We start from the raw sequence: 230686 nt of genomic DNA, 5'->3' as shown, positions 1-230686 counted from the left end.
GCCCAAGCGGGTCTTCCGCGAACTGATCATGCTGGTCATGGGCGGGATCGGAGTGTTCTGCCTCCAGCTCACCATCGACCTGGCGCTGACGGGGACCACCACCTCGGTCACGTTCATGCTGCCGCTGCTGATCTTCACCGTCTCGATGTGCGCGTGGGGCGCGGTGAAGTTCCTCGCCCCCTACGCCGACCCGCTGTTCGTGCCGATCGCGGCGTTCCTCACCGGCATCGGCATCGTCTACCTCCGGCGCATCGACCGCACCGCCCTCACCGACGAGCCGCTCCCGCCCGACGCGGGGATCTTCGCCGGGCAGGGCGGACGCCAGCTCATGTACTACATGGCGGCCGTGGTCCTGCTGACCGTGCTGCTGGCCCTCGTGCGCAACCACCGGATGCTGCGCGGCTACGCGTACATCCTGCTGTTCGCGGGCATCTTCCTGGCGGCGATCCCGGGCTTCCTGCCCGCCTCGATCTCCTCCTCGGGCGGCTCCAAGAACTGGATCCGCTTCGGCTCCTTCTCGGTGCAGCCCAGCGAGTTCGCCAAGCTCATGCTGCTGGTCTTCTTCGCCGTCTACCTGGTGCGCAAGCGCGACATGCTCTCGGTGGCGGGCAAGAAGATCCTCGGGCTCCAGCTCCCGCGCATGAAGGACCTCGGCCCGATCGTCATCGTCTGGGCCGCCAGCCTCGTCATCCTCATCATGGAGCGCGACCTCGGCACCTCGCTGCTGCTGTTCAGCATCTTCCTGTCCATGCTGTACATGGCGACGCGACGCGCCTCCTGGATCGTCATCGGCCTCACGATGTTCATCGGCGGCTGCATCGCGCTCTACCCGTTCTTCTCGCACCTGCGGGTCCGCGTCGAGATCTGGCTCGACCCGTGGAACCCCGACTACGTGTACGGCACCGGGACCTCCTCCTGGCAGCTCGTGCAGGGCCTGGTCGCGCTCAACACCGGCGGCCTGCTCGGCAACGGGCCCGGCGCCGGCAACCCGAACCTCATCCCCGCGTCCGAATCGGACTTCATCCTCGCCGCCCTCGGCGAGGAGATCGGCCTCATCGGCCTCGTCGCGATCCTGCTGCTGTACGCGATCCTGGTGCAGCGCGGCTTCAAGACCGGCCTCATGTCGCGCGACCTGTTCGGCACGCTCATGGCCGGCGGCCTGGCGTTCCTGGTCGCCTTCCAGCTGTTCGTGGTGTTCGGCGGCGTCACCGGGCTCATCCCCATGACCGGCCAGACCACGACGTTCCTCGCCGCGGGCGGCTCCTCGCTGGTCGCCTCCTGGCTGCTCATCGGCCTGTTCGTGCGCATCTCCGACGACGCCCGCAAGCCCTGGCAGGCCTCGTTCGGCCTCCAGAAGACCGAGGCCCCGCCGGAGTTCCTCGCCGAGCAGGCCGCCAAGCGCGCCGCCGAGGAGGCCGCGAAGGCCGACGCCGCGGGCGTCATGGACTCGGGGCCGATCCCGGGCGGCGACCAGCCGACCGAGCTCATCATCCCCGGCCACCTCCAGCCCGGCTCCGGGACGGTCGAGGAGACCGTGGTCAGCCCCTCGCCGGTGTCCGGGCCCCCCGGCTCGCCGCCCACCGGAGGCCCCTACAGCCCTCCTCCCGGCTCCCCGCCCACCGGAGGCCCCCACCGCCCGCCGCCCGGTTCACCGCCTCCCGGCGGTCCTTACAGCCCGCCGCCCGGCGGCGGCCCCACCGGGCCCTCGCCCCACCGCCCCCAGAGCGGCCCCCCGTACCCGCCGCAGACCCCGCCGCCCCCGCCGGGCTCGGCCTACGGCGCCCCCGGCGGCGGCCCGACCGGCAGCGCGACGCGCCCGGCCCCCCAGTCCCCGCCCCCGCCCCCCTCGTCGGCCTTCGACCACCGCCCCCCGCCCCCGGACCGCCACGACCAGAACAAGGAGGGCGGCGAATGAACCCGGCCCTGCGCCGCATGGGCGTCATCGCGCTGATCCTGCTGGGCGCCCTCATCGCCCAGGCCACCTGGGTGAGCTTCTTCCACCACGACGACTACCAGGGCCTCGTCACCGCCCGCACCCTCATGTCCGAGTACGAGGTCCCGCGCGGGGAGATCCTCGCCGGCGACGTGGTGATCGCCCAGTCCGTCCCCACCGACGGCGGCTCCTACGACTACATGCGCGAATACCCCGAGGGCGACTACTTCGGCAACATCACGGGCTTCAAGTCGATCAACTACGGCTCCAGCAACATGGAGTTCGCCGAGAACGACCTGCTCAACGGCACCAGCTCCCTGCTGGCCTTCGACGACTTCTGGGCCACGGTCGCCAAGGAGCGCAAGCCCGGCGGCAACGTCGTCACCACCCTCGACGCCGACCTCCAGCGGGCCGCCTACGACGCGCTCGAGGCCACCGGAGTGCAGGGCGGCGCGGTCGTCCTCGACCCGCGCACCGGCCGCATCCTCGCCGAGGCCTCCTACCCGGGCTGGAACCCGACCGACATCTCCTCCAACAACGGCGACACCGCCACCGCCGCCAAGGAGGCCCTCGACAACGACGAGGACAACCCGGGCCTGGACCGCACCCGCTCGGACTTCTTCCCGCCCGGCTCGACCTTCAAGACCGTCGTGGCCGCCGCGTTCATCGAGAACGGCGGCAGCGCCGACTCGATGGTCCCGGCAGGGAACGGCTACACCGCCCCCGACACCGACCACGAGATCACCAACTCGAACAACCAGTGCCCCGAGGAGGAGCTGACGCTTGAAGAGGCCTTCGCGCGCTCGTGCAACACCACGTTCGCGAAGCTGTGCGTCGAGGAGCTGAGCGCCGAGCAGATCACCGAGACGGCGAACGCCTTCGGCTTCGGCGAGGAGTTCGAGACCCCGCTGCCGACCGTGGCCTCCAAGACCGGCGACATCTCCGCCGAGGCCTTCCGCGCCCAGGCCTGCATCGGCCAGCAGGAGGTGCGCGAGACCGTGCTCCAGAACGCCCTCATCGCCGCGACCGTCGCCAACGAGGGCGAGCGGATGAACCCGCAGCTCATCGACCACCTGACCGACTCCGAGGGCGACACCGTCGACAAGGGCGGCGAGGACTCCGAGGGCCGCGTCATCGACATCGACACCGCCCAGGAGCTCCAGATCATCATGGAGGCCGTCGTCGACGGCGGCACCGGCTCGGCGGCCGCGGTCGACGGCTACACCGTCGGCGGCAAGACCGGCACCGCCGAGCACTCCGACTCCAACAACAACACCGAACCCGACCACGGCTGGTTCCACGGCTGGGCCATGGACGACGACGGCGAGCCCGCCGTCGCGGTCTGCGTGTTCCTCGACTCCTACGGCGACGGCGCCTCCTCCAAGGCCGCCGAGATCTCCGGCGACCTCATGGAGCAGGTGCTCGAAGGCGGGTCCGAGTGAGGGGCGGGGCCGCGGGCCGGGAGGCCTGAGGCCGCGCCGGCGCGCTCTCGCGCATGACGGCCCTCACAACCGTGTGCGCCGCCTTACGTTCCGTGCGAGAGAACGCTTCCAGGTGGACGGAACAACACGGAAACGACACGGTTTCCTCAAGATCCGCTGACAGGGCAACCCGATCGGCCGTCCGAACGTGGATCCTTTGAGACGGTGCGACGGCTCCGGCCCCTGTGTTCGCAGGACGGTCACCGGGCGCCCTGCCAGTAGACTGAAGCGTCGATCCCCCCGGAGCCGATCACTCCCGAAGAAATGAGGAGACGCCGTGTTGAGCCCCGAAATGCTCCTCGGGCAACGCTATCGCCTGCGCGAACGCATTGCCGTGGGCGGCATGGGCGAGGTCTGGCGGGCCGAGGACACCGTGCTCGAGCGGACCGTGGCCCTCAAGGCCATGCTGCCCTCCCTGCTGAGCGAGCCCGATTTCGGGAAGCGCTTCGCCGCCGAGGCGAAGACCGTGGCGGCCCTCACCCACCCGCACATCGTCAACGTCCACGACTTCGGCAACGCCGAGCTGCCCAGCGGCGAGACCACCGCCTACCTCGTGATGGAGTTCATCGAGGGGAAGTCCCTCGCCGACCTCATCGCCGAGCGCGGCCGCATCGACGCCCGCGAGCTCATGCCCGTCATCGCGGCCACCGCCGAGGCCCTCCAGCACGCCCACGACCGCGGGATCATCCACCGCGACATCAAACCCGGCAACATCCTCGTCCGCGACCGGGACGGCCAGGCCGTCCTCACCGACTTCGGCATCGCCCGCTCCGGCGCCTCGGGGGACCTCACCCAGACCGGCGCGGTCATGGGCACCGCCTCCTACATCGCCCCCGAGCAGGCCGAGGGCACCGGCGTCCTGCCCTCCTCCGACATGTACTCGCTCGGCGTCGTGGCCTTCCACGGCCTCACCGGGCACCGGCCCTTCCAGGCCGAGAACCCCATCGAGCTGGCGCTCCACCACGTGCGCACCCCCGCCCCGCCGCTGCCGCAGGACATCCCGCCGGGCGTGCGGGCCTTCGTCGAGCGGGCCATGACCAAGAACCCGCACCAGCGGTTCGCCACCGGCGGCGAGATGGCCGCGTTCGCGCGCACCGCCGTCGATTCGAGCGGTGCCGGCGCGCCCCCCTCGACCTCGGTCATGCCCCCCGTGGGCCAGCTCCCGCAGCGGGCCGGCGTGGTCAGCATGGGCGGGCCCCCCGCGGGCGTCGCCGAGCCGCCGCAGGCCTCCCCGCAGTTCCCGCCGCCGGGCTCCCCGCCGCCCCCGGGCATCGACCTGGGAACCGCGGGGCCGCCCCCGGCGTCCCAACCGGGACGGAACAAGACCCTGATGGGCGTCCTCGTGGGCGTGGCGGCCCTGGTCGTCGCGGGCGCTATCGTGTTGGTGCTGCTCCAGCTGAACGACGGCGGCAAGCCCCTGGAGGGCGAGACCGGGGACGCCGACCAGACCGCCACCGAGGAGGGCGTCGACGAGGACGCCTCCCCGACCGCCGAGGAGACCCCCTCGGACGACCCCGGACAGAACACCGGCGACGGGCCCGGCCTCGGCACCTGCCTGAGGGACGACTGTGACTGATAGCGGGCTTTCGGGCCACCCGCAGCGATTAGAATCAATCCGCGATGAACGGAACACGAGGACGTAAAACGCGATGACGACAGAGCCCCGCCTGCTGGGCGGCAGATACGAGATCGGCGAGGTCATCGGCTACGGGGGGATGGCTGAAGTCCACCGTGGCCGCGACCTGCGACTCGGCCGCGACGTGGCGGTGAAGCTGCTGCGGGCTGACCTGTCTCGCGACGAGTCGTTCCTCATCCGCTTCCGGCGCGAGGCCCAGAACTCCGCCTCCCTGAACCACCCCAACATCGTCGCGGTCTTCGACACCGGCGAAGAGGGCGGCATCCCCTACATGGTGATGGAGTTCGTCAACGGCCGGACCCTCAAGGAGGTCCTGATCGCCGAGGGCCGCTTCGACCCGGCCGTCGCCTGCGAGGTCGTCGCCGACATGTGCGCGGCCCTGGACTTCAGCCACAAGCACCACATCATCCACCGGGACGTCAAGCCCGGCAACGTGATGCTCTCGGACACCAACCAGGTCAAGGTCATGGACTTCGGCATCGCCCGGGCCCTGGCCAGCGGCCAGGCCACCATGACCCAGACCAGCGCGGTCATCGGCACCGCGCAGTACCTCTCGCCCGAGCAGGCGAGGGGCGAGACCGTCGACGCCCGCTCCGACGTCTACGCCGTCGGCTGCGTCCTCTACGAGCTCCTGGTGGGGCACCCGCCGTTCACCGGCGACAACCCCGTCTCCGTGGCCTACCAGCACGTCCGCGAGGAGGCCCGTCCGCCCTCGGAGCTCAACCCGGCCATCCCGGCGTCCGTCGACGCCGTGATCATGAAGGCCCTCGCGAAGAACCCCGAGAACCGGTACCACTCGGCGGGCGAGATGCGCGAGGACCTCATCCGCGCCGCCCGCGGCCAGGCCGTCATGGCCCCCGCGGTCATGAGCGCCGAGGCCCGCACCCAGATCATCGACGCCGACTCGACCGCCCCGATCCGGCCCATCGCCACCTCCTCGAGCAAGCGGCGCCCGTGGCTCATCGCCCTCGGCGTGGTCCTCGCGCTGGTCGCGGTGACTGCGGCGGCCTGGGGGATATCGCGGATGATGAACGAGGCTGCGATGGTGACCGTGCCGGGGGTGATAGGCGAGGAGGAGGCGACGGCCGTCGAGCTGGTCAAGGCCAAGGACCTCCGAGTCGAGGTGGAGTACGAGCAGACCGACGACCCGAACGACACCGCCATCGGCAAGGTGAGCGCCCAGGACCCGGGCCCCGACGAGGAGGTCGACCAGGACACCCTCGTGACCCTCACCGTCGTGCAGGCGCCCGACAAGGTGACCGTCCCCGAGGTCGTGGACGAGACCTATGAGGATGCCGAGGCGACCCTGGAGGAGGCCAACCTCAAGGTCGAGAAGAACGAGGTCGCCAGCACCGAGGAACCGGGCACGGTCCTCAATCAGGATCCGGAGGCCGGCGAGGAGGTCGACGTCCAGACCGTGGTGACGCTGACCGTCTCGGCCGGCGGCCAGAGCCAGGTGCCGGACGTGACCGAGAGGACCGTCGACTCCGCGATCGAGACGCTCAACGGCGCCGGGTTCGAGGCCGAGGTCGTCTGGGGCAACGACGGCGGCACTCCCGGCGTGGTCTACGCGCAGGACCCCGGTGCGGGTTCGACCGAGGAGGAGGGGCGCACGGTGACCATCACCGCCCAGGGCGTCCTGGTCCAGTGGGACGCGTCGAGCACCCCGGCCGAGCTCCAGGCCGCGCTCAGCGGGCTCGGCCTGAACGCCCAGATCGACGGCGACCCCGAGGCGACGACCATCGAGAGCGTCTCGGGCCCGGACGGCCAGCTCACCAGCGGTACCGCGGTCGAGCCCGGATCGACGATCACCATCGTGCCCGCCGCGGACGACGGCGGCGGAGGCGGTGACGACGAGACCACCTCGGACGATGAGTGCAACCCGGTCCTCGACCCGGATTGCGAGAGCGGAAACTAGCCGGAACGAACCGAGGGGCCCGGCCGCTGCGCGGCCGGGCCCCTCGGTTCGTCTCCCGCGCCCGCCGCGGCGGGCTCGGACGCACGGGGCCGGGTCCACCCGCAGGCGGGGCCCGCGGGCGCCGGAGCCGCCCTCCCGCACGCACACAGCAGGGCCCCGGCCGGGTTCACCGGCCGGGGCCCTGCTTCTCTCGTTCGCCGCGCGTCGACCCGCCTCGGTCATGCGCGGCTACGGGACGGGGCTGGGGACCACCCCCGCCGCCGAGTTCGGCGCCCCCCGAGGTCGAGCAGCGGTCTCGGGGAGCGGGCCGGGCATCCTTACGCGGGCTCGATGCCGCCCTCGAGGATGCGGATCATGACGGGGTTGTCGAAGTAGATGTCGTTGAGCTCGTACTCGCCCGGGTCGACCGACTTCACGCGCTCGCCCTCGATGGCGTAGCTGACGCGCTGGTTCAGGAACAGCGGCAGGCGCGGCAGGGTCTCGTTGAAGACGATGCCGAGGGTCTTGTTGGCCTCGGCCTGCTCCTCCTCCGTGCCCTTCTGGGACGCCAGGTACAGGTCGTCGACGTTGACCGTGCCCAGCGAGGCCGTCTCGACCTCGGCGGTCGGCACCCCCATGCCGGGGGCGTCCGCGGTCTGCGAGTTGTCGGTGAACCAGGTCATCTGCCACGAGCCGTACACGTAGGGCACGAACGGGTTGGCCCACTGGCGCACCGCGATGTCGAAGTCGCCGGCGCCCCAGATGCCCCACGGGTTGTCGGCGGGGACGTTCTCGTAGGACACGTTCAGGCCGAACTCGGTCAGCTGCCCCGCCGCCTGCTCGCCCGAGAGCGAGAAGTCGGTCCAGCCCTCGACGCCGATGATGGTGTACTCGGCCAGCTCGCCGTCCGGCTTGTGCCAGCCGTCGGACTCCTTCGTCCAGCCCGCGCCCTCGAGCAGGCTCTGCGCCTTGGCGTGGTCGACCGTGTAATACTCCAGCTCGACGTCGTCGAACAGGCCCTCGGCGTGCGGGTCCGGCAGGCCCGTGTAGGTCGCCGGGATGTAGTAGCCGCCCGCGCCCTTGGCGATCTCGCCGATGACCTCGGTGTCGAAGACGTACATGAGCGCCTTGCGCACGTCCGCGTCGGCGAACTCGGGGAACCGGCCCTCGTTGAGCATCAGGCCGATGCCGTCGTAGCCGGGGGTCGACAGCTCCTTCAGGCCGTCGACGCCCGCGATCGTCGAGCGGTCGGTCGCGCCGAGCACCTGCGTCGAGTAGTCCACCTCGGACGACAGCAGGAACTGCACGGACGCCGCGTTGTCGCCCTTCTGGACCTCGACCGTGGAGAACTTCACCTGGTCGGCGAACAGCCCGTCCTCGTGGACCGACATCGTGATGACGGTCTCGCCGATCTGGTCGAACTTGTAGGCGCCGCAGGAGATGAAGTCCTCGTCGAGGAAGTCCTCGGCCGCGATCTTCTCGGCCAGGGCCACCTGGCCCGTCCCGCCCTGGACCTCGCCGGCCTCGACCAGGCCCTGGGCCTCGTCCATCCACGCGCCGTAGCGGGCGTAGGGGAGCACCTGGGCCTTGAGCGCGCCGTGCTCGACGCCGGTGAACACCTCCGAGTAGGTCACGGTGACGGTGGTGTCGTCGTCGGCGGTGGCCGACACGAGCTGGTCCCAGCCGATGGTGCCCTGCGCGGCGTTCAGCTTCTGCAGGTAGATCGTCCCGGCGACGTCCTTGGCGGTGACGTCGGCGCCGTCGGTCCACTTGACGCCCGAGCGCAGCTTGATCGTCAGGGTGGTGCCGTCGAGCGCGACGGACTCGGCCAGCTGCGGGACCCACTCCAGGGTCTCCCAGTTCAGGATCGCGCAGCGGGGGATGAACAGCTCCGCCACGGGGGCGGCGGTCAGCAGCACGCCGGTGTTCAGCGCCGCGTTGTAGTGCTCCACGGAGGTGTCGAACGGGTACACGTACACGAACTTGCCGCTCGCGCCGTCGCCGTCGCCGCCGCTGTCGGCCTGGCAGGCGCCGAGGACGGAGGTGGTCGCAACGGCGCCGGCGCCGAGGCCGACCGCCTGCATGAGGTTGCGTCGGCTGAGCTCGAATCGCTGAGAGGTCATCGCCGTTTCCTTTCGATGTAGAGGGCGAGAGAAGTGATGAGGATGAGGAACACTCCGATGCCGACGGTCAGCGCGCTGACGGCGGACTCCGGGGTGCCGTGTTCCAGGAGGAGCAGGAGGAGCCCGGCGGCCAGGGTCAGCAGGACCCCGAACGCGAGCCCCGCGCGGGCGATCAGGCCGACCATGCCGCTCCCGTGGTCTGGTTTGGATCGTCGGCCGCCCCGGTGGGGGCGGGGCGCCGCGAGCCGGGGACGGCGTCGAGGGTGAGCGTCCGGTCGTCGGTCCGCCGGCCGCGCGCCACGACGTGGCAGGCGACGCGGCGGCCGCCGGCGCCCGTGCGCTCGAGGGCCGGTTCGGCCGCGTCGCACAGGCCCGGCTCGTACGCGGGGCACCGGGGGTGGAAGGCGCACCCCGCGGGGAGGTCGGTGAGGGAGGGGATCTCGGCCGAGCGGAGCTGCTCGGCGGCCTGGTTGGCCCGCGCGAGGTCGGGGTCCGGTTCGCACACGGCGCCGATGAGGGCCTTCGTGTACGGGTGCTGCGGGTTGCCGATGACCTCGGGCGTGGGACCGTGCTCGACGACCTTCCCGAGGTACATCACCGCGATCTCGCCGTCCCACGCGAAGTACTTCGCGACGGCGAGGTCGTGCGTGATGAACAGGAACCCCACGTCGAGGTCGTCGCGCAGGCGCCCGAGGGTGTTGAGCAGGCTGACGCGGATGGAGACGTCGAGCATGGAGGTCGACTCGTCGCAGATGAGCAGCTCGGGGTCCATGGCGAGCGAGCGCGCGACGTTGACGCGCTGGCGCTGGCCGCCCGAGAGCTGGTGCGGGTAGGAGTCGAGGTAGGACTCGGGCGGGGTGAGGTCGACGAGTCGGAGGAGCTCGGCGGCCTTCGCGCGGGCCTCGGCGCGGTTCTTCACCAGGCCGTGGCGCTTGAGGCCCGCGGTGAGCGTCGAGGCGACGGTGCGCGTGGGGTTGAGGGCCGCGTACGGGTCCTGGTGGATGTACTGGACGGCGCGCCGGTAGGCGGTCCGCTCGCCCGCGGTCATGTCGGCGAGGGGCTTCCCGCGGAACTCGACGGCCCCGGCGGTCGGCCGGGTGATGCCCGCGGCCGCGCGGGCCGTGGTGGTCTTGCCGCAGCCGGACTCGCCGACCAGGCACAGCACCTTCCCGGCCCTGACCTCCAGGTCGACGCCGCCGACGGCGGCGACGGGGCCCTTCTTGGTGTCGAAGACCTGCTCCAGGCCGCGGAGCTTCAGCAGGGGCGCGGCCGCCGCGGTGCGATCAGACATTGGCGTTCTCCTTCTGCTTGCGCTGGAAGCGGACCTGGTCGTGGTGCCGGCAGGCGACGGCGTGGTCCATGGCGAGCGGGCGCTCGGTGAGGAGCTCGAGCTCCACGCGGCTCCGGCGGCACTCGTCGGAGGCGAACGCGCAGCGGGGGTTGAACGCGCAGCCCTCGGGCATGGCCTTGAGGCTGGGCGGGTAGCCGGGGATGGACTCCAGGGCCGGGCGCTCGCCCTTGACGGGCATGACCGCGTTGATGAGCCCGGCGGTGTAGGGGTGCTTGGGCCCGTGGAAGATGTCGCGCGCCGAGCCGGTCTCGATGACGCGGCCCGCGTACATGGTGGCGACGCGGTCGGCGAGCTCGGCGGCGAGCCCGAGGTCGTGGGTGATGAACACCATCGTGAACCCGAACTTCTTGCGCAGCTCGTGGAGCTGCTGCACGATCGAGCGCTGCGTGAGCAGGTCGAGCGCGGTGGTCGGCTCGTCGAGGACGAGGACCTGCGGGTCCAGGGCGATGGCGAGCGCGATGAGGGCGCGCTGCTTCATGCCGCCGGAGAGCTCGTGCGGGTAGGACTGGAGGACCCGGTCGGGGTCGAGGCGCACGGTCTCCAGGAGCTCCCCGGCGCGGGCCTCGACGGCGGCCTTCGTCCAGCGCCTGCCGTCCGAGTGGTCGCGGAGGGTGTCGGCGAAGTGGTCGCCGATGCGGATGACCGGGTTGAAGGCGTTCATCGCGCCCTGGAAGACCATGGCGGCCTCGTTCCAGCGGAAGCGGCGCAGCTGCTCCTTCTTCATCTTGAGGAGGTCGGCGCGGCCGCCGTCCTTGAGCCGGTAGGTCAGGGAGCCGGAGGTGATCTCGCCGAGGCCGGGCAGGAGCCGCAGCAGCCCGAGCCCGAGGGTGGTCTTCCCGCAGCCGGACTCGCCGACGAGGGCGAGGGACTGGCCCTCGTAGAGGTCGAGGTCGACGCCGCTGACGGCGGTCACGGACTCCTTGCGGCCGGTGCGGTACGCGATCGCGAGGTCGCGGACGCTGAGAATCGGGTCGCTCATGGTCTCACCTTTCCCGGAGGCGCGGGTTGAGGGCCTGGTCGAGGCCGCGGCCCATCGTCACGAGCCCGATCGTGAAGAGCACGATCATGATCAGGGGCGCGACGACGAAGGGCAGGGCGACCGGGTTGAGGTAGAAGTTCTGGCCCCAGGACTGGTGGATCATCAGGCCCCAGTTCGGCGTGCCGGAGGGCATGAGGCCGAGCACGTAGAGGCCGACGATCGCGTAGATCGCCTGGTTCACCGAGATCACGAAGTTCACGAAGATGAACCCGGCCATGTTCGGCAGGATCTCGCGGAAGACGATGCGGGCGGGGCCGAGGTTCTGGAGCCGCGCGGCCTCGACGAACTCGCGCTCCTTGAGGGACATGACCTGCGCCCGGATGGAGCGGAACAGGAAGGCCCACATGGTGGCGCCGACGACGATCGAGATGCCCCACGGGGGGATGTCCTCGAAGAACGCGACGACCGCGAGCATGAGCAGGAACTGCGGGATGGTGACGGTGACGTCGGTGAGCTGGAGGAGCACCGCGTCGATGCGGCCGCGGAAGTACCCGGCGATGGAGCCGAGGGTGACGGCGACGAACACGGCCATGAGGGCGGCGAGCGTGCCGACCCAGATGGGCTGGGCGCCGGAGTTCACCAGGATCGTGAAGGTGTCCTTGCCCTCGTACTGGGTGCCGAGCCAGTGCTCGGCGGAGGGCGAGGTCCAGATCTGCGTGGTGTCGGTCGGGTTGTCCTGGTCGATGACGAGGGGGCCGACGAAGGAGAACAGCACGATCGCGAGGACGAGGACCGTCCCGGCGAAGCCGGCGGGGGAGCGGGTCAGCCCGGTCCACAGGCGGCCCAGGAAGGTCTCGCCGAACTGCTTGCGGGGCTTCGCGATCGCGGCGTCGAGAGCGGTCGTCACGCTTCCTGCCCTTCGGTCTTGATGCGGGGGTCGACCCGGACGAGGAAGAGGTCCACGATGAGGCTGGCGATGACCACGGAGGTCGCCAGGATGATCACGGCGGCCTGCACGACCGGGTAGTCGCGGTTGGAGATGGCCTGCATGAGCATCTGGCCGGCCCCGGGGTACTGGAGGATCTGCTCGATGACGATGGAGCCGCCGACGAGCGTGCCGAGCTGGAGGGCGATCTGCGGGATGATCGGCAGCATCGCGTTGCGGCCCACGTAGCTGCGGCTGATGCGACCGGGCTTGAGGCCCCGGGCCTGGGCCACCGTCACGTAGTCCTCGGTGAGGACCTCGGTGGTGGCGGCCTTCATGTTGAGCATGAAGGAGCCGGTGGCGGTGAACGCGAACGCGATGATCGGCAGGAGCGCGTGGAACAGGGCGTCGCCGAAGAACACGAAGTTGAAGCCCGGTTCGACGCCCGCGGTGATGCGCCCGCGCATGTCGAGGAAGGGGAGGACGTCGAGCATCGTGTAGCCGACGACGATGACCGCGGCGATGAGGATGTAGTTCGGGACGCCGGTGAGGAAGGACCCGACGGAGGTCATCGCGTGGTCGAAGGCCGAGCCGCGCCGGTAGGCCATGGCCATGCCCACCGTCAGCCCGATGACGATCGCGAGGGCGACGCCGGCGCCGACGGCGAACAGCGTCCACGGCAGGTACTCCATGACGTGCTCGAACACGGTCTTGGAGGGGTTGGTGAGGGAGTTGCCGAGGTCGAAGGTGACCAGGCCCTTGAGGAAGTCGAGGTACTGGACCCACACGCTCGCGTTCGGGTCGTACGCGATGATGTTCGTCGCCGTGGCCACGGCCTGCTCGTGGCTCATGCCGGAGCTGTTGAGGCGCCCGGCCATGATCTCGATCGGATCGCCGGGCATGAAGTGCATGAGCAGGAAGGTGATCGTCGCGACCAGCCAGACGACGAAGACCGACTGGCGGATGCGGCGGAAGGCGTAGGAGGCCCAGACGCGCCGGACGAGGCCGGGGCCGGTCCGCTCGGCGGGCGGGGCGTCCGCCGCGTGCGGCGGGGGTGCGGGAGGTGCGCTCACCTTGTGCACTCCTTCGTGCGCTGGTCGAAGCCGCGGCGGGCGGTGCCGCCGCGGCCGGAACGTGTGGGGACTCGAAACAACGCTCCGGCGTCTTCGGGCCGTCCTGGCCCGAAACAAATTGGAAAGATTGTTTCTAGTTATTGAACCTACCCGCCGTGACCCCGGGCACGCCAGCCTTGAGACGGAATCGTTACGTTGAACTTCAGGGGGCGTTTCCCCTGCTCTCATTCCCTGTCCCCTCGCGGGGGCGCTGATCGACGGTAGCCCCTCGGCGGCGCGTCGGGCCCGCTCCCGCCGCGGCGGGTGTGACGACCGACTCGCGGGGCCGGTCGTCGGACCCCGGAACGAAGCCAGTACGCTCGTACTGTTAGGGGCATTCCGCTCCGCGCCCGCACGCATCGCACGGCGGGCGGAGTCAACAGGGCGCGGCGAGCGCGCGAGGAGAGGTCGGAACCATGGCCAAGATCAAGGTCGCGAACCCCGTCGTCGAGATCGACGGCGACGAGATGACCCGCATCATCTGGAGCAAGATCAAGGACGAGCTGATCCACCCCTACCTGGACGTGGACCTCAAGTACTTCGACCTCGGCATCGAGCACCGCGACGCCACCGACGACCAGGTCACGGTCGACGCCGCGAACGCCATCGCCGAGCACCACGTCGGCGTCAAGTGCGCGACCATCACCCCCGACGAGGCCCGCGTCGAGGAGTTCGGCCTCAAGAAGATGTGGCGCTCCCCGAACGGCACCATCCGCAACATCCTCGGCGGCGTCGTCTTCCGCGAGCCCATCATCATGAGCAACGTCCCCCGCCTGGTCCCCGGCTGGACCAAGCCGATCATCATCGGCCGCCACGCCCACGGCGACCAGTACAAGGCCACCGACTTCAAGGTCGACCGCCCCGGCACCCTCACGGTCACCTTCGCCCCCGACGACGGCTCCGAGCCGATGGAGTTCGAGGTCGCCCGCTACCCGGAGGGCGGCGGCGTGGCCATGAGCATGTACAACTACAAGAAGTCCATCGAGGACTTCGCCCGCGCCTCGTTCCGCTACGGCCTCGCGCGCGACTACCCGGTGTACATGTCCACCAAGAACACCATCCTCAAGGCCTACGACGGCATGTTCAAGGACGCCTTCCAGGAGGTGTTCGACAACGAGTTCAAGGCCGAGTTCGAGGCCAAGGGCCTCACCTACGAGCACCGCCTCATCGACGACATGGTCGCCGCCGCCATGAAGTGGGAGGGCGGCTACGTGTGGGCCTGCAAGAACTACGACGGCGACGTCCAGTCCGACACCGTCGCGCAGGGCTTCGGCTCGCTCGGCCTCATGACCTCCGTGCTCATGACCCCCGACGGGCAGACCGTCGAGGCCGAGGCCGCCCACGGCACCGTCACCCGCCACTACCGCGCCCACCAGCGCGGCGAGAAGACCTCGACCAACCCGATCGCCTCGATCTTCGCCTGGACCCGGGGCCTGGCCCACCGCGGCAAGCTCGACGGCACCCCCGAGGTCACCGCCTTCGCGAACGACCTCGAGAAGGTCGTCATCGACACCGTCGAGGGCGGCAAGATGACCAAGGACCTGGCGCTGCTGGTCGGCGGCGAGCAGGAGTGGCAGTCCACCGACGAGTTCCTCGACACCCTGTCGGAGAACCTCGCCAAGGTCGCCGCGAAGTAGTCCGCGAGGGCGGGCGTAACCGCTTCGCCCGAGACTCGTTGTAAAGGCAGCGGTGACTGCTCGCAGTGACCGTCCCTTCCCAGTTGGAGGCCCCAGCCGACGTGTGCAGGCGCACACTCGGCCGGGGCCTCCCCCCTTTCGCGGCTTGTAAACTGGGCGGGTTGCACGCGCCCCCCGCGTGCGGCTTCCGACCAGGGTCGAGCGAAAGGCAGACATTCGTGAGAGGCGTCATCCTCGCCGCCGGACAGGGGCAGCGCCTGCGCCCCGACACCGACGAGCTGCCCAAGACGCTCCTGCCGGTCACCGGGAGCGAGACGATCCTCGACACCATCGTCGCGGGCCTCGCCGCGGTCTGCGTCACCGACATCGCCGTCACCGTCGGCCACGCCGCCGACAGGATCCGCGAGCACGCCCCCTCGCTCGAGTCCCGCTACGGCGTCGCGATCACCATCGTCGACAACGACAAGCCCCACTGGAACAACGCCTACTCGCTGTGGACCGCCCGCGGGCACTACGCCGAGGGCGCGATCCTCGTCAACGGCGACACGCTCCACCCCTACAGCATCGAGGAGCGCCTCCTGGACGCCGCCGAGACCGACCCGCGGCTCCTGCTCGCCCTCGACGACCACAAGACCCTCACCGACGAGGCCATGAAGGTCCGCATCGGCCCCGGCGGCGTCGAGCTCATCCACAAGGCGCAGCCGACCGCGACCGCCGCGGGCGAGTACATCGGCGTCAGCCTCATCCCCGCCGCCCTCGCCGACGACCTCACCAAGGCCCTCGAGGCGACCTTCACCCGCGACCACACCCTCTACTACGAGGACGCCTACCAGCTCCTCGCCGAAGGCGGCCAGGTCGGGACCGTCTCCACCGGGCCGGTCGCGTGGACCGAGGTCGACGACCACGCCGACTGGGCCCTGGCCAAGGCCATCGCGAAGGGCCGCTAGTGCCCACGTTCGCGCGCACCGTCCTCGCCCCCATCGCGGTCGAGGTCTCGGCGGGGGCCCTCGCGCGCCTGCCCGAGCTCCTCGTCGACGCGAGGATCTCCTCCGGCGGCCGCGTCGCCGTCGCCCTCGGGCCGGGCCTCGGCGAGACCATCGCCGCCGAGCTCGACCACCTCCCGGACGCCACGGTCCACACCGTCAAGCCCGGCACCCTCGCCAGCGCCCGCGACCTCGCCGCGCGCCTGCGCGACGACCACCGGGTCGACGCCCTCGTCGGCATCGGCGGCGGCAAGCTCCTCGACACCGCCAAGTTCGCCGCGACCGAGCTGGGCCTGCCGATGGTCTCGGTCGCCACGAGCCTCGCCCACGACGGCCTCGCCTCCCCGACCGCCTCCCTCGAACGCGACGGCGTCTCGGTCTCCTACGGGGTCCACCCGCCGCTCGCCGTCCTCGCCGACCTCGACTTCATCCGCCGCGCCCCCGTCGCCCAGCTGCGCTCGGGGGTGGGCGACGCCCTCACGAACCTGTCCGCCGTCGCCGACTGGCAGCTCTCGCACGACGTCAACGGCGAGGCCCTCGACGGGCTCGCCGTGGCGATCGCCCGCACCGGCGCCGAGTCCGTGCTGCGCCACCCCGGCACCGTCGCCGACGACGGGTTCCTCACCTCCCTCGCGAACGCCCTCGTCCAGGGCGGGCTCGCGATGGGCATGGCCGGCTCCTCGCGGCCGTGCTCGGGCGGGTGCCATGAGATCTCGCACGCGCTCGACGTGCTCCACCCCGGCCTGGCCTCCCACGGGGAGCAGGGCGCGGTCGGGGCGCTCGTGTGCACGTGGCTGCGGGGCGACGAGGCCCTGTTCAGCGAGCTTTCGGCGGCCATGCGGCGGCACGGGTTGCCGCGCACCGCAGCCGAACTGGGGCTGACCACAGCGGAGCTGGCCACAGCGGTGGCCTACGCTCCGAGGACCCGGCCAGGCCGTTATACGATTCTCGAACATCGTGAACTGGACTCGGTGGCGCTGGAGCGACACCTGACGGAGATGATGCATGAGCTCGATTAGCCCGCACCCCGACGGCGTCTCCGGCCCACCCGGGAACAACGACGGGGGCTCGGACAATCCCGACGCGGCCGCTCCCCAGGGCGGCTACGGCAACGGGCCCTCGGCCGCCCCCGCGGGATACCCCCCGGGGGCGATGAGCTCCGGTTCGGCGGCCTTCGCGAGCCCCCCGCCGGGCGCCACCCCGCCGCCCGGCCACCAGTCCCGTCCGAACCAGGGCGGCCCCACCCCGCCCCCCGCGGGCCCGCAGGGCTACGGACCGCCCGCCTACAACGCGCCCTCGGCGCCGCCGCCGGCCGCGTACGGCACGCCCCCGCGCCCGAACCAGCAGCCCTACGGCAACCCGCCGCAGGGCCGGCCGCCGGGCGCCCCCCAGCCGCCCTACGGCTCGCCGCCGCCCCCGCACGGCCCCGGCGGCCAGGCCCCGCAGGGGCCCCCGCCGCACCCGGCCGGACCGCCGAACGCCTACGGGCAGCCCGGCCAGTACGGCCAGCCGACGCCCCCGCCGCCCGGCCCGCCCCAGCACCCGCAGGGCCCGCCCGTCCCGGTCGGCGCGCCGAACCCGCAGGGCCAGGTCCCGCAGGCGCCGTACGCGACCCGGATCGAACCGGGCCGCGACATGCCGATGGCCGGGGCCTCCCCGATCCGCCGGAACCTCGACGACACCGCCGAGCTCCCGGCCTTCCTCGACTCGGCCCGCAGCGACGAGGGCCCCGGCACCGAGACCCGCAAGGCCGAGGTCAAGCCGCAGGTCCGCAAGTTCCCGCTGACCACCGGCTTCACCGCGCTGCTGCGCCACCGGTACGCCATGTCGGTCCTGGTCCGCCGCGACCTCGCCGTCAAGTACCAGTCCACCGTCATGGGCTACGTGTGGTCGCTCATCGAGCCGCTCGGCCTGACGCTGATCTACTGGTTCGTGTTCGACCTGGTCTTCGGCGGCGGCCGGGCCGTCCCCGGCGGCGCCGGCTACCTGCTGTTCATCGTCTCCGGCATCTTCGCCTACCAGTGGTTCAGCTCCGCGGTCAGCGAGGGCGCGAAGTCCCTCGGCGGCCAGGCGAGCCTCATCACGGTCATGAAGGTCCCCAGAGAGGTCTTCCCGGTCTCGAAGGTCTTCGCGCGCTTCGCCGAGTACGTGGTCGGCTTCCCGATCCTGATCATCGTGGCGATCTTCTTCGGCGGCCACTTCGGGCTCAACATGCTCTGGCTGATCCCGGCCATCCTGGTCGAGGCGATGCTGCTGGCCGGCATGGTGTTCATCCTCGCCGCCGCGAACGTCCTCTACAAGGACGTGCAGCGGTTCCTGCCGCTGGTCATGCGCGTGCTGTTCTACGCCTCGGCGATCATCTACCCGGTCACGAAGGTCTCTGAGGCGAAGACCATGCAGGACAACCCCTGGATGTACGACGTGTTCTCCATCAACCCGCTCATCGGCATCTTCTCGATGCACCGGGCGGCGTTCATCCCGGGCCTGGCGCCGAACACCTTCCAGCTGTGCGTCGCCGTCGGCTTCTCGGTCTTCCTCATGTTCTTCGGGCGGTGGATCTTCTACCGGCTCGAACCGCGCGTCCTCAAGGCGCTCTGAGCACCCGCGGCCCCGACCACCCGGTCGGGGCCGCTCTGTTCCCCGCCCCGCCTCGCGGCGTTCACCGGTGATTTGCCCGACAATGGGAGAATGTCCCGATGCCCGGCACCGACGTCACGATGGAGACCGCCGCCCGATGAGCGCACGCGACACGCTCCTGCTCCCGCGCGTCGCCGCCGAGTCGGCCCCCGCCCCGAGGGAGCGCTGGGACGGCATGGGCTTCCGCCCCGACGTCCAGGGCCTGCGGGCCGTCGCGGTCGGCCTGGTGCTGCTCTCCCACGCCGGGTTCCCCCGCGCGGCCGGCGGCTACGTCGGCGTCGACGTGTTCTTCGTGCTCTCCGGGTTCCTCATCACCTCCCTGCTCGTCAAGGAGGTCTTCGACACCCGCGGCATCTCCATCGCCGGGTTCTACGCCCGCCGCGCCCGCCGCATCCTGCCCGCCGCCATGGCCGTCACCGTCGCGACCGCGCTGGGGGCGTGGCTGTTCTTCCCGGTGACGCGGCTCGAGGCGGTGCTCCAGGACGCGCTCGCGGTCATCGTCTACATCGTCAACTACCGCTTCGTGGCCGAGCAGACCGAGTACCTCAACGCCGACCAGATGCCCTCGCCGTTCCAGCAGTTCTGGTCCCTGGCGGTCGAGGAGCAGTTCTACGTGGTGTGGCCGCTGCTGCTGCTCGTCCTGCTGCTGGCGGTCCGCCGCGACCCGCGCCGCCTGGTGCGCGCGGGCCTGGTCTGCTCGGTCCTCGTCTTCGCCGCGACCCTGGCCCTGTCGGTCCTGGTCACCGTGCAGTCCCAGCCGACCGCGTACTACGCGGCCCACACCCGCGCGTGGGAGCTCGCGGCCGGGGCGTTCCTCGCGCTGACGCTCCCGCACCTCAAGCGGACCCCGAGGGCCCTCGCGTGGGTCCTCGGCATCGGCGGCCTCGCGGCGATCGGCGCCTCCGGCGTCCTCTACACGGAGGCGACCCCGTTCCCCGGCTACACGGCCCTCGCCCCGGTCCTGGGCACCATGGCCGTCATCGTCGCCGGCTCGGCCGCGGCGAAGAACCCCGTCTCGTCCCTGCTGTCGACCGGCCCGTTCCAGTTCGTCGGGAAGATCTCCTACAGCCTCTACCTGTGGCACTGGCCGATCCTCATCCTGGCCCCGCTCGCGCTCGACACCGAGCCGTCGCTGCTGCTCAACCTGATCCTCGTGGCGGCCACCGTCGGCATCGCGCAGCTCAGCCACGCGTACATCGAGGAGCCCATGCGGCACTGGAGGCCGCTCAAGCGGAGCAACGGCGCCGGGCTCCTCATGGGCCTCGCGTGCTCGGTCCTGGGCGTGGCGACCGTCGTGGCGCTCACGCAGGTGTTCCCCAAGACCGCCGACGCCGACCGGGCGGTCGACCTCGAGGCGGTCGAGCAGGTCGAGGACCGGGCCTCGCTGGAGGCGCGCCTCCGGGACGGGCTCGCCGCCGAGAGCGTCCCGGACGACCTCGCCCCGCCCCTGGCGGGCATGGACGCCGACCGGCCCGAGACCTACGCCGACGGCTGCCACCTCGACTTCGAGGACGTCGCGCTGCCCGACGGCTGCGCCTACGGCGACACCGGCTCCGACACCACGGTGGTGCTGTTCGGCGACTCGCACGCCGCCCAGTGGTTCCCGGCGCTCGAGACCGTCGCCGAGGCGGAGGGCTGGAGGCTCCTCAACCGCACCAAGAGTTCCTGCACCCCCGTGCAGGTCCCCGTCGACAGCACGATGCACGATGGCGAGTACACCGAGTGCCGGGACTGGAGGCAGGCGGTGTTCGACGAGATCGAGGAGACCCGGCCCGAACTCGTGGTCCTCGGCACCGAGAACACGAGCAACATCGCTGCCGAGGACCCCGCTGCCGCCTGGGCCGAGGGCTGGACCGAGACCCTCGACCGCGTCGGCGCGGCCGCGGACACGGCGGTGCTCACCGACACGCCCCGGGCCACCGGCGAGGCGGCCCCCGAATGCCTCTCGCTGCACATGGACGCGCCCGGCGACTGCCTCGACGCCGGCCCGTACGCCCTCGCCCAACCGGAACTGCGCGCAGCGGCCCGGGAGGCACAGACCGCCGTGGACGCGGTCGTCGTCGACACCGAGCCGTGGTTCTGCCTCCCCGAAGGCTGCCCGCTCATCGTTGACGGCCTCGCCGTATACCGCGATAAACACCACATCAGCACACCGTATGCGGTGTCGCTGTCCGCGGTTCTCGCCCAGGCCCTGCCCGACCTGGGCTGACGGCCGGAATGGAAGGGGCCGAAGCGCTCCCGTCCGAGGCGGACGCGACTCGCTCCCGCTCGGTACGATGACAGTGGCCGGTCGCGAACGACGTCGGCCGACTGTGCCCGGCAGGACGGGCCGTCCATCACCGGACCCCTCGGTGGAACGGGGACGCCTAGTATGAGGCGACCCGACCCCGGCATCCCTAGACGGAGACTGTTGCACCATGACCTCGCCCCAGCCCCCACGGCCGACGAACCAAGCCGCAGCGGGGGCGGTCAACGAGGAGACGCTCCACCTGCCGACGACCACGCCGGGATCCGCGGCTCCCGCGGTCGCTCCGGCCGGGACGCCGGTGGCGGCACCCGCCGCCCCGACCGCGCCCCACGCCCCCGGGATGCGCCGCACCGCCCCCAGCCCCTACCCGGTTCGGCCGCCGTTCCGTGCGCCCGCACCGCCGCCGACGGCCCCCCAGGCGGCCCCCGCGGCCGCCCCCCGCCCGCGCCCCGTCGGGCCCGCGCGCTGGGAAGGACTGGGCTTCCGCCCCGACGTCCAGGGCCTGCGGGCCGTCGCGGTCACGCTCGTGCTGCTGTCCCACGCCGGGTTCGCCTTCGCCTCGGGCGGCTACGTCGGCGTCGACGTGTTCTTCGTGCTCTCCGGCTTCCTCATCACCTCCCTGCTCGTCAAGGAGGTCTTCGACACCGGCAAGGTCTCCATCGCCGGGTTCTACGCCCGCCGGGCCCGCCGCATCCTGCCCGCCGCGAGCGTCGTCACCGTCGCGACGGTGGTCGGCGCGTGGCTGTGGTTCCCCGTGACCCGGCTCGAAGCGGTCATGCAGGACGCCTTCACCGTCATCGTCTACGTGGTGAACTACCGATTCATCGCGCAGGAGACCGAGTACCTCAACGCCGACCAGATGCCCTCGCCGTTCCAGCAGTACTGGTCCCTCGCCGTCGAGGAGCAGTTCTACCTGGTCTGGCCGCTGCTCCTGCTGGGCCTGCTCTTGATGGTCAAGCGCGACCCGCGCCGACTCGTGAGCGCCGGGATCGCCGTCGCGGTCGGGCTCTTCGCGATCAGCCTGGTCCTGTCGGTCCTGGTCACCGAGCAGTCCCAGCCGACCGCGTACTACGCGGCCCACACGCGGGCGTGGGAGCTCGCGGCCGGGGCGCTGCTGGCGCTGACGCTTCCGGGTCTGAAGAAGACCCCGAAGTTCCTGGCGTGGGTCCTCGGCATCGGCGGCCTCGCGGCGATCGTCGCCGCCGGAGTCCTCTACGGCGACGCCACTCCCTTCCCCGGCTACACGGCGCTGCTGCCGGTCGCCGGGACGATGCTCGTGATCATCGCGGGCTCGTCTGCGGCCAAGAACCCCGTCTCGTCGCTGCTGGGCACGGGCCCGTTCCAGTTCGTCGGGAAGATCTCCTACAGCCTCTACCTGTGGCACTGGCCGATCCTCATCCTCATCCCGCTCGCCGTGGACGCCGAGCCGTCGATCCTGCTCAGCACCATCCTGCTCCTCGGCACGATCGCGGTCGCGCAGTTCTCCCACCGGTACATCGAGGAGCCGGTCCGTCGCGGGAAGCCCTTCAAGTCGGCCAACCTGTGGGGCCTGGCCATCGGAGTGGTCTCGTCGGTGGCCGGCATCGCCATGATCGTCACCCTGACCACGGTCTACTCCAAGGTCCCCGAGAGCGACGGCACCGACCTCGACGCCGTCGAGGAGGTCTCGGGCCAAGAACAGATCGACCGGCTGCTGGAGGAGGCGGCGGACATCACCGCGGCTCCGGCCGACCTGACGCCCGCGCTGGCCGACTCCAGCAGCGACCGCCCGGTCATCTACAGCAACGGATGCCACCTCGACACCGACGAGACCGAGCCCGAGGAGGGCTGCGTCTACGGCGACACCGATTCCTCCGAGGTGGTCTACCTGTTCGGCGACTCCCACGCGGCACAGTGGTTCCCCGCGCTCGAGGAGATCGCTGCGGAGCAGGGCTGGAAACTGGTCACCCGCACCAAGAGCGCCTGCACGCCGGTCGACGTCACGGTCGTCAACAGCGACATCCAGACCAGTGACAGCATCTACGAGACATGCGACACCTGGCGCCACAACGTCCTCGACGAACTCGACGAAACGCAGCCCGAGATGGTCGTCCTCGGCACCTCGGACGCCGCCACTCTCGCGAACGTCGACGGCGACCAGGTGGTCGATGAGTGGTCGGCGGGTTGGACCCGGACCCTGGAACGGGTGGGCGCCGCCGTCGAGCGGACCGTCGTCATCGGCGACACTCCGCGCGCCTCCGGTGACGCGGCTCCTGAATGCGTGTCTCTGCACATGGACGACGTCCAGGAGTGCAATGCCGAAGACCCGTACGTGGTCGGGTATCCCGACCGGCGCGGTGCCGCCCTGGACGCCCAAGAGGCGGCCGGCGCCGAGACCATCGATCCGCTGCCGTGGTTCTGCCGGGACGACTTCTGCCCGGTGATCGTGGGGAACCTCCTGGTCTACCGGGACACCCACCACATGACCACGCCGTACGCTCGCTCGCTCACCGACGTTCTCGCGGAAGCGCTGCCGGAGATCTGACGGCCGGGCCCCCCGGACCCAGTGCCGGGCTCCCCTCGGCGGCCCGCGTCAGGCGCTCTCGTCGTAGAGAGGCCAGCCCTCGGGGTAAGGGAAGTTCTCGGTCAGGTCGTAGCAGCCCGCGACCAGCGCGTCCTGATCCCGCTGCCACTGGCACGTGATCTGGATGAGGTGGTTCCCGGCGAACATGAAGAAATGGCGCCTGAAGAGCTTGGACTCGCCTTCGGCCTGGCTCGTGAAGTAGCGGTGCACACCCGAGTAGCGGTGCACCATCGTCGGGTAGATGTTCGAGGCGTCGACCTCGTTGCCGGTCTTCGCGTCGTACTCCATGACATAGGCGGATTGGGCGGCGAAGTCGGTGAGCGCGGTCCCCTCGGGGAGCATGTAGGTGCTGACGATCAACCGCGTGTTCGCGTCGCCGCCGTCGAGTCCGTAGACCCAGGTCGACTGATTGTCGACGACGGGCACGTCGCGCTCCTCGCCCTCGATGAGCGTGTAGCCCTCGGGCGGAGTGATCGCGAGGTCGTAGGGCACGGTGCGCTCTTCGTAGGCCGTGGGGGGCGCCGAGGCGCCGCCGCCCTCGTCGTCGGCGGTCCCGGAGGATCCGGTGCAGGCGGCGACCGCGCCGAGCATCAATACCGAGGTGAGCGCTGCAAATCTTCTCATTGACCGTGATCCTCATCGGGGTTCGGAAGGCAGGCTCATCATAGCAACGGCGGGCCGCCGCCATGGTCTGCGGCGTGTGACCGCATCGGTCCGGGGCGTCACTGTGCGAGGTCGGCGGCCGGCCGGCGGCTCGGTCGCGGTCGGCTGTGAACCCGCGCACGGGTCCCTCGCCGCGGACGCCTGCGCTCCTGTTGAGCGGCGATATACTCGGCAGGCCCGCCCCCAGCGAACCCTGAAAGAGCTGACCCGGCCGTATGAGCACCGACCGCCACCCCTTCCGCCTCCTCGACGACTACACGGCGCTGCTACGGCAGAAGAACTCCGAATCGCTCGTCACCACGGTCATCAGCACCCGGTCCCGGGAGGCCCGCCGGCTTTTGGCACACCGGGTCGCCGAACCGCCCGCGACCCTCGAAGCGATCCTGGCAGCCGCCCGCGACGAGGCCGTCGAACGCGAGTTGGCCGCCACCCGCCGCCTCGATGGCGACGCGCTCGCCAAACTCGGCCGCGCCCTGGTATGCAATCCGCTCGACCTCGACGACCTCGAGACCGGCTGGAGCCTCTACGAGATCGCGCTGCGCCACGGCGGCCCCGAATCCCTGTCCCCGCGCGACCAGGCCACCCACGTGGAGCTCGCGATGCTCTCGGGCAAGGCCGACGTGGCCGAGCGCCTCCTGTCCGAGTACGCGGACATCGACCAGAACGTGCGGCGAGCGGTCGGAATGGACCTCGCCCGTCCGTGGGGCGGTGTGGGCGACGAGCGGCGCTGGAAGGCGCTGCTCAGCGAGATCGTCCCCGAGCCGGTGCCCGGCCACACGCTCCGCGGCGAGGGCACCATGTTCGACGGCCTCGACGCGGGCGACCTACCGTCGGTCGACTCGCCCGATCTCGTGACGGTCATTATCACCACCTTCCGCCGGGGCCTGCCGCTGCTGACCTCGCTGCGGTCGGTGCTGCGCCAGACCTGGACCAACATCGAAGTGCTCGTCGTCGACGACGCTTCAGGACCCGAGTACGAGCCGGTCCTCGCCGCGTGCGAGGCCGAGGACGACCGCGTCCGCGTGATCCGCCTCGACGACAACGGCGGGTCCTACCGGGCCCGCAACATCGGGCTCGCCGAGGCACGCGGCATCTTCGTCGCAGTGCAGGACTCCGACGACTGGTGGCACCCGCGCCATCTGGAACTGCACCTCGCCCCGCTCCGCGCCGAGCCCGAGCTGGTCGGCACCATATCCAAGAGCGCCGTGCTCACCGAGGACCTCCGGGCGACACGCCTGCGCCGGGCGCCGGTGCTCCCGTGCGCCAGCTCGCTGCTGTTCCGCCGTGAGGAGGTCGTCGCCCGCATCGGCTTCTGGGACGACATCCGCAAGGCCGCCGACAACGAGTACCTCGGCCGGATGGACGCCGCGTTCGGAAAGGGCGCGGTCCGCCGCCTCGCCGAGGTCCTGACCCTGGTGCGCACCGGAGTCGAGTCCCTCTCCTCCAGCGATTACGGCTCGGGCTGGAAGCATCCGGCCCGCCTGGCCTACCATTCGTCGTACCACCACTGGCACGAGCGGATCCTGGCCGGGAAGGCCGATCCCTACGTCGCCCAGGGCGCCCGGGCACCCCTGTTCCAGCCCCATCGGTTTCGCCCCGGATCGGATCCGCAGCGCTACGACGTGGTCTACGCCGGGGACTGGGTGAACTACGGCGGGCCCCAGAAGTCGATGCTCAATGAGATCCGAGCCGCGCTCGGTGCCGGATTGCGCGTCGGCGTCATGAACTTCACACCACTGCGGTTCGCCCGGCCCAAGGACCGCGACCTCAACCCCGGCGTTCAGGAGCTCATCAACTCCGGAGCGGTCGAGCAGGTCGTCGCCACCGACGAGGCGCACGTCCGGCTCTTGGTGCTGCGCTACCCGCCGATCCTGCAGTTCCCCCCTCCGGGGCGGTGCACCTTCACCGTGGACCGGCTCGTCATCCTCGCCAACCAGCCGCCCACCGAAGCCGATGGCTCCGACCTGCGCTACCTCCCCGAGACCTGCGAGCACCATGCCCGTGAACTGTTCGGCGCCGAACCCGAGTGGGTGCCGCAGGGGCCGCATGTGCGCCACGCCCTCGTACCGTTCCTGCCGGAAGATTCGGTCCTGCACGAGTTCGACATGCCCGGCGTCCTCGACGACACCCGGTGGTGCCTGCCCCGGGACGGCTTTCGGGGCCCGGTCCCGGTGCTGGGGCGCCACACCCGCGACCACCCGATGAAGTGGCCCGGCGACCGCGAGACCCTCGCCCGCGTCTACCCGACCCGCGGCCCGGTCGACGTCCGCATCATGGGCGGCGCCCAGAGCGCCATGCACGTGCTCAAGCGCCGTCGCCTCCCGCTCAACTGGGTGGTCTTCGAGTACAACGAGATGGGAGTGCGGGAGTTCCTGCATCAGCTCGACTTCTACGCGTACTTCCCGCACGAGCACCGCATCGAGGCGTTCGGCCGCAGCATCCTCGAGGCCATCGCCAGCGGCGCGGTCACGATCCTGCCGCCGCACTTCGAGGAGGTCTTCGGCGAGGGCGCGCTCTACTGCGAGCCCGAGCAGGTCGCCGACCTCGTCGACCGGCTCTGGGCCGACCCAGAGGCGTTCCTGCGCCAGTCGCGCCGAGCCCAGGACCACGTCCGCCGCGCCTTCGGCTACCGGTCCTACGTGGAACGCCTCGGACGCCTCGGCATCGCCCCCGAGCCCGTCGTATGAACTCCGCACCCGACCCCTCGCGAGACGCGCCGGTCCCGCGGCTCCTTCCGAAAGGATCCCCATGACCCCCTCCTCCCCGCGGACCCGCGGGCTGCGGGACGCGTTGAGCGCGTTCGGCCGCCCCTCCGTCGACGCGGCGCCCGCCGCGGCCGAGTCCGCGATCCCCGCCGCCGATGACTGCTCGCACCTGCTGTACGCGCGAGGCTTCCTCCTCGCTCCCGAGCCGCGCTCCCTCCCCGCGCCCCACTGGCGCCAGACCCGCCTGGGCCGGTACTGGTTCGCCCATGACTCCCGGACCGGCTTCGCGCTCGCGCGCGCCGGCGGCACCTGGGTCGCCGTGCTCGGCCGTGCGATCTGCCTCGAGACGTGGACCGACGACATCGCCGTGATCGCGCGGGACCTCATTCGTGCCAAGCAGACCGGCCGCACGGCGATGCTCGATCGGATCGATCGGCTCTCGGGACGCTTCGCGATCTTCTATGAGGAGGACGGCGCCACGCTCGCGCAGTCCGACGCGGCCGGGATGCGCGCGGTCTTCTACGGCCGCCGCGACGGGTGCACTTATGTCGCTTCCCACGCCCACCTGGTCGCCGACTGCGTCGGCGAGGCGCCCTCGTCCTTCCCCGACCCGCAGACCATACGCAAAGAGCACAACGCGTACTCCTTCCCGGGACGCCACACCAACTTCGCGCGCGTCCTCGCGTTGACGCCGAACACCGAACTGGTCGTCGAGAAGGCCGAGCCGCGTCGGTTCTTCCCCCGCGAGCCCCTCGCCGAGCACACCGTCGCCGACGCCGTCGACGAGGTGCTGCCGCTCCTCCAGCGCCAGCTCGCCATGCTTGCCGACCGCGACCCGCTGATCGTCTCCCTCACCGGGGGCCTCGACAGCCGCACGACCCTGGCGCTCACCCGCCCGCTGAAGGACCGGATCGACTACTTCACCTACGACTCGCGCATCGGTGAGGGGGCACTCCGCGAGGACAGCGAAGCGGCCGAGGAGCTCTCGCGCGCACTCGGCTTCCGCCACCACCGCATCCCCCTGCTGTACCGGATGCCGCCCGAGCCTCTGGCCGGAGTCATGGACCGCAACTCCCGCCGCGTCAGCGCCCCCGGCATGCCCGCCACCCACCTTCAGTACGACGGCTGTAGGGGCCTGCACATCCGCTCCAACCTCTACGAGATCGGCCGGGCCTTCTATCGCGCCAAGCGCGCCCAGCCCGAGCCGCTGACTCCCGAGCACATGGCGTTCCTGCTGACCAATCACAAGAAGACCCCCGAGTCGTTCGCGGCGGGCTTCGCCGAGTTCGACGACGCCACCGGTTTCTCGGCCGCCGCCGAACTGTACGACCCCTACGACCTGTACTACTGGGAGCACCGCTGCGGAACCTGGCTGAACGCCCACCACACCGAAGGCGACGTCGTCTACGACACGTTCACCATCCTCAACTCCCGGCAGGTCTACAAGGCGCTCCTCGCCGTGCCTCTCGAGGCGCGCGTCGCCGGCGAGGCATTCGTCGAGATGATCCGGCGCACCTGGCCAGAGGCCCTCGATCATCCGGTCAACGGCGAGATGATCAAGGCCTGACCATGCCCGGGCCGCACCGAGAGGGGGCCTCGTCGACGCCCTGCCCCGCCCGCCGCCGTTCCAACGAGAAGGACGCCACCACTGATGCTCGATCTCATCCGCCGCTCCTCGCCGTTCCAGAAGGCGCTCCTGGCGTTCGCGGTGTTCGCAGCCGCCACAGGAGCGGCCCTGGCGCTTTCGGGCGCCGAGCGGGCCGCCGTCGCGGTCCTGTGCTGCCTGCTGGGCGGCACCGCCGTGCTCCAGGCGCTGGCGGGCGCCACGCAGCACCGGCAGTCGATGCGTTACGCGGTCAAGGCCGACCACCGTCTGCGCGAGTTGTCATCCCGGCTGGATCACATGACCCGCACTGTCGACAAGCAGTTCTCGCAGCTGTCGGAAGAGCTCGCGGCCGCCAACCGCCGTGTGCTGGCGAGCGTCGAGTCCGAGCGCTACGCGGCCGCTGCCCGACACCACCAGGCCGCCGGGGTTCGCGCCGAAGACCGGGACTAGCGCCTGACGGCGAGTCCGGCGGGCCGGACGGCGAGGGCGTTAGGTTCGCGGCCCAGCCCAGCGCTGCAAGGCGCGCCTGACGCGGCCCGCTGCTCGCCGCAGGAGCGAGCGCGGGGCCGGTTTCGCCGCCCGGCCGCCCGGGGCCGGGCCGCCGCCGAAGTAGGGACCCGGGTCGATCTCGGCCGTGCCCCACAGCGCCTCGAGGAGTTCGTCCGCGGACTCGCCGGGCCCGCGCAGCCGCTCGGCGCGCGCCAGGGCCGCGGTGCGGTCCAGGCGGACCGCGAGCGGGCCGACCCCGCTGGGCACGGCCGTCTCGACCCGGCCGAGGCGGTGCTCGTTCGCGTACGCCGCGAGCTTCGCGAACCCGTCGGGTCGCAGCGTCGCGCCGGGTGCGAGGTAGAGGCGGAACGGCACCCGCCCTGCCCCCTCGGGCGCGCGCTCGGCGAAGCGCACGCGCGCGTCGCCGCGGAACGTCTCGCGGATGAGCCGCAGGTCCAGCAGCGGGTCCTCCAGGGGCGCCACCCGGTCCTCGGTCAGGTCCCCCCACGGGCCGGTCAGGACCACCTCGACGTCGGCGACCGTGCCGCCCAGGACCGCGGCGACCGAGGCGCGGACCGGCTCCAGCCGCGCGCCCGCCGCGTCGATCACGACCTCGGCGTACGGGACCTCCCACTGGGCCCCCGGGCGGGTCCGCAGGTGCCGCAGCGCGGGCACCCGGTTGGCGAGGAAGGCGTGCCGGTAGCGCTTGCCCTCCTCGCGGCGGGACTTCATCTGCGACTGGCCCAGGTGCCACACCTCGGCCTCGGCGTCGGCGATGAACAGGGCGCCGTGCTGCGCGAGCCGGTAGCCCAGCTCGGTGTCGCTGCCCAGGCGCATCGTGGCGTCCATGCCGCCGCACGCCTCGTATGCGGCCCGCGTGAACGAGACCGTGGCCCCGTTCGCGATCGTGAACGCCCGCGCGGGGTCCTCCACGGTCCCGCCGGACTCGCGCACCAGCGCGATCTCCCAGTCGGTGCTGACCTCGCGGCCCGCGAACAGCGACGGGGCCTCGCCGGCGGCGACGGCCGACCGCACGCTCTCGGGGTCGAGCGCGGAGGCCTCGACGTCGGCGAACGCGAGCTTTCCGATCACCGTGAAGTAGTCCGCCAGGTGGTGCCAGCGGGCGTGCGCCTCGACATGGGCCGCGGCGGGGACCACGTCCGCGTCCAGCCGTACGACGACCTCGCCGGCGGACGCGGCGATCCCGGCGTCGACGGCGGCGGCGACGCCCCAGGCCCCGGCGGTGCTCGGGACGACGCGGGCGTGCTCGGGGCGCAGGTCCGGCAGTCGCAGCGGCGGCTCGCTGCCGTCGTCGACGACGACGACCTCGAGCAGCTCGGACGGGTAGGTCTGCGCGGCCAGGGCCGCCAGGGTCAGGTCGAGGGCGTCCTGGCCGCCGAAGGCGGGCACGACCACCGAGACGCGGGCGCGCGGCGTCCAGCCGCCCAGCGGCGGGGGCTCGACCGAGCCGGAGTCGTTGCGCGGCACGCGCAGGCCCGAGGCCGGGTCGGGGATCGAGGGTTCCATCGGGTCCCGAGCCTACTTCGCGGCGGCGCGCCCAGACGGTCCCGTGCGACCGTGACCGGTATCACCGCATCCGGCCGGGCGCGCCCGGCCGGGGCCCGGAGCACCGCGTCCGGGCGCCGCCCCGCGGCCGCCGCTGTGGCCCGTGCGGCGGTCGCCCGCCCGAGGTAGGACCCGGTGTGCAATGGTCTGGGACAATGGTGCAGCACCCGGCACGCCGGCACGCCGGGGCGCCCGGCCCCACGACCACCCGGTTCCAACAGGATCTTCCCGACTTAGGACCCATGACCGCCCTGACCCGATCCCACCAGATCCAGGCCTTCCTCGACCGGCACCGCGCCGACCTGGAGCGGGCCCCGGCGTCCGCGATCGCCGCGGCCGCCGTCCGCGGCGACTCGCCGATCGGCCGCGGTGCCCTGGCCGCGCGCGTCCGGGCCGGGGCGACCGACCCCGCCGAGCTTCTCGGGGCGGCCGGCCCCCTCGACACCGGCGCGCTGTGCGAGCTCGCCCGCGCCCTCGCCGTCCGGCCCGCCGCCGCCGGCGACCGCGAACTGGCGCTGGCCCTCTACGACCGCGCGGGCGAGGACGCCGACCTCCCCGCGTCACACCGGGCGCTCCACCTGAGCCTGGCCGTCTGGGACGGCGAGCCCGGCCGCGTCGCGCGGCTGCGCGCGGACGCCGACCGCCTCCCCGACCGCCTCGCGGCCGCCGTCGACGCCGAACTCGCCCACCCCGCGCACGGCGGCGGCGAGAGCGCCTTCCTCGACGCGTTCGCCCGCTACGCCGACTGGACCGGCGTCGCGCTCGACCACCGCGACCCCGCCCTGCCGATGCTCGACCGGCTCCGCTCCGCCGTCCCCGCCGGCGGGGTGGACGGCCCGCTCGTCTCGATCATCATGACCTGCCACCGGCCCGGCCCCGAACTGCTCACCGCCGTCCGCTCGGTGACCGAGCAGACGTGGCGCGACTGGGAGCTGCTGCTGGTCGACGACGCCTCCGGGCCCGACTTCGAGAAGGTCCTCACCGCCGCCGCCGACCTCGACCCGCGCGTGGAGGTGATCGCCCTGCCCGCCAACGGCGGCACCTACCGGGCCCGCAACCTCGCCCTGGCTAAGGCCGCGGGGGTCTTCACGACCGGCCTCGACTCCGATGACTGGGCCCACCCGCGCTGGCTGGAGGCCCAGGCCGCGCCGCTGCTCGCCGCCGACGAGACCGTCATGACCATGAGCCGCGGCATCCGCGCCGACGCCGACCTGCGCCTGTTCGGCGCCCCCGGCCGGAGCCTCACCGAGGCCCGCTCGACCTCGATCATGTTCCGCACCGACCCGGTCCGCTCCCGCCTCGGCGGCTACGACACCGCCCGCAAGGGCGGCGACTCGGAGTTCCGCCTGCGGCTCCAGAAGGTCTTCGGCTCCCGGCGCTGGGTCCGCATGGAGGCCTGCCACACGATCGTGCGCCGCCGCGCCGGCTCGCTCTCCCTCGGCGAGGTCGGCGACGGCTGGATGCATCCGTCCCGCGCCGCCTACGAAGCGGGCTTCCACCACTGGCACAAGGCGATCCAGCAGAAGCGGGCCAAGCCGCTCCTGGACCCCGGCGCCCGCGTCCGGCCGTTCCCGGCCCCCGCCTCGATCCTCGGCGAGGCGGCCCGGCCCCGGCGGGTCGACCGGGTCCACGTCGCGGACTGGCGCTACGACACGCCCGTGCAGCGCGCGGCGCTGGCCGAGCTCGCCCGCGACGCCGCCTCCGACGCCGCCGTGGCGGTCGCCCACTACCAGAGCTGGGAATCCATAGAGGACAAGTACCTGCCGGTGGCGCGGGCGCCGCTCGCGAAGGCCGCCGAGCTCGGGATCGAATGGGTCGACCTCGCCGAGGTCGAGGCCGGGGGCGCCGTGGCCGCCGACGAGGCGGTCGCCGCCGCGGTCGCCGTCGACTTCGCGGACGCCGCGATCGGCCCGATCCGCGTCCTGCCGCCCCCCGCCGCCGAACCGGAGGCGCCCCGACCGCGCCGGGGCGCGGCCGAGCGGCTCCGGCCCCTCGCCGGGAAGGCGGTGCGGCTCCCCAAGCGCGCCGCCCGGAAGGTCCTGCGCGGCAAGCGCGCGGCTCTGCGGCGCCTCGCCGGGCGGGCGCGCCGCTTCGCGAAGCGGGTCCTCGGCCGCCCCGAGGCGCACGCGCTCACCGAGGCGCAGGACCGGTCGCTGCGGCTGTGGCGCACCCGCCTCCACGAAGGATGGTCGACCGAGGCGATCGCGCACCTCGGCGGCCTCGCCGCCGACGAGGCGACCGCGCCCGAGCACCGCCTCGCCGCCGCCGCGGTCCTCGCCGACTGGTACGAGCTCGACGACAAGGTCGAACGCCGCGAGCTCGAGCTCGACGTCGTGGTCGTCTCCAACTTCATGCTGCCCGGCGGCAGCTCCTCCTCGAGCGCCGAGGAGGTCCGGGCCTTCCGCCGGGCCGGGCTGCGCGTCGGCCTGGTGCACCACCCGGTCTACGACTGGCCCCTCGACCGGCCCCTCAACGACAAGATCCGCGAGCTCCTCGACGACGAGGGTGTCGTGCTCATCACCGCCCACGACCGGGTCGAGTGCGACCTGGCGATCGTGCGCTTCCCGCGGATCATGATGCGCCCCATGGACGACCTGCCCGCGCTGCGCGCCCGCCGCACCATCCTCGTGGTCAACCAGCCCCCGTACGAGTACTACGGCCCGGGGGCGGGGCGCCGGCTCACCTGGGACGTCCGCACCGTCCACCGGAACCTCGCCGACTGGCTCGGCGACCACACCTGGTACCCGCAGGGGCCGGTGGTGCGCCGGGTCCTGGAGACCGAGCACGCCGCCGAGACCGAGGGCATCGACGTCAGCGACGACCACTGGTACGGGATCCTCGACGTCGACGAATGGCGGCGCGAGGGCCGCCGCCCCGGCTCGGGCCCGATCCGGATCGGCCGCCACGCGCGCGACCACGTCCGCAAATGGCCCGAGACCCCCGAGGACACCCTCGCCTGCTACCCGCCCTCCGAGGACTTCGAGATCCACGTGCTCGGCGGCGCGAAGGCCGTCAAGGGCATGCTGCGCCGCCTGCCCGAGAACTGGACGGTCCTGCCGTTCGGCGCCATGCGGCCCAGGGAGTTCCTGCACGCCGTGGACGTGGTGGTGTTCTTCATCGCCGAGTCCGGCGACGAGGCCTTCGGCCGCACCCCGCTGGAGGCCATGGCCGTCGGCCTGCCGTGCCTGCTGCCGCGCAGCTTCGAGCCGCTGTTCGGCGACGGCGCGGTCTACTGCGAGCCCGCCGAGGTCGAGGCCCGCGTCCGCGAGTTCATGGACGACCCCGACCACTACGCCGCGCAGGCGGCCCGCGCCCTCGAGAAGGCCGAGCGCGACTTCTCCCACCGGGCGCTGCTGCGGCGGGCCGCCGGCCTCGGCGTCGCGGTCCCGACGGCGGTGGAGCGGTGAGCGCGGGGAAGGGCGGGTTCGCCCTCGGCCAGGTCACGACCAGCCGCCGCAGGCTCCTGCGCAAGCTGACGGCGCGGCTCGAGCACGGGTTCTCCACCGAGGCCGTCCCGGAGCTGCGCCGCCTCCTCGGCGACGGCGCCGAGACCCCCGCGACCCGCCTCGCGGCGAGCGCCGCGCTGCTGGAGTGGCAGGAGCGGCGCCGCCGCGCCAAGGCCGACCCCGTCCGCCTCGACTGCGACATCGTCATCGTCTCCCACTTCGCGCTGCCCGGCGGCAACACGACCGCCGGCGCCGAGGAGATCCGCGCCTACCGGGAGGCGGGGCTCCGCGTGGGCCTGGTGCACCACCCGGTGTTCCACTGGGACGTCTCGCGCGAGGTCAACCCCAAGATCGCCTCGCTCGTCGACGGCGAGCGGGTCCGCTGGATCGGCCCGTGGGACCGGGTCGCGTGCGACCTGATGATCGTGCGGCTGCCGACGGTGGTGCTGCGCCGCCGCGACGACATGCCCGAGATCGAGGCCGCCCGGACGGTCCTGGTCGTCAACCAGACCCCGTTCAAGTTCTACGGAGCGGACGGCGGCGTCGAGGAGGCCTGGGATGTGCACCGGGTGCGGGCGAGCATGGCCGAGTGGGTCGGCGACCACACCTGGCACCCGGTGGGGCCCATGGTCCGCGAGGCGCTGCTGGAGCACCACGCGGCCGAGCTCGACGGCGTCGAGCTGTCCGGCGAGGACTGGTACGAGTGCCTCGACCCGGCACTGTGGCGGCGCGAGGACCGCCCGGCCGCGGACGGTCCGATCCGGATCGGTCGCCACGCCCGCGACCATCCGCTCAAATGGCCCGAGTCGCCCGAGCGCCTGCTCGAGTGCTACCCCTCCCACGGGGACTTCGCGGTGCGGGTGCTCGGCGGGGCGGACACGGTCGCGGAACGCCTCGGAGGCCTCCCGGCGAACTGGTCGGTGCTCCCCTTCGACGCCGTGGACGCGCGGGAGTTCCTGCACGGCCTCGACGTCTACGTGTACTTCATCGCCGAGGAGGGCCGCGAGGCCTTCGGTATCGCGCCGCTGGAGGCCATGGCCGCCGGGGTGCCCGTGGTGATGGACCGCCGGTTCGAGCCGCTGTTCGGCCCGGCCGCGGTCTACTGCGGTCCCGGGGAGGTCGCCGACGCGGTACGCGCCCTCGCGCACGACCCGGAGACCTATGCGGCCCAGCGGGACCGGGCCTTCGCAGTAGTCGAGGAGCGGTTCTCGCACGCGGCGCTCCTGCGGCGGGTCGCCGCGCTGGGCGCCGCGCCCCGGTGACCCTGGCGGTGGTGCCGGTCGGACGTCGCCGACCGCCGCCTTGACATGAACGGACGAAGGATTCGGTGGGCTCGTGTGCGGTGCGCGTCGGTCGGATCCGCTCGCCGATGCGTCGAACGGCGGCGGGGCGGCGAGCCGAGCGGCCCGCCGCCCCGCCGGGGTCGCCGCTCCGACCGGAGCGGCGGACGTGCTCTAGACGAGGCCCTTCTTCTCCAGGGCCGAGCAGACGGTGCCGACGATGAGGCCGGTCACGACGTAGGGGTCCATGTTCGCGTTCGGGCGGCGGTCCTCGAGGTAGCCCTTCTTGTCCTTCTCGACCTGCCACGGGATGCGGATCGAGGCGCCGCGGTCGGAGACGCCGTAGGAGAACTGGGTGTAGTGGGCGGTCTCGTGGGCGCCGGTGAGGCGGTCGGCGATGCCGTCGCCGTAGTTCCTGACGTGCTCGTCGGCCTTCTCGCCGAGGGCCTCGCACGCGGCGATGATCGGCTCGTAGTCCTCGCGCATGGCCTTGGTGGAGAAGTTGGTGTGGCAGCCGGCGCCGTTCCAGTCGCCCTTGGCGGGCTTGGGTTCGATCGTCGCGGAGACGTCGAACTCCTCGGCGGTGCGGTACAGCAGCCAGCGGGCCAGCCACAGCGAGTCGGCGACGTCGAGCGCGGAGGCCGGGCCGACCTGGAACTCCCACTGGCCGGGCATGACCTCGGCGTTGATGCCCGAGATCGGCAGGCCCGCGGCGAGGCAGTTGTCGAGGTGCTTCTCGACGATCTCGCGGCCGAAGATCTCGTCGGCGCCGACGCCGCAGTAGTAGCCGCCCTGCGGGGCCGGGAAGCCGTTCTCGGGGAAGCCCAGCGGGCGGGCGCCCACCATGAAGGTGTACTCCTGCTCGATGCCGAACCAGGCCTCCTGGTCCGCGTACCGTTCGGCCAGCTCGGCGGTCTTGGCGCGCGTGTTGGAGGGGTGGGGGGTGAAGTCGGTGTCGAGGACCTCGCACAGGACCAGGACGGCGCCGCCGCCGCGGATGGGGTCGGGCACGACCTTGACGGGGCGCAGCACGCAGTCGGAGGAGTGGCCTTCGGCCTGGTTGGTGCTCGAGCCGTCGAAGCCCCAGATCGGCGGCTCTTGGCCGGCCTCGAGGATCTTGGTCTTGGAACGCAGTTTGGCCGTCGGCTCGGTGCCGTCGATCCAGATGTACTCGGCTTTGATGGCCATCAGGTAGGAGCCCTTCTTGCGGTGACGCGGTCCAGCCGGGGCTCGACCTCGAGCCGTGGAGCTGTGCTGCCACGCTCCCAAGGGGCAATTTCTCGCTCGTTGATGCCGTGTAAACAGTCTGTTAAGCGGCGCGTCGCGTGAACGATCCGCTCTCGTGAGTCCTCCTCGCCCCGTTTCCGGCCGGAAGATCCGTGAGTTCTGTTCGCCCTATTTGCAGGGAGAAAATATGGTTCACCCCGTATCCCCTCTCGGGGCGGTCTCGTTCTTCTAGATGCGAGCGGCTGCGCCGCTTGCGATCAGGTTCAGGACGACGGGGGAGACGATGGGACGCATCGCCGGGGGCAGCGGGGACACTCGCCGCGCCAGCGTGCTCCGGTTCCTCCTCGGCGCCGCGCTCACGGCGTTCGGCTCCCTCCTTTTGGGGGCCTTCGCCATGGCGGCGTCCGCTTGGGCTTCAGAGGAGTCCACCGAATCGCAGGGCCTTGCTGCGGTGACCGACCCCCTGTCCGCCGAGGTATCCGACATGTCGCGCCTGGCCGCGCGACTGGTCCCGCAAGACCAGCGGGAACATCGGCTGCCGGCGGTGCAGGGGGAGGTCACCGGGCTGGTGTCAGGCCTGACCGACCCGGTGGAGTCGCTGATCCACGAAGCGGACGGCACCGTGCGCACCGCACTGCGCGACGGCGTCGATCCTGGCTTGCTCGACTTGGACGACGAGTCTGTCGGAGACGGCAGCGCCGAAGTAGTGACACCCCTGGTGGGAACCCTGGTGAAGGGGACGACGTCCATAACGGACGGATCCGCCCCGGTGGTGTCCGGTGTCTACGAGACTGTCGCGCCCTCGACCGATGCGGTCGACGCACTGGCGCGACTGGTGACCGATGGCCTGCACCTCGGCGACGTGACGACGCCCGGGAGCGTCAGCGCCGCAGCCACAGGACAGCCGAGCTTCACCGCGCTTTCGGCGATGCCCGCCTCCAACGAGGCGGCGGCGGCACTCCCAGGAGTGCAGCACGGCCGGCCGGCCGCCGCCGCCGAGTGCTCCGCCGCCGCACACGGCGAGCGGGGGACCGACCGGTCCGAAGTCGAGGAGGTGCACGGCACGCCGGGCACCGACGCCAGGCCGTGGGCCTTCGACGCCCCCGGCCTCCAGGACCTGAAGATCATCCCCGGTGGAGCCACTGGCTCGACCGCCGGTATCAGCGTCGACAGCGGTCATAACGCTGTCTGCGTCTCCCCGTCCGCCACAGGGGAAGAGGTGTCACTCTCCCGCACGGTGATCGGGGAATTGGGGCGGCCGTTGGACCGCGCCGCCGAGCTGTCCGTCGCCCCAGACTAGCGTCTCCGCGCATCGGTGCGCGGGGAGCTCGAAGGCGGCCTTCGAAACTCCTGTCCTCGCAGTGCTTGGGATCGCCGATCCCGGCCTGCGGCGCGCCGATGCGCGGAAGTCAGACGCACGCCGCCCCGATCGGGGCGGAAGACCAGATCGCCGTCGCCCGGACCACCGGGCGCGCAACCAAGAAGGAAACGAACCCACATGCGCAAGGTCCTCACTGTCGCCGCAGTCGCCGCCGGTACCGCCGCTCTCGCCGCCTCGCCGGCGATGGCGCAGAACTCGGGTGTCTCCGCCGGTGACACGAGCCTCGTCAACCTGGACGCCTCGAGCCTGGCCCACTGGCAGATCTGCGGCCAGAACGTCATCGCCAACTCCTTCGGCCAGGTCTGCGACAACCGCGACCACATCGGCGAGGGCCCGCAGTCCGGCGTCTGGGCCGGCGACACCTCGCTGATCAACGGCGACGTCTCGTCCGCGCTGCACTGGCAGATCTGCGGCCAGAACATCGCCGTGTCGCCCTCGCTCGACCAGCAGTGCCTCAACTACGACCACATGTCGGACGACGCCCAGTAGGCGTCCGGCAAGCCCCGTCGGGGCGGGCGCGATCCCGCCCCGACGGTTCCGATCATCCACTCGAAACGGGGGAACCCATGCGCAAGACCACCTATGTCCTCGCCGCCGCGGCCGGCATCGCCGCCGTCAGCGCCGCCGCCTCCCCGGCGATGGCGCAGAACTCCGGCGTCTGGGCCGGTGACACGAGCCTCGTCAACCTCGACGCCTCGTCGGCGCTGCACTGGCAGATCTGCGGCCAGAACGTGCTCGCCAACTCGTTCGGCCAGGTCTGCGACAACCGCGACCACATCGGCCACGGGCCGCAGTCGGGCGTCACCGCGGGCGACACCTCGCTCATCAACGCCGACGCCTCGGACCTGGCGCACTGGCAGATCTGCGGCCAGAACATCGGCGTCTCGCCGTCGCTGGACCAGGACTGCATGAACTACGACCACATGCCCAACTCGGCGCAGTAGGCCGAACCGGGGCGGGCGATCGGCGCCCGCCCCACCGAACGCGAAAGGAAACCCGCTTCATGCGCAAGATCACGACCGCCGCGGCCGTGGCCGCCGCCGGCATCGCCGCCCTCGGCGCCGCCTCGCCCGCGATGGCCCAGAACTCGGGCGTCACCGCCGGGGACACGAGCCTCGTCAACCTGGACGCCTCGAGCCTGGCCCACTGGCAGATCTGCGGCCAGAACGTGCTGGCCCAGTCCTTCGGCCAGGACTGCGACAACCGCGACCACATCGGCGAGGGCCCGCAGTCCGGCGTCTGGGCCGGCGACACGAGCCTCATCAACGCCGACGCCTCGAGCGCGGCGCACTGGCAGATCTGCGGCCAGAACATCCTCGTCTCGCCGTCGCTGGACCAGGACTGCATCAACACCGACCACATCGAGGACGACGGTTACGACCACGACCACGGTCACGACCACGACAAGGGCGACGACCAGGGCGACCACTAGGCCGCCCGATGGTGCTCGGTTCGATGGAGGGAAGGTAGAGGAGCATGCGAAACACCACCATGGTCGCGGTGTCGGCCGCAGCCGCCGCCGCCGCGGCGGCACTCTCGGGCGACGCCGCCACGGCGTCGACGCCGGACTGGCTGACACTCGTCTCCGTGGAGTCGGACCACGATTCGCTCCTGCCCGTGCTCTGCGACAACGGGCAGGCGGGTGCGTTCGCGCAGATCGCGTGCGACAGCATGTTCGCCACCGACACCGAGGCCATGGCCGAGTCCTACGGCTGGGAGATGCCGGAGGTCCCCGAGGGCCCCAGCGTCCCCGCCGTCGCGACCGTCGATCTGCGCAACTTCGCCAAGTGGCAGATCTGCGGCAACAACGTGGCGGCCTCCAGCGAGGCCGCCACCTGCGACAACTCGTCCCAGGTGCCGCACGGCCCGGTGGAGTCCTCCAGTGGGGTCTCCCTGGTCAACGCGGACACGACCGGAGCGTTCCGGTGAGCGGTCGGGCCGCCGACTGACCGACCTGCGGCGATCCCGTCGCCTTCATACCGAAACGGCCGGAGTCCACTCGGACTCCGGCCGTTCCCCTGTGCCCGGGGCGGCTCAGCCGCCCGTCGACCACGGGACGCCGGCGGTCAGGTCGACCGCCTCGCCCAGGACGCGCACCTTCGTGTCCACACTCGACACCAGTACCGCCGACTCCACCGCGCCCCCGCTCCAGGCCAGCCGCTCCACGGTGACCCCGCCGCGCGCCCGCAGTCCCCGGACCTCGCCGTCGGGCCAGGCGCCGGGCAGCGCCGGCAGCAGCTCGACCACCGGGACGCCGTCCTCGGTGCGGTGCGACTGCACGAGCATCTCGGCGATCGCGGCGGTGGTCCCGAAGTTCCCGTCGATCTGGAACGGCGGGTGCGCGCACAGGAGCGAGGCGTAGACGCCGCCGTCGGCGTACTCGGCGCCGTCGGAGCGGAACCCGACCGGGGTGAGGAACTCCCCGAGCAGCGCGTGGGCCCGGTCGCCGTCGCCCAGCCGCGCCCACAGCGCGGTCTTCCAGGCCAGTGACCAGCCGGTGCCCGCGTCGCCGCGGGCCTCGAGGCTCTTTCTGGCGGCGTCGAGCAGCTCGGGGGCGTCGGCGAACGAGCCGCCGGGGTAGACCCCGTACAGGTGCGAGACGTGCCGGTGGTGCGGCTCGGCCTCCTCGCGCTCGGCGGCCCACTCCAGGAGCCGCCCGTCGGCGCCGATCTTCGGCCCCGCCAGGCGCGGCACGGCCTCCTTGACGCGCTCGACGAGCTGGAGGTCATCGCCGTGGAGGGTCTCGGCGACCACGTCGGCGGCCTCGAGGACGAACGCGAACAGCTCGCGCACCAGCGTGGCGTCCATGCCGGTGGACTCGTCGACCGCCGCGTCGCCCTCGGGCGTGGTGAACTCGTTCTCGGGGCTGGTGGCCGGGTTGGTCACGAGCGTCCCGTCACGGCCCTCGGAGAGCCGGTCGAGCGCGAACCGGGCCGCCCCCAACGCGATCGGGAGCCGCTCGGCGAGGAACTCCTCGTCGCGGCCGAACCGCCAGTGCTCGGCGAGGTGCATCGAGAGCCACAGGCCGCCCATCGGCCAGGCCTGCCAGCAGGCCCTGCCGTCGACCGGGGTGGTCAGCCGCCAGTAGTCGGTGTTGTGGTGGCAGCACCAGCCGCCCGCGCCGTAGAGCCGCCGGGCGGTCTCGACGCCGGTGCGCGAGAGGTCCTCGACGAGGTCGAACAGGGGCTCGTGGAACTCGGGGAGGCCGCAGGTCTCGGCGGGCCAGTAGTTCATCTCGACGTTGATGTTGGTGGTGTAGTCGCAGTTCCACGGCGGGGTGACCCGGTCGTTCCAGATCCCCTGGAGGTTCGCGGCCTGCGTGCCGGGGCGCGAGGACGCGGCCAGGAGGTAGCGGCCGTACTGGAACGCGAGCACCGCGAGGGCCTCGTCCGGCTCGCCCGAGGCCCTGCGGCGCAGGCGCTCGTCGGTGGTCCGCCCGTCCGCGGCGGCCCGCAGGTCGAGCCCGACGCGGTCCATGACCGCGCGGTGGGCCCGGACGTGGTCCTCGCGCAGCGCCGCCCAGCCGTTCGCGGCGGCGCGGCGGGCCTCGCCGCGGGCGGCCTCCAGCGCGGCGGACCCGTCGAGGTCCGAGCGCAGGGCCAGGTAGACCTCGACGCTCCGGCAGCCGGTGAAGCGGTGGCCCCTGCTGTGCGGGACGGCGTCGCCGTCGCAGCGCAGCTGCGCGCTGAGGCCGAGGCGCCGCACGCCCTCGGTGGAGCCGTAGTCGGGGACGCCGCCGGCGACGCTCACCGGCGCGTGCCCGGTGAAGGCGAGCTCGTCGTAGTCGGCCGCAGCCGAACCGCCCTCGTGCGGCCACTCGAACCGCAGGTCGAGGTCGAAGGGCTCGTCGGCGCTCCAGCGCAGGGCGATCACCTCGTACGCGGCGGAGGCGAAGGCCTCCTGGCGGACGCGGCCGCGCACGGCGGCGGCGACGCCGTCGCGCAGGTCCAGTTCGCGCCGCTCGGCCTCGCCGTCGTCCGCGTGGGAGGCGACGAGGGCCCCGGCGGGCTGGTAGGCCTGGGGGCTCGGGCCCTGGAGCCGCGCGAGGAGCCGGTCGGCGGCGACGTACTCGCCGCGGCGCACCAGCTCGGCGGCCTCGGCGGCGACGCCCTCGACGCCTTCGGGGACCTGCCAGGTGCCGTCGCCCGACCAGAAGCCGTCCTCGTTGAGTTCGATCCGGGTGCCCACCAGCATGGCGCCGACGCGGCCGTTGCCCAGGGGCAGGCCTTCGTGCCAGGCGTCGGGGGCGGTGTCGTAGGTGAGTTTCAGCGCTCGCGACATGCGATCAGCATTCCATCCGGCCGGGGGCCGCTCGCGACGGGCGGTCCCCCGTCCGCAACACGAATGTTCCGCAACCTCATGTTCCGCTCGCGCGTGATGAAGGTGCCCAACCCGAATCCGGCACATTCGCTCCCATGGCAGAACTACTACGGAGAGCAACCACAGTGGAACTCAAGCGAAAGCTCGCGGCCCGCGGCGCCCTCGGTCTGGCGGCCGCCGCCGCGGGGCTGATCGGCTCCCTGGTCCTGGCATCGCCCGCCCAGGCCGAGGACACCACGATCCACCTCAAGGAGCAGCACCGCGGCCAGACCGCGGACTCGAACCAGTTCCCGCAGATCTGCGGCGAGGACGAGCACATCCCGGCCGACAAGCCGGCCGACTACGACGGCTGGGTCTTCAACTACCCGGGCTCGTCCCAGTACGACACCGAGATCCTCGTCCTCACGGCGGAGTTCCTCGACCAGGACGGGGGGACGCACGTCCTCACCACCGACACCGACGGTTTCACCATCAACGACACCGGCACCCTCAAGGCCTACATCGGGGCCCCGGCCGGCTGGACGCTGGTCGACGCGCAGGCGCAGCTGGCGGGTGCCGACCACACCTGGAAGCCGACCTTCGTCGTCACGCACACCTGCCCCGGCTCCCCCGGCGAGGAGAACCCGACCAGCCCGGGCGAGGAGTCCACGAGCCCCGGCGAGGAGAGCCCGACCGGCCCCGGCGAGGAGGCCACGACGCCCGGTGAGGGCGGCACGGTCCCCGGCGAGGCGTCGACCTCCCCGGCCGCCGGCCTGCCGACCACCGGCACCCCGCTGACCATCGCGATCGTCTCGGCCGCGGCCCTCGCCGCCGCCGGCGCCGCGCTGTTCATGGTCCAGCGCCGCCGCCGCGAGGCCCGGGACTGGTAGGCCCCCGTCGCCGCGACGCCCCCGGGGCCCGGTCCCGGGGGCGTCGCGGTCGCCTCGCCGGTCCGCCGCCGACGCGGCGCCGACCGGGCCCCGGTATCCGTTATCCAACTGTTATGCAACCGCCGGTGTCGCCCCCGCGTTTAGCAGTTGTCGCAAGGCAGGCAACCCGGTGCGAAAGCACCGAGAGTGTGACACGGACTACCGCCCGCTGCTTGACGGTGCGGTCCTTGTCGGGCCCCCGGAATCCTGCCACCGGGGGCCCGACCCTAGTCGACGCCCCGGAGCCGTCCCCCCCTTGGCTCCGGGGCGTCGCTCCTTCCCCTCGGGGCCGCTGTTCCCTCGGTCATAGGACGCGCCCGGACCTCACATCCACCGGGGCCGAGCGCTTTGCGTTCCGCAGCGAACCCGGTACATTACCCGCAGGTTCAGCGCCTACCCATCTACCCTGGTCCCCGAGGTGCCCGCTGCCCGGCATCGCACCGCACGCACAGGAGTGCCCGCCACATGGCCACTGACGCCACCGACGACACCGCGAACCCGGACGACGCCGCGCGACCCGGCGCCGCCCAGCAGCAGGACGCGCCCCCGCCCGGTCGCCTCGACCGGTACTTCGGGATGACCGAGAACCGGACCAACTGGAAGCGCGAGGTCCTCGCCGGGACCACGACGTTCCTGGCGATGGCCTACATCCTCGCGGTCAACCCCGGCATCCTCAGCTTCGGCCTCGCCGAGGCCGGCGTCGACGCCCCGAACCCGGGCGCGGTCTTCACCGCGACCGCGCTCGCCTCGGCGCTCGGCTGCCTCGTCATGGGCCTGTGGGCCCGCTACCCGATCGCCACCGCGCCCGGCATGGGGCTCAACGCGTTCTTCGCGTTCACCGTGGTCCTCACCCTCGGCATCCCGTGGCAGACCGCCCTCACGGGCACCCTCGTCTCCGGCGTGCTGTTCTTCGTCCTCGCCGTCACCGGCGCGCGCGAGTCGATCATCAACGCCATCCCGGCCCAGCTGAAGCTCGCGGTCGGCGCGGGCATCGGCCTGTTCATCGCGTTCATCGGCCTGAAGGGCGGCGGCATCGTCGTCGGCTCCGAGTCCACGCTGGTGACCATCGGCGACTTCACCGACGGCACGGTCCTGCTCACCGTCTTCGGCCTCATCGCCACCGCGGTGTTCATGGTCCTGGGCTGGAAGGGCGGCGTCTTCTACGGGATGCTCGCCACGCTCGTCCTCGGCGTCCTCACCGGCGTCATCGACTTCGAGCTGGCCGAGGGCTTCACCCCGAACCTCGACTCGTTCGGCGCGGCCTTCACCGGCTTCGAGGACGCCTTCACCGTCCACATGATCGCGGTCATCCTGACCATGCTGTTCGTGGACTTCTTCGACACGGCCGGGACGCTGTTCGCCGTCGCCGGCCAGGCCGGGCTCGTCAAGGACGGCAAGCTCCCGCGCGCCGGGCGCGCCCTCGCCACCGACTCGATCGCGACCTCGGCGGGCGCGGTGCTGGGCACCTCGACCACCACGGCCTACATCGAGTCGACCGCGGGCGTCTCGGTCGGCGGCCGCACCGGCTTGACCGCGGTCACCACGGGCTTCTGGTTCATCGTGTCGCTGGTGGCGTTCCCGGTGTTCGGCCTGGTCGCCAACAACCCGGCGGTCACCGCGCCCGCGCTCATCGTCGTGGGCGTGCTCATGGCGAAGGCCCTCGGCGGGATCGCGTGGGAGAGGCTCGAGTACGCCATCCCCGCGTTCCTCATCGTGGCCGCCATGCCGCTGACCTACTCGATCTCGAACGGCATCGCCCTGGGCCTGGTGTTCTACCCGATCGTGATGACCGCGAGCCGCCGCTGGCGCGAGGTGCACCCGATCGCCTGGGTCCTCATGGCCGCCTCGATCGGCTACTTCCTGTTCTTGACGGAGTAGCACAGCCTGATCGAGTAGCGCAGGCGCGCAAGCGAAAGGGCCCGGGAGCGATCCCGGGCCCTCGCGCGTGTCCGCTTACGCCGCGCGGCGCAGCGCGTCGGCCAGCTTCAGGCGCGAACCGGTGTAGAGGACGCTGCGCTTGTACAGCTGCGCGCCCAGCGCGAGCGCCCCGGCCGCGGCGACCACGAGCAGCCCGATCGAGAGGGCGATCTCCCAGGCCGGGACCGTGGTGATCGCCATCCTGGTGGGCATCGTGATGGCCGAGAACGGCGGCACGATCGACAGGACCTGCGCGACGGTGCTGGTGGGCGCGTTCAGCATGAAGATCGCGCCGAGGTAGCTCAAGGTCAGCGACATGATGAGCGGGGTCAGGACCGAACCGGACTCCTCCTGGCGCGACACGAGCGAGCCGACGCCGCCGGCGAGGGTCCCGAACAGCACCAGGGCGATGAGGTACCAGCCGATCGTGGAGAGCGCCGCGGAGGCGGTGCCCTCCGGCAGGTCGCCGAGCACGCCGGTGGCGGCCGAGACGCCGAGGCCGACCGCGACCATGGCGACGAGGTTGACCAGGGAGATGACGCCGAGGCCGATGACCTTGCCGCCGAGGAGCTGCCACGGCTTGAGGCTGGTCAAGAGGATCTCGACGATGCGGCTGGACTTCTCCTCGACCACGCCCATGGCGATGTACTGGACCGGGGTCATGAGCATCATGAACATGATGATGGAGATGACCAGGCCGGTGAAGTAGCTGGTGACGGAGTCGTTCGCGCTGTCCTCCAGGGTCACGACCTCCAGCGGCTCCGCGGCGAGCGCCTCGCCGATCTGGGCGTCGGTGAGCCCGGCGTCGGAGAGGTTCGTCTGGATGGTGGCGGCCTGCCAGGCGGCCTCGAGCTGGGTCTGGATCGTGGTGCCGACGCCGTCGCGGCTGATCAGGGCCCCGTCGGCGACGGCGGAGTCGACCTCCTCGTCCTCGACGGCCTGCTCGGCCTCGTCAGCCGAGTCGTACAGGGTGACCTCGAAGCCGCCCATGGCGTCGAGCTGGGCCTGCATCGCGGCCGCGTCGGCCCCGGCGAGGCCGACCTTGTCGTCCGGGTCGTCGCCGCCCAGGATCATGGGCAGCGCCGCGAGCACGCCGACGATGACGACGGTGATGAGGAGGCTGATGATGTTGGACTTGGACAGGCCCCTGACCCGGATCTCGCGTCCGGCCACGAGCATGAGGCCCCGCATGCGGGAGGTCTCGGAGGACTGGTTGCTCATCGGGTCACTGCCTCTCGGAAGATCTCGGCGATGGTGGGCTGGTCGTAGGCGAAGTGGCTGACGCGGCCGGCGGCGGCGGCGATGCGCAGCACCTCCTGGTCGTCGGCGCCCTCCACGAGGTAGTCGCCGCCGTCGCGGACGACGCTGCCGGGCAGGCGGCCGGTGAGGTCCTCGCCGGAGTCGACGCGGACGCGCAGCTGCTTGACCTCCTTGGCCTTCAGCTCCTCGACGGTCCCGGCGGCGATGATCGAGCCCTTGCCGATGATGGCGACCGAGTCGCACAGCCGCTCGATGAGGTCGAGCTGGTGGCTGGAGAAGATGACCGGCGCGCCCGCGGCGGCGCGGTCCCTGAGGGCGGTGCCCATGACGTCGACCGCGATCGGGTCGAGGCCCGAGAAGGGCTCGTCGAGGATGAGCACCTCGGGGTCGTGCACGAGCGAGACCGCGAGCTGGACGCGCTGCTGGTTGCCCAGCGAGAGGTCCTGCACGAAGTCCCCGGCCCGGTGGGTCAGGTCGAGCTGCTCGAGCAGCTCGGCGGCGGACCGGCGCGCCTCGGCCTTGCTCATGCCGTGCAGCTCGCCGAAGTAGGCGACCTGCTCACCGGTCTTCATCTTGGGGTAGAGGCCGCGTTCGGACGGCATGTAGCCGAAGCGGCGGCGCTGTTCGACGCCCAGCGGGGCTCCGTTGTAGACGATCTGTCCGGAGTCGGCGGCGAGGACGCCCATCGCGATGCGCATGGTGGTGGTCTTCCCGGCGCCGTTGGCGCCGACGAAGCCGACCACCTCGCCGGGGGCGGCCGAGAGCGACACGCCGTCGAGGGCCACGGTGTCGCCGAACCGCTTCTGCAGGTCCTTGATTTCGAGCATGTGTTCACCCTAGGTGCGGCGCCGGGCCCGATCCTCCGTCTTGCGGGTGATTCCGGTCCGCCGCGGCCTCGTCCGCGAGTACCAATCACGTGGTCTCCAGGGAGGAGCGGCGGAACGCCTTCAGCGTGAAGAGGCCGACCAGGAGCGCCGTGAGCGCCAGGAGCAGCAGGCCGACCGTGTAGTGGCCGGTGGCCTGGTAGACGGCGCCCATGACCAGCGGCGGGAAGTAGCCGCCGAGGCCGCCCGCGGCGCCGACGATCCCGGTGACCCCGCCGACCCGGGCGGGCTCGACCAGCTCGGCCACCAGGGCGAACACGCCGCCGGTGCCCAGGCCCAGGAACAGGGCCATGAGGACGAACGCGGTGCCCGCCGGGATCTCCAGCGGCGGTTCGAACCCGATGAGGACCGCCATGACCGCCGCGCCGAAGAACGAGGTCAGGCAGATCTTCAGCGGCCCCACCCGGTCGGAGAGGATGCCGCCGGCCGGGCGGGCGACGACCGCGGCGAGGCTGAACCCGGCCGTGCGCAGGCCCGCGTCGGTCTGGGCCAGGCCGTACGCGGTGACGAGCATCGTCGGCAGGTAGGTCGAGAACGCCACGAAGCCGCCGAAGGCCACGGCGTACAGCAGCGACATCTGCCAGGTGACCTTCAGACCCGCGACCGACTTCAGCCGCGGCAGGGCCGGCGCGGTGTTCGCCGTCCAGCCGGGCGCGTCCCGGACGAAGGCCCAGCAGACCAGGCCCATGGCCGCCAGGGCCGCGCACATCACCAGGTGGGCTGGGAGCAGCCCGACGCCGTCGACCAGGCGCGGGGTCAGGAACGCCGAGAGCGCGGTGCCGCCCATGCCCGCGCCGAAGACGCCGGTGGCGAAGCCGCGCCTGGCGGGCGGGTACCAGGCGTTGACGAACGGGATGCCGACCGCGAAGGAGGTCCCGGCCAGGCCGAGCAGGAATCCCGAGACCAGCAGGGCCGCGTAGGAGCCGCCCGAGAGCCCCACCAGGAGCACCGGCACGATCGCGACGAAGCACGAGGCCGTGAGCATGGCCCGGCCGCCGAACCGGTCGGTGAGGATGCCCGCCGGGATGCGCCCGACCGCGCCCACCAGCACCGGGAACGCGACGAGGATCGACGTCTGGGTCGGGTTCAGGTCCAGCCGCTCGGAGTAGGTCTGCGACAGCGGGCCGATGAGGTTCCACGCCCAGAAGGTGATCGCGAACGCGGCCGTGGCGAGGGCCAGGTTGGCCCCGGCCCCGAGCCGGGGGGAGGACTGGTCGGCGGTGCTCATGCGCGGGCCCCTTCGCGGCGGACGTCCGCGGCCCCGGGCGGGCCGCGCCGGCCCGGGTGCGGGCCCCTGGACAGTATGCCGATTAGTCCTCTTTGCCGGGTCCGAAGCTCTAATCTGGGCAGCGGACGAGGGTTCCCGCGCCGCTCAGGGCGGCGGCGGGCCTCCCGCCGAGCCCGGGGCCTCCGGGCGGGGACCGGCCACGCGAAGGGAACGGGCGCCATGACGGACACGGACCGGGCCGCCCCGGGTGCGGCCGACCTGCTGCTGCGCACCGGCGTGTTCCTCACCCGCACCGAGGCGACCGGCGACATGCGGGCCGTCTTCAAGGAGGGCGGGCGCGAGGGGGACGTGTTCTACCGCGACCGCTGGAGCCACGACAAGGTCGTGCGCTCCACGCACGGCGTCAACTGCACCGGGTCGTGCTCGTGGAACGTCTACGTCAAGGACGGCATCATCACCTGGGAGACCCAGGCGACCGACTACCCGTCCGTGGGCCCCGACCGGCCCGAGTACGAGCCGCGCGGCTGCCCCCGCGGCGCGGCCTTCTCCTGGTACACCTACTCGCCCACGCGCGTGCGCTACCCGTACGGGCGCGGCGTGCTCGTCGGGATGTACCGCGAGGCGAAGGAGCGCCTGGGCGACCCGGTCGCCGCCTGGGCCGAGATCACCACCGACCCCGAGAAGCGCCGCCGCTACCAGTCGGCGCGCGGCAAGGGCGGGCTCGTGCGCATCACCTGGGACGAGGCGGTCGAGATCGCCGCCGCCGCGCACGTCCACGCCATCGGCGCCTACGGGCCCGACCGGATCGCCGGGTTCAGCCCGATCCCGGCCATGTCCCAGGTCTCGCACGGTGTGGGCGCCCGGTTCGTGAACCTGCTCGGCGGCTCGATGCTGTCGTTCTACGACTGGTACGCGGACCTGCCGGTCGCCAGCCCGCAGGTCTTCGGCGACCAGACCGACGTCCCCGAGTCAGGCGACTGGTGGGACGCCGCCTACCTGGTGCTGTGGGGCTCGAACGTCCCCGTGACGCGCACGCCCGACGCGCACTGGATGGCCGAGGCCCGCTACCGGGGCCAGAAGGTCGTGACCGTCGCCCCCGACTACAACGACGCCGCCAAGTTCGCCGACGAGTGGCTCGCCCCGCACCCCGGCACCGACGGGGCCCTCGCCATGGCGATGGGCCACGTGATCCTCGGCGAGCACTTCGTGGAGCACCGCACCGAGGCCTTCGACGCGTACGTGCGCAAGCACACCGACCTGCCGTTCCTGGTCGAGCTGGAGGCGCGCGACGGGCGGTTCACGCCCGGCAAGTTCCTGCGCCGCGACGCCCTCCCCGGCGACGAGCCGTACGCCGAGTGGAAGCCGGTGCTCCTCGACGAGCGCACCGGCGAGGCCGTCGCCCCGCACGGGACCCTCGGGCACCGCTGGGACGAGGACAACCCGGGCCGCTGGAACCTCGACCTGCAAGGGGTGGTCCCGCGGCTGAGCCTCTACGAGGAGGGCTGCGACGCGGTCGCGATCGACCTGCCGCGCTTCGACAGTGCCGGTCTCAACGACAGTGCCGATCTCCACGGCAGTGCCGGTCCCGACGGCGGCGCCGGCTCCGGCGACGGTGCCGGCGGCTCGGTCCTGCGCGGCGTGCCCGTCCGCACCGTCGCGGGCCGGACCGTCACCACCGTCTTCGACCTGCTGCTGGCCCAGTACGGGGTCGCCCGCCCGGGCCTGCCCGGCGAATGGCCCGCGGGCTACGACGACGCCGCCCAGCCGTGCACGCCCGCCTGGGCCGAGGCCATCACCTCCGTCAAGGCCGAGCGGATCGCGCGCATCGCCCGCGAGTTCGCCGCCACCGCGCGCGACTCCGGCGGCCGGGCCATGATCGTGCTCGGCGCGGGCACCAACCAGTGGTTCCACGGCGACACCATGTACCGCGCGTTCCTGACGCTGCTGCTGCTCACCGGCTGCCAGGGCGTCAACGGCGGCGGCTGGGCCCACTACGTCGGCCAGGAGAAGTGCCGCACCCTGACCGGCTGGTCCGCGTTCGCCTCGGCGATCGACTGGACCCGGCCCGCCCGCTTCATGGCCGCCACCCCCTACTGGTACCTGCACACCGACCAGTGGCGCTACGACACCTACAAGTCCGACGCGCTCACCTCGGCCACCGGGCCCGGGCGCCTCGCCGGGGCGCACACCGCCGACCTCGTCGCGGCCTCGGCCCGCATGGGCTGGATGCCGTCCTACCCCACGTTCGACCGCAACCCGCTCCTCTTGGCGCAGGAGGCGAAGGAGGCCGGGAAGGAACCCGGGCGGTACATCGCGGACGAACTCGCCTCGGGCGGGCTGCGCTTCGCCGCCGAGGACCCCGACGCGCCCGAGAACTGGCCCCGCGTGCTCACCGTCTGGCGCGCCAACCTCTTCGGCTCCTCCGCCAAGGGCGACGAGTACTTCCTCAAGCACCTCCTGGGCACCCAGCACTCGGTGCAGGGCGAGGAGGCCGGGCCGGCCGACCGGCCCGACGACGTCGTGTGGCACGGCCGGGCCCCCCAGGGCAAGCTCGACCTGCTCCTCTCGCTCGACTTCCGGATGACCAGCACGACGCTCCTGTCCGACATCGTGCTCCCGGCCGCCACCTGGTACGAGAAGCACGACCTGTCCACGACGGACATGCACCCGTTCGTGCACGCCTTCTCGCCCGCGATCGACCCGCCCTGGCAGGCCCGCACCGACTTCGAGGCCTTCCACCTCCTCGCGCGGCGGTTCTCCGAGCTCGCCGAGGACCACCTCGGCGTCGCCACCGACCTCGTCGCCGCCCCGCACCAGCACGACACCCCCGGCGAGCTGGCCCAGCCCGGCGGCACCGCCCCCGACTGGAAGGCCGAAGGGACGCGCCCGGTCCCGGGCAGGACCATGCCCGCGATCCTCAGTGTGGAACGCGACTACCCCGCCGTGGCCGCGAAGATGGCGGCCCTCGGCCCGCTCGCCGAGACCAAGGGCCTGCCCGTCAAGGGCGTCTCGTTCACGCCCGACGTCGAGATCGGCTGGCTCGCGCAGCGCAACGGCACCGCGGCCGCCGGGCCCGCCGCCGGCCGGCCCCTCATCGACACCGACGTCAAGGCCTGCGAGGCGATCCTCGCGCTCTCGGGCACCAGCAACGGACGCCTCGCCTCCCAGGGCTTCGCGCGCCTGGCCGAGCGCGTCGGCACCGACTTCTCCGAGCTGATCCACGGCACCGCCGAGCGGCGCGTCGTCTTCTCCGACACCCAGCACGCGCCCACGCCCGTGGGGGCCAGTCCCGAGTGGTCCGGCAAGGAGGCGCACGACCGGCGCTACTCGCCCTTCACGATCAACACCGAGCACGACAAGCCCTGGCACACCCTGACCGGGCGGATGCACTTCTACGTGGACCACGACTGGATGCACGAGTTCGGGGAGGCCCTGCCCGTCTACCGGCCGCCGCTGAACATGCACGCCCTCTTCGGGGAGCCCGAGATCGGGCCCACCGGCGAGCGGGCCGTCGCCGTCAGGTACCTGACGCCGCACTCGAAGTGGTCCATCCACTCCGAGTACCAGGACAACCTGCTCATGCTCACGCTCTCGCGCGGCGGCCCCAACATCTGGATGAGCCCGCAGGACGCCGCGGCCATCGGCGCCGAGGACAACGACTGGGTCGAGGCCGTCAACCGCAACGGCGTGGTCGCCGCCAGACTCGTGGTCTCCCACCGGATGCCGCAGGGCACGGTGTTCATGTACCACGCGCAGGAGCGGGTGGTCGACGTCCCCAAGACCGAGACCACCGGCAAGCGCGGCGGCATCCACAACTCGCTCACCCGCCTGCTCGTCAAGCCCACCCACCTCATCGGCGGGTACGCGCAGTTCTCCTACGCCTTCAACTACATCGGGCCCACGGGCAACCAGCGCGACGAGGTCACCGTCGTGCGCAAGCGGACCACGGAGGCGGTGTACTGATGGCGAAGCGCATCGGCAGGGTCATGGCCCAGGTGGCGATGGTCATGAACCTCGACAAGTGCATCGGCTGCCACACCTGCTCGGTCACCTGCAAGCAGGCGTGGACGAACCGCTCGGGCATGGAGTACGTGTGGTTCAACAACGTCGAGACCCGCCCCGGCCAGGGCTACCCGAGGCGGTACGAGGACCAGGAGCGCTGGGAGGGCGGCTGGCGGCGCACCGCCGCCGGGCGGCTCAAGCCGCGCGCGGGCGGGCGCCTCAAGAAGCTCGCCACGATCTTCGCCAACCCCAAGATGCCGTCCATACAGGACTACTACGAGCCGTGGACGTACGACTACGAGCACCTCGTCTCGGCGCCGCTCGGCGACGACATCCCCGGGGCGCGGCCGCGCTCGCTCCTCACCGGCGAGCCCGTGAAGATCGAGTGGAGCGCCAACTGGGACGACGACCTCGCCGGGGGCGAGCAGCTCGGGTCCCAGGACCCGATCGTCCAGCGGATCGGCGACAAGGTCAGGTTCGAGTACGAGCAGGCGTTCATGTTCTACCTGCCGCGCATCTGCGAGCACTGCCTCAACCCCTCGTGCGTCGCCTCCTGCCCCAGCGGCGCGATGTACAAGCGCGCCGAGGACGGCATCGTCCTGGTCGACCAGGACAAGTGCCGCGGCTGGCGCATGTGCGTCACCGGCTGCCCCTACAAGAAGGTCTACTTCAACCACAAGACCGGCAAGGCCGAGAAGTGCACGCTCTGCTACCCGCGCGTCGAGGTCGGGATGCCCACCGTGTGCTCCGAGACCTGCGTGGGCAGGCTCCGCTACCTCGGCGTGGTCCTCTACGACGTCGAACGCGTCGGGAAGGCCGCGGCCGTCAAGGACGAGCAGGACCTCTACGAGGCGCAGCTCGACGTGTTCCTCGACCCCGACGACCGGGAGGTCCAGGCCGCGGCGGCCCGCGACGGCATCCCCGACCGCTGGATCGAATCGGCGAAGCGCAGCCCGGTCCACCTGCTGGCCAAGAAGTTCCGCGTGGCGCTGCCGCTGCATCCGGAGTACCGGACCATGCCGATGGTCTGGTACATCCCGCCGCTCTCGCCGGTGGTCGACGCGCTGAGCGAGACCGGCCACGACGGCGAGGACGCCGGGAACCTGTTCGCCGCCATCGACACGCTGCGCATCCCCGTCGAGTACCTCGCCGAGCTGTTCACCGCGGGCGACCCGGAGCCGGTGACGGCGGTCCTGGCGAAGCTCGCCGCGATGCGCGCCCACATGCGGCGCGTCAACCTCGGCGAGGAGCGGGACGAGTCGATCGCCGCGTCGGTCGGCATGACCGGGGAGGACGTCGAGCGGATGTACCGGCTGCTGGCGCTCGCGAAGTACGACGAGCGGTACGTCATCCCGACCGCGTACGGGGTGGACGAGGCCGACCGGGGCGTCATCGACGAGATCGGGTGCTCGCTCGACTTCGAGGGCGGGCCGGGCATGGGCGGCATGGGCGGCCAGGTGCCGTTCGGCGAGGCCTCGGGGCGGCCGCGGCCCGCCAGCGTCGAGACGTTCCACGCCCTGCGCGACCGCCAGACCAGCGACGCGAACTCGGGCCCGCCGCGCCGGCTCAACCTCCTCAACTGGGACGGCAAGGGCAGGCCGCCGGGGCTGTTCCCTGAAAGGGACCAGGAGGACAGCCCTGCAAGGGACCAGAAGAGCAGCCCTGCAAGGGACCAGAAGACCAGTCCTGAAAGGGACCAGGAGGATAGCCCCGAAAGGGACCGGCGGCACGGTCCCGAAGCGGACGGCAAGGGCGGTCCGGGACGGGACGGGGAGAACGGCCCCGGCCGCCACCGCCGGACCGGGGACGAGGAGGGGACATGACCGGCACCGAGACGGCGGTGGTCCGCCAGGCCGCCGCGATGCTGCTGTGCTACCCGGACCGGCAGGCCCGCGATCGCGTCCCGCTGGTGCGCGACGCGATCGCCGAACTCCCGGCGGGCCCGGCCCGCGCGGCGCTCACCGCGTTCTGCGACTACGCGGAGGCCGCGACCGAACTCGACCAGGGCGACCACTACGTCCGCACCTTCGACCTCAAGCGCCGCAGGGCACTGCACCTGACCTACTACACCGACGGCGACACCAGGAGGCGCGGCCACGCGCTCGCCCGCGTAAAGGAGATCTATGGGTCCTGCGGATGGCGGCTCGACGCCGCCGAACTGCCCGACCACCTCGCCGTGGTCCTCGAATTCGCCGCACGAGGCGACCGGGAGCGGGGAGAGCGGCTTCTGGAGTCCTTCCAGCCGGGGATCGAACTGCTCCGCGCCGCGCTCCACGACTGCTCCAGCCCTTACGCCCATGTGCTCGACGCCGTGGCCGCAACCCTCCCGGCCCCCGACGAAGCCCGCCGCGAGGCCTCCCGCCTGGCCGCCGCCGGACCTCCCGCCGAGGACGTAGGACTCGACCCGTACGGCACCGGCCGGGTCGAGCTCGGGATGCCGGTCACGACGGGGGGCCGGCGATGAGTCCCACGGCCCTCGACTACCTGCTGTGGGGCGCGCTGCCGTACGTGGTGATCGCCGTCCTCGTGGGAGGCACGATCTGGCGCTACCGCTACGACCGGTTCGGCTGGACGACCCGGTCGTCGCAGCTCTACGAGTCGCGGCTGCTGCGCATCGCGAGCCCGGTGTTCCACTTCGGACTGCTGGTGGTGATCATCGGCCACGTGGTGGGCCTGCTGATCCCGGAGGGCTGGACCGACGCGGTGGGCATCACGAACGACATGTACCACGTGACCGCACTGTCGTTGGGCGCCATAGCGGGCGTGACCACGCTGGGCGGCATCACCCTCCTGATCTGGCGCCGCAGGACGACGGGTCCGGTCTTCAGCGCGACCACGGTGAACGACAAGGTCATGTACGCGGTTCTGGTGGCCGCGATCCTCGCGGGCCTGGCGACCACGCTGCTCTCGGCGGTCGCGGGCCTCACGGGCGGCCACGAGGCCGACTACAGGGAGACCGTGTCGCCGTGGTTCAGGAGCGTCTTCGTCCTCCAGCCCGACGTGGCCGCGATGAGCGCGGCCTCGGGCGCGTTCAAACTGCACACCCTGGTGGGTCTGGCGCTGTTCGCGCTGTTCCCGTTCACGAGGCTGGTCCACGCCTTCAGCGCCCCGGTCTGGTACCTGTTCCGGCCATATGTGGTCTACCGGAGCCGCGACCGCGAACCGACCCCGGTGAGCCGCCCGATCCGCCGCGGCTGGAGCTGAGACCGGGCGCCGTCCGATCAGGATTCGCGCCGTGGCGGCGGCACCCTCGATTGGCTTCGCGGCGAAGCCCGATGCGGCGCGACGCGCGGGTTTCAAGGCGCTTCGTATTGGTGTGGGGCTTGTGGAAGGGCTCGTTTTCCCGACGAAACTGTCCGGCCCGGGGTTCGGGAGGGCAGCGATGGCGAGGTGGGCGGTGGAGCAGGGCGTGCCGCCGCGGCCGGGCCTGGATCGGCTCAGGGTTCGAGCGATCAGCGATGGACCGGTGAGGAGCGGATGCGGGAGTGCGGCTGAGGCCGGGCCGGTTGGATCGGTCGATAGATCCGGTGGGCCGGTGGATTCGGGTGGTGGCGGCGGTGGGCCGTGGTGCCGGGCGGCGTGCAGTGGCCGGTTGCTTTCGCCTGGCCGGTGCTCCCGGGTGCCGGTCGATGCGCAGTGGCCGGTCGGTGAGGGGCGGCGTCGGTCGTGGTCGTGTTCATAGACACGGTCGTGGTCGTCATGGCCGGTTCGCCTCCTTACTCCTGTCAGTTACTCCTGCCGGTCTGTCGCTTCCCGGTCCTCGACTCCTCGGCTTCGGGCCGATGCCGAGGCGGCGACCCGGGCCGCAGGACCCGACCTGACCTGACCCGGCCTCATGGCCTGGTGGTCCTGCCGATCTGGCTTTCCCCTCCTGATGTTCGCTCCCGGTCCTGAACCCCTCGGTTTCGGGCCGGTGCCGGGGCGGTGCGCCCGGTTCGGTGCCGGTCCTGTCGGCCGAGAGTTCCCGGCCGGTGGCAGCCTCCCGCGCGCGCTGGGCGGCACGCCCCCTCAGGCGGTGTGCTACCGGTGATGCACGCTGGGCGATGACCCCCGGCGGTGTCGCCAGGCATCGCATGCCGCTCATGGCGTTCATTCCGCTCGCGCACTCCCCGACTCGCATGGTCGCCTACCGGTCATGCCGACAGGTCGCCCCCATACGCAACTCGGGTGGCAGCGGGCGTACTCGGATGATGCGTGTGCCTCGTTCGGGACACTGCCTCCCGGCCGGGGTGATCCCAACCGGGCGATCTCCCACCCAATCACACCCCGGCGAAGGGGCGGACAGCTGCGGAACCCGATAGCACGAGGGGATGAGATCATTCGTCAACCCCGAACGTGCCGGGGCGGGGGCCTCGGAACCAGTCAGGAGGCCGAGTCGGCCAGAGGCTTGGCGTAGTCTGCGTTGCACCTACTCGACACCTGTGCTGATTCCCTGTCCCTGTGCGTACCTCAATGATCCCCCAACCCCGACCCGACCGCATCGGACAAAGGCATCGCATCCCCTAACTTAAGTATCGAAACCCCTGTGCCGTAACGGCATCCGCCACCCCACCCCGCGCCCGGGCGTGTCACGCCACGCCCGGAAACCACCCTTCCGGCGCCCCGCCCCGCCCCGATCGGACCCGACCGCCCGACACGGACCCCACCCCACCACCCATCCCCTCGTCGCCGCCCGCCCGAACTCCGACCCCACACAGCCCTACTCCGCCAACGCACTTCGACCCACCACCCACCCCTCCGTCGCCGCCCGCCCGAACCCTGACCAGACCAGGCCCCGGTTCGACAACACCCCCTGCCCCACCGCGCTTCCCGGATCAGATGACGGCCACCCGAGCACCGGACCAAGGCGCCCTGGGATCGTGATGCCGGATTCGGCCGCGAAGGGCGCCGCGGTGCCGAAGCCGCCCAGCGGATACCGCGAGCGCATCCGCCGCATCGCCCGATTCCTCGCCCGACGCAGCCGGGCGGACCGCCCGTCAAGCGCCCGTCTCCTCGACACGGGGACGGGCCTGTGCCGCGGTCCGAAGAGCGATGAAAGGCGAAGCGCGCCTTCTGATCGCTCAGTGCCAGTCCTGGACGTGGTATACGAACCACGCCACGGCGACCCCCTCTTTCCTCGACGCCGCCGCCGCGGCCTCCAGCGCCGCGTCGCGGTCGTACCCCTCGTCGACCCGCCGCCGCCCGCCCGAGGGCACCGCCACCTGGTACCCGCAGGCGTTCCGCTCCCATGCGCTCGGCTCCGGCCGCGTCTTGCGCCGCTTCCCGGCGCGCGGCGGATCCTGCTCGACCAGGGGCCACTCCCGCACGATCGCCCCGCCGCGGCACACCGCCGCCTTCTGCGCGTACTCGAGGACCTTGTAGCCCATGGGGATCCACTCGTGCATGAAGAACCCGAGGTGGTCCACCGGCTCGGTGAACGCGTACGTCGACCGGCTCCCGCCGAACACGATGTACTGGACCGAAGGGCGCTTCGTGTCGAACGGGTCGATCCGGTCGGTCGCCGCCGGGGGATACGGGTAGTGCTCCATGGCCGCAATGCTCCCAGCCGGGGCCGACACCGCCGGCGGCCCGCAGGGTCCGGCATGTGACGTTCACGCGGCGGCCCGCCGAACGGCCCCGAGCCGGCGCACCGGGGGGAGAATGGTCGCGGACCCGCTGTCTACGGAAGCCGGAGGCGCTCATGAGCACTGCACCGTTCGTCATCGTCGGAGGCGGGCTCGCCGCCTCCACCGCCGCCAAGACCCTCCGCGACGAGGGCTACGAGGGCGACCTCGTCATCGTCGCCGGGGAGGCCCACCGCCCCTACGAGCGCCCGCCGCTGTCCAAGGACTACCTGCGCGGCGAGGCCGACCGGTCGGCGCTGTTCACCGTCGACGAGGACTGGTACGCCGACAACGCCGAGGTCCGCTCCGGGCAGCCCGCCACCGGGCTCGACACCGGCGCCCGGCGGCTCGCGCTCGCCGACGGCACCGTCCTCGACTACGCGAAGCTCCTGCTCGCCACCGGCTCGAGCCCGCTCGTCCTCCCGTTCCCCGGCGCCGACCTGCGCGGCGTCCACCTGCTGCGGACCGTCGAGCAGTCCGACCAGCTCGGCGTCGCGCTGCGGGCGGCCGAACGGGTCGCGATCATCGGCGACGGCTGGATCGGCATGGAGGTCGCCGCCTCCGCGCGGCAGCTCGACTGCGAAGCGGCCGTCTTCGGCCTCGGCGCCCAGCCGCTCGAACGCGTCCTCGGCCCCGAGATGGGCCTGGTCTTCGCCCAGCTTCACCTCGACCACGGCGTGGACCTGCGCCGCCGCACCCGGGTCGCGAAGATCCTCGGCGAGGACGGCCGCGCCGTCGGCGTCGAGACGGAGGACGGCGAGCGCGTGGACGCCGACCTCGTGCTCATCGCGGTCGGCGCGACCCCGAACACGGGCCTGGCGGTCGCGGGCGGGCTCGACCTGCGCGGGAAGGACCTCGGCGGCGGGGTCGCCGTCGACGGCACCCTGCGCACGGGCGGCGCCGACGTCTGGGCCGCGGGCGACATCGCCTCGGTGCCCTCGCCGCACTTCGGGCGGCCGATCCGCGTCGAGCACTGGCAGACCGCGATCGACTCCGGGCGGCACGCCGCCAGGGCGATGCTCGGCGACGACACGGTCTACGACAAGCTCCCGTACTTCTTCACCGACCAGTACGACCTCGGCATGGAGTACCTGGGCTTCACGGCCGGGCCGGACGCCTACGACGAGGTGGTCGTCTCCGGCTCGGTCGAGTCGCTCGAGTTCGTCGCCTTCTGGACGCGGAACGGCCGCGTCCTGGCGGGCATGGGCGTGAACACCTGGGACCGGATGGGCGAGGTCGAGGCGCTCATCAGGGCCGAGGAGCCGCCGGGCACCGCGGCGCTCCAGTCGTTCCGCTGACGCGCGGCGGCCCGGAAGCCGGGCCGCCGCCGCACGTCAGCCGCCGTGCGGTTCGTCGCGGACGAGGAACGGCCGCAGCAGGTCCGGGACCGCGCCGTCGGCGAAGTCGAGGATCTCGTGCTCGTCGGCGTCGATCACCGCGTAGTGGCCCCTGCCCGCCGCGGTGGTCGCGTCCAGGGTCATGAGCCCCATGCGCTTCTGGAACAGCGACTGCCTGACGCGCCAGCCGATGATCCCCGAGCGGTCGAGGTGGACCGTCGCGCGCCGGACGCTGCCGCAGCGCGAGACGAGGTAGCCGCGGCTCGTCGCGTGGCCGAGGGACCGGTACGAGTCGAACGCCGTCCACAGCGCGAACGCCGAGCCCAGCACCGCCGCGAGGATCACGGCCGCGCTCAGCAGCGCCGGGAGCGACCACAGCAGGTGCGCCGCCGCGGCCGCGGCGGCGAGCAGGACCACCGCGGCCACGCCCCAGCGGACGCGGCGGTGCAGGGCGGCCTTGGGGTGCGGGGCCAGGTCGACGGCGATCGGGCCGATCACGGCCTCGGCGGCGGCCTCGGCGACCGCGAGCGGCGCGGCGGGCACGAGCGTGCTCAGGTCGCTGCCCTCCTGATCGGTCTTGAGGCCGATGGCGACGACGTCGAGGCGCCCGGCGCCCGCGGCGCGCACGCCGAGCGGCTCGACCAGTTCGATCCCGCGGATGCGCCGCTCCTCGAGGCTGAGGGAGCGCGAGACCATGAGGCCCCGCTGCACGCGCAGCGTGCCGCCCGGTTCGCGGTCGAGCCGGTGGTTCCACCAGGCCTCGCCCTGGAGGACCAGGCTCCCGACGGCGCCGATGACCAGGAGCCCGACGACGCCGATGCCGAGCACGGCCCAGGGGCCGTACTCCTCGAGCAGGCCGGCGACGATCTCGACGGGCAGGCCGCCCTTGCCGAACCAGTCGGCGACCTGGAAGACCGCGCCGACCACCACGCCCGCGAGCATCGGGGTGAGGAACGACAGCGGCGCGTACTTGAGCCAGCGGGGCTCCCAGGTGGCGAGCCGCTGCTCGCCGTCGGGCCCGGTCTCGGCGGCGGCGCGGCGCAGCAGCTCGGCGCGGAGCCGGTCGGCCTCGGTCTTGTGGACCGAGTCCAGCAGCAGGGTCCGCTCGGTGCTCGAGCCCGATCCGCTGCCGGTCTCGCCGGTGCCGACCTTGACCCGCGCGAGGCCGAAGGCGCGCTCCAGGGGGTTGGAGGAGAGGTCGACCGAGCGGATGCGCTCCCGGGCGAGGGAGCGGCGGGTCTTGAAGAAGACCCCCGTGACCATCTCGACGCGGGACTCGGTGACGCGGTACCTGGTGGCGCGCAGGCGCACCGCCTCGTACGCGAGGACGGCGCCGATGACGAGCAGGCCGCCGCCCACGACGATGAGCAGGGCCAGGAGCAGCGAGCCGGTGGCGATGGCGAACGCGATCGGGGTGCCGATCACGAGCCCGGCGCCGAACAGGTACAGCGCGGTGGCCTTGAGCCCGTCGGGGTGCAGCTTCAGCCACGGCGCCCCGGGGACCTCGGTCTCCAGGGCCTCGGCGGCGGTCGTCTCGTCGCTCATGTCGCGTCCCCGGGGGTGGCGTCGGTGAGCTCGGTCAGCCGCGCGGCCAGCTCCTCGGCCTGGGCCTGCTCGAGCCCCTCGAGTTTCACGGCCCCCGCGGAGGACGCGGTCGTGACGACCACGGTGGACAGTCCGAAGGAGCGCTGGAGCGGGCCCTGGGTGGTGTCGACGGTCTGGATGCGCGACATCGGGGCGACGCGCCAGGTGCGCCAGAAGTAGCCGGTGAGGGTGTACACGGCGGTGTCGGTGACCTCCCAGCGGTGCACGCGGTGCCACCAGGCGGGCAGGGCCATCGAGGCGAGGCCGATCACGGCGAACAGGATCGCGGGCCCGAGGAGCCACCAGCGGGCGGGGGCGATGAGGAGGCCCAGCACGGCCAGCGGGACGACGATCACGCCGTAGGAGAGGGCGAGTTGGGCGCGCCACCAGGGTTTCACGCGGGCGTCGAACTGGTGCCGGGGCGGGCGCAGCGTGGTTCTCACGGAGGTCATGCCCAGAATCGTAGTGAACCCACCCAAGCCGCACTTCCCTCTCGAGGGGGATGTCGCGGGGCTCCCCCTCATACGGAAGTATCGCCCGCGCGGAGGAGCGGGCACCGTCCTTCTACTGGGGAGGGACGGTGCCCGCCTGCGGCGCTAGCCGACGGCGTGGACGTCGATCGCCGCGAGCTCGTCCTCGGTGAAGTCGGGGTTCGCGAGGGCGCCGATGTTGTCCTCCAGCTGCGCGACGCTGCTGGCGCCGATGATGACGCTGGTCATCCTGGTGTCGCGCAGGGCCCAGGCGAGCGCCGTCTGCGCGAGCGACTGGCCGCGCCCGGCCGCGATGTCGTTGAGGGCCCGCACGCGGGCCATCTTCTCCTCCTCGAGGGCGTCCTCGTTGAGGAAGACGCTGGTGCGCACGCGCGAGTCCTCGGGGATGCCCCCCAGGTACCGGTCGGTCAGGAGCCCCTGGGCGAGCGGGCTGAAGACGATGCAGCCGGCGCCGACCTCCTCGAGCGCGTCGAGCAGGCCGTCGCGCTCGGTCCAGCGGTTGAACATCGAGTAGGACGGCTGGTCGATCAGGAGCGGCGTGCCGAGGTCCTTCAGGATCGCGGCGGCCGCCCTGACCTGCTCGGCGTTGTAGTTCGAGACGCCCGCGTACAGGGCCTTGCCCGAGCGCACGATCGCGTCGAGGGCGCCCATGGTCTCCTCGAGCGGGGTCTCGGGGTCGGGCCGGTGGTGGTAGAACACGTCGACGTAGTCCAGGCCCATGCGCCGCAGCGACTGGTCGAGCGAGGAGACGAGGTACTTCCGCGAGCCGTGGTCGCCGTACGGGCCGGGCCACATGCGGTACCCGGCCTTGGAGGAGATGATCAGCTCGTCGCGGTGGGCCTTGAGGTCCTCGGCGAGGACGCGGCCGAAGTTCTGCTCGGCGCTGCCGCCGGGCGGGCCGTAGTTGTTGGCCAGGTCGAAGTGGGTGACGCCGAGGTCGAAGGCGCGGCGGATGATCGCCCGCTGCGTCTCCAGCGGCCGGGTGTGGCCGAAGTTCTGCCACAGGCCGAGGGAGATCGCGGGCAGCTTCAGGCCGCTGCGTCCGGAGCGTCGGTACTGCATGGTCTCGTAGCGGTCGTCCGCGGGAAGGTAGGTCACGGGTGCAGCCTATCCGCCGCGCGGGCCCGGCCGCCGCCGGTTGGCAAGCGTCATCCTTGCGGGATCGGGCGCGAGCGGCGGCGCCCCGCGGAAGGTGAACGGCAGGTGTCCTGGCGCTCGGGCACCTGCCGGGCTAGGCGTGCGGGTCGAACTTGTAGCCGAGGCCGCGGACCGTCACGAGGTGGCGGGGCTTGCCCGGCTCGGGCTCGATCTTCGAGCGCAGGCGCTTGACGTGCACGTCGAGGGTCTTGGTGTCGCCCACGTAGTTCGCGCCCCAGACGCGGTCGATGAGCTGGCCGCGCGTGAGCACCCGCCCGGCGTTGCGCAGCAGCATCTCCAGCAGCTCGAACTCCTTGAGCGGCAGCTGCACGTCCTGCCCGCCCACGGTGACGGTGTGGCGGTCCACGTCCATGCGCACCGGCCCGGCCTCCAGGACCGTGACGATCGGGTCGTCGGGCTCGGCGGAGCGGCGCAGCACCGCGCGGATGCGGGCGACCAGCTCGCGCGAGGAGTACGGCTTGGTGATGTAGTCGTCGGCGCCCAGCTCCAGGCCCACCACCTTGTCCACCTCCGAGTCGCGGGCGGTGACCATGATGATCGGCACGTTCGAGTTGGCCCGCAGCTCGCGGCAGACCTCGGTGCCCGACTTCTCGGGCAGCATCAGGTCGAGCAGGACCACGTCGGCCCCGGCGCGCTCGTACTCCTTGATGGCGGCGTCGCCGTCCGCGGCGACGGCCACCTCGAAGCCCTCCTTGCGGAGCATGTAGGAGAGGGCATCGGAGAACGATTCCTCGTCTTCAACTACGAGCACGCGGGTCACGAGTGAACCTTTCTGGCAGGCGTCTTGCTGTTTATGTTCCGATTCCATCCGAGCCCGGTGCCGTGGCGTCGGACGGAAGGGAACGAGCAGGCAACATCAAGGTAAACACTGATCCAGCTTCGGGCATACTGGACACTTCGACTCTACCCCCGTGGTTGACCGCCACGTGCTTGACGATCGCCAGGCCGAGGCCGGTGCCGCCCGTGGAGCGCGACCGGGCCGCGTCCACGCGGTAGAACCGCTCGAAGATCCGGTCCAGCTCCTCGGCGGGGATGCCGATGCCCTGGTCGCGCACGGCGATGCACACCATCCGGACCCCGGCCAGGTGGCCGGTGGGGGAGCGCACCGAGGTCGAGACCTCCACGCCCGTGCCCTCGGGTGAATAGGAGATGGCGTTGCCGACGAGGTTCTTCACCGCGGTCACCAGCTGCGACTCCGAACCGAGCACCTCGGCGCCGCGCACGCCGGTGTACTTCAGCTCGATGTGCTTCTCCTCGGCCGCTATCCGCGTCTGGTCGAACGCCTCGGCGACGATCCGGTCGACCTCGACCGGCTCGGGGTCCGGCAGCTTCTCCGCGCCCTGGAGCCGCGACAGCTCCAAGAGGTCGGTGACCAGGTGGTTCATGCGCACCGACTCGGACTGGATGCGGGTCGCGAAGCGCGCGGACGCGTCGGGGTCCTCAGCGGCGTCCTTGAGCGCCTCGGCGAGGATCTGCATGGCCCCGACGGGGGTCTTCAGCTCGTGGCTGATGTTCGCGACGAAGTCGCGGCGCACCCGCTCGACGCGGTGCAGCTCGGAGATGTCCTGGAACTCGGCCACGGACACGCCGTCGGCCATCGGCGTGATCCGGACGCTCACGGCGCTCGGCTCGCCCATGACCTGCTTGGGGACCTCGACCTCGGCGTCCCGGTAGCGGCCGGAGCGCCGCGCCTGCGCCAGCAGGGCACGCAGCGTCAGCGAGACGATCTCGTGGTCGTCCACCAGGCCGAGGTCGCGGGCGGCGCGGTTGGTGTACAGGACCCGGTTGTGGTCGTCGACCAGGCACACGCCGGTGCGCAGCAGGTCGGTCGCGGCCTCCCAGGGGCGGGAGTCGGCGACGGGGGCGGTGCGGGGCTCGGGGCGCGGCGGGGCGCCGCGGTGACGGACGCGGACGAGGGCGGTCGCGGCGGCGCCGAGGGCGGCGCCGGCGGCAAGGCCGGTGAGGACGCGCCCGACCCCCTTGCGCAGACTCTTGGGCAGCGGTTCGTTGTGGGCCACGACCCCAGCGTAAGCGCGGAACGGCCCGGCGTCGAACGCCGGGCCGTAACGGTCGTCACCCTCCGTTCACGCGGGGTGCGCGACGCGGGCTATTTGTCGTCGGCCTGCTTCCGGCTCTTGCCCTGGGCCGCGACGGCGGCGGCGGCCTTGGCCGCGGTCTCGGGGTCGAGGTAGGCGCCGCCGGCGGTGACGGGCTTGAGGGTCCGCTCGTCGAGCTCGTACTGCAGCGGCATGCCCGTGGGGATGTTGAGGCCGACGATGTCCTCGTCGGAGACGCCGTCGAGGTGCTTGACCAGGGCGCGCAGGGAGTTGCCGTGGGCTGCGACCAGCACGGTCCGGCCGGCCCTGAGGTCGGGGACGATCCCGTCGTACCAGTACGGGAGCATCCGCTCGAGCACGTCCTTGAGGCACTCGGAGCGGGGGCTGACCTCGGGGGCGAGGTCGGCGTAGCGGGGGTCGCCGTCCTGGGAGAACTCCGAGCCGGGCTCGATGGGCGGCGGCGGGGTGTCGTAGGAGCGGCGCCAGGTCATGAACTGCTCCTCGCCGAACTCGGCGAGCGTCTGGGCCTTGTCCTTGCCCTGGAGCGCGCCGTAGTGGCGCTCGTTCAGGCGCCAGGAGCGCTTGACCGGGATCCAGGAGCGGGCGGCCTCGTTCAGGGCGAGCTCGGCGGTGTTGATGGCGCGGCGCAGCAGCGAGGTGTGGACGACGTCGGGCAGCAGGTCGGCCTCGGCGAGCAGCTGCCCGCCGCGGCGGGCCTCGTCCTCGCCCGCGGCCGAGAGCTTGGCGTCGACCCAGCCGGTGAACAGGTTCTTGGCGTTCCATTCGCTTTCGCCGTGGCGAAGCAGCACGAGAGTGTAGGTCATGCCCTACATCCTGCCGCCTCCCGAACCGTCCGGCCGCCCGGTCGCCGCAAGGGTGTGGCGGGCGTCGCGTCGGCGGCGGGCCGCCCCGGTCAGTCCCGGGGCCGGAGGTGCTCGAACGCCTCGAGGTTCCTCGTGGACTCGCCCCGGGCCAGGCGCCAGCGCCACTCCTGTTCGATGGAGGACCTGAAGCCCAGTTCGAGGATGACGTTGAAGGTCTCGTCGGCGGCCTCGAGGACCTGCCCGAGGACCCGGTCCAGCTCCTCGGCGGTGACGGCGGCGAACGGGAGCCGCCCCACCAGGTGGACGTCGCCGGACTCGTCGGTCGCGAACGACACCGCGTACAGCCTCCCGTTGCGCCGCAGCAGCTCCGCCCAGACCGCCTCGCGGTGCTCCTCGGGCCGGCGGGCCACGAACGCCTCGACGCGCAGGGCGTGGTCCTCCACGACCAGGCCGCAGGCGATGTTGAGCTTGCGCCGCCCCGGGAGCGCGACGACCACCGAGCGGGGGCCGTCCTCGCGGTACTCGACGCCGGTCTCGTCGAGGGCCGCCTTGAGTCGCTCGATCACGGGGTCTCCTCCACGTCGCTTGATGGCCTCAGCGGTTCAGCGTAATCGCCTGGGAGCGCATGAGGAGCGCGCGCCGGTAGGCGTTGCTCAGCCCCTCGGCGGTGGCCTGCCAGGAGAACAGCGCGGCGTGGGCGCGGGCCCCGGCGGCGAGTCGCTCGCGGAGGCCGTCGTCGCCCATGAGCCTGCCGAGCGCCCCGGCCCAGTCGTCGGCCGAGTGGGAGTCGACCAGGAGCCCCGAGTCGCCGTCGGCGACGGCGGTCGGCAGGCCGCCGACGCGCGCGGCCACGACCGGCGTCCCGGTGGCCTGGGCCTCCAGGGCGACCAGGCCGAACGACTCGTTGTAGCTGGGGACCGCGACGGCGTCGGCGGCCCGGTAGACCTGCGCGAGCGCCTCGCCCGAGCGCGGGGTGCGCCACTGGACCCGCTCGCCCAGGCCCAACTCCCCGGCGAGCTTCGGCAGCCAGTACAGGTCGGTGTTCGAGGGCCCGCCCACGAAGACCGGGACGATCCGGTCGGCCAGATCGGGGTCGTCCTCGCGCAGCCGGGCGAGGCCGCGCAGGAGCACGTCGGGGGCCTTGGCGGGCTGGATGCGGCCCACGAAGGCGACCACCAGGGCGTCCTGGGGGAGCCCGAGCGCCTGCCGGGCGGCATACCGGTCGCCGGGCCGGAAGACGCCGAGGTCCACGCCGGGGTGGATCACCTCGACGCGGCGGGTGTCGGCGTTGTAGTAGCGGTGCAGCTCGGCGGCCTCGGCCGCGGTGTTCGCGACGAGGAGGTCGGCCTCGGTCGTGATCTGCTCCTCGCCGCAGACCCGGCCGATCGGCTCGGGGGAGTCGCCCTCGGCGAGCTGCGCGTTCTTGACCTTCGCGAGGGTGTGGAAGGTCTGCACGAGCGGGACGCCCCACCGGTCGGCGGCCACCCACGCGGCCTGCCCGGAGAGCCAGTAGTGGGCGTGGATGAGGTCGTAGTGGCCGGGCCGGTTGCGGGCCTCGGCGCGCAGGAGCCCGCCGGTGAAGGCGCACAGCTGCGTGGGGAGGTCGTTCTTGGACAGGCCCTCGAAGGGCCCGGCGGGGAGGTGGTGCACCAGGACGCCCGGTTCGGCCTCCACGGTGGGGGGCTCCTCGGAGCTGGTGGCGCGGGTGAAGATCTCGACCTCGACGCCCGCGCGGGCGAGCTCGCGGGCGGTGTTGAGGACGTAGACGTTCATGCCGCCCGCGTCGCCGGTGCCGGGCTGGGCGAGCGGGGACGTGTGGACCGAGACCATCGCGACGCGGTGGACGGCCTGCTTGCGGCATCGGGCCCGGAACGCCGGGGTGCGCCGTGTGGTCACGTGTCAGTCCTCTCTCCGTCGCCTCTCCTGAGGCAACGCGCAAAACCCTCGCAATCCTTCCGTGCCGGGGTGCTCGCGCACAACCGCCACATGCACGGGAGTGACCGATTCCGCATTCCGTCAAGCCGCCGGGCGACATGGAGTCCCCGTTCCGGCTCGTGTCGGCATGGTGACACTCGGTCGGGGGAAGCCGGAATTTCTCTCGCGACACGGCCCGGAATGAGCCTCGAATCCGGGCAAGTCGTCCATGATGGGGAGACTTGTCATCACGAGGGGGGAGACAACACCATGAGCACTGCCACCGTGCCGGCCGCGAGGCAGCCCACGATGTCACCGGTGTCCAAGTTCGGGGCGACGCACTCGCTGCGCCGCCTGCCCGTCCAGGAACGCTCGGCCGCGCGCGTGCGCCGAATGCTCGACGCCGCCGCCGACCTGATCGAGGAGGTCGGCTACGACCGGCTCTCGACCACGGCCATCGCCCAGCGCGCCGACGTCGCCATCGGCTCGGTCTACCAGTTCTTCGGCGACAAGCGCTCGCTCGCCGAGGCGCTGAGCCAGCGCTACATCGACCTGTACTTCGAGCGCCTCGCCGCCCGCTTCGACGCCGAGCCGCCCGCCGACTGGCGCGCCGGGGTCGAGGCCGCGATCGGCGAGTACGTGCACATGTACCGCACCGCGCCCGGCTTCCGCGTCCTCCACCTGGCCGACGCGATCGACCCGGGCCGGGCCGACGCCGTCACCACCGGCGGCGACGTCATCGCCGACCAGATCCTGGCCGGACTCGCCCACCGCTTCGGCATCGGCGGGGACGACGAGCTCAACAAGACCGTCACCGTCGCCGTCGAGACCGGGCAGGCCCTGGTCCGCCTGGCGTTCCGCCGCGACCCCGACGGCTGCGCCGCCTCGATCGCCGAGGCCAACGGCGTCGTCTGCGACTACCTGGCGCGCCGCCTGCCGTAGACCTGTCGCAGGCCACTCAACCGACAGCGCCGAGGCCGCGGGCCGCGCCGGGCCGACTAGTCTCGTAGTCGACCCGGTGCGGTCTTTGACTTTCGAGGAGCAGCATGGCGAACACCCTTGCCGACATCCAGACGGTGCTGCGGATCCGCCCGTTCAGAAGGCTGTGGACCGTGCTCGGCCTGGCCTCCTTCGGCGACTGGCTCGCGCTGTTCGCCACCGCGGGATTCGCGCAGTCGCTGTTCGACGACCCCGCCGCCAAGGGCGCGGCGTTCTCGGCGACCATCGTGCTGCGCCTGCTGCCGTCCCTGGTGCTCGGCCCCGTCGCTGGCGTCTTCGCCGACCGGTTCGACCGGCGCAAGACCATGGCCGCCTGCGACACCGCCCGCTTCCTGCTCATCGCCTCGGTCCCCACCGTCTACCTCATCACCGACTCCACGGCCTTCACCGTGGCGTGGCTGGCCGTCGCCCAGCTGTGCATCGAGGGCGCGGTCCTCATCTGGTCGCCCGCGAAGGAGGCGGCCGTCCCGAACCTCCTCCCGCCCGAGAAGTACGAGGCCGCCAACCAGCTCAGCCTCGCCACCACCTACGGCCTCGCCCCGCCCCTGGCCTTCGCCGTCCTCGCGATCCTCGAACGCGGCTCGGGCGTGTGGGCCAACCTCGGCCCCTGGGCCGAGCCGATGGTCCTCGCCCTCTACCTCACCGCGGCCATGTTCGCGATCCTCGCCGCCACCGTCTACTTCTCCATCCCCCAGATCTCCGGGCGCTACGGCCAGGTCGCCGCCAAGACCTCCAGCGTCTGGAACGACTTCGTCGAGGGCTGGACCTACATGCGCAGCCGCGAGCGCGTCCGCGGCCTCATCCTCGGGATGCTCGGCGCCTTCAGCGGCGCGGGCATCCTCATCGGCGTCGGCACCGTCTACGCGACCACCCTCGACGCCGGCGACGCCGCCTTCTACATCCTCGCGGTCTTCCTCTTCCTCGGCCTCGGCACGGGCATCGCCCTCGGCCCCAAGCTCATCGGCGAACTCTCCCGGCTGCGCTGGTTCGGCATGAGCATCGTCCTGGCCGGGACCGGCCTCGCCCTCGACGCCCTCGCCCCGTGGCTGTGGGTCGCCCTCGTCGGTTCGGTCGTCATCGGCCTCGGCGCCGGCATGGCCTTCCTCGCCGGGATCACCCTCCTCCAGCGGGAGGCCGAGGACGAGATCCGCGGCCGCATGTTCGCGTTCATCGCCGTCTCGGCCCGCGTCATCCTCATGCTCGCCATGACCGTCTCGGCGCCGCTCGCGGGCTGGCACGCCAGCAGGCGGCTCGACCTGGGCTTCACCGAGGTCGAGTTCTCCATGAGCCGCATCCTCCTGTTCGTCGCCGCCGCGCTCGTCGCCTGGCTCGGCGTCACCGCCTTCAAGTCCATGGACGACAAGCCCGGCGTGCCCGTCCTCGCCGACCTGTGGTCCTCCCTGCGCGGGCGGCCCCTCTCGGCCGCCGTCCCCGTCCAGGGCTCGGGGTTCTTCGTCGTCTTCGAGGGCGGCGAGGGCGCCGGGAAGTCCACCCAGTCGGTGAAGCTCGCCGCCTGGCTGAAGCTCCGCGGCTACGAGGCGGTCCTCACGCGCGAACCGGGCGCCACCGACATCGGGATGCGCATCCGCAGCCTCCTGCTCGACAGCTCCAGCGGCGACGCCGCCCCCGCCCCCCGCGCCGAGGCGCTGCTGTTCGCCGCCGACCGCGCCCAGCACGTCGAGAAGGTCGTCCGGCCCGCCCTCGAACGCGGCGCCGTCGTCGTCTCCGACCGCTACATCGACTCCTCCATCGCCTACCAGGGCTCGGGCCGCGACCTCGGCAAGGACGAGGTCGCGTGGGTGTCGTCCTGGGCCACCGGCGGCCTCAAACCCGACCTGACCGTGCTCCTGGACGTCGAGCCCCAGGCGGGCCTGCACCGCGCCAAGGCCGGCGGCGACGGCGACCGCCTCGAGCAGGAGGAGCTCGACTACCACGAGCGGGTCCGCGAGACGTTCCTCCAGCTCGCCGGTGACGACCCGCACCGCTACCTCGTCGTCCCCGCCGGCGGCAGTGCCGACGAGATCGCCGCGACCGTCCGCGACGCCGTCGCCGAGCGCCTCGACATCCGCACCGAGACCGCCCGCGCCGAGCACGGCTGGCCGGGCCTCGACGGCGACCGCGACGACCGGGCCCCCGCGCCCGCCGCCGAGCGGCGCCCCGAGCCGCCCGCCGACCGGCCCGAGTCCGCCGACGACTACGGCTGGAGCACCGTCGCCGAGGAGGCCGGACGGCCGTGAGCACCGTCGCCGCCGGAGTGTTCGGGGAGCTGGTGGGCCAGGACGAGGCCCAGCGGGTCCTCGCCGACGCCGCCCGCGGCACCGGCATGACCCACGCGTGGCTGTTCACCGGCCCGCCCGGGTCCGGCCGGTCCACCGCCGCGGTCGCCTTCGCCGCCGCCCTCCAGTGCGCCGAGGGCGGCTGCGGGGAGTGCCACGACTGCCGGACGACCCTCGGCGGCACCCACCCCGACGTCACCCGCGTCATCCCCGAGGGCCTGTCCCTCGGCGTCGACCAGGTCCGCGGCCTCATCCTGGAGGCCGGGCGCGCCCCCACCGCGGGCCGCTGGCAGATCCTCATCCTCGAAGACGCCGACCGCCTCACCGAGGCCGCCGCGAACGCCCTGCTCAAAGCCGTCGAGGAACCGCCGGAGCGGACCGTGTTCCTGCTGTGCGCGCCCTCGGTCAACCCCGCCGAGATCTCGGTGACGATCCGCTCCCGGTGCCGCGTCATGGGCCTGCGCCAGCCCCCCGCCGGGGCGATCGCGGACCTCCTGGTCGCCCGCGACGGCCTCGACCGGCGCGAGGCCGAGCTGTACGCGGCCGCCGCCCAGGGCCACGTCGGCCGGGCCCGGCGCCTGGCGACCGACGCGCAGGCGCGCGCGAAACGCCACGACGTCCTCCAGATCCCGCGGCGCCTGACCGGCCTCGGCGCCTGCTTCACCGCCGCGGTCGAGCTCATCGAGGCCGCCGAGGCGGAGGCGGCGGGCACCTACACCGACCAGTCCGCGGCCGAACGCGAGGCCCTGGAGACCGCGCTCGGCAAGGGCGGCACCGGCAAGGGCGCGTCCCGGGCCGCGCGCGGCTCGGCGGCGGCGCTCAAGGAGCTGGAGAAGCGCCAGAAGACCCGCGACACGCGGGCGCAGCGCGACTCGCTCGACCGGGCCCTGGTGGACCTGGCGGCGTTCTACCGCGACGCGCTCGCGGCCGGGTTCGGCGCCCGGGTCGACCCGATCCACCCGGACATGGCCGACACGACCAGGGCCGCGGCGGGCCGGCTCAGCGCCGAGTCGCTGCTGCGGCGCATCGACGCGATCCTGGACTGCCGCAAGGCCATCGAAGCGAACGTGCGCCCGAGGATCGCCGTCGAGGCGATGATGACGAGGCTCTGGCAGGCCTGAGGCGGCGTCGGCGACCGGGCGGGCCGGCTCGACGACCTGAAGCCGTGCCGCGGGCAGGGCGGCCCGGATCGTCGTACCCGCCGGGCACCCTGATATCCGGGGGTCCTCGCGACGCCCGTCTCGCAGGCCTAAGCCCCGAATGCGGCGGTCAGTCTCGGCCGCTCACTGCGTCCACAGGTGGTGGATGAAGGCGTCCTGGGCCTTCGGGAGCACCCCGGTGCGCCGCCAGCGGTACCAGGCCCGCTCCTCGACCACCCGCGCGCAGAAGTCCCCGTCGACCTCGAACGGCTCCGAGACGCACCGGAAGTCGTCCCGGAACGCCCCGTCCGTCCAGAACCAGACCCGCCGCCCGATCAGGTTCGGCACGTCCGAGGCCGGGTAGGGCCGGCGCACCGGCGGCGAGTCGGGGTCCGAGAGCCGCTCGATCAGGTACCCCGGGCGCGGCGCGCCCGTACCCGGCTCGGGCCGCTGCACGTACACGTCCGCGGCCGGGACCAGGCTCGCGTAGGCGTCCCCGTCGCCGTCCACCGCCCGGTAGTAGTCCGCCTCGGATATCAACGGCACCAGCAGCATCCCGTCCCTGGTGATCGGGTCGTCGGCCCGCAGGTCGAACTGCCAGCCGCACCCGGGCGCACCGGACACGACCCGGGAGGAGTGGATGTCGAAGGCCCGGACCGCGGGCACCGGGACCAGCGCCGGGGGCGGCTCGGGAACGTCGAAGGCGCTGTCGTCGAAACCCAACGAGCACTCCTGACGTCCGGGGACAACCGCATACGGAAGGGACGGGAGAAAGCATAGGGGGTTGGCACACTCTGGGGATTCACGCCCCTCGGCGCAGTCGTAGAGTTCTCCTCACAAGCACCGAACACTTCTCCGAGAACTGAGGATGGAAGAGCGATGAGCGAGTACGACGACGCGTCGGTCGAGGAAGACGTCACCACCGACGACTACACCGCCGAGGAAGACACCTACACCGCCGAGGACACCTACGACGACACGTCGGTCTCCACGGTCACCGAGACCTTCGACGTGGACGGCGACGGCATCGAGGACTCCACGGTCACCGCCGACGGCGTCACCATGATCGACACCGACTACGACGGCGAGGCCGACGCGATCGCCACCGACACCGACGGCGACGGCATCTCCGACGAGCTGCTGGTCGACGCGGACGGCGACGGCACCTTCGAGTCCTACGCCTCCGACTCCGACGGCGACGGCCTCATCGACACCTACGAGTCGGACACCGACGGCGACGGCTACACCGACCAGGTCTCGGTCGACACCAACGCCGACGGCTACGTCGACCAGGTCGCGACGGACACCAACAACGACGGCTACGCCGACGTGGTGGCCACCGACACGAACGCCGACGGCTTCCTCGACGAGATCTCGGTCGACTCCAACGCGGACGGCGTCTCCGACACCGTCCTCACCGACTCGGACGGCGACGGCTTCCTCGACACCACCTACACCGAGGCCACCCCGGAGGGCGACTCGTTCCAGTCGCAGACCGGTCAGGTCTTCTAACAACCGGGCGTTTGAGATCTGGACACCCCTGACCTCATTCATCCTTGCAGCAAAGGCCGGATGCCCCGCGCATCCGGCCTTTCTGCACCCCCGCTGAACGCCCCGCAGGGCCCCGCGCGGCCCGGCCTCCCGCGGAGGCCCCCAGCGCACGATCGCGGCTCACACGGTGGTGCCGCGCAGCAGCGACATCGCCTCGGCGCGCGTGCGCGCGTCCGACTGCATCAGGCCCCGCACCGCCGACGTGACCGTGCGCGAACCCTGCTTCCTGATGCCGCGCATCGACATGCACGTGTGCTCGCACTCGACCACCACGATCACGCCGCTCGCCTCGAGCGACTTGTACAGCTGGTCGGCGATCTGGCTCGTCAGCCGCTCCTGGACCTGCGGGCGCCGCGAGTAGGCCTCCACGAGGCGCGCGAGCTTCGACAGCCCCACGATCTGGCCGTTCGATCCCGGGATGTACCCGACGTGCGCGACCCCGGTGAACGGCAGCAGGTGGTGCTCGCAGAACGACTGGACCTCGATGTCGCGCACCAGGACCAGCTCGTTGTGGTTCTCGTCGAACGAGGTCTTCAGGACTTCGGCGGGGTCGACCCGCAGCCCGGCGAACAGCTCCGCGTACGCCCGCGCCACGCGCCGCGGGGTCTCCTTGAGACCGGCCCGGTCGGGGTCCTCGCCGATCGCCTCCAGGATCTCCCGCACCGCGGCCTCGATCCGCCCCAGGTCCACCGCGTCCTCGACGGGGCTGCCGTTGATGCGGCCGTCGATCAGGCGGGCGGCCAGGTTGTCCAGTTCAGCCATCGCACAAGCTTACGGGTTTTCACCGACAACTCCAGTGGGGTTGATCACCGGGGGTAGCGAACGGCCCCGCCCACCTGGTGGACGGGGCCGCGCGGATCATCCGGCCGGGTCACGCCTGCGGGCTCTGGCCCTCGGTGCCCGGGCCGATCTCGATGCCCTCCTCGGGGCCCTCGGCCGGCCGCGAGCCGTTCGGCGTCGACACCGGCGGCTGCCCGAGCTTGCGCTTGTCGGTGCCGTTGAACGGGGACATGGGCGGGCGCTTGACCACGCGGGTCGCGATCCGCTCCAGGTCCTCCTGGTTCAGCGTCTCCTTCTCCAACAGCTCGGTCACCATCTGGTCGAGCACGTCCCGGTACTCGGTGACGATCGCGTACGCCTCGTCGTGGGCGATCTCGATGAGCGCCCGCACCTCGGCGTCGATGTCGGCGGCGACCTCGTCGGAGTAGTCCTTCTGGTGCCCGTACTCGCGGCCCAGGAACGGCTCGGAGCCGCCCGAACCGTACTTGATGGCGCCGAGCTTCGCGGACATGCCGTACTCGGTGACCATCGCCCGGGCCACCTTGGTGGCCTTCTCGATGTCGTTCGACGCGCCGGTCGTCGGGTCGTGGTACACCAGCTCCTCGGCGGCCCGCCCGCCGAGCGCGTACGCGAGCGTGTCGATCATCTCCGAGCGCGTCTGCGTGTACTTGTCCTCGGTGGGCAGCACCAGCGTGTGCCCCAGGCTCCGGCCGCGCGGCAGGATCGTGAGCTTGTGGACCGGCGCCGCGTGCGGCAGCGCGTGCGCCACCAGGGCGTGCCCGGCCTCGTGGTAGGCCGTCATCTTCTTCTCGGCCTCGCCCATGACGCGGCCCTTGCGCTCGGGGCCGGCGATGACGCGGTCGATGGCCTCCTCGAGGGCGTCGGCCGAGATCGCCTTCTCGTTGTGGCGCGCGGTCAGCAGCGCCGCCTCGTTGATGACGTTCTCGAGGTCCGCGCCGGAGAAGCCGGGGGTGCGCCGCGCGATCGTCTCGAACTCGACGTTCGGCACGAACGGCTTGCCCTTCGCGTGGACCGACAGGATCGCCTGGCGCCCGTCCTTGTCGGGGGCGTCCACGGGGATCTGGCGGTCGAAGCGGCCCGGCCGCAGCAGCGCCGGGTCGAGGATGTCGGGGCGGTTCGTGGCGGCGATGAGGATGACCCCGCCGCGGGTGTCGAACCCGTCCATCTCGACCAGCAGCTGGTTCAGGGTCTGCTCGCGCTCGTCGTGCCCGCCGCCCATGCCGGCGCCGCGGTGGCGGCCGACGGCGTCGATCTCGTCGACGAACACGATCGCGGGCGCGTTCTCCTTCGCCTGGGTGAACAGGTCGCGGACGCGGCTGGCGCCGACGCCGACGAACATCTCCACGAAGTCCGAGCCGGAGATCGAGTAGAACGGGACCCCGGCCTCGCCGGCGACGGCGCGCGCGAGGAGGGTCTTGCCGGTGCCGGGGGGGCCGAACAGGAGGACGCCCTTGGGGATCTTCGCGCCCAGCTCCTGGTACTTCTTCGGGTCCTCCAGGAAGTCCTTGATCTCCCGGAGCTCCTCGACGGCCTCGTCGGCCCCGGCCACGTCGTCGAACGTGGTCTTCGGGGTGTCCTTGGACACCATCTTGGCCTTGGACTTGCCGAAGTTGAGGACGCGCGAGCCGCCGCCCTGCATCTGCGACATGAAGAACAGCAGCAGGAGCACGATCAGCACGATCGGCAGGAGGCTCAGCAGGAACGACACGAACACGGAGGTCTCGTTGACCTCCGTGTCGAACTCGACGCCGGCCTCTTCGAGCTCGGTGGCGACGGTCTCCATCATCCCGGCCGGGAGGTACGCCTCGACCTGGTCGCCGTTGTTCAGGGTCAGCTGGACCATCTGCTCCTTGTCGAGCAGGTTGGCCGCCTCCACGTTGCCGTCGTTGATGTCCTTGAGGATTTCGGAGGTCTTCGCCTCGTCGTACTCGGAGCCGCCGGACCAGAAGCTGCCGATCAGGACCGCGATGAGGGCGATGAGCACGATCCAGACGAGCGGCCGGCGGAAGAACCGCTTCCGCTCAGGTGTGGGTCTCCCGGCGTCGACCACTCGTTTCCTCCTGCTGCGTCGTCGCGTTTTCGAGTGAGCGCGGTCCGCGGCTCGCAAGCTTCGCCGCGGTCCTGCAGGGTTTCCTGGGCTGCAGGTGCTCGCAATTCGAACGTACACGGTGGGGGAGTTCGACGTCCCGCAGCGTCAGCGCCCCCGAAGATGGCGCCCCGCGCCGGTCACCGCATCTCTACCCGCCCCGCCGATAGTCCGTAATTAGTACCACGGGCAGGTTGACTTCGCCCACCCAAGCCTGCGGCGCGAGCGAACGGGTGGCACCCTTGTTGCATGACGTCGGAGCTAGCCAGCCCAGCATCGGTGCCGTCCGCAGCAGCGAAGGACGCCGTGTTCGACCCTGACTCGTGGTACGCCGAGGAGATCGAGCGCACCATCATCACCGAGGACGAGATCCGAGCGAAGGTCGCCGAGCTCGGCGACCGGGTCTCGGCCGACTACGCCGGCACCGACGAGGTGCTGCTCGTGGGCGTGTTCAAAGGGGCGGTCATGTTCATGGCCGACTTCGCGAGGGCGCTGAGCGTCCCGGTGAAGATGGAGTTCATGGCCCTGTCCTCGTACGGGAGCTCGACCACCTCGTCGGGCACGGTGCGGATCCTCAAGGACATCGACTCGGATGTCGCGGGCAAGCACCTCCTCGTGGTGGAGGACATCATCGACTCGGGGCTGACGCTGTCGTGGCTGCTCAAGTACCTCGAGGGGCTGCACCCGGCCTCGGTCGCGGTGGTCTCGATGCTCCGCAAGCCGGGCGTGCAGCGGGTCGACATCCCCGTGAAGTACCTGGGCTTCGACATCCCCAACGAGTTCGTCGTGGGCTACGGCCTCGACTACGCCGAGCGCTACCGCGAGCTCCCGTTCGTGGGGGTCCTCAAGCCCTCGGTGTACCAGAAGTAAGGCCCCGCGACCGCCCGTCCCCGACGGCCCGCGCGATGCGCGGGCCGCTTTTATTTCGCTACAAGCGGAACGCCCCGCCCGCGAACCCCGAACCGTCGCACCCGCCGGGCGCACTTCGGAACCGGGGGCGCCGCGACGGCGGGCGCCCGACACGCCGCGCTGCCCCGATCCCGGCAGCAGGCCACCGACCACAGGCCACCGAGAACCCGCCGCTCCGCTTCCTAGCCCCGAACGATCGCATCCGCCGGGCCGTCCCGCTCCGCGCACCGCGAATCGTCGGACCCTCCTGGCATCCTGGAAAACCGGGGACCCGTAACCCTGCCGCCTAGGGGCCTTCGGGCTGCCCGGCGGCGATCCGCCGCGCCGCGAGCCTGCCGCCCGACCGCCGCACCGCGACGCCCCCGGGAAGAAAGGCCGGACCCTGGCCCCGCCAGTCGGCCACCAGCGCGTCGAGCGCGTCCAGATGCCGGTGGTTGAGCTCGGCCCCGTTCACGCCCGACTCCAGCGCCCAGGCCCGCAGCACCCGCTGCCGGACCGGGCCCGGCAGCGCCCCGAGCCGCTTCGCGTCCAACCCGTCCGCGCCGCTCGCCCCATCGCCTGCCGCGCCGCCACCGCCGGCCTCGCTCGGCGCATCGCCTCCCGCGCCGCCTCCTGCGCCGCCTCCTGCGCCGTCCTTCGCCGCGCCCCCGGCGCGGCACTCCTCCAGCGCCGCCGCCCCCAGCGCGTCCAGGTGATCGGTGTCGGCCGCGACCAGCGCCGCCGTCCGCGCCAGGTTCGGCACCAGGCCCTCGCCGAGGACCCCCACGAGCGCGTCGAGCGCCGGCCGCAGCGCCGACCGCAGGAACCGCGGGTCCGCGTTGTGCGGATCGGCCCACGGCTCCAGCCCCCGCTCGGCGCACGCCGCATGCGTGTCCGACCTCGCGACGCCCAGCAGCGGCCTGCGGTACCGCCCGCGCACCGCCCGCATCCCGGCGATCCCGCGCGGCCCGGCCCCGCGCACCAGCGCCAGCAGCACCGTCTCGGCCTGGTCGTCCCTGGTGTGGCCCAACAGGACCGCGGCCGCGCCGTGCCGTTCGGCCGCCGCGTCGAGGGCCGCGTACCGCGCCTCGCGGGCCGCCGCCTCCGGGCCGCCCGACCCGCCCACCGCGACCGCGACCGCCTCGGCCGGGTCGAGCCCGACCGCGCGCCCCCACGCGGCCACGTCCGCCGCGCGCCGGGCCGAACCCTCCTGCAAGCCGTGGTCGACGCTGACGAGACCCGCCCGCAACCCCATGCGCGGCGCGCAGAACGCGAGCGTGTCGGCCAGCGCGAGCGAGTCGGGCCCGCCCGAGCAGGCGGCCAGCACGAGCGCGTCCCCCGGGAGGTCGGCGAGGGCGCCGCGGACGGCGACGCGCAGCCGCGCCACCGGGGGCGGCAGTCTAGCCACGGCCGACGCGGCGCGGCGCCGGGCTCCGCCCTTCGACGACGCGCGCGATCCACTGCTCAGGGCGGTCGATCTCGGCCTCGGTCGGCAGGTTCGCCGGCGCCTCCCAGACGCGGTTGAAGCCCGCGACGCCGTGCTCGGCGACGACCTGCTCGACGAAGCGCCGCCCGGCCGCGTACTGGCGCATCTTCGCGTCGAGGCCGAGGAGCTGGCGCACGAACTTCTGGAGCGTGGTCGGGTTGGCGCGCCGCCGGTCGAAGCGGCGCCGCAGGAGCGCGACGTGGTCGATGGCGGTGCGCCCGACCCCGTCCATGACGGCCTCGGCGTGGCCCTCCAGGAGGGTCATGAGTGCCTGGATCTGCGAGATCGCTTCGCGCTGTTCGGGACTGGTGACCGCGGACATGACGTCGAGGCCGGAGGCGTCGGGCCCGGGAGGCCCGGCGGGCCGGGTGCTCGGATCGCGCGGCGCCTCGTCCTCGCGGGCGGCGGCCAGCGCGCGGCGCACGGCGAGGGCGAGCCCGGCGGCGGAGGACCGGTCGGGTTCGGCCGCGTCGAAGAAGGTGTGGATGAGGCCGTGGAAGTGGTCCCGCATCCAGGGGACGGCGGTGAACTGGACGAGGTGGGCGGCCTCGTGCACGGCGATCCAGAGGCGGAACTCGCGCGAGGGCAGGCGCAGCCGCCGTTCGACCTCGACGATGTTGGGGGCCACGAACAGCAGGCGGCCGGTGTCGGTGGAGAAGGTCTCGAACTGGCCGAGCACGCGGGAGGAGAGGAAGGCGAGGACGGCGCCGGCCTGGACGCCGGCGAGCCGGGCGGCGGTGCCGACGGGGGCGTCCGGGTGGTCGTCCTCGGCGCCGAGCTCGATGAGGAGCCGGCGGAACCCGGCGATGTTGACGTTGCTCCAGCGGATGCGGTCGACGACGTCGACGGGGGTCTCGGCGGCGGGGGCGAGGCCGGTGTACGCGCTGACCAGGTCGATCGCGTGGCGGGCGTGGCGGTGGAGGTCGGCGACGACGTCGAGCGCGCCTTCGGGGCTCATGCGCGGCCCGCCGCGGCTGAAGGCCCGGGAGCAGGACGCGGCGGTCTGCCAGTCCACTGACGGCAGCATCGGGTTTCCTGCGGGCGGCGCCATTGGCCAAGCCTATCCAGAGCGCAGTCGTCTCGCCACCATCACGGGCGAGACCGGTCGAACCGGCGCGTTTCGGGGCGCGGCCCGCACGGAAAAACAGATGCACATATTCACCATCTTGAAATCTATCTCCCGTTGATGCTAGGTTCTCCACAGGCTCGCAATATTTTGCAGGATTGCGGGCAGGATTTGCAAAGGGAGCAATGATGCCTCATTCCATTCCCAGGCGGTGCCTCGCCGCCGCGGGCGGGGCCGCCCTCGCGGCCGCGGCGGTCCTCGCCGGCCTGACCGCCCCCGCCGAACCGCCCGCCCCCCAGCCCCTCGACGCCGCCCCGGCCGCCACCCTCTCCAGCGCCGCTCTCAACAGCGCCGCTCTCAACAGCGGTGACTCGATCCTCAACATGTTCGAGTGGACCTGGAACTCCATCGCCGCCGAGTGCGCCGGCCCGCTCGCCGGCTCCGGCTACACCTACGTCCAGACCTCGCCCCCGCAGGAGCACATCCTCGGCTCCGACACCACCCCCGGCGAAGAGGACGCCTGGTACATCCACTACCAGCCCGTCAGCTACGAGCTCGAGTCGCGCCTGGGCACCCGCGCCGAGTACGCGGCCATGATCGACGCCTGCGAGGCCAACGGCATCGGCGTCATCGCCGACGTCGTCATCAACCACATGGCCGCCGGCTCCGCCACCGAGACCCGCTACGGCTCGGGCGGCAGCGAGTACCGCCAGTTCCACTACCCCGCCGCCGGCTACGACGCCTCCGACTTCCACAACACCGGCTCGTCCTACTGCGAGATCGACGACTACCAGGACCGCGACGAGGTCCAGACCTGCCACCTGGTGGGCCTCAACGACCTCGACACCTCCCAGACCGACGTGCGCGAGACCATCGCCGCCTACCTCGACGACCTCACCGGCCTGGGCGTCGCCGGCTTCCGCGTCGACGCCGCCAAGCACATGTCCGCCACCGACCTCGCCGCGATCATGAACCTCGTCGAAGGCGACCCCTACATCGTCCAGGAGGTCATCGGCGCCCCCGGCGAGCCGATCACCGAGGCCGAGTACACCGGCATCGGCGACGTCCAGGAGTTCAGCTACGCCTACGACCTCAAAAACCACGTCAACGGCGGCTCCGAGGCCCGGCACCTGACGACCATGGGCACCTCCTGGGGCTACACCTCGCCCGCGGGCGTCTTCGTCACCAACCACGACACCGAGCGCGGCTCGCAGACCATGAACTACAAGTACGGGCAGGACTACCTGCTCGGCGAGGCGTTCATGCTCGCCTACCCGTTCGGCACGCCCGCCTCCTACACCGGCTACGAGTTCGCGAACTCCCACGAGCCCCCGCCGCTCAACGGCGACGGCACGGTCGCCGACGTCGACTGCGGCGCGGACGCGTTCACGTGCCTCCACCGCTCGCCCTACATGGCCGGCATGTCCGGGTTCCGCGCCGCCACCGCCGGCGAGGCCGTCGTGCACACCTGGGGTTCGGGCGACGCCTTCGCGTTCGGCCGCGGCGACACCGGCCACGCGGTCTTCAACGCCTCCGGCGGCCCGATCACGCGGACGTTCACCACATCGCTGCCCGACGGCTCGTACACCGACGTCATCTCGGGCGGCACGGTCACGGTCTCCGGCGGGGCCTTCACGGCGACCGTGGCCGCCAAGACCGCACTGGCGATCTACGTCGGCAACGAGGGCGGCGGCCCGGGCGGCCCCGGCGAGACGCCGGACGACTGCGTGAACGTCACCGCGCACGTGACGGGCACCAGTGTCGGCGACGAGGTCTACATCGTCGGCTCCCTCCCGCAGCTGGGGAACTGGACGGCGGTCGCCTCGGGGCACCTCTCGGGCGCGGACTACCCGTACTGGAAGGGCGCCGTCGAGGTCCCGGCCGGGACGACGTTCCAGTACAAGTACGTCATCGTCCGCTCCAACGGGAGCTACACCTGGGAGTCGACCGGCAACCGCACCGCCACGGTGCCCGCCACCGGGTGCCTCGAACTGAACCAGGCCTGGAACACCGCCTGACCAGTGCGGATGCGGCGGGCCCCGGGCGGACGCCCGGGGCCCGCCGCATTCCTGAAGCCGTCTTCAGGCGCCTTAAGCCTGCATTCAGGTTCGCCGCGCCACCATTGCCCCATCGCGAAATCCCGAGCGGATCCCCGACAGGAGCAGAGCGAAGCAGAGAGGAGACCGGCCACGACACGATGAAACCGCCCCCGCAGGCCCGGCGCCCCGCGCCGCAGCCGAGCGACCGTCAGCACCGGCAACGACCACGGGTGGGAGGGGCGGGGGGAGGGGAGGGGAGGGGCCCCAGTTCCGCGGATCAGCAGCCGCACGTGGCGACGGCCGCCGTGATCTCGTCCATCGCCGTCTCGACCGCGTTCTCGCCGCTCGTGTGCCCGTTGCTGATGAGCGAGAAGATGACCTGCCTGCCGTCCGCGGTGGTCAAGGTACCGGTCAGCGAGATGACGCCGGAGGGCTCGGTGAGCGTGCCGGTCTTGGCGCGCACGATGCCCTTGCCGTCATCGGCGGTCTCGAACCGGTCCCACAGGGTCCCCGAGTACCCGGCCACCGGCAGCGACTCGAACACCGACGAGGCCTGCGAGCCCACCGCGCCCAGCAGCAGCTGCGTGAACGCGTTCGCGGTCATGCGGTCGGTCGGCGACAGGCCCGAGCCGTCGTGGAAGACCAGCCCGGCCGTGTCCACGCCCAGGTCCTGGAGGGTCGACTGGTGCGCGGCGGCCATGGCCGCCCAGGTCATCTCGCCGCCGACCACCAGCGCGGTCTGGAGCGCCACCGCGTCGGACAGCAGGTTGTCCGAGGTGAGGATGAACGAGTCCACCAGGGCCGCCAGCGGTGCCGAGTACACCGCGGCCAGCTCGGCCGCGCCCTCCGGGGCGGTGCCGGCCTCGACCTGGGACGCGCCGAGGACCTCGGCGAACTCCTGGGCGGCGACCAGCGCGGGGTCGGTGTGGTGGGGGGAGTATTTCAGGGTGTTGTCCGTGCGGCCGCCGTCGACCATGATCGGGGCCATCGGCGCCGTCGAGGTGTACAGCTCGCTCATCGTCACGCCCGCGGCGTTGACGGTGTCGGTGAACACGCTCGTGTCCAGGTAGACGGTGGTCGGGACCGTGCCGCCGCGCGCCTCCAGCACCAGGCCGGCGAGTTCCGCGAGGCTCGCGCCCGCGGCGTAGTCGGTGTAGTAGCCCTCGCCGTCGATGGTCAGCGTCGGGTCGCCGCCGGCCACGAGCACCACGCTGTCCTCGGTCGGCCCCTCGACCACCGTGGTCGGGATGCGGTACTCCGCGCCGAGGTTCTGGAGCGCGGCCACGGCCGTGACCACTTTCATGGAGGACGCCGGGGCGAGCGGTGTGGTGCCCTCCTGCTCGAAGAGGACCTCGCCGGTCAGGGCGTCGGCGAAGGACGCCGAGGCGCTGCCGTTGAGCCGGTCGTCGTCGAGCAGCGCGGGCAGGACCGAGGCGAGGTCGGGGACCGGCGCGTCGGTGTCCGAGGAGGCCAGGACCGGTGCGGGGTCGGCCGGGGGGTAGGCCTCGGGGGGCGTGAACGTGCCGGTCGCCGGGTTGGCGACGGCCGCGAACTGCCACACCAGGCCCCCTGCGGCGGCTACGGTGACCACGACGGCGAGGCCCGCGAGGACGCCGGTGAGGGCCCGGCGGCGGCGCGCCCGGCCCGGCTGCGCGGGCTTCGGGGGGACGGTCGCGGCGGGTCCGGCGTGTGGCGCACTACTCGCGACCTTGGGGTCGGCGTTGTCACTGAGGGACATGCACAGAGACTAGGCCATCAAGAGCACTGCATTCGAGCCTGGAGGAGGTCGGCCGATGGAGTTCGACGTGACCGTGGAGATCCCCAAGGGGAGCGCCAACAAGTACGAGATCGATCACGAGACCGGACGCATCCGGCTGGACCGGACCCTGTTCACGGCGACGGTGTATCCGGCCGACTACGGCTTCATCGACGACACGCTGGGCCAGGACGGCGACCCGCTGGATGCGCTGGTGCTCGTGGAGCCCACGTTCCCCGGCTGCGTGATCCGGGCCCGCGCGATCGGCATGTTCCGGATGCGCGACGAGAAGGGCGTGGACGACAAGGTGCTGTGCGTCCCGGCCGAGGACCCGCGCAAGGACCGTTTCAAGGACATCGCCGACGTCCCCGAGTTCGACCGCCTGGAGATCCAGCACTTCTTCACGGTCTACAAGGACCTGGAGCCCGGCAAGAGCGTCGAGGGCGCGACCTGGACCGGTCGGGCCGAGGCGGAGGAGGAGGTGCGCCGCTCCTTCGAGCGCGCCAAGGCCTCCGGTTACCACTCGAACCACTGAGCCGGCGCCGCCGGCCGAGCGACGGCGGGGCGGCCCGGGGCGAAAGCCCGGGCCGCCCCGCCGTTCGTCGTGATCACGCCCTCGGCGAACGCCGTTCAGCTCGGCTTCAGATTCCCCGACGCATCATGTAGGCCAGGGGGCCTCTGCGCGAAACGCGTGGGTAGCTTATGCGTTCACGATGTCGAGGAGCCACGGCTTCGAGCGCGTCGCCGGTTCGCTGAGCTCGACCTTCCAGCCCTGCGCCGCGAGGAAGTCGCCGAGGTCGGCGGCCGACTCGGGGCGGGCGCCGCCGGCGAGGAGCGCGCGGGCGACCTCGCCGCGGGTGGCCTTGGCCATGTGGGTGACGACGCTGCGCTTGCCGTCGGCGTCCTCTTTGAACACGCGGACGGAGACGCCGCGGTCTTTCGGGCCCCACACCTGGGCGTACGCGCCCGAGCGGAGGTCCACGATGAGTTCGTCGCGGGCGCCGAGGACTTCGGCGACGGCCGGGCGCCACAGCTTCGCGAGGCCCTCGGTGCCGGGGAGCTTCGCGCTCATCGGCATCCGGTAGGGCGGGATGCGGTCGGAGGGGCGCAGGAGCCCCCACAGCGGGGAGGCGATGAGGACCTGCTCGCCGTCGGGGAGGTCCCCGAGGCCGAGCCGCTCGTAGAGGACGCCGTTGTACAGCTCCCAGGCGGCGAGGGTGGGGGCGGTGCGCAGCGCCCGGTTCGCCTGGACGTAATGCCGTTGGGTGCCAGGCAGTTTCAGCGCCTTCGCGGCGGTCTCCTCATCGGCGCACAGTTCCACCAGGCGGTCGACGAGGAGTTCGCGGACGGGGTTCAGCGCCGGTGAGGAGAGTCGCCCAAGGTCGAGGGGAGGACCGTCGCCTTGACCGGCCTTCCCTTCTGACGGCGGCAGCAATATGAGCACAGCAGGCGAGTCTACCTGCTCGTCCGCCCGCATCCGGAAGGGCCGTGCCGGGCGGCGCGCCCTGTTCCGAGAGTCCTTGCGGTATCACCCGACCAGGGGTGTACGGGCTTGACTCGATGGTTTATAGTACATATGTTCGATCTCAGCGGGAGCGGGCCCGACCCCACCGAGGGCTGCGTGTGACGCGGGACCGAATAGGCGCGGCGGCGGTGCTCCGCGACTGCCGCCGCGCCGTCCACCAGCGGCGGTGCCGAGCCCACACCGCCCGCCGCAGGCTCCACCGCCACCGGCCCGGCGGTGGAGTCCGGCCTCAGACGGCCCGGTGCGCGTCACGGCTTCGGCGCCCGGCCGAGCGGTCCGGTTCCCATCATCTCTCGAGCCTGTGACAATCCGAGTGCCGCAGGCCATCCGGGCCCCGCCACTCGCGTCGTCCCCAGGTCCGATGCGGTAAGGTCCCCGGTGGGTCTATAGCTCAATTGGCAGAGCTGCGGACTTTTAATCCGTAGGTTGAGGCTTACTCCCGCGGAAATCAGCCCCTAACAAGCTGTGAAAATGAACTCTGACCGGCCTAATCACCGGTCAGAGGCCTTTTTCGTCGTGCGACCGATGGCGGCTGAATGCGGCCAAATGCGGCTGTCCATGGATGGGCTGTGGATGAGGGAGAAGGGGTGTTAATGTGGACAGATACGAGAATCTGCTTGCAACATCCATGACTCCAGGAACATCGCAAGCTTTTGCTGTTGGGCGTTGCGGCGGACGGTGGTCGCCCGTCGGCCTGTCGCAGGTTCGAGCCTTCGGGCGGGATACCAACAGGTCAGCGCCGTTCAAGATACTCGGCAAACTGGTTTTAACCGGCCCGTTCTCGGCTCACCTCATGTTAGCGAGAATCTTGAGTGGGCAGGAAGCGCCCGGCCCACCCAATCGCCGCGACGACCTCGCTTACCGCCTTCGCGAGCGTCGGCCTCGCCCCGGCTCGGCCTACCGACCGGACCACACCCATCGCACCCCTTTCTCGGAGCACGTGCTGGGGCTGAATTTATCGCCGGAACGGCCGACCCGTCCATACGCATCGCAACCGGTACACTGTCCATGTCTCATAGCAGAGCTGACCCAACCACATCAAATTCCCTAATTGCCCCTTATTTCCATTTTAGGATGGTTACCACTTTGTCGGGTTCTGAAATGATATTGGCCGCTCTTCTGGCCGGCGCCTCTGCCGGAACTGCCTCAACAGCAAGCAAGGCAGTGCAGGATGCGTACGAGGGCCTCAAAGCTTTGGTTCGTTCCCGGTTCGAGGCAAGGCAGTGGAAGGAGCACCCCAGCATCGAAATGGCTGAGACGAGCGCCCTTGATCCCGAAGTCGTTCGCGCCTTCGACGCCGCCGGGCTGGCTGATGATGCCGAAGTTCTTCATGCAGCACAAGTGGTGCTGTCGCAGCCGGAGGTGCGGAAATCGCGGGCCCGCGTATTTGTCAGCCATCGCGCTTCAGATGCAGTCACCGCTCGAACACTCGCGGAGGATTTCGAAGCTCGTGGCATACCAACTTGGTTGGATGCCTGGGAGATCAACATCGGCGACTCGATCGTAGAGCGTATCAACGACGGGCTGGCGTCCGTCGAATATGTAGTGGTCTGCTACTCGGCCGAGGGTGTCTCATCGCCTTGGATGGGGCGCGAGTGGATGTCAACCCTGGCACGGCAACTCGAAGGTCGCTCTGTTCGGCTGCTGCCCGCAATGCTTCCCGGTGGACAGGTCCCGGAGATTCTAGCCGATCTCCTGTACGCCGACCTTGCGAATGACTGGGATCACGGGGTCAATCAACTTTTGGCCGCGATGCGGTAGCACATGTCTAGGCAGCCCCTGTATATCTGTGCCGCCAAGGGCGAGGAGAAGCTGGCCGAAGAGCTGGCCCTCCCTCTTCGTGATGCAGGGTATGCCGTCAGCCACGCCGGAACCCTCCTCGTCGGCGAGTCCATGCTGGAGCAGGCCCGCCGCGGGTTGCGGAAAGGAGTACCAGTGGTGGTCTGCGGGACGATCAAGGCAGCCGGCACTGGTATGCCGAGACTCATCGTCGACTCCGCGCGTGGGCTGGCCCGCAACGTCTTCGTTGTGAAGATGGAGGAGGAGGCTGATCTCTCGGGCTTCGCCTTGGAAACAAAAATCGCCGACTACGTGCAGAACCCCACCCAGGCCATTAACGAACTCAAAGACGCTCTAAAGGTAGCGTTTCCGCCAGACCAACCGCAACCAGCACCGGCTGCAGCGCAAAGCTCTGACCGTGGCTTCCTGGACCAGCACACCGACGTCCACACATTCGACGCTGCCACTCTCAGAGAGTTTCGTGAACTTCTCCGACCTGACGCTGCCATACGGTTCCCCGCATCTATGACAGACCTAGAGTTCCTTCAGCACGCGTCGTTGTGTGATGAGGGCAGACTCACCCGAGCGGGCGTACTCATGTTCGGGAAGACGCTCGCCGTAGAATTTCCGGCAGCCTCCATCCAATGTGTTCGCTACCGCGGAACTGACCGCTCAGCCCCGCGGGAGTCGGTGGTACTCGCTGGCACGTTGCCCACTCAAATCTCCGAAGCTCGAACCTTCGTCGAACAACACACGTCGCATAGCGAAGCTCCGCGAGCCGACCAAGCAACAGCGGGGATTACCTACGGGTACCCGATGATCGCTGTCAGGGAGATCATCGCAAATGCCGCCGTGCACCGTGATTACACGCAGTCCGAGATGGCCTGCCATGTGCGAGTGTTCGATGATCGGATCGAGATTTCTAGTCCCGGTCAATGGATTGGCCAGGAACTCAAGGAAAACGCTGTCGTAAGTCTCGGCGAGTTGGAAGGGCACTCCATTCGACGGAATATGCGACTGGCGAACACGCTCGCGATGGCACGGTTTGTAGAGGGCGAAGGAAGCGGAATTCCGTCAGCTGTGTCCGATTGCAAGAGCAATCGAGCTAAGCCCCCTACTGTAACCGTCAAGCAAGGCTTCGTAACAGTGACAATTTGGCCAAACCCCGAGGTCCTCGCAGATTCTTGGCTTTTTGGCGCCGCTGACAGTTGGCGGGCAGCAAGCGATGATGGAGAACCGAACGCTGTTCGAATGCCGCATTTTGACTCTCGAATGATTATCGGTTCGGTTCCCTCCGCAACGATTGACTTCATCGAACCAGCGAGCTATCGCGATCTCGCTTCTGCCCTCGAGAATGATCATATCAGCATCCTTTCGGGAATGGGCGGGGTCGGAAAGACGCAGATTGCAATTCGATATGCAAACCTAGCATGGAGACAGGGTGCTCTTCAACTGCTGTGCTGGGTGAATGCAACCTCGCGAGAATCCATTATTTCCGCGTACGTCGAAGCCGCAGATCGCATCCTTCCTTATAGCAACAAGGATCCGGAAGAGCGTGCGTACGAATTTCTAGCATGGCTTGCACAGCCGCAGAGCCCGAAATGGCTAATTGTTTTGGATGATCTCGTAAATCCTTCAGATATTGCGCGACTTTGGCCACCAAACACATCAAAGGGTCGTTCGATAATTACGACTCGCCGCCGAGATGCAAGCCTCGTTTCGCATGCTCGCTCTTTCCTGCACATTGATGTTCTTACCCCGCAACAGGCAGGAACATATCTAGTGCACCGTCTCGGTGGGGATAAGATCACCCTTGCCGAATCGACCGATCTAGCTAATGAGCTCGGATACCTCCCGCTTGCCCTGGCGCAAGCCGCCTCTTATATCAAAGACCACCCTGGCATGACTATTGCGCTATACCGCTCAATGCTTGCTGATGAGTCAACCAAACTGTCTGAACTTCGGCCTGAAGTTCTTCCTGATGACCAACTAGTCTCGCTGGGCGCGGTATGGATGATGTCTGCAGACCTTGCCGCCGATAGACATCTCGGAATCCTGCCGCTTCGCATCCTCCAGTTCATCAGCTTTCTCTCACCTTCCGGGATTCCAGCAGAACTCTTTAGAACTGATGCTGCATCGGATTTCCTCACAGGCGACGTCAGTCGAAATGAAAATGCCGCTCTCCTCAACCGAAAAAACATCTTGGAGGCACTAAGCCGTCTCCATCGACTTAGCTTGCTGAACTATGATGGCGAGACTATTCAGATCCACGTTCTGACGCAACGTGGCATCCGGGATTCACTTTCTCTCGAAGAGATCAATGCAATTAGCTCTGCGGCAGCGGACGCGTTGATCGAACTGTGGTCGACTGAGCCACTGAACGCGTCAGAATCAGTGTTGCGTGACAATAGCAATTACCTGTATGCGTACGCATCTGGCGGCTTGATCATTGAGTCAGTTCATCCTCTTCTTTTCAAAATCGGTAATAGCCTCGGGTACTCCGGGCATGTGCCGCAGGCTATTTCGTTTTTCGAAAGACTCCATGACATCCTCATTGATAGATTTGGTAATAACCACACAGAATCACTCCATGTACTTAGAGAACTCGCGAGCTGGCAAGGCGCCTCAGGTGCCGTAAATCTAGCTCTAGACGGTCTCAGTAAAGTGTTTCAAGGCCAATGCCAAATCCTTGGCGCCAATAACTCAGAAACTCTTCAGACCAGGATTCGACTCGCGAACTGGCGCGGCAAGGCGGGGGACGTACTCGGCGCCGTTTCTGAATTTGGAGCGCTATTTCAGGATCTTCAACTGACGCTTGGCTCCGCTCATCCCTATAGCCTTGAAGCGCGCAGCAGCCTTGCTAAATGGCGTGCCGAGGCGGGAGATCTGATGGGCGCATCTCGTGATTTCGTGGAGGTGCTAACAGACATGCTCCGTGTCTTGGGGCCGGATCATCCCAACACTCTCCAAACTCGGGCTAATCTGGCCTACTGGCGAGGTGAAGCAGGAGATGCAACAGGCGCTATGGCCGGATATGCGGCAACTTTGGATGATCTCGAGCGCGTGATGGGTCCTGACCACCCTTATAGTCTTATCGCCCGAAACAATCTCGCGCATTGGCGAGGAGCAGCCGGCGATGCGCGCGGTGCTCTCAACGCAACCGAGAGCCTGCTGCATGACGCGCTGCGGGTGCTGGGGCCTGATCACCCCGACACCCTCTCCACCCGCAGCAACCTCGCCTCTTGGCGTGGCGAGGCCGGAGATGCGACGGGAGCCACCACCGAACTCGCCTCCCTGCTCCAAGACCAACTGCGGGTGCTGGGGCCTGATCACCCCGACACCCTCTCCACCCGCAGCAACCTCGCTCAATGGAAGGATAGAGCCAGTTCAGACACTGCTACTGCCGAGGGCGACGCGCTTCAGAGTCAGATCGCCGATGCTCACATTCACGCGGTCAAACAGCTTGGCTCAGACAGTCCAGGGGTTCGCATCGCTGGGCTCCACAATCTCGAAAGCATTGGCAACCAGCACGCGAATCTGAGTCAGATAGTTCTGGACGAAATCTGTGCGTACCTCCGGATTCCCTCTATATCGGCGGCGCCAGCGACTAACAGTCCACACTTTTCCAGTCAAGTCGAACCGATGGGGCTTCCGTTGCCCGACGAATATAACAACGGTGCCGAACGGGAGGTCCGCCTGGTCGCACAGGAGATTCTGCAGCGCCACCTCAACCCGGAGCTCGGCGAGGACCTTTACTGGCCGCACTCCCGACTGAACCTGCGAGGCGCCCAGCTTGAGCAGATCGACTTCAGCAGTTGCCGCATAATCGACGCCGATTTCATGGGCGCAATCTTCAACGGTGGCGCGGACTTCGGCGACGCAACCTTCTCGACCTCCGCGAACTTCGGCGACGCAATCTTCAACGGTGGCGCGGACTTCGGCGACGCAACCTTCTCGACCTCCGCGAACTTCGGCGACGCAATCTTCAACGGTGGCGCGGACTTCGGCGACGCAACCTTCAACGGCGCCGCGTACTTCGAGGGCGTGATCTTCAATGGCGCCGTATACTTCATGGCTGCGACCTTCACCGGCCTCGCATACTTCGGAGGCGCAACTTTTAACAGCCTCGCGAGCTATGAGGGCGCGACTTTCACCGACGGTGTGTACTACAGGAGCACGGCCTTCAATGCTGCCGTGAGCTTCGAGAACGCGACTTTCACCGACGGTGTGTACTACAGGAGCACGGCCTTCAATGCTGCCGTGAGCTTCGAGAACGCGACTTTCAATGATGACGCGGTGTTCTCATCAGCTAGATTCCATAGCCGAATCATCGGAGCAAACACCAGCTGGTTTGGACTTCTCGAAGGCCAAGACGCACTCCTGATTATGGATGCTGAACTTAATCTGCCTCAGGGATGGCGCTTGGAGCCAAGTCCTACTGAAGCCGGACTGGGCAAACTTACACGGGTTCCTGAGATAAAATCAGAGCCCATCTAGGACCAGCCCGGCTTCTTGCAGTGCTCGGGCGGGATACCAACAAACCCGCACGAGCAAAGATCTTCGAAAAATTGGAGATCGCCAGCCAGTTCCGGGCGCTTCCAGATGAGCGTAGGTAGGCACTTGCTCACGGCTCTCAAAGAGGGTTTCAGTTTTGGCAGGTTAGTCCGTCCATGGACGTCATCGGTGCGCGACGCCACGCCCCTGTTGCTCCGCAGGCATCGTGTATAACAGCGCTGTCCGGACAGCTACGGCAAGATGGTCGCCAAGAGCCTAGACAAGCCTCTCTGTAGCCCCTAGGTCGACAGCAACGAAAGAGGAGACACGATGGCGTATCCCACCCTTGCACTGCACGTCCTCATCTCGGCACCTGGAGACGTGCCGACGGGAGATCTGGCGGTCATCCGGAGAACGATCAGCCAGTGGAACCTCAACTTTGGCCGAGTTGTGGGACTCACGGCGCTGCCTGTGTCCTGGACTGAACACGCAGTCGCTGAGTTCGGGGAACGACCGCAGGCTGTTCTGAATTCACAGATCGTGGAGGAGGCGGACATGGCCATTGCACTCTTCTACGACCGCCTTGGGACACCGACCGGTGTGGCAGAGTCAGGGACCGCTGAGGAGATCAAGGTCCTTGTCGAAGCAGGAAAGCCAGTTGCCGTCTTGGTCAACTCAGCACCCCGTCCGCCCCTAAACGGTCCCGCCTTGAGCGAACGACAGCGGCTGGCCAATTACCTCGATGAGCTCCGAACGAAGGCCATTGTTCTCGAATATCCACACGCAGCCGAGCTTGTGGGTCACCTGAACAGCTTCTTGAGTCGCGCAACTGGCCAGTTCCAACAAGATGTCCAGAGTTCAAAGAACGAGACACCGCAGGAGGAAGACCCTTCTGTAGGGGTGTGGCCACGATCCGAGGTGCGCGAAAACATGAAGTCGGATAATAAGGGACGCCTCAGGACTGAACGGAAATGGTCGCTGGTATTGCATAACACGTCTCCTGGGCCTGCCTTTGACGTCGACTTCGCTTTCATCGATCTGCCAGAGGGTGCATTCCTGCGTGTGGCGCGGGAGGGTGGCCCACTTGGCACGATTCCTCCGGGTCAGGAGATCCGACTTCCCCTGATAGTGACCATGGGATCGCCCGAATCCGTCGATTGCGAAGTGACGTGGACCGACACCGCAGGGAGCGCTCGGACCACCAGAGCAACCGTTCGTATCTGAACCTTTGAGCTTCTATTAGTCGACAAGGTAATGAGATTCAATATAGGCGACGGTGGCGTCGTATGGCTCGCCGACCGGTTTCAGCGCGTACTTGCGGAAGACCGCGGCGGTAGCACGGCGAACGCCCCGGTTACGGGCGTCAGCGTTGTCCCACGACCCGGCGAGAGTACGGGTGACGACTTTGTCGATCTCCTCGGCCAGGTACCGCTCGGTCACGGTGAGGCCGGGCGGCGCGTGCTCGTGGATGATCCGCGTCAGGACTCCGACATGATCCTCGTCGAGGACGACGGCTTCCTCGGGGTGCTTGCCGGCGTTGACGATGGCGCGGGCGATCCGCAGCGCCTCGGACAGGAAATCGAGGGCGTCCTGGGCGTTCTGGATGATCCGGTCCCGCAGCAGCTTGATCCGCTCCGCCAGGGCGGTGTACCTCGCCGATCCCGGTTCGACGTCCTTGTCGAGTGCTTCCTTGATCCGATCCAGGATCTCCGCCGCGGACGGCGGCGTCTCCTGCTTATCCCTACCAGGTTTGCGGCGGACCAGGGCCAGCAGCTCCTTGAGGACAGCGATCCCCTGGGCGTCAAGGACGAGCGGCTCCTCTTGGGAAGCGACCACAGTGAAGGAGTGGACGTGGGCGTTGATGATTTCCAGGACCATCGGCCCCAGTTCACTAAGCCGTTCCTTCCGTTCCTCGTCGGTCGACTTCTTGAGTAGCGTCGTGTACACCGAGCCGAACAGTGCGAACCCGTCGCGGTACTTGGCGATCCGCTTGTCTGTGTTGATGAGCGGATACAGACGCGCGGCGAACCGGTAGTCCTTGGTGAATACCTCGACGGCTGCGGGGTTGCCGTCGAGGAAGACGTTGATGACCCGCATGGACTCGTATCCGTGGTGGTTAAGGTCCAGGTCGTCGACGTCGGCGAGGAGGTCTTCAATGCGGGCGAAGGCGGCACGGAATTCCTTGACCAGCTCGGACACGTCGGTGACGAAGCCGCCGCCCTTGCCGTCTTCTTCCGCGGTGGGGTCGACGACGGCCCGCTGGACCTCCTCGGCCAAGCCGATATAGTCCACGATCACGCCAGTGGTCTTCTTAAACCGGTTCGGGGAGGTCCAGGGGCGGTTGGTGCGGGTGATGGTCTGGAACAGGTTGTGGTCCTTCATCGGCTTGTCGAGGTAGAGCACCCCCTCGTTCGGGGCGTCGAACCCGGTCATCAGTTTCGCGGTCACCACCAGGAAGCACAGTGGGTCGTCGGGGGTGAGGAACCGCCGCTTCTGATCCTCCTCCTCGACCTCGGAGAGCCGGTAGGGCTTCATGGCGGCGCTCTCGGTCTTGGCGTCCGAGACGGAGATGTTGACCTCGGCGCGGATGCGGTCGTGCTTCCCGACCTCTTCGAGGACCTGCGAGGTCTCGTAGCCGGCCAGCAGCTCGTTGATCTTGTCCGTGTACGCCACGGCCAGTTCGCGGTTGTAGGCGACGACCTGGGCTTTGAGTCCGTTGCGGTAGGCGCTCGACAGGTAGTGGTCCACGATGTGCTGGCAGACCGCGTGGATGCGCTCGGGGTTGGCGAACACCGATGTGAGGCGACCGAACTTGCGGGACAGGGTCTCGGCGTCGACATCGTCGAGATCGAAATCTCGCGCGAACTGGTCGAACTCGTCTTGCAGCGCTTGGTTGTTCATCTCGAACAGGACAGGGTGCGATTCCAGCATGACCGGGACGGTCGCCTCGTCGAGCAGCGACCGGGTCGCGGTGTACCGGTGCAGGACCCGGCCCGGATCCTCCTCGCCGCCGAAGAGTTCGAAGGTGTCTGTGGTGAGGTTCCTGATGGGGGTGCCGGTCATGCCGAAGAACCGTGCATTCGGCAGCGCCGCGCGCATCTGCCCCGCCAGAGACTCTTCCTTGCGTGATTGGGTACGGTGCGCCTCGTCGACGAGCACCACAATGTTGTCCCGCGTCGACAGGTCCTTCCCGGCGCCGGCGAACTTGTGGACGGTCGTGGAAATCACGCCGCGCACGTCGTCTGCCAGCAGGGCTCGCAATTCCCTGCTGGTGCGCGGCTGGTGGAAGAAGTTGGCACCCATCGCTGAAGTGAATTCCGCGGAGGTCTGCCGAACGAGATCGAGCCGGTCAGAGAGCAAGATGATCGTGGGCGACTCGGTGCGGACATCGGTCAGCAGCAGCGAGGCGGCGAACACCATGACGAGGGTCTTCCCGCTGCCCTGGTGGTGCCAGATCAGGCCCTTCGCCCCGCCGTCGAGAACCCGCTCGTGGATCAGGTGCGCGGCCTCAAGTTGCGGATAGCGGGGCAGGTACTTCTTGTCCACCCCGTCTCCGGAGGTGTCGAACAGTGCGAAGTTGGCGAGCATGTCCAAGACCATGGTCGGGTTCAGCAGCAGTTCAACCGAGCGCTTTACGTCGTCGCGCCCGGAGAGGTTCTCGTCGTCGGCGGTGGAGCGAAACGGTTGCCACAGATGCAACGGTGCGCCGGCGGCACCGAACTTCAGCTTCACTCCATCGGAAGCGACGGCGAAGACGTTCGGGGTAAAGAACCATGGATACTCAGCGGCGTAGACGTCGTTGATCTCGCGGGCGGCGGTGGCCCACCCGGATTTCGCGGTCGGCGACTTCACTTCGACCACCACCAACGGTAGGCCGTTGACCCAGTACACGAGGTCGAACCGACGGGAGGTCTTGCCCGGAACCGTAATGGTCACCTCGTCCGACACCACGAGCATGTTGGCAGTTGGATGCTCGAAATCGATGATCTTCAGGGCATGCCAATCGCCCTTGGCATCCCTGAACTCCTTACGGCCGCGCATGAGGTGGAGCACCGTCTCGTTGCCACGCACAAGTCCGCCATCGACCGCGTTGACCGCGGCCACGATTTCCTCGACCACCGCGTCCACGTCGAACCCGTCGATTACGTCAGGGTTGAGTCTCTCAATGGTGTCCCGCAACTGGCTGATGATCACGGTTTGAGTCATCTCACGAGGCAATCCCCGGCCCGCAATGAACTCCCATCCCATCGGAAGGGACCATTGGATCATCAGATTCTGGAACTCGCGCTCTCGAACGCCTTTCGCCACTGCTTAGATCTCCAATTCGGCGGACTCGATGTCAATGGTGCGCTCCAGCAGTGCCGAGAGCAATCTCGCCCGCACTTCACGGAGGCGATCGGCCTCCGCGCGGATCGCCTCCGAGGCAGACCCCAGCGCATCAAGTTCCGCCACCATCTCGCGCTGGCGATCGAGCGATGGGAGGCGAACGGTCATGCCTTTGGCACGTTTAGCGCTGATGTGTTTGATGTTGGTGCCGCCCGCAACATCGAGGAAGGCTCTCGACTCGTAGGCCCACATACTCCAGTGGAAGGCAAACTCGGGGATGCAAACTCCCTCTCGCGCCCGGAGCCGGAGAAGGGTCATCTGGGTACAGACAGGCGCTGGCAGCTCGTCACGCCACATGGCGGGCATCCCGACGGCATTCGTACTTGCACTGCCCTCCGACACCAGCACGTCGCCATAGCGGAGCCCGAATTTCTCGCGCTCAACGGGGTCATAGTTCATCTCGAGCACATCGGACAGGTCTAGCCGTCCGTAGCCGACGTTCGCGGAACGGAGATACGGCGTCATGTACGGACCGGACGCCCTGTCTGGCGTCCGGCGTACACCGGTGGAGAAGTCAAAGGCGTCCTCAGCCCTCACCGCTCCAACCGAGTCATTGGAGATGAGGTCGGCTCGACGGCGACGCAGTACCTCTGCCAGCGCCCGAGCCTCGGCTTCGAGTGAGGTGATCTGGTTGTCAACCGCACCGAGGATTTTGACGATTCGCACCTGAATCTCTGGAGGGGGCACGGGAATCTCAATCATGCCCAGGTTTGCACCTGAGATTCGAACCACTTTTGTCTCAGAAACATACTTGATCTTCTGATTTTGGAACAAAGAAGACGCGAAAAAGTATGAAACGTATGGGGGATCGAGTTCGTGTCGGAAAATGTAGCAGTCGTCGTGAATGGCAACATCATCATTGCCCATCCATGCGACTGCCTTACCGACGTCGTCAACGTTCTCACTGGTTGCTGCGATGACGAGATCCCCGGGATGAGCAAGCCGCATTCGCGTCCGGAAATCCTCAGGCAGAAATGTGAGGGGAAGTCTTGTGGTCGTCTTAAAGTCTGTGTGAACCTGTGCGTAGTGGATGCAGCCTAGTCCGGATTCTACGTAGTCGCTCTTGACGAAGCGTCGACCACGAATAAATTCTCCAATTTCGGAGAGCTTTTTTTGGCTCCACCCTGACTGTTCATTCATCGAAGCCTTCAATCCCCGCTTCGGCGAGTACCTTGAACATGTGCCGCTCGCTCTTCTGGCGCTCCGCCCTGGCGAGGTTGTAAGCTTCGATAACTGCACCGAGATCTTCCTGCTCGACCGCAGACTGTTTGAGGTATCGCCCGATCTTGAGATCGTAGCCGCCTTGTACTATCTCGCCAGTGGGCACAAATCGCGCCGAGAAGCCCATCGGTCCGCCATGATCCATCGGGTTGCCGTCGGAATCAAACTTCGACCTGTAGGCGTCCACGACATCGGTAATGTCAGCTTCAGCCAAAACGTTGCGGTTCCTGGTCTTAGTGAACCGCTTAGATGCGTCGATGAACAGCACCCCCTCTCGGCGCTCCTCAGCCTTGGTTCCGGGGGCGCGGAACAAGAGGATGCTGGTTGGGATGGTAGTCGAGTAGAAGAGGTTCGCTGGGAGCCCGATCACAGCTTCCAGAAGGTCATCGTCCACGACACGCTGGCGGATTGCGGCTTCCTGACCGCCGCGGAAGAGGACACCATGTGGCAGGACGACGCCAGCACGTCCCTTCTCCGCGTCCATGCTGGCAATCATGTGCTGTACGAAGGCCCAATCAGCCGACGACGGAGGAGCCACTCCGCCGAAGGCGCGCGGGTCATTCTTCCAGGGCTTCCATTTCAGGCTGTACGGCGGGTTGGCTAGGATCACGTCAAATTGTTCGATGGACCCGTCTGGCCTCTTGAATCGCGGATCCTTGAGGGTATCACCGACCTCGATCTTGAACTGCGTGAGATTGTGCATGAAAAGGTTCATGCGCGCCACGCCGGCGGTGTCGACGACAGCTTCCTGCCCATGCAGGCGGAGGGTATAGCCACGGCCACCGTGGGCTTTCAAGAGGTTCGCGGAAGCGATGAGCATGCCTCCAGAACCGCAAGTTGGGTCGTATACCGACTCATGGCCTTTGGGATCGAGAAGTTCGACTATAAGTTCAACAACCTCGCGCGGAGTAAAGAACTGGCCGGCCCGGGTGCCGGACCCGTCGGAGAACCGTTTCAACAGGTACTCGTATGCGCCGCCGAGCACGTCGTGAGACATGTTGCCTTCGTGCATCTTTGGGACCCGATTCATCGTCTGCATGACCGCAGCCAGCACTTCCCCAGGCAGCACCTCTTCTGCGGTCCAAGTCATGGATCCGAAGAGGCGGGAGAACTTGTCGGGGTTGGCGGTTTCTATAGCCTGTAGGGAGGCGCGGACCCGTTCGCCGAGCTTGGGTTGGGTGATGGTGGCGAGGATTGACGACCAAGAAGCGCGACGTGCCTGGACCGTACCGGGGTTGAGGAGCGGAATCTCGAACGACTGGTAGTCGCGGTACTCGATTTCATGGGCTTCCTCAGCGGAGAGACCCTCCAATCCCTCATTCTCGTCGAGGAACTGCTGGTGGTTGTGCTCCCAGGTGTCCGATAGATACTTCCAGAACATCAGCGGGAAGACAACCGAGGAGTACTGCGCTTCGGACATCGCCACACGCAGCTCGTCGGCGGCGTCCCACAATCGATTCTCGATCTCCTGCTGCGTCACTGCCATCAGTCGGATGTCCTCGCTCGTAAGTGAAGGTTGTTTGGAAGCCGAAGCCACCCTGCTGCTTGCTCAAGTAGGGCGACCGATCAACGATATAGCGCCCCCCTGACACCGTTGAAAACGGCGCACGGACCTACTTCGCGCACTTGGTCCGATCACCGGCTTTGTCCCGTGCGGCCGTTCGCGTCGGTCAACCAGGTGGTGAGGCGTCGTTCGGCGGTGCGGCGTCGGTGGTCAGCGGCCGGTCGGGTAAGGCTGTGGGCAGTGGCGTATGCGGTGAGGCGTTGGCCGTCAATGCGGGTAGTGCCGATGAGGTCGGCTTCCTCAACCGTGATGACCTCCTGGCGGACGGCGTCGGCGAGGACGAAGTCCATGTGGCCGGCGGGGGCCGTGGGCGGGTGGGATTCGAAGGCGACCGAGGCCAGACTTTGGGCGTACCGGTTGAGTTCGCGGGCGTAGTGGCGGGCGGCGATGTACCCCTGCTGGCACAGCCGCCTGGCGAGGTGCGGTCGGCGGGTGTCGGCTCGGGCGAGGCCCTTGGTGAACCCTTCGAGGCAGCTCGCTTCGATGTCGGCGTGTTCGGCCCAGGGCGGTGCGATCCAGGAGACGCGTCGGGCGGCGTTGCGCAGCCCGGGAAGGGCGAGTCCGGCGCTGATGGTGACCCAGAGCGGTTCGGTGCGGGCCCGGTCGACGAGGTAGGCCCAGACGGTGTCGCTGGTGTGGTCGTCCACCTCGCGCGTCCGGGTCTCGCCGGTGAGGATGCCCTTGAGTTCGCTGAGGCCGACGTCGCGGCCGGGGAGGCCTTTGAGGTCGGCGCCGGGGACGGTCAGGTGCGGGTCGTGGGCGTGGTGGTCGAAGGCGGCGGCGATGCGCTGCAGCGGTGTGGCGGCGGGTTGCATGATGGTGCTCCTTGGTGCTGGACCGGACGGTGTTGTCCGCTGTTTGTCCAGCTAGAGCGCCCACCCGAGGGTGTGTCCAGCGCCGCGCCCACCCCACACCGGCACCCCACCCACCCCGCCTCTTATCCCCGGTCACAAGAGTGGGCGCCACCCGAACGCACCTCCTGAAGGGCTGATGCGACCACCCGACTCCACCTGATCGTCAGCCGTCGGCGTGCCCGATGCGGGGTGGGTTCGGGGTGGGCGCCCACCCTCGCGCGCTGGCCCCTATCGCAGGTCTTCCCCTTTCCGAGCCAGCCGTACGGAGTGCTGGCTCGGGTTCCCGTCGACGAGGGATGCGGTCCAGGCAGTCCTGTTCGCATCCGACCGTGAGGGAGGTGGTGTCTCACCGAGCACCGACCCCCGTCGCAGCGGAGCCCGGTCGACCCGGTCTGACCCCCGGGTCGACCCCACGCATCGATCCGCCACGGGGGTGCGGACGTGGGAACGGCTCACCAATCGCCTCGGGCACGGCTGGCCCGCTGGCTGCCGCCGATCGCGGCCGCGGGCACGGGCATTGCGGTGCTGGTGTTCGCGACGCCGAGCGCGGCCTGGGCGGACACCGAGGACATCATCCGGGTCCTGGACAACCTCCGGCTGTGGATCGTCGGCATCGCCGGGACGGTCGTCGCGGTCATGCTCACCATCGCCGGGCTCCGGTATTTGCTCGCCTCCGATCCGGGCGAGACGGAGAAGGCGAAGACGCTGCTGCGCGGGGCGGCGATCGGGTTCGCCATCGTCGTGTTGGCGGTCCCGCTGGTGGAGATCCTCAAAGCGATCCTGGGGTCCGAGTAATGGATATACTCTCGGATCTTTTCACCGACCTGTGCGAGTTGATATACCGCGCGATCGCCGATATTCTCTCCTGGGTCCTCGCCCTGCTCCGCGAGTGGGCTTGGGTCGCACTTTCCGACGAGATCTACTACGCCGCGATCCCGTTCGTCCCCCAGTTCCAAGTCGTCGTCGCGGCCTCCTATGCCCTGCTGATCGCCATCGGCGGCTTTGTCGTCATGTCGCAGGAGTCGCTGCAGACCCGCTATTCCATTCGTGAGATCGCGCCGCGCCTCATCGTCGGTTTCCTGCTCTCGGGCCTGGCGGTAACAATCTGCTATCAGGCGTTCCAACTCAACTGGCAGATCGTCAGCGCGTTCCTCGACACACCGTACGGTTTCGTACCCGAGTCGGGAACCGAGACCGCAGCATTCGAAGACGAGTTCGGTATGCTCGGTTGGTCCGAGGAAATGACGGCCGCCGATTACCTCCTCGCCACCGTGTACAAGCTCGTGTGCATCGTCGCGGTCGCCCTGCTGCTCGTGACCGCGATTCTTCGCAACATCGCGTGGTTCTTCGTCATCGCGTTGTCCCCGGCGGCACTGGCGTGCCATGCCTTGCCGGTGACCGAGCGATTCGCGGTCTATTGGTGGCGAATGCTAGGCGCTTGTCTGGCGTCCTCGATCGGGCAGGCCATCCTCATCTGGATCTATGTGCAGATGACCGGGTCGCTGTACTTCGGCATGATCAATGACATCGTCCCGATGGACGGCGTCTACGCGATCGTCCTGGTCTGGATGATGTGGCGACTGCACCTCGAAGTCTTCAAGATCGCACGCGGCAGGCCCCTCTCGGTCCCCGGTTCCCGCCTGCTCGCCGCCGCCTTCTTGTCGAAAGCCGCCAGCGGTGGTCGTGACCGCAAGATCGCCATTTCGGATAAGGCGTGGGGCCGCAAGTTGGAGCCTCCGTGGAAGCGTCGCAGGAAAGGCAGCGAGGCCGATGGTGCCGCGCCGGATCGGTTCCCGGATCTGCCGCCCGAGCCCGAGGGGTTCGGTCCCTGGGCCGATTTCCGCACCGGCCAGGACGACCGACGCGATGCGGCGTCTGCGCGTGATGCAGAGCCGCCCTCGCCCCTGCGTGATGCCGCGCCGGTTCCTGCGGGCGGTGACGGTCCGGTCCGGGTTCGCCCGGTCCGCTACCCCGAGGGCGGCCACCGTCCGGCGCCGACCGACCCGCAGGCGGGTCCGGCACCGGACTCGCCGCTGGGCGACGCCGGCCCCGAACCCGAGCACGGGGCGGTGCCGCTCAGCGAGGTCCGAGACGGGACGCTGCTGCGCGTCCAGCCGCCCGAAGAGCCACCGACCGTGCGCGTGCGTACCGCGGACGTCGTGCCGCTGGCTGAGCGGCGCGCCGAGGCGACCGACGCCAACCGCGAGCGCGAGGCCGATGCCGTCGCCGAGGCCAACAAGATCGAGGCCCGGGCGCTCCAGGAGCAGACCGAGCTGCGCCGCCGGGCGCAGGCGGCGATGCGCCGCATGGCCGCCGGCGGGACTGGTGCTGCGGTACATGAGGTGCCTCCGGCGCGCGAGGAGCATGCGTTCCCGCCGCCGAAGGCGGCACCGCGGCCCGAGGGCGGTGAGCGGTGATGGATCGCGGCGTCTACGTCCCGGCCGACCTTGATCTTCCCGACAAGCTGCTGTTCGGCCTGACCGCCCGCCAGGTCGCCGTGGTCGCGCCCGCGGCGCTCGGATTGTGGGGGCTGTGGCAGTCCCTGGCCGGCCAAGTCCACCCGATCTGGCTGCTCCTGGTCTCGGCACCGATCGCGGCCGCGACGCTCGCGCTCGCGCTGGCCCGCAAGGACGGCACCACGCTCGATCGGCTGGTGTGGGCGGCACTGCGCTCGCCCCGGGCCCCGCTCGCCGCCGGAGCCCCGGCACCGGACGTCGTCGCGACGGTTTCCCGCATGACGGGGCGCAAGCGCCTGAGTCGGGTGCGCGCGGTCCCGCCGCCGGTCCAGGGCGTCCACGACGCCGGGGTGATCGACTTGGGCCCGGCCGGGGCGGCGGTCGCCCTGGCCTGCGGGACGGTCAACTTCGACTTGTGTTCGGCGGCCGAGCAGGCCGCGCTGTGCGAGGCGTTCGGGCGGCTCCTCCACGCCGTCGAGGGCCACCTGCAGGTGTGCCTGACCCACCGCCCGGTCGACCTCACCGGCTATCTCACCGGCCTCGACGCCCGCGCTGGCGATCTCGCCGAGGGGGCGCTGCGGTCGGCGGCCGAGGCGCACCGGGCCTGGCTGGCACACCTCACCGCCGGACCGGGCTTGCTCGCCCGCGAGGTGACCTTGGTGGTCACCGGGCCCGATGCCGAGGCGGCGGCGCATGCGGCGGCCCAGGTGGAGGCGTTCTGCGCCCAGATCGGCACCGACGCGACCCGCCTGGACCGCGCGCAGCTCGCAGAGCGGATCCGGTTCGCCCTCGACCCGTTCGGGACCGCGGGCCCGGCGTTCGGGAGCTGGTCGCAATGACGCTCTTCCGCACCGTCCGCGCCGCCCGTCGGGGTGCGCCGCTCGAGGCCGACCTGTGGCCCGATACGGCCACGTTCGAGCTGCGCCGGTTCCGCTCGGGCGACTCCTGGGCCGCGGTCCTGCTCGTGGTCGGCTACCCCGCGACACTGCCGTGGGGCTGGGCCGGGCACCTCGCCGCCCCCGGTGCCCGCATTGACGTCACGCTGCACCTGGACGGGGTCCCGGCCCCGGTGGCGGCGATGCAGTTGCAGCGCCGCCGCGCCCGCCTGGAGTCCCAGCGCCGCTACCAGTCGGTGCGCGGTCGCTTGGAGGATCCGGCGGTGGAGGCCGCCGCCGCCGACGCCGCCGATCTGGCCGCCCAGGTCGCCCGCGGGCACGCTCAACTCCACCGCCAGGCCGTCTACGTCACCGTCCACGCTCAGAGCCCGGGCGAGTTGGATCTGGCGTGCGCGCGGGTGCGCTCGCGGGCGGCGGCGGCGATGATCGACGTCCGCCCCGCCACCGCCAGGCAGCTGCCGGGCGCGGTGGCGACCGCGCCGTTTGGGATCGACCCGGTCGCCGCCCGCCGTACGGTCGACACCGCCACGGCCGCAGCGTCATTCCCGTTCGCCTCACCCGACCTCGCCGGGCCCGTGCCCGACACTGCGGTCTTGTACGGGCTCAACCTCTACTCGGGGGCGCCGGTGCTGTGGGACCGGTGGGCCTCGCTGGACAATCACAACTCGGTGCTCATCGCCCGCTCCGGAGCCGGCAAGAGCTACTTCACGAAGACCTCGATCCTCCGCGAGCTCTACCAGGGTGTGAGGGTCGTCGTCATCGATCCCGAATCGGAGTACCTGGCCCTCGCCGACCATGTCGGCGGGATGGTGCGCCGCCCCGGCGCGCCCGGTGCGCGCCTGGATCCGCTCGCCATGCCGAGCGCGGGCGAGGCCGACGAGTTCGGCCGACGCAAGCTCTTCGCGGGCACGGTCATCGAAACCCTCCTCGGCGAGCGCCTGTCCGGGGCTGAGGCCGCGGTCCTGCAGCGCGCGGTCGCCGCCTGCTACGAGGCTGCCGGGGTCAGCGACGACCCGGCCACCTGGGGTCGCCCGGCTCCCGCGCTTGCGGATGTCGCCGCCGTCCTCGCCGGCGATGCGGCCGGTGCCGACCTCGCCGCTCGCATCGGCCCGTGGACCGGGCCCGGCACGATCTTCGACACCCGCACTACCGGGGCCGATGACCGTACCCGGGCGGGGTCGCCGCTGGAGGTGTGGGACCTGGCCGCGGTCGCTCCCGAACTCGCGCCGGTCGTGACGCTCCTGGTCCTCGACCAGATCTGGCGGTCCCTGCGCCCCGGTGGGCCCCGCACCCTGGTCGTGGTGGACGAGGCGTGGCTGATGCTGCGCACCGGTCAGGGCGCCGAGTGGCTGAGCCGCTTGGCGAAGTCGGCCCGCAAACGCAACTGCGGGCTCGCGGTCGTCACCCAGGACGCCGAGGACGTCACCGGATCCGAACTCGGGCGCACCGTCATCCACAACGCGGCCACCCAGGTGTTGATGCGCCAGGCCGCGCAGGCGGTCGACGCCATCGCCGAGGCGTTCAAGCTCACCGCCGCCGCAGCGGCGTTCATCGGCTCGGCCCGGCTCGGCGAGGGCCTCCTCCTGGGCGGGGGCGCGCAGCTCGCCTTCCGGGCCCTCGCCAGCCCCGCAGAGCACCGCCTCGCCCTCACCGGCCTGTCAGCGGGGAGCCGGCCATGAAACGACTCGTCGTGATCCTCGCCGTCCTGACCGCGGTCATGGGCGGGTGCGCCCTGCTGGTGATCGGCACCGCCGAACAGCAGCGACACTTCGCGATCGGCACCGGCGGCTGCGCCGTCGCCGAAGCCGACCTCGATGCCGTCGCCGACGCGCTCGGGTCGCGTTTCGAGACGGCCCAGGCGCAGCATGCGGTCACCATCTACCAGACCGCCGCCGAGCGGGACCTCCCCGAACAGGCCGCCGTCGTGGCGATCGCGACCGCCATGCAGGAGAGCACCATCAGGGTGCTCGCCAATCCCGCCGTCCCCGAGTCGTTCGACTACGACCATGACGGCGAAGGCTTCGACCACGACTCGATCGGCATCTTCCAGCAGCGGCCCCACTGGGGCCCGGTCGCCGTCCTCATGGACCCCGCCGGCAGCGCTGGCCTGTTCTACGACGCACTGGTGGAGGTCGAGGGCTGGGAGGACCTGCCGGTGACCGTCGCTGCCCAGCGCGTTCAGGTCTCGGCCTACCCGGACGCGTACGCCGACGACGAGGCGGGTGCGCGCGAGGCCGTCGAGGCGGTCAGCGAGTTCGCGACCTGCGAGTGGATCCACCCCGTCGCCGGATACGGCATCAACTCCGGTTGGCGCACGGCCGAACGGCCCACCCACAACGGTGTCGACCTCGGCGCACCGCGCGGCACCGAGATCCTCGCGGCCTCGGGCGGCGAAGTCGTCACCGTGGTGTGTAACGCCCGCACCCCGGCAGGGCGTCAGCTCTCGTGCGATGTCGACGGCTCCCCGGGGATCATGGGGTGCGGTTGGTACGTCGAGATCGCCCACGTCGAGAACCTGCTGACGCGCTACTGCCACATGGGCAAGCGCCCCGAAGTCAATGTGGGCGATGCTGTCGGGGCCGGGGATCTCTTGGGCTACGTCGGCTCCTCCGGCCGCTCCAGCGGGCCCCATCTGCACCTGGAGGTCCACCGCTCGCACCACCCCGACTTCGCGACCGCGCTCAGCCCGGTGGAGCTGTTCGCCGCGAAGGGGGTGGAGCTGTGAACCCGGGGGAGTTGCTTGCGGACCTGGAGGTCCCGGTCGGCCTCGTTGCTTCGGTGGCCGTGCTCGCGGTCGCGGCCTTCCTCGCACTCGCCGTCAGCCGCGCAGCGGCCCACCGCGCCTCAGCCACGGAGTGGCGTGGCGGCGGCCGGTACATCATGGTCGAGGCCCCGCCCGACGTCGACCCCAAGAGCGCGGTGCGGGCCTGGAACCATCTCCTGGCGATCAAGCATGGCCGCCTCCGCCGCTGGTGGTCGGGCCAGCCCGCGCTCATCTGGGAGTACCAGTTCACCGGCTCGCGCCTCGCCGTCCGCGTCTGGGTGCCCGGGGGCGTGGCGACGAGCCTGGTCACCCACGCCCTCGATGCCGCCTGGCCCGGCGCCGCCTACACCGTCACCGACGCCGAACCTCCACTCCCCGAAGGGGATCGGATCGCGGTCGAAGGCGGCGTGTTCTGGCCCGCTCGCAAGGCGGCGGGGTTGCCGCTGGTCGCCGATGAAGGGGCCGGTGAGGTCCTGCGCGGCCTCGTCGCCGCCGGCGTCAGCACCCGGCCCGCGGATGTGGCACTGGTGCAGGTCGTCGCCCGCCCGGCCTCGAGCCGAGCCGTCCGCCACGCGGCGAAGGTCGCTGCCGGGCCGAAGACCGGTGGGTCCCTTATTGGGCAACTTTTGGACCTGATCACCCCCGGCGCGGTCCACCACCGCCCCGCGCAGCACCGCCCGGCCGAGCCGGTCTGGGTCAGCGCACACCGCAAGGCCGTCGTCGAGCGCCTCGCCACGGGCGCGTTGTGGCAGATGCAGGTCCGCTACGCCGTCGCCACGGCCGCCGGGAAGGCCGCCGCCATCGCCCGCGCCCGCGACCTCGCGGCCGGGACCGCCGCGATCCTCGGCGGCGCTTGGAGACGCAAACGTGCCGGGCGCATCGCCACCGCGGTCAACGCCTGGCAGACCGGGACCGGGGTGCTGGTCAGTGCCGCCGAGCTCGCCGTGGCCGCGCACGTCCCGGCCGACGAGGTCATGCCCGCACTCGCCCGCGCCGGCGCCAGGCCGGTCGCCCCCGTCGCCGCCCTGCTGGGCGGCGGACGCGGAGTCAAAACGCTAGGGCAAGCCTCCGGCGGGCAGCGGATCGGCCTGGCCGCCGCCGACGGCCGCCAGCACACGCACATCATCGGCTCCACCGGCTCGGGCAAGTCGACGCTACTGCTGAACATGCTGCTAGCCGACATCCGCGACCGGCGAGCCGTGGTCCTCCTCGACCCGAAGGGCGACTTGGTGAACGACCTGCTCGACCGACTCGACCCCGCTGAGACGGCCGGGCGCCTGGTCCTGATCGACCCCGACCGCACCAGCGGGACGTCACCGCGCCCCGGGCTCCCCCCACTCGCCGCCGGTATCGACCCCGAAGTCTCCATCGACCACCTCGTCGGCATCTGCCACCGCTTGTGGGAGCGGCACTGGGGGCCACGCGCGAACGACATCCTGCAGCAGAGCTTGCGCACCCAGGTGTACCTGCGGACACTGGCCGTCGAGGTCACCGACCCCAAGGACGCCGCGGACATGGCCGAGCTGACCGGACTCGGCGCCCTGCCGACCCTGCTGACGAACCGGCACCTGCGCCAGCGGTGGACCGCGCACATGCACGACAAGGAGCTCGCCGAGTTCTGGACCTGGTTCGATTCCCTCCCGCCCTCGACCTCCGCCCCCGCGGTCGGCCCGGTCCTGGCCCGGCTCAGGTCCGTCTTGGGGAGGGCGTTCGTGCGCGAGACCATCGGCGCCCCGCCACCCGCGGCCTGCATCGACCTCGCCGCAGCACTGGACAACAGCGGCATCGTCCTGGCCCGGCTGCCGAAGGGCACCCTCGGCGAAGACACCGCGCGACTGGTCGGCTCCATCCTCTTCGCCCGGGTGTGGCAGACCGTCCTGGCCCGCCAAGGGATCCCCGAGAGCCAGCGGAAGGACTGCGTCATGTACGTCGACGAATGCCAGAACTTCATGAACCTGCCCGACACTGTCGGCGACGTCCTCGCCGAAGCCCGCGCCCTGCGCCTGGGCACCGTCCTGGCCCACCAGCACCTCGGCCAGCTCGACCGCGACCTCGAAGCGGCGATCGCCGCGAACTGCCGCAACAAGGTCTTCTTCACCGTCTCACCGCAAGACGCGCGCCGACTCGCCGACCACACCGCGCCGAACCTCACCGAGCACGACCTCGCCCACCTCGGCGGCTACACCGCCGCCGCGCGCCTGGTCTCCGGCGGCATCGAGCAGCCCGCCTGCACCCTCACGGCCTTCCCCGCACCCGAGGCGGTCGGTCGCGCCGAAAGTGTTGCCGCGCAAGCGGCCCGGTACCCCGCGTTCCGCTTCGAGGCGGCCCGGTGATGCCCCGGCCCCGTCTCAGCGCCGCACAGGCCGCGCTGGCGGCCATGACGGCCCGTCTGACCGACCGGGACTTCCAGATCATCGACCATCTCGCCCGGTTCAAGGTCATGACCACGCCCCAGCTCGCGGCCGTCCACTTCCCCTCCGCGAACGCCGCGAAGCTCCGGCTGCGCGCCCTCACTGAACTGGGGATCCTCGCCCGCACCCGGCAGCCGAACTCGGGCAGGCACCGGTACACCCTCGACTGGGCCGGACAAGCCGTCCACGCCCTGCGCACTGGCACCCGGCCGCCCTCACAGGCCGAAGCCGCCTGGGAGGTCCAACGGCGCTTCCTGTCCCCGACCCGCGCCCACGATGAAGGCGCGGTCGAAGCCGTCGCCGCCCTGCACCTGGCCTGTCGACAGCACGGCGGCGCCCAGCTCACCGAGTGGCTCTCGGAGACCGAGGCCGCCTGGGAGTTTCAGGGCCTTCGTCCCGACGCCGCCTTCACCCTCACCGCCGCGGACGGCCGCTCCCTCATGGCCTGGTATGAGCACGACACCGGCACCGAGACCCTCGAGCGGCTCGCCGCCAAGATCACCGCCTACACCGAGCGACGCTCCCCGCTGCTGCCCTACACCCGGCGGCTCCTCATCGGCTGCGCCACCACCGCCCGCGTCCGGGCCCTCACCGACCGCGTAACCGACACCGCGAACCTGACCGTCGCCGCCGCACTCCATCAAGGACTCCCCCCGGTCAGCCAGGCCGCACCCGACACCACCGGACTCCTCACCGCCCCCTCCTGGCACCGCCTCGGGTTCGCCGGTAGGGCGTGCAGCCTGCTCGACCTCACCCACTAGCGAATCCCGACACTCAGGCGATAAGCGGTCTGAAGGTGCCCCATCCTGATCACCCCATCCCGATCACGGCACCTCACACCCCACACCATGCCCCACACCCCTACGACTCGGTGCGAACGTGCGTATCCCCAGCGTGTCCCTCGATTCCGGCTCCCACCCTGAAGCCGACGACATAGTCATGTCTCCCAGGCCCTGCGAAAAACCGAGGCTCCAGCCCCTCCGATCCTCGACCATCCGCTCGGTTCCTCTGGTGCCCTCTCGTCTCCGCTTGTCGAAGGCTGGTTCCCGGTCTCCAACCGGTGTCGCGGATCCTCCGAACCGTGAGATCGCATGGGTAAAGTGCATGCCGCCCTTGAAGAGCAGTCAGCACGTCGTAGGCCCTCGCCTGGTCTGCCAGGGTGGGGTTGGGTGGGGCCTCACCCACTCCCACCCTCCGCGCATCGAGACCCGCCAGCGGTATTCCTTCTGTACTACATCGATAACCGCATAGCCCTCCGAGTCGCAGGCCCGCCTGCCCGCTTCGGACCGCTCCCGGACCTCCCACCAGGCAACTGGTCGGAACCGGCAGCACCGCAGCGACGCGGACTCCGCGACTCGAACCCACCACCTGCGAGGCCCATCAAGGGCACCGCAGCACCGCCGTGTCCGTTCCAGGACCGGCGGCAGCCTTCCATGCCCGCGCACCCCGAGGTGTGCGGGCTTTGTCGTCCCTGACGACATCCGCCTTCGCAGAAAGGAACCCTGTCATGCCGCACATGTGGGAACCCGGTGACAAGTGCAAAATCCGTCCGATCTACACCCTGCCGGCCTCGACCCGGTCGCACTGGAAGGTCCGCTCCTCCTACTACTGCACCGCGACCGTGCAGCACCTCCAGCGCTCGAGGCGCCACACGACGGTGTTCGTCGAACTCGACCAGCACGAGCGACTGCCGCTGGCCGGCGTCGACCGCCTCCAGGCGGCCTCCCTATTCGAGCTCCACACCGCGACGTGCCGGTGCCGCCGATGCCGGAAGGCGCCCTCGGACTGGAGGGCCGAGGGGTGGCCCACCCGCGTCAAGCGCGCCTGTTTCGCCATCGCCCGGGGAATCGGCCGCGCCATCGCCTGGACCTGGCGGCTCCTGTGGCGCCCCCGGGCCGCTGCGGCGAGCAGCGACTAATCCCCGCCAGCACCCGCGGCGGCACCGATCGGTGCCACCACTACACCGCCCGAATCCGGGCATTAGAGGGAGGAAGTGCATCTCATGGGATACACCGCCAGTTACGAGGGGCGCATCGCGATCGACCCGCCGATGGACGCGGGAACGTGGCAGCGCCTGCTCGACCCGCACCCCAACTACGGGGCCATCGCACCGGGCGTGCGCAAGATCGTCAGCCCGATCATCATGCCCGTCCTATCCGAGGACCGCAGCACCGTCATCGCGGTCGAACCCGAGCCCTACGGCTGCAGCCCCAGCGCGATGCACGGCGCGCTGGAGCACTTCGTCCACTTCACGCTGCTCTTGAGCCACGACGAGGGCCGGCACCGCCGGTTCTCCGGCGGCTTCGACGGATGGGGCGAGTCCGGCGAACAGTACCGCGTGACCATCGGCGACACCGACCCGATCAAGGTCGAAGAGACCGACCCGAAGACCTAGAAACCGTCCAACTCCGATCCTCCCCAAGGGGCGCAGCGCTGCTGCGCCCCTTTTTCCATGCCCTGCTCCAACAGCCGAACGAAAGGAACGAACCGTGAACCACGACCACCTCACCACCGCCCTGCGCATCTGGGCTGCAGCGGCCCCCGACAGCCTCTACAGCGGCTCCCGCTGGATCTTCGCCTGCTGGCAGGAGCCCGACGGCAGCCTCACCGTCTCCGCACTGTTCGCCGCCTCGGACTGCCTCGACGCGGCCACCTACGACGAGGACGATGCGCGGCCGGACGCGCCGATCCCGGCCCCGTGGGTTGAGTTCGCGCTCGACGTCGACGGCCTCGTGTTCGACCTGGTCACCGAGCGGCCCGGACGCCCCTGCCTCCTGGCCGGTGTCGGCGTCGCCGCCGCGGCGCGGCCGGGCCCGAGGGAGGACGCGAACGTGCATGCCTGGATGGCCACGGGCAAGGCGGCGATCGCCGTCGAACTCCACCGCCACGGCGCCGCGGTCGGCCAGTGCGAGGTGGGCGACCCCCTGTGGTGGGACCGGCAGGAGCTGTTCGAGCCACTCGAGCGGTTCCGCGCCGCCGCCACCGGTTGGCCGCCGGCCCTCCCCGAGTCCCTCACCGCGCCCGCCAGCCGATCCCGCAGCGCCGTGCCTTGGAACGGCCCGTGCTGAAGCGCCCAGTCCTCCAACGCTCTGCAGCGGCGCACCCGGTCGGGTGCGCCGCTTCCTGTTTCCCTCCGATCGAAAGGAACGAGACCATGACCGACACCCTCAACCAGGTGGCGTGGCCGCATGCCGGCCGGATGGCCGCGACCATCTGCGAGACCAACTGGGACGCCCTCCTCGCGGCCCTGCCCGTGCTCGACGGGTACCTGCCCACCGAACTGATGGCCGCCGCCGCACACCTCCAGTTCACCGACGCCCTCGCTACCGCAACCCTCAAGGTCTACCGCGTCGGCAAGGTCATCGAGGTGATCCCCGAGGCACAGGTCCGCCAGGTCATCGAAGCCGAAACGGCCCTGGCGAACTGCGGCTACCTCCACCCCTCCCGGGTGAGCCGCCTCAACGGAGCCGTCCAGCAGGCCGTCGCCGAACGGCACGAGGCCCGCGGCGCGGTGGGCGACCTGCTGTTCCAGGCCCGCACCGTCATCGAGGACGCCTAACCACCGATCCGAAACCAGCAGGGGCCGCACGCCGCGGTCCCTGCCCGTTTCCCTGCCGCCACCCGGCACGCCGGTCCTCTCCGACCGGCACGCCGACCTTCCCGCGCAGACGCTGCTGCGAGCCAACCAGAAAGGAGTCGAACCGTGGAACCGACCACGACCGACAACAACACCGGACCCTCCCGCTCCGACACCGGCGCACCGCCGGCCGCCGCGGAGTACAACGAGGCATCGGTCGCGACGTGCGAGCGGCTGACCCATCCTGAGGGGTACGAGCACCTGCGGTTGACGCTGCTGGCCATGGCCGAGACGAACCAGAACGGCGTCTTCGGCATCTACGACACGGGCACGGCAACCCAGATCGTGGCGCTGCCGGAGTTCACCGCGCATGCCGCCGCCGAGCTGGCCCGACCGGTCGACTTCACGACCATCATGCAGGCGATCGCCCCGCTCGCAGGAGCGGTCGCAACGAACGTCGCCGCGACGGGGCTGTGCGGCCTGGTCATCGGGCGGCACTTCCCCGCCAAGGACGGCGCCCCGCAGGCATGGGCCGTCGAGGCGGTCGTCGACGACCAGCACTACACCGTCTGGTGGCATCCCAACCGCCCGAAATGCTGGCCGATCGTCGCCCGCATCCCGTTCAACGAGCACACCGTCGACCTGCGTGAGGCGTTCGGTGCCGTGTTCGCCGCGCTCGGCGCACTCCCGCCGGGCCGGCGCGAGGTCGCTGCGCCCGATGCGGACTGGGCACCGACCGGCGCCGACGCGGCGGCGGTGATCGATCACCTCCGCCGCTTCTTGACCGAGGTCAGGGAAGGACTGACTGATCGCCTCGTCGCGGTCACGGCTGCCGAGTTGCGGCTGGGGGACGCCTTCCTCAACCCGTACGACCCCATCGACCGGCTCACCGCCATACCCGAGGGCAAGGTCAAGGTCGCGACCGAGATCGGCCACGGCTTCACCTTCGCCTCGGACGAGGCGGTGGCCGTCTACCGGCCCGCCGATCCCGACGAAGTGATCCTCGCCTGCGGCTGCACCTGGGCGAGGCGGTGCGGTCCCGACTGCGAAGACTTGCGGCTGCGGATGGAGGAGAACACCGTCGAGGCCCTGGCGGGCGTGGCCTTGCAGCTGTGGGCCGCCCTCCTGGCCTCCGGCGTCTGCACCAACCCCCACGCCCGCTGACCCCAGGGATCGCAGCGGTCCCCGCGCGGGGCCACTGCCGCCGGCTTGGCCGAACGCCGAAGTCCGGCCGTCATCCATCCGGGCCTGGCACCACATGAGTGCCGCCCGCCGGGCGGCGAGTCGCAGCGGGCATAGCCGAACTGAAACCGCGCCACGGAGGGGCACAGATGGGGGTGCCCCTCTCCCGGGCGCCGATACGAAAGGAGGCACTGCACCGAAACCAGCGAACCGAATACCGCTACCGACGCGAGTGCGCAGGTAGCGCCACTGATCAAGGCTCGACTTCTCCCCAAAGTCGAGCCATCATGCTGCATGCCAAACGAATCCTGAAAGGACAGCAAGATGGCATCGAAAACCCAACAAGCGATGGAGAAGATCGGCCAGCTCCTCTATGCGGAGCCCGGCTTCCACGACCTCGAAGCGATCAAAACCGCGACGGGACTCTCCCCGCAGATGACCGGGCGGGTCCTGGCGACCCTGGTCGACTCCGGGGCCGTCGTGGTCGACGACGCCGATGGCCCCGACCGGTGGCGCTGGGCCCAGCACCCCGAAGCTGAGTTCGAGTCGCCGCACGAGGACGCCGCGATCGCCACCGAGGAGCGCACCGCAGCGGACGGCGATGGGGTCACCGAACCGGAGAGTGCGGAGGAGCAGACGGCCGAACCGACCGGTGGCACCGCCGAGCCTGACTCCGAGACAGCCGCGTCCCCGGCGTCGACCACACCGGAGGAGGCCGAGGGCGAAGCGGACGCCCCGGCAGGTCCGAAGGAGGGGAGCGAGGAAGCAGCGGCCCAGACGGCCGCCGAACCCGAACCCGACCCCGAGGGTGACGGCTCCGCAGGCGAGAGCGGCACCGAGGCGGCCACCGCGCCCGACAGCGACGACCAGGGCGACTCCGAGACCGGTGACGCGGCCGACGCGGAGGAGTCCGAGGAGGAGCCGACCGATGCGGAGGGAGTGGCGATCCAGCCGGTCGTGCTCGAGCACGACCCGATGGTCATGCTCATGGCCCGCGTCCTGGCCGAAGCGGCAATGCCGCTGACCACCAGGCAGGTCGCCGAGGCCGCCTACATGCCGATGGGCACCCGCGAGGTGCTCACCGCACTCCGCGCGCTGGCCGCCAGCGAGCTCGCGGACTGCTCGAAGCCGTTCGCGCCCGACGAGGCGGACTGCACCTGGCAGCGACGGGAGGGCATGGAGCCGGGCGAGTTCATGAACCTGGCCCGCGCGGTCCCGATGCACGCCGCTCCCGACCAGGTCACCTGCCCGACCTGTCACCACGTCAGGCCCATCGCCGGGATCAGTCGCCCGCGCAAGCGCGGCGGCAACCTGCGAGCCGACGGGTCCCGCAAGCTCGCCCCCGGCGGGCTCAAGCGACTCGCCGAGGAGTGGCTGCGACGGCCCGAGAACGCCGGCGAGGTGATCGCCGTCGGGCAGCTGAAGCGGGAACTGCGCCGGGAACACGGCGACCTGGTGTCCGACACCAGCTACGGGGCCCTCCGTCAACTGATGGAGGACCAGTTCAGCAGGCCCGACCCGACCGACGAGGACCAGCGCCCGCTGCTGGTCCTCGAGGAAGGGGTCACGCCGATCAGCTTCCGGATCCGCAACCTGACCTGATCCCACCCCACTCGGCGGTGCCGCCGCGCCTTCCCGGTCCTCGGGCTGCGCGGCGGCACCGCCCTGACCCATACGAAAGGAGTCCTGCATGGATGACCATGCGACGCTGCATGCGGTCGGGGACGGCTTCTTGGCCGTGCCCGAGGCCGAACGCGACTCGGGCCGGTGGGGCACAGTCTGTCTGACTGACGCCGACGGCATCCCGATCCCGCTGCGCGACATCACCGCCGGACGGGCCGTTGCCCTGACGGCGACGCCGCTCCCTGACACCGACAGCATCACGTTGCCGGTCAAGCGGGAGCTGCTCGGCGTGGGCGCGGCCTTCACCACGATTGCGAGCGTCAAGGGCCGCAGAGCGACCGGCGTCGGCGTACGACCGGCGAACGGCCGCCTGACCGACTGGCTCTTCCCGCCCACCGCCGGCCGCCTGCTGGGCCGACGGGTGCGACTGGAGGTCCACGTGGCCTGGCCGGCGTGCACGTGTGGCGCCCTGACCGCACCGGGCAACGTCACCCGGATGGCGGCGCCATGACCGAGCCGATCACCATCACACTCGGCGAAGGAATCTTGCGGCGCTTCGCGATACGGACTGCCAACGGACCGGTCCTGGCCGTCCGGCTCTTCGCCGTAGGCGGGCCACTGCCACTGCGCTCCTCGGGACTGCCCGACGAGCCGATCGCCCTGGTCGCCGTCCACCTCCACCACCGGGTTAGCAAGCCCCGGCCACGGCGCGGTCACACACTTGTGCGCCGCAACACCATCGAAACCGACCACGAACTCGCCGCCGGGCGCGTCTGCGTCTTCGCGAGCAGCGGTGACACACCCACCGACGCGGCCACCGTCCAGCCCGAACCTCACCGCGATGGGACGTGGCTGGATGAGGCCGGGCTCGATGCCGTGGAGGGAAAACCGGTCCGGCTCGAGATCCGACGCCTCCCATCAGCCAGCGGCCAGCATGACTGACCGCTCTCTTCAAGTCCGAAAAGGAGTATCACCATGTCAGTGACCAATCGCGTCCTCGCCGAAGGGCGCCTCATCGCATACCACCCGCATCTGCCGGGCACCGACGACCACCTGAGCGGCATGGTCGGGGTCGTCTCCCCGATCACCGGCCAGCGCCGCATCCTCGCCGCCGTTCCAGTCGGCGAGACCGGTCAGCTCATCGCCGTCCTCACCGAGACTCCCAGCTTCGATGCCGAGGGCATGCCGTTGGCCGCCTGCGCCGGGAACCGAACATCGGTGGTGCTGGCCGCGGGCGGCGTCGGGGCCAACACCCCGATCCCCGGGCGGAAAGGCCCGGCCGACCTCGTCGGCTGCGCCCCCAGCGACGGGACCGGTCCGTGCGAACTGCGACCTGAAACCGAGCACCTGCTTGGTGCCATGGTGCGGCTCGAACTCCACGGCCCCGGCTGCGCCTGCAAGCAGCCCCGGTTCGTCGCCACTGGAGCCGAGGACCGAGCGGGGAACGGGGATGCGTGACTTCACAGGTCCGCTCGTGCTCGGGGAAGGCGTGCTCACCTGGCCGCCCGAAGAGCAGCGGCTCGGACGGTTCGGGTCCGTCTCACTCAAAGTCGGCACCGACCAGTACGCCACCTTCCCGGACGTGCCAATCGAAGCGCTGGCGCGCCTGAGCGCCACGGTCCTTGTGGTATGCGAGGCCGTGATCGCGCCGGACCCGGTCCGGCAACTGGCGCCGACTCTGCCGGAACAAGGTGAGGAGATCGACCTGGGCATCGGCTTGGTGTTCCGGCCCGATATCGCCGGGCAAGCGCACATCGCCATCGGCCTCGCTCCGATCGCTGCGTACTGGCGCGGGAACGAATGGCTCTCGCCCACGGCCCTGTACCGGGCCCACAACCACTACGTCCGCCTCACGCTCCACCCGTACCGGGGGTTCACCACGGACGTGACGCGAACGGCGGACGCCGCATAAGCGGCGCCCGCCGATCAATCAACGGTGCGGCCAAGTTCTGACTGCAATCTCGCTTGGCCGCACCCACCACACGAAAGGAACAAGTGCAGTGAACCTGCCAGTTTACAAGTCAGTGGGTGCTTTCGCCTCCCTCGAACCAGGGACCGTCGCCGGCCTCGTCCCCATCCTGCTCGGCCGACGGCCGTCCGAAGAGCTCATCGCGATTGCGACCGGGCCGAAGGGCCCGGTCCACTACTCGATCTGGCCGCTCGCCGACCTCTATACCGAAGTCGGCTGCGACCGGTTCGAGACCGCGCTCGCCACCGCCCCGGCCACCGGGATCTGGCTGGTCGGCTCCAGCGCCGACCTGACCAACGTCGCCGCCGCGGCGGCCGGGCTCCTCGACTTCCTCGAGACCCCGAAATGGAGCGAGCACTGGAAGGCCATCGCCCTCACCGCCGACGGCCGCCAGTGGGGCTTCATCGACGACCACGTCGACCAGACCGATCCCGACCAGCTCCACACGGTCCCCGACCTCGACCCGCTCTGGTCCAACCTGACCGCTCTGGCGGTGAAGGCGAAGTGCGCCAGCGCACTCGACCTCGCCGCACTCGGCGTCGACGGGACGCAGGACGAGGAGGTCCTGGCGACCGAGCGCCTCGTCGCCCGCCTGCGCAGCCACACCCCGGACGGGAACCAGGCGATCCAGGGCATCGAGGACGAGGCAAGTCTGCTCGCTGCGCTCGATGCGGGCGACCCGGTCACCGTCGCGGAGGCGATCAACCTCGGCTGCGCGCTCGCCGCCTCCCCGCATCTGGTGGCGACGGCCGTCGATCGCCTCCTCACCGCCGCGCCTGACCGCCTCGGCACCAGCCTGTGGTGCCAGATCGTCCGGCACACCAGCGGCCAGGCGCAGAGCCTCGCCGCGACCCTCGCCGGACTCGCCGCGTGGCGGACCGGCGATCTCGCTGCGGCCTGCGCCGCGATCACTGTCGCCTACGCCGACCGCTCCCGGCAGCCCGCGGCGCAGGTACTGGCCGAAATGGTGTGGACCGGCGTGGCGGCGGAGGCGGTCATGCCCCGCACCGGCGAGGAGAGCCACGGCCTGGCGTCGGCCAGCAGCCCCGTACTGCCGTGCGAAGGACCCCAGTCGGAGGAGGTGGCCTGACATGCTCGATCTCAACGTGCACGAGCAGATCAACACGGGGCTGCGCCAAGCGCTCGCCGACTGCATGCCCACCGGCTCCGGCGGCATCATCGCCGTCCGGGGCCTGCCAGAGAAGTACGAGATCGCCCCGATGGCCGACCTCACCGCCACCTACGGCGAACACCGCATGACCGGGCTCGGCGTCGCGGCCGCCCTCGGCGCGCTCGCCGTCGAGATCCGCTCCAGCGCCAGCGTGCCCGAACCGCACCTGATCGGGATCGGCTTGATCGCTCACGCACCGGTCGGGACGATCGGCACCGTCGCCATCCTGCTGGCCGTGGTCGACGGCCACGTTCACCAGATCACCTGGCCCCACGAGCAGGGCACACCGGTCTGGGAGATCAAGCCGACGGAAAACGTCGACGACGCCGACTGCGCGGCCTACGCTGCTGCCGCACACGACCTCCTCACCGCCCTCACCGGCGCGAACGACGAGGGGGGTGCGCGATGAGCCGGGGTTTCCACGAGGCGTGCAACACCGCCCTGCGTGCGGCCATGGCCGACTTGCTCAGCTTCGACCGCGACGGCTGGACCCTCCTGGGCTGCTTCGATACCGGCTCGGGCCCGGTGTGGCAGCCGCTCGCGCGGTTCGCGCAGGTCATCGCTGTCGCGGTCGATAAATTGACGACGGAGGCCGACATCGAACTCGCGATGGACGAGGAGCTGACCGGCGGGGATGCCGATGCCGAGTTCGAGGACTTGCCGCACTTGCGTGGCATCGCCGAGGTCCACCTCCACAGCAACGACCACGGCCGCTATGGCAGCGTCAGCGCCGTCTTCGACGACGCCTGGCGCCACCAGATCAACTGGGAGGCCGGCACGGACACTCCGGTGTGGGAGGTGTTCAGCCCACCTGAGGTGGCCCGCTCGCCGCTCGCCACAGACAAGGTCCTAGCCGTGCTGCTCGAGGCCATCCTCACCGCGTGCGATCAGACCCACCGCCTGGTGAGCAAAGAGCAGCAGGCGCTGAGCACCTGCCTTCAGGACCTGATCGCCGAGTGCAACATGACGCTCACGAACGCAGTATTCGTCATCGTGTACCGCGATGAGCAGTGGGAAGCGCTCACCGCCAGCGATCTGACCGCCCGGGTCGGCGCGAAGGTCGAGTCGGGGATGAGCGTGGCCGACGCCGTCGGCGAACTCGCCGCCGAATGGGCTGTCGACCCCCAGACCACGATCCCGACCCTGCGCGGGGTGGGCACCGTCGTCCACTTCGAGGCCGAGGATGGCGGCACGCAGGCCCACCTGATCGCACTGTGCGACCAGACCCTGCACGCCGCCGAATGGGACTTCGGGCAGGACCGGCCGGACTGGCAGATCCTCCCGGTCGCGGCCGCCGATCCCGACTACTGGGTCATGGTCCTGGCCTACACGCAGCTGGCCGAGGCCATCCGCGGCGACCACCGCTAAGTCACGAATACCGCCGGGCAGGCGCTCGCCTGCCCGGCGGTCGGACCCGGCCGCACCATGCACCGCCCAGCGTGGCAGCCCACCGTCCGCAGCCGCGAACAGGGCGGCGCCGCCTCGATGCCACCGCCCATTTCCACGGTCCCGGAACCTTCCCGGCCCGCACCAGCGCATGCACACCAACCCAAGGAGGACACCGTCATGCACGCACACGACTTCCCCACCAACGCCGACCGAGCCCAATGGGGCCGCGACCTACTCGCCCGCCTCGCCGCCCAGACCCGGCACCTTCCCACAGACCGGGACCTGCACTCCCGTCCGGTCCTGATCGAACTCAGCCGCGACGCCATCACCTACCTTTTCCACGCCTTGTACGAGGCCGATGTCGACATCGCGGCCCTGGCCGACGCCTGTGTCGAGGACTGGCAGACCGACCTGTCCGACGAAGCCCACGAACACGAGCAAGCGGCCACCGGCCAGTCCGAGGTGCGGTCGCTCGTGGCCGGCGCGGTCGGGTCTTCGCTGTACCCGCCCTCGCGCACCGAGTGGTGGTGGCAGGTCGCAGAAGATGACGACCGCATCGCCCGCTTGCCGCTTCCGGTGAAGCAACGCATCGTCGCTGCGTCGGTCGAAGCCGAGACCCAGCACATGAACCAGCTCCTGAGCAAGGCCGCCGGAACGCATCCGGCACCGACCTGGGACCCCGCGGCCGCCCTGACCGCAGTCCCGACCGGCGAAGAAGCCGACTGGCCCCAGCAGCGGCTGCAGGAACTATTCGAACAGGCTCACCGCATCGCGTGTTCGGCCTACCCGGCCATCGAACGCGGCGCCGTCGCCGCTTTCCTCGACCATCTTGCAGCTGCGGCGCTCCGCAAAGGCTGGGAGCTCGATCTCGCCGCCTTCGTGCTGCCCGCAGCCGCCGAATCCTGGCCAGCCCTGTCCCGCAACGCGGTGTCGACCAGCGTGGCCGGGCTGGCCGCCCCGATCGGCGCTACTCCCGCCTGGCGCGCGACCGACGGCCACTGGGAGGTCCTGCGGGAGCTGACCGAAGCCGACGCCGCGCTGCTCGTGCAGCTTGCCGAAATTGTCACCCGGCTCATGCCCGCTGGGGCCACGGGCCGCTAAAAACACCCGGCGTCCGGGGCCGTTGTCCCGGACGCCGCATGACTCTATAGCTAATGATGCACCTGCGTAGGGGAGCTGGTTGCTCCGCACGTAGTCGTCTTTTTACTCTACCTAAATAGTCCATTATGGATCTTATGAAAGCATGACATCTTGATGATTTCCATGAAGAGGGTCCATTGCTCCCTTACGGCGACAGCCTCCCTCATTCGTCGTGACGAAGTCATCGGCGGGCGGCCTCGTCCGCGACTCGAACCTTCCCGACGGCACTGAGCACCGTTACATCCCGCCCGCCACCACCAGTGCGGTCGCTGTCCACCAGCCGCCCAGAATCGCAGGACCAAGCGGAATATACGATCCGGTACTAGTGCGCCCGAGCCGAAACATTGCCATCGTCACCCACCACAACAGGCACGCCACCACGACAGCCAACCACACCGCTGCAGCCGACCACCATCCCAAGAACAGGCTGGTTACTCCCAGAAGTGCTACGTCGCCAAGCCCCACCTGGTCCTTGACGCTCCTCCAACACACCCAGCCGAGGACAGCGACCACCAACCCGCACGCCAGCGCTCGCTCAAGGGACTGACCGCTGCCGAACCGCCAGGCATCGATACTGAACCCTGCGACCGCAGCGAGTGCCAGCCCCCCAAGGAGAGGAAACGGCAACAGCATTGAACGCACATCGATCCACGCCAAACCCGGTGTTACCGCTGCGAACATGACAAACGCCGATGCCGCAGGCCGAGCTGGCATCATCTGCGCCATTGCCGCCGCACTGATCATTGTCAGCGCTGAAACCCATGCCAGGGTCCGCCAACGCCTCCATCCCGTCATAACAGGAGACACCGCGCCGCTTAGTTCAAGGGTTTCGGCTATCCGCCACAACAACACCGCGACCGCAAAACCACCGACCACCGTCCCGGTCATCCCCATGCAGCGAGAGTAGGCGCTCAAAAGGGCGGTATAGCGCAGATAGAGAATTCGCCGCACACGGTCAGGGAAGATCAATCAGTTTCGAGTTCTTCCTCTACTATCCGAACTCCCCGAGGACGTCACGTTGATCCGCTCAGAGTCAGCGAGGCGCGGAGAGCCTACGGTAACCGCATCGTAGGGTTACAGTCCCCCTGACGCGAGGAACCTCCATGGCATCGATCGGCGACGTTGCGGCAGTGCTGCGCGCGGCGAGGGCGATGGCCGAGGAGGCTACGCAAGCGGTCAAAGCGGCCAGCGACAAGCTGGAGCGCGTGCTTGCCGACCTGGGCGCCATGCTCGAGGCGTCCTCGAACCCCGATGCCCATGAGGGGCAAGCCCAGATGCGTGCCGCTCACCGGATGCTCGGTGAGGTCCTGGCAGCGCTCGCATCCGGAAACACCACGATGGGCGACTACGTCGCCTCGATCGCAGGCAGCGGCGGAACAACCAGCTCGTCCGCAACGGCGGGCTCCCGGCCGGCTGCCGGAAGCGACAGCGCGGTGCCGTCGGCAGTCACGCCGTCGACCGCGATCCCGCCGCTCGTGCAGCGGTTGGCGCAGCGTCTGCCGGTGTGGGACGAGGACGAGCCGACCCTCGCCTACGCCTACACCGATGAGGACGGTGTCGAGACCGAGTTTCGCAGCGGCAGGGACGCGGCCGCGAAGACCGGATTGAAGCCCGATTACGCGAACCGGTGGATCATGGACCATGCCGAGGCCAAGACCGCAGCGGCCATCCGCGCGGCGACCAGTGATCAGCGGGTGACGATGGTGATCAACAAGGAGCCGTGCCAGGGGGTGAAGGGCTGCGATGCGACGCTGCCCGCCATCATCCCCGCCAGGTCGAGCGTCACGGTCTATCTTCGAGACGGCGACGGCGTCTCGTTCTACCGCCATTACGAGGGCAACGGAGAAGGAATCGAACATGACGCATAGCGTCCGCTGGGACATCAACCAGGAGCCGCTCGCGAGCGCCGAGGAGGCCGCGGCCTTCATCGACGAGCAGCTCGCGATGGTCAACCCGCACGGGACCCATAGCGTGACCCTGTGGTTCGGGCCCGAAGGCGCCAAACGCCGCGACATGCCGCTACGGATCGATCTGGACCCCGAAGCCGGGGCCGCGGCGGTGCGATGGGTGCCTGAGGGCCTGATCGCGGTCGACCCGGATCTGGAACCTCGCGACATCACCGTCTGCCAGTCCTCCGACCGTCCCCTGGTAATCATTCCGGCGGCCCTCGCTCGCACGGGTATCGAGACTGCTCGGCAGATCGCGATCGACTATGTCCGTACTGGCCAGCGCCCCGATGGAATCGAGTGGTGGCCTCCCGCCACCGATTGAGCTGGGCACAATGTTTCTGATCGGCATGTTCGCACTCTTATTGGGCAAATATTCGTGGCAATAAAACGCTGGAATGCGTTGCGCGACTGCCCCTTTCGTGGAGCCAGTGTTGACGAATCAATGGTCGGCATCGACCGCCTTGAGAACCTCACCGTCACCTAGCGACGACCCCGAACTGCTCTGCTAGGGACGCTAGGTCCAGCCACCGCCAGTAGGTGTTGAACTCAACATCCACAGACGAAGCGTCCCGTAATGTAGCGATCTGCGCGGCCCCGGCTGGGTGACAGCCGGGGCCTCCATCGTTTGATGTTGAATGGCTGTCGACCCTACAAACAAGACTCAATGTTGGGGACGATCGATGCTGTCCATCAAGATCTCGTTAGTTCGTACTGTCGAGCTTCGAGTAGTGCGCATAGGGAGTCCAAGGGACGCTTGTGTCGCCAGTGCGCATGGCGTGCAGACGCCGCTGGAACTCCTCGGCGACTCCTGGCGTGCTTGCCATCAACGGCACGCCGCCGACGAGGAAGGTGAGCTCACGAGCTTCACGGAGCACCGGCCATGACGAGTCGGTAGTAACGTCGTGGTCATAGGATTTGGCCAGCTTCGTGTGTTCGCCAGTGGATCTGAACCATAGTTCAGCAGCGGCTACCGCCGCCAGGTCGACGCCGAACGGCCCTAGGCAGGTCGAATCGAAGTCGCAGAGGATCACTCGGCCGTCGGCTCGGCGCAGGAGGTTTCCCACGTGGGCATCGCCGTGCACGAGTGAAAGAGGGGAGTGCTCGACAAGCTCGTTTACCAGGGGGCCAAGGCGATCGCACCAGTCGAGCAAGACGTCCCGGTCATCGTCTGCTAGCGCCTCGGCATCGGCGATGCGTTTGCGCGCGGTCCCGACCGGATCCCAGACCGGCAGCCCGAGATCAGGCACAGGAAGACTGTGAAATTCGCGCAGCACAGGACCGAGATCGTCGATGGAGGGGGTTTCGGCCGGAGGGACGAGCTCCCAGACCGTTGCCAGCAAGTCCTCGTACTGCAAAGGTTGCTCGTCGGTCTCCGCTAGGCGAATGGTCGGTGCGTCGACTTCGGCGAACCAAGCTCCCAGCCGTGCACCCTTGCGAATCCGGTCATGCAATCTTGTCGAGCGGGTGATGCGGACTACCAGGCCGGCTCGAGGCAGGGCGTAAACCGCGTTGTTGGCCATGTGCAGCGTGCGTGCATCTTTGTCATCGACTCCGAGCTGGTCGGCGATGAAACTAAGCGCGTTCCGCATTCGGTCGTCGGAGAATCGTCCGCTGGTCAAGCTGCACCCTTTCAAGCATCGGCGATGACATGGATGAAGTCGTCTACCTCGGAGGAACCTGACGTGCACAACCGGGCGTCCCGTGCGATGTTCACGATCCGTTCTTTAACCCGTTGCGACACCACAGGAGGCGGGTTCTCGAGGAGCCTCGTGCCGATCCGCACACCTGCATCGGCGTCCCCGGCGAGGAACGATGCCGAACACAGGCCTACCTCGTTGAGCAGGCTGCTGCGTTGCATGCCCTCATCGAACCCGGCGATGGCCTGCTGGGTCCATTCAACGGCCTGGTCGGCATAGTTGCGGTCTTGGCGGGCGAAATCGCGGTAGACGCGACCGAACTGTGCCGCGAGCTCAGCCCGGTCCATCCATCCGATCCACGGAGGTTCGTCGCCGGGGATCATGCGTTCGAACGAATCTGTTGCCCGATTGAGAGCGGCCAGCGCGCCGTCACGGTCCCCAAGCGCAGCAAGTGAGGGCGCGATAGTGGCATCGAGGACTGACCAGGCTCCTGGAGTCGCCTGATCTGCGTAGTGATCCTGTGCAGCTCGGAGGACTTCGACCGCGTCTCGATTCTGACGGAGATGCTGGAGTTGGCGTGCCTGGCAGTAGTGAACGTAGATCGCCAAGCTGGTGTTGCCCGCCCTGTTTGCAAGGCGTTCGGCCCCGGCGAAGTGCCGTAGCCCGGAGGCGTGATCACACATGTCGAACGCAGTCCAACCGGCCAGCAGCCGCAGGTTTGCAATGGTGTTCAGCAGATCCGTCCCGAGCTGCGCAGGGTAGTCGCGATCCAGGAACGCAGTAGAAGCATCGGCAATCTGGTTGACGCTCTCGTAGACGAGCCCGCCGCCATACTGATAGTCAAGAGACTGGTAGAGCCCATGGACTGCGTTGAGGCGAGCCACATCGGCTTTCCCGATCCTCGGTCGTGATCCCAGGTCGATGCAACCTGCCGCCAGTTGGTCGACCTGCATCCGAAGGGTCGACGATGCCATTGACTCGGAAGAGCTAGCTGACTCCGGCACGGCGGTTCCGAAAGCAAGACCGACTCCTGCGGTGAGGAACTTCCGGCGATTCAAAGACGCTCCTACAGAGGGTGAAGGCACAGCCTCCAGCATCTCTCTGAGGAGCGGGTGCTCACCAATCGGGGCAGGAGCTTTCCTTGGTTTGTCCGCTTCAGGCCTGCGCTTGTCCGCTTCGGCGGCGACAAGCGTCCGTGCCCGCTCTAGCACCCCGCCGGTCTCGAGGACCGAATCAAGCGCCCGTGCGAGCTCGAGGGCACAGGACCGTTCGGCCTTCTCGATCTTCCCGATCGTGTCGCCGGAGACATAAACTCGCTGCCCAAGCTCTTGTTGTGACAAGTTGTGGCGCTTCCGATGGAGTCGCAGTTCAGCTCCGAACCACTGGCGTGCGCCACGCTCGGGCTCGAGCGGTCGCATGGGGTAGGGCATGACCGCCTCCTCGTTCTGAAGCGGACAACTGCCGCACGAACCTGCTGTCCGGATCAGATGCTTGTCTGGACCCCGGCTATTAGACCAGGCTACCTACATGGAGATGCGACGTGCACTCCCCGCATCGGCGAGAGCTCGGCGGGAAGGTACCTGGACAGAGGGCTTTCAAGGCACCTGTTCGGCATCAGCGCTCAAATCTCCAGGACGGATGAGTCCCGCCCCTGGGTAAGACTCCCGAATCCGCCGCACCGGTCTTCCCTCCGCTACAGCAACTTCAAAATGCTTTGTGGAGGGCAGACAGGCCGGTGGCAAAAGATAATCCAGCAACAAACCGCTGAAAACAAAATTGCGGCCTGTCCGAGACTTCAAGGTTCCAAGCTTCCGTCTCGAGCGGGCCGCTCACCAGCACACCACAGAGAGATGACGGCTCTCCATGACACAACTGGCTTATCCGCCATCCTACGATGGCCGGCTCAACACGACCAGAGCCCAGATCGAAGCGTCGCAGCCGCAGATCCGGCGTGGGGATTACCCCTTCTCGGTCGAACACGAGGTGCTCCCGGTATGAACGAAAGCCTCGCACGACCACAGGTGGCCATCGGCGAGTTCTGGTTGACCGGGCTTGGCTTGTTCAAGGCGTATCTGCCCGAAGACCCGTCCAAGCCTCATCAAGCCGACCTGGAATCAGTGCGCGTCACGTTCGCGCAGATGCATCCGGAGGTCCGCGACCGCGTAGCCGCCGTGACGGGACTGGACCCGGACGCGGCGGAGTGGGAATCGTGGCCCGATGGCTGGCCTGAGACCGCCAAGGCGGTCGCACTCGCCAAAGCCGGACAACTGCGCCGTGCTGCTCGGCTTCGGGCGGGCCTGGGAGCGTGATCGAGGCGAGAGTGGTGAGCGGGCCCAGGGTGATCGAGGCCGGCGGTATGCGACTGCGTCTTCAGCAGCCCGGCCCCCGCCAGGTCGAAGTGCATGAGGTGCCCACCGGCACATGGGTGGCGAACGCGTACTGCTTCGATCATGCCGCGGGCCCGCTTCTACGACTGAACTATCGGTTGCGCGAACGGATCGGCGCGAGTGAGCGGGACCCTCGCGGAAGGGAGGCCCGCGCGGCGATCCGGGAGAAAGCCCGGCAACTGTATGCGCCTCTCCTCGGTGAGTTCGTGATGGGTCCGGCGGCCTTCTCGGTCTACCAGGTGCGCCGTCGTCCACCGGCCTATCGCGTCTACTGCGACGACGGCGCGGGCCCTGCCGCGGTCTGCCGGTTCACTACCGCGCGTTCGGCAGCGGTGATGTGGTGCGGGCGGTGGGCCGGCGACGCCTGGGCCCCCGCGATCCTCCGTCAGGCCCACACGATCATCACGCCGCCGAAACGTCGGCGCCGCTGAGCCCCAGGTGCGGCGGGGCCTCCCGATTGGCGATCACAACATCCTTCCCAGATCGCCTGTCCCGCCGCACCTGGACTGCACATCACACGCTCACAGAAAAAGCAACAGCTACCGACCTGTAGTGAGAGGCACCCCCTCATGGACACACTCGACATTCACACGCCCGCCACGGCGGTGCTTGGCACGACCCCGCTGGGAACGATCCGGAGGAACAACCGCTCCCTGCGACTGTCTCTCGGAAAGGCCGAGCCGGGCCAGTGGTGCATCCGCGTCGACGTGATCGCCACCGACACGCATCTGGGCGTCGTCGTCGTGACGCCCGGATGGAACCCCGCCCCGATCTGGGAGCCCGCCGCCGGCCTCATCGGCATTCTCTACGGAGTTCCGGTCGAGACCAGCATCGTAGAGACCTGCGAAGCATTCGCAGCCGCCGTCTCCAACGGCGTCCCCCTGGACGCCCGCCACGGGCTCCGACTCGATCCGGCCTGCCCCTATCCGATCCCGATGCATGAGCAGGAGGGCGTGGCATGGGCGGCCTGATCCGGCTGTGGGTCCTGCGCGCGGCCCCCTACCTCGTCCGGCTGTTCTGGCCCTCCTGCGCCAGCGCCGTCCTCATCTGGCTGGGCATCCACATCGTCCTCGACGCGCTCGGCGCCCAGATCGACCGGGAGATGGCACTGGTCCTCCTCGCCGGTATCGGCCTCGGCCTCGCCAGTTGCCTCCTGTGGGCCATCGGCAGCGTCCGGGAATACCACCGCGCCGAAGCGCCGCACCCGCATCTGTAGACCCCTTACCAGGATTGCTCCACCATGGATGACAGTACGTTCGCACCGCTCATCAACGAACTCAGGCAAGCTCCCGGCCTCGTCGTCGGACTCATCTTGATCTTGTCCGCCATCGCCGTCTTCAGTCCCTACGCCCGCGCGAAGATCCACTACCGGCTCGCTCGCCTGGGATGGGTCACCCTCGGCGTCGGCACCGTCGTGCTCTGCGCCTGGGGCTACCTCGTCTCATGACCTCGACCGAAAGGCCCGCCACCCCTATGCGCCGCCGCACCTCACGCCTACTTCCGGCCATCAACACCGCGCTCGCCCCGTTCACGCTCCGCCGCGACCCCGACCGGTTCATGCACCGCCTCCTCGAGCGCCACGGCATCATCGAAGCCGCCGATCCCGCGTTCATCGACGACATGCGATACCTGCTCGATCAGGTCGCCGCCGTCCCCAATCTCAGCGCCTTGGGCTGGCAGTCCTTCACCGGGGATATCGGAGCGCGCTTGGTCAACCGCGAGCGGGTCCGGCGCCTCCACACCACCCACCCCGATGTCGGTCACGAGCGGATCGCGGCCCCGATCATCGTGGTCGGCCTGCCCCGCACCGCGACCACCCTGACCCACCACATCCTCGCCGGCGCCGAGGGCGTCCGCGGCCCGCTGCTGTGGGAATGGATGCACACCGACCTGCCCATGGAGCCGCGCGCCGAACGCGCGGTCATCCGGCAGGTCGAGGCGGCCATGCGCATGATGGCCTTCCTGACCCCGGCCATGATCGACATCCACCTCCCCGAGGCCCGCAAGCCCGACGAATGCGCGTTCTTCCTGCCCCACACCGAAGGCCACCTCGCCCGCGCCCCCATGCCCGAGTACGAACAGTGGCTCGGCACGCGGGACTTCAGCGCGGACTACGCCTTCCTCAAGCAGGGCCTCCAGGTCCTCCAACACCGCCGCGACGAAGCGCGCTGGGTCCTGAAATGCCCCACCCACCTCGGGCACCTCGACCTGCTGATGGAGCAGTTCCCGGACGCGACGATCGTGTGGACCCACCGCGACCCGGTCACCGTCGTCGCCTCGATCTGCTCCCTGGTCGAGACCTCCCGCGCCATGCACCTGCGCCCCCTGGACACCGAGGACCTCCACGACATCGGGCGCATGGCCGTGGCGACCATGTCCAGCCTGGTCGACCGCGGACGCACCGCCCGCACCCGGATTCCCCGGGGCCAGATCATCGACCTGCCCTACCCCAAGCTCACCGCCGACCCGCCCGGCGAGATCCAGAGCTTGTACTACGCCCTCGGTCTGCCCTGGACCGGCCGCGACGAGATGCGCGTGCTCGAAGCCGAGCGTCGCGGCCCCGGCCGCCGCCACGAATACACCCTGGACCGCTACGGCCTGGACGAAGCCTTCGTGAACGCCGCGTTCGGCAACTACGGCAACCTCGCCGACCTCCCCGGACTGGGAGGCACCTGATGCTGCGTCGCGTCCCTGCGAAAGTCCAGCGAGCCCTCATCGACCTGCTGCACCTGCACGGCCCGATCGATGAGCCGATCAAGGCCGTCACCCGCTACCGACGCCGCCGAGGCTTCACCATCGATGTCGACCCGGGCCACCTGCTGACCGTGCTCAACGCGGTCGAGGCCGGCGAACTCACCGCAGCCGACGCCAGGTCATGGGCGAAGACGATCGAGTTCCTCTACCGGCAGCGGGTGCACCAGGTCGCCGACTGGCCCCCATCCGAAGAGACCGACCAGACCCGCACCCGGCTCGTGCTGCACCACCTCTCCGGTACAGCGCCCTGCTGGCTCGGACTCGATCCGTACGGCCTGGGCGCGATGCGGCGCTTCCTCTCCCTCCGGGACTGGGATGAGAGCGTTCGCGTTCTGCGCGAGACCCTGACCGACCCGGCCAACCCGCTCACCTATGCCTACACCTTCGACGGCAGCGACCTCGCGCTCTACCCCACCGGGGACCGGGGCTTCATCCTCGCCATGAGCCCACCCGAGGACGCCTCCATCTGGGCCATGCCCCAGAAACTCGCCACCGGCATCCTCACCAAGAGCGGCGATCTGAAAGTGCGCGACCTGTTCGAGTTCGACGGCGGCGGGAAATGCACCCCCGAGCTGATCCGCTCCGCACTCGCACCGCACCGGCAAGACCTCGTCGACCACCTCGCCGCATACGCCACGGTGCGGCCCTGAACAGGGGCGCGCGGAGTCCGCAATCCACGCGCCCCAGGGGCAGCCACCTCCCAGCCACAGGGATATGGGAGTTGTTCCGCGTGGCTGCCCCGCCCAGCATGTCGGCCAGCCGACACCAATCCCGGCCACAACCTGATGTGATCGACTCATTGCACAAAGGAGCTACGGCATGTCCAACATCCCCACCCGAGTGCCGCCCCAGGGCGTCAACCCCGGCCGGGCCCGACCCGCCATCCGCCGCCTTTACCAGCGACCTCCGCTGGCCCCTAGCCAGCTCTCTGCGCCGCTGCTGGTGCTGAGCGACCTCGATGCGACCGGCATCCTGCCCGGCCAGACCACCCTGAAACAGCTCCCTGCCGAGGCGAGAAGGCTGGCTCGGCTCGGCCTGGGCGGGGTGAAAGTCTTCGCCTCCGGCCACGACCGGGACGAACGCGCCTCCGGCGCACTCGCTCCGGGCAACCACATGATCCAAGCCGTCCGCGCCATCAAGGACGCCGCTCCCGAATTGGCGGTCACGACCGAGGTATGCGGGTGCTCGTGGACGACCAGCCGCGAATGCGTCCTGCGCACCGCCAGCGGCGACATCGACCTGCCCGCCACCTTCGACCTGATGCGCTCCATGGCTCTCGCCCACGCCGAGGCCGGGGCGGACGCCATCTCACCTACGGCCATGTTGGACGGCTCGATCCGCGCCGTCCGCGCCGCACTCGACCACGGCGGGCACGCCGACGTGTCGGTCAATCCCAACATCGCCGTCCACACCAATCTCTACGGACCGTTCAAACAGGTCATGCGCACCGACCCCGACGGGGGCAACCGCCTCGGCCTCCAGCTCGACGCCGGCCGCCTCCCCGACGCCGCCTTGCAGACCGCCACGCGATGGGAGCGGGAGGGCGCCGATGCACTCACCCTCCAACCGGTCATGACCCAGATCGACACCCTCGCCGCACTCACCGGCCACACCAGCCTGCCCGTGACGGCCTACTCGACTTCGGGGGAATGGGCCGGGCTGCGCGCCATCGGCCCCGCGGCCGCGCTCGAATACCACCAGATGCTCATCCGATCCGGCGCCGACCACATCCTGACCTACCTGGCCGACCAAATGGCCCTGGCACTCCACGACGACCTTGCGGGAGGCATCTGATGGACGACGCCCTGCACCGCCCCGCCCGATTGAGCAGGATCAAGCGCACCGCCGGAGCGGTCGGCTTCGAGATGTCCTCCAGCGACCAGACCGGCGCGCTGTTGAGCGTCCTCGCCGCCTCTAAACCGAGCGGCAACCTCCTGGAGATCGGCACCGGCCTCGGCGCCGGCGTCGCCTGGATACTCGAAGGAATGAACCTTGATGCCCACTTGACCACGATCGAGATCAACGGCGGCTGGGCCGCCATGGCGCGCTCCGAGTTCGCAGGTGAGGAACGCGTCGAGTTCGTCTGCGCCGACGCGCACGCCTGGCTCGACGCCTACACCGGCCCCGCGTTCGATCTGGCATTCGTGGACTGGCGGGCCGGCAAGTTCGCCCAACTCGACCAACTCATCGGCCTGCTCGCGCCCGGAGGGATCTACATCGTGGACGACCTCATACCGCAGGCGACCTGGCCCGAGGACCACCCCGAACGCATCGCCCGATTCTGGGACGAGTGGCCCCGCGCCGACATGGTGGCCGTCCCGATCGGGTGGGCCTCCGGGCTCCTCATTGGTGCGAAGTCGTAGCGTAGGTCCATGACTGGCCGAATCCTGCGGATCGTGACCCGCTCGTCCCCGATGGCCCTCGCCCAAGTCGAGCGGGTCCGATCCCTCCTCGCCACCACCGACCCCGGTCTCACCGTCGAGGTCGTACCGATCACCACCACCGCCGACAAGTGGACCGGCGCGCTCATCGACCTCGGCGGCAAAGCCCACTTCGTACGCGAAGTGGACGCCGTCCTCGAAGCCGGAGCAGCTGACGTGGCCGTCCACTGCCTCAAGGACATGCCCGGCGAACGCCCCCTCCCCGAGGGGATGATGATCGCCGCCTACCTCGAGCGCGATGACGTCCGCGACGCGCTCGTCAGCCCCGCCGGGCTCACCCTCGACCGGCTTCCGGCCGGGGCCCGCATCGGCACCTCGTCGGTCCGGCGCCGCGCCCAGCTCGCACAGTACCGGCCCGACCTCGAATGCGTCCTGTTCCGCGGCAACGCCAACAAGCGACTGGAGAAGCTTTTCAACGGCGACGTCGACGCAGCGATGCTCGCCGTCTCCGGATTGGAGCGCATCGGACGGGCCGAGGTGATCACCCAAGTCTTCGAACCCGATATGGTCCTGCCCCCGGTCGGGGCGGGCATCCTCGCCCTCCAATGCCGCGAAGACGACACCGACACCCTCGAGATCCTCGCGCCGCTCAACTGCGCCACCACCTGGCGCGAAGCCGCGGCAGAGCGAATGTTCCTCCACGTCCTCCAGGGCCACTGCAATTCACCTATCGCCGGATACGCCCGCCACGTTGAGGGAGAACTGCGCCTGCAGGGCGCGGTCTACTCCCTTGACGGCAAGACCGTCCTCGACGCCGCCGAGACCGCCGGTGCGCTGAGCCCGGCCGACCTCGGCACCGCGGTCGGACTCGCCATCGCCCGCCAGGGCGGACGCGAACTCATCGCCGCCATCGAACACTGAGATCGCTGAGGTTCGAAGGTAGGAGCTCGCAGGCCCGCCGGTGTGATGGAAAAAGGACATGAGGCCAGATACGGTCTCGCCCCGCTGATTATTACGGGTTGTAGTGGCTCCAGCTTCCGGGTTCGTGTGGCCCCACTGGGCAGGGGCGAAAGCTGGTTCCAGATTGGGATGGCCCCACCCTAGCGGCCGCGTGGCCATACAGGGGCCGGGTATCCGAGGCAGAGGGGATCGTCGATGGTGCAGCGGGCACCTTGCACCTGGCCGAGCAGCTACGACATTGACAAACCAGCGACAGCCTCCGCCGCCCGCAGCGTGTCCCGGCCGAGCGGCTGAAGGTGAATCTGGGTGCAGAGCAGTCCTGTCGACACCCGCTCGATCACGCCCCATTCCCAGGCGGCCACGGGATCGAGACCGGTCCGGGCGGCCAGCCAACGGGCCCGCTCGAAGGGGTCGCCAGCGAGCAGCTCGACCGGGTCTCCACGCATCAGGACCCCCAGGTCGTACTCGGCCTCCGCAAGGAGACCGTCCGGATCGACCAGCTTGAAGCCGCCATCGCTCTGCAGCGCGTTCAGTTGGTGCACGTCGCCGTGGACTAAGACGGCCCGCTCGTCGCGGTGCGCTCGCTCCCGCCGTCGGGCCGAGACGAGGGCGTGCTCGAGCGCCTTCTCCGAACAGGGGTGATCGAGTTCCTCCCACAACCTCGCGATGAAGTCGGCGAGCCTGCGGGCCTTCTCGGCGCCGGTGGGCAGTCCACAGTCCGGCGCCAGCCGCCAGATGCGCGCCGCGGTATCGCAGAGCATGGCAAGACGACGCGAGAGCGGTAGACCGAGTTCGAACATCGGCCGCCCCAGTCGTTCCATGAGCAGCGCGCCTCGGTCGGCGTCATATCGGTAGAGCGCCGGGCATCCTGCTCCTCCGACGATGCCGAGCACCGTCGCCTCGTTGGCGGCGTCGTTCCCCACCCCCGGCACCAGCACCTTGAGTACCGCTGCGGCCCCATCCGCCCGGGTCGCTTCGGCCACGAAGGCCTCGGACCCGCCCGTGTACGGGCGCCCCACGGTGATCGACCAGTCAGCCTCAAGGCTCGCGACCAGTGCGGGCAGGCGCTCAAGCCAGTCGTCGGCACCGGCAGCGCGAACCTTGTTGCGTACGGCGTCCGGTACTTCGATCACTCTGGCAGTCTCACATCAAACACCGGTCATGGCATCTGATTTAGGCGAGCGCTGCTTGCGCCGCCAGTGTCGCCCGCTCGGCCTTCAATGGCACCAACATCGAGACCGGCACCGACGCCTACCGACTCGCCCAAACCCAGAAGGCCACCGCCGACCAAGCCAGGTGGGGCCAAACCAACCTGGAAACGGCCCCAGCTCCAACCCCGAACCGGGGCCCAAACCCACCAGAACTCGGGGCCGCTCCAGAGCGTAATAATCACCCCGCGGTGCCGTAGTGGCGTTATATCGCGACCGGGCCGAACCTCGGCGGTTGCAGTGGTCCGATGACCGTTTGCAGCCGGGCGACACCGCGGAGCAGGCTGATGCCCAGTTCCCTTTTCATCTGGGTGAACTCGGCGGCCTGTACTGAGGTGGTGAGGGCGATGCTGTCGCCATAGGTGGTGCCGGGGTGCGCGAGGATGGCCAGGCAGGCCCCCGTCTCGCAGTACTCGCCTTCGGCGCTCCACACTTCGTCCTGCTGCGCCTTGAGGCTCGCATCGAGGCGCTTGACATCGGTGATCGTTCGATCGGTGTACCGCGGCATGCCGGTGAGGATCATGAGCCTGCGGCGCTCCTGATTCGGCAGTTGGGCGAGTAGGCATTTGCCTGCGGCAGTGGCGTGCATGGCCCGAGGGTCGATCCCCTGCAGCAGCGACTCGCCTTCAGGACTGGGGTGGAGGTGGCTGATGGCCAACCGCCCGCCGCTGAGCGTCGCGAGAGCGACGTCGCGGCCGGTGCACTTGGTGAACTCGGCCAGGACGCGGTCGATGCCGTCGTGGTCGGCGGCGCCGAGCGGCAACCGGGCAGCGGGGTCGAGAAGATAGCGACCGGCGCCGGTTCGCTGTACAAACCCGCGTGACTCGAGATAGTCCAGGTGCCGCTGTATCGTGCGGCGGGGCAGGGCGCAGCGCTGTTCGAGGTCCCGGAGGTACAGCGGGGTCTTCGAGCTGCCGAGGGCGGTGTAGATCGCGAGGGTCTTGTCGACGGTGGCGAGGTCCTGCTCCCGGTCTCTGGGCTCTGGGATCGGGTCGGGCGGGTGGTCCATCGCTGGCTCCTGGGAATCGGTCAGAGAGGTTGGATTCGCTCGCGTGCGCCACCATGCGCCGTGAGTATGCGGTTCTGTCGGCTTTGCGCTTGCGACTGTCAGCTATTTGACACAGAGTGACTTCATGCCTACGAAGAATATCTCGGCGTCCGCGACTATGATTCGCGTTTCCTCGTTCACCCTCGCCTCCCTCCTCATCGCTGCCGCCTGCACCGACACCTCCGACATCCCCGCCGACCCGACGAGCACCGCATCCGAGCCGCCGAGTCATGCGTCGTCTCCGAGCCTTGCCCCCGAGGCCATCGAAGACCCCGAGCAGGCCGCGATCGCCGCCTATACCCGCTACTGGGAGCAGGCGATGCGATCCTTCGCCGCACCCGACGGCGACTTCACCGAGTTCGAAGCCCTCGCCACCGGCCAAGCCCTCGAACAGGCCATAGCGATCGAACAGCGTGGCATTGATGAAGGCACCCACGGTGAAGGCGACATCATCCACCACGTCACGGTCAAGGACACCCTGCTGACTGACGAGGTCCAGCAGGTCGTCCTCATCGACTGCGCCGACTCCACGCAGACACAGGTGCTTGATGCGGAGGACAACCCGGTAGCAGGCGAAGAGTACGGATACCGCGAAGTCCAGAGCCGCGTCGAGCTGCTCGACGGGTACTGGATTGTCACGGCCATGGCAGTACAGGAGATCGGCTCATGCGTGCCCGACGATTCCTGATCCGAGCAGGCATCCTCATCACCGGTTTGTGGATGTGCGTCCTGGCAATCCCGCAGGCCGGCAGTGCCGACCCATTGGGACCCGATTGTTCGGACACCGCCGATAGCTGTGAAGTCGGCGTTGAGGTCCCCGGCAACGATGGCGGCAGCGGTACCGACTTCGGTGAGTGGGGAGAGGAGGCGCCGTCGGCGGGAGGCGGCGTCGATCCTGGGCCTTTCGCTGATTGTTCCTTCACGGTCGTCGAGACCGACGCGAAGACGCACGCCATCGCGGGCGACCGCCCGAAGGGCGATTATGAACTGGTTGTCGAGACCTGCACGAGCGCCGCCGGCGAGACCATCAAACGAGCCGAATGGGTTGCAGCAGGAGCCGACGGACAGGTCCTCATCGATCCCGCGCTCCTGGCTCAGCAGGCCGTCGACCGGCTCACGCTGCCTCGACCGGGCATTGCGGCCTCGCCGGAATCAGTCCAGCTGGTCAATCTGCCGACGTGGCTGGCGGTCACCGAAGCGTCCTGGGAAGCGCAGACCGCCGAGGCCTCCCTGGGAAGCCAAGTCGCGACCGCGACCGCCACCCCGGTGCAGGCCGTCTGGGACATGGGCGATGGGCACGTCGTCACCTGCGCCGATCGCGGTGAGGAATGGGATCCGGGAACCGACCCTGAGACCGAAGGTCCATGCGGCCACACCTACACCCAGCCCAGCGCTGAGGAACTCGACGTCCAGGTGGACATCACCTGGCACATCACGTGGGAAGTGGTCTGGCCTGGCGAAAGCGTCTCGGGAACCTCGCCGGACATGACAACGACCGAAGTAGAAAGTTGGCCGGTCATCGAGTCGCAATCGCTGAACCAGCAGTAGCAGTAACCAACGGGGGCAACGAAAACCATGGCAGAACCATCCGATTCGCAGCAGCCGAGACAGGCACGGCGCGGGTTGTCACGGCGCGCGCTGGTGCTCAGCGTCAGCATCCTCGCCGCGCTCGCCAGCGCCACGGTCTTCGCACTGTTGGCGTTCTCCACCGAGGAGGAGCAGGTCCAGATCCTGGTCACCGCGGCCCCGATGGTCGCGGGGCAAGTCGTCGACGGCGGGGACCTGGCCGAGACGAAGGTCGACGCTGACACGGCCAGGGCGCTGGGCGCGATGCGCGCCGATCAGGCGGACGAGGTCGTGGGGCAGACAGTCGCGATTCCGCTGACGACGGGAGCGTTGATCACCACCGAGGTGGTCGGGGAGGCGCGGATGCCGTCCCTGGGGATGGTGGAGACGACGCTGCTGGCCGCCGATGGCCGGTGGCCCGAGACGCTGCAGCCGGGCCAGTCGGTGGCGGTCATGGCGACCGGCGCGAACGGCGCGATCTGGAAGGCCGGAGCGGTAGTCCATCGGGTCACGGTGCCGGAGACGGGCGGGGCACTCCTCACCGTGTCCATGGCCGAGGCCGACGCGACGGGTCTGGTGGGTGCGGAGCCGACGTCGCTGCTGGTGGTGATCACGCCGCCGGCGGTTTCCGGTGAGGCGACCACGGCACCGGCCGGGGAGGGCGGGAACTGATGGGCCTCATCGCTGTCGGGTCGCTCAAAGGCAGGCCCGGCGTCACCACGACCGCCCTCGCGTTGGCGATCTGCTGGCCGCAGGAGGTGCTGCCGACGGTGGTGGAGTGCGATCCGTCCGGGGGCGACATCGCGGCCAACTGGCGTTTGCACTCGCGCCCCGGACTTACCGATGTCGCCGCTGCCGCAGCCGAGTTCGGAACGGGCGATCCCGAAGCCGTCGAGGACGGCGTACAGACGATCACGGCGGGTGGGGTGGAGCTGCGGGTGGTGTGTGCCGCTCCAGGCGGCGCCGGGGTCCGCTCCGCGCTGCCGACGATCGCTGCCCCAGGAGCGAAGATCCTGGACCGGCCGGGTGCGTGGACGGTCGCAGACTGCGGACGCCTGGACTGGGGTTCGGCGGCCTGGCCGATCGCCACTGCCGCTGACGCCACCCTCCTGGTCGTCGAAGGCTCCCTGGCCGGGGTCGCGCACCTGCGCTCGCGCGCTGGCGATCTGCGCCAGGCCGAGGCCCTGGGCGCGCGATTGGCCGTCGCGGTCGCACCCGGCGAGTACGCGGCCGAGGAGGTCGCTGACCTGCTGCTGGCCGCCGACGTCAATCTGCAGGTCCTCGGGGCTCTGGGTCCGGCGAAGCCGATCGGTCCTGACCCGCTTACCTGGCGGCGTCGCCACGCGCTCAAGCCGTGGCGCGCCCTCGCCCAAGCGCTGCTCGAGGTCGCCGAGGCGCCCGAGCAGCTCGCGATCACCGACACCAGCATCGAAGCCGAGCGGTGAGCGCCATGACTGACACGATCGAGGATGAAGCGCTCGACAGCGGTGAAAGCGGCGCGTTGATCGCCGAGCTGTTCGCCCTGGCCAACACCCGCCTCGCCCAGACCGACGACCTCGACGACGCGCGGCGGACCGAGGCGATCGGCGCGGCGGTGGCGGCAGCGATGCGGGAGATGAACGAAGCCCGCATGCGCCAAAAGGGCCAGCAACCGATCACCGGACCAGCGCAGGCACGCCTGCGCCAGAGCGTCGAGTCGCGCTTGGGCCGACTCGGCGCGCTCGCCGCGCACCTGGCCGACGAGACGATCGAGGACCTCGTCGCCAATGGCTGCGACAACGTCTGGACCACTCGGGCCGGGGCTCGGCCCGTCCCGGCCGCGCCGATCGCGGCCTCCGACGAGGCCCTCATCGCCCTAGTGCGCTCCCTCGCCTCGGCGGCCGGGCGGCGCTTCGACCACGCCTCACCCGAACTCAGCCTCGAACTGCCGGACGGGTCGCGACTGCACGCGATCATGGACGTCGCCGACCGGCCTGCCATCTCCGTCCGCCGCCACCGCATCGCCCAGGCCGACCTCGCCGAACTGGCCGCGAACGGCATGGTCTCCGATGAGATCGCCGACTTCCTGCACGCACTCGTCCTGGCCCGGTGCAACGCGATCGTCGCCGGACCCTTCGCCTCGGGCAAGACCACCATGTTGTCGGCCCTGGCCGGACTCGTCCCCGCCTGGGAGCGCATCGTGACCATCGAAGACGCCCGCGAGCTCGGCCTGCACAAGGACGACCGGCACGGCAACGTCGTCTCCCTGCAAACCCGGGACGCCAACATCGAAGGGCAGGGCGCCGTCACCGCGGCAGACCTGTTCCGTGCCAGTTTGCGGATGACGCCCGACCGGGTCATCGTCGGCGAAGTCCGCGGCGCCGAAGCGTCAGTGATGTTGGAGGCGATGTCCAACGGCAAGGACGGGTCGCTCTCCACCATTCACACGTCTTCGAGCGCCGGCGTGGTCGCCAAGCTCAAGTCCTACGCCCGTGCGGCCGGCGACGACCCCGAGACCACTGCTGAGCGCATCGCGATCGCACTCGACTTCATCATCCAGCTCCGGCACACCCCGGGGCACGGTCGCTACGTGGCTTCGATCCGCGAGATCCGTGCCGCCGACGGGGCCATGGTCGCCACGAACGAGTTGTGGACGCCGGCGCCCGGAGGCGCCGGGCTCGGTGCGCCGATCAGCGACGAGCGCGCCGACCGGCTCATCGAAGCCGGGTGGACCCGCCCGCGCCCGGGGAGGCAGACGCTGTGAGCACACCGATCGCCATCGCACTCGGGGCCGTGTTCGGACTGGCGCTCGTGGGTTTGGTACTGGCGGCCACGGGGCGCCTGGGCCCAGTCGCTGCGGGCGCGACAGGCGGCCCCGGAGCTGGTGCCCCGGCCAAGGCCCGCCGCCGCCTTCCCCTCGCCCGTATGGCCGCGACAGGGGCCGCCGTCGCCGCCGCGTGGGCCGCGACCGCATGGCCGGTCGCCGCCGCCGGGGCCGGGGCGCTGATCTGGTTCGGCCCGGTCCTGTTCGGCGGCGAGGCCGCCTACCGGGCCGAGCTGGTGAAGATCGACGCGATCGCCTCCTGGGTGGAGGGACTGCGCGACAATCTCGCCGCCGCGGCCGGCTTGGAGCAGACCATCACCTCCTCGGCGAAGTTCGCGCCGCCCGCGCTCGAAGACGACATCGCCGATCTGGTCACCGATCTCCATGCCGGTGTCGGCCTGGAGGCCGCGCTGCGGTCCTTCGCCGCCCGCGTGGACGACGAAACGGCCGATCTGACCGTGATGGCGCTGTGCGAGGCCGCGCAGCGGGCCGGGAACCTCGCCGAGGTCCTCGACGATCTTGCGACCGCCGCACGCGACGAAGCCGCGATGCGGATGCGCATCCACACCTCCCGGGCCCGTATCCGCACCTCCGTGCGGGTCATCACGGGCATCACCGTCGCCATGGCGGTCGGTCTCGTTGCCTTCGGCGGCGACTTCCTCGCACCGTATGACCTCCCGGTGGGGCAGGTGGTGATGGCGGTCGCGTTCGGCTGCACCGGGCTCGGGCTCGTGTGGTTGCACCAGCTCGCCGCCGACGACCGACCGCCCTCCTTCCTCAGGCAAGGAGCGCCGTCATGACCTTGCCGATCGCCATCGCACTCGGTGCCGTCTTCGGCCTCGGCCTCACCGGCGTCTGGGCGGCACTGCGCCCGACCCGGCCCGCGCTCGCCGCCGCCATCGAACACCTGGAGGACCTCGGCGCCGACCCGCTCGCGCCCACAGGCCTGTCGGCCACGGCAGCGCGCTTCGGCGTGCCCTCGGCACGCCTCCGCGCCGACCTGACCGTCATCAACGTGCCCGAGTCCACCTACCTGCGTCGCCTTGCCATCGCCATCGTCGTCCCGTTCGCCCTGGCGGCGCTGCTCATCGCACTCGGGCTCTCCCCGGTGTTCACCGTGCTCGGCGCGTGCGGCGTCGCGTTCCTGGCCGCCAGCTTCGTGGGCGCGGCCATCCGGTCGGCCGCGAAGGACCAGCGCCGCCTGTACCTGCGGGCCCTCGCCACCTACCTGCACCTGTGCGCGCTGAATCTGACCGGCGGGGCCGGCGTCGAATCCGCCCTCCACGCCGCTGCCAGCGCCGGGCGAGGCCCGGAGTTCGTGGCCATCCGCACCGCGCTCGATCGCGCCGCAATCCTGCACCAGACGCCGTGGGAAGCCCTCGGTGCGCTCGGGCGCAGGATCGGCGTCCCTGCCTACCAGCAGCTCGCTGCTACCACCGGTCTCGCCGGGACCGAAGGCGCCCGCGTCCGCAAGAGCCTGACCGACCGGTCCCGCGCCCTGCGCACCGCCCGCATGGCCGACGACGAGGCCCTGCAGAACACCCGGACCGAGCAGATGAGCCTGCCCTCGGTCCTGACCGCCATCGGCTTCATCATCCTCATCGTCTACGCCGCCATCGCCAACGTCCTCGGCGGCCTCTAGACGACCACATACGACACAACAGGTTTGCAACGGGGGTTTCGACATGAACACGCAATGGACGATCGCACGCTTGCAGGTGCGCATCTGGATCGATGAGATCCGGTCGACACCAGCACGCGGGGGCATGCCCGACGAGGTCGGCTACACCGCCGCCATGGTCGTCGGCGCGCTCGCGGCCGCCGCCATCATCACCGGCGCCGTGCTCACCGCCGCCGGAGCGATCAGCTTCTGAGGCGGCGATACCGATATGGAAACCACACCGCTGTGGGAACACCACCAGCGCCGCCGCGACCGCGGCTCGGCCACAATCCAAGGCGTCATCGCCGCCAGCGTGATGATGCTGCTGGTCCTGGCCGTCATGCAGATGAGCATCTGGGCGCACGCCCACCACGTCGCCGCCGCAGCCGCCCAGACCGCCCTGGCGACCGGCAGAGCCGAGGACGGCTCCGCGGCGGCGGCCTCCGGCGAAGGATCGGCGTCGCTGAGCCGCAATGCCGGAGGCTCGCTCGCCTCCGTCGCCATCACCGTCGACCAAGGCGCGGAAACGGTCACCGTCACCGTGACCGGCGAAGCCCCCTCACTGATCCCGGGCCTGGAATGGCCGGTCGAAGCCACGGCGACAGGCCCGCGCGAGCGCTTCGTCCCGGTCGGCGGTGAATGACATGACCGCCTACGACCCGCACCTCCTGCGACCAGGCGCCGGGGCCGGCCTCGGCCAGCGCACGCTGCCACACCAAGCGGGGTCGGCCATGCTGCAGGCCGTCATCATGACCCCCGTCCTGGTGCTGGTCATGATGTTCGCCTTCGGCGGCGGCAAACTCGCCCTGGCCCAGATCGACCTCGACGGTGCCGCGCACGCCGCCGCCCGGGCCGCGACCATCGAGCGCACCATGGGCGAGGCCGAAGCCGCCGCCCAGGCCGCCGCGAGCGCGGGCACCGCCGACCACTGCTCCGGCGTCTCGATCGGCATCAGCGGCGACCTCACCCCCGGCGGCATCGTCACCGCGACGCTCACCTGCACCGTCACCGGCACCGGCATCGGGGTGCTGGACGGACGCACCCTCACCGCCGTCGCCTCCTCCCCGGTCGACGCATGGCGAAGCGAGGTCCCATGACCGACCTGCAACCACACCGGTGGCTCGGCCGACAACGGCACGACCAGGGATTCGCGACCGCGTTCGCCGTGGCGCTGCTCATCGCCCTCATCGCCGCCGTGGGCCTGTCCATTGACGGCGGCGGCGCAGCAGCGGCCAAGGCCCGCGTCGCCACCGCCGCCGCCGAATCCGCACGAGCCGGGGCCGATGCCATCGACATCGCCTACTTCCGCCAGTCCGGGATCGTCCGCCTCAACCCGCCCGAAGCCGAAGCCGCCGCCAGCGCCTGGCTCGCCGCCACCGGCATGGGCGGCACCGTCTCAGCGACACAAGCCGAAGTCACCGTCACCGCCGAGACGACCTACGACACCCAAGTCCTCTCGGCGGTCGGCTTCGGCGCCTTCACCGTCACCGCAACCGCCACCGCCGAACCCGACCAAGGCGACAGCCCCCTCGCGCTCGAGAACCACGCAGTACGAGGAAGGAACGGACCATGACCAGAATCGCCGCCGACCGACACCGCAGCCACCTTGCTGAACCCGTCCGGCTGCCCTCGTTGGCCGCGCGCACTGCAGCAGGGATTATCGCCGGCCTCGGGCTGGGAGCACTCCTCGCCGGCGTCCCGTTCATGCTCCTGGCCGCGCTCGGATGGCCGCCGCCGTTTCCCAACGGCACGGCGTGGAAGTACCCGCACCTGTTCACCAACGAGTTCCTGACCAGCGCCCTCGCCTGGGCCGGATGGGTCACCTGGGCGTGGCTGGCCGTCATCATCTTGCGCGAAGCCGCCCACGCCCTCCGCTGGGGCATCAGCCCCGAGCACCTGCGTGACGCGGCCAGTCCGGTCCGGTGGCTCGCCGGCGCGCTCATCGGCGCCGTCGCCGCCCTCTGGCCCGCCACCGCCGGAGTCGCAGCCCCCGCGCCCGCAGCAACGACCACCAGCCTCGAACTCGACGACCCGGACACGGCCGCCGACAACCCCGCCCGGCCGCTCGTGTGGCGCATCGACACCACCACGGCCCCAACGACCGCAGGCACCGAGACCACCACCGGACAAGCCAACACGTCCGAGCCCGCGACCGACCCGGCGACCGGACTCCGTGTTGTGACCGTAGGGCCCCATAACCCGACGCTGTGGGACATCGCCGAGACCCATCTGGGCGACGGCAGCCGCTACATGGAGATCTTCGACCTTAACCAGGACCGCGACATCGGCGACGGCGACCGCCTCACACAGCCGTGGGTCGTCCTCGACGGCTGGGAGCTGCTCATCCCCGACACCGACACCGCCCCCGCCGTCGACGAAGCGACCGGCCTGCGTGTCGTGACCGTAGGGCCCCATAACCCGACACTGTGGGACATCGCCGAGACGCACCTCGGCGACCCGATCCGCTACATGGAGATCTTCGAACTGAACAAGGACCGCACCTTCGCAGGCGGCCCCTTCGACGACCCCGACGAAGTCAACGACGGCTGGCGACTCCTCATCCCCGACACCGAACCCGAGGAATCCCCTGCCACGGAGCCGCCGCCGGTGCCCCCGGAAGGGGAGGGCGAGGTTGTCGAGCCACCCGCAGTCGACCCGATCGAACCCGACGAAGATAAGACAGAACCAGACACCGAGGCGTCGAGCTCACCAGCGGCGTCATCCGATCCTGAAGAGCCCGAACAAGAACTGTCACAGAACGCTGGTTCCTCGCTCGCCGAGTCGGTGCCGTTCGGGGTGTGGCTAGCGGCCGGCACCTGCCTGGCCGCGGGAACCGTGGTCGCTCTCGCGCATGGACTTCGCCGTCGCCGCTCCCAGCGCGAGCGCCTGCCTGAACCGTTGCCGGATGAAGTGATAACCGGGCGCCTCTCCGATCTCGAGGCAATCATCGAGACCGAAGCCCGCAAACTCGCCGAGCCCCTCCCCGAGCCCAACGAACCACTGATCGTCGCCGAGCCGGTCGTCGGTGTCGGCACCGATCGGACACCGGTCGCCCTGAGCGACCTCGCCGCCGCCGGAGTCGGCTTGCGGGGTCCCGGGCAGCGAGGGGCCACCCGCGCCGCCATCCTCACCGCCATCGCCGCGCGAGCCCGGATCCTGGTCACCGAAGCCGCTGACTTGCGCCTGGAACTCGGTGTCGGGGCGGCTTCGGACCAGGTCAGATTCACCGCCGGGCTCGACGAAGCACTCGACATCGCAGGCGATGGTGACACGGTGGTCGTGTGCGCCGACACCGACCTGGACGAGTCCACCCGACCGATGCTGGAACGGTTCCTCGCCGCCACTGGCGGCCGCAGCGCGTTCATCCTCGGCCATTGGATTCCCTCTAGCCTCGTCCTGGAAGCAGACGGCACGGTCCAGGCCGCCCATGGCCGATCGACTGACGCAGGGCTCCGCAGTCTCCATATCGCCGACCAAGACACCACCGCGGCAGTCCTGGCAGGTCTCGCTGCGCCCAACGCCGAGCCGGAGGATGGTGTGCTCCCCGAGCCCGCTGATCTACACAGCAACGGGCAGGCGGACACCGCCCCGGCAGCCACGCCAGTTCGGCCCGAGACCGGCCCAGTGCTGCGGTTGTGTCTGTTCGGTCAACCCGACGCTTACCTCGACGGCCAGCTGGTGCCACTCAAAAAGGGCCGCCGATCCCGCGCGTTCCTGACCGTCCTCGCCTGCGCTGACGGACCCATCCGCCGCGACGAACTCCTCGAAGGTGTCGTCGGCGACATGGTCGAGATCGACCGCGCCAAGAACAACTTCTCGGCCGTCGCCATCGACACCCGCCGGGCGCTGCGCGAGGCCACCGGCGACCACGCCGCCGAGTTCTACACCTACGAGCGCGCTACCGAAACCTACGAACTCGAACGCCACCGTTTCATCGTTGATCTCGATGAATTCAACGACGCCGAACAGGCTGCCGCGCTCGCCTCCGACCCGGCCAAGGCCGTTGAGCATCTGGAGGCGGCGGTTGCGCTCTACATGGGCGACCTCGCCCCCGAGGTCGATACCGACGCAGTGAGCCGCCTCCGTGATCTATACCGGGACAAGGCCATTCGCATCCTCGCCAAGCTCGTTGAGTATTACCTCGGCACGGGCGATACCGCCAGCGCCGAGCACCACCGCGCCCGCCGAGCGCGACTCACCGACCGCGTTGGTGCTTGACGTCCTGTGAACTATGGTCGCTCGATTCCCAGGCTCGCTCGGTACTCGTTCACCAGGAGATCAACTTGGTGTTGATGCGCTTCGAGGAAGTCAGAGAGCGAAGCGGCTGCGAGCAGCTGAAGTTGTCCTCGAGGTTCCGGGACTGGACTTGCGACTCGGACGCGTGGCTGGTCACCATCTATGTAATGCATGTATAGCTGCAGATCAGGGTTTGCGGTGTATTCGAGCAGCACATATCGCAGTTCCATCGCTTCAAGCAGTTCGAGGTCGACGGATTCGACCGCATCGCTCGCCCGCGCTGCGATCCAGGCGAAGGGGTCGCGGTAGACCATACGGAATCGGGACAGGAAGTCGATTTTTCCGGCGGGACCGACCAGCGCGCCGCGGATAACATGCGGGTCAACGTCGGGATTGCTGACACGGATACTCAGTTGCGGTTCGTATAGTTGCACCTGGTCGGGCCACGAACCTAGCAGCACGCCCACGAGGTCGGTCGGGTTGAGGATTTCGATCTCGACGTCGGCTTCGGGGTGCTCGTCCTCGATGCGTTGCAGCGCTTGGGCGACGAGGTTACACCAGTCGGGGTTGGTTCCCATTGCCATTGAGATCCGCTGCTTGAACGCCGTCCAGGCTGTTCGTTGCGATGGCGTGGCGCTGGCGAAGAATGTTGTCTGTTCGAGTCCCGATTTCACCGTCACCAGTGCGACCCAGTCCCGGACGCCGAAGATGTGGTCTTGTAGGGAGAACGTGCCCGAACAGCGGACGCGTTCTTCGAATCGCCACATTGAGCGGCCCGCCAACATCTGGAAGAACTGCTTTGGGTGGCTGGCGTCCCATCCGCTGGGCATAGTGATGTCGGGCAGCAGCCGCGCGACGAGCCAGTACTGCAGGAAGTGTTCGCGGTCCCGAAAGTCTGTTTCGTCTTCGGGGTGGGCTGGCAGGATGCGATCGGTGAACGGGGCATTGGGATCGATCGAACCGATGACCACGTAAAGGAGGTAAGGGCCGAGCGCACGTTCATCGTCAGTGGTGAAGTCGAAGGCGAGCAGGTTCGGCGCCCCGTAGTTCTGGCTGCGGTCCTGGAGTTTCGTCCAACCCTCGTTGCGGTCGGTCTCGGTTTTGAAGACGAAGGTTAGGTGGATGTCGGAGGGTTCGACTTTGCGGGCCGGTCCTTTCAACGTCACCGGCTTGGCGCCGGTCAAGGTGTTGCCGGTCTCGTCGAGCTGGAGGTGGTAGCCACGCAGGTCGAAACCGGTCAGGCCGGCGTAGCCGCTGTATGAGAGGTCAAGTTCGGCCCATTCGGTGGAGGCGATCATGACCCTGATTCGCTCTGGGGGATGGCCCTGTTCCCGGCACAGGATCTCGGTGTATTTGAAGACCTCATGGGCGGCCTCCCGGGCGGCTTTGTTCGAGCGCTTCACTTCGATGATGACGATGTTGTCGTGCCGGTCGCGCCCCAAGATGTCCACACGGCCGGTTCTGCCGTCTTGGGCCACCAAGCGGGCCTCGGTACGGACCAGGCGGAGCCTCGGCTCCAGGATCTCGAGGTTGGCGGCGAGCTGGTCTCGCAGATCGTGCTCTCGCACAGGTGTCTCCGAACTCGGGGGTCAGATGCGACGCAGGAAGTCGGCGTCGATGGTGATGTCTTCAACGGAGCGCAGGGTAGTGGTGACGCCGAGGCCGTAGTCCTTGAGCAGGTCGCACAGCTGCTCGCCGTCGATGAGGTCGATTGGCGGGGCGCCGTCGCGGGTAGCCTCGGCCAGCGCTTCGGCGGTGAAGCGGCCGGTGGTGATCAACAGGCCCTTGTCGCCGCGACCGACCATCGCGCCGCGGAAGTCCCGCACCGCCGGCGCCCCGACGCTCCCTTTGTAGCGTTTGCATTGGAAATACACCGGGAAGCTCACCAAGGAAACCCGGTAGACGCCTTGGCCGTCGATCCCGCCGTCGCCAGTACGGCCGAGCACGACAGTGTTGATGAATCCGGCACGGCGCAACAGCCGCTCGGAGAGCCGCTCGAAACCAGCGGGGTCCATCACCATAAGCTCGGTGAGCAACTCCGTCCGCCAGTCGTCGGCCCCATCCTCAACAGCGGCCTCGGCAAGCTCCTCGACGTGCTCGGCCTTCGTTTCCGCCCTCCTCGAGCGGTTGCGCTCCCGCTGTTCGCGCAGCTTCTTTCTGTGCAGACCAGGGATCTCCGCCTCGGTGATCTCGCCACCACGCCCGACCAGCTCCCAGATACCCCGGCGACCGGAGTTGTCAAGCAACCCCATGATCTTCAGGTGACTGAGCGCCCAAGCGCCTCGATACTCCAAGCGCGTCCTTGGGCCATCGTTGTGCATCTCGGCTAGCTGCTCGTCGGTGAACTGCTCGAGCCCCGCGACCTCAGCCTGGATCTCCTTCACCGAGCCGCTCCCACCCAGGCCCCGGACCGCCAACAAGGTCGGCCACAGCAGTTGCGGCACTTTGGGAATCGTGTCCTGTTCCTCCACCCGCGTCAGGATACTGGGCCCTGCCGACATTCGGGGTCCTCATGTCCATCGCTGCCGCTTCGCCCGATTCTCTTCCCCGGGGTGGGCCCCACCCTGCGCCTACCTACCGCGCATTCGCGCTCACCCGTGGTCTTCCTTCGATGCCTGGATCCATCGATGTCCGGTGAGACGCTCTCTTGCCGAACCGTATACATCAACCGCCGCTGGCGATCGCTCGCTACGGTAGCCTCGATGTCCCACTCACCGTGTGGACCGTCGGGGACGCCGCCGATCTGGTCGACGGGCTCCTGGAAGAGCTCGCCCCGACCGGGCGCATCATCGCCGTCGACCTGCCCGGATGGCAGGCGATACCGCGTGCCGGTCGCCGCGCCCATGTCTACTACCGCCATCGGACCACCGCCACCCGCACGCTCGCGCGCCTGACGGAGGTCGAACAACGCCGCACCGCCATCGAGGCCGCCTGCGAATCCTCACTCGCGGTCAAACTCCGTGAGCACCGGGCCGGGATGATCGCCGCTTCGGCGTGGCTCCTGCGCTGCCCTGGGGCGTTGGAGGCGACCATCGAGGCGCTGCGGCCCGGCGGCATGCTCGTGCTCGCTGGCCGCAACGAGCAGGACGCGGTCGACATCGCCACGCTCACCGACATCCGCTTCCTGCCGCTGTCGTTCACCGCCTACCTGGTCGCCGCTGCGCCCGCCGTGTTCGACGCCGCGGCCACTGCATCGCCGGGGACCGGAGCAGACGGAGCGACCACGCCGGCCTCGCACTGGGGCATCGGCGTCTGGCTCCGGACCGCCGAGGGCGGTAGTGCCCATGTCTAAGCACACGCCTCGCCCGCTGCCGAGTGTCTGGGCGACCGGACAGATCAAACCGCATCGCCAGCGCTCAACCTCCTACGTCGCGGGGAACACGCACCCGGCGAAGATGTGGCCCCAGATCGCCGCCACCGCGATCGCACGCTACTCCAAACCCGGGGACACTGTGCTAGATCCAATGTGCGGCGTGGGGACCTCGCTAATCGAAGCGATCCAACTGGGCCGATACGCCTACGGCGTCGACTTGGAGCCTGAGTGGGTGGAGATGGCGCGCGCCAACGTCGACGCCGCCATGCACGCTCACCCACGGAGTTGGGGCGAAGTCTTCCAAGGCGACGCCGCGAACCTCGCCGGGATCCTGGCAGACCAGCGGCTGCGAACCCCGGTCGACATGGTGCTCACCAGCCCGCCCTACGGGGCCGTCACGCACGGACAGCCGGACACCTCCCGGGTGACCGGCGGCAAGATCCGCAACCGTGCCCACCGCTACAGCACCGGCAAACCCAAACCAGAGTCGCTGGCGACCTCGTCGGCATCGCGGCTGCAGGCCGGCCTCGAAGCGGTCTTCGCGGGCTGCCTTCAGGCGCTGAAACCAGGCGGGTTCGCGGTGGTGACCGCCCGCCCCTTCACCGAGGCGGGGACGCTGGTCGATTTCCCGTCCTTCGTGATCCGCGCCGGGCTCGCTGCCGGGTTCGACTTCGCCGAACGGCGCGTCGCGCTCCTCTCGCGCTGGGACGGCGCCTTGCATCCGCATGTGACGTTCTTCCACCTGCACAACGTGCGCGAGGCCTGCCGCAAGGGCAAGAAGCTGTTCGCCCGCGCGCATGAAGACGTCCTCGTCTTCCGGAAACCGTCATGAACGCGGCACGCACGACAAGGCACCGCTGCGGCTCGAATCGCGGTATCAGTGCAGGTCGAGGCCGAAGTCCGGTGCTTGAGGCGAGGCGGAAGTCGCCCTACGGTCCCAGCTCCCCGCGATCTGCGGGGTCCATCCGGCGCAACGGCCCCACGGGGGTCGGAAACGCAGGTGGGGCATGAGTGGGCAGGGCCGTCCCTGCGGCGACCGCGGTGAGTGGATGGCGGTGGGGGAGATCCTCCGCATTCTCGCCGACGAGGACGGCCGGCCGCTGCCACGCAGAACCTGGCAGCAGTGGCGCGCCGACGGCAAGGCCCCACCGGCCATCCGGCTTCCGAACGGGCAGTTGCGCATCCGGCGAGCCGACTTCGAGGCTTGGCTCGCCGGACTCTCCGAACCGAAGGAAGAGCCGTAGTGCACCACGTCGAGATCGAGCCCTGCTGGGAAGTCAGCATCTACGCCATCCGCACGCTCAACTCCAAGCGCAACCCATGGCAACTGCGGTGGAGGGTCGGCAAACTCAAGCGCCCGCCCTTCACCAAGAGCTTCCCCTCCGAGAAGATGGCGGTCGCCTTCCGCGACAAACTCAACAACGCCATCTCCGAAGGCCGCGCCTTCGACCTCCACGAAGGGCTGCCCGCCGACATGCTCCGGGCCAAGCGTGAGGAGGAGGCCAAACTGTCGGCGGCGCCTCCGCTCAGCCTCTACGACCTCGCCAGGACCTTCGCCGCCGCGAACTGGAAGGGCAAAGCCGGGCACACCCGTGTGGGCAACGCCGACGGTCTGCGGGACATTCTGGTCTCGGTCCTCCCCGAACCGCCGGTTTCCCCCAAGGAGCTGCGGCTCATCCTTCGCAACTGGGCCTTCAACCCCCTGGCGGTCCTCACCGCCGCACCACCAGCAGTCACCGAGCTCCTGGACTGGGTCGCCACGCACTCGCCGCGAGTCCGCGACCTGGAGGACATGATCGTTATGGCTGATCTTTTGGAGTCGCTGACCTACTGCTACAACGGGAAGCGCGCTTCCTCCCGGCACTTCGACAAGCGCCGCGCCACGCTTTCTGCACTGCTGAAGAAAGCGGTCATCGTGGGGGAATTGGACAGCAACCCCCTCGCCAACCCCCGTCTCGATTGGCAGCGCCCGACCGAGTTTAGGGAAGCCGGGACCTTCAAACCGCAGGAAGCCGGAACCCGAGAAGAGGTCGAATCCACCATGGCCGCCGTCTCCTACACCTGGCCCTCCGGCCCCCTCTACGTCGCCCCGCTCGCCACCCTCTACTACGGGATGGCCCGCCCCGAAGAAGCCGCAGGACTCAACATCCACCTGTGCAAACTCCCCTCCAAAGGCTGGGGAGAGTTCCGCTTCCACAAAGCCGTCACCCAGGTCGGCAAGCTCTGGACCGACGACGGATCCACCCACGAGATCCGCGCCCTCAAACACCGCCCCGAAAGCGAGAGCCGGACCGTCCCGGTACCACCGCGCGTCGTCCAGCTCGTCACCGAGCACATCGACACCCATGGCACCGCCAAGAACGGCACCATCTTCCGCTCCGCATTCGGACGACGCCTCAGCCCCGGCACTATGTGGCTCCTCTGTCAACAAGCCCGCAAGCTCGCCTTCGGGCCCGACAACTGGGAGACTCCGCTCCTCCACCGCCCTTACAGCTACCGCGTCTCGGGTATCCTGCTCCGTCTGCTGGCCGGCAACCCCGAAGAGTTCGTTGCAGCCTGGTCGGGCCACACCGTCGCCATCCTGCGCCGCTGGTACGCCACCACCGTCATTGGGTACGAGAAGCGCTGGCTCCAGCAGGTCGACGACTTCCTCGGATCTTGACCGCGCCGGTCGGCACGGTGACCGCTCCACCGCGATGAACGCCTGAGAACCATGCCGTATCATCAAGGCCGCAGCCCGGTGCCTCAGCCCGGGTCGCGTGTCGAGACGGCGTGGTCTCGGCAAGGGCCTCTAGCTCAATTGGCAGAGCTGCGGACTTTTAATCCGTAGGTTCTCGGTTCGAGTCCGAGGGGGCCCACTACCATCACCGCCGTGAGCAGCAATTTTGCTGGTCACGGTGATTTCCTTTCAGCGTTTGATGGCGGTTGCCATGCCTTGTGCTCGTAGATCTGTGGATGGGTTGTGGATGGATCCGTACGCCCTGACTTTATGAACAGTGAGATGTCGGTGCTGGTTGTGGCGGTTCCGAGGCTCAGGGGGCGGCGACAACTGACACGAGAAGTACCTGGCTGCGGTGGTTGTCTTCGACGACCCGGCCGACGCGATCGAAGCTATCCGTCGAACGCCAGCCAGGATAAAACGACCCGGTTGAGCACTGGTAGGCCTTTTGCCCGTGCCCGTGAAGATTGGGGAGTTGCGGCCCCGGCTCTGGAATGGAACACTGATGCAATGGCGCGACTGACGGTTTCGGTCCAGGAAGATCACCTAGACAGTCTGGTGAGAGGTCCCTTCGTTGCACTGTCTGAATTGATTTGGAATGCGCTCGACGCTGATGCCGAAGAAGTGCGTGTCGAGATCGAGGAAAACATCATGGGTGGGACTGCCGCCATCGTCGTGTCTGATGATGGCACCGGCATTACCCTTGATCAGGCCAAGCAGGAGTTCGGTCAGCTTGGTGGCTCCTGGAAGAAGTTTGCGCGAACCACTCGCCGCGGCCGGACCCTGCATGGTCGCTTTGGTCGCGGGCGCTGGGCGGCCTATGGCCTTGGGAGCGTTGTGCGATGGCGCTCGACAGTTGAAGCCGAGGACGGCTCACTCACTCAGATCACCATCGCCGGCCGGCAGAGTTCATTGAAAGAGTTCCAGATTTCCGAACCGAGACGCGTCGATCTTGGCTGGAAGACCGGAACTTCGGTGACCATTGACAATGTCAACGAGCGAGCAGATGCCCTCCTCAACCGGAACAGCACCCGTAACGATTTGACCTCAGCGTTCGCGCTCTATCTCGCAAAATACCCGGTGACCGTCACATATCTCGGCACCGAGCTTGACCCCGAAGCGGCACAGGCTAGCCGCACCGAAATTCCGTTGAAAGTGGCTGGCGTTCAAGACAGTGTTGCGTTGACCGTGATCGAATGGAGGATGAACGTCGACCGTGCCCTGCACATCTGCGATGAAACCGGCGTCTCCCTCGATCAGATCCAGCCTGGCATCAAAGCTCCGGGATTCTCCTTCACCGCCTACCTCAGCTGGCAAGGGTTTCGCGAACATCACGCACTCGTGCATCTTGGCGAGATGGTCGATGGCCCAGTTCCTCGGATCGTCCATGCCGCCAAGGATGCCCTGAGATCCCACTTCAACGAGCGTGCCGCGCAGAGACGCACAGCGCTAGTGCAGGGGTGGAAGGATGACAATACTTACCCTTACCGTGGCGAGCCGTCGAACCTGTTCGAGCGTGCCGAGCGAGAGCTCTTCGACGTGGTCGCACTCGCCGCCGCTCCGGCCGTAGAAGGCGTGGAGCGCAAGTCACGAGCCCTATCGTTGCGATTGCTCAAGGAGACGCTGGAGACCAGTCCCGAGAGCCTGCAGGACGTGCTGGCCGAAGTCCTCATCCTCCCTGAAAGCCAGCTTAAGGAGCTGCGGGAACTCCTCCAGCGAACCAGCTTCAGTTCAATCATCGCCTCTGCGAGAGCAATCACCGACCGGCTCGACTTCCTTGTCGGATTGGAAGAGATCGTGTTCGAACCGGAGTTGAAGAAGAAGACCAAGGAGCGCAGTCAACTTCACCGGATCCTCGCGAACGAAACCTGGGTTTTCCGCGAAGAGTACGCGCTTACTGCAGATGATGCGACCCTCACCACGGCGCTCAAAGCACACACTCATCTGCTCGGCCGCAAAGACCTGGTGCCCGCGGATCTCGAATCCGGCGAGGTCCTCGATGTGAACGGCAACCGCGCCGTGGTTGACCTCCTGCTCAGTCGGGTCATCGAGCACCATGCTGACCACCGCGAACACGTTGTCATCGAGTTGAAACGACCGTCGGTGCATATTGGAGAGACCGAGCTAAGTCAGATCAAGAAGTACGCGCACGCGGTACACAAAGATGCCCGCTTTGCCACCACCGACACTCGCTGGGAATTCTGGATCATTGGCGACGATGTCAAGGACGAGATCGAACTCGACATTAACCAGCAAAATCGCGATCCGGGAGTTGCGGTGCAGACCGAGCGGATGACGGTACGCGTCCTAACATGGGCGCAGATCATCCAGGCTGCACGCCATCGGCTGAGGTTCGTCCAGCGCTCGCTCAGCTACAAGGCCTCCACGGGGACGGGCATGGACTACCTCCGCCGAACACATGAGAAGTACCTGCCGCTCCAGAGGGTCCCAACCGACAACGCGTGATGGATGGTGTGATCGGCTGGGCACATCCCTGACCGCGCATATCTCACGCCCCCAGGCACATGCACCTGATCCTCTCGATCCGTTGGTGCCGGCAAGGCGTGGGCAAAGATCTCTGATGCCGGTCATGTGGTGATTCCGATGAATGGCAGGGGTCTGCGGTGGTCGCGGGCGTTGTGCCTGGTGGCCTTGGCGAGGTTTGTGACTCCGGCGAGGCGCAGCGCTCCGATGGCGAGGTTGCGGAAGGCCGCCATGGCGCGGGGCGCGTTGCCGGTCCGGAGTCGGGAGGCATCCTCGCGGAAGTGGTGTCCCTGACCAGGCGGGGCCTGTTCTCGATCGTCCAATGCCTTCGCACTAGCACGACAGCTGTATTTCGTTGTGCTGCTTCTATTGTCGCTGGTATCGGGATTGTCGGGCGCGGGTTTGGTGGCGGCGTCGCCAGTGGGCGGCGGTGAGGGCGTGGGTGAGAGTGCGAGCGGGGTGGAGGACTACCGCCAGGAGACGGCGGATCTCGGGGACTGTGAGTCTTCCCAGCTCGCGTGGGCTTTTGGGTCGGTGGCAGCGGTGACAGCGAGGAAGGCGTGGGCGAGCATGGCCATGGTGATGTGCCGGTACCAGCCTTCCCACCTGCGGACTTGGTAGTGGTCGAGTCCGCACTCGTTTTTCGCGGCCTGGAAGCACTCCTCGATCGCCCACCGGGCGCCGGCGACGCGGACGATCTCGGCCCGCTCGACCGAGTCGGGATGGAAGCACAGATAGTAGGCGATGTCAGTGGGGTCGTCGATCGAGCGGCGCGCTAGCAGGGTGCGGACGAACCCGGCCGGGAGGTCACCGAAGGTCGGGAGCGTGGCCCAAGCCCAGTCGTAGACCCGTTCACCGCGCACCCCAGGCCCGGTCGAGACCCGATGCCACGCCTCCTCGGGGGCGCGGCCGATGAGAGTGTCGACACGCCGTTTGCCGTCGAGGTCAGGCACGGTCTGCTTGACCGGCACTTCCACGACATAGGCCATCCGGCGGACCTCCAGGAAGGCCCGGAACTTCCCGTCGCGGCCGTAGGCCGAATCGGCGGCGACCCATCCGGCCTCGACTCCGGCGGCCAGGGCCCGCCCGATCATGGCCTCGGCCAGGCGCGGCTTGGTCAACACGCCTTGGTGCCAACGGTCGTCGGGTATGCCGGCGTCGTCGCACCGGTCGCGGTCGGCGATCCAGGATTCGGGCAGGTAGAGCTCGCGGTCGATCAAGGCCCGGCCCTGCTCACCCGCATACGCGAGGAAGACGCCCAGCTGGGAGTTCTCGACCCGACCCGCGGTCCCCGAGTACTGCCGCTGCACCCCGGCCGAGCGGCGTCCCTTCTTGACGAAGCCGGTCTCGTCGACCACCAGGACACCGCCGGGACCGGCCAGGTTCGCCGCCACATAGGAGCGCAGCTGGTCCCGGACCGCATCAGCCGACCATTTGGCCCGGCCCAGGAAATGCTGCACCCGCCACGGGTCGGCGTCTCCGGCTGCTTCGGCTAGCTGCCAGGAGTTCTTCCGTTCTACCGGTGCCAGCAACCCGACCAGGTACGACCTGGCCCGCCGCCGCAGTTCCACGCGGCTGAACAGGCCCGCAACGAGGGCGAACATGTCATCGAGGCTCGACTTCCACGCCGAGACATCCTCCGCTGCAACATCATCGATCACGAAGGCAATAGTAAAACAGCTGCGGCACAACGAAATACAGCTGTCGTGCTAGTACTCCAGTTGTAAGTTCGAGTTCCATGCGGCGAGGGTGTGTCGCTGCTGGTAGTGGGTGGCGGCGCCGCTATCTTGACAGCCCGGACGAAGCCTGACCAGCGTCAAAGGCTAGGAGTCAAGTTCAGGGGCAGCCTTCCAAGCGGCAGGGCGGTCCCACCCGTCTGGCAGCGGCAGGGGTGTCCAGGAGGGATCGGGGCGGAAATCGCACCAGGTGCCGTCGAAGGGGAAGCGTCCTGCGACGGCCTCACCGATGAGTCGCCTTCCTTCGGCGCGGATGGCTTTCGCCTCAGCTGCGGTGTGGAAGGGGGCATGGCCGGTGCGTTCGGTGAAGGACGCTTCGTCCTTCCAACGCCAGGTGCGGTCGGGTTCCACTAGCACATCCAGCGTCTGATCGACGATGTCGATGCCGCCCGCAGTGCCGGTGCACCACCTCTCGGCCGGGCGTTGGAGGTTGATGTACCAGCGGTCGAATCTGCCTTCAGAGCTGAAGAACCACATCACCGAGTAGTCGGCGTCTCGCGGGGTCAGGCTGAGGGTATTGAAGTGAAATTCGTTGTGGGACAAGATGGTCTTGACCGCGGCGAGTTCAGCGGGAGCCGCACCGTGCAGGCGGCGGCCGTCGACCGCTTCCCTTATGACACATGGCATCCCGGGGCCGATCCAGGCGAGCGTGCCACGCGGGCCGTCCTCGACGATACAGGCGCTCTCGATCGCGATCAACTGCCCGTTCGAGCGGAAGTTGCGGAGCAGCACTTGTTGGCCTGGGATGAACACGGTGTCATTGCAGTCAGCCATTCATCGAGGTTAATACTTCGGCAAGGGTTCGTGCTCTGACTGCGGAGATGTCGGTTGTGGGACGCGGGACGGCCGCCGTGATCATTGTTGTTGTGACGCAACTGAAGAAAACGCCGACCGCTGTGGTGAGTGTAAACGTGGGCCGCTGGCGGTCGGACCTGGACGCGCTGCTGGCCCGTATCGCCCCGGCATTCGCCCGGATCGAGACCAGACAGAACGCGAAGCGCCTGACGCAGGCGATGATGGCGCATCTGGAACGACGCAACTGCTGGACCCTGGCCGAGCACGCGGGCGAGACCGGGCCGTGGCGGTTCCAGCACCTGCTCTCCCGCGCGAGATGGGACGACGCACGGATCCGCTCCGAGACCCGCGCCTGGGCCTCCGAACACCTGAGCACCGGAGCGGGACCGCGGGTCCTGGCCGTGGACGAAACCGGCGACCTCAAGAAAGGCACCGCGACCGTGGGCGTCCAACGGCAGTACTCAGGTACGGCGGGCCGGATCGAGAACTGCCAGCTCGCGGTCTACCTCGCCCTCGCGGCCGCGGGCGGACACGCGGCGGTCGATGTCCGCCTCTACATGCCGAAAGCCTGGACCGACGACCCCGCGCGCTGCGCAGCAGCCGGTGTGCCCGAACAGGTCGGCTTCGCCACCAAGCCCAGACTCGCCGGCGACATGATCGAGGCCGCGCTCGATGCCGGAATCGGCGCCGACTTCGCGGTCGGTGACGAGGCCTACGGCATCAACCCCGAACTGCGCAGACAGCTCCAGCGGCGGCGACTGTCCTATGTTCTGGCCGTCGCCTGCACTACTCCGGTCACCGTCGCGGCGGGCAAGACCACCGCCGCCGCAACGCTCGAACAAGCAGGCGTCGCCTGGCAGAACCGCTCGACCGGGAACGACGCAAAGGGCCTGCGCCGATACGACTGGGCCTGGATCGACCTGGTCGGTGAGGGCGAGGGGCACGCGCATCTGCTGGCGCGCCGAAACCGGCGCACCGGCGAGCTCGCCTACTACCTGACCTGGACCGCTGCGCCAGTCCCGCTCCAGACGCTGGTGACCGTTGCCGGGATGAGGTGGAGGATCGAGGAGACCTTTCAAGGCGCCAAGGAACTCGCCGGACTCGACGAGCACCAGGTCCGCACCTGGACCTCCTGGCACCGCTGGATCACCCTCGCGATGCTCGCCTACGCCTTCCTCGCCGTCGCCCGCGCCCGCGAAACCGACTCGCAAGCGGCGGACATGATCCCGCTGACCTGCAACGAGATCCGCCATCTACTAATCAGCGCCATCGCACCCGACCTCGACTGGCTGCACCGGCTCCGCTGGTCAACTTGGCGCCGCCACCATCAAGCCACCGCGAAGCGGCTCCATTACCAGCGACAACTCGCCCTCGCCGCATGAAACCCGAACTTGCAACTGGAGTATTAGAACCACCGCGTTGATGTTCCATGCCCTTCCCACATACAGGCGCTCAAGAGATCCCGTTTTAGTTTCGGGCGCAATGCGTTTAGAGCGTGTCTCAGTTGGCGGTAAGCCTCGCGTTCTGGTTCTGTCGAGAAATTCGTGTGCTGTCCTTCGGCGAAGTGCCTGCCATGTATTGCATAGGGGAATTGTGGTGGGACCGGTCCCGACGCCGTGAGACTAGGCTCATAGTCATGTCGGATGGGGAGTGTGTGCGATGTGGTCTCATGCGCCGTGGGCGGCATCATGTGATTCATCTGGGACTTGAGCTGTCGGCCGAGACCCGCATGACCGGGTTCACGTCCTGGGAAACCACTCGGAAATATCAGATGCTGGGCAGCAGCAGCGGATTCGTCTGTCGCCGATGCGCGGTACGCCATCTCTTCCTCGGGTTCACCCTCCCGCTGTTGACAGGTGTTGCGATCGAGTTGCTGCTGATGTTCGGCTCACCGCTTCCCTGGATCGATCTGGCCCCATGGGTATTGAAAACACTCGCCGTCGTCATGGCGCTACTGGTCACTGCGGTGGCAGGGGCGTCGATGGATGCTTCGACGTACATGCGAAGCACATCAGATGAGTTTGCCGTGTTCTTGGTGGCCGTCAGGCTGCCGTTCTTCTGGGCCGGCGCCTTGGGATCCTGGTTCTTCCTGGTGGTGGCGTTCGTCAACAACCCCGACGAGCGGGGCGTGATCGAGGGTTCGTGGGGGGATACCGCTTCCGCTCTCTGGGCGGTCGGGGTCATCGTCGGTTCCCAGACGATCATGTTGTTGACCGTCTGGGGGTGTTCGCCGGTCTTGTTGCAGACGCTGACTTGGGAACATCGCAGGGAGGCTCTCCGCACTGAATTCGACGAGCCGAAGCTGATCGGGTTCAACATCGTCCAGTACCGCAGGATCATGAACCAAGGGCCGTGATCGTCCATGTAACGGCAATAGCGGCCGGTCACTTCCTGCCGGAATGGCCCGTCAGGGCGCGTCCGAGGCGGCGAGTTTCTTGTAGCAGGTGATGGCGGCGGCGAGGGCGAGGAATGCGGCGAACAGGTGGCCGTGGCGCTCATACCGGAGGGTGAGGCGGCGGTAGCCGCCGAGCCAGGCGATGGTGCGCTCGATGACCCAGCGGTGGCGGCCGAGCCGGGCCGAGGACTCGATGCCGCGGCGGGCGATCCGGTCGCCGATGCGTCTTTCTCGCAAGGCGCGGTGGCAGTCGGGGAGGTCGTAGGCCTTGTCGGCGTGGATCTTGCCGGGCTTCCTGCGGCGTGGGCCGCGCCGGGAGCGGATCTTCGGGATGCCTTGGATCAGCGGTTCGAAGGCTTGGGAGTCGTGGAGGTTCGCGCCCGAGACGCCGAGGGCGAGCGGGAGGCCGTTGCGGTCGGACAGGACATGGATCTTCGAGCCGGACTTGCCGCGATCGACCGGGTTTGGCCGGTCAGTGATCCCCCTTTTTGGCTCGCAGGCTCGCGCCGTCGACGATCGCGCGGGACCAGTCGATCTCGCCGGCCGCGCCGAGCCGGTCGAGCACGGCCCGGTGGAGCTTCGCCCAGAGCCCGGCATCGGACCATTCGGTGAATCGCCGGTGCGCGGTCTGGTGAGAGACGCCGAAGCTCGGCGGTAGGTGCCGCCAGGCGCAGCCGGTGGTCAGGACGAACACGATCGCAGCGAAGACCTGCCGTTCATCGGCCCGGGGGATGCCGTCACCTTGCGCGCGCTTCGGCGTCGCCGGAATCAGCGGTTCGGTGACCTCCCACAGCCCATCGGGCACCAGTCGTCTGGTGAAGGCGTCCACCCACGATCTATACCAGAAGCCTTGCACGCCAACTGAGACAAGCTTAGACCATCGGCCATCTCGTTCGAGGCTGATCTACTGAGCAGTACCGTGCCGCCGGTTAGGAACATCCGGACCAACCCGGCCTCTGGATTCAGCACATGGGTGCGGCTCCTGTTGCGGGTCCCACCAGGAGCATTGAGCCCGTTAGCCTTGAGGTCCCCGGCTTCCGACGGTTTGAGGATCTCATGGATGCTTCACCAGCCTTCGATCCGCGTGCTCGACGCACCCTTCTTCGCACCAGCATCATCATCGGCTGCCTGACGTTCGGCGGCACGTTCGCCGGGAACCTCGTCAACTTGCTCTCCGGTTCAGTCGCGTGGATCCTGGCATTCACCGGAGCAGTACTGGCAGCATCGGCGGGCATAGTTACGATGTTGATCGCCGCACCGGCCGCTGTCGCGTCGGTGACTGGCAGCAGCACACCACCGCAAAACCACCGGCAACCGGCCCCGAGCGACGCTCACCCCTTGTCCGTGATCCGGTCACTGCGTTTGCCGCTCGCGTGCCTACTGCTGACATTGGCGCCCTGGTACTTGCCCGATGGTACGCTGACTGCCCCAAGTGGAAATACAGGTGCCAATTTCGCACTCTATCTGAGCGGCATGGTCTTCACCCTGTCGGTCATTGTCGCTTTCGTGATATACGCCCACACGATTATTGACGTAAGTCCTTACGAGCGCGGTCACGGCCTGGACGCGGTGATCGCTTACACCGGTGCGACAGGCCTCGGTTTGTGGCAGGCCGATCTCAGTGGGCCGTTCTGGGGGTTGATAACGGCGGGGGTAGCGTTGCTGGGCCTTACGCTCATTGGTGGTTTGATCGAGGACGACACGTATCGTTTCGGACCTGGCCCAGCTACCCTTACTCTTGCTGGTGCTGCTGCTGCCGGGGCAGCAGCCTACCTCGCGACTGATTCCTGGCAAGCCGTTGGGCCTGTAGCGCTGCTCGGCGCCGTATCAGTCCCCTACCCCGCGATGATTCGCCGTGGCGACCGCGAGGCGACGGCGGCCAAATTCCTCGGCATGCCCGTGCTCGTCGCCTCCGCGATCACCGCTATGAATACCGAACTAGTCTGGATCGCAGCCGGCATCGTGGTCTACCTGGCGATCCTTGTGCTCCCCCCGTTTTTCCGGAGAGGTTTTATTTTGGTTCTGGAATGAACCAGAAGGGGACAAGGTTCGCATGCCTATCCGGAAGTACCCGCCAGAGTTGAAGGAACGAGCGGTCCGTCTGTGCCTGGAGTCGCCCGAGCGGCCGCTCTCACAGACCGCCGACCAGCTCGGGATCAACCGCGAGACCCTGCGCAACTGGGTCCGGCAAGCCCAACGCGACGCCGGCACCCGCTCTGAGGGCCCGACCACGGCCGAGAAAGAACTCATCGCCAAGCTTCAGAAGGAGAACAAGGAGCTGCGCAAGGTCAACGACATCTTGCGGACCGCTTCGGCGTTTTTCGCCTCCGAGATCGACCAGACCCGGCGGTAGTGCTCGTGTTCGTCGAACGGATGCGGCACCGATACGCGGTCGATCTCATGCTCAGGGTGCTCGGTGTTGCCCCCTCGACCTACTACGGCTGGGTCCGGGCCCTGGATCGGCCGAGCGATCACGCCGAAGTGGACCTGGGCCTGCTCAGTGTCATCTACGAGATCTGGACCGAATCGGGGCGGACCTACGGGTCCGACCGGATCTGGGGCCGGCTGCGCCGCGACGGTATCCGGGTGGGCCGCAAAAGGGTCGAGCGGCTCATGGCCGGCCAGGGCTGGGCCGGATCGCATCTGCGCAAAGGCTGGAAGCATCCGAAGGCAGAGGCCGAAGCGCAGGCGACGCCGGCCTGCGACCTCGTGGAGCGGCACTTCACCGCCGAGGGCCCCGACCGGTTGTGGCTGGCCGACGCCTCCCGGATCGCCACCGACTGCGGCGTGGTCTGGGTCGCGGCGATCCGGGACGCTTTTTCCAACCGGATCGCCGGGTGGGCCACCGGGCCGTCGTGCAACACCGACCTGATCGCCGCAGCCCTGTCCTATGCCTTGTGGTCCAAGGACATCCGGAACGGGCAATTGATCCACCATTCGGATCGCGGATCGAACTATACGAGTCTGCGCTTCTCGCAGATGTTGTCAGACAACGGGATCCGCCGTTCCATGGGCAGTGTCGGCGATTCGTTCGACAACGCGCTGATGGAGAACTTCTGGTCCACGCTCAAGATCGAGGTGATCTACGGGAAACGCTGGTCGTCCCCGTCCGCCGTCGAAGAGGCACTGTTCCTCTACGTGGACGGCTGGTACAACTCGCGCCGGATCCAGAAGAAGCTCGGGTACCGCTCGCCAGAGGAGTTCGAGACGGCGTGGAAGGAGGAGCAGGCCACAAAACACGAGGCTCTACCACAACCCCGTCAGCACGGGGTGTGATCATCCAAATGCAAGGAAAACAGTGTCCGGAAAAGCGGGGGCATCACACCTTGTCTATTCATGGCGCTATCCGCAGCCGGGCATCGGCGATGAGTCCCTCACCAGGGTGTTGGACACTGGCCGTCTGGTCGTGATCGTCACCGGATTGCTCATGTTCATCGGATGCATACTCGGGGCCGCTGGATTCTTTTCCTGGTTCGGCTGGGATACGCGCAGTGAGGATTGGTTCAAGGATCTCAGGGATATGATCGTCCTGATAGAAATGACGCTCTTAGTGCACAACGCCTAGACATCATGTCACTATCTGTTGCACTTGATGACTCATCAATCCAAATTGGTGCAGCGACCAACGCATCACCCAACTCCTCAACTTCGAGCGCACAGCCTGGGCCGAACCGGACTATTGAAAACACCACCGTGAACCACAACCCGGGACTCAACGAGACAACCGTCCGGTCGTCGATGGGTCATGGCAAAAGTTAGCCTAACCATGAGCCTGGGACAGCCCGATAACCGTCACTCGCCGTTCCTGCGACCTGGACGCTCACTGGCGTGCCGTTGACGGTCGGCTCGCCGTGGCGTCCCCGGGGTCGTGGTGGTCGGTGGTGAAGCCGGTGAGCTTGTGGGTGCCGTCGCACCAGGGTTTGATCGCCGAGGCGCCGCAGCGACAGAGCGCGACCGTCCGGCGGGGCTGGTCGATCGGCTCGCCGTCCTCGTCGAGGAACGTCGCCGGGCCGCGGACGATGAGCGGACCGTCCGGGCAGGCGGTGAGGGTCACGGGGTCGTCGTCGCGCATGGGTTTCGCCTCCTGGCGGGTGCGGGGCCTTGTGGCCGGTGCCGGTGTCGGGACGCCGAGATGTCAGGGCCGGCTCGTCTCTTGCGGGGCCGGCCGCAGGGACGTGCGGCCGTCCTGCCAAGCGCTCAGGAAGTGCTCGCCCGCCCATCCGTCCATGCGCAGGCAGGCGAGGGCGCCGAAGAGCACGTCCTCCAGCAGGGCCGGCTCGTCCTCGACGAGGGCCCCGGCCAGGTCGCGGCCGGCGATCTGCTCGTGGACGGCATCGGCTTCGACGTGCTCGTCGAAGTACGCGGTGACCTCGGCGCTGAAGCCCAGCCGCCGGAACCCGTCCCCTTAGAGCCGGTTCGGGATCGAGGAGGTCATCTCGGTGACGGCCAGATGCCCGATGAGCGCTCCTTGCAGCCGCCGGTTGAGGCCGAACATCGACGCCAGGTTCTGCGAGGCCAGCGTGAGCGCGGGGACGTCGTCGGCATAGGCGCCGTAGCGGTCGTCGAGCTCGGCGCCGCGCATGGCCTGCGCGAACATCGCCGCGTGCACCCGGGCGGGGTCACCGCCGCCGTACTCGTCCGACTGGATCTCGACCAGCGCGGCCTTCGCCCTGCCGGTCAAGCGCGGGATCGCCCACGAGTACGGATCGGACTCGCGCAGCGTGTAGATGCTGCGCTGGATCAGCAGCTCCCGCGCCTGATCACGTGACGCGGACTTGGCGACGAACCGCGCCAGGTCGGGCCCCGATGCCGGGTCGGTCGCCGCGAACAGCCACGCCGCGACCGCTTCCCGATCTGCTCGCGGTGGGTCCTCGGCGGTCACCGCCGACCGCATCTGCGCCTCGAACGCGCGCTCCAGCAGCGCGCGCGTCGCGATCAGGTCCGGGTGCCACTCCCACGCGGCGTCCAGCCACGGCAGGGACCCGTACGCGAGCCCGTACAGCAGAAAGAGCGACAGCTGAAGGTCCTCGTCCTTGGGTACGCCTTCCGTGGCCGCGAGGGCCGCCGTCGCCACACGGTGTAGATGCCCGGTCGGCGGCGCTTCCTCAGGCGGGGACTGGCGCTCCAGCACCGCGCACAGGGACGCGCTCAACGGCCCACGCGGCCGCACCGGCGGAAGGGGCGTCCCGGTCGCGCCGGGAACGACGCGGCGAAGCGCGGTCGGGGCCTCCATCATCGGCGCGTCCTCCGATGGCCGGGACGTGCGGAACACGGGAGCGGCAGCACCCATGCGCTGTCGATCACGAACCATGTTGTGGGGCACGGTAAGTATGCGGTGGAGACTCATCCTCCGTATACCCTTGCTCCCACACTTCCGCTAGTATCGCAGCAAGCACCTCAAGCATTCGTGCAAAACCGAAGATCAACACTGCCGATATGCCCCCACCGAGGACAGCACCAAACGTCACGCCGAGACGACCATCGATCCCTGTGACAATCGCTGCGATGATCGTCGCCGCCACGATTACGGCGACAAGACCTTTCAACATATCGGCCGCGTTATGCGCCCGGCGTATAGCCGATGGCGGCTGCAGCCCCTGAAGTTTCATACCCTAGCCTAACTGCAGATGACTGATCAGTTAGAGGTTTTCTCAACAAATTCCATTACTGTGAGCTACGACAGAACTCGAAATCGAATAGGGCTCGATCAGACAGGAGAACGACTAGCAGCAGTCATTAAAACTACAATGCGCAAAGGTTCAATCATCCAACGAAATAGACTGTCATGTTACTCGACGCCTGGGATTCGCCTCCTAGGATCGGTCACGGAACACGCCGTTCACGAGTAGCAACAGGGATATGGTGTTGTGTTGTGGCACAGTGTGTTCCATGGTTGATACTTCATTGGATGGCGTTGCTGAGCTGCAGCAGGCGGTCCTGGAGGGGCGGCAGCATATTGCCGACCTGATTGGTGAGACACTGCGGCGCGCAGGAGAGCGGTCGATCAATGAGACGGGCAAGGGCTACCGGGTCATTGTCGGGCAGTCACGGTGGGAAGGGCTGGTGACCACCTACTATGTCGAGTGCACCGATGCACGGCGCCTGGTCGGGGGCGCGCTCACGCGCTACGCCGAGGCTTTGAGCATGGCGGGGTGGTTCGCAGCCGACCCTGGGGACGGTGACGCCGCGGTACTAGTTGAGGTGATCGGTGACGAGCTGCTGGATCGCGCGCCCACGTGGTTGTGCCAGCAGTGGGAGCAGCTGCGCTCCTCGCTTTAACCGTGCACGCTCGGCAGGCGCGGCTCGATGGCCCGCAGATATAGTCGCTCATGGTCAGAGACCGTGTGCCAACCGGTCGGCCATTCCTGTCGAAGGTTTGCAGGTTCTGGCAGGGCGGCGCTGGCGTCGGTGAGATCAAGTGTGGCTCTGTCGCCGAGGATGATCGTGCCCAGTTCAACATCACCGCCGAAGTAGGCCGCGCCGAACCCGGTCTGGTCGTCGAAGCGTGTGCTGGTGAATCGCGCGTCGGCTTCGAAGCGGGCCTGGTGGAATCCTGCGGTCCCGGCGAAGCGGGCCTGACGGAATCGGGCGGTGTCGGCGAACTCGGCGCTCTCGAAGCTGGCGCGCTGATCGAAGTAAGCATCGGTGAAGTCGACCGTCTCGTAGAAGCTTGCACTGACGAACACGGTGCTGGGTCCGAACTGGGCGTTGACAAAGGTGGCTGCGCCGACGAACGCGGTGTGTCCGAAGGCGGTCCGGCCCAGGAATCTCGCGTGGGTGAAGTTGGCGAAGTCTTCGAAGCAACTGGAGGCGAAGCCGATATCGAAGAAAAAGCAGGCTCCTTCGAAGTAGGCGGTGCCACCGAACCGGGCCTTCCAGAATCGTGTGTGGCCCTCGAACTGCGTGCCTTGGAAGACGGCGGGGCCGGTGAAGTGGGCTGACTTGCACTCCATCGCGCCGCGGAAGGCCGTCCCGGTGAACTGGGCCCGGCCGACTACCAAGACGGCGTCGAAATCGCTGGCCCCCTCAAATACGGCTCGGTCGAAGCAGACGTCGCCGCGGAAGCGGGCGCTGGTAAAGGCCGCCTCTCCGGAGAAAAGCGTGTCGGCGAAGGTGGTCTGGCCGTGGAAGATGGCGTATCGGGCATCGAAGCCGATCAGGTAACAGCCGGTCAAATCGGCGTTGATGAGGGTCGCGCCGGTTAGGTCGAGCTGGCGCAAGCTCCAGTACTCGGCCGTCTCGGGCGAGCCGATCCGGCTGGCCTCGGTCCCGGCCCGAGGATCGCGCAGGTGTCCGAGCAGGAGGCGCTGGGCGGTCATACGGACCTGGTACTCCCCGGCCAGGTCGAGTGCCTCTACGGCGGTATCGCTGGCATGTGGCGGTGGTGCGGTGCGGTCGATCGAGGGCGGGCCGATGAGTCCGGGCGGTGGTTCGAACCGGCCGCGCAGCAGACTGCACCAGGCCGCGACGATCGCCTCGCGCTGATCGGGGTGTTCCTTACCCAGCTGATCGAGCATGTGCAGCCCGCCGAGTTGCACCGCAATCTTGTCGCTGGCCAAGTGTTCGGTCGCTGCCGCTTTCAGGTCCACGATCTGTCGCCGGACGGTGTCCGCCCGTTCGTACTCGTACCGGTCAACCTGAAGCTGGTGCGCCTCCCGCTGCAGCCACAGCACTTGTTCCTGCAGCCACTCGCGGCGGGCCAGCAGCACCAGCGTCACAATCGCTGCGAGGCCTCCGGTCGCCTGCGTAGCGGCTGTCAATGCCGCGATCTGGTTCCGTGGGTCATCACCCGCCTGCGCGAGGAACAACCAGAATGACAGGCAACCACCAGTCACAATGGCCGTAGCCCCGCCAAGAATCCACGGCCACCAACGGGTTGCGCGATGACTCCCACCCATCATCATGCGAATCAGTCTCGCCGACGCCACCGACAGTCATGATTCCGGGTGCCTGCGGCACCTACTGCATTCGAGAGGCCACCAGCTGGCGCAGTAGGGATGCTTTAGCTATTTCATCTACCCGAGAAGTACCATATTACTGATGGGTTAGCATGCAGGGGTAAACGTATTCTCATGCTCAGCGCAGCGATACCGTTCACTGCTGGTGGCTGGTTGCGAGCGTCGGTAAGGAGTCGTCATGGCCAGGAAAACACAAGTTGTTCTCATCGATGATATCGATGGCGGAAAAGCCGAAGAGACGGTGAAGTTCGCGCTCGATGGACAAGCATACGAGATCGATCTGTCGGCGGCCCACGCCAAGGAGTTGCGCACCGTTTTGGAGAAGTTCCAGGAGGCCGGCACTCGCCTGGGGCGCTACAGCCTCGGTGGCGCCCGTGGCCCGGTCCGCGCTGCGTCGGCGGCTTCGCGCCGTCCGAGTGTCGATCGGGAACAGAACAAGGCGATCCGGGAGTGGGCCGAACGCAACGGCAAGCAGGTCTCACCCCGCGGCCGCATTCCTCAGGCCATCATCGAGGAGTACCACGCCGCCCAGAGCTGATTTCTGTCCTCGGCCCAAGCCTACCGTTTCGAGCGTCGGCCGTTGTCCAGGCACTAATACTCCAGTGAGAGTTCAGGTCGTGAGCTGCGGCGATGCCGCTGTTAGACGCGGGGCGACCGCCGTGATCATGGTTGTTGTGAGGCAACTGAAGAGCACGACGGCCGTCTTGGCGAGTGTAGACGTGGGCCGCTGGCAGTCGGACCTGGACGCGCTGTGGGCGCGCCTGGCTCCGGCGTTTCGGCGGGTCGAGACCAGGCGGAACGCGAAGCGCCTGACCACAGCGATGATGGCGCATCTGGAACGACGGAACTGCTGGACCCTGGCCGAGTATGCGGGCGAGGCCGGTCCGTGGCGGTTCCAGCACCTGCTCTCCCGCGCGGCCTGGGACGACGATCGGGTCCGCTCGGAGATCCGCGCCTGGGCCTGCGAGCACTTGAGCACTGGAGCAGGCCTGCGGGTGCTGGCCGTGGACGAGACCGGCGACCTCAAGAAGGGCACCGCGACCGTGGGTGTCCAGCGGCAGTACTCGGGGACGGCGGGCCGGATCGAGAACTGCCAGCTGGCGGTCTACCTCGCCTTCGCGACCGCGACCGGGCATGCGGCGGTCGATGTCCGCCTCTACCTACCCAAGTCCTGGACCGGTGACCCGGCCCGCTGCGCTGCGGCCGGGGTGCCCGAGCAGGTCGGCTTCGCCACCAAGCCCGAGCTGGCCGGCGACATGATCGAGGCCGCGCTCGATGCGGGCATCGGCGCGGACTTCGCGGTCGGTGACGAGGCCTACGGCATCAACCCCGCACTGCGGGCCCGGCTCCAGCGCCGGGGACTGGCCTATGTCCTCGCGGTGGCGACCACGACCCCGGTCGAGGTCGAAGCCGGCAAGATCACGGCCGCCGAGGCGCTCGCGCAGGCCGGGGTCGCCTGGCAGGCCCGCTCGGCCGGGGCGGGCGCGAAAGGACAGCGCCGCTACGACTGGGCCTGGATCGACCTGATCGGCGAGGGCGAGGGACACGCGCATCTGCTCGCGCGCCGCAACCGCCGCACCGGCGAACTCGCCTACTACCTGACCTGGATACCGAGGCCGGTACCGCTCCAGACGCTGGTCACTGTCGCCGGGATGCGCTGGCGGATCGAGGAGACGTTCCAGGGCGCCAAGGAACTCGCCGGACTCGACGAGCACCAGGTCCGCACCTGGACCTCCTGGCACCGCTGGGTCACCCTCGCGATGCTCGCCTACGCCTTCCTCGCCGTCACCCGCACCCAAGAATCCGGTCCAGGCGAGACGGACATGATCCCGTTGATCTGCAACGAGATCCGCCACCTCATGGTCAGCGCCATCGCGCCCGACCTCGACTGGCGCCACCGGCTCCGCTGGTCAGCCTGGCGACGCCGCCACCAAGCCACCGCGAAACAACTCCACTACCAGCGAAACCTCGCCCTCGCCGCATGAAACCCGAACTTACAACTGGAGTACTAAGCCAGCGTCAGCGGAAGTCCCGCGACGGCGTTGACGGACTGTGCAGGTCGAGTTCGGTGAGTTTGTAGGCCACGATCATCGGCATGGTGCTCTTGTGCGCGTCGGGCGCTTTCTCGATGGTGCCGCGGATGCGCAGGGCCTTGGCGATTGTGGCAGTGCTCTGCCAGCGCTTCCACAAGCCAGGGCTGCACACCACGTTGGCGATGCCGGTCTCGTCCTCGAGGCTGAGGAACGTCGAGCCCTTCGCGGTCGAGGGGCGTTGGCGGTGGGTGACGATCCCGGCTACCTCGATCCTCTTGCCGTGCTTCATGTGCGGAAGGCGCCGGGCGGTGAGGACCCCGTCGGTGTCGAGCAAGGCCCGGACGAGTGCCATCGGGTGGATCTCGACCGAGAGGCCCAGACCGGTGTAGTCGGCGCGGGCGAGGTCGGCAGCGCTCATGCCCGGCAAGGTCGGGGGCGGTGTAGCCGGGCCGGTGCCGGGGAGCATGTGGGGTCGTTCATCGACGGTCCCCGCGGTCCACAGCGCTCGGCGGCGGTCGGGTTCGAGGCTGCTGAGCGCACCGGCGATGGCGAGGCGCTCCAGCTGCTTCCTGGTGAGGTCGGCGCGGCGGGCCAAGTCGGTCATCGACTGGAACGGCCCCTCAGTTTCGCGTGCGGCCGTGATCCGTCCGGTCGCGGCCGCCCCGAGTCCTTTGACGGCGTCGAGGCCGAGCCGAAGGTCCGCGACGCCGTGCAGCGGCGGTGTGCAGGTTCGGTCGGAGGGGACGAGTGAGGCGGCCGCAGTGCTGGTGTTGACGTCGGGTGCGGCGACGGTGATGTCGTGGCGCCCGGCGTCGGCGATGAGGCTCGCGGGGGAGTAGAAGCCCATGGGCTGACTCGCTAGGAGTCCGGCGTAGAACGCGGCGGGGTAGTGGCATTTGAGCCAGGCCGAGGAGTAGACGAGGTGGGCGAAGGAGGCGGCGTGCGATTCGGGGAATCCGAAGTCGGCGAACGACCGCAGTTGCTCGTAGATCTGGTCGGCCTGCGCGCCGGTGATGCCGCGGTTGGCCATGCCGGTGTAGAGGCGTTCGCGGAGTTCCTCCATGCGCTCGGCGGATCGTTTGGCGCCCATGGCGCGGCGCAGCCGGTCGGCCTCGCCGCCGTCGAAGCCCGCGGCCACGATCGCGATCTGCATCAACTGCTCCTGGAATAGCGGCACCCCGTAGGTCTTCTCCAGGACCGGGTGCAGGATCTGGGGCACCTGGTCGCGCCAGGGTTCGCCGCTTCGCCGCCGCAGGTAGGGGTGGACGGCGCCGCCCTGGATCGGTCCGGGGCGGATGAGGGCGACCTCGGCGACCAGGTCGCGGAACGTCTCGGGCTTGAGTCTGGGCAGGGTCGCCATCTGGGCCCGCGACTCGACTTGGAACACCCCGACGGTGTCGGCCCGTTGGAGCATGGCGTAGACGTCCCGGTCGTCGGGTGGGAGCATGGCGAGGTCGATGCGTGTGCCGTGGAAGTCCTCGACCAGATCGACCATGCAGTGCAAGGCAGTGAGCATCCCCAACCCCAACAAGTCGAATTTCACCAATCCGGCGTCGGCGCAGGCCTCCTTGTCCCACTGGAGGACCGTCCGGTCCTTCATGCGGGCGGGTTCGACTGGGACGATCTCGGCGACGGGTTGTTCGGTGAGGACCATCCCGCCGGGATGGATGCCGAGGTGCTGGGGCAGGTCTCGCAGTTCGCCCGCGAGCGACTGGACGTCCGCGGGGATGGCCTCGGCTTCGTCGGGGTCGAGGCCGTTCCAGCGGTGGAGGCGCTTGGACCACGCCACGGCCTGGTCGTGGCCGTAGCCGAGGGCCTTGGCCGCGTCGCGGACGGCTGACCTGGGTCGGTAGGTGACGACGTTGGCGACCAGAGCGGCCCGGTCGCGACCGTAGCGCCGGTAGACGTACTGGATGACCTCCTCGCGGCGGCCTGATTCGATGTCGATGTCGATGTCGGGCGGCCCGTCGCGCTCAGCGGAGAGGAACCGCTCGAACAGCAACCCGAAGGCGACCGGGTCCACGTTCGTGATGCCGAGGGCGTAGCAGACCGCCGAGTTCGCTGCTGAGCCGCGGCCCTGGCAGAAGATGCCGTGGTCGCGGCAGAAGCGCACGATGTCGGCGACGATGAGGAAGTACCCGGCGAACCCGAGCCGGGTGATCACCCGCAGTTCGCGGTCGAGTTGGGCCCATGCGCCGGGCACCCACTCGGCCTCGGGCGGCCCGTACCGTTCGTGCGCGCCGGTGATGGTCAGTGTGGCCAGGTAGGACACGTTGTCGTGCGGGTCGGGCACGGGAAAACGCGGCAGCCGCGGAGCCAGCAGCTCGAGATCGAACGCGCATGCCTCGGCGACGGCCGCGGCCTGCTCGACGGCTTCGGGCAGGTCGGGAAAACGCAAGGCCATCTCGGCGCCGCTGCGCAGGTGCGCTCCGGCGTTGGCGGGCAGATAGGGATCGGCCTGGTCGAGCGTGCGCCCCGACCTGATCGCCGCCAGCGCCGTCGCGACTTTCGCGCGCGGTTGCGCGGCGTAGTGGACGTTGTTGGTGGCCACGACCGGCACTTCGCAGCGGCGCGCTATCGCGGCGAGCGCTTCGGCCCGTTCGGTGTCATCGGGCAGGTCGTGGCAGGTGACCTCGACGGCGAGGTTCTCGCCCCCGAACTGGTCGATGAGTTCCCGCAGTCGCCGTTCGGCGGCTCGGGGGCCGTTCGCGGCGAGGGTGGCGCTGAGGGCGCCTTTGCGGCAGCCGGTGAGGATCTGCCAGCGCCCGCCGGCCAGCTCGGCGAGGCGCTCAACCCGGTACTGGGGCAGGTCCTTCTCGGCCCCGGCGAGTTTGGCCTCGGTGATCGCGCGCGACAGGCCCCGGTACCCGGCCGGGTCGCGGGCGAGGACCACCAGGTGGGTCCCTGCCGGATCGGCCTGGCCGCGCCTGGCCCGGGCCATGCCCAGGTTCAGCTCGGCGCCGAACACCGTCGGCAGTCCTGCGGCGGCTGCGGCGACGGCGAACTGCGAGACCCCGTAGAGCCCGTCGTGGTCGGTGATCGCCAGTCCCGTCAAACCGAGCCGGATCGCCTCGGCGACCAACGCGGCGGGGGCGTCGGCGCCGTCGCCGAAGCTGTAATAGGAGTGGCAGTGCAGCTCGGCGTAGGGCGGGTCAGTCATACCAGCCGGCCACGGTCCACCGGCCGTCCTCGCAGACCAGGAGCGCGGCGGTGCCGTCGGCGAGCTCGACCTGGAGCCGGGTGTAGCGGCGCGCTCCCGGCCCCCACCAGCGTTCGGCGACCGGCCAGGGCCCGGCCCAGGCGACGATCCGCACCCGCCTGGCGCCCAGTGAGACGAGCGCCGGTGTGGCGGTCAGGCCGCCGCGGGCTAGCGCCTGCACGGGGGCTCCGGCGGCGTCGAGCACGCCTGCCGGCTCCCCGGCACCGGTGCCGACGAGTGCGGGGGGCGGGTCGGGCAGGGCCCCGGGCCACGGCCCCGACGGCGCCACCGGTGGTGCCTCGATCTCCCATGCCGCCGTGCCCGCGCGCTCGGTCAGGTCGCGGCCGTCGGTGAGCACGGCGAGGACGAGGGCGTCGGGGCCGAGGAGGGTCTGGGCGTGGCGGAGGGCGGCCTCGGCGCGGACCGCAGCGGGGTGCTTGGCCTCCCACAGGCCCCGGCCCGCCTCCAAGGCGCTGATGAGCCCGCCAGGGGCCAGCTCAAGCACGGCGATCCCGGCGCGCTCATCGTCGGTCTCGTCGGTGTCGGTGTGGTGGGGGCGCCAGCCCTCGAGTTGCCACCGGACCCGGCGGGCCAGGTTGGCGGCGGTCGCGGTGGGGTCGACCTGCCACGTCCGCTCCCGGGTCAGACCGTTCGTGGTGTGGGCGGTGATGGTGACCCGGGTGCAGGACAGGTTCCGGTCGGCGAGCACCTTGAGGAGCTGCTCGGCCAGCGGCCGGGCGGCGACGGCCGCCTGCTCGACCGACGCATACGGGACCTCAGGGGTGTCGCGGGCGACCAGGTCGGGGTCGGCTGGGCGGGGGACCAGCGGCCGAGCGAGCTGCCCGGCCGCGAGCAGCTGGGCCCGGCGGGCGGGGGCGCCGAAGCGCTCGGCGACCGCCGCCCCCGGCAATGCCGCGAACGCCCCCAACGTGTCGACCCCCAAGTGCCGCAGCGTCGCGCACGTCTCCGCCTCGACCAGTCCGGTCGCGGTCAGGTCGCCGATGTCGCGCCCGGCGAGGAAGGCCGCGTCGGCGCCGGGGGGCACGATCCGGCCCTCGCGGGCGGCCAGGACCGCCGCGAACAGGCTGTCGGCGACGCCGATGACGCAGTCCTGGTCGACCAGGGCCGTGACGGTGTCGATCAACCGCTCGCAGAACGTGGCCTCGTCACCGGCTCCCGCGCGCAGCGGGATCGCGACCACACCGGGTTCGAGCACTTCCACATAGGGCGTGAGTAGATCGATCGCCTCCAGCACCGGCGCGAACGCGGCGGCGTCCTCGCCGTCCCAGTCCGGCAGCCGCGCCACCAGGACCCGGTGCGGCGCCCGGCTCACCCGGACGCTCACCCGGCCTCACCACGGCACGAGCGTGGTCCGTCTGCTGGCGCAACGATGTCGGCAGGCTCGCCGGGGGCGCCACCGTAGGGCCACAGGCGGGATCGGTGTCCGCCGCCCGAGCGCCAGCGGGTGGCTACGTCGAGCTGGCAGCCGGTGAGCCGGCCCGGCCCCCACCGGCGCCCGGTGTTGGCGCGCAGCCCTCGCCATTGGACGCGGGTGACTTCCAGCCGGGCATCGGGGCCGGCGACGGGCCGCGTCTCCCACCAGATGACGATGGTGCCGCCCCGGCGGGCCTGGGCGGTGAGCCGCCGCGCCTGCGCCGGACTCAGGCCCTCGCTGGGCACCACCATGACCGCCACGCCCTCAGCGAGGGCCCCCGCGGCATCGGCGATCCGAGGCCCGGCCGCCTCCACGAACACGATTCGGTCCAGACGCGCCCCGGCAGCGGCGGCGGCGAGGGGGTAGCGGCCGGGGAGACCTACCAGCGCACACCAGGCCCCGGCCCGGCTCGGTCCGGCCAGCAGCCGCCACATCAGCGCGGTCGCCCCGCGGCGGGCCGCGGTGATCGCGACCGTCGCGGCCAAGCCGCCGTGAGGCAGGAGCCCGGCAATGTCGGAGGTGACTGGCAGGATACGACGCGAGGCGGTGAGCACCGGTTCCGACGCCTGCGCCGCAGGCGTGAGCTCCCCTGCCGTGCGCAGCCCTAGCTGGGCGGCCAGCGCCGCCCCCGCACCTTTCGACACTCGGACCCCCGTGCGTTTATCGAACGTGTGTATGAGTTCACCATACTGATCTGTTCGAGTAGCGCAAGATCCAAAACCTGTCGGATCAATCTCAACCCCGCCACCCCAGGCCACATCGGAGACCGAGAGGACACTCGCCCCCGCCCGAAAGGGCGCGGCGATGCTCCTCGCTTCTCGGCGGACAGTCGGGTGTGGGGAGTGTGTTGGCGCATCCTCCAGAAACATCGGCCGGGAACTGGCAACAATCCGACACTGATCGCCGTATCCACAGCTCACGGCCGTAGCTCTCGGAAGTCCTCGTTGCGGTCCTCTCGTGTCTTCGGTACATAGTGGAGCAGGCGTGGTTAGGGTCGGTGCCGGATCGACGGTCCGCACCTCGCGGGCCGCACGCGCCCGACACCGAGGAGCACCATGCCCAACATCCACCGACACCGCCGTGCCGCGATCGGCGTCCTCGCCGCCGCCCTGCTCGCGACGGCCGGGCTCGCCGCGCCCGGGACCGCCCAGGCCGCACCGACCACCGGCCCGACCCTGTCCGAAGCCCTCGCGGCCCTCCCGGTCGCCGAGGAGCAGCGTGAGGGCTATGACCGGGGCCTGTTCCGTCACTGGGTCGATGAGGACAAGGACAAGTGCAACACGCGCGCTGAAGTCCTTATTGCCGAGGCGGTCATGGCTCCCGCTGTCGCCGAGGGCTGCACGATCACCGGCGGTCAGTGGTACAGCTTCTACGACGACGCTTACATCGACAACGCCCGCTCACTTGACATCGACCACATGGTGCCGCTCGCCGAGGCCTGGGACTCCGGTGCCCACAGCTGGGATAAGGCCAAGCGCCAGGCCTACGCCAACGACCTCGGCGACGCGGTGCCCTTGATCGCGGTCACCGCTAAGTCGAACCGGTCCAAGTCCGACAAAGACCCTGCCGAATGGATGCCGCCCGCCGAGGACGCCGCCTGCCGGTATGCCTTCGAGTGGGTGTCGGTCAAGACACGATGGAACCTCGCCGTCGACACCGCCGAGGCCGAAGCGCTCGAGGCGATCATCGCTGACTGTCCCGATGCGACGGTCACCGTCACTGCACCGTAAACCGCTCGAGGACCGCACCCGCACCTATTCGGGGCGCAGGTACTGCCCGAAGCGACAGCCCCGCGCCTCGCGGCGGCCTCTGGTAGATGTCGCGGTCCCGCGGACAGCGGCTGGGCCCGCTCACGCAGCGAGCGGGCCCAGCCAAGCATGAGGGATCAGTGGGCGGTGCGGTGGCCTCGTGAGGCGATGGCCTCGGCGACGCCGATGAGCAGGACCGAGGCGATGACGGCGACGACGAAGCCGAGGACGTTCAGCTCCCAGATGTCGCCGGTGCCGAGCAGGTTGGCGACCATGCCGCCGATCACCGAGCCGACGAGGCCCAACAGGAGCGTGGCGATGATGCCGAGGTTCTGCTTGCCGGGCTTGATGAGGCGGGCGAGCGCGCCGATGACGAGCCCGGCGACGATGAAACCGATCATGAGAACCTCCAGTTCAGCTGTCGGGGCGGAACACCTCCACGTCCGTGGAGAGCAGTGCTCGGCGCGGATGGTGCGCGTCCGGCCGTCCGGAACACCTCCACGTCCGTGGAGAGCAGACGCCCCTGAGGCGGCCCCGGAAGACCCTACCCGGAACACCTCCACGTCCGCGGAGAGCAGGTGGCTGAATACGCGGACGATTCTCGGCGTAGTGGAACACCTCCACGTCCGTGGAGAGCAGGCAGAGACCGACGCCGACCTCATCGACTACGTCGGAACACCTCCACGTCCGTGGAGAGCAGATCACGCAAACGGATCTCGGACATGCCAAGGTCGGAACACCTCCACGTCCGTGGAGAGCAGGCCCGGTCGCATCTGGACGGCGCCGACGAATGCGGAACACCTCCACGTCCGTGGAGAGCAGCTGGAGTTCAACCCGTTCGACAACGAACTCAACGGAACACCTCCACGTCCGTGGAGAGCAGGCGGTGTTGTGGCCGGCGACGTGGGCGCCGATCGGAACACCTCCACATCCGTGGAGAGCAGCCCGCCTCGCGCAGGCGCGCCGAGAGCGTCAACGGAACACCTCCACGTCCGTGGAGAGCAGCGGTGGATCGCCCCGCCGGAGTCGCACCCGAACGGAACACCTCCACGTCCGTGGAGAGCAGGCCCGCAGCCCCGTATTTACGGGATTACGGGCCGGAACACCTCCACGTCCGTGGAGAGCAGTGGGACATCTGCCTGATCGACTGCCCGCCCAGCGGAACACCTCCACGTCCGTGGAGAGCAGGGCCGGGGCTGGCACCCCGGCCTTTCTCTTGCCGGAACACCTCCACGTCCGTGGAGAGCAGCGCATCGCCGAGCTCGAACGCCAGCTGCGCAACGGAACACCTCCACGTCCGTGGAGAGCAGAGCAGGCTTCCTGAGCTGGGATCTTACAGGGCCCTTTGTTCGTTTCGGGGCGCTTGGCGGTGCAGAGAGGGCTTGAGTGAGTACGGGTGGCCGTGCAGGTGTGGACTCGAAAGTGGGTGCGGGTTGGGTGCGTAGGCGGCGCGGTTTGAGTGCTTAGGTGCCTCGCAGCTACGGCTCGGAGCGGTCGGGTCGTGGCTGGTGGGTGTGGTTGTTGCCGGGTGCTGCGATGATCCGAGTTCGTGCATATCCCTTGCGCTTCCGGAGGTGCTCTTGAGTTCCAATCTAGTTGATCTGCTGATCTGGGGAAAGTCGCGTGGTCTTGCTTCGGCGAGCGAACCACCGCAGACCTATCCGTTGATCTGTCACCTGTTGGATGCGGCCGCGTTCGCTGGCCGGGTCTGGGATGACTACCTGGCAGTGCGGGTGCGCGACTGGCTGGCGGAACAACTCGGTCTGTCGCTGGGAGAGTCGCGGGCGTTCGTGATGCTGCTGGCCGGCCTACACGATATTGGTAAGGCCTGTCCGGGGTTCCAGTTCCGCGATGACCAGGGCTTGACCGGCCCCGAGGGGTACCCCCGCGATGGCGAGTTCAAGGAACACGCTGCGGCGGGGCAGCTGTGGCTGGGGGCGGCTTTGGCCGCGAAGTTCGCATGGCCTCCCGAACTCGCTGCGGCCGTGGCCGAAGTGGTCGGCGGTCATCACGGCTTCTTCAATTCCATGGACGGCAAGGAGTACCACCCGCAGAAGGTCAAGGCGAAAGGCCTGGGACAGGGCCCGTGGGGCGCGCAGCGGTCGGCGATCACCACGGCGGTGCGAAAGGTCGTAGGGGCCGAGCGGCTGCCTGAGGACTTTCCCCCGGAGGCACAGGTGATCGCCTGCGCGGTCGTGGTGCTGTCGGACTGGCTGGCGAGCCGTACCGCCTATGTCCGCTCTCGCCTTCCCGGTGCCCCGACGCAGGGTGATGCGGACTCGCTGGAGCGGTTCTTCAACGACTCGATGGCAGCATCGGACGATGAGCTGGCCCAGGCGGGTCTGGTGCGGCTGGGACTGCGGCAGTCGGGGTTCGCCGAGGAGTTCGGGTTCACGCCCAACCGACTCCAGGAGAGCCTCGAAGCGGCCCTGCCGCAGGCAGTGTCCGGGCCGGGGTTGTTGATCGTGACCGAGCAGACCGGTCAGGGCAAGACCGAGGCGGCGCTGTATGCCGCGCGAGTGCTCGGCGCCGCCGCAGGGTCGGCGGGGTTGGCGTTCTTGCTGCCGACGATGGCGACGTCGAATGCAATGGAGACGCGCCTGGTCGAGTACGTGGGGCGGCAATCGCTCGATGCGGCGCCGGTGAACCTGGTGCATTCGATGGCATGGCTGCGGCGGTTGCGGGCCGAGCAGGAGGAGACCGGGGCCGAGGTCAGTGATGATGCGCGTGAGTTGACCGCGGTGACCGAGTGGCTCAGCGGCGGGAAGAAGGCGGCATTCGCTCCGGTGTGCGTCGGAACGATCGACCAGGCACTGCTGAGTGTGCTGCCGCTGAAGTACAACGCGTTCCGGATGCTCGCGTTCGCGAACAAGACCATCGTCATTGACGAGGTGCACGCCTTCGACGAGTTCGTCCGCGGTCTGCTGTGCGGGTTCTTGGCCTGGTGCGGGCACCTGGGGGTTCCGGTGGTGCTGATGTCGGCCACGCTCCCGCATCAAGTCGCGAACGAGCTCGCCGCGGCCTACCTGGGACGTCGGCCCGGCGACGAGTTGGCCCTGTCGTATCCAGGGTGGGTGTTCCTCGAACGCGACAAGCCCCAAGTCCTCAGCCGGTCGATCACGGTCAACGAGGACGAACATCAGCAGTTGCGAGTCGAGGTGCGCGAGTGCGACGTCGTCGATGACGCACTGCAGCGCGGCCCTGTCCTGCAGCAGGAGCTGGCGGCACTGTGCCACGACCGGGGATGTGCCGCAGTGGTGTGCACGACGGTCAAAGAGGCCCAACAGACATTCATCGACCTCGACGCCTGGACCAGGCGTGAAGGCTTCAACGTCGACGTGGTGCTGCTGCACTCGAACATGCCGATGTGGCAACGCGAGACGATCACCGACAAGATCGTCAAACGCTTCGGCAGAGGCAAGGGCCGGGATCGTTCGGGACGGACCATCATCGTCAGCACCCAGGTGCTGGAGCAGTCAGTGGACATCGACATGGACCTGATCATCTCCGACCTGGCGCCGTTGGAGCTGCTGCTGCAGCGGGCCGGACGCGGCCACCGGCACCCGGAGAACGATGCCGACCGACCCGCCTGGGCCCGGGAACCGCGTCTGGTGGTGCTCGCACCCGAAGGAGGCGCCGACCCGGTAGTGCCCGGGCGTTGGGCCTATATCTACCCGCCGGCGTCGCTGATCCGTACCCAGCGGCTCCTGCTGCGCCGCTCTGGCGCACGGCTGCGCATCCCCGGAGAGGTCCAGGACCTGCTGGAGACGGTGTACACCGACGACTCACTCATAGCCGGTCGCGAGCAGGCCCAGCGGGAGAGCCTGGCGTGGGCGATGGTGCGCCGCGACGAAGCGAAACGCTGGCAGGTACCTCCGCCCAAGGACTTCGGTGCGGTCGGTGAGTTCTCCGGCCAGGATCGCCTCGTCGAGGAACACGTCGCGACCCGGTTCGACGCCGACGCTCTTCGTGCCCTGCCGCTGTTCGAGCGCGAGGGCGAGTACTTCCTCGACCCTGAGGGGCGTCATCCGCTGCCGCAGCCGACCATGAGAGCCGGGAAGCAGTGGTGGGACCAGGCGGCGGTCGCGGCGATCATCGAGCGCACCGTACCCGTGAGGCGGCACCTGCTCGAAGCCCGCACCGGCGCACTCGCGGTCGCGCCCCTGCTGCAATGGGAAGACCACTTCCAGCTCAAACATGTCGTGCCGCTGATCCATGTCGTTGACGCTCAGGGCCAGAGCGGTTCGGTCGCGATTGCTGGTCGCACATTCCGGCTTGATCCCATGCTGGGCCTCGTTGTGGACTGAGCGCGATGGTTTCGGCTCGACGGAGGCGGGCTTCAGCCCGTTCGGTGGACCCACGGTGTCGGTCGGGGGTGTCATGATGTCGGAGCACCGGCCGTCCCTTGTCGACGGGCCGGTTCGCGCAAGGCCGGGACGAGGAGGTTCATGGGCAGCAACGACTTCAATCTGGTGACCGAGGAGTGGATCGAGGTCGCCTGGGTCGATCCGGATCCGAACCTGCCACGGCGGGTGGGTCTGCGAACCTTGTTCACTCGGGCGGGTGAAATCGCGGACTTCCATGCGCCGCTCGCCCCGGCCGCCGCTGGTTTCATGCGGATCCTGGGCGTGTTGACCGCGCGGATCACCGGACTCGACGCGATCGACGCCAAGCGCCCCTGGCAGCAACAGCGCCTGGCGCTCTTGAACGGTTCGGGAACCGGGTTCGATCCTGAACGGGTCGACCAGGTCTTCGGTACCGGCACGGATTTCATGCTCTTCGGGTCCCGCCCGTTCCTGCAGGACCCGCGCCTGGCTGAGGAGTGCAAGTCGACCTCGGGCGTCGGGAAGTTCGCCTGGACTCGTGTGGCGGGAGCGAACCAGGTGTTTCTCTCGCACGACCGCGACGACGCTCCCGTACCGGTCCCGGCGAGTGAGGCGGTGTGGCATCTGTTGGCGTGGATGTACTACGGGCCCTCAGGCCGGTGCACCGCCCGCAAGGTCGGTGCGACCGATAAGGCCGACACCGGCGCCGGACCACTGCGCCGGACCCTCTCAGTCCATCCCTGGGGACGCACCCTATTCGAGACGCTGCTGCTCAACCAGGTCTACCTCCCACCCGAGGAGGCGCAGCCGGTGGCGGCGATATGGGAAGGGCCCCTGCACGACCCCCGCTCTGATCCGCCTGCAGGGGCCGGTGTCGGTTGGCGCCTGGCGAACCGGTTCCGTCACGGAGTCCTCTTGGTGCCCGATGCGACCGGCGAGCATGTCGTGGACGCCTATATGACGTGGGCGTGGCGCTCGGCGCATCCGGGGGCTGACGACCCGTATGTGCCCTACCAGGTGAACGCGAAGACCGGCGACCGCTATCCGCGGTACGCCGAGGCCGACCGGGCGATCTGGCGGGACCTCGATGCTCTGGTCCTGCAGGTCCCGGCCGAGGCGCCGGTGACGCACCCGCAGGTCATCGTCGATCTCAAAGCCCGCCCAGCTCTGCCCTCGGCGACGATGCGCCGGTTGCGGATCCGCGCGTTCGGTTACGACCAGGACGGCCAGACCCGGGACAAGGCGTTCTTCACCACCACGACCCCGCCAGTGCTCACCGCCCTCGAAGATCCGGCGATGGAGGTCAGGATCGAGGACGCCCACCACGCCGGTGACGGCGTCGGCCAGCACCTGCAGCGGACCTTGAACGCCGCCTGGACCGAACTGGCCGGGAAACCGAAGAAGGCGCCGTCGTGGACCGGGCCGGCCATGGCCCAGTACTGGTCCCGGGCCGAGCAGGCCTTCTGGGCCATGGTCTTCGACGCCGGGCCGCTGCCGCTGCTGCCGAACGCGTTCATCACCATCGCGCTCGACGTCTTCGACCAGGCTACTGGCACCTACGCGGTCAACCCGCGCACCATCACGTTGCTTGAGATCCACCGGTCGCGGCTGTTCCGCGGTTGGCGAAAGGAACCCATCTCCCATGACCACCCCGACGGCAACGGTGCCCCGGTCGCGCTCGCAGCGAGCCCGGCGAGCAGTGGCGGCACTGACCCAGGACACGACAACGACGACTGGTGACCTGCTTCCGGCACTGCTGAAGCAGCCCGGTCCGCGCGCCGATCTGAAACGCTGCCTGGGGCAGCGCTCCGATAGTCCCGCCTGGGACCGCGCCTGGGGCCACCTGATCGCCTACCTGCCCGAACAGCCCGTGTCCGACCGGCGGCACCTGGCCGGGCACGCCATCCCCGATGAGCAGCGCGCGTTCGTCACCGTGGCGGCCATGATCTGCGCCCAGCCGCCCGCCGCTCGCGCCCACGACCTCCAGACCGATCCCGACCGGCAGCGCGCGCACAACCTCGGCGTATCCCTGGCCATCGGTGTGGGCGAGCGCCACCTGTACACGCGCGACACCGGTCTGAGCCGCCTGATCCTGCTCTCGCGTCAGAACGTCGACGGGCTCCACCGACTGCTGCCGGGCACCGTCCAGCACCTGCGCGGCACCCAGGTGCCGGTCGACTGGGTCCGGCTTATCGGCGACCTCGCCGACTGGCGGCGGCACCGCCGCGACATCGCCAAGTGGTGGATCCAGGACTACCACCGGACCCTGCACCGCATCGACACCATCAACAAGCAGACCAATCCGAACGCTGAAAGCGAGACGGCATGAGCCAGCCCCGATTCCTTGACTTCCACGCCCTCCAGACCCTGCCCTTCTCCAACCCGAATAGGGACGAAGAGGGCAACCCGAAAACGGTCGTGTTCGGTGGTGCTGAACGCACCCGCATCTCCAGCCAGTCCTGGAAGCGGCGCATCCGCCTCGACGTCGAGGCCAAGCTCGGCGACCCGGCGGTGCGCACCCGCCGGGTGGTGCGCGGGGTGGCCGAGCGTCTCCACCAGGCCCACGACTGGCCCCTGGAGGAGGCCGAGGCCGCCGGACGCCAGGTCGCCCGCTCGGCCGGGAACGGCATCAAGCTCGAGAAGAGCAAGGACGAGAAGAACGAGGAGATCCTGACAACTTCAGTGCTGCTGTTCCTGCCCGAGGCCGGGCTCGACGAGCTGACCGCGATCGCCGCGGCCCACCGTGACGCGATCGTCGATGAGGAGGCGAAGCCGGAGAAGAAACGCAAAGGCATCCTCCCCTCCGACCAGATCGCCGCGGTCCTGGGCTCGCGCAACGGCACCATCAACCTGTTCGGCCGGATGCTCGCCGAGCTGCCCGGCGCGAACGTCGACGGCGCGGTGCAGATGGCCCACGCCTTCACCGTCCACGAGACCACCCCGGAGTTCGACTTCTTCTCCGCAGTCGACGACATCGAGCAGCAGGCCGGCATCCCCGGGTCCGGGCACATCAGCACCGCCCTGTTCACCGCCGGCACCTTCTACCGGTACGCCAACATCGACCTCGACGGCCTGGTGCGCAACCTCGGCGGCGACCGTACTGCCGCCGCCGAACTGGTCACCGCGTTCGCGCAGGCATTCATTCGCACCGTCCCCACCGGCAAAGACCGGCCCACCGCGCCGATGACCGTCCCCGACCTGGTCCATCTCGCTGTCCGAAACGACCGGCCCGTTTCCTTGGCGGCCGCGTTCGAACGTCCCATCCGCGCCTTGGACGAGGGTCACGTCGCGCAGGCCGCTGACCGGCTCGACAGCTACGCCGGACGCCTGCACCGGCTCCTGGGATCCGACCGGCAGTTGTGGGCCGGGCACGCCCACGTCCTCGACCAGACCCCGGCCAACCTCGGCGGCGCCCACGAGTCCTTTGACGACCTCATCCAGGCCGCGGTCACCTGCGCCTGGGTCCAGGAGTAGGCAGTGGAGGCCCTCATGCTGCGCCTGGCCGGCCCGCTGCAAGCGTGGGGCGAACGGGGCGCCTTCGGCGAGAAGGACACCGCCGACATTCCCACCCGCTCCGGGCTCCTCGGCCTCATCGCCAGCGCCGCCGGCATCCGGCGCGGCGCGCCCCTGGGCGCCCTGACCGAACTGGACTTCACCGTGCGCATCGACCGACCCGGCGTGCGCCTGATCGACTTCCACACCGCCGGCGGCGGCTACCCCAAAGGCCACGGCATCCCCACCGCCGAGGGCAAACGCAAAGACTCCGCGGTCATCACCCGCCGCCACTACCTCGCCGATGCGGTCTTCACCGTCGCCGTCACCGGCCCCGCCCACGCACTCGACCAGGCCCAAGCCGCACTCGAAACCCCCTGCTGGCAGCCGTTCCTAGGGCGCCGCTCCTGCCCACCCGAGCAACCGATGCTCCTGGGCCGCACTCCCGACGCCGAAACCGCGCTCAGGACCGCCCCACTCCCGCCCCGGCCGCAGAGCCAGCGCGGCCCGGTGCGCGTCGACATCGTCCGCACCGCCGCACCGGGCGACGCGACCGCATGGAGCGAGATGCTCGACGACTGCGACGCCTTCCCCCGCGGCGACCGCCGCTACCGCGCCCGGCCGGTCCAGCGCACCACCGAGACCCTCAGCAGCGACCTGGCCGAGACAGGAACGGACTACCTCGACCGCCTGGCCGCGTTCATGGAAGCGAACCGCGCATGAGCCCCTGGTTGACCCGACTCGTCCTCGACCCCCGCCACCGCGGCATCCGCACACTCCTGGCCGACGGCGGCCGCCAGCACACCTGGCTCATGCACCTCGCCCCCGACCATCTCGGCGACCAGCCACGACGCGCCGCCGGCCTGCTGTACCGGATCGAAGACAGCTCCCGCGGCCCCGTCATCCTCGTCCAGACCGCGACCGAGCCACTCCTGGACGCCCTGCCCATGGACGGCGTCATCCAAGCCGCCACCCGCAAACTCGCCCCCCAACTCGATGCCCTCCACACCGGAGCGAAACTGCGATACCGGATCGTCGCCAACCCCACCAAACGCTGGGGCAACAGCGCCCCCGAACCCGCCCTGGTCGGCAAACTCCACGTCTTCCACGGTCCCGCCGCCCTCACCTGGTGGACCGACCGCGCCCCAGCCGCCGGTCTCGCCATCGAGTCGACCGACTGGCGGCCCCTGGACGACACCATCATCAACGGTCGTACCCGCCACGCCCGGGCCCAGTTCGACGGCACCGCGACCATCACCGACCCCGACATGCTGCGCGAGGCCGTCCGCACCGGCATCGGCCGCTCCCAAAGCTACGGCTGCGGCCTGCTTTCCCTCGCCCTCCTCACCCCTGTAACCGAAAGGAGCCAGGCTTGAGCGATCCGAGGAAAATGCTCGGCGCCCCGGCCCTGGCCATGCTCCCCCGCGTGGCCGACAGCCTCTCCTTCCTCTACCTCGAGACCGTCCGCATCATCCAAGACGACACCGGCATATGCGCCCAAGTCGACAGAGCCGGACGCATCGACCGCGTCTACCTACCGGTCGCCGCACTCACCTGCATCCTCATGGGACCAGGCACCTCCATCACCCAACCGGCCATGGCCACCCTCGCCCGCCACAACACCACCGTGCTGTGGACCGGCGCCGGAGGCGTTCGCATGTACTCAGCCAGCCAATCCAGTGCCCTCACCACCACCTGGCTCGAGAAACAAGCCCGCGCCTGGGCCGACGATGCCACCCGTCTCGCCGTCGCCCAGCGCATGTTCAGCCTCCGCTTCGGCGACACCGTCGAACCCGCCGTCAACCTCGCGCAACTCCGTGGTCTCGAAGGCGCCCGCATGAAAACTCTCTACCGCTCCCTTGCCGACCGCAACGGCATCCGCGGGTTCAAACGCAACTACGACCCCCACAACTGGGACACCCAAAGCCCGGTCAACCAAGCCCTGTCCGCAGCCAACACTGCCCTGTACGGGATCTGCCACGCCGCCATCCTCGGCCTCGGCTGCACCCCAGCACTTGGGTTCGTTCACAGCGGCAAACAACACGCGTTCGTCTACGACATCGCCGACCTCTACAAAGCCCGCCACACCATCCCCCTGGCCTTCACCCTCCACCGCTCTCCCAATCCCGAACGCGAGGCCCGCCGACGTCTGCGTGAAGAATTTCGCGCCTTCCGCCTCCTTCCACAGATCATCAACGACCTCCAATGGCTCTTCGAGCCCAACAACCCCAGCCCGCCCGAGACCGTAAACCCAGAGCTGGTCCACCTGTGGGATCCCGACATCGGCGAAGTCGCCGCGGGCGTCAACCACGCCGACCACGAACCCGACTGGTGACGTATGGCCAACCTCGTCGTCATCTCCACCACCGCCGTCCCCGACCATGTCCGTGGTGCACTCACCCGCTGGATGATCGAACCCACCCCCGGCTTCTATGTCGGCACCCTCTCCGCCCGCGTCAGAGACGAACTCTGGCAAGCCGTCAGCGCCTCCGTCGCCGACGGCGCCGCCACCTGCGTCTACCCCCACGCCGACCACGAACAACGCTTCGTCATCCGCACCGCCGGCAGGCGCCGCCGCACCGTCATCGACCTCGACGGCCTCCAACTCATCCAGTTCCACGCCGAAAACGAACAACAGCCCGAGTAAACTCCCAGTTCAGCAAGCCTGCTCTCCACGGACGTGGAGGTGTTCCGAAATTTTCACGCGCATGTCACCTGCTGATGCACTGCTCTCCACGGACGTGGAGGTGTTCCGCTCCGGGGCCTCGTGAACGACCTCGCCCGCGCCTGCTCTCCACGGACGTGGAGGTGTTCCCGGTCCGCTTCCAGGCGACCGGCATCCGCCACCCTGCTCTCCACGGACGTGGAGGTGTTCCGCAGCTCAACGACATCGGATAGGCCTGTGGCCGCTGCTCTCCACGGACGTGGAGGTGTTCCGCGGCCCATCGCTGACCCGTGGTCGCTGTCGACCTGCTCTCCACGGACGTGGAGGTGTTCCGACGTACGCGATGACGCCCCCGTCTCGGTTGCCCTGCTCTCCACGGACGTGGAGGTGTTCCGATCATCTTTCGGCGGCGGCGGCCTTGCGGTGTCTGCTCTCCACGGACGTGGAGGTGTTCCGCGCCAGAAGCGCATCATCTCCGCGATGGACGACTGCTCTCCACGGACGTGGAGGTGTTCCGAAACGGAAGGGAGTCTGACAATGGGTACATTCCTGCTCTCCACGGACGTGGAGGTGTTCCGACGGTCGCCGCGTCCCACCGCATCAGCGTCCCCTGCTCTCCACGGACGTGGAGGTGTTCCGCGGCGGGCCGACCGGATTTTCGACCCGGAGAACTGCTCTCCACGGACGTGGAGGTGTTCCGAAACAGGTGCCGCCGTTCCCCCCGTGCCGGAGCTGCTCTCCACGGACGTGGAGGTGTTCCGCCGATGGACTGGGACGACATCGACACCGACTCCTGCTCTCCACGGACGTGGAGGTGTTCCGACCTCCGCCGAGATTTCCTTCGCGAGCGTGCCCTGCTCTCCACGGACGTGGAGGTGTTCCGGGGCACGGTGCCTGGAACCCCGCCGGGCTCTACTGCTCTCCACGGACGTGGAGGTGTTCCGGCCCTCGACGCGATGAAGGCCGAACGCAACGGCTGCTCTCCACGGACGTGGAGGTGTTCCATGCGAAGCACATCAGATGAGTTTGCCGTGTTCCTGCTCTCCACGGACGTGGAGGTGTTCCGGTGCCGTATTTCCACACGTCACCGGTGGTGGCCTGCTCTCCACGGACGTGGAGGTGTTCCGCCAGGGGCTCATCGGACCGGCCTCCCCTCGGGCTGCTCTCCACGGACGTGGAGGTGTTCCGACACCTACGACCTCCCCGACCCCGCCAAGGCCCTGCTCTCCACGGACGTGGAGGTGTTCCGGACACCGCGGTCACCATCTGGAACGGCATCAACTGCTCTCCACGGACGTGGAGGTGTTCCGTCCTGCCACGACTGGAACACGAGCGTGCATCACTGCTCTCCACGGACGTGGAGGTGTTCCGACGATCCGCGGCGACGGCAAGGAAAGCGAACCCTGCTCTCCATGGACGTGGAGGTGTTCCGTTGAGGAGCTCGGCGGCGGGGATGAGCAGCGGCTGCTCTCCACGGACGTGGAGGTGTTCCGCCGGTCGACGTCATGGCCGAGCTCGTGCGCATCTGCTCTCCACGGACGTGGAGGTGTTCCGGACAGCAGGTAGTCGTCGGGCACCTCGGGCGGCTGCTCTCCACGGACGTGGAGGTGTTCCGCGCGGCCGCTGGAGCTGGTCGTGCGCCGCGAGCTGCTCTCCATGGACGTGGAGGTGTTCCGGCCTACGACCTCGCGCCCGACCCGCTCACCGCCTGCTCTCCACGGACGTGGAGGTGTTCCGATCTGGGCGTACAAAAACGAGCGGCTGACCACCTGCTCTCCACGGACGTGGAGGTGTTCCGAGGGTCCCGCGGTAGCGGGTGGGGATGGACGGCTGCTCTCCACGGACGTGGAGGTGTTCCTACGCCGATGGCGATAAATACCACGACAACTGCCTGCTCTCCACGGACGTGGAGGTGTTCCGGGGTGGCGCGACTGGAAAAAAGAGGGGCCGGCCTGCTCTCCACGGACGTGGAGGTGTTCCGGTGGATCCGGAGGCGGATGCGCACCTGTGGCCCTGCTCTCCACGGACGTGGAGGTGTTCCGCTCGGCCGCGCCGGCGCCGAGGCCCTCCAGCAGATCAACCTGCTCTCCACGGACGTGGAGGTGTCCTGGCGGTTGGACAAGGCCGTCACTGGCCGGACGCCCTGTTCGCTAAGTGGTTCGTCTGGCAGGCGTGCAGCGGCCCTATAGCGGTCCGGGCCAAGAGCAATCCTTTCTTATTGGGTTGAAAATGCTGCTCAGGGCAGTCATTTGGAAATAATGCGCGTCCGCCTGAAAAGCGGAAGGTCGCCGTTGGAGATCTGCTCGGCTGTGGATGATCTGTGGATAAGTTAACGAAGAGGAGAGATAACCCGCAGGTCACGGCCCGTTTTTGAAACCATAGGTTGTGGGTTCGAGTCCCACTGGACCCACCACAAGCCCAGCTCAAAGAGCATGAGAAAACCGGGCAGGCCGTGAAGGCCCACCTGGTACAGCAGCTGCCCCAGCGCCTCGCCGAGCCGCCGCAGCGCCTCGCGCGTGGCCTCATCGGAGACCTTCGTGTACACCTCCATCGTGATGCCGAACTTCGAGTGCCGAAGCATCCGCATCGCGACCCTGGGGTGCACGTCGAGGTCGGCCAGCAGCGAGCTGCATCTCCTGCCCGCCTACGCCCCGCACCTCGACCCCGACGAGCTGGTGAACGCCGAGTTGAAGCGGCGGCTTGCCGGCAAGTTGATCACCGCCGAGACCGAGTCGGTCACCGAGGCCCGCGCCGTCCTGCGCAGCTTCCGGACCGGGTCACCGGCTTCTTCGGGGCTCCGCATACGAGCTGCGCTCCGGCCTGATCGCCCGCCGAGCCGAACCCTTGAGGCTCGAAGCCGACGGGTCCGCAGCAGGGTGCGTCACAGGCTGAGGCGTCACCGATGAAACGGGGAGGCCGGTCCAGGCCCGTCTTCGGAACCACCCCGGGAAGGATGAGACTGGTGGCCGACTGGGCAACCCGCCGCACCAGAGCCGACCGCCGGGAGCTGCTGTGGAGGAAGATCCACGCTGAACGCGCCGCCCTGGCGGACGACCTCGCCGGGCTCGGCGACCGGCAATGGGAGACGCAGTCGCTGTGCGAGGAGTCGACCGTGCGCCAGGTGCCGGCGCATCTGACCGCAGGCGCCCCTGATCGCTAAACATCGACCTCAGCCGGTAGTGCCACGGGAGTACCGCGAAGTGTCAACCGCAGGAGACTACGGCGGCGATGCTCGGCGGAAACCATTGGGGTCATGCTCAGACCAATTGAAACAGCTGCAAGGGAACGACAGTCGTTGGACGGCGTCTGGCGATTCGCGGCGGACTACAGCGCGGCCGGTCACGCCGAGCGATGGTGGTCCGCGGAACTTCCGGGGACCGTCGACATGCCGGTTCCGGCCAGCTACAACGATCTTCTTCCCGACGAGAGGCTCCGCGACCACGTGGGCCTCGTCTGGTACCAGACGCATGCACGCCCGCCGCGTTCCTGGGAGGGGCGACGCATCGTCCTACGTTTCGACGGCGCGGCCCACGACGCGACGGTGTGGGTCGGCGACACGATCGCCGCGCGGCACACGGGCGGTTTCCTTCCCTTCGAAGTCGATGTCACCGACTTGCTCGCCTGCGGTGAGCGGAACCGGATCACCGTGGCGCTCAGCAATGAGCTGAGTTTCTCCTCCATGCCCCCCGGCCGGTCGCATCGAACGCCTGCCGGAACGGTGTCGCAGGCACTGACCGCCGACTACTTCAATTACACCGGGCTGCACCGGCACGTGTGGCTGTACGCGACGCCTGCGGACCACATCGAAGACGTCGCGGTCCGCACCCGCCTGGACGGATCGACCGGGCTGATCGATTACGACGTCACCATCTCCGGCTCTGCCGAAGTGTCGGTCCGCCTTCGGGACGCGCAGGGTGGCCACGTCTCCTCGGCAGTGGGCGCGGCCAGCACACTGGAGGTGCCCGAAGCGCACCTGTGGGAGCCGGGCGCGGGCTACCTCTATCGGCTGGAGGTCGAATACGGCCAGGACATATACGAAGTGCCCGTGGGCATCCGGACCATCGAGGTCGACGGTCGGCGGTTCCTGATCAACGGCAAGCCGTTCACCTTCAAGGGCGTCGGACGTCATGAGGACAGTCCCATCCGGGGACGCGGCCACGACGACGCGCTCATGGTGCACGATTTCGCCCTGCTCGACTGGCTCGGGGCGAACTCCTTGCGCACCACGCACTACCCCTACCCGGAAGAAGCGCTCGACTACGCCGACCGGCACGGGGTCGTCGTCATCGACGAGACCGCCGCGGGCATGGTCAACCTGGCCATGGACTTCGGCCCTCGTACCGGCCCGCCGCCGGAGACCTTCGGACCGGAAGGCTTCGGCGCGGAGGCCCGGGACGCCTGCGTGCGCGCCGCCCGCGAGCTGATCGAACGCGACCGCAACCACCCCAGCGTCGTCATGTGGTGCCTCTCGAACGAACCCGATTCGGCGGCCGACGGTGCCAGGGAGTTCCTGGCACCGATCGTCGCCGAAGCGCGAGCACTGGATCCCACGCGCCCGGTGTGCTTCACGAACGTGTTCCTCGCACCGCCCGAAAGGGACAGGATCACCGACCTGTTCGACATGGTGTGCCTCAACCGCTACCAAGGCTGGTACGTCAACGGCGGCGACCTGGCCTCCGCCGAACTTGAACTGCGGGCGGAACTCGACCGATGGGCCGAGCGGTACGACAAACCGATCCTCATCACCGAATGCGGTGCCGACAGCCTGGCCGGCCTCCATGAGACGGCACCGACGATGTGGACCGAGGAGTACCAGTCTGCGGTCATCGCCATGGTCGCCCGCGTGGCCGAGCAGCATGATGCCGTGGCGGGCCAGCACGTCTGGAGCTTCGCCGACTTCCTGACCCGCCAAGAGGTCATCCGGCCCGGCGGCAACCTCAAGGGCCTCTTCACCAGGGATCGCAAACCGAAGGCGGCCGCCTTCGACCTGCGGCGGAGGTGGATCGAGTCGTGAAGCGCCGCCGCATCATCGGATATGGCCTCGGCGAAGCCGCCAACGAGGCCTCATACGCCTCGGTATCGCTTCTGCTCCTCTCCTACTACACGGACGTCGTCGCCATGAACGCCGCGATCGCCGGGATCGTCCTCATGGTCGTGCGCGTCATCGACGCCGGTTTCGATCTGTTCGCAGGCCGCGTCATCGACCGCACCTTCACCCGCTGGGGCAAGGCGCGGCCGTTCCTCCTGGCCGGCGGACTGCCGATGGCCCTGATGGGCGTCGGCCTGTTCGCGATGCCCGAGCTCGGCAGGACCGGTCAAATCATCTACGCGGGCTTGACGTTCACCCTCTTCGGCCTCGCCTACGCGTTCAGCCAGGTGTCGCTAGGCACCCTGGCGGCGGCCATGACCCGCGAACCCCGCGAGCGCGACCGCCTCGCCATGGCCCGCTCCACCGCCTCGTTCTTCGTGTACCTCCTGCTGTACGCGGTGATCGTGCCCTCCTTGGAAGGCGTGCCCGATCTCGGCACGGCCTACCTGTTCGTCGTCGGCGGCGCATCCGTGATCTCCGTGGTGTTCTTCGTGTGCGCCTTCGCATTGACGCGCGAGGAAGGGAACCGCGATGCGAAGCACGAGTCGGTGCCCGTCACGCTGCGCCAGAGCATCGCCGCGGTCCGCGTCAACCGGCCGCTGATAGTCCTGTGCGCCGGCATGGTCTTCATGCTCATCGGCTTCGAGGCGTTCAACTTCGGGGCGCTGTTCTACGCGCGGTTCCTCGCCGGAGGCTTCGACGCCTTCATCGTGATGGCAATTCCGATCAGCATCGGCCAAGGGCTGTTCGGCTGGCTGACACCGCGGATCACCGCCCGGCTCGGCAAGCGGCGAACCTATGTGGTCGCCGGGGTGGTGGCGGCGGCCGGACATCTGACGCTCCTGCTGGTCCGACCGGACGACTCATGGTGGTTCGTGCTGGTGATGCTCGGCGTGGCCTCCGCGGGTTCCGCCGTGGTGCAGACGGTCCTGTTCTCCATGCAGGCCGACACCGTCGAGTACGGACAGTGGCGCACCGGCCATCGCGCGGAAGGGGCCACCTACGCGTTCTTCTCCTTCGCGCGCCGATGCGGCAACGCGGTCGCCTCGGGGCTCGCCGGTTTCGCGCTTGCGGGGAGCGGCTATGTCGCGGACGCCGCCACGCAGCCGTCCGGCGCCCTGTGGGGCATCCTCGCGCTGGTGGGACTCGTCCCCGCCGTCGGATACCTCCTCGCGGCCGTGTGCATGGGCTGGTACCGACTCACCGAGGCGGAGCACCGGCGCATTGTCGCCGAGATCGAGGCATCCGCTGATGGACATAAGGAGGACGCGTGCTCGCCGCTCAAGGCTTCCTGATCGCCGCGATCGCGATCAGCCTCATCAGTCTCGGCCAGACCGTCGCGCACCTGTGGGACGACGCCTATCTCGTGCCGAACGCCGGCGACGGGCCGAAGCACGCGCAGTTCCACTTCCAACGCGAGGCGATGGGCGACCTGGGGCACATCGCGGTGATGCTCCTGGCGATCTTCGCTCCCGCGGGAGAACGCGGGCCGCTGCTGTGGTGGATCCTCGCCGTGACCACGGCGTCCTACTACGGCGCCTATTGGACCGGGCACCTGCTCATCGGCACCGGCGCCCCGAACCGGTACGCCCGCGCTGTCCATATCGCAGTGTCGAGCTGCGGTGCGACCGCACTCGCCCTCTCCTACACCCACTTCCGATAACCGTGAACGCCGCCGTCCTCGACCTCGGTGATACTGGAGGCATGACGATCCGCGTACTCCTCGCCGACGACCAGGCACTCGTGCGCGGTGCATTCGCCCTTCTCGTCGACTCCGCACCCGATATGCAGGTAATCGCCGAGGCCGGGGACGGGGCGGAGGCCGTGGCCCTCGCTCGCGAGCACTTCCCGAACGTCGCCGTGATGGACGTGCGAATGCCCGGGCTCGACGGCATCGAGGCGACTAAAGCCATCACGGCCGCAACGGAACTCGCGAGTGTGCGGGTGCTCGTGCTCACCACCTTCGAGACGGACGAGAACGTAGCGCTGGCGCTGCGAGCCGGCGCCAGCGGCTTCCTCGCCAAGGACACCCGGCCCGCCGACCTGCTGGAGGCCATCCGCACCGTGGCCGGCGGCGACGCGCTGCTGTCGCCCGGCGCGACCCGCGCGCTCATCGAGCGCTTCCTGAGCCACCCCGAACCTCCTCCACCGCAGTTGCGCTCCCGGCTCGATTTGACCCCGCGGGAGCGGGAAGTGCTGGTGCTCATCGCACGCGGGCTCTCCAACACCGAGATCGCCGAGCGGCTCCATGTCAGTCCGCTCACCGTAAAGACCTACGTCAGCCGCATCCTCACCAAATCGGGCGCGCACGACCGCGCCCAACTCGTCATCGCCGCCTATGAAACCGGGTTGGTCGCGGCCGGACCGGCGCCGTCATGACCAGGCGCTGGGCGGAGGCGCTGCTGGTCCTTGGGCTGTTCCTCGCCGCCGTCCTGGCGTTCAGCGTCGAAGAGGGGCCGCCGTCAATGCTGGCACTGGTGCTCACGGCGGTCGTCGTGGCACCGGTGGCCGCGCGCCGACGGTGGCCGGTCGCCGCCTTTGCGGTCTCATTCGCCGCCTTGGTCATCCACATCGGATTCGGCTACCCGCATGCGCCACTCCTGCCCGCTTTGATCGTGGTGCTCTATGCCGTGCTCGCGAGCACCCCTCGTGTCACCGGCATTGCGATCGCCATCGCCAGCGGCGGCGTCCTCAGCGCTGTGGCACTCGCTTCGGGCGTGCTAGGCCCGGTGGAGGTGCTCACATCATTCGGCTGGATCGGACTGGCGATAGCGGCGGCAGAGATGGTCAAAGCCCGCCGCTTCGCCGCCGACGCCGCCGAGGACCGAGCGCAGCGGGCCGAGCAACTTGCCGAAGAAGAGGCCGCGCGCAGAGCTGCGGAAGAGCGGGTTGTGATAGCCCGCGAGCTCCACGACGTCTTGGCGCACAGCATCACCGTCATTGGCGCACAGGCGGCCGTGGCCCGGCATCTCGACGAGCCTGAGTCGACCACGGCGGCCATCGCGGTCATCGATGACGCCGCTCGCGATGCCATGGAGGGCTTGCGCATTGCGATCGGCGTCCTCCGCAACGGTGAGGTCGAGCCTCTGGCACCGGCTCCGACATTGGAGGACCTGGAAACCCTCGTCGACCGGGCCGGCGTGGCCGGGCAGCAGGTCACCGCGACGGTTTCCGGGCGCCCAGATCCGAAGCCGTCTCCGGTCTTGGAGCTGTGCGCGTTCAGGATCGTGCAGGAATCGCTCACCAATGCCGCCAAGCACGCCCCAAACCGCCACGTCGCAGTCGACATCGCCTACCTGCCGCGCCTCATGCGGGTGCGCGTCACCAACGACGGGCACGCCGAAGCGGCACCGAGCATTCGGCCGGGGCACGGCATCAACGGCATGACCGAGCGTGCCCGAGCCATCGGCGGCACGCTGAGCGCAGGACCGCGGGCAGGCGGCGGATTCGAAGTGCAGGCGGAACTGCCACTCTGATCAAACAGTCACAGCCCTGCTCGCCCGGATCGATGGGGGCGCGCTCGACCGGGCCGTCCGGCCGCACCGGTCCTGTCCGCGGTCAGCGGCTTCAGACCCGAACGCCAGGCCGCCGCGGTCGCACTGAGATCCGGCGGCGCGGCGGGTAGTCTTCGGCCTCACCGGTTCAGAGTACTGAAGGTCGAAGAGGTCCATAATGGATGAGATCTGCGAAGTCGTGGTCACCGCGCCGGGCGTCGATGAGCTCGCCGCGCTGACGAGGCGGCTCGTGGACGACCGGCTGTGCGCCTGCGGACACCAGGTCGCCGAGATCCGCTCCGTCTACCGATGGGAGGGCGAGGTGCACGCCGAGCCCGAAGCCCGCGTCATGCTGCACACCCGACGCAGCCTCGTTCCGGCCGTCATCGAGGCCGTGAAGGCATCGCACCCCTACGAAGTGCCCTGCGTGATCGCCCTGCCGATAGCCGAGGCGAACCCCGACTACCACCAGTGGGTCCTCGCCGAGACGCGCGACCCGTAAGGGCCCTGGGGCAGCGGTTCGCGAGTGGTGCCATGTCCTCCGGCGGGTCTCTCGGCCCTTCAGGAGGCCATGGCCCTGTGGCGAGGGCCGTCGGACATCCGGCCGAAAACCGGCAGGAGCGCGGTCGACGCGGCGAGCGACGTAAGAACCCCGTGCCATGGCGCCACTAACGTCGAGAACCGATGAGATGAGGCGATCCCATGACCAGCACCGACCCCGCGACCCCGGACCTCGATCTCGGCCTCCTCTCCCCTGAGGAGAGCCTCGATGCCGACGAACTCGGCGACGACGTCTACGACGCCGGGTACTCCCCGCTGGATCGGCGACCGGCCGGCCTCTCCTGGGGGTTCACCCCGAACGAGGCGCGGTCCGGGGAGCCGCTGTCCGCCCGGCTCGCGCGCGAGCTCCCCGAGGAGGACGCGGAGATCCTCGGGGACGGCATCGGCGACGCGATCGACACGGACGGCGAGGTCATCGACGACCAGGTCGGTTCGGTCCGCGCCGGCCGCCTCACATGGGCGGACCCGGACCGCCTCGACCCGGCGTCGGATTTCCGGGCGCACGACATCGGCATCGACGGCGGTGCGGCGTCCGCCGAGGAGGCGGCGGTCCATATCGTCGTCGACCTGCCTGAGCAGCCCTGAGCGGCCGCTCGGCGCCCTCGATCCGACCGAACAACGCAAGGGGAAGACGAACATCGATGCGCATCCGTAGGAACACCAAGACGGCGGGCCCGCCGGTTCTCCCGGGTCTTTCGCAGGCGCCGCCGAATGAGGCCCGGCGACTGTCGCCGCAATCGGACCGGCCGGGGCGCCCTGCTGCGGGCCGCGGACGCGGGAGGCGGGCATGAGCGCGTTGACGCCCGGCTTCAGGGGAGGGCGGCGCACGGTCAGCGATCGGGTGCCGCCGGGGCAGTATCTGACCGAGGGTTTCCCGGTGTTGAGTGCGGGGCCGACGCCGGTGGTCGATACCGGTGAGTGGTCGTTCACGGTGGTGAACGAGGTCGGTGAGCGTGTGTCTTGGGATTGGGCGGCGTTCTCGCGGTTGCCGCATGAGTCGCCGACGGTCGATATTCACTGTGTCACGCGCTGGTCGAAGCTGGATACGACGTGGCGGGGCGTCTCGGTCGATACCCTGCTGGCCGAGGTGGCGACGGCGGCGGATTTCGCGGTGGTGCACTCGGTCGACGGGTACACGGCCAATGTGCCGTTGCAGGACCTCACCGACGGCCAGGCCTGGGTGGTGACCGGGTACGAGGGTGCGCCGCTGGCGGCCGAGCATGGCGGTCCGGCCCGGTTCCTGGTGCCGCACTTGTACTTCTGGAAGTCCGCCAAATGGGTCTCCGGCATCACCCTGCACGACGAGGACCAGCCGGGTTTCTGGGAGCGGGCGGGCTATCACGACTACGGGGACCCCTGGCTCGAGCAGCGTTATCAGTCGGGGTGGTGACCGTGTGGCAGCAGGCGCGCTTGGTCGAGCGGCTCCGTGAGACTGATTCGGCGGTGACGCTGGTCTTCGAGCCCGAGGAGTGGTCGGGGCATCTGGCCGGGCAGCATGCCGACATCCGGCTCACTGCTGATGACGGCTACCAGGCGGTGCGCTCCTACTCCTTGGCCGGGCCGGTCGAGGAGGGGCGGGTCGTGTTCACGGTCCAGCGTGTCCTGGGCGGTGAGGTGTCCACGTATCTGTGCGACGACCTGCCGGTGGGGGCGTATGTGGAGGTGCGGGGGCCGGTGGGGGGCTGGTTCGTGTGGCGTGGCACCGATACCCGGCCGGTGATGCTGCTCGCGGGTGGTTCGGGGATCGTGCCGTTGCAGGCCATGGTCCGCCAGCGTCGCGCGCTCGGTTCCCGGGTCCCGTTCCGGCTCCTGTACTCGGTGCGGACCCCTGAAGACGTCATCTACGCGGACGAACTCGCCCGGCCCGAAGGCGGCGTGGACGTCGCGGTCCGGTACACGCGCGAGGCGCCCCCCGGGGCCCGGCGGGCGCCCCGGCGCCTCGGGCTCGTCGACCTCAACACCCACGGCTGGCCCGCCGAGTTCGAGCCGATGTGCTTCGTCTGCGGCCCCAACGGGTTCGTCGAGGCGGCGGCCAACATGCTCATCACGCTCGGCCACGACCGGCACCGGATCAAGACCGAACGGTTCGGCTGACCTAGGAGGACACCATGGACCACTTCGTCGACGGCAACGCGCTCGCCGGTTCGCTCCGGCAGGTCTTCAGACCCGACATCACCACCGCCGAGGCCCGCTGCGCCGGGTGCGGCGCGGTCCGCCCGGTCGCGGACTTCCGCGTCTACACGGCCGCGCCGGGCGCGGTCGCGCGCTGCGCGGCCTGCGGTCAGGTGACGCTGCAACTCGTGCAGAGCCCGGGCGCCCTGTGGCTCGGCATGAGCGGGCTGTCGTACCTGCGGTTCCCGCCGCCCGGCCGGTGAACCGGCCCGGCGAGGCGGCGGCCGGAAGCGCTCCGCGTCCGCATCACCGGGCCCGGCGTCAGCCGAGCGCGGCGGCCACGCGCTGCCGCAGGAACGGCAGCAGCTCCTCGGCGAACCACGGGTTCCGGGCGTGCCAGCGGAAGTTGAGCGGTGAGGGGTGCGCGACGGGTATGAAGTCCGGCGAGTAGTCGCGGAACGCCCGAACGGTCTCGGTCAGGTTGCGCCGCCGCCGCGGGCCCAGGTAGTAGGCCTGCGCGTAGCCGCCGATGAGGACGGTGAGCCGGATGCCGGGCATCAGCCGGAGCAGCGGCGGGTGCCACCGGGCGGCGAACGCCTTCCGGGGCGGCAGGTCGCCCGTCGGCCCTTTGCCCGGATAGTAGAAGTCCATCGGCAGCAGCGCGAACCGATCGGGGTCGCGGAACTCCCGCTCGGTGACGCCGAGCCACTCGAACAGCCGCTTCCCGCTGGCGTCGTTCCAGGCCGTGTTCGACTCCTGCGCCCTCCTGCCGGGTGCCTGCCCCACCACGGCGACGCGGGCGCGGGGCCCGGCGGCGTACAGCGGCAGGTACCCCCGGGCTCCCATCGCGGCGTTGCCGGGGTCGTCGACGATCGCCTGCCGGATCGCCGCGAAGCCCGCCCCCGCCCCGGCGCGCCCCTCGCTCACGGACGCACGAGGATGATCGTCTTGCCCTTGGCCCGCTCGGTCGGGTTGAACGCCGCGACGGCGTCGTCGAGGGCCGCGACGTTCCCGACGGCCGTCCGCAGGCGCCCCTCGCGGACCCGCTTGACGAGCTCTCCCAGCTGGGCGCGGTCGGACTCGACCACGAAGTCGATCGCCAGGCCCTCCGCGGGCCGCGCCTCCGGCGGGCCGGCGACGGACACCAGCGTCCCCCCGGCGCGGACCAGCCGCGCCGACCGCTTGCCGATCTCCCCGCCGATCACGTCGAACACCAGGTCGACCTCGCCGACCTCTTCCAGGGCCTCGCCGTCGAGGTCGACGAACTCCTGTGCGCCGAAGTCGAGCGCGGCCCGGCGGTCGGCGGCGCGCCCGGTGCCGATGACGCGGGCCCCGGCCTCGCGGGCGAGCTGGGCCGCCATCGATCCGACGGCGCCCGCGGCGCCGTGCACGAGGACGCTCTGGCCCGCCTGGAGGCGGCCGTGGTCGAACAGCCCCTGCCACGCGGTCAGCCCCGAGATCGGCAGGCTCGCGCCCACCGTGAAGTCGACGTCCCCCGGCAGCGGGGCGAGGTTGCGCGCCTCGACCGCCGCGTACTCCGCCAGCGTGCCGTCGCGCGTCCAGTCGGTGAGCCCGAACACCCGCTGCCCCACGGACAGCCCCCTCGTGCCGTAGCCGAGAGCGGCGACCACGCCGGCCAGCTCGTGGCCCGGCACCGACGGCGCCCGGTCCCGGCCCAGGCGGTCGGTCCAAGTGGAGGGCCAGGTCAGCTCGTCGCGAGTGAACCCCGACGCGTGGACTTCGACGAGCACGTCGTTCCCCGCCGCCTCGGGCCGCGGGCGCTCCTCTAGCGTCATCCCGGCCGTTCCCGCGGCCTCATCGGTCACCACTATCGCCTTCATCCGGCCCCTCCTCGACGTCGGTCCGCGTGATCGCGGCGGACACCCCTCACGGCGTTGGCGGCGCCTGCGAACGCCGTCTTACCGCTCAGGCCCGGGTTTTTCGCGAACGCGCGGCGGCCGGGGGAGGCGAACCGCTCGGGACGCCGTCGGTAAGACGGCGCGAACCGCCGACGCTCATGTACTGGACGGGTCGGTCCCGTCGGCCGCCTCACCGGAGCCGCTCGCGGATTCCGGCGGGCCGGCCCCCGAGCACCGTGTTCGGCCGCCCGGCGGCCGAACGAACGAGGAGGCAGTATGGCAGACGGCGATGAGGGCATGGTCACGCTGACCGGCCCCGAGCAGGACGAGGCGGGCCCGGCGTCACCGGCTCCGGCGGCAGGCCTCGTCATCACCGAGAACAGCGAGCGCGGCGTCTACGAGGCGGCACTGGACGGCGAGACCGTCGCCGGCCTCGTGTACAGCAGGGCCGGCGGCCGCGTCAGCCTTCTGGCGACCTCGGTCCTCCCCGAGCACCGGGGCAGGGGTGTAGCGGTCGGGCTCCTCGGCGCCGTGCTCGACAGGCTTCGGGCGCGCGGCGAGACCGCCATCGCCACCTGCCCGTTCGCGGCGGCGTTCATCGACGCCCACCCCGAGTACCGCGACGTCCTCGACCCCGCGACACCGCGCCACCGCACGGCCGGGGGCTGAGCGGAGGCGCTCGGCGGCGCCTGACGCCGCGTGCGGGGGACGGGGTCCGCACGCGGTCACCGCGGCGCCTCGCCCTGCCCGCCGGCGAGCAGGTGCAGATGCGCGATCGCCATGTCGACGGCGGAGGCCATCGGCGCGACGTCGCGGGCGGTCTGCGCCAGCAGGTAGCCGCCCTGGACGGCCGCCACGAACCCGGTCGCGAGCCGGCCCACGTCGGCGTCGGGAGGGACGCGCCCTTCCGCCTGGAGCCGGCGGAGGACGCCTTCGAAGAGCTCCTGCCACGCCGTGAACAGGTCCTGGAGCTGGCGGCGGGCGACCGCGTCCTGATCGGAGACCTCGTTCGCCAGGGACCCCAGCGAGCACCCGTACCGGCCCTCGTGCAGGGAGTTGTTCTCGATGAGCGCGTCCCGCCACCGCCGCAGGCCCGCGAACGTGCGCACCTTCTCGAGGCGTTCGCGCTCGACGGTGATGGTCCGCTCGCCCACCAGTTCGATCACCGCCCGCACCAGGGCCGGTTTGTCCTCGAAGTGCCGGTACAGCTGCGATTTGCTGACGTTGCTCGCCGAGACGACATCGTCCAGAGTCGTGCCGCCCACCCCGCGCACGCGCATCAGATCCGCGGCGCTGGCGACGATCCGCGACCGCGTCCTCGCACCGCGCGCGGTCAGCCGCGCGGCCGTGATCGGGTGCGAACTCTCCTCCACGCCACCATGGTACTGAAAAAGGGCAGCGTGAACCACGGTGCGGCGCGGGAGCCGACCGCGATCGCCATGCCGACTCGGGCGCCGGCGACGTTCGACGCGCCGCCGATCCAACAGGACGCAATAGTACACATTCCATCTGCTTGAGACGACCGGGGGCGGCTCCTGGTGCCGTCCTACTCTCGACTCTTTTATGCCTGCTCATCATGTGCATAGCCTGCTGAGGGCCGTGGCTTCCGGGCTCGAAGGCGCCCTTGTCGAACCCGTTGCGCCAACTTATTCTGGACGATATCGTTCTGTTGTGGGTGTCGGCAGGGCGGTGCGACGCCTTGAGGGCCGACCTCGCCGGAATGGAGCTGACCGACATGGACATGGATTCGACCTCGTGGCTGACCGCGCTCGGCGGCACCACCGGCGCCGAGCGGGACTCGGCCTTGGTGGACCTGCACGGCCTGCTGCTTCGAGTGGCCCGCCACGAGGCCTACCGGCGCGGACCCGCCGCCCGCATCGGCGGGTCCGAACTCGACGACCTCGCGCATCAGGCCGCCGACGACGCCATGGTCTCCCTGCTGGCGAAGCTCGGCACCTTTCGCGGAGAGAGCCGGTTCACGACCTGGGCGTACCGCTTCGCGGTCCTGGAGGTCGCGAGCAAACTCGCCCGCCACCACTGGCGCCGGGGCGCGGTCTCCCTGGACGCCGAGGACTGGGACCGGCTCCCGGCGCGCTTCGGCGACGACCCGCCGACGCGGACCCAGCACCGGGACCTGGTCGTCGCGGTGCGCCGGGCCGTGGCCGACACGCTGACCGACCACCAGCGGCGCCTCTTCGTCGCCGTCGTGCTCGACGGCGTCCCCCTGGACGCGATGGCGGCCCGGTCCGGCTCGAGCCGCGGCGCGATATACAAGGCCGTGTTCGACGCCCGGCGCAAGATCCGCGCCTACCTGACCGCCAACGGGTACCTCGAAGAGGAGCCGAAGGACGCCCGCCCGACCGACCGGCCGAGATCGCGGTCACAGTCGGCCCCCGCGAGAACCAAAAGACAGTACTGCGGGGTTGTAGCCAGTGGCGCCGCACCCGGCGGCGCATGAACCCGGTCCCGGCGCGGCTCCCCGAACCCGAGGGGCGCGGCGGGCTCCGGCCGCCGTCCGACGCGGCCGGCACCAGCAGTGAGGAGCACGCACCATGACCAGCGGAACGCACGACACCGGCGAGATCACCCGCAGGCCGGGCACGGAGACGGCCGTGCTGGCCGGAGGGTGCTTCTGGGGCATGGAGGACCTCATCCGCCGCCAGCCCGGCGTCCTGGACACGCGCGTCGGCTACACCGGCGGCGAGAACGACCACGCGACGTACCGCAAGCACCCCGGCCACGCCGAAGCGGTCGAGATCGTCTTCGACCCGACCCGGACGACGTACCGCGACGTCCTGGCGTTCTTCTTCCAGATCCACGACCCCTCGACGCTGAACCGCCAGGGCAACGACATCGGCACCAGCTACCGGTCGGCGATCTTCCCGCTCGACGCCGAGCAGGAGCGGATCGCGCGCGACACGATCGCGGACGTCGACGCCTCGGGGCTGTGGCCGGGCAAGGCGGTCACGACGATCGAGCCCGCCGGCCCGTTCTGGGAGGCCGAGCCCGAGCACCAGGACTACCTGATCACCTACCCGAACGGCTACACCTGCCACTTCCCGCGGCCGGACTGGGTGCTGCCCAGGCGCCCCTCGGCGTGAGGCGACCGCGAGGCGCGGCGCCCGGCCGCCGGGGGCCGGGTCGCGCGCGACCGCCGAGCGGACGGCGACCGGACATGACCGCCCGCACGCGCGGGAGCTGGGGTGACCTGGCGGTGGGGGTTCCCCGAGGTCGGCCGGACCCGCCCGCCCGCGCGGGAGCCCGCGGCGGACGCCGACCGGCGGGCCTGTGACGCGGCGCATCATCGGCACACTGGTGTTCACCAGGCTTGTCCGAGGGTTTCCTGCGGCGTAACGAGCCGGTGACACGCACCGGCCAGAGTGGTCCGCGAGGCCCGGAAACCGGCCCGCACCGCGGGAGGGGCCTCACCGCCGCACCGGCGCGGCACGCCGTTCGCATCACCGCCCGGAAGGAACCACCGATGGACGCCTACGCGCTCCTGGCCATGCAGCTGATCAAGTCCGAGGCCGAGTCGGCCCTGCCCGACGCCCCGGTCGTCCCGCACCGCCCCACGCTCTTCGAGCGCATCGCGGACGGCGTCACCGCCGCCCGCCGGGGCCTCATCGCCCGCGACCTGCGGGCGGAGGCCCGGCTGCCGAAGCGGGCCGACGTCCGCAGGGCCGCCTAGGGCCGCACGAGCACGCGCGGCGGGGCCGGGGATCGCGATCCCCGGCCCCGCTCCGATGCCTAGGCGACCTGCGCACCGTCGATGTAGGCCCGCTCCACGCGCGAGTAGTAGTCGAGCGGGTCGCCCGACCACACGCAGAAGTCGGCGTCCTTGCCCGCCTCGAGCGAGCCGATCCGGTCCTCCACGCCCAGCACGCGCGCCGGGTTGAGGGTCACCGACCGCAGCGCCGCCTCGCGGTCCAGACCGGCCTTGACGCACTCCATGACCTGCACGATCAGGTACTGGACCGGTACCACCGGGTGGTCGGTCATGATGACCAGCTCCACGCCCGCCTCGGCCATCCGCACCGCGTTCTCGGGGAAGCGCTTGGCGGTCTCGACCTTCGCGCGGGCCGTCAGCAGCGGCCCGAACAGCACCGGGATGCCCTTGGCCGCGATGACGTCGGCGAGCAGGTGCGCCTCGGTGCCGTGGTCGAGCACCAGCCGGTAGCCGAACTCCTCCGACACCCGGATCGCCGTCGCGATGTCGTCGGCGCGGTGGCAGTGCTGGCGCCACGGGATCTCGCCGTCGAGGACCTTCACGAGGTTCTCGAGCCGCAGGTCCCGGTCGGGGGCCTCCGCGTCCCGGTACCGCTCGGCCGCGACGAACGCCTGGCGCAGCACGCCTGCGACGCCCATGCGGGTCTTGGGGGTCTGGCCCTTCTCGCCGTAGACACGCTTCGGGTTCTCGCCGAGCGCCGACTTGATCCCGGCGGGGGAGCGCATCACCAGCTCGTCCACCAGCCGCCCGCCCGCGGTCTTGACGACGACGCACTCGCCGCCGATGACGTTCGCCGACCCCGGGTTGACGCACGCGGCCAGCACGCCGCCCGCGACGGCGTCCGCGAACCCGGCCTCGGCCGGGTTGATCCCGTCGAGCGCGCGGACGTAGGCGGTGTTCGGGTCGGTGCCCTCGTTCGTGTCGTCGCCCGCCCAGCCCTCGCCGGTCTCGTGGACGCCCAGGTGGGTGTGGGCGTCGATCAGGCCCGGCACGATCCACTTGCCGGCGGCGTCGTGGACGGGGAGGTCGTCGGGCACGGGCAGGTCGGGGCCGCCGACGGCGTCGATGCGCCCGTCCCGCACGATGATCACGCCGTTCTCGATCGGCGCGGAGGTGATGGGGACGATCGTCGCGCCGCGCAGCGCGTACTGGGATTCGGACATGAACCCGCCTTCCAGGTGCCTCATGGGGTGGTCGGGGCGGTGGCCCCGGCCCCATACTGCCCGATGAACTAGCCGTGCGGCTAGTGGATGCGCGGATTCGTGGAGCGTCCCACTCGTCTTTTCGTACGGGGTACGTTGTGCGATGTACATCGTACTAAGTACGTTTTATGGTGTGCGTTTCACGGGGATGCCGGTGTTCGTGCGTCGTACGGTGTACTTTGTGCGATGCCTTTCTCCGTGCTCAGTACGGTGTACTCCGTACGGCTTTTCCTCCGTGCACCGTATGTCGTGTCCTGTACGTTGTACTTTGTACGACACTGGCTCGGCCCTCACGCCGCCCAGCGGATGATCTCCTTCGTCACCGTCTCCGGCGCCTCCTGCTGCGGGAAGTGCCCGATGCCGTCCAGGAGCTTCCACTCGTAGCGGCCGTGCACGTACCGGCCCGAGCCCTGGGCGGTGCGCGGCAGCACGCACTTGTCGAGCGCGCCGTGCAGCTGGAGCGTCGGCACCGGGGTCGGGCGCTGGAGGAGCTTCACGAACCGCCGCCCCGCCAGGCCCATCGCGGTGCGGAACGGCCACCGGAACGCCTCCAGGGCGCAGAACGCCGCCTGCGGGATCTGGATGACGTCGCGGCAGGCCCGCACGTACTCCTGGAAGTCCCGGCTGCCGCGCCAGCCCGGCCCCGACCACGTGTACATGAGGTCGGCGACCTTGCGCGCGTCCCAGGCGGTCAGCTTGTGCTCGTAGCGCGGCATCTGGAACGCGAACAGGTGCCGCGAGGCCGTCAGCTGGCCCTTCGGGTCCACTGCCAGCGCCGCGCGCTGGCGCAGCGGGTGGGCCGCGCCGAGCACCACCAGGGACTTGAACTGCCGGGGGTGGAACGCGGCGGCGGCGAAGCCGAGGATGCCGCCGAGGTCGTGGCCGACCACGGTCGCCTCGCGCTCGCCGAGGGCCCGGACGAGCCCGACGACGTCGGCGGCCATCGTGTACGCGTCGTAGCCGCGCGGCGGCTTGTCGGAGGCCCCGTAGCCGCGCAGGTCGGCGGCGACGACGCGGAAGCCCGCGTCGGCGAGGGCCGGGATCTGGCGGCGCCAGGCCCACCAGAACTCCGGGAAGCCGTGCAGCAGCAGGATGAGCGGGCCCTCCCCGGCCTCGACCACGTGGAAGCGCGAGCCGTTGGCATCGATGTGCCGGTGGGTCCACGGGCCCTGCTTGAGGGCGGCGCTGTCGGCGAAGGTCTTGCGGGTCACGCAGTGAAGCGTACGAGGTCGGGACCGGCTGGACCGACCCCGACCTCGTCACGAAACGCTAACGGCCCGAGCGCCTAATCCTCGCCGCCGCCGCGCAGGCCGACCTTGATGCGGCCCATGACCGTGCTGTCGGCGAGCGTGGTCACGTCGCCGATCTCGCGGTCCTCGGCGATGTCCTTGAGCAGCCGCCGCATGATCTTGCCCGAGCGGGTCTTCGGCAGCTCGGCCACGACGATGACCTGGCGCGGCTTCGCGATGGCGCCCAAGGTCTTCGCGACGTGGGCGCGCAGCTCCGCGAGGTGCTCGGGGCTGGAGTCGCGCCCGCCGCGCAGGATCACGAACGCGACGATGCCCTGCCCGGTCACCGGGTCGGAGGCGCCCACGACCGCGGCCTCGGCCACGGTCTCGTGGCTCACCAGCGCGCTCTCCACCTCGGTCGTGGAGATGTTGTGCCCGCTCACCAGCATGATGTCGTCGACGCGGCCCAGGAGCCACAGGTCGCCGTCGTCGTCCTTCTTCGCGCCGTCGCCGGCGAAGTACATCCCGTCGAAGTGCGCCCAGTAGGTGTCCAGGAACCGCTGGTCGTCGCCCCAGATCGTGCGGAGCATCGACGGCCACGGCTCGCGGATGGTCAGGAACCCGCCGCCGCCGTCCGGCACCGACTCGCCCTGCTCGTCCACGACGTCGACCGAGATCCCCGGGAGCGGCCGCTGGGCCGAGCCGGGCTTGGTCGCCGTGACGCCCGGGAGCGGGGAGACCATGATCGCGCCGGTCTCGGTCTGCCACCACGTGTCCACGATGGGGGTCTGGCCCCCGCCGATGTGCTCGCGGTACCAGATCCACGCCTCGGGGTTGATCGGCTCGCCGACCGACCCGAGCAGGCGCAGGCTCGACAGGTCGAACGCCGCCGGGACGTCGTCGCCCCACTTCATGAACGTGCGGATCGCCGTCGGCGCGGTGTACAGCAGCGTCACGCCGTACTTCTGGACGATCTCCCAGAACCGGCCGGTGTGCGGCGTGTCCGGGGTGCCCTCGTACATGACCTGAGTGGCGCCGTTCGACAGGGGGCCGTAGACGATGTAGGAGTGCCCGGTGACCCAGCCGATGTCGGCGGTGCACCAGTACACGTCGGTCTCGGGCTTGAGGTCGAACACCGCGTGGTGGGTGTACGAGGCCTGCGTCAGGTACCCGCCGGAGGTGTGCAGGATGCCCTTGGGCCGGCCCGTGGTCCCCGAGGTGTACAGGATGAACAGCGGGTGCTCGGCGTCGAAGGGCTGCGCGGTGTGCTCCGCGGAGGCGGTGCCGACCGTCTCCTCCCACTTGACGTCGCGGTCGTGCCACTCCACGTCCTGGCCCGTGCGGGTCACGACGAGGACCTTCTCGACCGACGGGCACCGCTCCAGCGCCTCGTCCACCGTGGGCTTGAGCGCGAACGGCCTCCCCTTGCGGAACCCGCCGTCGGCGCAGATCACGAGCTTCGCGCCCGCGTCCTCGATGCGGCTCGACAGGGCGGTCGCGCTGAAGCCGCCGAAGACCACCGAGTGGGGCGCGCCGATGCGCGCGCACGCCAGCATCGCCACGGCGGCCTCGGGGATCATCGGCATGTAGACGACGACCCGGTCGCCCGCCTCCACGCCCAGGTCCAGGAGCGTGTTCGCGGCGCGCTTGACCTCGTCGAGCAGCTCCGCGTACGTCACGGCGCGGCTGTCGCCCGGCTCGCCCTCGAAGTGGATCGCGACCCGGTCGCCCAGGCCGGCCTCCACGTGGCGGTCGAGGCAGTTGGCGGCGACGTTGAGCTCGCCCCCGGTGAACCACTTCGCGAACGGCGGGTCGTCCCAGTCCAGGACGCGGTCCCACTCCTTCGACCAGTCGAGCCGGCGGGCCTGGCGCTCCCAGAAGGCGAGGCGGTCGGCAGCGGCCTCCTCGTAGGCGGCCGCGGTGACGTTCGCCGTCTTCGAGAACTCGGGCGCCGGGGGAAAGGTCCGCTCCTCCGACAGGAGATTGGCAAGCGTCTCTTGCGGGGTTTCTGCCACGGGTATTCGCTCCTTACAGATCTACACGCCGATGCGCGACTGTGAGGCGGGTCTATGTTCCGCAACACTAGCGCGAACCAGGCGACACGGAACGTTCGCCCGACGACGCACCGGCATCCGGGAAGCGCCCTCGCCGAACGGCCCGCAGGCGGTCGCCGGGCGGCCCGCGGGCGGTTCGCGCCCTTTCGCGGTTCCTCCGTCTCAGGGACCCGACCGCGCCGATCCGGGAGGTATCGTCGGACCGGTGCACAACCGTGAACTTCGCTACCATCTTGTGACTGCCCTCTAGACCGCCCGGTGCGCCGTATCAGTGCCCCACGCAAAAGGTAAGGTTCCGCCCGTGGATCCTCTCGCGCCTCTCCTCGAACTCTCCGAGGTTGCCGACGCCCTTGAGAACGCCAGAACGACCGTCGACCGGATGCTCTGGCACGAGGCCCTCCGCGGCGGTGATGAACTCGTCGCCTCGGAAGTGGCCCTGCACAGCGCCTCCGCGACACTGGCGCTGGACGGGTACGACTGCGACGTCGAACGGCTCCGCGCCGGCGAGTTCGACGACCCCGTGGTCAGCGGCGTCCTCGCCATCGAGGAGGCCCTGCCCGCGCTCGTGGACGTCTGGGCCGTCTCGCCGCGGTTCGTGCTCGCGAAGCTCCACCTGCTCGCCACCCGCGACCTCCCGGGCGCCGGCGTCGACTTCGAGCCCGGCCGCATCGAGGTCGACACGGCCGGCTCGGCCCGCATCAACGCGCTGTGCGCGCTGGTCGCCAACCCCACCAAGGAGATCCCGGCCGCCATGGCCGCCGCCGTCGTCCACGGCGAACTCCTCGCGGTGCGGCCCTTCCCGGTGGCCAACAACGTGGTCGCGCGCGCCGCGACCCGCCTCGCCCTGGCCAGCAAGGGCATCGACCCGAACCTGCTCATCACCGTCGACGCCGGGCACCTCGAGCGCCAGCCCGAGTACGTCGGCGCGCAGCGCGCCTGGTCCACCGGCACCCCCGACGGGGTCCGGTCGTGGCTCAAGCACTACGGCAAGGCCCTCGAGGCCGGCGCCGCCGAGACGCTCCAGATCTGCACCGAGCTGATGAAGGACGCTGGTTTAGCGGTCAAGAGGACTGCGCCGAGCTGATGAAGGACGCTGGTTTAGCGGTCAAGAGGACTGCGCCGAGCTGATGAAGGACGCCGGTTCAGCGGTCAAGCCGCGCATCGCGCCGGAGACCGCCCGCGGAGCCCTCGCGGGCGGCGGGTCCTAGGCGTCGTCGCCGGCGAGTTCGGCGCGCAGGCGCTGCTTCTCCTCGCGGCGGCGCTTGACGGCCGCGTCGATGTGGTCGATCATCGCCTCGCGCTGCCCGCGCAGCAGTACGAAGCCCAGCACCATCGACACGAGCAGGGCGGCCGCCAGCGCCAGCAGCAGGTTGATGAAGAACGCCAGGGGCACCGCGACGGCGGCGAACAGGCCCGCGCGGGCCAGGAAGTACTTGGCGACGGGGTTCATGCGCGCCGCTCCTCTCCGAAGGACTTGACACCTGCGTACCACAAGGGGCCGTAGACCAGCGCGGCCGCCAGGCCGCCGAGGCCGCCCGACAGCATGGGCGGCCAGGCCACGGGCGCGATGACCGCGACCGCGAGCCCCGCGCCGAGGCCGAGCACGACGCCGATGCCCATGAGCGCCCACCGGGAGGCGCCCGCGTACCGCCGGAACTGCTCGGTGAACACCCAGACCGTCGGCAGCGCCGCGATCCAGCCCGAGGTCTCGCCGAAGCCGCGGCCCGTCGGGAGCACGAACACCAGGTCGATGACGACCAGGACGCCCGCGCCCATCACGAAGTAGGCGAGGACGGCGCCCATGAGCTGCCCCAGGGACTCCGCCTTCGCCGGTTCCCGCGTCCGTTCGAGGGATTCGTCCCGCGGCACTAGAACTTCACCGACTGGGGCTCGGCCCGGCGCTCGCCGATCGACTGCGGCCCTTCGTACTCGCGCACGACTTCGTAGCGGGTGTTGCGCTCGACGGGCTGGAACCCGGCGTCGCGGATGAGCTCGAGGAGGTCCTCGCGGCCCATCTTGTCGGGGGTGCCGTAGTCGTCGGCGTCGTGGGTGATCTTGTACTCGACCACCGAGCCGTCGAGGTCGTCGGCGCCGAACGAGAGCGACAGCTGCGCGACGTCCAGGCCGTGCATGACCCAGAAGCACTTGACGTGGTCGAAGTTGTCGAGCAGCAGGCGCGAGACGGCGAACACCTTCAGCGACTCGGCCGGGCTCGCCATGGTGGTGCGCGCCTGGAGCAGGTTGCGGACCTTGCCGTCCTTGGAGTCGTGGAAGTCGTGCTGGTAGCGCAGCGGGATGAACACGGCGAAACCGCCGGTCTCGTCCTGGAGCTCGCGCAGGCGCAGCACGTGGTCGACGCGGTGGCGGGGCTCCTCGATGTGGCCGTACAGCATCGTGGCCGGGGTCCGCAGGCCCTTCTGGTGGGCGAGGCGGTGGATGCGCGACCAGTCCTCCCAGTGGCAGGCGTGGTCGACGATGTGCTGCCGGACCTCCCAGTCGAAGATCTCGGCGCCGCCGCCGGTGAGCGACTCCAGGCCCGCCTCGATGAGCTCGTCGAGGATCTCGTCGGCGTCCAGGCCGGAGATCTTCTCGAACCACTGGACCTCGGTGGCCGTGAACGCCTTCAGGTTGACCTGCGGGAGGGTCTCCTTGAGGGCCTTGAGGACCCGCGGGTAGTAGCGCCACGGGAGGGTGGGGTGCAGGCCGTTGACGATGTGCAGCTCGGTGGGGGCGTCGCCCTTCATCTGCTCGGCGAGGGCCACGGCCTGCTCGACGCGCATCGTGTAGGCGTCGGCCTCGCCGGGCTTGCGCTGGAACGAGCAGTAGGCGCAGGAGGCCGAGCAGACGTTGGTGAGGTTGAGGTGCCGGTTGACGTTGAACATGGTCCGGTCGCCGTTCTTGGCGGTGCGGACCCCGTGCGCGAGGCGGCCGAGCCAGGCGAGGTCGTCGCTCTCGTACAGGCCCACGCCGTCCTCGAAGGTCAGCCGCTCGCCGGCCGCGAGCTTCTCCTCGATGCCGGCCTTGAACTTCGCGTCGTCGTCCACGGCGCCCCCAATCTGTGCGGTTCAACAGAAGCGTAGCCCCGCCGCGACGCACCGCCCGGAGCGCGTGAATCGCGTGTGAGGCCGTGAACGCGAACGACGCCCGTGACGCGCAACCGCAGATGCGAGAGTTGCGTGTCTTCGGTACAGTATCCGTGGCTTCCCCCACAGAAGGACACCTCACATGCGCGTTTCACGGTTCGGTGCCCGCGTGATCGCCGCCGCCGGCGCGGCCGCGGTCGTGTTCGGAGGCGCACTCCCCGCCCTGGCGCAGCCGGGGGCCACCGTCCCCGACGACGGCGACCGCCCCGGCGGCACCGCGACCGACGACACCCCGGTCACCAACCCCGCCACCGCCGACGGCCCCCTCGGCGCGCAGATCAACGCCGCGCAGATCGACCTCGCCCAGATCGCCGAGGAGACCACCGCCGCCGAGGCCGAGTGGCTCGGCCGCGAGGACCGCCGCACCGAGGCCCAGGAGGCCTGGACCGCGACCGCCGCCGACCTCGAGACCGCCCAGGCCGCCCTCGACGCCGCCGCGGGCGAGGCCTACACCGACCTCGCCGGCGCCCCCGAGGCCGACCTGCCCGACCTCTCCGGCCTCACCCCCCTCGGCGGCGAATGGGACCTGCCGAGCCTCAGCGCCGACTTCGAGGAGGCCGAGACCGCCGAAGCGGTCGCCCGCGCCGCCCTCGACGCCGCCTCCCTCTCCGCCGACACCGCCGAGGGGCGCTACACCGCGCTCGACGCCGAGTTCGACCGCGCGCAGACCGCCCTGGACGAGCTCATCGAGGAGAACCGCGAGGAGATCGAGCAGCTCGAACGCGAGCGCGAGGCCGCCGCGTCCGACTACTCCGGCGACTTCTCCTCCGAGGTCGACGGCTGGGACGCCGCCCCCGAGGCCAAGAAGGCCGTCGAGTACGCGCTCGCCCAGCTCGGCGACCCGTACGTGTGGGGCCACGAGGGCCCCGACTCCTTCGACTGCTCCGGGCTGGTCCAGGCCGCCTACGCCTACGCGGGCGTGAGCCTCCCGCGCGTGGCCGCCGACCAGTACAACGCGACCCGCGACAAGCCCGTCGACACCGAGAAGCTCCTGCCGGGCGACCTCCTGTACTGGTGGGACGACCCGGGCAACTGGCGGTCGGTCTACCACACGGGCATGTACCTGGGCGACGGCAAGATGATCCAGGCCCCCCGCACGGGCGACGTCGTGAAGATCAGCTCGATCTGGTTCGAGAACTTCGCGGGCGCGCACCGCGTGGTCGACGCGGTCCAGACCGACCCCGACGCCGAGGACCCGACCCAGACGCCCACCGACGACGAGCCGACCGACATCGAGCCCTCGCCGAGTGAGAGCGACTCGCCCTCCCCGACCCCCTCGCCCCGGCCCACGCCCAGCGAGGAGCCCTCCGAGCCGACGTCTCCGACGCCCTCGCCCACCGACTCGGAGGACGAGGAGACGCCCACCGACGAGGGCCAGGAGAGCCCCACGCCCAGCGCCGACAGCGGCGAATCGGCAACGCTCACGCGTGAAACGGACGAGTGAGGGGTATCGCCGAGTAGTGGGAAGGCGCGCACGGGACGCCACCGGTTGATGGCACGATGGTGTTGAGTTGCCCGATTGACGACGCTCCAGCCCCGAGGAGGCCCGCGTGGACGGAAACAGCTGTAGCTCCTGCGGCAAGCGACTGACGTCCGGCCAGCGCCGCTGCCCGCAGTGCGGGGCGCCCCTGCCGCCGCCGATCGGCGGCTTCCCCGCCGAGCCGCAGTACCCGCCGCCCTCCCAGGGCGCCTCCTACGGCGCGCCCGGAGCGTACGGGGCCGCCTCGGTGCCGGCGTACGCCCCGCCCGGCGCCTACCAGCCGTCCGCGGCCCCCGACCACGGCCCCCACCAGGGCCAGGCGGCCGTGCCTGCGCCGCCGCAGTACGGCGGCCCCCACGGCGGCGCCGTGCCGCCCGGCTCGCCCCCCGGCCCGAACTACGCCGCCCCGCAGGGCTGGGCGCCCCCGCCCGCGCCGCCGGGGATGCCGCCCCAGGGCTCGGCCCCCGTGCCCGGCTACGGCGCGTCCGTGCCGGCCTCCGGCTCGGCGCAGGTCCCGTCGTACCCGCCCCAGGGCCCCGCCTCGGGCGCCGCCGCGGTCCCGCAGCCGTACTCCGCGCCGCAGTTCCAGCAGCCGCCGCAGTCCTACCAGGCGGGCCCCGCCTACCAGCAGCCGTACCAGTCCCCGCAGTCGCTGCCGCCGGTCGCCGCGGCCCCGCCCGCCGTGCCGCCGCTCTCGCCGCCCGTCCCGCAGGGCCAGTACGCGCCCGCGCCCGAAGGCCAGTTCACGGTGCCGCCGGTCCCGTACCAGGCCGAGCAGTCGAACGCGGCGTTCGCCGAACCGCCGATGGCTGCCACGCCCGTCACGGGCGCGCCGTTCGCGGCCCCGCCCGCGGGCGGGTTCAGCCTGCCCTCCGCCGACTCGGCCGCGTTCGCCGCGCCCGGCCAGGAGGACCAGCGGGGCCTTCCTGCGCCGACGCCGGACGGGACCCAGATCCTGCGCCGCACCCCGGCGCCCGCCGCGGCCGCCCCGTTCGCCGACGCCGCCCCGCCCCAGCCGCCCGCGCCGCCGGCCGTCGCCTTCAGCGTGCCCGCCGCCGACGCCGCCCCCGGGGCCGCGTACGCGCCGAGCCCCGCGGCCGAGCCCGCCTCGTTCGCCGCGCCCGCCGAACCGGCGCCCGAGGCGCCGGTCGAGGCGCCCGCCGGGCCGTTCGGCGGCCCCGAGGCCCCGCCCGGCGCCGCGCGGCCGTCCCCGGCCGAAGCGGTCGAGGACGAGGACGACGGCCCCATGTGGGACGACCTGCCCGACCCCCAGGAGGACGACGGCGACGTCGAGCTCTCCGCCGAGGACGAGACCGCCCTGGCCGGCCTGGGCGACGACGTGCCGGGCGAGTCCCTGCCGCCCGCGCCGCCTTCGGCCCCCGGCCTCGCCGAGGACGGCGAGGCCCCCGAATCGGTGGTCGAACCCGAGCTCGAGGAGGCGCTCGCCGAGGCCGCGGTCGTGGAGGCCCCGAGCCCCGGCGCCGACCTGGCCGAAGCGGTCGAGGCCGCGACGGAGCTCGCCGACGCCGCCGGCGTCCCCGTGCCCGAGCCCGTGATCGAGCTGGAGGCCCGGGCGGCGGAGGCCGAACCGGCCGCGGACCCCGAGGCCGCACCGGTCCCGGACGCCGACGCGCCCGGCGGCGTCGAGGCGCCGACCACCGCCGACGCCGAGGCGCCGACGGGCGTCGACGTGCCCAGCGGTATCGAGGCCCCGGCCGACACCGAGACGCCGGCCGATGCGGCGACCCCGGCCGGCACCGAGGCGTCCGCGGACGCCGACGAGCCCGCCGGCGCCGCGGAGGAGCCCGAGGAGACGCCTTCGGACGAGCCGCTCCCGTCCGACGCGCCCACGCCGCCCCAGCCCGAACCGGTGCCGGACCCGCAGCCGACCCCGCCGCAGCCCCGGCCCGAGCCGACGCCGCCGCGCCCGACCCCGCCGCCGGAGCCCGTCCCCGACCCGGAGCCGCACCCGCCGGCCCCGTCGCCGGACCCGCTGCCGCAGCCCGAACCGGTGCCGCACCCCGAGCCCGGGCCGCCGTTCCCGCGCGTGGACGACAGCCCGTTCTCCGACGCGGCCCCGATCGAGGGGTACGACCCGGTCGCGGCCGCCCCGGCCGAGCCGGAACCGGAGCCCGCGAAGGCCTCCATCGACGACGGCGACACCGAGGACGCCCCGGAGGAGGGCCCGAAGCCCCAGATCGAGGCGGCGCGGAAGAAGATCGTCAACGCGCCGGACATCAGCCTGTTCGAGGAGCCCTCGTCGAAGAAGGCCGTGACGCACCAGCCGCCGCCCTCGTCGTGGCCGCCCGAGGACGGCGAGGGGTTCGCGCCCGGCCGCGCCCACGTCGACAACCTCCTCGACCGCTCCGAGCTGCCCGAGCACATCCCGCTCCCGCGCCCGACCGTCTACGGCGCGAAGCCCGAGGCGGAGGAGTGACCGCGGGCCGCCGCTCCCGGCGGTGACGCCCGCTCCCGTTGTGTGCCGCTTCCCGCTGCAATAGGCCGAAAAGTCTTACGCCGTCCCGTGCGGCGGTCCATCCTGGTGCTGACGGGGCGCCGAGGCGGCCCCGGTGACTGCGCGGGCAGGGCCGCTCCGAGGCCCGGTCCCGCGTGAAGGGGGAGGGTGAGGAGCATGGCCGAACGCCGTGTGACAGTGACCACGGAGGTCGGGATCCAGGCCCGGCCCGCGACGGTCTTCGTCGCGACCGCCGCCGAGGCCAAGGGTGAGGTCGCGATCGCGAAGCGCGAGGGCGACGCCCACGACGCCAAGTCGATCCTGCAGGTGCTGACCCTGGACGTGCGCCCGGGCGACGAGATCATCGTCGAGGGCGACGACGAAGGGGTCCTCGACCGCCTCGTGGCGCTCGTGACCGACGAGGCGCGCGTGGGCGCCGGAGGCGAGATCGCCGACATCGACGAGCCGTAGGCGAGACCAGCGGCGCCGGCGAGCCGTAGGGCGCGGCGGGGGACCGGCGCTCCGTCCGCGCGGCGCCGAACGCGATCCCCGCTCGCCTCCGGCGGCTGTCACCGCCACCGCATATGGTCGAAACGGGGGTCCCCGGGTGTCCGATTCGCCGGGGCCCTCCGTTCGCGTCTCCGGTGCCGCCCGCCGCGGCCGCCGGTGACGTCGGCGACGCCGCCGCCGCTCAGCGGCTCCCTTGCCGCACGACAGGCTACGGTCGAAGCTGTGAACACAGCCAGGCGTCCCCGGGTCGGCCACATCGCGTTCCTCAACTGCATGCCCATCTACTGGGGGCTCGCGCGGACCGGCGCGCTGCTCGAGCTCGAGCTCCGCCGCGACGCCCCCGACGAGCTCAGCCGCCTCCTCGTCGCGGGCGACCTCGACATCGGCCCGATCACCCTCGTCGAGTACCTCCGCCACGCCGAGGACCTGCTGCTCATCCCCGACCCGGCCGTGGCCGCCGACGGCCCCGTCCTCAGCGTCAACCTCGTCTCCAAGGCCCCCCTCGCCGAGCTCCCCGCCGCCCCGCGCGTCTCGCTCGCCTCCCACTCGCGCACCGGCGTCCTCCTCGGCCGGATGCTCCTCGAGGACCGCTACGGCCGCACCCCCTCCTACGAGGTCACCCCGCCCGACCTCGACTCCGCGTTGAACGCCGCCTTCGGCGGCCGCGGCGCCGACGCGGCCGTCCTCATCGGCGACGAGGCGCTCCGCGTCTTCCATGAGCACCGCCACCACGACCCCCGGGGGTTGCACGTCCTCGACCTCGCCGCCGAGTGGCGCGACTGGACGGGCCTGCCGATGGTCTTCGCCGTCTGGGCCGTGCGCCGCGGGTACGCCGAGGCCAACCCCGGCATCGTCAAGGACGTCCACCTCGCCTTCAGCGAGTCGGTGCGCCGCAGCCGCGAGGAGATCGACGAGGTCGTCGCCTCCGCCGCCCGCTGGGAGCCGTTCCCGCCCGCCGCGCTCGCCGAGTACTTCGACCGGCTCCAGTTCGGCCTGAGTGAGCGACACCTCGCAGGGCTGCGGGAATTCGCCTCCCGAGCCGCTCGTTACACCCATAAGGGCCCTGACCGGGCGAACCGCATCGCGGCGCTCCCCGCCGGCGGGCCGGAGTTCTTCGCCGCCGGACCGGGTACCCGGGTCTGAGACCCCTCTCTGCACACACGACGAAGGGAACGCGCAGTGGCCGTCGAGCTGAAGCAGCGCAAGCCCCGGCCCTCCTGGCACAAGCTCACCGTCAGCCGCGTGCGGGCCCTCACCGAGGACGCCGTCGAGGTCACCCTCGCCGTCCCCGACCACCTCCGCGAGGCCTTCGACTTCAAGCCAGGGCAGCACCTCACCTTCCAGCGCGTCGAACCCGACGGCTCCGAGGTCCGCCGCTCCTACTCCCTCGCCTCCACCCCGCGCGAGCTCGCCGAGCACGGCACCCTGCGCCTGGGCATCCGCTCGATCCCCAAGGGCTCCTTCTCCAGCTACGCGAACCGCGGCCTCCACACCGGCGACGTGCTCGAAGTGCTGCCGCCGCTGGGCCACTTCTGGACCGAGATCCGGGCCGACCGCCACTACGCGTCGGTCGTCGCCGGCTCGGGCATCACCCCGATCATCGCGATCGCCACCGCCGCGCTCGAGGCCGGCGCGACCGTGACCCTCCTGTACTCCAACCGCACCGAGGAGACCACCATGTTCGCCGAGGAGCTGCGCGAACTCGCGCGCGTCCACGGCGACCGGCTCCGCCTGCACCACATCCGCACCCGCACCGAGGGCGCCACCCCGCTGCTCACCGGGCGCCTGACGCCCGAGCGGCTCGGCGACTTCCTCCAGGGCGCCGTCGACGCCCGCGAGATCGACGAGTGGTTCCTGTGCGGGCCCTACGACATGGTCCTCGGCGTCAAGGAGGTCCTCGAGGACGCGGGGGCGCGCGAGATCCACACCGAGCTCTACACGGTCTGAGCTCTACACGGCCTGACCGGGGAGACCCACGAGTCACCCGGATCGGGCGCGCTGTCCGCGGCGCCCCCGCGGCGATACGCTTCGTGCATGGCCGAGATTGACGACGTCCTCGCCCGCGCCGCCGACGGCGGCGCCATCAGCGCCGAGGAAGCCCTGCTGCTCTACACCGAAGCGCCCTTCCACCCCCTCGCCGAGGCCGCCGACGCGGCCCGCCGGCGCGTCATCGGCGACAACATCGTCACCTACATCATCGACCGCAACATCAACTACACGAACGTGTGCGTCACCGCGTGCAAGTTCTGCGCCTTCTACCGCGCGCCCAAGCACGAGGAGGGCTGGGCGCACCCGATGGAGGAGGTGCTGCGCCGGTGCGGGGAGGCCGTGGGCCTCGGCGCGACGCAGGTCATGCTCCAGGGCGGCCACCACCCCGACTTCGGCGTCGACTACTACGAGGAGCTGTTCTCCTCGGTCAAGCGCGACTACCCCGACCTGGCGATCCACTCGATCGGCCCCTCGGAGATCGCCCACATGTCGAAGGTCTCGGGCGTCGAGGTCGACGAGGCGATCCGCCGCATCAAGGCCGCCGGGCTCGACTCGATCGCGGGGGCGGGCGCCGAGATGCTCCCGGCGCGCCCGCGCACCGCGCTCGCGCCGCTCAAGGAGTCGGGCGAGCGCTGGCTGGAGATCATGGAGGCCGCGCACCGGCAGGGCCTGGAGTCGACGGCGACGATGATGATGGGCACCGGCGAGACCGCGGCCGAGCGGATCGAGCACCTGCGGATGATCCGCGACGTGCAGGACCGCACGGGCGGATTCCGGTCGTTCATCCCGTGGACCTACCAGCCGGAGAACAACCACCTCAAGGGCCGGACGCAGGCGACCACGATGGAGTACCTGCGGCTGCTGGCGACCGCGCGGCTGTTCTTCCACAACGTGCGCCACCTCCAGTCCTCGTGGCTGACCACCGGGAAGGCCTCGGGCCAGGTGAGCATGCACCTGGGCGTGGACGACCTGGGCTCGATCATGCTGGAGGAGAACGTGATCTCCTCGGCGGGCGCCCGCCACCGCTCGCGCCTCTCGGAGCTCATCGAGCTGATCCGCACCGCCGACCGCGTCCCGGCGCAGCGGAACACGCTGTACGAGCGGCTGGCGGTCCACTGGACGCCCGAGGACGACCCGACCGACGACCGCATCCGGTCCCACTTCTCGACGATAGTCGAGAGCATGAACTAGAGCTCGACGATCGTGGCGGACCTCCAGGTGAAGTAGCCGGGAGCGGTCGGCGCGGCGAAGGCGAACGGAGCGCCCGGCGAATCGGGCGCCCCCGTGCCGGCAGCGCCCGACGGATGCGACATGCCGGTGGGGGCGGGCCTCCGGGCCCGCCCCCACCGGCATGTCCGGCGCCGGGCGTTCGCGGCCTAGATGAGGCGGGCGATCTCCTCCTTGATGAGGCCCGCGTTGACCCCCGAGTTGGGGCAGCCGCCGAAGTGGTGCAGGGCCACGACCTCGTGCGTGTCCCGCGACAGCACGGGCGAGCCCGAGGACCCGAACTCGGTGTCGCAGTAGTACGAGACGTCGCTGCCGGTCACGTAGCCGTCGTAGACGGCGTTCTTGACCACGCAGTTGCCGCCGTCCGCCGACGACTTCATCGCGATCTCCATGGGCCGCCCCGACGGGTGCTGCGGGATGTAGATCGCCTCGCCGCGCTCGGCGGGCCGGTCCGACAGCTCCAGGTGCCCGAACCGCTCGATCCGCGAGAAGTCGTCCACGCTGAACAGCGTGTAGTCCAGGGGCTTCGAGGTCGCCAGGACCCGCGACCCGTTGACCTTCACCGGCATGTTCGTGGCGGCCGATCCGCACGCGACGCAGTCGTACCCGAACCACACCTCGGTCTGCTGGGCCTCCCACGTCTCGGTGAAGCAGTGGTGGTTGGTCAGCAGCCGGTTCTGCTCGCCCACCCGGAACGCCGTGCACAGCACGGTCCCGTCGATGAGCAGCCGCGCCACCGGCTCGGCGTGCTCGACCACGTCCGGGTACGAGGACCGGTAGCAGGCCGAGGCCTTCTTCTCGTCGCCCGAGCAGATGCTCTCCTCGGGCCGGGCCCGGTCGGCCCGCTCCTCCACCAGCCGGTCCACGACGTCGGCGGCGAACCCGTAGGCGGCCCTGTCGATCACGACCCCCAGGGCGGTCGAGTCGGGGCTGCCCGCGCCGCGGTGCAGCTCCACGACCGCGGTGTCGCCGGTGATCGAGGTCGCCCACTGGTCGACCATCGACTCCTCGTACCGGTACGACTCGGTCCCGTCGGGGTTGGAGACGGTGAGGTAGTCGCCGGCGTTCAGCAGCAGGCGCTCGAAGTGGACCTTGACGTAGCCCGCGTCGGGCCCGGAGACCTTCAGGAGGTCGCCGGTGTCGGCGTAGGTGAGCGACTCGGCCAGCTCCTCGACCTCGCCGACGTCGACCAGGCCGAGCACGTCGTCGTCGACCGGCAGGATCTCGACCGCCTCGTGGACGGCCGCGCCGAGGGGGTCGTCCTCGGCGAACGCGGTCGGGACCACCACGGCGGCCGCGCCGACCGCGAGGGCCCCGGCCGTCGCCGCCAGGACGAGCTTGCGGCGCCCGCGTTCGGCCCCCTGCCCAGTTCGTGGATTCCGCACGCTCGCCGCCACGGCCGGCCCCTTTCGTGAGAGATGTGTCGACCGTTCAACGAGTGAGGCGGGCGGAAGTTGCGTCACTCGAAAGGGGACGGCGGGCGTCACACCCGGCGGCGCCTACCGGCCGGCCCCGGCGGGGCGGCAGGCCTCCAGGATGTCGTTGAGGCCCTTGCGGGTCGCCACGACCAGGAGCGTGTCCCCGGCGCTGAGCCTGAATCCGGCGTCCGGCTCCCACCGGACGCTGCCGCCGGGGCGCCGGACGGCCAGCAGCCGGTGCGAGCCGATCTTCGTGGCCCGGTGCGCGCCCGTGTCGTCCAGCCGGGAGCCCGCGCCGATCTCGAACGCCTCGATGTAGGCGATGTGCCCGCGCACCGGGATGGTCACCAGCACCTTGTCGTCGGTCAGGCGCTGCGCGAAGCTCGCCGAGGCGACCTCGGGGGCGCTGTAGGAGGCGTGCGGCGGGGCCTCCTGCGGCTCGGCCGCCTTGTTCAGGTTCTGCCGGATGAGGTGCGCGAACTCGGGGTCGTAGATCCGCATGACCGTGCGCAGCGACGGGTTGCACTTGAGGCCGGACAGGGCCGCCTCCAGGTTCGCCGTGTCCTGCTTGGCCATCGCGACCAGGGACCGGCAGTGCGCGATGTCGGCCTCCTTGAGGAGCTCCTCGTTGCTCGCGTCGCCGAAGAGCACCTGCGCGCCGGCCGCCCGCGCGGCCCGCACGCCCATCGCGTCGCGGTTCTGCTCGATCGCGACCACCGGGATCTTGCGCTCGCGGAGCTTCGCGACCACGCGGGTCCCCATGTTGCCCAGGCCGACCACGATCACGTGGTCGCGCACGCGCCTGACGCGCCGGCCCTCGCTGAGGGCGTAGCGGCGGTCGACGACGGCCTGGACGATGGCGCCGGTGGCGAAGGGGATCAGGAGCGACCCCGACAGGGTCATCACCGCGTACGTGGTCTTGAGCAGGCCGCTGGCCCCCATGTCCGGGTCGATCCCGCCGCCGGCCAGGAGCGCGAGGAGGTAGAACACGTCGCCCTCGCCGGTGGGGCGGCTCACGCCGCTGAGGTCGTTGAGCAGCACCACGAAGCCGAACACGAAGACCACCAGCAGCGCGATCGACATGCCCATGAGGCTCTTGTTGAGCATGCCGCGCAGCGCGCTCGCCGACTCCTTGGCGACCCGCGCCGCGTTCCTCCCCATCGGCCCGAGCCGGGCCGGGCGGCGGTCGGGCGCCAGGCACAGGTACCGCAGCGCCTCGGCCTCGTCGTCGGCGATGAGCTCGACGCCGATCCGGTTGCCGCTGGCGACCAGCCACTGCGCGTCGACGCGCTCCTCGCGCCGCCGCGACAGGTAGAGCCGGCGCCCCCAGATCTCGATGTCGCCGGGCGGCAGCTGCTGGAGCGCGGCGAGCGCGTACGTGTCGGCGACCATCTCGGCGTCCGACTCGACGAACACGCCGTCCTCGTCGTCGCCCAGGAGCTTCTGGATGTTGTCGCGCAGGCCGTTGTTGTACATGCGGATGACCAGGCGAGGCAGCGTCTCGTCGCCGAGGTAGTACGACATCTCGCGGATCTTCAGCGCCAGGTGCAGGTTCCCGACGTCGTTCTGGTCCATCAGGGCGACCGCGTACGCGTCGGTGAGCCCGGCCTCGCGGATGGTGTCGGCGGTGACCCGCGGCCTGGTGAACACCACCAGGTTCCGGTTGCCCTCGGCCTCCTTGCGGATCTCGTCGCGCTGGCCGCCGGGCCCCTCGGGGAAGACGGCGATGACCCGGAAGTCGTAGCGCTCGATGAGGTGCTTGATGAAGCGGAGCGTCAATCCGTTGTCGCCCACCACGATCACGCGGCGCTCGGTGGCGCCGTCGTCGTAGCGGGCGTGCCGGGGGTGCATGTGAATAGTGTACGGAACGTTCACAAACAGTTGCGTCCCATGGTTTTCCCGCGGGCCCTCCGAACGGTCCGGTCCGGGCCCTCCCGGCGGTCCCCGGGCCCTCAGGCCGCGCCCAGGCCCGCTGTCGACGGGGCGGGTGCGGGAGCCTCCGGGCCGCGCCGCCTCAGGCCCGGCGGGCCAGGCGCTCGAGGAGCTTGTCGACGTCGGCCTCGTAGTCGTACCAGTCGACGTCGTGCGCGAAGCCCAGCTCGGCGTTGATCCAGCGGACGTCGTCGGCGGTCTCCAGCGTCCACGTCTGGACGTCCACCAGCTGCGGCTCGGCGCGGCGCAGCTCCGTGAGCAGCCGGGCCTTCATGGACATCGCCAGCCCGTAGGAGCGGTGCCCGGGGGCCACGACGGTGTCGTACTGGTCGGCGCGGGTCGGGCGCTGCGCCGAGACCACGAGCTCGGTCAGGCCCACCACCTGCCCGTAGGGCTCGGCGACGGCCACGGCGATGTGCGAGCGCATCCCGCGCTCGGCCAGCACCGCGAAGGAGTCGCGCAGGGCCGGGGCGTACGCCGAGCCGCGCCACTCGGGCACGAACGCGACGTCGCCCGTGCTCGAGCGCAGGTTCGCCTTGACCTCCGCGTAGGAGTCCAGGAGCCGGTCGGGCACGCCCCCCGCGTGGTACTCGAGCCGGTAGCCCGCGGCGAGGCGCCCCGCGGCGTGCTCGATCTTCTCCCAGTCGATCTCGGCCCACCGCAGCAGGTGGCGCTGCTCGACGACCGCGCGGGCGAAGCCGTGCCGGTCGTAGAAGCCCACCGCCGGGGTCGTGGCGATGACCTCGACCGACAGGGTCCGGCAGCCGTTCGCCTGCGCGCACTCGGCGACCGCGCGCAGGAGCCTGGTCCCGACGCCCTTCCCGCGCGCCGAGGGCCGCGTGGACATCTCCACCACGCCCGTGCCGGCCTGCTCGCCCCCGAACAGGATCAGGCTGGCGTGGCCGACGAGGTCGCCATCGCCGTCCCGGTCCAGGAACAGGTACCGGCGGTCGTCGGGCAGGGACCCGAGGAGGTAGTCGCGGAGGCGGTCGGTGCGCCAGCGCGGTTCGGCGGGCATGTCGGCGGCGGTCATGTCGTTGAGGACCGAGCACCAGTCCCGGAGGTCGTCGGCCGTCATCTCGCCGGGGGCGAGCTGCTTCAGGGGCATCTCTTATCCTTACCCGAAATCATCACCGAAAGGAACCCCTACCTCACAGTTCGCAGCCGCGAGGGCGGTGTCAGACGGTGCTCTGCCTGCCGTACTCGTCCGCCCGGTCGAAGACCTTCTGAACGTAGTCGTCGCGGGGGTTGTAGCTGTGCACGGCCTCGTACCAGCCGGTCGGGGTGGTCAGGTCGCGGCCGCCGTGGCAGAGGTAGTTCGCGGCGGCGGTGACGGCGTCGTCGATGTCGTGCGGGTTGTAGACCCCGTCCTTGTCGCCGTCGGCCTTCCAGTGCTCCCAGGTGCTGGGCAGGAACTGCATGGGGCCCATCTCGGCGTACCCGGACCCGATGATCTCGGTCATCGTGGTGCCGTCGGCCTGGATGCTGTTGCCGCCCGTCGTGCCGTGGTTGGTCTCGGTGGCGCCGATCCCCGCGAGGGTGGTCCACGGCAGGTTGCAGCCGGGGTTCTCGGCGGCCGAGACCAGCTCGGCCCTGCCGTAGGCGACCAGCGCCCGCTGGGGGATGCCGAGGGCCGACAGGCGCTGCGCCCACGACTCGAGGCCGGTCGTCCCGCCCGCGGCGTCCGAGGCGGCCGCCTCGGTGGGCGTGCCGGTGGGCCACTCGCCACCGGTCTCGCCGACCGGGCCGGTCTCGGCGGGCAGGCCCGCGGCGGGCGCGTTCTCGGGGGTGAGCACGAGCGGCGCCTCCTCGGCCTCGGGGCTCGGCTCGGTGCCGAACGACCAGGCCGGGCCCGCGCCGGGGACCAGGAACCAGCCCGCGGTGAGCGTCGCCGCCAGCGCCAGGGCCGTCACGGCGACCTGGACGCCGAGGCGCCCGGCCGGGGCGCGCAGGCCGCGCCAGGCGGCCCGCAGGCCCCTGCCGGCGGCCTTGAGGGCCCGCCAGAGGGCTTTGAGGGCGCGCGCCGGGAGCGCGGCGACGCGGCGGAGGAGGAGCGCGAACCACACGGGGGAGGGTCGTCCTTTCTCGGTCGGGGGCGGGGCGCCGCAGGGCGCGGCGTGTTCAGGGGCGTCGTCCCGGCTCCGAGCGGCGCGGGGCGACCGGGGCGGTGCGGACGGCGGGGTGTCGGAGTGCCCAGTATGCACCCTTTCGCCGCGCCGCGGCCCCGACGGGGGTGGGCGCTGCCGGGCCGCTTTCCCGTCCTCCGGGACGCGGCCGTTCGCGCCACCGGACTGAAAGCGAGTATTCCCTAGTTTCATTCCCGTGGGCAACGCCTGAGCGCCAACAATTCCCGAAAAGCCCGCCACCAGCGGGCGACAGGATCGTTCTCCCTATCGGATCGGTGGTTGCCACGAGCAAACCCACGTCGAAAGGGGTCTCACGGACCCGTCTTCGGCAGGAGACGGAGTCAGACCGGGTGCCGATTCCCATCACGTCAGGTAACCGACTGAGATGGGGGAGACACTGTGAGGCCGCTGGGCATTGTGCCCGCGCACCAGCGCGCCACAGCCCGGCATACGGGGGCTGAACGAAAGTTGATCGACACGTGGACACGACTACGGCTTCGCACGCCGCACTGACACCCTTCGCCCCGCCCCTCGGGGACGACGGACCGGAGTATCGGGCTTCGTCCGATGTGGCCGGTCGAATCGCGGACCGCGGCGACGGCGCCCGGTCCGCTCCGAGCCGTTTGCTGCCCGCCGGAGACGTCACCTTCATGTTCACCGACATCGAGGGGTCGACGCGCCTGGCGTCCGGACTCGGCGCCGAGCGCTACCGCGTCGTCCTCCACCGGCACCGCGCCCTGGTCCGCGAGGTGCTGAGGGCCGCCGGCGGGGTCGAGATAGACACCGAGGGGGACTCGTTCTTCGTGGCCTTCCACGACGCGGCCGACGCCTGCGCCGCCGCCGTCGGGATACAGACCGCGCTGCGCGAGGCCGACTGGCCGCACCTGGGAGCCGACGCCGGGGCGCTGCGCCCGCGCGTCCGCATGGGACTGCACACCGGGGAGGCCTGGCCCTCGGCCGGCGGGTACGCCACGCCCGAGGTCCACCGCACCGCCCGGATCTGCTCCGCCGCGCACGGCGACCAGATCCTCGCCTCGGCCGCCTGCGCCGCCGCCGCCGGCCTCCCGCCGTCGGCGGTGCGCCGCCTCGGCGACTTCGAGCTGCGCGGCCTGCCCGGCGCCACCGAACTGGTCCAGCTCGCCGCGCCGGGGCTGCCGAGCGCCTTCCCGCCGCCGCCGGTGCGGCCCCTGACCCACCACCTGCCCGCCGACCTCAAGGCCCCGGTCGAGCGGCCGGGGGAGGAGCGCGAACTGGACCGGGCCTTCGCCGCCCACCGCCTCGTGACCCTCACCGGCCTCGACGGGTGCGGCAAGACCACCCTCGCCAAGGCCTGGGCCCGGCGTCGGCTCGCGTTCTACGAGGGCGGCGTCTGGTACTGCCGCGCCGGCGAGGACCTCGGCGGCGCGCTCCTGGCCGCCCTCGGGCGCCGGCCCGAGGCGATGCGGCCCGCGCTCGACACCGCCGTCGACCGGCTCCGCGAGGCCCGCGCCCTCCTCGTCCTCGACGACGTCACGCGCTCGGCGGCCTCCGACGTCGACCGGCTCCTGCACGACTGCCCCGACCTCGCGATCCTGGCCGTCGGCGCCCGCCCGCTCGAACTGCGCGGCGAGGCCAAGCGCACCCTCGCCCTGCCGCCCCCCGACGCCGCCGCCGCGATCCTCGCCGGGTACTGCGAGGAGCGCGGCGCGCCGTGGGACGCCGCCGACTGCCGGGGGCTCGCCGCGGCCGTCGAGGGCTTCGTGCCCGCGCTCGCGGCGGTGGCCGAGCTCTGCGCGCTGGCGTCCCCGGCGGTGGCGCTGCGGCGCCTGACCGACGACCCGGTGGCCGCGCTCGGCGGCCGCGGCGGCCTCGGGGAGGCCGTGGACGCCGCGGTGGGGTCGATCTCGGGGCCCGCGCGCGCGGTGCTGCTGGAGCTCGCCGGGCGCTCGGCGGGGGCGACCGTGGACGAGGTGCTCGACCTGTGCCGCCCGCGCGACGGGAGCCTGGAGGCGCTCGTGGAGCTGGTCGACGTCGCGCTGGTGGTGATCGAGCGGCCCGCGATGGACCGGGCCGTCTACCGCGTGCCCGCCCCGGTGCGGTGGCTGCTGGTCGGGCCGGACTCGCAGCGCGCCCCCCGGAGCCGGGGCCTGCGCGGGGCGATGAGCTCGGACTTCGCCGAGCGCCTGGTGCGGCCGGTCAGCATCGACGGCACGCGCCTGCGCGCGGTCGCCTGAGGCGCCCGGACCGGCCCGTGCCGCCTCATAGCGGTGCGGGCCGATCCGGGCCGCCCCGGCCCGCGTGTGCGATGCTGAGGCCGTGACTGACAGGCGACCGACCCGAACTGCCTCCGCCGCCGCCATCGCGCGCGCCGCCCGCGTCGTCCCCGGCGGCGTCAACTCGCCCGTGCGGGCCTTCCGCGGCGTCGGCGGCGACCCCGTCTTCATCGCCGAGGCCTCCGGGGCCCGCATGACCGACATCGACGGCAACACCTACATCGACCTCGTCGGCTCCTGGGGGCCGCTCATCCTCGGGCACGCCCACCCCGACGTCGTCGCGGCCCTCGCCGCCGCCGCGGCCCGCGGCACCTCCTACGGCGCGCCCACCGTCGGCGAGATCGAGCTCGCCGAGCTCATCGTCGAACGCACCCCCTGCGAGATGGTCCGCCTCGTCTCCTCCGGCACCGAGGCCACCATGAGCGCCGTGCGCCTCGCCCGCGCCGCCACCGGCCGCGACAAGATCGTCAAGTTCGCCGGCTGCTACCACGGCCACGCCGACTACTTCCTCGCCGAGGCCGGCTCCGGCGTCGCCACGCTCGGCCACCCCGACTCGCCCGGCGTGCCCGCCGCGGCCGCGGCCGACACCATCGTCGTGCCCTACAACGACGTCAACGCCGTCGAAGCGGCCTTCGCCGCCCACCCCGGGCAGATCGCCGCGGTCATCACCGAGGCCGTCCCCGGCAACATGGGCGCGATCGAGCCGCTCGACGGCTTCAACGAGAAGCTGTACGCCGTCGCGCACGCCCGCGGCGCCCTCCTGATCTCCGACGAGGTCATGACCGGCTTCCGCGTCGGCCCCGGCGGCCTCGCCGCCCCCGCCGACCTCTACACCTACGGCAAGGTCATGGGCGGCGGCCTCCCCGCCGCCGCGTTCGGCGGCCGCGCCGACCTCATGTCGCGCATCAGCCCCGCCGGGCCGGTCTACCAGGCCGGGACCCTCTCGGGGAACCCGCTCGCCGTCGCCGCCGGGCTCGCGACCCTCCGCGCCTGCGACGACGCCGTCTACGCCCGCCTCGACGCCACCGCCGCCGAACTCCAGCGGATGGCCGGCGAAGCGCTCACCGAGGCCGGGGTCCCGCACTGCGTCTCGGCGCCCTCCAACCTCTTCTCGGTGTTCTTCACCGAAGGGCCCGTCACGAACTTCGCCGAGGCCAAGGAGCAGGACACCGAGGCGTACGGCGCGTTCTTCCGCGCCATGCTCGACCACGGCGTGTACCTGCCGCCGAGCGCCTACGAATGCTGGTTCACCTCGGCCGCGATCGACGAGGAAGCCCTGTCACACATCGCACAGGCCATGCGACCGGCCGCCGAAGCCGCGGCTAAGGTGCGCTCATGAGCGGCTCCACGACCATCGTCCACCTCCTGCGCCACGGCGAGGTCCACAACCCTGAGGGCATCCTCTACGGACGCATCCCCGGGTTCGGCCTGTCCGAGCTGGGCCGGGAGATGGCGCTGACCGCCGCCGAGCGCCTCTCCGGACGCGACGTCGTCCACGTCGGCGCCTCCCCCCTCCAGCGCGCCCAGGAGACCGCCGAGCCCATCGCGGCCTCCCACCGCCTCGACACCGTCACCTACGACGGCCTCATCGAGTCCGGGAACTCCTTCGAGGGCCTGCGCGTCGGCGTCGGCGACGGCGCCCTGCGCCACCCCCGGTACTGGTGGCGCCTGCGCGACCCCTTCCGCCCCTCCTGGGGCGAGGCCTACCTCGACATCGCCCGCCGCGTGATGGACGCCGTCGACAAGGCCCGCGTCGCCGCCGAGGGCGCCGAGGCCGTCCTCGTCTCGCACCAGCTGCCCATCTGGATCGCCCGCCGCTTCGCCGAGCGCAAGCACCTGTGGCACGACCCGCGCCGGCGCGAATGCTCCCTCGCGTCCCTCACCAGCTTCCACTACGAGCACGAGTCGCTCACCCGCATCGAGTACTCCGAGCCCGCCGGGCACCTGCTCCTCAAGTCCGAGTCCGCTCGGAAGGCCAAGGGCGCCTAGGGATGGGCCTGCGGCGGAGGTCGATGCTGGCAGCGCTGCCGCTGCTGGCCGCCGCGGCCTGCTCCGAGACCGGCGGCGAGAACACCAACCGCGTCAACGAGATCAACCGCGACCGGTTCGTCTCCGGCGACGGCTCGAACTACCGGTGGGAGGACCCGGGCGAGCGCTTCGACGCCCCCCGCCTGACCGGCACCGCCGTCGACGGCACCACCGAGGTCGACACCGACGACTGGGCCGGAGCGGTCCTCGTCGTCAACTTCTGGGGCTCCTGGTGCCCGCCCTGCGTGGCCGAGGCCCCCTTCCTCGCCGAGGCCGCCGCGTACTTTGCGGAGCAAGGCCAGGGGCGCAGCGAGGGCCGGGACGTGCGGTTCCTCGGCGTGAACATCCGCGACACCGACGACGCCGCCCTCGCCTACGAGCGCCGCTACGGCATCGAGTACCCCTCGATCTCCGACCCGGCGGGCCGCGTCGCGGACCGGTTCGTCGACTACGGGCTCTCCCCGACCGACATCCCCGCCACCATCGTCATCGACGCCGAGCACCGCGTCTTCTCCATCTGGCGCAGCGACTTCAAGGACGCCGAGACCATCATCGCCGACGTCGAGCAGGCACTGGAGACGTAGATGCCCACCCCCAGGAAGACCACCCTCCGCAAGGCCGCCAAGGGCGCGGTCATGGCCGGCACCCTCGCCGTCAGCGCCGTCGCGGTGGGCGCGCTCGTCAAGCGCCGCCTCTACCCCGCCGCCGAGGCCGAGCCCGCGCCGCGCGAGGAGACCGAGTGAACCCCGCCGAGACCGCCGCCTCCGGGCCGCTGCTGCTCGCCTTCGGCGTCGCCGCCCTCGCCGGGCTCGTCTCCTTCGCCTCCCCGTGCACCCTCCCCCTCATGCCCGGCTACGTCTCCTACGTGACCGGCATGAGCGGCACCGAACTCGACGGTGCTGCCAGAACCGGCGCCTCCGACGCCGGCGCCGTCAAGACCCGCCGCCGCACCGGACGCATCCTCACCGGGGCGCTCCTGTTCGTCGCCGGGTTCACCGCCGTCTACACCACCGTCGTCTTCGCCCTCCAGAGCGCCGGACGCGCGCTCCTCCAGAACACCGACGTGCTCGAGACGGTCGCCGGGATCGTCATGATCGCCATGGGCCTGATGTTCATCGGCCTCGTCCCCGCCCGCGGCGGCTTCGCCCCCAAGTGGCGCCCCGCCGTCGGCCTCGCCGGCGCCCCCCTCTTCGGCGCGGTCTTCGCGCTCTCGTGGATCCCCTGCACCTCGCCGGTGCTCGCCGCCATCACCAGCCTCGCCGTCGTCCAGGACGGCACCGCCCGCGGGGTCGGCCTCATGATCGCCTACTGCGCCGGCCTCGGCGCGCCCTTCGTGCTCTTCGCCGTCGGCATGCACCGCCTCGCCGGCGCCCTCGACTTCCTCAAGCGCCACGGCCGGGCGATCTCGATCGCCGGCGGCGCCATGCTCGTCGCCGTCGGCCTCATGCTCGCCACCGGCGCCTGGACCGAGTTCACCAACTGGCTGCGCGCCACCGTCGGCGCCGGGGTGAGCGTCCTGTGACCGCCACCCTCGCCCCGCCGCCCCGCAAGCGCCCCGCGCCCGCCAAGCGGGCCCGCGCCTTCGCCAGGCGCTGGTGGCACCAGCTCACCTCCATGCGCACCGCCCTGCTGCTCCTGCTCGCGCTCGCGCTCGCCGCCATCCCCGGCTCGACCTTCCCCCAGCGGTCCATCAGCGCCGTCGACGTCGCCGACTACTACGACGCGCACCCCGACCTCGCGCCCTGGCTCGACCGGGTGTGGGCCTTCGACGTCTACACCTCGCCGTGGTTCTCCGCGATCTACCTGCTGCTCATGGTCAGTCTCGTCGGCTGCATCGTGCCGCGCCTGGGCGTCCACTGGAAGGCCCTGCGCGCCGCGGTCCCCGACGCGCCCCGGCGGATGTCGATCCTGCCCCACCACCGCGTGCTCGAGCAGGACGCCAACCAGGCCCTCGCCCGCGCCGTCCTCAAGCAGCGCCGCTGGCGCACCACCGTGCGCGAGGCCGAGGACGGCACCGTCACCATCGCCGCCGAGAAGGGCCACCTCCGCGAGAGCGGCAACCTCCTGTTCCACACCAGCATCATCTTCATCCTCGTCGGCGTCGCCGCCGGCAGCCTCATGAGCTGGTACGGCAACCGGATCCTCTCCGAGGACAAGACCTACTGCAACAACCTCCAGCAGTACGACGAGTACGGCCTCGGGGCCTGGGTCGACGAGACGGCCCTGCCCCGGTTCTGCCTGACCCTCAACGCGTTCGACGCCGAGTTCACCAACGGCGGGCCCACCGCCTACGACGCCGACGTCACGTACGAGACCGAGGCCGCGACCGGCGGCTACGACCTCGAGGTCAACCGCCCGCTGAACATCGACGGCACCAACGTCTTCCTCATCGGCCACGGCTACACCGCCGTCGTCACCTACACCGACCGCTACGGGCAGACCCAGACCCTCCACCAGGAGTTCCTGGCCATGGACGCGGCCCTGAACTCCGAGGGCGCCTTCAAGTTCCCCGACGCGAACTACAACCCCGGCACCGGGACCGTCGACGAGGACGCCGAGGCCGGCTTCGACGCGATCCTCGTGCCCACCTACGACGACTCGACCGGGATGCTCCTGGGCGCCGACCCCGAGCTGAACAACCCCGTCCTCGCCCTCACCGCCTACACCGGCGACCTCGGGCTCGCCGACGGCCGCCCCGAGTCGGTCTACTCGATCAACGAGGACCAGATCGCCTCCGGCGCCCTGGAGCAGGTCAACGACGAGGTCGAGGTCATCGGCGTCGGCGACGCCATGACCCTGCCCGACGGCTCCAGCCTCGCCTTCGACGGCGTCGAGCAGTACGCCGTCCTCCAGGTCCGCCACGACCCCGGCGGCCCCATCGTCCTCGCGGGCGCGCTGCTGCTCCTGGGCGGCCTCCTGCCCGCGCTCGCCGTGCGCCGCAGGCGCTACTGGATCCGGTGGAACCCCGACGGGACCGTCGAGACCGCCGGCCTCAACCGCAACGACTACGACGGACTCGACGAGGAGTGCGACGCGCTGACCGCCGAGATCGCACCGGGCTTCGAGCCGCCGCGACCCGAATCCGACCGACCGACCGGGAGTCAGCCATGACCGGTGCCGAAACCGCGAACGCGCTGTTCGTCGCCACCATCGTCGTCTACGCGGCGGCGATGTTCGCCTACGCCGTCGAGTACGCCTTCGACAAGCGGGCTCCCAAGCGCGCCAAGGCCCTCGCGGCCGTCGGCGCCGCGAACGAGAACGGCGCAGACGGGACCGCCGAGACCGACGCCCCCGCCGAGCCGCCCATCAGCCCCGCCGCGGCGCGCGGCGCGGGCCGGATCGGCCTGGTCCTGACCTTCCTCGGCACGGCGGCGCTGGCCGCCAGCATCGTCACCCGCGTCGTCTACACCGGACGGTGGCCGTGGGGCAACATGTTCGAGTACACCGTGGGCGTCGCCCTCGCGGGCATGGTCACCTGGCTGGTCCTCGTCTCGCGCGGCACCGTGCCCCGGCGCCTCGGCCTGTTCGCCGCCTTCGCGGTGACGATGGTCCTGGGCACCTCGGTCCGCGTCTACACCGAGGCGGGACCGCTGGTCCCGGCCCTGGACTCGTACTGGATCATCATCCACGTCACGGCCGCGATCGTCGCCTCCGGCATCCTCCTGATCGGCTGCGTCTTCGCGATCCTGCACCTGATGAAGCGCCGCCACGACCGCCAGGTCTCCGACGGCAAGGCCGTCCGCTTCCCGCTCAGCATCGCCGAGCGCCTCCCGGACGCGACCGCGCTGGAGCGCATCACGTTCAAGATCCACGTCTTCGCGTTCCCGCTCCTGACCTTCGGCATCATCGCCGGCTCGGTCTGGGCGCACCTCGCGTGGGGCCGCTACTGGGCCTGGGACCCGAAGGAGGTCTGGGCCTTCATCGCCTGGGTCGTCTACGCGGCCTACCTCCACGCCCGCGTCTCGGGCCGCAGCGCCAAGGCGAACGCGCCGTGGATCGCGATCCTCGGCTACGCGGTGATGCTCTTCAACCTGACCGCCGTGAACCTCATCTTCGACGGCCTCCACTCC

General features: G+C 69.8%; 198 protein-coding genes, 1 tRNA gene, 3 pseudogenes and 2 CRISPR repeat arrays (1 of these 204 cut by a window edge). Of the genes and pseudogenes, 136 read left to right on the top strand and 66 right to left on the bottom strand.

All coding sequences use genetic code 11. The annotated features are described in order from the left end of the window. The 4 genes from LO763_RS29390 to pknB form a co-directional block, all read left to right on the top strand. Window positions 1–1915 carry the 3' portion of an FtsW/RodA/SpoVE family cell cycle protein gene (locus LO763_RS29390; RefSeq protein ID WP_304608816.1) on the top strand. It extends 74 nt beyond the left edge of the window, so the window shows 1915 of its 1989 coding nt (coding positions 75–1989); the start codon falls outside the window, past its left edge; the stop codon is at window positions 1913–1915. Next, window positions 1912–3375: a penicillin-binding transpeptidase domain-containing protein gene (locus LO763_RS12115; protein ID WP_230602391.1), complete on the top strand. Its 1464-nt coding sequence runs from the start codon at window positions 1912–1914 to the stop codon at window positions 3373–3375. Before LO763_RS29390 ends, LO763_RS12115 begins: the two co-directional genes overlap by 4 nt. A 316-nt stretch (window positions 3376–3691) precedes the next feature. Continuing rightward, on the top strand, window positions 3692–4990 hold the full coding sequence (locus LO763_RS12110; RefSeq protein ID WP_230602389.1) for a serine/threonine-protein kinase: 1299 nt from the start codon (window positions 3692–3694) through the stop codon (window positions 4988–4990). Window positions 4991–5063: 73 nt separating this feature from the next. Next, entirely contained in the window at window positions 5064–6968 is a 1905-nt protein-coding gene (gene pknB, locus LO763_RS12105; protein WP_230602387.1) for a Stk1 family PASTA domain-containing Ser/Thr kinase, read from the top strand. 317 nt (window positions 6969–7285) lie between these two features. On the opposite strand, the gene LO763_RS12100 is transcribed toward pknB, so the two are convergent. From LO763_RS12100 to LO763_RS12075, 6 genes are read right to left on the bottom strand one after another with little or no spacing between them, the layout of a single operon-like run. Beyond that, complete coding sequence (locus tag LO763_RS12100) at window positions 7286–9070, bottom strand: ABC transporter substrate-binding protein (RefSeq protein ID WP_230602385.1); 1785 nt, start codon at window positions 9068–9070, stop codon at window positions 7286–7288. After that, on the bottom strand, window positions 9067–9255 hold the full coding sequence (locus LO763_RS12095; protein WP_230602383.1) for a hypothetical protein: 189 nt from the start codon (window positions 9253–9255) through the stop codon (window positions 9067–9069). The genes LO763_RS12100 and LO763_RS12095 overlap by 4 nt, the downstream gene beginning before the upstream one ends. After that, window positions 9243–10361 (bottom strand): ABC transporter ATP-binding protein, encoded by a 1119-nt coding sequence (locus tag LO763_RS12090; RefSeq protein ID WP_230602381.1) that lies wholly within the window; start codon window positions 10359–10361, stop codon window positions 9243–9245. Before LO763_RS12090 ends, LO763_RS12095 begins: the two co-directional genes overlap by 13 nt. Further along, a complete protein-coding gene (locus LO763_RS12085) occupies window positions 10354–11400 on the bottom strand; it encodes an ABC transporter ATP-binding protein (RefSeq protein WP_230602379.1) in 1047 nt (348 codons plus the stop codon). Before LO763_RS12085 ends, LO763_RS12090 begins: the two co-directional genes overlap by 8 nt. 4 nt (window positions 11401–11404) lie before the next feature. Continuing rightward, on the bottom strand, window positions 11405–12283 hold the full coding sequence (locus LO763_RS12080; RefSeq protein WP_369431976.1) for an ABC transporter permease: 879 nt from the start codon (window positions 12281–12283) through the stop codon (window positions 11405–11407). A 20-nt stretch (window positions 12284–12303) separates the two neighbouring features. Next, window positions 12304–13398, bottom strand: a complete 1095-nt coding sequence (locus tag LO763_RS12075) for an ABC transporter permease (protein WP_230602375.1) — start codon at window positions 13396–13398, stop codon at window positions 12304–12306. A gap of 455 nt (window positions 13399–13853) precedes the next feature. On the opposite strand from LO763_RS12075, the gene LO763_RS12070 reads away from it, so the two are divergent. The 6 genes from LO763_RS12070 to LO763_RS12045 all read left to right on the top strand — a co-directional run bounded on the left by LO763_RS12070 (window position 13854) and on the right by LO763_RS12045 (window position 23466). Beyond that, window positions 13854–15074, top strand: coding sequence for an NADP-dependent isocitrate dehydrogenase (locus LO763_RS12070; RefSeq protein WP_230602373.1), 1221 nt, complete (start codon window positions 13854–13856; stop codon window positions 15072–15074). 218 nt (window positions 15075–15292) lie between these two features. Further along, window positions 15293–16021, top strand: a complete 729-nt coding sequence (locus tag LO763_RS12065) for a phosphocholine cytidylyltransferase family protein (protein ID WP_230602371.1) — start codon at window positions 15293–15295, stop codon at window positions 16019–16021. Next, window positions 16021–17076, top strand: coding sequence for an iron-containing alcohol dehydrogenase family protein (locus LO763_RS12060; protein ID WP_230602369.1), 1056 nt, complete (start codon window positions 16021–16023; stop codon window positions 17074–17076). Before LO763_RS12065 ends, LO763_RS12060 begins: the two co-directional genes overlap by 1 nt. Beyond that, window positions 17063–18655 carry an ABC transporter permease gene (locus LO763_RS12055; RefSeq protein WP_230602367.1) on the top strand — a complete coding sequence of 531 codons (1593 nt, stop codon included), beginning with the start codon at window positions 17063–17065 and terminating at the stop codon, window positions 18653–18655. The genes LO763_RS12060 and LO763_RS12055 overlap by 14 nt, the downstream gene beginning before the upstream one ends. 136 nt (window positions 18656–18791) lie before the next feature. Continuing rightward, window positions 18792–20903, top strand: a complete 2112-nt coding sequence (locus LO763_RS12050; RefSeq protein ID WP_230602365.1) for an acyltransferase family protein — start codon at window positions 18792–18794, stop codon at window positions 20901–20903. 208 nt (window positions 20904–21111) lie between these two features. After that, entirely contained in the window at window positions 21112–23466 is a 2355-nt protein-coding gene (locus LO763_RS12045) for an acyltransferase family protein (protein ID WP_230602363.1), read from the top strand. Window positions 23467–23514: 48 nt separating this feature from the next. On the opposite strand, the gene LO763_RS12040 is transcribed toward LO763_RS12045, so the two are convergent. Beyond that, window positions 23515–24129, bottom strand: a complete 615-nt coding sequence (locus LO763_RS12040; RefSeq protein WP_230602361.1) for a hypothetical protein — start codon at window positions 24127–24129, stop codon at window positions 23515–23517. Between the two features lie 254 nt (window positions 24130–24383). On the opposite strand from LO763_RS12040, the gene LO763_RS12035 reads away from it, so the two are divergent. The 3 genes from LO763_RS12035 to LO763_RS12025 all read left to right on the top strand — a co-directional run bounded on the left by LO763_RS12035 (window position 24384) and on the right by LO763_RS12025 (window position 28929). Then, complete coding sequence (locus tag LO763_RS12035; protein ID WP_230602359.1) at window positions 24384–26855, top strand: glycosyltransferase; 2472 nt, start codon at window positions 24384–24386, stop codon at window positions 26853–26855. A gap of 61 nt (window positions 26856–26916) precedes the next feature. Then, window positions 26917–28440 (top strand): asparagine synthetase B family protein, encoded by a 1524-nt coding sequence (locus tag LO763_RS12030; RefSeq protein ID WP_230602357.1) that lies wholly within the window; start codon window positions 26917–26919, stop codon window positions 28438–28440. An 84-nt stretch (window positions 28441–28524) separates the two neighbouring features. Further along, window positions 28525–28929, top strand: a complete 405-nt coding sequence (locus tag LO763_RS12025) for a hypothetical protein (RefSeq protein WP_230602355.1) — start codon at window positions 28525–28527, stop codon at window positions 28927–28929. 39 nt (window positions 28930–28968) lie between these two features. On the opposite strand, the gene LO763_RS12020 is transcribed toward LO763_RS12025, so the two are convergent. After that, window positions 28969–30495 (bottom strand): glycosyltransferase family 2 protein, encoded by a 1527-nt coding sequence (locus LO763_RS12020; RefSeq protein WP_230602353.1) that lies wholly within the window; start codon window positions 30493–30495, stop codon window positions 28969–28971. A gap of 281 nt (window positions 30496–30776) precedes the next feature. On the opposite strand from LO763_RS12020, the gene LO763_RS12015 reads away from it, so the two are divergent. Together LO763_RS12015 and LO763_RS29810 are read left to right on the top strand one after the other, a co-directional pair. Then, a complete protein-coding gene (locus LO763_RS12015; RefSeq protein WP_230602351.1) occupies window positions 30777–33941 on the top strand; it encodes a glycosyltransferase family 2 protein in 3165 nt (1054 codons plus the stop codon). After that, window positions 33938–35242 carry a glycosyltransferase gene (locus LO763_RS29810; RefSeq protein ID WP_230602349.1) on the top strand — a complete coding sequence of 435 codons (1305 nt, stop codon included), beginning with the start codon at window positions 33938–33940 and terminating at the stop codon, window positions 35240–35242. Before LO763_RS12015 ends, LO763_RS29810 begins: the two co-directional genes overlap by 4 nt. A gap of 192 nt (window positions 35243–35434) precedes the next feature. Here LO763_RS29810 and glnII read toward each other — a convergent pair whose 3' ends face one another. Continuing rightward, window positions 35435–36448, bottom strand: a complete 1014-nt coding sequence (gene glnII, locus LO763_RS12005) for a glutamine synthetase (protein WP_230602347.1) — start codon at window positions 36446–36448, stop codon at window positions 35435–35437. Window positions 36449–36770: 322 nt separating this feature from the next. On the opposite strand from glnII, the gene LO763_RS12000 reads away from it, so the two are divergent. From LO763_RS12000 to LO763_RS11980, 5 genes are all read left to right on the top strand, one after another. Next, complete coding sequence (locus tag LO763_RS12000; RefSeq protein ID WP_230602345.1) at window positions 36771–37787, top strand: hypothetical protein; 1017 nt, start codon at window positions 36771–36773, stop codon at window positions 37785–37787. A gap of 198 nt (window positions 37788–37985) precedes the next feature. Continuing rightward, complete coding sequence (locus tag LO763_RS11995) at window positions 37986–38357, top strand: hypothetical protein (protein ID WP_230602343.1); 372 nt, start codon at window positions 37986–37988, stop codon at window positions 38355–38357. Window positions 38358–38434: 77 nt separating this feature from the next. Continuing rightward, entirely contained in the window at window positions 38435–38812 is a 378-nt protein-coding gene (locus LO763_RS11990; protein WP_230602341.1) for a hypothetical protein, read from the top strand. Between the two features lie 59 nt (window positions 38813–38871). Beyond that, on the top strand, window positions 38872–39300 hold the full coding sequence (locus LO763_RS11985) for a hypothetical protein (RefSeq protein WP_230602339.1): 429 nt from the start codon (window positions 38872–38874) through the stop codon (window positions 39298–39300). A 44-nt stretch (window positions 39301–39344) separates the two neighbouring features. Beyond that, window positions 39345–39797, top strand: a complete 453-nt coding sequence (locus tag LO763_RS11980) for a hypothetical protein (protein ID WP_230602337.1) — start codon at window positions 39345–39347, stop codon at window positions 39795–39797. Window positions 39798–39902: 105 nt separating this feature from the next. Here the strand turns inward: LO763_RS11980 and LO763_RS11975 are convergent, their stop codons facing one another. Beyond that, window positions 39903–42149: a glycosyl hydrolase family 95 catalytic domain-containing protein gene (locus tag LO763_RS11975; protein ID WP_230602335.1), complete on the bottom strand. Its 2247-nt coding sequence runs from the start codon at window positions 42147–42149 to the stop codon at window positions 39903–39905. A gap of 164 nt (window positions 42150–42313) precedes the next feature. Between LO763_RS11975 and LO763_RS11970 the strand changes: the two genes are divergently transcribed. Then, window positions 42314–43057, top strand: a complete 744-nt coding sequence (locus tag LO763_RS11970) for a hypothetical protein (RefSeq protein WP_230602333.1) — start codon at window positions 42314–42316, stop codon at window positions 43055–43057. A gap of 615 nt (window positions 43058–43672) precedes the next feature. Next, the gene (locus LO763_RS11965) at window positions 43673–44974 is read left to right on the top strand and encodes an NCS2 family permease (RefSeq protein WP_369431975.1); all 1302 of its coding nucleotides are present in this window, start codon (window positions 43673–43675) and stop codon (window positions 44972–44974) included. A gap of 75 nt (window positions 44975–45049) precedes the next feature. Here LO763_RS11965 and LO763_RS11960 read toward each other — a convergent pair whose 3' ends face one another. The 3 genes from LO763_RS11960 to LO763_RS11950 form a co-directional block, all read right to left on the bottom strand. Further along, window positions 45050–46234, bottom strand: a complete 1185-nt coding sequence (locus tag LO763_RS11960) for an ABC transporter permease (RefSeq protein ID WP_230602329.1) — start codon at window positions 46232–46234, stop codon at window positions 45050–45052. Beyond that, window positions 46231–47100, bottom strand: a complete 870-nt coding sequence (locus LO763_RS11955) for an ABC transporter ATP-binding protein (RefSeq protein WP_230602327.1) — start codon at window positions 47098–47100, stop codon at window positions 46231–46233. The genes LO763_RS11960 and LO763_RS11955 overlap by 4 nt, the downstream gene beginning before the upstream one ends. Window positions 47101–47185: 85 nt before the next feature. Beyond that, window positions 47186–48385 (bottom strand): nitrate/nitrite transporter, encoded by a 1200-nt coding sequence (locus LO763_RS11950; protein ID WP_230602326.1) that lies wholly within the window; start codon window positions 48383–48385, stop codon window positions 47186–47188. A 219-nt stretch (window positions 48386–48604) separates the two neighbouring features. Here LO763_RS11950 and LO763_RS11945 point away from each other — a divergent pair, with 219 nt between their 5' ends. Genes LO763_RS11945 through narI form a run of 4 tightly spaced genes read left to right on the top strand, consistent with a single transcriptional unit; the run spans window position 48605 to window position 55591 of the window. After that, the gene (locus tag LO763_RS11945) at window positions 48605–52348 is read left to right on the top strand and encodes a nitrate reductase subunit alpha (protein ID WP_230602324.1); all 3744 of its coding nucleotides are present in this window, start codon (window positions 48605–48607) and stop codon (window positions 52346–52348) included. Then, window positions 52348–54210: a nitrate reductase subunit beta gene (narH, locus tag LO763_RS11940; protein WP_230602322.1), complete on the top strand. Its 1863-nt coding sequence runs from the start codon at window positions 52348–52350 to the stop codon at window positions 54208–54210. Before LO763_RS11945 ends, narH begins: the two co-directional genes overlap by 1 nt. After that, window positions 54207–54851, top strand: coding sequence for a nitrate reductase molybdenum cofactor assembly chaperone (gene narJ, locus LO763_RS11935; RefSeq protein ID WP_230602320.1), 645 nt, complete (start codon window positions 54207–54209; stop codon window positions 54849–54851). Before narH ends, narJ begins: the two co-directional genes overlap by 4 nt. Next, window positions 54848–55591, top strand: a complete 744-nt coding sequence (narI, locus tag LO763_RS11930) for a respiratory nitrate reductase subunit gamma (protein WP_230602318.1) — start codon at window positions 54848–54850, stop codon at window positions 55589–55591. The genes narJ and narI overlap by 4 nt, the downstream gene beginning before the upstream one ends. A 1856-nt stretch (window positions 55592–57447) precedes the next feature. Here narI and LO763_RS11925 read toward each other — a convergent pair. Then, window positions 57448–57915: a hypothetical protein gene (locus tag LO763_RS11925; protein WP_230602316.1), complete on the bottom strand. Its 468-nt coding sequence runs from the start codon at window positions 57913–57915 to the stop codon at window positions 57448–57450. Between the two features lie 152 nt (window positions 57916–58067). Here LO763_RS11925 and LO763_RS11920 point away from each other — a divergent pair, with 152 nt between their 5' ends. After that, entirely contained in the window at window positions 58068–59288 is a 1221-nt protein-coding gene (locus LO763_RS11920; protein WP_230602314.1) for an NAD(P)/FAD-dependent oxidoreductase, read from the top strand. A 36-nt stretch (window positions 59289–59324) separates the two neighbouring features. Here the strand turns inward: LO763_RS11920 and LO763_RS11915 are convergent, their stop codons facing one another. From LO763_RS11915 to mshA, 8 genes are all read right to left on the bottom strand, one after another. Next, window positions 59325–60872 carry a PH domain-containing protein gene (locus LO763_RS11915; protein ID WP_230602312.1) on the bottom strand — a complete coding sequence of 516 codons (1548 nt, stop codon included), beginning with the start codon at window positions 60870–60872 and terminating at the stop codon, window positions 59325–59327. Further along, window positions 60869–61363, bottom strand: a complete 495-nt coding sequence (locus LO763_RS11910; protein WP_230602310.1) for a PH domain-containing protein — start codon at window positions 61361–61363, stop codon at window positions 60869–60871. The genes LO763_RS11915 and LO763_RS11910 overlap by 4 nt, the downstream gene beginning before the upstream one ends. Window positions 61364–61507: 144 nt before the next feature. Next, window positions 61508–62500 carry an L-glyceraldehyde 3-phosphate reductase gene (gene mgrA, locus LO763_RS11905; RefSeq protein ID WP_369431971.1) on the bottom strand — a complete coding sequence of 331 codons (993 nt, stop codon included), beginning with the start codon at window positions 62498–62500 and terminating at the stop codon, window positions 61508–61510. 133 nt (window positions 62501–62633) lie between these two features. Continuing rightward, window positions 62634–63320: a response regulator gene (locus LO763_RS11900; RefSeq protein ID WP_030162216.1), complete on the bottom strand. Its 687-nt coding sequence runs from the start codon at window positions 63318–63320 to the stop codon at window positions 62634–62636. 31 nt (window positions 63321–63351) lie between these two features. Further along, the gene (locus LO763_RS11895; RefSeq protein WP_230602308.1) at window positions 63352–64578 is read right to left on the bottom strand and encodes a sensor histidine kinase; all 1227 of its coding nucleotides are present in this window, start codon (window positions 64576–64578) and stop codon (window positions 63352–63354) included. Window positions 64579–64667: 89 nt separating this feature from the next. After that, window positions 64668–65441 (bottom strand): phosphoglyceromutase, encoded by a 774-nt coding sequence (locus LO763_RS11890; RefSeq protein ID WP_230602305.1) that lies wholly within the window; start codon window positions 65439–65441, stop codon window positions 64668–64670. Window positions 65442–65530: 89 nt separating this feature from the next. Continuing rightward, window positions 65531–66007, bottom strand: a complete 477-nt coding sequence (locus tag LO763_RS11885) for a type III secretion system chaperone family protein (RefSeq protein WP_230602302.1) — start codon at window positions 66005–66007, stop codon at window positions 65531–65533. Between the two features lie 28 nt (window positions 66008–66035). Further along, window positions 66036–67271, bottom strand: a complete 1236-nt coding sequence (gene mshA / locus LO763_RS11880) for a D-inositol-3-phosphate glycosyltransferase (RefSeq protein ID WP_255672311.1) — start codon at window positions 67269–67271, stop codon at window positions 66036–66038. Window positions 67272–67625: 354 nt separating this feature from the next. Here mshA and LO763_RS11875 point away from each other — a divergent pair, with 354 nt between their 5' ends. The 3 genes from LO763_RS11875 (at window position 67626) to LO763_RS11865 (ending at window position 71751) form a co-directional block, all read left to right on the top strand. Further along, entirely contained in the window at window positions 67626–68297 is a 672-nt protein-coding gene (locus tag LO763_RS11875) for a TetR/AcrR family transcriptional regulator (protein WP_230602296.1), read from the top strand. Window positions 68298–68467: 170 nt separating this feature from the next. Then, window positions 68468–70591, top strand: coding sequence for a dTMP kinase (gene tmk / locus LO763_RS11870; RefSeq protein WP_439650291.1), 2124 nt, complete (start codon window positions 68468–68470; stop codon window positions 70589–70591). After that, the gene (locus tag LO763_RS11865; protein WP_230602292.1) at window positions 70588–71751 is read left to right on the top strand and encodes a DNA polymerase III subunit delta'; all 1164 of its coding nucleotides are present in this window, start codon (window positions 70588–70590) and stop codon (window positions 71749–71751) included. Before tmk ends, LO763_RS11865 begins: the two co-directional genes overlap by 4 nt. A gap of 162 nt (window positions 71752–71913) precedes the next feature. Here the strand turns inward: LO763_RS11865 and LO763_RS11860 are convergent, their stop codons facing one another. Next, a complete protein-coding gene (locus LO763_RS11860) occupies window positions 71914–72492 on the bottom strand; it encodes a hypothetical protein (RefSeq protein ID WP_230602290.1) in 579 nt (192 codons plus the stop codon). A 156-nt stretch (window positions 72493–72648) separates the two neighbouring features. Here LO763_RS11860 and LO763_RS11855 point away from each other — a divergent pair, with 156 nt between their 5' ends. Beyond that, window positions 72649–73281 (top strand): hypothetical protein, encoded by a 633-nt coding sequence (locus tag LO763_RS11855; RefSeq protein WP_230602289.1) that lies wholly within the window; start codon window positions 72649–72651, stop codon window positions 73279–73281. Between the two features lie 159 nt (window positions 73282–73440). Here the strand turns inward: LO763_RS11855 and folE are convergent, their stop codons facing one another. Next, the gene (folE, locus tag LO763_RS11850; protein WP_230602288.1) at window positions 73441–74082 is read right to left on the bottom strand and encodes a GTP cyclohydrolase I FolE; all 642 of its coding nucleotides are present in this window, start codon (window positions 74080–74082) and stop codon (window positions 73441–73443) included. A 109-nt stretch (window positions 74083–74191) separates the two neighbouring features. Beyond that, window positions 74192–76171, bottom strand: a complete 1980-nt coding sequence (gene ftsH, locus LO763_RS11845) for an ATP-dependent zinc metalloprotease FtsH (protein ID WP_369431970.1) — start codon at window positions 76169–76171, stop codon at window positions 74192–74194. A 285-nt stretch (window positions 76172–76456) separates the two neighbouring features. Here ftsH and hpt point away from each other — a divergent pair, with 285 nt between their 5' ends. Next, window positions 76457–77077: a hypoxanthine phosphoribosyltransferase gene (gene hpt / locus LO763_RS11840; RefSeq protein WP_230602285.1), complete on the top strand. Its 621-nt coding sequence runs from the start codon at window positions 76457–76459 to the stop codon at window positions 77075–77077. A 325-nt stretch (window positions 77078–77402) separates the two neighbouring features. On the opposite strand, the gene tilS is transcribed toward hpt, so the two are convergent. Both tilS and LO763_RS11830 read right to left on the bottom strand, forming a co-directional pair. Further along, a complete protein-coding gene (gene tilS / locus LO763_RS11835; protein WP_369431969.1) occupies window positions 77403–78503 on the bottom strand; it encodes a tRNA lysidine(34) synthetase TilS in 1101 nt (366 codons plus the stop codon). Beyond that, entirely contained in the window at window positions 78496–79608 is a 1113-nt protein-coding gene (locus tag LO763_RS11830) for a zinc-dependent metalloprotease (RefSeq protein ID WP_230602279.1), read from the bottom strand. The genes tilS and LO763_RS11830 overlap by 8 nt, the downstream gene beginning before the upstream one ends. Before the next feature lie 227 nt (window positions 79609–79835). Here LO763_RS11830 and LO763_RS11825 point away from each other — a divergent pair, with 227 nt between their 5' ends. Continuing rightward, window positions 79836–81665 (top strand): carbohydrate-binding module family 20 domain-containing protein, encoded by a 1830-nt coding sequence (locus LO763_RS11825; RefSeq protein ID WP_230602276.1) that lies wholly within the window; start codon window positions 79836–79838, stop codon window positions 81663–81665. Between the two features lie 298 nt (window positions 81666–81963). Here LO763_RS11825 and dacB read toward each other — a convergent pair whose 3' ends face one another. Beyond that, window positions 81964–83424, bottom strand: a complete 1461-nt coding sequence (dacB, locus tag LO763_RS11820) for a D-alanyl-D-alanine carboxypeptidase/D-alanyl-D-alanine endopeptidase (protein WP_230602273.1) — start codon at window positions 83422–83424, stop codon at window positions 81964–81966. A gap of 55 nt (window positions 83425–83479) precedes the next feature. On the opposite strand from dacB, the gene LO763_RS11815 reads away from it, so the two are divergent. Then, complete coding sequence (locus LO763_RS11815) at window positions 83480–83977, top strand: inorganic diphosphatase (RefSeq protein ID WP_230602270.1); 498 nt, start codon at window positions 83480–83482, stop codon at window positions 83975–83977. Window positions 83978–84142: 165 nt separating this feature from the next. Here the strand turns inward: LO763_RS11815 and LO763_RS11810 are convergent, their stop codons facing one another. Continuing rightward, window positions 84143–84886 carry a YaaA family protein gene (locus LO763_RS11810; RefSeq protein ID WP_230602268.1) on the bottom strand — a complete coding sequence of 248 codons (744 nt, stop codon included), beginning with the start codon at window positions 84884–84886 and terminating at the stop codon, window positions 84143–84145. A gap of 1155 nt (window positions 84887–86041) precedes the next feature. Between LO763_RS11810 and LO763_RS11805 the strand changes: the two genes are divergently transcribed. The 3 genes from LO763_RS11805 to LO763_RS11795 all read left to right on the top strand — a co-directional run bounded on the left by LO763_RS11805 (window position 86042) and on the right by LO763_RS11795 (window position 92464). Beyond that, window positions 86042–86728: a toll/interleukin-1 receptor domain-containing protein gene (locus LO763_RS11805; protein WP_230602267.1), complete on the top strand. Its 687-nt coding sequence runs from the start codon at window positions 86042–86044 to the stop codon at window positions 86726–86728. A 3-nt stretch (window positions 86729–86731) separates the two neighbouring features. Continuing rightward, window positions 86732–91243: a pentapeptide repeat-containing protein gene (locus tag LO763_RS11800; RefSeq protein WP_230602266.1), complete on the top strand. Its 4512-nt coding sequence runs from the start codon at window positions 86732–86734 to the stop codon at window positions 91241–91243. Window positions 91244–91570: 327 nt separating this feature from the next. Further along, complete coding sequence (locus LO763_RS11795; protein WP_230602263.1) at window positions 91571–92464, top strand: DUF4062 domain-containing protein; 894 nt, start codon at window positions 91571–91573, stop codon at window positions 92462–92464. 15 nt (window positions 92465–92479) lie between these two features. Here the strand turns inward: LO763_RS11795 and LO763_RS11790 are convergent, their stop codons facing one another. From LO763_RS11790 to LO763_RS11775, 4 genes are all read right to left on the bottom strand, one after another. After that, entirely contained in the window at window positions 92480–95548 is a 3069-nt protein-coding gene (locus LO763_RS11790; RefSeq protein WP_230602260.1) for a type I restriction endonuclease subunit R, read from the bottom strand. A gap of 3 nt (window positions 95549–95551) precedes the next feature. After that, entirely contained in the window at window positions 95552–96766 is a 1215-nt protein-coding gene (locus tag LO763_RS11785) for a restriction endonuclease subunit S (protein ID WP_230602258.1), read from the bottom strand. Further along, window positions 96759–98333: a type I restriction-modification system subunit M gene (locus LO763_RS11780; protein ID WP_230602255.1), complete on the bottom strand. Its 1575-nt coding sequence runs from the start codon at window positions 98331–98333 to the stop codon at window positions 96759–96761. Before LO763_RS11780 ends, LO763_RS11785 begins: the two co-directional genes overlap by 8 nt. A gap of 149 nt (window positions 98334–98482) precedes the next feature. After that, window positions 98483–99226 (bottom strand): hypothetical protein, encoded by a 744-nt coding sequence (locus LO763_RS11775; protein WP_230602252.1) that lies wholly within the window; start codon window positions 99224–99226, stop codon window positions 98483–98485. 480 nt (window positions 99227–99706) lie between these two features. Between LO763_RS11775 and LO763_RS29805 the strand changes: the two genes are divergently transcribed. From LO763_RS29805 to LO763_RS11670, 21 genes are all read left to right on the top strand, one after another. Further along, entirely contained in the window at window positions 99707–100060 is a 354-nt protein-coding gene (locus tag LO763_RS29805) for a pilin (RefSeq protein ID WP_230602249.1), read from the top strand. Continuing rightward, window positions 100060–101682, top strand: coding sequence for a hypothetical protein (locus LO763_RS11765; RefSeq protein ID WP_230602248.1), 1623 nt, complete (start codon window positions 100060–100062; stop codon window positions 101680–101682). Before LO763_RS29805 ends, LO763_RS11765 begins: the two co-directional genes overlap by 1 nt. Continuing rightward, the gene (locus tag LO763_RS11760; RefSeq protein ID WP_230602246.1) at window positions 101682–102560 is read left to right on the top strand and encodes a PrgI family protein; all 879 of its coding nucleotides are present in this window, start codon (window positions 101682–101684) and stop codon (window positions 102558–102560) included. The genes LO763_RS11765 and LO763_RS11760 overlap by 1 nt, the downstream gene beginning before the upstream one ends. Beyond that, window positions 102557–104296: a VirB4 family type IV secretion system protein gene (locus LO763_RS11755; RefSeq protein WP_230602243.1), complete on the top strand. Its 1740-nt coding sequence runs from the start codon at window positions 102557–102559 to the stop codon at window positions 104294–104296. The genes LO763_RS11760 and LO763_RS11755 overlap by 4 nt, the downstream gene beginning before the upstream one ends. Then, window positions 104293–105342, top strand: coding sequence for a M23 family metallopeptidase (locus LO763_RS11750; protein ID WP_230602240.1), 1050 nt, complete (start codon window positions 104293–104295; stop codon window positions 105340–105342). The genes LO763_RS11755 and LO763_RS11750 overlap by 4 nt, the downstream gene beginning before the upstream one ends. Next, complete coding sequence (locus LO763_RS29800) at window positions 105339–107714, top strand: type IV secretory system conjugative DNA transfer family protein (protein WP_230602237.1); 2376 nt, start codon at window positions 105339–105341, stop codon at window positions 107712–107714. Before LO763_RS11750 ends, LO763_RS29800 begins: the two co-directional genes overlap by 4 nt. Then, window positions 107714–108553 carry a replication-relaxation family protein gene (locus tag LO763_RS11740; RefSeq protein WP_230602235.1) on the top strand — a complete coding sequence of 280 codons (840 nt, stop codon included), beginning with the start codon at window positions 107714–107716 and terminating at the stop codon, window positions 108551–108553. The genes LO763_RS29800 and LO763_RS11740 overlap by 1 nt, the downstream gene beginning before the upstream one ends. Before the next feature lie 746 nt (window positions 108554–109299). Then, window positions 109300–109710, top strand: coding sequence for a hypothetical protein (locus tag LO763_RS11735; RefSeq protein ID WP_230602233.1), 411 nt, complete (start codon window positions 109300–109302; stop codon window positions 109708–109710). 84 nt (window positions 109711–109794) lie between these two features. After that, on the top strand, window positions 109795–110187 hold the full coding sequence (locus LO763_RS11730; protein ID WP_230602230.1) for a hypothetical protein: 393 nt from the start codon (window positions 109795–109797) through the stop codon (window positions 110185–110187). 94 nt (window positions 110188–110281) lie between these two features. Beyond that, window positions 110282–110860 (top strand): hypothetical protein, encoded by a 579-nt coding sequence (locus LO763_RS11725; protein ID WP_230602227.1) that lies wholly within the window; start codon window positions 110282–110284, stop codon window positions 110858–110860. An 86-nt stretch (window positions 110861–110946) separates the two neighbouring features. Next, window positions 110947–111351, top strand: a complete 405-nt coding sequence (locus LO763_RS11720; protein ID WP_230602224.1) for a hypothetical protein — start codon at window positions 110947–110949, stop codon at window positions 111349–111351. A gap of 144 nt (window positions 111352–111495) precedes the next feature. Beyond that, window positions 111496–112533 (top strand): hypothetical protein, encoded by a 1038-nt coding sequence (locus LO763_RS11715; RefSeq protein ID WP_230602223.1) that lies wholly within the window; start codon window positions 111496–111498, stop codon window positions 112531–112533. Window positions 112534–112875: 342 nt separating this feature from the next. Beyond that, window positions 112876–114153, top strand: coding sequence for an ICP22 family protein (locus LO763_RS11710; RefSeq protein ID WP_230602221.1), 1278 nt, complete (start codon window positions 112876–112878; stop codon window positions 114151–114153). 88 nt (window positions 114154–114241) lie between these two features. Next, window positions 114242–114685: a hypothetical protein gene (locus LO763_RS11705; protein ID WP_230602219.1), complete on the top strand. Its 444-nt coding sequence runs from the start codon at window positions 114242–114244 to the stop codon at window positions 114683–114685. Further along, window positions 114682–115116: a hypothetical protein gene (locus tag LO763_RS11700; protein WP_230602217.1), complete on the top strand. Its 435-nt coding sequence runs from the start codon at window positions 114682–114684 to the stop codon at window positions 115114–115116. Before LO763_RS11705 ends, LO763_RS11700 begins: the two co-directional genes overlap by 4 nt. A gap of 33 nt (window positions 115117–115149) precedes the next feature. Beyond that, on the top strand, window positions 115150–115632 hold the full coding sequence (locus LO763_RS11695; RefSeq protein WP_230602215.1) for a hypothetical protein: 483 nt from the start codon (window positions 115150–115152) through the stop codon (window positions 115630–115632). Then, a complete protein-coding gene (locus LO763_RS11690; RefSeq protein ID WP_230602214.1) occupies window positions 115625–116086 on the top strand; it encodes a hypothetical protein in 462 nt (153 codons plus the stop codon). Before LO763_RS11695 ends, LO763_RS11690 begins: the two co-directional genes overlap by 8 nt. Before the next feature lie 88 nt (window positions 116087–116174). Continuing rightward, window positions 116175–117233 (top strand): DUF4192 family protein, encoded by a 1059-nt coding sequence (locus LO763_RS11685; protein WP_230602212.1) that lies wholly within the window; start codon window positions 116175–116177, stop codon window positions 117231–117233. A gap of 1 nt (window position 117234) precedes the next feature. Continuing rightward, window positions 117235–117723, top strand: coding sequence for a hypothetical protein (locus tag LO763_RS11680; RefSeq protein ID WP_230602209.1), 489 nt, complete (start codon window positions 117235–117237; stop codon window positions 117721–117723). Beyond that, the gene (locus LO763_RS11675; protein ID WP_230602207.1) at window positions 117720–118682 is read left to right on the top strand and encodes a hypothetical protein; all 963 of its coding nucleotides are present in this window, start codon (window positions 117720–117722) and stop codon (window positions 118680–118682) included. The genes LO763_RS11680 and LO763_RS11675 overlap by 4 nt, the downstream gene beginning before the upstream one ends. 198 nt (window positions 118683–118880) lie before the next feature. Beyond that, window positions 118881–119804: a hypothetical protein gene (locus tag LO763_RS11670; RefSeq protein ID WP_230602205.1), complete on the top strand. Its 924-nt coding sequence runs from the start codon at window positions 118881–118883 to the stop codon at window positions 119802–119804. A gap of 276 nt (window positions 119805–120080) precedes the next feature. On the opposite strand, the gene LO763_RS11665 is transcribed toward LO763_RS11670, so the two are convergent. Then, a complete protein-coding gene (locus LO763_RS11665; RefSeq protein ID WP_230602203.1) occupies window positions 120081–120812 on the bottom strand; it encodes a prepilin peptidase in 732 nt (243 codons plus the stop codon). A 134-nt stretch (window positions 120813–120946) separates the two neighbouring features. Here LO763_RS11665 and LO763_RS11660 point away from each other — a divergent pair, with 134 nt between their 5' ends. Next, window positions 120947–121711 (top strand): DddA-like double-stranded DNA deaminase toxin, encoded by a 765-nt coding sequence (locus tag LO763_RS11660; RefSeq protein WP_230602200.1) that lies wholly within the window; start codon window positions 120947–120949, stop codon window positions 121709–121711. Further along, window positions 121701–122114 (top strand): hypothetical protein, encoded by a 414-nt coding sequence (locus LO763_RS11655; RefSeq protein ID WP_230602198.1) that lies wholly within the window; start codon window positions 121701–121703, stop codon window positions 122112–122114. Before LO763_RS11660 ends, LO763_RS11655 begins: the two co-directional genes overlap by 11 nt. 379 nt (window positions 122115–122493) lie before the next feature. Here the strand turns inward: LO763_RS11655 and LO763_RS11650 are convergent, their stop codons facing one another. The 3 genes from LO763_RS11650 to LO763_RS11640 form a co-directional block, all read right to left on the bottom strand. Continuing rightward, window positions 122494–123381, bottom strand: coding sequence for an aminoglycoside phosphotransferase family protein (locus LO763_RS11650; protein WP_439650290.1), 888 nt, complete (start codon window positions 123379–123381; stop codon window positions 122494–122496). 41 nt (window positions 123382–123422) lie between these two features. Beyond that, the gene (locus LO763_RS11645; RefSeq protein ID WP_230602194.1) at window positions 123423–124859 is read right to left on the bottom strand and encodes a helix-turn-helix transcriptional regulator; all 1437 of its coding nucleotides are present in this window, start codon (window positions 124857–124859) and stop codon (window positions 123423–123425) included. Between the two features lie 274 nt (window positions 124860–125133). After that, window positions 125134–125409 carry a hypothetical protein gene (locus LO763_RS11640; protein ID WP_230602193.1) on the bottom strand — a complete coding sequence of 92 codons (276 nt, stop codon included), beginning with the start codon at window positions 125407–125409 and terminating at the stop codon, window positions 125134–125136. A 14-nt stretch (window positions 125410–125423) separates the two neighbouring features. Here LO763_RS11640 and LO763_RS11635 point away from each other — a divergent pair, with 14 nt between their 5' ends. From LO763_RS11635 to hemC, 10 genes are all read left to right on the top strand, one after another. After that, the gene (locus LO763_RS11635) at window positions 125424–125738 is read left to right on the top strand and encodes a hypothetical protein (protein ID WP_230602192.1); all 315 of its coding nucleotides are present in this window, start codon (window positions 125424–125426) and stop codon (window positions 125736–125738) included. Then, complete coding sequence (locus tag LO763_RS11630; RefSeq protein ID WP_230602190.1) at window positions 125735–126247, top strand: hypothetical protein; 513 nt, start codon at window positions 125735–125737, stop codon at window positions 126245–126247. Before LO763_RS11635 ends, LO763_RS11630 begins: the two co-directional genes overlap by 4 nt. 138 nt (window positions 126248–126385) lie before the next feature. After that, window positions 126386–126787 carry a hypothetical protein gene (locus LO763_RS11625; RefSeq protein WP_230602189.1) on the top strand — a complete coding sequence of 134 codons (402 nt, stop codon included), beginning with the start codon at window positions 126386–126388 and terminating at the stop codon, window positions 126785–126787. Then, a complete protein-coding gene (locus tag LO763_RS11620; protein ID WP_230602187.1) occupies window positions 126775–127032 on the top strand; it encodes a hypothetical protein in 258 nt (85 codons plus the stop codon). Before LO763_RS11625 ends, LO763_RS11620 begins: the two co-directional genes overlap by 13 nt. A 24-nt stretch (window positions 127033–127056) precedes the next feature. Further along, window positions 127057–127263 (top strand): hypothetical protein, encoded by a 207-nt coding sequence (locus LO763_RS11615; RefSeq protein WP_230602186.1) that lies wholly within the window; start codon window positions 127057–127059, stop codon window positions 127261–127263. Further along, window positions 127260–128492 carry a sulfotransferase family protein gene (locus LO763_RS11610; protein WP_230602185.1) on the top strand — a complete coding sequence of 411 codons (1233 nt, stop codon included), beginning with the start codon at window positions 127260–127262 and terminating at the stop codon, window positions 128490–128492. Before LO763_RS11615 ends, LO763_RS11610 begins: the two co-directional genes overlap by 4 nt. Next, window positions 128492–129220 (top strand): hypothetical protein, encoded by a 729-nt coding sequence (locus LO763_RS11605; RefSeq protein ID WP_230602184.1) that lies wholly within the window; start codon window positions 128492–128494, stop codon window positions 129218–129220. The genes LO763_RS11610 and LO763_RS11605 overlap by 1 nt, the downstream gene beginning before the upstream one ends. Before the next feature lie 169 nt (window positions 129221–129389). Further along, window positions 129390–130364, top strand: a complete 975-nt coding sequence (locus tag LO763_RS11600) for a porphobilinogen synthase (RefSeq protein ID WP_230602183.1) — start codon at window positions 129390–129392, stop codon at window positions 130362–130364. Further along, window positions 130364–130933, top strand: a complete 570-nt coding sequence (locus tag LO763_RS11595) for an O-methyltransferase (protein WP_230602182.1) — start codon at window positions 130364–130366, stop codon at window positions 130931–130933. Before LO763_RS11600 ends, LO763_RS11595 begins: the two co-directional genes overlap by 1 nt. 9 nt (window positions 130934–130942) lie before the next feature. After that, complete coding sequence (gene hemC, locus LO763_RS11590; protein ID WP_230602181.1) at window positions 130943–131872, top strand: hydroxymethylbilane synthase; 930 nt, start codon at window positions 130943–130945, stop codon at window positions 131870–131872. Between the two features lie 269 nt (window positions 131873–132141). Here the strand turns inward: hemC and LO763_RS11585 are convergent, their stop codons facing one another. After that, window positions 132142–133044 (bottom strand): aminoglycoside phosphotransferase family protein, encoded by a 903-nt coding sequence (locus LO763_RS11585; RefSeq protein ID WP_230602179.1) that lies wholly within the window; start codon window positions 133042–133044, stop codon window positions 132142–132144. Window positions 133045–133324: 280 nt separating this feature from the next. Further along, entirely contained in the window at window positions 133325–134128 is an 804-nt protein-coding gene (locus tag LO763_RS11580; protein WP_230602177.1) for an IclR family transcriptional regulator domain-containing protein, read from the bottom strand. Between the two features lie 124 nt (window positions 134129–134252). On the opposite strand from LO763_RS11580, the gene LO763_RS11575 reads away from it, so the two are divergent. The 12 genes from LO763_RS11575 to LO763_RS11520 all read left to right on the top strand — a co-directional run bounded on the left by LO763_RS11575 (window position 134253) and on the right by LO763_RS11520 (window position 144414). Then, the gene (locus LO763_RS11575; protein ID WP_230602176.1) at window positions 134253–134855 is read left to right on the top strand and encodes a hypothetical protein; all 603 of its coding nucleotides are present in this window, start codon (window positions 134253–134255) and stop codon (window positions 134853–134855) included. Next, window positions 134834–135715, top strand: coding sequence for a hypothetical protein (locus LO763_RS11570; RefSeq protein ID WP_230602174.1), 882 nt, complete (start codon window positions 134834–134836; stop codon window positions 135713–135715). Before LO763_RS11575 ends, LO763_RS11570 begins: the two co-directional genes overlap by 22 nt. A 27-nt stretch (window positions 135716–135742) precedes the next feature. Further along, window positions 135743–136405 carry an SAF domain-containing protein gene (locus tag LO763_RS11565; RefSeq protein ID WP_230602172.1) on the top strand — a complete coding sequence of 221 codons (663 nt, stop codon included), beginning with the start codon at window positions 135743–135745 and terminating at the stop codon, window positions 136403–136405. Then, window positions 136405–137178 carry a CpaE/TadZ family protein gene (locus LO763_RS11560; protein WP_230602170.1) on the top strand — a complete coding sequence of 258 codons (774 nt, stop codon included), beginning with the start codon at window positions 136405–136407 and terminating at the stop codon, window positions 137176–137178. The genes LO763_RS11565 and LO763_RS11560 overlap by 1 nt, the downstream gene beginning before the upstream one ends. A gap of 5 nt (window positions 137179–137183) precedes the next feature. Beyond that, complete coding sequence (locus LO763_RS11555) at window positions 137184–138476, top strand: TadA family conjugal transfer-associated ATPase (protein ID WP_230602168.1); 1293 nt, start codon at window positions 137184–137186, stop codon at window positions 138474–138476. 161 nt (window positions 138477–138637) lie between these two features. Further along, on the top strand, window positions 138638–139336 hold the full coding sequence (locus LO763_RS11550) for a type II secretion system F family protein (protein WP_230602167.1): 699 nt from the start codon (window positions 138638–138640) through the stop codon (window positions 139334–139336). After that, window positions 139333–140178 (top strand): hypothetical protein, encoded by an 846-nt coding sequence (locus tag LO763_RS11545; protein WP_230602165.1) that lies wholly within the window; start codon window positions 139333–139335, stop codon window positions 140176–140178. The genes LO763_RS11550 and LO763_RS11545 overlap by 4 nt, the downstream gene beginning before the upstream one ends. Before the next feature lie 43 nt (window positions 140179–140221). Next, window positions 140222–140410 carry a hypothetical protein gene (locus LO763_RS11540; RefSeq protein WP_230602163.1) on the top strand — a complete coding sequence of 63 codons (189 nt, stop codon included), beginning with the start codon at window positions 140222–140224 and terminating at the stop codon, window positions 140408–140410. 15 nt (window positions 140411–140425) lie between these two features. Next, on the top strand, window positions 140426–140839 hold the full coding sequence (locus LO763_RS11535) for a TadE/TadG family type IV pilus assembly protein (protein WP_230602161.1): 414 nt from the start codon (window positions 140426–140428) through the stop codon (window positions 140837–140839). Between the two features lies 1 nt (window position 140840). Further along, on the top strand, window positions 140841–141293 hold the full coding sequence (locus tag LO763_RS11530; protein WP_230602160.1) for a TadE/TadG family type IV pilus assembly protein: 453 nt from the start codon (window positions 140841–140843) through the stop codon (window positions 141291–141293). After that, entirely contained in the window at window positions 141290–141769 is a 480-nt protein-coding gene (locus tag LO763_RS11525; protein WP_230602158.1) for a hypothetical protein, read from the top strand. The genes LO763_RS11530 and LO763_RS11525 overlap by 4 nt, the downstream gene beginning before the upstream one ends. Then, on the top strand, window positions 141766–144414 hold the full coding sequence (locus LO763_RS11520; RefSeq protein ID WP_230602156.1) for an AfsR/SARP family transcriptional regulator: 2649 nt from the start codon (window positions 141766–141768) through the stop codon (window positions 144412–144414). Before LO763_RS11525 ends, LO763_RS11520 begins: the two co-directional genes overlap by 4 nt. 11 nt (window positions 144415–144425) lie before the next feature. Here the strand turns inward: LO763_RS11520 and LO763_RS11515 are convergent, their stop codons facing one another. After that, window positions 144426–146000, bottom strand: coding sequence for an endonuclease NucS domain-containing protein (locus LO763_RS11515; protein WP_230602154.1), 1575 nt, complete (start codon window positions 145998–146000; stop codon window positions 144426–144428). 21 nt (window positions 146001–146021) lie between these two features. Beyond that, complete coding sequence (locus LO763_RS11510) at window positions 146022–146903, bottom strand: restriction endonuclease (protein WP_230602153.1); 882 nt, start codon at window positions 146901–146903, stop codon at window positions 146022–146024. A gap of 245 nt (window positions 146904–147148) precedes the next feature. On the opposite strand from LO763_RS11510, the gene LO763_RS11505 reads away from it, so the two are divergent. The 6 genes from LO763_RS11505 to LO763_RS11480 all read left to right on the top strand — a co-directional run bounded on the left by LO763_RS11505 (window position 147149) and on the right by LO763_RS11480 (window position 152930). Further along, window positions 147149–147724 (top strand): hypothetical protein, encoded by a 576-nt coding sequence (locus LO763_RS11505; RefSeq protein WP_230602151.1) that lies wholly within the window; start codon window positions 147149–147151, stop codon window positions 147722–147724. Further along, a complete protein-coding gene (locus LO763_RS11500) occupies window positions 147717–148577 on the top strand; it encodes a TRM11 family SAM-dependent methyltransferase (RefSeq protein ID WP_230602149.1) in 861 nt (286 codons plus the stop codon). Before LO763_RS11505 ends, LO763_RS11500 begins: the two co-directional genes overlap by 8 nt. A gap of 217 nt (window positions 148578–148794) precedes the next feature. Then, window positions 148795–148989 carry a helix-turn-helix transcriptional regulator gene (locus LO763_RS11495; protein WP_439650287.1) on the top strand — a complete coding sequence of 65 codons (195 nt, stop codon included), beginning with the start codon at window positions 148795–148797 and terminating at the stop codon, window positions 148987–148989. Continuing rightward, window positions 148989–150407 carry a tyrosine-type recombinase/integrase gene (locus LO763_RS11490; protein WP_230602146.1) on the top strand — a complete coding sequence of 473 codons (1419 nt, stop codon included), beginning with the start codon at window positions 148989–148991 and terminating at the stop codon, window positions 150405–150407. Before LO763_RS11495 ends, LO763_RS11490 begins: the two co-directional genes overlap by 1 nt. A gap of 123 nt (window positions 150408–150530) precedes the next feature. Next, a tRNA-Lys gene (locus LO763_RS11485) sits at window positions 150531–150603 on the top strand. A 371-nt stretch (window positions 150604–150974) separates the two neighbouring features. Continuing rightward, window positions 150975–152930, top strand: a complete 1956-nt coding sequence (locus LO763_RS11480; protein WP_230602145.1) for an ATP-binding protein — start codon at window positions 150975–150977, stop codon at window positions 152928–152930. A gap of 485 nt (window positions 152931–153415) precedes the next feature. Here the strand turns inward: LO763_RS11480 and LO763_RS11475 are convergent, their stop codons facing one another. Continuing rightward, window positions 153416–154552, bottom strand: coding sequence for an IS701 family transposase (locus LO763_RS11475; RefSeq protein WP_230602582.1), 1137 nt, complete (start codon window positions 154550–154552; stop codon window positions 153416–153418). A gap of 219 nt (window positions 154553–154771) precedes the next feature. Continuing rightward, the gene (locus LO763_RS11470) at window positions 154772–155458 is read right to left on the bottom strand and encodes a ribonuclease FAU-1 family protein (protein ID WP_230602144.1); all 687 of its coding nucleotides are present in this window, start codon (window positions 155456–155458) and stop codon (window positions 154772–154774) included. Between the two features lie 170 nt (window positions 155459–155628). Between LO763_RS11470 and LO763_RS11465 the strand changes: the two genes are divergently transcribed. Both LO763_RS11465 and LO763_RS11460 read left to right on the top strand, forming a co-directional pair. Beyond that, complete coding sequence (locus tag LO763_RS11465) at window positions 155629–156861, top strand: IS701 family transposase (protein ID WP_230602580.1); 1233 nt, start codon at window positions 155629–155631, stop codon at window positions 156859–156861. A 254-nt stretch (window positions 156862–157115) separates the two neighbouring features. Then, window positions 157116–157835, top strand: coding sequence for a hypothetical protein (locus tag LO763_RS11460; RefSeq protein ID WP_230602142.1), 720 nt, complete (start codon window positions 157116–157118; stop codon window positions 157833–157835). Between the two features lie 51 nt (window positions 157836–157886). Here the strand turns inward: LO763_RS11460 and LO763_RS11455 are convergent. Then, a protein-coding gene (locus tag LO763_RS11455) for an IS5 family transposase (RefSeq protein ID WP_439650286.1) occupies window positions 157887–158703 on the bottom strand; the annotation gives its coding sequence in 2 pieces (ribosomal slippage) (window positions 157887–158352 and window positions 158351–158703; 819 coding nt in all). A gap of 227 nt (window positions 158704–158930) precedes the next feature. Between LO763_RS11455 and LO763_RS11450 the strand changes: the two genes are divergently transcribed. From LO763_RS11450 to LO763_RS11435, 4 genes are read left to right on the top strand one after another with little or no spacing between them, the layout of a single operon-like run. Beyond that, a complete protein-coding gene (locus LO763_RS11450; protein ID WP_230602139.1) occupies window positions 158931–159905 on the top strand; it encodes a hypothetical protein in 975 nt (324 codons plus the stop codon). A gap of 22 nt (window positions 159906–159927) precedes the next feature. Next, a complete protein-coding gene (locus LO763_RS11445; protein ID WP_230602137.1) occupies window positions 159928–160227 on the top strand; it encodes a transposase in 300 nt (99 codons plus the stop codon). Further along, window positions 160227–161150 carry an IS3 family transposase gene (locus LO763_RS11440; protein WP_230602136.1) on the top strand — a complete coding sequence of 308 codons (924 nt, stop codon included), beginning with the start codon at window positions 160227–160229 and terminating at the stop codon, window positions 161148–161150. Before LO763_RS11445 ends, LO763_RS11440 begins: the two co-directional genes overlap by 1 nt. Window positions 161151–161172: 22 nt before the next feature. Further along, on the top strand, window positions 161173–161439 hold the full coding sequence (locus LO763_RS11435) for a hypothetical protein (RefSeq protein ID WP_230602135.1): 267 nt from the start codon (window positions 161173–161175) through the stop codon (window positions 161437–161439). A gap of 255 nt (window positions 161440–161694) precedes the next feature. Here the strand turns inward: LO763_RS11435 and LO763_RS11430 are convergent, their stop codons facing one another. The 3 genes and pseudogenes from LO763_RS11430 to LO763_RS11420 all read right to left on the bottom strand — a co-directional run bounded on the left by LO763_RS11430 (window position 161695) and on the right by LO763_RS11420 (window position 163483). Further along, on the bottom strand, window positions 161695–161946 hold the full coding sequence (locus LO763_RS11430; protein WP_230602133.1) for a CDGSH iron-sulfur domain-containing protein: 252 nt from the start codon (window positions 161944–161946) through the stop codon (window positions 161695–161697). A gap of 63 nt (window positions 161947–162009) precedes the next feature. Next, window positions 162010–163107, bottom strand: a pseudogene (locus LO763_RS11425) (iron-containing redox enzyme family protein). Window positions 163108–163174: 67 nt separating this feature from the next. After that, a complete protein-coding gene (locus tag LO763_RS11420; protein ID WP_230602132.1) occupies window positions 163175–163483 on the bottom strand; it encodes a hypothetical protein in 309 nt (102 codons plus the stop codon). 280 nt (window positions 163484–163763) lie between these two features. Between LO763_RS11420 and LO763_RS11415 the strand changes: the two genes are divergently transcribed. After that, the gene (locus LO763_RS11415) at window positions 163764–164153 is read left to right on the top strand and encodes a hypothetical protein (protein ID WP_230602130.1); all 390 of its coding nucleotides are present in this window, start codon (window positions 163764–163766) and stop codon (window positions 164151–164153) included. Here the strand turns inward: LO763_RS11415 and LO763_RS11410 are convergent. Then, a complete protein-coding gene (locus tag LO763_RS11410) occupies window positions 164150–165682 on the bottom strand; it encodes a pentapeptide repeat-containing protein (protein WP_230602129.1) in 1533 nt (510 codons plus the stop codon). The genes LO763_RS11415 and LO763_RS11410 overlap by 4 nt on opposite strands. A 328-nt stretch (window positions 165683–166010) precedes the next feature. On the opposite strand from LO763_RS11410, the gene LO763_RS11405 reads away from it, so the two are divergent. Together LO763_RS11405 and LO763_RS11400 are read left to right on the top strand one after the other, a co-directional pair. Beyond that, a complete protein-coding gene (locus LO763_RS11405) occupies window positions 166011–166370 on the top strand; it encodes a histone-like nucleoid-structuring protein Lsr2 (protein ID WP_230602128.1) in 360 nt (119 codons plus the stop codon). A gap of 127 nt (window positions 166371–166497) precedes the next feature. After that, window positions 166498–167817, top strand: a complete 1320-nt coding sequence (locus LO763_RS11400) for an IS701 family transposase (RefSeq protein WP_439650285.1) — start codon at window positions 166498–166500, stop codon at window positions 167815–167817. 34 nt (window positions 167818–167851) lie between these two features. On the opposite strand, the gene LO763_RS11395 is transcribed toward LO763_RS11400, so the two are convergent. The 3 genes from LO763_RS11395 to imuA' are packed head-to-tail and all read right to left on the bottom strand — an operon-like array spanning window position 167852 to window position 173143. Then, window positions 167852–171025, bottom strand: a complete 3174-nt coding sequence (locus LO763_RS11395; protein WP_230602126.1) for an error-prone DNA polymerase — start codon at window positions 171023–171025, stop codon at window positions 167852–167854. Then, complete coding sequence (locus LO763_RS11390; protein WP_230602124.1) at window positions 171018–172409, bottom strand: DNA polymerase Y family protein; 1392 nt, start codon at window positions 172407–172409, stop codon at window positions 171018–171020. The genes LO763_RS11395 and LO763_RS11390 overlap by 8 nt, the downstream gene beginning before the upstream one ends. Beyond that, window positions 172406–173143, bottom strand: coding sequence for a DnaE2-dependent mutagenesis accessory factor ImuA' (gene imuA', locus LO763_RS11385; protein WP_230602123.1), 738 nt, complete (start codon window positions 173141–173143; stop codon window positions 172406–172408). Before imuA' ends, LO763_RS11390 begins: the two co-directional genes overlap by 4 nt. Before the next feature lie 411 nt (window positions 173144–173554). On the opposite strand from imuA', the gene LO763_RS11380 reads away from it, so the two are divergent. Continuing rightward, on the top strand, window positions 173555–174229 hold the full coding sequence (locus tag LO763_RS11380; RefSeq protein ID WP_230602121.1) for an HNH endonuclease family protein: 675 nt from the start codon (window positions 173555–173557) through the stop codon (window positions 174227–174229). Window positions 174230–174384: 155 nt separating this feature from the next. On the opposite strand, the gene LO763_RS11375 is transcribed toward LO763_RS11380, so the two are convergent. Next, complete coding sequence (locus LO763_RS11375) at window positions 174385–174648, bottom strand: GlsB/YeaQ/YmgE family stress response membrane protein (RefSeq protein WP_230602119.1); 264 nt, start codon at window positions 174646–174648, stop codon at window positions 174385–174387. Window positions 174649–174674: 26 nt separating this feature from the next. Then, window positions 174675–175557: direct repeats of the CRISPR family, unit length 29 nt; unit sequence CGGAACACCTCCACGTCCGTGGAGAGCAG. Window positions 175558–175827: 270 nt separating this feature from the next. Between LO763_RS11375 and cas3 the strand changes: the two genes are divergently transcribed. From cas3 to cas2e, 8 genes are all read left to right on the top strand, one after another. Further along, complete coding sequence (cas3, locus tag LO763_RS11370; protein WP_230602117.1) at window positions 175828–178554, top strand: CRISPR-associated helicase Cas3'; 2727 nt, start codon at window positions 175828–175830, stop codon at window positions 178552–178554. A gap of 141 nt (window positions 178555–178695) precedes the next feature. Further along, window positions 178696–180312: a type I-E CRISPR-associated protein Cse1/CasA gene (gene casA / locus LO763_RS11365; protein WP_230602116.1), complete on the top strand. Its 1617-nt coding sequence runs from the start codon at window positions 178696–178698 to the stop codon at window positions 180310–180312. After that, window positions 180272–180901, top strand: coding sequence for a type I-E CRISPR-associated protein Cse2/CasB (gene casB / locus LO763_RS11360; RefSeq protein ID WP_230602115.1), 630 nt, complete (start codon window positions 180272–180274; stop codon window positions 180899–180901). The genes casA and casB overlap by 41 nt, the downstream gene beginning before the upstream one ends. Continuing rightward, window positions 180898–182046 carry a type I-E CRISPR-associated protein Cas7/Cse4/CasC gene (cas7e, locus tag LO763_RS11355; protein WP_230602113.1) on the top strand — a complete coding sequence of 383 codons (1149 nt, stop codon included), beginning with the start codon at window positions 180898–180900 and terminating at the stop codon, window positions 182044–182046. The genes casB and cas7e overlap by 4 nt, the downstream gene beginning before the upstream one ends. A 3-nt stretch (window positions 182047–182049) precedes the next feature. Beyond that, complete coding sequence (gene cas5e, locus LO763_RS11350) at window positions 182050–182787, top strand: type I-E CRISPR-associated protein Cas5/CasD (protein WP_230602111.1); 738 nt, start codon at window positions 182050–182052, stop codon at window positions 182785–182787. Then, entirely contained in the window at window positions 182784–183440 is a 657-nt protein-coding gene (cas6e, locus tag LO763_RS11345) for a type I-E CRISPR-associated protein Cas6/Cse3/CasE (RefSeq protein ID WP_230602110.1), read from the top strand. Before cas5e ends, cas6e begins: the two co-directional genes overlap by 4 nt. A gap of 14 nt (window positions 183441–183454) precedes the next feature. Further along, window positions 183455–184399 carry a type I-E CRISPR-associated endonuclease Cas1e gene (cas1e, locus tag LO763_RS11340; protein WP_369431973.1) on the top strand — a complete coding sequence of 315 codons (945 nt, stop codon included), beginning with the start codon at window positions 183455–183457 and terminating at the stop codon, window positions 184397–184399. A gap of 3 nt (window positions 184400–184402) precedes the next feature. After that, window positions 184403–184711 (top strand): type I-E CRISPR-associated endoribonuclease Cas2e, encoded by a 309-nt coding sequence (cas2e, locus tag LO763_RS11335; protein WP_230602107.1) that lies wholly within the window; start codon window positions 184403–184405, stop codon window positions 184709–184711. Between the two features lie 18 nt (window positions 184712–184729). Then, window positions 184730–186839: direct repeats of the CRISPR family, unit length 29 nt; unit sequence CTGCTCTCCACGGACGTGGAGGTGTTCCG. Window positions 186840–187205: 366 nt separating this feature from the next. Here the strand turns inward: cas2e and LO763_RS29790 are convergent. After that, a pseudogene (locus tag LO763_RS29790) lies at window positions 187206–187373 on the bottom strand (site-specific integrase); the annotation flags it as partial. A gap of 309 nt (window positions 187374–187682) precedes the next feature. Here LO763_RS29790 and LO763_RS11325 point away from each other — a divergent pair. From LO763_RS11325 to LO763_RS11275, 11 genes and pseudogenes are all read left to right on the top strand, one after another. Continuing rightward, a pseudogene (locus tag LO763_RS11325) lies at window positions 187683–187877 on the top strand (maleylpyruvate isomerase N-terminal domain-containing protein); the annotation flags it as partial. A gap of 105 nt (window positions 187878–187982) precedes the next feature. Then, a complete protein-coding gene (uidA, locus tag LO763_RS11320) occupies window positions 187983–189743 on the top strand; it encodes a beta-glucuronidase (protein WP_369431968.1) in 1761 nt (586 codons plus the stop codon). Next, window positions 189740–191113 (top strand): glycoside-pentoside-hexuronide (GPH):cation symporter, encoded by a 1374-nt coding sequence (locus tag LO763_RS11315; RefSeq protein ID WP_230602100.1) that lies wholly within the window; start codon window positions 189740–189742, stop codon window positions 191111–191113. The genes uidA and LO763_RS11315 overlap by 4 nt, the downstream gene beginning before the upstream one ends. Further along, window positions 191089–191481, top strand: a complete 393-nt coding sequence (locus LO763_RS11310; protein ID WP_230602098.1) for a hypothetical protein — start codon at window positions 191089–191091, stop codon at window positions 191479–191481. Before LO763_RS11315 ends, LO763_RS11310 begins: the two co-directional genes overlap by 25 nt. 41 nt (window positions 191482–191522) lie before the next feature. Beyond that, window positions 191523–192197 (top strand): response regulator, encoded by a 675-nt coding sequence (locus LO763_RS11305; protein ID WP_230602096.1) that lies wholly within the window; start codon window positions 191523–191525, stop codon window positions 192195–192197. Continuing rightward, the gene (locus LO763_RS11300) at window positions 192194–193294 is read left to right on the top strand and encodes a sensor histidine kinase (protein WP_230602095.1); all 1101 of its coding nucleotides are present in this window, start codon (window positions 192194–192196) and stop codon (window positions 193292–193294) included. Before LO763_RS11305 ends, LO763_RS11300 begins: the two co-directional genes overlap by 4 nt. Before the next feature lie 196 nt (window positions 193295–193490). After that, window positions 193491–193814: a divalent-cation tolerance protein CutA gene (gene cutA / locus LO763_RS11295; RefSeq protein WP_230602094.1), complete on the top strand. Its 324-nt coding sequence runs from the start codon at window positions 193491–193493 to the stop codon at window positions 193812–193814. Between the two features lie 200 nt (window positions 193815–194014). Then, window positions 194015–194458 (top strand): DUF5709 domain-containing protein, encoded by a 444-nt coding sequence (locus LO763_RS11290; protein WP_230602092.1) that lies wholly within the window; start codon window positions 194015–194017, stop codon window positions 194456–194458. Window positions 194459–194660: 202 nt separating this feature from the next. Beyond that, window positions 194661–195263, top strand: coding sequence for a molybdopterin-dependent oxidoreductase (locus LO763_RS11285; RefSeq protein ID WP_230602091.1), 603 nt, complete (start codon window positions 194661–194663; stop codon window positions 195261–195263). Further along, window positions 195230–195967 (top strand): ferredoxin reductase, encoded by a 738-nt coding sequence (locus LO763_RS11280; protein ID WP_369431972.1) that lies wholly within the window; start codon window positions 195230–195232, stop codon window positions 195965–195967. Before LO763_RS11285 ends, LO763_RS11280 begins: the two co-directional genes overlap by 34 nt. A gap of 14 nt (window positions 195968–195981) precedes the next feature. Beyond that, window positions 195982–196248 (top strand): DUF6510 family protein, encoded by a 267-nt coding sequence (locus tag LO763_RS11275; protein ID WP_230602087.1) that lies wholly within the window; start codon window positions 195982–195984, stop codon window positions 196246–196248. Window positions 196249–196306: 58 nt separating this feature from the next. On the opposite strand, the gene LO763_RS11270 is transcribed toward LO763_RS11275, so the two are convergent. Together LO763_RS11270 and LO763_RS11265 are read right to left on the bottom strand one after the other, a co-directional pair. After that, the gene (locus LO763_RS11270) at window positions 196307–196831 is read right to left on the bottom strand and encodes a uracil-DNA glycosylase family protein (RefSeq protein ID WP_255672290.1); all 525 of its coding nucleotides are present in this window, start codon (window positions 196829–196831) and stop codon (window positions 196307–196309) included. Window positions 196832–196908: 77 nt separating this feature from the next. Then, the gene (locus LO763_RS11265) at window positions 196909–197826 is read right to left on the bottom strand and encodes an NADP-dependent oxidoreductase (protein WP_230602084.1); all 918 of its coding nucleotides are present in this window, start codon (window positions 197824–197826) and stop codon (window positions 196909–196911) included. 294 nt (window positions 197827–198120) lie between these two features. Between LO763_RS11265 and LO763_RS11260 the strand changes: the two genes are divergently transcribed. Then, window positions 198121–198513, top strand: coding sequence for a GNAT family N-acetyltransferase (locus LO763_RS11260; protein ID WP_230602083.1), 393 nt, complete (start codon window positions 198121–198123; stop codon window positions 198511–198513). A gap of 56 nt (window positions 198514–198569) precedes the next feature. Here LO763_RS11260 and LO763_RS11255 read toward each other — a convergent pair whose 3' ends face one another. Continuing rightward, on the bottom strand, window positions 198570–199217 hold the full coding sequence (locus tag LO763_RS11255; protein WP_230602082.1) for a TetR/AcrR family transcriptional regulator: 648 nt from the start codon (window positions 199215–199217) through the stop codon (window positions 198570–198572). Between the two features lie 362 nt (window positions 199218–199579). Here LO763_RS11255 and LO763_RS11250 point away from each other — a divergent pair, with 362 nt between their 5' ends. The 3 genes from LO763_RS11250 (at window position 199580) to LO763_RS11240 (ending at window position 201532) form a co-directional block, all read left to right on the top strand. After that, window positions 199580–200302, top strand: coding sequence for a sigma-70 family RNA polymerase sigma factor (locus LO763_RS11250; RefSeq protein ID WP_230602081.1), 723 nt, complete (start codon window positions 199580–199582; stop codon window positions 200300–200302). Between the two features lie 94 nt (window positions 200303–200396). Further along, on the top strand, window positions 200397–200945 hold the full coding sequence (msrA, locus tag LO763_RS11245; RefSeq protein ID WP_230602080.1) for a peptide-methionine (S)-S-oxide reductase MsrA: 549 nt from the start codon (window positions 200397–200399) through the stop codon (window positions 200943–200945). 380 nt (window positions 200946–201325) lie between these two features. Further along, window positions 201326–201532: a hypothetical protein gene (locus LO763_RS11240; protein WP_230602079.1), complete on the top strand. Its 207-nt coding sequence runs from the start codon at window positions 201326–201328 to the stop codon at window positions 201530–201532. A gap of 59 nt (window positions 201533–201591) precedes the next feature. On the opposite strand, the gene LO763_RS11235 is transcribed toward LO763_RS11240, so the two are convergent. The 3 genes from LO763_RS11235 to acs all read right to left on the bottom strand — a co-directional run bounded on the left by LO763_RS11235 (window position 201592) and on the right by acs (window position 206017). Continuing rightward, on the bottom strand, window positions 201592–202734 hold the full coding sequence (locus tag LO763_RS11235) for an amidohydrolase (protein WP_230602078.1): 1143 nt from the start codon (window positions 202732–202734) through the stop codon (window positions 201592–201594). Between the two features lie 329 nt (window positions 202735–203063). Next, window positions 203064–203984 carry an alpha/beta fold hydrolase gene (locus tag LO763_RS11230; RefSeq protein ID WP_369431967.1) on the bottom strand — a complete coding sequence of 307 codons (921 nt, stop codon included), beginning with the start codon at window positions 203982–203984 and terminating at the stop codon, window positions 203064–203066. A 74-nt stretch (window positions 203985–204058) separates the two neighbouring features. Beyond that, window positions 204059–206017, bottom strand: a complete 1959-nt coding sequence (acs, locus tag LO763_RS11225) for an acetate--CoA ligase (RefSeq protein ID WP_230602077.1) — start codon at window positions 206015–206017, stop codon at window positions 204059–204061. 340 nt (window positions 206018–206357) lie between these two features. On the opposite strand from acs, the gene LO763_RS11220 reads away from it, so the two are divergent. Then, on the top strand, window positions 206358–207140 hold the full coding sequence (locus tag LO763_RS11220) for an oxidoreductase (protein WP_230602076.1): 783 nt from the start codon (window positions 206358–206360) through the stop codon (window positions 207138–207140). Window positions 207141–207260: 120 nt separating this feature from the next. Here the strand turns inward: LO763_RS11220 and LO763_RS11215 are convergent, their stop codons facing one another. Genes LO763_RS11215 through mqnE form a run of 3 tightly spaced genes read right to left on the bottom strand, consistent with a single transcriptional unit; the run spans window position 207261 to window position 209100 of the window. Next, window positions 207261–207506, bottom strand: a complete 246-nt coding sequence (locus LO763_RS11215) for a DUF4229 domain-containing protein (protein WP_230602075.1) — start codon at window positions 207504–207506, stop codon at window positions 207261–207263. Next, on the bottom strand, window positions 207503–207925 hold the full coding sequence (locus LO763_RS11210; RefSeq protein ID WP_230602074.1) for a hypothetical protein: 423 nt from the start codon (window positions 207923–207925) through the stop codon (window positions 207503–207505). The genes LO763_RS11215 and LO763_RS11210 overlap by 4 nt, the downstream gene beginning before the upstream one ends. Then, window positions 207925–209100, bottom strand: coding sequence for an aminofutalosine synthase MqnE (mqnE, locus tag LO763_RS11205; RefSeq protein WP_230602073.1), 1176 nt, complete (start codon window positions 209098–209100; stop codon window positions 207925–207927). Before mqnE ends, LO763_RS11210 begins: the two co-directional genes overlap by 1 nt. 181 nt (window positions 209101–209281) lie before the next feature. On the opposite strand from mqnE, the gene LO763_RS11200 reads away from it, so the two are divergent. The 6 genes from LO763_RS11200 (at window position 209282) to mqnC (ending at window position 216824) form a co-directional block, all read left to right on the top strand. Continuing rightward, entirely contained in the window at window positions 209282–210643 is a 1362-nt protein-coding gene (locus LO763_RS11200) for a C40 family peptidase (RefSeq protein WP_230602072.1), read from the top strand. 106 nt (window positions 210644–210749) lie between these two features. Next, window positions 210750–213116, top strand: coding sequence for a hypothetical protein (locus tag LO763_RS11195; RefSeq protein WP_230602071.1), 2367 nt, complete (start codon window positions 210750–210752; stop codon window positions 213114–213116). 195 nt (window positions 213117–213311) lie between these two features. Beyond that, window positions 213312–213605 carry an HPr family phosphocarrier protein gene (locus tag LO763_RS11190; RefSeq protein ID WP_230602070.1) on the top strand — a complete coding sequence of 98 codons (294 nt, stop codon included), beginning with the start codon at window positions 213312–213314 and terminating at the stop codon, window positions 213603–213605. A 261-nt stretch (window positions 213606–213866) separates the two neighbouring features. Next, window positions 213867–214787 (top strand): menaquinone biosynthetic enzyme MqnA/MqnD family protein, encoded by a 921-nt coding sequence (locus LO763_RS11185; RefSeq protein ID WP_230602069.1) that lies wholly within the window; start codon window positions 213867–213869, stop codon window positions 214785–214787. Between the two features lie 36 nt (window positions 214788–214823). After that, complete coding sequence (locus tag LO763_RS11180; protein ID WP_230602068.1) at window positions 214824–215591, top strand: FAD-binding oxidoreductase; 768 nt, start codon at window positions 214824–214826, stop codon at window positions 215589–215591. Window positions 215592–215678: 87 nt separating this feature from the next. Then, the gene (gene mqnC, locus LO763_RS11175; RefSeq protein WP_230602067.1) at window positions 215679–216824 is read left to right on the top strand and encodes a cyclic dehypoxanthinyl futalosine synthase; all 1146 of its coding nucleotides are present in this window, start codon (window positions 215679–215681) and stop codon (window positions 216822–216824) included. Window positions 216825–217009: 185 nt separating this feature from the next. Here the strand turns inward: mqnC and LO763_RS11170 are convergent, their stop codons facing one another. The 4 genes from LO763_RS11170 to LO763_RS11155 all read right to left on the bottom strand — a co-directional run bounded on the left by LO763_RS11170 (window position 217010) and on the right by LO763_RS11155 (window position 222276). Beyond that, complete coding sequence (locus LO763_RS11170) at window positions 217010–218245, bottom strand: trypsin-like serine peptidase (RefSeq protein ID WP_230602066.1); 1236 nt, start codon at window positions 218243–218245, stop codon at window positions 217010–217012. Between the two features lie 114 nt (window positions 218246–218359). Further along, the gene (locus tag LO763_RS11165; RefSeq protein WP_230602065.1) at window positions 218360–220129 is read right to left on the bottom strand and encodes a potassium channel family protein; all 1770 of its coding nucleotides are present in this window, start codon (window positions 220127–220129) and stop codon (window positions 218360–218362) included. A gap of 163 nt (window positions 220130–220292) precedes the next feature. Further along, on the bottom strand, window positions 220293–221318 hold the full coding sequence (locus tag LO763_RS11160) for a GNAT family N-acetyltransferase (protein WP_230602064.1): 1026 nt from the start codon (window positions 221316–221318) through the stop codon (window positions 220293–220295). Window positions 221319–221388: 70 nt separating this feature from the next. After that, window positions 221389–222276, bottom strand: a complete 888-nt coding sequence (locus LO763_RS11155) for a lytic transglycosylase domain-containing protein (protein ID WP_230602063.1) — start codon at window positions 222274–222276, stop codon at window positions 221389–221391. Window positions 222277–222959: 683 nt separating this feature from the next. Between LO763_RS11155 and LO763_RS11150 the strand changes: the two genes are divergently transcribed. From LO763_RS11150 to ccsB, 8 genes are all read left to right on the top strand, one after another. Next, window positions 222960–224549 carry an adenylate/guanylate cyclase domain-containing protein gene (locus LO763_RS11150; protein WP_230602062.1) on the top strand — a complete coding sequence of 530 codons (1590 nt, stop codon included), beginning with the start codon at window positions 222960–222962 and terminating at the stop codon, window positions 224547–224549. A gap of 64 nt (window positions 224550–224613) precedes the next feature. Beyond that, window positions 224614–225927 (top strand): glutamate-1-semialdehyde 2,1-aminomutase, encoded by a 1314-nt coding sequence (hemL, locus tag LO763_RS11145; RefSeq protein ID WP_439650284.1) that lies wholly within the window; start codon window positions 224614–224616, stop codon window positions 225925–225927. After that, window positions 225924–226577, top strand: a complete 654-nt coding sequence (locus LO763_RS11140) for a histidine phosphatase family protein (RefSeq protein WP_230602060.1) — start codon at window positions 225924–225926, stop codon at window positions 226575–226577. Before hemL ends, LO763_RS11140 begins: the two co-directional genes overlap by 4 nt. A gap of 23 nt (window positions 226578–226600) precedes the next feature. Continuing rightward, the gene (locus LO763_RS11135; RefSeq protein WP_230602059.1) at window positions 226601–227200 is read left to right on the top strand and encodes a TlpA family protein disulfide reductase; all 600 of its coding nucleotides are present in this window, start codon (window positions 226601–226603) and stop codon (window positions 227198–227200) included. Then, window positions 227201–227359: a hypothetical protein gene (locus LO763_RS11130; protein WP_230602058.1), complete on the top strand. Its 159-nt coding sequence runs from the start codon at window positions 227201–227203 to the stop codon at window positions 227357–227359. Next, window positions 227356–228138, top strand: a complete 783-nt coding sequence (locus LO763_RS11125; protein ID WP_369431966.1) for a cytochrome c biogenesis CcdA family protein — start codon at window positions 227356–227358, stop codon at window positions 228136–228138. The genes LO763_RS11130 and LO763_RS11125 overlap by 4 nt, the downstream gene beginning before the upstream one ends. Beyond that, the gene (gene resB / locus LO763_RS11120; protein WP_230602057.1) at window positions 228135–229727 is read left to right on the top strand and encodes a cytochrome c biogenesis protein ResB; all 1593 of its coding nucleotides are present in this window, start codon (window positions 228135–228137) and stop codon (window positions 229725–229727) included. The genes LO763_RS11125 and resB overlap by 4 nt, the downstream gene beginning before the upstream one ends. Then, on the top strand, window positions 229724–230686 hold a 963-nt coding region (gene ccsB, locus LO763_RS11115), incomplete at its 3' end, for a c-type cytochrome biogenesis protein CcsB (protein ID WP_230602056.1). The genes resB and ccsB, both read left to right, overlap by 4 nt.

Source organism: Glycomyces amatae (assembly GCF_020991375.1).
GTDB lineage: Bacteria > Actinomycetota > Actinomycetes > Mycobacteriales > Micromonosporaceae > Glycomyces > Glycomyces amatae.
This window is presented reverse-complemented; position numbering and strand designations above follow the sequence as displayed.

Bases quoted from the DNA above. Each gene is read 5' to 3' on its own strand.
- LO763_RS12115 (WP_230602391.1), top strand. From the start codon at position 1,912: ATGAACCCGGCCCTGCGCCGCATGGGCGTCATCGCGCTGATCCTGCTG.
- pknB (WP_230602387.1), top strand. From the start codon at position 5,064: ATGACGACAGAGCCCCGCCTGCTGGGCGGCAGATACGAGATCGGCGAG.
- LO763_RS12100 (WP_230602385.1), bottom strand. From the start codon at position 9,070: ATGACCTCTCAGCGATTCGAGCTCAGCCGACGCAACCTCATGCAGGCG.
- LO763_RS12095 (WP_230602383.1), bottom strand. From the start codon at position 9,255: ATGGTCGGCCTGATCGCCCGCGCGGGGCTCGCGTTCGGGGTCCTGCTG.
- LO763_RS12090 (WP_230602381.1), bottom strand. From the start codon at position 10,361: ATGTCTGATCGCACCGCGGCGGCCGCGCCCCTGCTGAAGCTCCGCGGC.
- LO763_RS12085 (WP_230602379.1), bottom strand. From the start codon at position 11,400: ATGAGCGACCCGATTCTCAGCGTCCGCGACCTCGCGATCGCGTACCGC.
- LO763_RS12070 (WP_230602373.1), top strand. From the start codon at position 13,854: ATGGCCAAGATCAAGGTCGCGAACCCCGTCGTCGAGATCGACGGCGAC.
- LO763_RS12055 (WP_230602367.1), top strand. From the start codon at position 17,063: ATGAGCTCGATTAGCCCGCACCCCGACGGCGTCTCCGGCCCACCCGGG.
- LO763_RS12050 (WP_230602365.1), top strand. From the start codon at position 18,792: ATGAGCGCACGCGACACGCTCCTGCTCCCGCGCGTCGCCGCCGAGTCG.
- LO763_RS12045 (WP_230602363.1), top strand. From the start codon at position 21,112: ATGACCTCGCCCCAGCCCCCACGGCCGACGAACCAAGCCGCAGCGGGG.
- LO763_RS12040 (WP_230602361.1), bottom strand. From the start codon at position 24,129: ATGAGAAGATTTGCAGCGCTCACCTCGGTATTGATGCTCGGCGCGGTC.
- LO763_RS12035 (WP_230602359.1), top strand. From the start codon at position 24,384: ATGAGCACCGACCGCCACCCCTTCCGCCTCCTCGACGACTACACGGCG.
- LO763_RS12030 (WP_230602357.1), top strand. From the start codon at position 26,917: ATGACCCCCTCCTCCCCGCGGACCCGCGGGCTGCGGGACGCGTTGAGC.
- LO763_RS12025 (WP_230602355.1), top strand. From the start codon at position 28,525: ATGCTCGATCTCATCCGCCGCTCCTCGCCGTTCCAGAAGGCGCTCCTG.
- LO763_RS12020 (WP_230602353.1), bottom strand. From the start codon at position 30,495: ATGGAACCCTCGATCCCCGACCCGGCCTCGGGCCTGCGCGTGCCGCGC.
- LO763_RS12015 (WP_230602351.1), top strand. From the start codon at position 30,777: ATGACCGCCCTGACCCGATCCCACCAGATCCAGGCCTTCCTCGACCGG.
- glnII (WP_230602347.1), bottom strand. From the start codon at position 36,448: ATGGCCATCAAAGCCGAGTACATCTGGATCGACGGCACCGAGCCGACG.
- LO763_RS12000 (WP_230602345.1), top strand. From the start codon at position 36,771: ATGGGACGCATCGCCGGGGGCAGCGGGGACACTCGCCGCGCCAGCGTG.
- LO763_RS11995 (WP_230602343.1), top strand. From the start codon at position 37,986: ATGCGCAAGGTCCTCACTGTCGCCGCAGTCGCCGCCGGTACCGCCGCT.
- LO763_RS11990 (WP_230602341.1), top strand. From the start codon at position 38,435: ATGCGCAAGACCACCTATGTCCTCGCCGCCGCGGCCGGCATCGCCGCC.
- LO763_RS11985 (WP_230602339.1), top strand. From the start codon at position 38,872: ATGCGCAAGATCACGACCGCCGCGGCCGTGGCCGCCGCCGGCATCGCC.
- LO763_RS11980 (WP_230602337.1), top strand. From the start codon at position 39,345: ATGCGAAACACCACCATGGTCGCGGTGTCGGCCGCAGCCGCCGCCGCC.
- LO763_RS11975 (WP_230602335.1), bottom strand. From the start codon at position 42,149: ATGTCGCGAGCGCTGAAACTCACCTACGACACCGCCCCCGACGCCTGG.
- LO763_RS11965 (WP_369431975.1), top strand. From the start codon at position 43,673: ATGACCGAGAACCGGACCAACTGGAAGCGCGAGGTCCTCGCCGGGACC.
- LO763_RS11960 (WP_230602329.1), bottom strand. From the start codon at position 46,234: ATGAGCAACCAGTCCTCCGAGACCTCCCGCATGCGGGGCCTCATGCTC.
- LO763_RS11955 (WP_230602327.1), bottom strand. From the start codon at position 47,100: ATGCTCGAAATCAAGGACCTGCAGAAGCGGTTCGGCGACACCGTGGCC.
- LO763_RS11950 (WP_230602326.1), bottom strand. From the start codon at position 48,385: ATGAGCACCGCCGACCAGTCCTCCCCCCGGCTCGGGGCCGGGGCCAAC.
- LO763_RS11945 (WP_230602324.1), top strand. From the start codon at position 48,605: ATGACGGACACGGACCGGGCCGCCCCGGGTGCGGCCGACCTGCTGCTG.
- narH (WP_230602322.1), top strand. From the start codon at position 52,348: ATGGCGAAGCGCATCGGCAGGGTCATGGCCCAGGTGGCGATGGTCATG.
- narJ (WP_230602320.1), top strand. From the start codon at position 54,207: ATGACCGGCACCGAGACGGCGGTGGTCCGCCAGGCCGCCGCGATGCTG.
- narI (WP_230602318.1), top strand. From the start codon at position 54,848: ATGAGTCCCACGGCCCTCGACTACCTGCTGTGGGGCGCGCTGCCGTAC.
- LO763_RS11925 (WP_230602316.1), bottom strand. From the start codon at position 57,915: ATGGAGCACTACCCGTATCCCCCGGCGGCGACCGACCGGATCGACCCG.
- LO763_RS11920 (WP_230602314.1), top strand. From the start codon at position 58,068: ATGAGCACTGCACCGTTCGTCATCGTCGGAGGCGGGCTCGCCGCCTCC.
- LO763_RS11915 (WP_230602312.1), bottom strand. From the start codon at position 60,872: ATGAGCGACGAGACGACCGCCGCCGAGGCCCTGGAGACCGAGGTCCCC.
- LO763_RS11910 (WP_230602310.1), bottom strand. From the start codon at position 61,363: ATGACCTCCGTGAGAACCACGCTGCGCCCGCCCCGGCACCAGTTCGAC.
- LO763_RS11890 (WP_230602305.1), bottom strand. From the start codon at position 65,441: ATGACCTACACTCTCGTGCTGCTTCGCCACGGCGAAAGCGAATGGAAC.
- mshA (WP_255672311.1), bottom strand. From the start codon at position 67,271: ATGGTCTCGGTCCACACGTCCCCGCTCGCCCAGCCCGGCACCGGCGAC.
- LO763_RS11875 (WP_230602296.1), top strand. From the start codon at position 67,626: ATGAGCACTGCCACCGTGCCGGCCGCGAGGCAGCCCACGATGTCACCG.
- LO763_RS11855 (WP_230602289.1), top strand. From the start codon at position 72,649: ATGAGCGAGTACGACGACGCGTCGGTCGAGGAAGACGTCACCACCGAC.
- folE (WP_230602288.1), bottom strand. From the start codon at position 74,082: ATGGCTGAACTGGACAACCTGGCCGCCCGCCTGATCGACGGCCGCATC.
- hpt (WP_230602285.1), top strand. From the start codon at position 76,457: ATGACGTCGGAGCTAGCCAGCCCAGCATCGGTGCCGTCCGCAGCAGCG.
- LO763_RS11830 (WP_230602279.1), bottom strand. From the start codon at position 79,608: ATGCTGCCGTCAGTGGACTGGCAGACCGCCGCGTCCTGCTCCCGGGCC.
- LO763_RS11825 (WP_230602276.1), top strand. From the start codon at position 79,836: ATGCCTCATTCCATTCCCAGGCGGTGCCTCGCCGCCGCGGGCGGGGCC.
- dacB (WP_230602273.1), bottom strand. From the start codon at position 83,424: ATGTCCCTCAGTGACAACGCCGACCCCAAGGTCGCGAGTAGTGCGCCA.
- LO763_RS11815 (WP_230602270.1), top strand. From the start codon at position 83,480: ATGGAGTTCGACGTGACCGTGGAGATCCCCAAGGGGAGCGCCAACAAG.
- LO763_RS11805 (WP_230602267.1), top strand. From the start codon at position 86,042: ATGGTTACCACTTTGTCGGGTTCTGAAATGATATTGGCCGCTCTTCTG.
- LO763_RS11800 (WP_230602266.1), top strand. From the start codon at position 86,732: ATGTCTAGGCAGCCCCTGTATATCTGTGCCGCCAAGGGCGAGGAGAAG.
- LO763_RS11795 (WP_230602263.1), top strand. From the start codon at position 91,571: ATGGCGTATCCCACCCTTGCACTGCACGTCCTCATCTCGGCACCTGGA.
- LO763_RS11785 (WP_230602258.1), bottom strand. From the start codon at position 96,766: ATGAATGAACAGTCAGGGTGGAGCCAAAAAAAGCTCTCCGAAATTGGA.
- LO763_RS11780 (WP_230602255.1), bottom strand. From the start codon at position 98,333: ATGGCAGTGACGCAGCAGGAGATCGAGAATCGATTGTGGGACGCCGCC.
- LO763_RS11775 (WP_230602252.1), bottom strand. From the start codon at position 99,226: ATGCAACCCGCCGCCACACCGCTGCAGCGCATCGCCGCCGCCTTCGAC.
- LO763_RS11765 (WP_230602248.1), top strand. From the start codon at position 100,060: ATGGATATACTCTCGGATCTTTTCACCGACCTGTGCGAGTTGATATAC.
- LO763_RS11760 (WP_230602246.1), top strand. From the start codon at position 101,682: ATGGATCGCGGCGTCTACGTCCCGGCCGACCTTGATCTTCCCGACAAG.
- LO763_RS11755 (WP_230602243.1), top strand. From the start codon at position 102,557: ATGACGCTCTTCCGCACCGTCCGCGCCGCCCGTCGGGGTGCGCCGCTC.
- LO763_RS11750 (WP_230602240.1), top strand. From the start codon at position 104,293: ATGAAACGACTCGTCGTGATCCTCGCCGTCCTGACCGCGGTCATGGGC.
- LO763_RS11740 (WP_230602235.1), top strand. From the start codon at position 107,714: ATGCCCCGGCCCCGTCTCAGCGCCGCACAGGCCGCGCTGGCGGCCATG.
- LO763_RS11735 (WP_230602233.1), top strand. From the start codon at position 109,300: ATGCCGCACATGTGGGAACCCGGTGACAAGTGCAAAATCCGTCCGATC.
- LO763_RS11730 (WP_230602230.1), top strand. From the start codon at position 109,795: ATGGGATACACCGCCAGTTACGAGGGGCGCATCGCGATCGACCCGCCG.
- LO763_RS11720 (WP_230602224.1), top strand. From the start codon at position 110,947: ATGACCGACACCCTCAACCAGGTGGCGTGGCCGCATGCCGGCCGGATG.
- LO763_RS11710 (WP_230602221.1), top strand. From the start codon at position 112,876: ATGGCATCGAAAACCCAACAAGCGATGGAGAAGATCGGCCAGCTCCTC.
- LO763_RS11705 (WP_230602219.1), top strand. From the start codon at position 114,242: ATGGATGACCATGCGACGCTGCATGCGGTCGGGGACGGCTTCTTGGCC.
- LO763_RS11700 (WP_230602217.1), top strand. From the start codon at position 114,682: ATGACCGAGCCGATCACCATCACACTCGGCGAAGGAATCTTGCGGCGC.
- LO763_RS11695 (WP_230602215.1), top strand. From the start codon at position 115,150: ATGTCAGTGACCAATCGCGTCCTCGCCGAAGGGCGCCTCATCGCATAC.
- LO763_RS11690 (WP_230602214.1), top strand. From the start codon at position 115,625: ATGCGTGACTTCACAGGTCCGCTCGTGCTCGGGGAAGGCGTGCTCACC.
- LO763_RS11680 (WP_230602209.1), top strand. From the start codon at position 117,235: ATGCTCGATCTCAACGTGCACGAGCAGATCAACACGGGGCTGCGCCAA.
- LO763_RS11675 (WP_230602207.1), top strand. From the start codon at position 117,720: ATGAGCCGGGGTTTCCACGAGGCGTGCAACACCGCCCTGCGTGCGGCC.
- LO763_RS11670 (WP_230602205.1), top strand. From the start codon at position 118,881: ATGCACGCACACGACTTCCCCACCAACGCCGACCGAGCCCAATGGGGC.
- LO763_RS11660 (WP_230602200.1), top strand. From the start codon at position 120,947: ATGGCATCGATCGGCGACGTTGCGGCAGTGCTGCGCGCGGCGAGGGCG.
- LO763_RS11655 (WP_230602198.1), top strand. From the start codon at position 121,701: ATGACGCATAGCGTCCGCTGGGACATCAACCAGGAGCCGCTCGCGAGC.
- LO763_RS11650 (WP_439650290.1), bottom strand. From the start codon at position 123,381: ATGCGGAACGCGCTTAGTTTCATCGCCGACCAGCTCGGAGTCGATGAC.
- LO763_RS11645 (WP_230602194.1), bottom strand. From the start codon at position 124,859: ATGCCCTACCCCATGCGACCGCTCGAGCCCGAGCGTGGCGCACGCCAG.
- LO763_RS11635 (WP_230602192.1), top strand. From the start codon at position 125,424: ATGAACGAAAGCCTCGCACGACCACAGGTGGCCATCGGCGAGTTCTGG.
- LO763_RS11625 (WP_230602189.1), top strand. From the start codon at position 126,386: ATGGACACACTCGACATTCACACGCCCGCCACGGCGGTGCTTGGCACG.
- LO763_RS11620 (WP_230602187.1), top strand. From the start codon at position 126,775: ATGGGCGGCCTGATCCGGCTGTGGGTCCTGCGCGCGGCCCCCTACCTC.
- LO763_RS11615 (WP_230602186.1), top strand. From the start codon at position 127,057: ATGGATGACAGTACGTTCGCACCGCTCATCAACGAACTCAGGCAAGCT.
- LO763_RS11610 (WP_230602185.1), top strand. From the start codon at position 127,260: ATGACCTCGACCGAAAGGCCCGCCACCCCTATGCGCCGCCGCACCTCA.
- LO763_RS11605 (WP_230602184.1), top strand. From the start codon at position 128,492: ATGCTGCGTCGCGTCCCTGCGAAAGTCCAGCGAGCCCTCATCGACCTG.
- LO763_RS11600 (WP_230602183.1), top strand. From the start codon at position 129,390: ATGTCCAACATCCCCACCCGAGTGCCGCCCCAGGGCGTCAACCCCGGC.
- LO763_RS11595 (WP_230602182.1), top strand. From the start codon at position 130,364: ATGGACGACGCCCTGCACCGCCCCGCCCGATTGAGCAGGATCAAGCGC.
- hemC (WP_230602181.1), top strand. From the start codon at position 130,943: ATGACTGGCCGAATCCTGCGGATCGTGACCCGCTCGTCCCCGATGGCC.
- LO763_RS11580 (WP_230602177.1), bottom strand. From the start codon at position 134,128: ATGGACCACCCGCCCGACCCGATCCCAGAGCCCAGAGACCGGGAGCAG.
- LO763_RS11575 (WP_230602176.1), top strand. From the start codon at position 134,253: ATGCCTACGAAGAATATCTCGGCGTCCGCGACTATGATTCGCGTTTCC.
- LO763_RS11570 (WP_230602174.1), top strand. From the start codon at position 134,834: ATGCGTGCCCGACGATTCCTGATCCGAGCAGGCATCCTCATCACCGGT.
- LO763_RS11565 (WP_230602172.1), top strand. From the start codon at position 135,743: ATGGCAGAACCATCCGATTCGCAGCAGCCGAGACAGGCACGGCGCGGG.
- LO763_RS11560 (WP_230602170.1), top strand. From the start codon at position 136,405: ATGGGCCTCATCGCTGTCGGGTCGCTCAAAGGCAGGCCCGGCGTCACC.
- LO763_RS11555 (WP_230602168.1), top strand. From the start codon at position 137,184: ATGACTGACACGATCGAGGATGAAGCGCTCGACAGCGGTGAAAGCGGC.
- LO763_RS11550 (WP_230602167.1), top strand. From the start codon at position 138,638: ATGGCCGCGACAGGGGCCGCCGTCGCCGCCGCGTGGGCCGCGACCGCA.
- LO763_RS11545 (WP_230602165.1), top strand. From the start codon at position 139,333: ATGACCTTGCCGATCGCCATCGCACTCGGTGCCGTCTTCGGCCTCGGC.
- LO763_RS11540 (WP_230602163.1), top strand. From the start codon at position 140,222: ATGAACACGCAATGGACGATCGCACGCTTGCAGGTGCGCATCTGGATC.
- LO763_RS11535 (WP_230602161.1), top strand. From the start codon at position 140,426: ATGGAAACCACACCGCTGTGGGAACACCACCAGCGCCGCCGCGACCGC.
- LO763_RS11530 (WP_230602160.1), top strand. From the start codon at position 140,841: ATGACCGCCTACGACCCGCACCTCCTGCGACCAGGCGCCGGGGCCGGC.
- LO763_RS11525 (WP_230602158.1), top strand. From the start codon at position 141,290: ATGACCGACCTGCAACCACACCGGTGGCTCGGCCGACAACGGCACGAC.
- LO763_RS11520 (WP_230602156.1), top strand. From the start codon at position 141,766: ATGACCAGAATCGCCGCCGACCGACACCGCAGCCACCTTGCTGAACCC.
- LO763_RS11500 (WP_230602149.1), top strand. From the start codon at position 147,717: ATGTCTAAGCACACGCCTCGCCCGCTGCCGAGTGTCTGGGCGACCGGA.
- LO763_RS11495 (WP_439650287.1), top strand. From the start codon at position 148,795: ATGGCGGTGGGGGAGATCCTCCGCATTCTCGCCGACGAGGACGGCCGG.
- LO763_RS11480 (WP_230602145.1), top strand. From the start codon at position 150,975: ATGGCGCGACTGACGGTTTCGGTCCAGGAAGATCACCTAGACAGTCTG.
- LO763_RS11475 (WP_230602582.1), bottom strand. From the start codon at position 154,552: ATGTTCGCCCTCGTTGCGGGCCTGTTCAGCCGCGTGGAACTGCGGCGG.
- LO763_RS11470 (WP_230602144.1), bottom strand. From the start codon at position 155,458: ATGGCTGACTGCAATGACACCGTGTTCATCCCAGGCCAACAAGTGCTG.
- LO763_RS11460 (WP_230602142.1), top strand. From the start codon at position 157,116: ATGTCGGATGGGGAGTGTGTGCGATGTGGTCTCATGCGCCGTGGGCGG.
- LO763_RS11450 (WP_230602139.1), top strand. From the start codon at position 158,931: ATGGATGCTTCACCAGCCTTCGATCCGCGTGCTCGACGCACCCTTCTT.
- LO763_RS11445 (WP_230602137.1), top strand. From the start codon at position 159,928: ATGCCTATCCGGAAGTACCCGCCAGAGTTGAAGGAACGAGCGGTCCGT.
- LO763_RS11430 (WP_230602133.1), bottom strand. From the start codon at position 161,946: ATGCGCGACGACGACCCCGTGACCCTCACCGCCTGCCCGGACGGTCCG.
- LO763_RS11420 (WP_230602132.1), bottom strand. From the start codon at position 163,483: ATGAAACTTCAGGGGCTGCAGCCGCCATCGGCTATACGCCGGGCGCAT.
- LO763_RS11415 (WP_230602130.1), top strand. From the start codon at position 163,764: ATGGTTGATACTTCATTGGATGGCGTTGCTGAGCTGCAGCAGGCGGTC.
- LO763_RS11405 (WP_230602128.1), top strand. From the start codon at position 166,011: ATGGCCAGGAAAACACAAGTTGTTCTCATCGATGATATCGATGGCGGA.
- LO763_RS11400 (WP_439650285.1), top strand. From the start codon at position 166,498: ATGGTTGTTGTGAGGCAACTGAAGAGCACGACGGCCGTCTTGGCGAGT.
- LO763_RS11395 (WP_230602126.1), bottom strand. From the start codon at position 171,025: ATGACTGACCCGCCCTACGCCGAGCTGCACTGCCACTCCTATTACAGC.
- LO763_RS11380 (WP_230602121.1), top strand. From the start codon at position 173,555: ATGCCCAACATCCACCGACACCGCCGTGCCGCGATCGGCGTCCTCGCC.
- LO763_RS11375 (WP_230602119.1), bottom strand. From the start codon at position 174,648: ATGATCGGTTTCATCGTCGCCGGGCTCGTCATCGGCGCGCTCGCCCGC.
- casA (WP_230602116.1), top strand. From the start codon at position 178,696: ATGGGCAGCAACGACTTCAATCTGGTGACCGAGGAGTGGATCGAGGTC.
- cas7e (WP_230602113.1), top strand. From the start codon at position 180,898: ATGAGCCAGCCCCGATTCCTTGACTTCCACGCCCTCCAGACCCTGCCC.
- cas6e (WP_230602110.1), top strand. From the start codon at position 182,784: ATGAGCCCCTGGTTGACCCGACTCGTCCTCGACCCCCGCCACCGCGGC.
- cas1e (WP_369431973.1), top strand. From the start codon at position 183,455: ATGCTCGGCGCCCCGGCCCTGGCCATGCTCCCCCGCGTGGCCGACAGC.
- cas2e (WP_230602107.1), top strand. From the start codon at position 184,403: ATGGCCAACCTCGTCGTCATCTCCACCACCGCCGTCCCCGACCATGTC.
- uidA (WP_369431968.1), top strand. From the start codon at position 187,983: ATGCTCAGACCAATTGAAACAGCTGCAAGGGAACGACAGTCGTTGGAC.
- LO763_RS11305 (WP_230602096.1), top strand. From the start codon at position 191,523: ATGACGATCCGCGTACTCCTCGCCGACGACCAGGCACTCGTGCGCGGT.
- LO763_RS11300 (WP_230602095.1), top strand. From the start codon at position 192,194: ATGACCAGGCGCTGGGCGGAGGCGCTGCTGGTCCTTGGGCTGTTCCTC.
- cutA (WP_230602094.1), top strand. From the start codon at position 193,491: ATGGATGAGATCTGCGAAGTCGTGGTCACCGCGCCGGGCGTCGATGAG.
- LO763_RS11290 (WP_230602092.1), top strand. From the start codon at position 194,015: ATGACCAGCACCGACCCCGCGACCCCGGACCTCGATCTCGGCCTCCTC.
- LO763_RS11285 (WP_230602091.1), top strand. From the start codon at position 194,661: ATGAGCGCGTTGACGCCCGGCTTCAGGGGAGGGCGGCGCACGGTCAGC.
- LO763_RS11275 (WP_230602087.1), top strand. From the start codon at position 195,982: ATGGACCACTTCGTCGACGGCAACGCGCTCGCCGGTTCGCTCCGGCAG.
- LO763_RS11270 (WP_255672290.1), bottom strand. From the start codon at position 196,831: ATGGGAGCCCGGGGGTACCTGCCGCTGTACGCCGCCGGGCCCCGCGCC.
- LO763_RS11265 (WP_230602084.1), bottom strand. From the start codon at position 197,826: ATGAAGGCGATAGTGGTGACCGATGAGGCCGCGGGAACGGCCGGGATG.
- LO763_RS11260 (WP_230602083.1), top strand. From the start codon at position 198,121: ATGGCAGACGGCGATGAGGGCATGGTCACGCTGACCGGCCCCGAGCAG.
- LO763_RS11250 (WP_230602081.1), top strand. From the start codon at position 199,580: ATGGACATGGATTCGACCTCGTGGCTGACCGCGCTCGGCGGCACCACC.
- msrA (WP_230602080.1), top strand. From the start codon at position 200,397: ATGACCAGCGGAACGCACGACACCGGCGAGATCACCCGCAGGCCGGGC.
- LO763_RS11240 (WP_230602079.1), top strand. From the start codon at position 201,326: ATGGACGCCTACGCGCTCCTGGCCATGCAGCTGATCAAGTCCGAGGCC.
- LO763_RS11235 (WP_230602078.1), bottom strand. From the start codon at position 202,734: ATGTCCGAATCCCAGTACGCGCTGCGCGGCGCGACGATCGTCCCCATC.
- LO763_RS11215 (WP_230602075.1), bottom strand. From the start codon at position 207,506: ATGAACCCCGTCGCCAAGTACTTCCTGGCCCGCGCGGGCCTGTTCGCC.
- LO763_RS11200 (WP_230602072.1), top strand. From the start codon at position 209,282: ATGCGCGTTTCACGGTTCGGTGCCCGCGTGATCGCCGCCGCCGGCGCG.
- LO763_RS11190 (WP_230602070.1), top strand. From the start codon at position 213,312: ATGGCCGAACGCCGTGTGACAGTGACCACGGAGGTCGGGATCCAGGCC.
- mqnC (WP_230602067.1), top strand. From the start codon at position 215,679: ATGGCCGAGATTGACGACGTCCTCGCCCGCGCCGCCGACGGCGGCGCC.
- LO763_RS11165 (WP_230602065.1), bottom strand. From the start codon at position 220,129: ATGCACCCCCGGCACGCCCGCTACGACGACGGCGCCACCGAGCGCCGC.
- LO763_RS11160 (WP_230602064.1), bottom strand. From the start codon at position 221,318: ATGCCCCTGAAGCAGCTCGCCCCCGGCGAGATGACGGCCGACGACCTC.
- LO763_RS11140 (WP_230602060.1), top strand. From the start codon at position 225,924: ATGAGCGGCTCCACGACCATCGTCCACCTCCTGCGCCACGGCGAGGTC.
- LO763_RS11135 (WP_230602059.1), top strand. From the start codon at position 226,601: ATGCTGGCAGCGCTGCCGCTGCTGGCCGCCGCGGCCTGCTCCGAGACC.
- LO763_RS11130 (WP_230602058.1), top strand. From the start codon at position 227,201: ATGCCCACCCCCAGGAAGACCACCCTCCGCAAGGCCGCCAAGGGCGCG.